Genomic DNA, 230,686 nt, shown 5'->3' with positions numbered 1-230,686 from the left:
GTTCGACTGTCGTGCGTGCTCGGGCAAACCAGGCGCGTGCGATGTCAGCGTCGGCCCTTGTGCGTTTGGCCCAGGCATCCGCATAAGCGTCGGTGTTGGCGGGATTTTGCCGCGCCCAGTCGCGTGCTTTCTTCAGGCGTTGCAGAAAATCACTGATGTGCGCACGCTTGGCATCGACCGCCTTGGCGTTGGCGGCAATGAAACTCTGCGCCGCAATCAACCCTTCAGCCGTGGCGAGCACCCGCGCGCCCTGCCGTTCCTGTTGCGTAACGTACGGCTCCCACGTTGCGATCACATCCACCGATCCGCCTTCCAGCGCATGGGACGCATCCAGCGCGCTCAAATAACGCAGCTCCAACGAGTCGCGGGGCACGCCGGCTTTATCCAGCGCCGTCAGCAGCAACTGCTGGCTCCAGGAGCCCTTCCAGATGGCCGCACGCTTGCCCGCAAGGTCTGCAAGACTGTGGATCGATGAATCCTTTTTGACCAGGATGGCCACGCCATCGAGATTTTGCCGGCTGACGGCAATCACTTTGATTGGCGCGCCCAATGCGCCCAGGAACAGTACCGGCGCATCCCCCAGCAAGCCAATGTCCAGGCTCCCGACGTTGAGTGCTTCGGCAACCGGTGAGCCGGCGGTGAACTGCTTCCATTCAAGCGTATAGGGCACATCGTCCAGTACCCCCGCCGCTTCCATGACGGCCTGGGTGTTAAAACTTTGATCACCTACCACCAGCGTTTGCGCATTCGCGGTCAGGCACAGCAATGCGGCAGCCAAACCGGCCGCCAGTTTTGTCAGGTAACGCACACTCGTCTCCAGATGCCTTGTCAGGCATTCAAGTCGATCCGCGCGTGCGGTCTCGGTAATGTTCACAGGAATAATCTGCCGCCTACGATGAGGCCAGAAGCGGTTGGCGTAAAATACTTAAAACACATAACGTAATTCGATAATAATTCCATTAATGCATTTTAAGGCAGGTATCCAACATCTGTTTCCCGCATACCCCATGCTCAAACGTCATAATCCCCGGCCTGCCTGCGTGGTAATCTCGCGCCACCACGAATAGACATAGATCGTCACATGACGATGACCAGAGCCAGGAAAGAACATGCCCAAAAAATCTCACTCGACGCTGCGCCGCAACTTCCGCGAATTGCTTGCCAAGCCAAGCTGCGTTGAAACCGCTTCCGTATTCGACCCCATGTCCGCCCGTATCGCGGCAGACCTTGGGTTTGAGGTGGGTATCCTGGGAGGGTCAGTCGCGTCGTTGCAGGTATTGGCGGCGCCCGATTTTGCGTTGATTACGCTGAGTGAGTTCGTTGAGCAAGCCACGCGTATTGGTCGCGTTGCGCAACTGCCTTTTATCGCTGACGCCGACCACGGCTATGGCAATGCCCTCAACGTGATGCGCACCGTCGAAGAGCTTGAGCGTGCCGGTGTGGCCGCGTTGACGATTGAAGACACATTGCTGCCGGCGCAATTCGGGCGTAAGTCCACCGATTTGATTTCCATCGAAGAAGGCATCGGCAAAGTCCGCGCCGCCCTGGAAGCCCGTGTCGACCCCGAACTGTCGATCATCGCTCGGACCAACGCTGGCGTACTGCCCACCGAAGCGGTTATCGAGCGCACCCTGGCTTATCAACAGGCCGGTGCGGATGGGATCTGCATGGTAGGTGTCAGCGACTTTGAGCACCTGGAAAAAATTGCCGAACAGCTCACCGTCCCATTGATGCTGGTGACCTACGGCAACCCCAAGCTCAACGACGCCGAGCGTCTGGCCAGCCTGGGCGTGCGCGTTGTGGTGGCCGGGCACGGCGCGTATTTCGCGGCGATCAAGGCCACCTACGACAGCCTGCGGGCCCAGCGCCAGCTCACCCACAGCACGTCCAACCTCAGCGCCACTGAACTCACGCACACCTACACGTTGCCGGAAAGCTACGTGGCGTGGGCTGAAGAGTTCATGGATGTAAAAGAGTAAGCCTTGCCCGTTTACCCTGTTGTAAACGGCACCGGTGGTGAGTGAGTTCGCTCACTCACCACCGGTACAGCATCAGCCAACCCAGCCGACGGCCGTCTTGGGAATAACGTCCGACTCATCCAGCTTCGAGGCAAACATACTCACGGCCTGCACCGCATCGCTGGTGCTGGTGCGAATCTGCAAAATGACCGAGCCGGCCTGGTCCGCCAGGTTGACCCCGCGTTGCGCGCCTTCCTGGGTGGCATTCATGCTGGTCACCGCATCGCGGGTTTCCGAGAGGATCATGCCGATCATCTCGGCGATTTCCGCGGTAGAGCGGCTGGTCCGCCCCGCGAGCTGCCGTACCTCGTCAGCCACCACCGCAAAGCCACGCCCTTGATCGCCCGCCCTCGCCGCCTCGATAGCAGCATTGAGCGCCAGCAGGTTGGTCTGGTCAGCGATACCGCGAATGGTATTGACGATGGCGGTGATTTGCTCGGAGCGATCACCCAACTGACCGACCAGGCGCGCCGATGAGCCGATATTCTCGGCAATCCGGCGCATTTCGGTGGCAGTTTCCTGGATCACCTGGGTGCCATGCTCAGCAAAGCGTTCGGTCTCGGAGGAAATATGGTAGGCCCGCGAAGCCCCACGCGAGTCTTCCTCGAACTTCTCTACACGTTCGGTGATATCGCTGGCGAACTTGACGATTTTGACCAGCTTGCCCTCGCCGTCGTAGACCGGGTTGTAACTGGCTTCCAGCCACACCACGCGAGCGTGTTTACCGAGGCGTTTGAATTGCCCGGTGAAAAACTCGCCGTTGTTCAGCCGACGCCAAAAGTCCGCGTATTCACTGCTGTTGATCAGGGCCGGTTCGCAAAACAGGCGGTGGTGCTTGCCTTTGAGCTCGGCCAGCGAATACCCCATTACGTGCTGAAAGTTGGGGTTGGCATCCAGCACTTGGCCGTTCAAATCGAATTCGATGACGGCCATCGCCCGGTCCAGGGCTGCCAGTTTGCTGTGGATAGCGGCTTCCTGCTCGACTTTTTCGGTGATGTCCAGGGCGTACTTGACCACTTTCACCACCCGGCCACGTTCATCCAGCACGGGGTTGTAGCTCGCCTCAAGCCAGACGGTCCGGCCATGCGCATCCACGCGCTTGAAGGTGCCAGATACGAACTTGCCAGACTTCAGTTCAGCCCAGAACTCGGCATAGGCCGGGCTGCTGGTCAGTGACGGCAAGCAAAACTCGCGATGGGATTTGCCTTCCAGCTGTTCGCGGCTGTAGCCCAGGGTTTTCAGGAAGTTGTCGTTGGCGCTCAACACCCTGGCGTTCAGGTCAAATTCAACCACGGCCATGGAGCGTTCGAGTGCTGCAATCAGCCCTTTGTACTCGGTGGCTTCGGCCGTCCTGGCCGCCAGTTCTGTTTTAAGTGTTGTGTTGAACATGACGTACCCTCAGCCGTGCGGAGAACCTATCTGTAACTGGCTATCGGCTGTTTAATACAGGACTTTATGCGCCTTGGATGTTTATTTTTTGACGCCAAAAAGCTACCTCGCAGTTTGCCCCAGCCGGTGTTTTCAGGGACCATGAGCACCTTTGCGACCCCACCCACGAGAGGCGCCCATGGCCAATCACGATCTGTCCTACACTCCCGACCCCGATGCCGACTCCATTTCCTCCGACGTGGTCAGCTTCAACGGCATTCTGGTCTCCACCCAGATCCCCACCCGCGCCGACGGCAGCCTGGAACTGGGCGACATCACCCTGCAAAGCGAATGCACGCTGCAAGCGCTGAAAGTCGCCCTGGAAAAGGCCGGCAGCTCCATGGATCGCGTCATGCACCTGACCATTTATCTGACCGATATGGCCGATCGCGCCGCCTTCAACGAGGTCTACAAACGCTTCTTTGCCAAGCCCTGGCCCGTGCGTGCGGCGGTTGGCGTGGCTGCATTGGCGGTAGACGGTATGCGCGTGGAAGTGACCGCGATGGCCGCCAAGGCCTGAGTGGGTGCCGGTCAGGCATTTCACGGCTACAATGCGCACCTCAACCGTGACAAGCCTGACTAAAAAAACTATGTCCTTGCCCAAGAATCACCTGGAATTGCTCAGCCCTGCCCGCGATGTCGCCATCGCGCGCGAGGCCATCCTGCATGGCGCCGACGCCATCTACATCGGCGGCCCGAGTTTCGGCGCCCGCCACAACGCCTGTAACGATGTGAGCGATATCGCTCAATTGGTGGAGTTCGCCCGCCGTTACCACGCACGCGTGTTCACCACCATCAACACCATCTTGCATGACAACGAACTGGAACCCGCGCGCAAGCTGATCCATCAGCTCTACGACGCCGGCGTGGACGCGTTGATCGTGCAAGACCTCGGCGTGATGGAGCTGGATATCCCGCCCATCGAGCTGCACGCCAGCACCCAGACCGATATCCGCACCCTGGCCCGTGCCAAGTTTCTCGACCAGGCCGGTTTCTCGCAGTTGGTCTTGGCCCGCGAGCTGAACCTGCAAGAAATCCGCGCTATCGCCGACGAGACCGATGCGGCCGTCGAGTTCTTTATCCACGGCGCCCTGTGCGTGGCGTTCTCCGGGCAGTGCAATATCTCCCACGCGCAAAATGGCCGCAGCGCCAACCGTGGCGATTGCTCCCAGGCCTGCCGCCTGCCGTACACCTTGAAGGACGACCAGGGCCGCGTCGTGGCCTTTGAAAAGCACCTGCTGTCGATGAAAGACAACAACCAGAGCGCCAACATCCGCGCTCTGGTCGAAGCCGGCGTGCGTTCGTTCAAGATCGAAGGCCGCTACAAGGACATGGGCTATGTGAAGAACATCACCGCCTATTACCGCCAGCGCCTCGACGATGTCCTCGAAGACCGCCCGGACCTGGCCCGCGCTTCCAGCGGCCGTACCGTGCACTTCTTCATGCCCGATCCGGAAAAAACCTTCCACCGTGGCAGCACCGACTATTTCGTCAGCGACCGCAAGATCGACATCGGCGCCTTCGACACGCCAACCTTCACCGGCCTGCCGGTGGGTACCGTGGAGAAAGCCGGCAAGCGTGACCTGCAAGTGGTCACCCATGAGCCGTTGTCCAATGGCGATGGCCTGAACGTGCTGATCAAGCGCGAAGTGGTGGGTTTTCGCGCCAACATCGCCGAACCCAAGGGCGAGTTCGAGGAAGACGGCCAGAAACGCTACCGCTACCGCGTCGAGCCGAATGAAATGCCGGCCGGCCTGCACCAACTGCGTCCGCACCATCCGCTGAACCGCAACCTCGATCACAACTGGCAACAGGCGCTGCTCAAGACCTCGTCCGAGCGCCGTATCGGCCTGTCATGGGTCGCGCACCTACGTGAAAACCAGCTCGACATCACCGCCACCAGCGAGGAAGGCATCAGCACGGGCGTCACCCTGCACGGCCCGTTCGGCGTGGCCAACAAGCCTGAGCAAGCGCTGGAGACCCTGCGCGACCTGCTCGGCCAACTCGGCACTACCGAATATCACGCGACGAACATCACGCTGGATGCGCCGCAGGCGTTCTTCATTCCCAACTCGCAGCTCAAGGCGTTGCGCCGCGAAGTGATCGAAGCGCTGACCGCTGCCCGCGTCGCCGCTCACCCCCGTGGTGCACGCAAGGCCGAAACCACGCCGCCGCCGGTATACCCGGACGCCCACCTGTCGTTCCTGGCCAACGTCTACAACCAGAAGGCCCGCGACTTCTACCACCGTCACGGCGTCCAGATGATCGACGCGGCCTTTGAAGCCCATGAAGAAACGGGCGAAGTGCCGGTGATGATCACCAAGCACTGCCTGCGCTTCTCGTTCAACCTGTGCCCTAAACAGGCCAAGGGTGTAACCGGCGTGAAAACCAAGGTCGCGCCGATGCAGTTGATCCATGGCGACGAAGTGCTGACGCTCAAGTTCGACTGCAAACCGTGCGAGATGCACGTGGTGGGCAAGATCAAGGGGCATATCCTTGGCTTGCCGCAGCCGGGCAGTGTCGTGGAGCATTTCAACCCGGATAAGATCATCTTTCAGGGCACGCACTAACCTGCGGGGAGCGGGGCCACCACCAGCCCCGCTGCAACCCGGCAGCCGCCAGCAGAATCGCCGCCACACCGAGCCATTGCAGCCAGCCGAGACGATGTCCGAAGGCAACCCAGTCGACGAAGATCGCCGCTATCGGGTAGATAAACGACAGCGCGCCGGTCATGGCCGTCGGCAGCTTCTGGATCGCGCCGTACAGCAACACATACATCAACCCGGTATGCACAACGCCGAGCATCACCAAAGCCGGCCAGGCACTACTTGCCATCGGCAGGCTGTTCCAGGGCACCAGCGGCGCCAGCAGCAACGCACCGGTGATCACCTGAATCAACGCCATCAAATGCGCCGGCACGTCCTTTAAACGCTTGATGATCAACGCCGCGACTGCATACAAAAACGCGGCACCCAACGCCAACGCGATACCCGCCAGATAATCCCCGCCACTGCTTTGTTGATCGCCATGGGCCGTGACGATTGCCAGCATCCCCAGGAACGCCACACCCAGCCACGCCAGCTTCTGCACGGTGATTTTTTCACCCAGGAACAACGCCGCCAGCATCACCAATATGAACGGCTGCACGTTGTACACCGCCGTGCTGATGGCAATGGAGGCGCGCGAATAAGATTCGAACAGCAGCAGCCAGTTGCCGACGATGGCCACGCCACTGAGCATCGCCAGCCCCAGCTTGGCCCAACTGAGCAGGTCCAGGCGCAGATACCCCAGCACCGCACACACCAGCAACAGCGTCAGCCCACCGATCACACAGCGCCAGAACACCACTTCGAGCACCGACACGCCCGACACCAGCACAAACCAGCCAATGGTGCCCGAGATGAGCATGGCGGCGATCATTTCCCACGAACCGCGACGAATGGATGAGTCCATGATTGAAGCTCCTCAAGTGAGGCTCAATTATGGCAATCTGCTAGAGAGCGCCTCCAGTGACTAAATAAGGCCAAATACCCAGATCACCTTTACTTATTAGGCGAATGACATGATCGACACAATCGACCAGCAACTGATTGCGGCCCTGATGGATGACTCGCGCTTGTCCCTCAAGGCGCTGTCGGGCATTACCGGGTTGTCCTCGCCCAGCGTCGGCGAACGCCTGCGCCGCCTTGAGGAGCGTGGTGTGCTGACCCATTACACCGTCGACATCGACCCCAAACACTTTGGCTACCTGTTGCAAGCCATCGTGCGCATCCGCCCCCTGCCCGGCCAACTACAGGAGGTGGAGCGTCAGATCCAGTCGATCCCCGAGTTCACCGAGTGCGACAAGGTGACGGGCGACGACTGCTTTATCGCCCGCCTGCATGTGCGCACTATGGACCACCTCGACAGCTTGCTTGACCGCGTCAACGTCTACGCCGAAACCAACACGGCCATCGTCAAGAAAACCCCGGTGAAACGGCGTTTGCCGCCATTGGCGGGCTGACCCGCTCGCCGCCGTCAGCCACGCACTGTTTTCGCCGCGCTGAGCAAGCCGCGGAACTGAGCATACCGCGCCTCCAGCACCGATCGTTGCGCCATGTTGGGTAGGTAGCGGGCCTTGACCGGCATGCCCTGCGCCAGCAACTGCGCCCCCTGCCCCATCGCCAAGAAGCCCAGCTTCGCCGCGCCAATACACGCGCTCAACTCGCTGCCGTGCAGGGTATAAATTTCCCGTTGGAGGATATTGGCCAACAACTGCGCCCAATACTCGCTGCGTGCACCACCGCCCACCAGGGCGCAGGCGTCGACGCGGGCACCGGCCGATTGCACGGCGCGCAAGGCATCCAGCAAGCCAAAACCCACGCCCTCCATCACCGCATAACCGAGCATGGCCGGCGTGCAGTCATGCCCCAGGTTCATAAACCCGCCGCGCAACAAGGGGTCGTTATGGGGCGTGCGTTCTCCCGCCAGGTACGGCAAAAACAGCGGCGTGTTCAGCGCCACCGCCTGCGTGATCGGTAACTGCGCCTGTACCTGATCGAGCAACGCTTGCTCATCCGCCGTGCCTGTCAGCCGTGTGACCCAGCGCAGGCAACTGGCGCCGGCGAGCATGGCGCCCATGGTGTACCAGCGCTCGGGCAGCGCGTGGCAGAAGCTGTGTACGGCGCTGCTGGGTTGGCCGGCGGCGTGATCGGTAATCGCGACAATCGCCGCGCTGGTGCCGAGGGTGATAAAGGCATCCCCCGCGTTGATCGCCCCCATGCCAACGGCAGCAACCGGGTTATCCCCCCCGCCACCGGCAATCACTGCACCCAACGGCAAACCCAGCCCGCTCAGGGTGACGCAGGCACTCGCGGCGACGCCCTCCACCAACCGGGGCATTTGTGCGGGCCTCAGGCCTGTTGCGCGCAGCATCGGGGTGAACCACTCGCGTTGCGCCACATCCAGCCACAGTGTGCCCGCAGCGTCCGACATATCGCTGACGCGTTCACCACTGAGGCGCAAACGCAGGTAGTCCTTGGGCGACAGCACACAATCAATGGCCTTGAACACGTCAGGTTCGTGCCGTTGCAGCCACAACAACTTCGGTGCAGTCAGCCCGGCCATCGGCAAACTGCCAGTGACGTCGGCAAAGGCCGGCCCCAGTTGTTCGGCTTCGGCCACGGCGCGGGAGTCGTCCCACAGGATTGCCGGGTACAACACGCGGTTGTCATCCCCCAGTAACACCGCGCCGTGCATCTGCCCGGACAACCCGATACAGGCCACACGGGCAAACGCCTGGTGCTGGCTCAATTGCGCCAAGGCCTGCAGACAGGCCTGCCACCAGTCTTGCGGCGCCTGCTCGGACCAGCCGCTGTGGCGTCGCGACACACTCAAGCGCACGCCGGCATGGGCCAGCACCGCACCGCTGGTGTCCATGAGGATGGCTTTGAGCTCAGACGTGCCGAGGTCGATGCCGAGGGAAACAGGACTGTTCATACGTGCGTTATTCCCATCAATGACAGCCACAGGAGTTACGTAATTTGACGGTCGGTGCAAGCCGCACGCTCTGGGGCGCAGCGCCGGGGGACGCCATGCGTTGCAGCAACAAGTCGACTGCGCGTGCGCCGAGGGCCTTGACCGGCTGTGCGATCAGGCTCAGGCGCGGCACGAAGAAATCCGCCCAGTCGAAATCATCGAATCCGACCAGGGCCATCTGCGCCGGTACCTCGATCTGCGCGTCGCGCAGCGCCTGCATGGCACCGAGGGTCATCAGGTTATTGCCGGCCATGATCGCTGTGGGCGGCGCAGCCAAGGCCAGCAACTGCACCGTGGCCTCGCGTGCCGGCTCCGTGTTGGAGCCGCCGTTGACCAGCAACTGCGGATCGAACACCAACCCTGCTTTGTGCAGGGCGGCCTTGTATCCCGCCACGCGTTCATCCGTGGTGCTGAACCCACTGCGCCCAGCGATAAAACCGATCCGCCGATGCCCATGACCAATCAGGTGTTCAATCAGGGCTTCGGTAGGCTGGGCATTCTCCACCCCGACCTGATCGAATTGCGCGTTCATCATCCGATCCACCAACACCGCTGGAATCTCGTTCGCCTGCAGATACTCCAGGGCCATCGAGCCGTTGGACGGCGCCAACACAATCCCGTCGACCCGCCGATGATGCAGCGCGGTGACCACCCGCAGCTCCTGCTCCGGGTCATCATGGGTATCGACAAACAGCATCATGTAGCCGTGCTTGGCGCACTCGGTTTCAATCGCGTGCACGGTTTCGCTGAAGTAATGGTTGGACAGCGCCGAGATCGCCACACCAATGGTATTGGTGCTGGAACGGGCCAGGGAGCGCGCCAGGGTGTTGGGGATATACCCCAACGCCTGGATCGCCCGCTGCACCGCCTGCACCGTGGCCGGGCTGACCTTGCGGGTGCCGTTCAATACGTGGGACACGGTTGAGGTCGACACCCCGGCCCTGCTTGCCACGTCATCCATGGTGACCATGGCGTTGTTCCTTTCAATCGATCAGTGTTTGCTCGACCATCCGCTGTACGTACCAACGTTGTCGCGGGTGATGAGTTTGGGGGTGAGCAGGGTAACTGCTTCAGCCGGGGCTTTGTCATTGAGAATATCGTTACCCACGTTCACAGCAGCCTGGGCCATCGCCCACGGGTCCTGGCTGGCGGAGGCCTGGATCTGGGTGTCGGTCTTCAGGGCGTTCTCGATGTCCGGTGCGCCGTCCACCGAGGTGATGATGATGCCGCTGCGCTTGAGCTGCTTGGCTGCCAGGTCGCTGCCGATGGCTTGCGGGTCGTTGATCGCGAACAGGCCGTCGATCTTCGCAAAGCGCGTGAGGTAGCCCTGCATCACGTTAAGACCACCCTCGCGTGAGCCTTTGCCGTCCTGGTCGTCGGATAGCACCTTGATTTGCGGCGCAGTGGCCAGTGCAGCCTTGCAACCTTTGACGCGGTCGGTCACAGCGGTGACTTGCGGCCCGTTCTGGATGATCACATTGCCTTTGCCCGAGAGTTTGTCCACCAGGTACTGGCAAGCCAGCTTGCCGGCTTCGACGTTGTCGGTCTGCACGGTGGCGTTGACGCCCTTGGCGTCAACGTCCACTGCGACCACGACGATCCCGGCGTCACGGGCTTTCTTGATCGCCGAGGCCATCGCGGACGGGTCGACGGCGTTGATCAGGATCAGGTCGACCTTGGACGAGATGAAGTTATCGATCTGCGAGAACTGTTTGCTCAGGTCATAGTCGGCGGACACTGAAGTGACCTTGACGTTGGGGTTCAGCGCCTTGGCACGGGCGGTGGCGCCGTCGGCAAGGGTCACGAAGTACGGGTTGCCCAGCGAGCCCATGCTGATGCCGAGGGCTTTGAGTTCTCGGGCCTCGACGGCTTGTGACATGAGGGCGGCCAGGGCAACGACGGGAAACAGGTGCTTAAGCTTCATGGGAGTCTCTCTTGTGATTGTTGTATGAGTGAAATCAGGTTCGCGCACCGGACTGGCGATAACGATCCAGCGCCACGGCGCCAATGATCACGATGCCCTTTATGATGTACTGCCAGATGTCCGACACCCCCAGCAGCACCAGGCCGTTGGTCAGCACCGCGATAATCAGTGCACCGATCAGCGTGCCACCAATGGTGCCCACGCCGCCGGTAAAGCTGGTGCCGCCGAGGATCACCGCCGCAATCGCATCCAGCTCATAGGATTGCCCGAGTTGCAGGCCGTTGGCGGCAAACAGGCGCGAGGCGCTCATCACGGCACCCAGCCCGGCCAACGCTCCGGACATGGCGTAGACAAACAGCAGCACCTTCCACACTTTGATCCCGGACAGCCGCGCCGCCTCTGGATTGCCGCCTACCGAATAAATCTGCACGCCCATCACGGTGCGGCGCAGGATGAACCACGACAGCACAACCACTGCCACGGCGATCACCACCAGCCACGGCACGCCGAGGATCGAGTCGTTGCCGATAAACGCAAACGGCAGGTCAGGGTTGAACACGGTTTTGTCATCCGCCAGCAACCGCGCCAGACCGCGCATGGCGGTGAGCGCCCCGAGGGTGACGATAAACGGCGGCAGGCGCATAAAGGCGATCAACCCACCGTTGACCAGCCCCAGCAACAGGCCAAAGCCAACCCCGGCGGCGATGCCGAACATGCCGAACTGCGGCGACATCGATGCCTGCAACGCCACCACGGCGGACGCTGCCAGGATCGCGCCCACCGACAGGTCGATGCCCGCCGTGAGGATCACAAAGGTCATGCCCGCCGCCAGCACCACATTCACCGAGGCCTGCTGGGTGATGATCGACAGGTTCTGCACCGTCAGGAAGTTCTCGCTGGCCAGGGCAAAGCCCACCAGCAGCAGGATCAGCACCGGCAGCATGCCGACCGTGCGCATCAGTTCGCGCACGCGTTCTGCCTTGCCTGTTGTTGCAATCATCGAATCAGCCATGGGCAACCACCTGATCGCCACCGGTGGCGAGGTCAATAATACGTTCCTGGGAAATAGCGTGGCCCGAAGCCCCGCCGACTTCGGCCACCAACTGGCCTTCACGCATGATCAGCACCCGGTCGCAGGTGCCGATGATTTCTGGCAGCTCGCTGGAGATCACTACAACGCCCACGCCGGCCTGGGCCAGTTGATTGATGATGCGGTAGATCTCGGACTTGGAGCCGATGTCCACGCCACGGGTAGGCTCATCGAGGATCAGCACATGGGGCTTGACCTCCAGCAGCCGCGCCAGCAACACCTTCTGTTGGTTGCCGCCGGACAACGCGCCGACATTGACCTTGCCCGACGCCACGCGAATCGACAGTGATTTGATCGCGTCATTGGAGCGCTGCGCCGCGTGCCCACGGTCCAGCACACCACCGGCATGGGCATCCGGCACGCAGGCGCAGACGTTGATGTTGTCGGCCACGCTCATGTCCAGGAACAGGCCCTGGGCCTTGCGGTCTTCGGTGAGGTACACCACGCCGGCGCGAATCGCATCCGCCGGCGTGCGCAGTTGGGTGACAGCCTTGCCCACCACTTCCAGCGTGCCGCGGGTGCGTGGGTCGGCGGCGAAGATCAGCCGCGCCAGCTCAGTGCGCCCTGCCCCCACCAGCCCCGCGATGCCCAGCACTTCACCGGCGTGCAGGTCAAAGCTGCAATTGCGCACGCGCTTGCCATCGGCCATGTCGCGCACCCGCATCACCACGTTGCCGGGGTTGTAGGCGGCGTGTTCCTTTTTATAGAAACCGGACAGGTCACGGCCCACCATCATCTTCACCAACACCTCGGCCGACAACGCATCGCGGGTCAGCTCGCCGATGTACTGGCCGTCGCGCAGCACCGACACCCGGTCCGACAGCTCGTAGATCTCAGCCATGCGATGGCTGATGTAGATGATCGCCAAGCCTTGGCTGCGCAGTTGCTTGATCAACGTGAACAGGCGGTCGGTCTCGCGGGACGACAGCGGCGTGGTGGGTTCGTCCATCACCAGGATCTTGGCGTGGCCGTGCAAGGCGCGGGCGATTTCCACCAGTTGGCGCTCGGCAATCGACAGGTTGCTCACCGTAGTGGCCGGTGTGAACTGCGCCCCCAGGCGTTGCAGCACCTCGACGCAGCCAGCCTGCATGCCCTTGCGGTCGATGGTCCAGCCCCGGCGCAGTTCGCGGCCCAGGTAGATGTTCTCGGCCACGCTCAAGTTCGGGCAAAGGCTGAGCTCTTGATAGATCACGGCGATGCCGAGGGCTTTGGCGGTGGCGGGGTTAAAAGTGGCGATAGCTTGGCCGCCAATGCGGATTTCACCGCCGGGATCGGCCTGATAGGCGCCAGAGAGGATCTTCATCAACGTCGATTTGCCGGCGCCGTTCTCCCCCATCAAGGCGTGGATTTCGCCGGGGTAGACCTTCAGGCCGACACTGTTGAGCACGCGCAAACCGCTGAAGGTTTTGCTGATGCCCTGCATCTCAAGCAAGGGTTCAAGGCTCATGGCTGAGCTCCTGGTTTTATTATTTTTGTGGTTGAGCGAGGCCGACTCTAATTCAGATACATTTCTATACGCAAGCGCTTGCTTAGGCATTTTTGTGCTTGAAGAAACGTTTCACCTTGCCGTTTTTTCGAAAAGTGCGCGTCGCCCGACGGATCTAGTTACAACCCAATGCCCCGAGGTTGAGCAATAACGGCAACCAACCTGTCTAGAATGCGCGCCCCTCACCCCTGCAGAAAAATGTAGAAGCTCATGTCCTTTTCCAGCGCTGTCGTTTTTATCTGGCTTCCCGTAAACACTATGCACGTGCTAAATATCGGCCACGCCGCCATGTACATCGGCGATCCAAGGATTGATGGGACCGAAGAATGCCGTTACAAGGACTACGAAAGTTCTATGCATCGCATCGCTGATATTGAAAATATCGAGAAGCGCAATACCAACTACGTGAGTTGGTGGCCAGCAATCCCCGTGAGGGGTTTCAACACGGAATCGCAAAAGCGCAAACTTTTCCTGGAATCAGACTTAATCGCCGAAGGGCAAGTGCCCCACTTGGTCTATAGAGTTTATGGGCTGGACGTGGCGAACATGCGAAACGAATGGTTCAAAATACGGAATAAACCCGATGCCCATTTTCAAATGTTACGCAAAAACTGCTCCACCATTGTCTTTCGGGTTCTCAAGGCCGGCGGAGCCCTAGACAAATTACCAACTGCTAAGCACATATGGTTTGCCAACAATCTTTACCTCGCGCCGCTAAATATCATGCAAATTTGCAACGAGTTGTGCGATATCAACATGGCCCATAGGAGAGCAAGCCGCAATTGCCCTAGCATAATACCAAGCAGCACACTGCCTGGAGGTTCGCTGTCAGCAGCTATTAGATTGTATAGACACTCCAAAAGGCCCCAGTGAGCCGCCCTCAACCGCTACGCGCCGGTGATCGATACCAATTCCGAGGGTGCTTCATCAGCACCCCGAATCAATCCAAATGAACACCCAGCTCTCCAAATGGACACAGCCAGCCATCAAAGCGCCATAATCTCTGCTATTGTCCAACCACCTCATCTCCTCCTCATCGCTTCAGCGCGATCTTCTGTGAGCATGCTCTGCGCCCTTGCCTACTGGTGATGGCGGGCCTGAACTTCACGGAACACGACCGCGATGGATAAAAGCTCAACCGAACACCCCGGCGAACCGCAATCGCGCGCTGAAAAAATCGTCGAACTCAAGCGCCAGAAAACCCTGCTAAAGACCGGCGCGCTGCAAGACGCGATCTTCAACAGCGCTTACTTCTCCAGCATTGCCACCGACGAGAAAGGCGTGATCCAGATCTTCAACGTCGGTGCCGAACGCATGCTCGGTTATGCCGCTGCCGATGTGGTCAACCGCATTACCCCCGCAGACATCTCCGACCCCGCCGAGTTGATCACCCGCGCTGCGGCCCTCAGCCAGGAACTTGATACGCCCATCACCCCAGGTTTCGAGGCGTTGGTGTTCAAGGCCTCGCGCGGGATTGAGGACATCTACGAGTTGACGTATATCCGCAAGGACGGCAGTCGTCTGTCGGCGATGGTCTCGGTGACGGCCTTGCGCAATCGCAATGACACGATCATCGGCTACTTGCTGATCGGTACTGACAATACCGCACGCAAACAGGAAGAAGCCGAGCGCAAAGGCTTTGAGCGTGCCCTGGAGGAAAAGAACCTGGAACTGGAACACGCCAACCACATGAAGTCCGAGTTTCTCGCGACCATGTCCCACGAACTGCGCACGCCGCTGAATGCCGTGATCGGCTTTTCCGAGGCGCTGAAGGACGGACTGGTGGGCGACATGACTGAAATCCAGCGCGAATACATCGGCGATATTTTCACCAGCGGCCAGCACTTGCTGTCGCTGATCAACGACATCCTCGATTTGTCCAAGGTCGAGGCCGGGATGATGGACCTGGAGTTGGAGCCGGTGGAGCTGGCCGGTTTGTTGGCCAACAGCCTGCTGATCGTGCGCGAAAAGGCCGCCCTGCAGCGTATCCAACTGAAGCTGGACAGCCAGGATGACTTGGGCACGCTGGTCCTGGACCTGCGCAAGACCAAGCAGATCGTCTACAACCTGCTGGCCAATGCAGTGAAGTTCAGCGCCCACGGCAGCGACGTGACCCTGGCGGTGCGTGAGGTCGGCCGTGAGCAGGTGGGGTTGGTGCCCGGGGATTGGCCGGTGCATGGCTTTGCGCTGCAAGCCAGCGTGCACCAGCGATTCCTTGAGTTGAGCGTGAGCGACAGCGGTATCGGGATCGCCCCGGATGACATGGGCAAGCTGTTCAAGGCCTTCAGCCAGATCGACAGCAGCCTGGCGCGCAAATTCGAAGGCACCGGCCTGGGCCTGGCGATGGTCAAGCAACTCACCGACCTGCAGGGCGGCAGCGTTGCCGTGGCCAGCCGCGAAGGCCACGGCGCACGTTTTGTGGTGTGGCTGCCGCTGCATCGAGCTGGCGACAAACCGGAGGCCACATGGCCACTATCCTGATTGTCGAAGACAACGAAGCCAACATGCGCCTGGCACGCTTGCTGCTGGTCAACGCCGGCCACAGCGTGTTGTGGGCCGCCGATGCAGAGAGTGGCCTGACCATGGCCCGTGACCATCAGCCGGCGCTGATCCTGATGGATATTCAATTGCCGGGCATGGACGGCCTGGCGGCGACCCAACTGCTCAAGCAAGCCCCTCACACCGCCCATATCCCGGTGATCGCCCTCACCGCCATGGCCATGAAGGAAGATCGGGAAAAAGCCCGGCTGGCCGGATGCGACGCGTATGTGAGCAAGCCCCTGCGCTACAAGGAGCTGTACCAGGAGATCGACAGCCTGCTGCACCCGCCCCTTACACCTCCCGCATGAGTCCTCTCCATGGCCAGCTCACCTGCAACATTGTTGATCGTTGACGACGAACCCCAGGTTCGCAAGTTGTTGGAAACCCTGCTGCATCACGAGGGTTACCTGACCCTGAGCGCCTGCTGCGGCGAAGAAGCGTTGCGCTTGGTGACCCAGCAGCCACCGGACTTGATCCTGCTGGACATCATGATGCCGGGCATGGACGGCTATGAAGTGGCCAGCGAGCTCAAGGGCAACCCGGCCACGGCGAACATCCCGATCATCATGCTTTCGGCCTTGAACGACGCCACGGCGCGGGTCAGCGGGTTGGAAACTGGCGCTGAGGAGTTCATCAGCAAACCCATAGAGCGCGTCGAGTTGTGGCTGCGAGTGCGCAATTTGCTGCGGCTCAAGGCCCATGGTGACGAGTTAAAAAAACACAGCGTGATGCTGGAGCAGCAATTGCACGCCGATGCTTCCCCCCTGTTTACCGTGCACGACCTCGCCCGCCAAGACATGGAAAAAGCCCTGCGTGGCGCCGTTGAGCGCAATGAGTTCACCCTGCATTATCAGCCCAAGGTCGAGGTGACCAGCGGGAAAGTCTGTGCCTTGGAAGCGCTGCTGCGCTGGGACCGCCCCGGTTATGGTGCGGTCTCGCCCGCGGTGTTTGTGCCGATCCTGGAACACCTGGGCCTGATCGTCCGCGTCGGGCGCTGGGTCATTGAGCGGGTTTGTGAGCAGATCGCCGTGTGGCAGCGCCGCGATATCCTGGCGGTGGAGGTCTCGGTGAACGTTTCTGGCCTGCAATTGATTGAAGGCGACCTGATTGCCGATATCGCGAGAATCCTTGCAAAAACCGGGGTTCAAGCGCATTGGCTGGAAGTGGAGTTGACCGAAGGCTCGCTGATGGAAAACACCCAGCGCACCATTGCCAGCCTGCAACGCCTGCGTGCGATGGGCGTGAAGATCTCGATCGACGACTTTGGCACTGGCTATTCGAGCCTGGCTTACCTACGGCGCTTCCCCCTCGACACCTTGAAGATCGACATCGCGTTTATCCGTGAAGTCACCAGCAACCCGCAGGATGCGGCGATCACCCGCACGATTATTGAACTGGCCCACGGCCTGGGCTTGCGGGTAGTCGCCGAAGGCGTGGAAACCCCTGAACAACTGGCGTTCTTGAAGGATGCCGGGTGTGATCAGATTCAAGGTTATCTCTACAGCCGGCCGTTGCCGGTGCAAGCGCTGGAGCAGCTGCTGTTGGCGTGAGCGCCGCTCCACATACCGCAAGAAAAAAATTGAATCTCGCACAGCACCGCAGCTTCTAACCGCTAGGATCAGTAGCGCGAGAAATGCCATGAAAAAGATAGGCCAGCGGTTGCATGAAGAACGCCAGCGCCTGGGGTACTCCCAGCAATACCTGGCTCAGGCAGGCGGCGTGACGGCACGGGAGCAGCGTCAATACGAGCAGGGTGAAGAGATGCCCCGTGCCGACTACCTCGCGGCATTGGCCGCAGAAGGCGTGGATGTGGTGTACGTGATCACGGGTAAGCCCAGCACCGTTATCTCTATCAGCCGCGCGCAGGCGCAAACCCTGATCGATAACCGCGTGCTGGGTCAAGAATTGCCGCCAGCCGGGCAGGATGAGGGTGACATCTACTTCACCCTCGACCGCTCGTCACGGGACGCATCGGATCAATCCTGATCCTCGGTTTCGCCGACGTCGGCCGTTTCATCCAAATCAATCAGCGGTACTTCGGCATCGTCCATCAGCGAACCTGGGTCTTCGTTGCCCGGGTCGTTGAGCGCTTCATCCATTTCATCTGACATGACCGTCTCCTTTAACCGCCCTGCGTGTCGATATCGGCATCGGTTTCAGGCTTGTGCACGGGCTCAGGCTCGAAATCGGGGCTGTAGGTGTTCTCCTCGGCTTTTGGGTCACGCTCGGCGTTGGGGTCTTTCGGCGCATCTGCACCGGTCGCAGGTGCCGGTTCGCCGCCGTCAATCGCCGGGTCGTTACGGTTGCTGGTTTGCGGATCGTTGTTCGTGCTCATGATGCTCACCTGTGCTTGGCCTACCTGACATTAAGGCGCCGCGAGGTCGCTCGAAGTTCCGCCCGATTGCTTATCGGATGGGGTTGTCGACCTGGATGTAGAACGCCTACATGCCTAGCAGCAGCCAGAACACCATAACCGAAAACAATAACGACTTGCGCAGGCAGGTGCGTAGTACATTGTTAAATATTTGCATTTGAGTGATTCAGGCAAAAAACTTAATCATTGGCACTTTTAAGGAGAGCACGGCAAATGATAAATACAAAGACAGTCATTGATAATCAGACATATCCTATAGATCCAACTCTTTCATCCCAGAATATAAGCAGCCTCTCGCAACGAAACCTCAGCGGTCGTGACCTTATCGTGATCAATCCTATTTACGATCTAGCGGACGGGAGCGGGGGCGATGCCCAGCTAGCGAACAAAATTGCCAATATCGCCCTGGAGCAAAATTGTCGGGTCAGCATTCTTCCAATTGACACAGACCGTCCAGGTAACGCGCTGGCTGCACGTCATCACGCCACTTCCGAGAGCGTTCATCAACTCAGCGATTTGCGAGACCCTTTATTCATCGTTGCGCCAGTAGGTGTTTTGAAGTTGGAAGACCTGAAGACAACCATGAATAACCTATGCACACAGTATAATTTTCCACGTAAGGACATCATGCTGATTGAAGAAATGGACCTGCTAGCGAGCCCCCGCCAGCAACTGCCTGACAGGGTCAATGCGCTCAAAGAATTGGGGTTTGAGGGCGTGAGCGCACATAACCTTGGCTTTGGTGAGGGCGCAATTGGCTACCTGCCCATCGAAAAGAAAGATTTAGATCTGATTGAAAAACGGTTCGATAACGACATCAGAAAACTTCTGGACAGTTATAATTTGTCACTGGACAAGAATAGCAACTTTCACATGGCCTATATAAGCTCCGATACCCCAGTCACAGCATCACATCTATTTATCCGCAACACGTTGAACGAGACCGCCAGCGACAAAAAAAATACCACTTATCTAATTGTTGCTCGGAACTTACCAAACCTAAGCAGAAAGCGTCGATTCATTGACGATGTTGGAAATATCTTTCACCCAAATTACTCTATAGCGGTCAGTGACAAAGCTTATTCCAAAGCCTCGCTCTATACTTTTTCTGATAGCGGTCGCGGCATGGTTCATCAAAAAACATTCCTGGGCGCTGGTGATTCTGAGGTGAAGGTCATTGTTGTAAAGCATGTGCCGCAGCCGATTTTTCACGACCTCATGAAATTATCATCTTGCGGCATGGCGAGTGGTGATCAATCACTAGGGGAATATTTGTCAATTAAGAAAAGCGTTCCGTATTACGATATGCAGCAATTTAAATATCCTTTGGCCCGAGCGCTCGTATTAGAAGCGGAGAGATTGGGGGGAACCCCTCTAGGAAAGCAAATGGAGCGCAAAGTGGTGGGGGGCGTGCCGCATAGCATGGATACACACGTCCTCTTCTCACCCAATGAGCCGGATAACCTGCCCCGACCAGAACTCATAAAAGCCTCAATGAGGCTGGATGAAAAGATAAGTTCACACACAGCGGATGGCCACATCCGTGAGTTCCTAAGCGGCCCACCACCAGCAAGCACTCATTAAACGCGCTTGGGGCTGGTATCTGCTGGCTCATCTGGATCGATAAGCGGCACTTCGGCATCATCCATCAACGAGCCCGGGTCTTCGTTACCTGGGTCGTTGAGTTCCTCTTCCAATGCCTCTTCCGGTTGTTCTGGCATGACCTGCTCCTCGCACCCTCTCATTAGCCCCTTAGGGGATTGTCGATTTGGATGTAGAACGCATACATGCCTAGCAGCAGCCAGAACACCATGAACAACCAAGGCGCACGCATCGAAAACAATAGCGACTTGCGATAGCCCTTGTGGGACGACTCCATTTCCGAAAACAGCGGCGACTCATCATAAGCCAAACCCATCACCGGCTCGCTGCGCAGCAGTTCGCTTTGCTTGTAGTGCCAATGATCGATGATGTCGTAGGCCGCGCGAATGCCCGGCCAGGCGTTGAGCGAGCTGAGAATACCCAGCGCCGCCAGGAAGACCGGCACCACCAGGGTAAACAGCTTGCCCCACTCCGGATTCAGGTTGCCCATCCCCGATACAAACGCGATGACCAGGAATGACTGTGCAGTGAGGTAGGCATCCGTGCGGTTGGCGAGGATGGTGGTTTCGTACTGGATTTCGCGGCGATAGAAGTCGAGGCGGTCCTTGGGCGAGCCGAAGATCTTTGCGTTGTGTTCGCTGTGATCACTGTGATTGGTCACGCTCGATTCTGGCGTGTCGGGTGAAATGATTCTGGGCACAACCGTGCTCCACGGGCGAATAAGACCTTTTAGAAGAGCGTGACGAGCGTGAAGTTCAAGTTCGTTCCGACTTCACCCTGGAAAGGCTTGTCCACCATTTGAACAGCGTTTTGCAACGCGCGACTCTTGTGCGCCAGGCGCACCTTCCTGGCGCACTCTGCATCGGCATGTCGCACTGATCTTGGGCGCCCAGGCCCCTTGGCATGCCGGCTACGGGTTTTATCCTGCTATTCACGGTTTAGGCACAGGCATTGCTTTATCTCATCAACCTTCTACCGTTGCGCATCACGCCAGGAGTATTCGTTACCCCCCGACCCAGAGCCGACACCATAAGAAAGTAAGGAGCAGGCCTGTTGGCACTCTGCGCCACAGGCTCATGAAAACAGGCGTTTTTTTAAGCGGCAGTGCCACCCACGCAACCCTGGGCACTGACAAGGTACTGCAATGGCTCGATCTTTCTTTGATGAAATGAATGACGCAAACGGCGTATGCCGTGCGCACTATCAGGATTTCTCCCGCTGGCTGGCCAATACGCCGCCGGAACTGCTGGCCCAGCGTCGTCGTGAAGCCGACTTGCTGTTCCATCGCGCCGGGATCACCTTCACCCTCTATGGTGACGAGCAAGACACCGAGCGCCTGATCCCCTTCGACATCATCCCGCGCAGCATCCCCGCCAGCGAGTGGAGCGTGATCGAACGTGGCTGTATCCAACGGGTCAACGCGCTGAACATGTTCCTCGCCGATATCTACCACGATCAGCGCATCATCAAGGCCGGGATCATTCCGGCGGATCAGGTGCTGGGCAACGAGGGTTATCAGAAGGCTATGGTCGGCCTGGACCTGCACCGCGACATCTACTCGCATATTTCCGGCGTAGACCTGGTGCGCGATGGCGACGGCACGTACTACGTGCTGGAAGACAACCTGCGCACCCCCAGCGGTGTGAGCTACATGCTCGAAGACCGCAAGATGATGATGCGCCTGTTCCCGGAAGTGTTCGCCAAGCAGCGCATCGCGCCTGTGGACCACTACCCCAACCTGCTGCTCAAGACCCTGAAAAGCGCCAGCCGGCTGGACAACCCCAACGTCGTGGTGCTGACCCCTGGCCGCTTCAACAGCGCATTCTTCGAACATGCGTTCCTGGCCCGGGAAATGGGCGTGGAACTGGTCGAAGGCGCCGACCTGTTCGTGCACGACCTCAAGGTGTTCATGCGCACCACCGACGGGCCCAAGGCCGTTGACGTGATCTACCGGCGTATCGACGACGCGTTCCTCGACCCGCAGGCGTTCAACCCTGAATCCATGCTCGGCGTGCCTGGCCTGGTCGCGGCGTATTGCGCCGGCAACGTGGTGCTGGCCAACGCTATCGGCACCGGTGTGGCCGACGACAAGTCAATCTACCCCTACGTGCCGGAAATGATCCGCTTCTACCTGGACGAAGAACCGGTGCTGCAGAACGTACCGACCTTCCAGTGCCGCAAACCCGATGAACTGTCCCACGTACTGGCCCACTTGCCGGAACTGGTGGTCAAGGAAACCCAAGGCTCCGGCGGCTACGGCATGCTGGTCGGTCCGGCGTCCACCGCCGCCGAAATCGAAGACTTCCGTCAACGCATCAAGGCCCGCCCCCACGCGTATATCGCCCAACCGACCCTGAGCCTGTCCACCTGCCCCACCTTTGTCGAAAACGGCATCGCCCCCCGGCATATCGACCTGCGGCCCTTCGTGCTCTCGGGCAAGGAAACCCGCCTCGTGCCGGGTGGCCTCACACGGGTGGCACTGCGTGAAGGCTCATTGATCGTGAACTCGTCGCAAGGCGGCGGAACCAAGGACACCTGGGTGGTGGAGGGCTGAATCATGTTGAGTAGAACCGCCGCAGATCTGTACTGGATGTCCCGCTACCTGGAGCGCGCCGAGAACCTGGCGCGCATGCTGGAAGTCAGTTATTCGCTGTCGTTGATGCCCCAGGCCGGGCGCAGCGATGGCCTGGACGAACTGGCCATGTCGCTGCTCAGCAGCGGCACCCTGGACAGCTACCTGGAACGCCATGAAACCCTGGATGCCGAGCGCATGCTGCACTTCTTCGCCCTCGACGAAGAAAACCCCGCCAGCATCTACAACTGCCTGCGCGCCGCCCGTGGCAACGCCCATGCGGTACGCGGGCGCATCACCGCCGACATGTGGGAAAACCTCAACGCCACCTGGCTGGAAATGCGCAGCATCGCCGCCGGCGGCCTGGCGCGACACGGTATCAGCCACTTCTGTGACTGGGTCAAGCAGCGTTCGCACCTGTTCCGTGGCGCGACCTCGGGCACCATCATGCGTAACGACGCCTATCGGTTTATCCGCCTGGGCACCTTCGTCGAGCGCGCCGACAACACCTTGCGCTTGCTGGATGCGCGCTACGAGATGTTTGGCGAAGAGTCGGAAGAAGTCAGCGACTTGTCGGCACGCGGCTATTACCAGTGGAGCGCCCTGCTCCGCGCGCTGTCGTCGTTCGAGGCGTATACGGAGCTGTACCCGAATGCGCTGAATGCACGGTCGGTGTCGGAGCTGCTGCTATTGCGCAGTGACGTGCCGCGTTCGTTGCATGCGTGTATCGAGGAGTTGAGCCATATCCTTGCGGACCTGCCCGGCAGTTACGGGCGCACGGCGCAGCGGTTGGCAGCTGAGTTTGAGGCGCGGCTAAGGTATACGGGGATTGATGAGATTCTGGAGGATGGGTTGCATAGCCGTCTCACGGAATTCATCGAAACGGTGCGGGAGTTGGCGCGGGCGGTTCATAGTTCGTATCTGGAAGTGGTGTGATTGATACTGAATTTTTGGGGGGGGCTGCCCCTTGGCACCGATGTAGTAATGCAGCGCCCCCTATTGATCGCTGAGGACGCACCGGATAGGGCAGATTAACTTTTAAAATATCTGCCTCGTATTCTGTTCTCATTTATTCCTCGTTGAGTTTCGCGAGTATTCGGCTAAAACTCCCAGCGTCAAATCAATTAAGCTTTCGTCACCCGCAGCCATAGTATGGTGATTTGCTGATACCCCGCTGATGTCGCTATAGTATTTACCGAGATTTGAGTGCTGCCAGTAGTACTGGCCGTAAAACGAAAGGCAAGGATCTTGTTTTCATTAGTGAACCACTGCGTTGGACTGCGTTGATTGCCAGCCACCAAATATGCGCCTGATGGGCTATGGTAATAATTACCGTTAAGACTTGCCTCAAATAAGTAAGTTGTACCTCCAACAAGGGCGACGCTTTTATAAAGCGAAATCCCATCCCCTGGAATTTGGCCGTTGCCACTCCACAAGTGATATCCATTGCTGTTGGCCGTCATCGTAAGGTAAAGACCTTTCGGTCCCCTTGTCCAACCATTCATATTTTTATTGTCGAAATTTGTATAATCAATTGGCAGAGGCTTACTTTTGACGGTGTACTCGACTACCGGGAAGGTAATGGCATTAGCCTCAGTTATGCCGGTGCCCAAAGCGGCTTTGAAATGCAATGTCAGTTTCGTATTGTCGCCCAACTCTTTCAAGTACGACGCATAACTGATCCCACTCTCCCACCACCCTTGGTTGAACCAGGTCGAATTCACTTTGGACGCACCACCATTCCAATGTTTTAGGTTGTGTGCCCCCCTCCAGTTTTAAAACCTTTGAACTCAATCCAGACCGGAGAATCGGTAGCAATGAACGGCCAGGTGCCGACCCGCAGTTTCCTGTTAGCAGTACCGGTCGACAGATCCAATACCCTGGTAGTTTGGTTCGCCTCATTGATTTGGATAACGGTCTTTAGCAACTCCGCCTGGGGTATTGGTGTCACCGTTACTGTCAACTTTGTCGATCCCCGTTTAACGCCCTCGCGCGTCACCTCGTATTCGAGGGTGAAGGTCTTGTTGGCATTGCCAATATTTGCCGCAATCGCCGCTTTGGGAATATCAAACATGACCACGCCACTCGCCAAACCTGGTTTGGCGTCAATGTTCGGCGATCCAGCACCGGCGCTTCCCACCATCGTGACCTTGATGCTGTCGGTGGTGTACATCGGTTTGTATTCCACCGATACAGTGGCGCCAGTTTGCGCATTCATCGATGCAAGACTCACCGAAGCACCCGAGCCCGTGGCCTGGATCAATTTAGGAACAGGCAGCTCAACCGGCATATGAACCTGATACACCCGGCGCAGCGACTCCTGAGGCAGTTCGTTGTCCCGGGTCACGCTGTAGAACACGTCAATGAGACGCCCGTCAAAACGCCTGAGCTCGTTACCTGCCACATCGAACGTCATCTGCCCGTCGGGGGTAACCTGGCCAACTAACCGACCTGCCGTATAGTCGACCGTGCCGTCGGTATCGCTGGCCAGGATAGTCACTTGCACCCGGTCCGTGCTGGCCCAACTGGCTTGCGCCGGGAAGCGGATGGTAATCAGTGGCAAGCCTGGGTCCAGATCATCTCCCAGGGCCTGGTCTACAGTCGGTGCAGGCCATCTGACGATCTCGCCGATAACCGTGAGGTAACGGTTATGCGAGCGCTTGTCAGGCACGCCAGCGCCTTTTAACTCGTAATACACCACCACACTGCCTTGAGCGATCGCGCTCACCAAGGCATTGTTGATATTAAAAAAATAGCCCTTGGCGCCTGCCAACTGCCGATCCTCAAAGTAAGAAACCGAACTGCCCTCGGCATTTACGCCGTTCCAGTAGAGAAAAATATGGCTGTACACACGAGCATCGGCGCCCCCGACAGTCATGCCGATTTGTACGTCGCGAGTGCCCAGTATTTCGAGATCGATTTCTCGGTCGGTTTCAGGTGTTTGCACCCAGGGCGCGTCCACGCGGTCAGTCTCCAGGTAAACCGAAACCAGCGCTGTAGTCGACCAGGGCGCCCAGGGATCGGGGTAATTGCCGGTCGGTCCCCGGACCTGGAACGCGACCGGCAGCAAGTCGCTGTCCCCGGCTTCCTTGATCGCCTCCTCGTCCAATATGCATTTGATATCCAGGCCTACCTCGGAGGGCTGGATCAACCGCTCGATTCGCACCGAGCCCCAGACCAGAATGAGCAGGTCATAGGCGGCCATGTTCAGCCAATGCCTGACGATCACCTCCACACCCTGCCTGGCCCGATCCGCACTGACCCCACCAAGCCTTACATCATCCGGCAACTCAAATACCAGGCCTTGATTTCCGGGGGCGGGATTGGGGTCTTGTCCGCCCGGATGTTGCAGGTTCACCCTCAAACGCAAGGGTCTGGTTCGGGATGGGTTTGCGTTGCTGCGAATAACTTGAACATACACGGGATCTGCCCAGGCCTCGCGAATGCTGTCGGAAGGCACGGTGAAGGGGATACGGGCCAGGTTCTCGTCGCCCTCCCGGATCAGGTTGAACGCAACCGGAGTGCCGCCACCCCAGATCAACTCGAAGTGAGTCCCCTCAGGCGTGCTATCTGGTCTGTCGATATGTACTACCAAGGGGCGCATGGTATGCGACACCCCAATACCGCCGTCGGCCTTCTCCAGATCGCCTTCAATCGGCGGTTGCATCAGCGGAATGTCCACCGCTGGCAGCTCGGAGAGCGGACTGGGGGGGGAAGCGTGTTGCTTGGCCATGCTGGTTCCCTCGGCTTCGCCATGCAAATTGGGCATGAACTTGACGGAAATCAAACACCCAGCGACAGAGGGTTGGCAACTGTCAGAATTCACAGGTAACGACCATTGGTAGCTCAATGGGCTCAACCTCGACAAGGTTGTTGCACACACCCGTGACCGTCTGTCGCCACCTGTGAATTCTGACAGTTGCCCCCGCGAAAACGTTGGTATCTGATACCGCCTAAGGCACTTCATCCGGCACCAACGGTAGACGCCTACGTTGTTCAAGCATGTGTCAAGGAGAAACAGGGCATGAGCACTGAAAGCGCTAAAACCTCCCCAGGGCAGCCCAATCAGCTTCCTCGTTTGTCTATTCCAGGTATGACCGACAATGTTGACGGTTACGACGGAGGAATTCCAGCGTGGTTAATGGTCTCTGGCCTGACGGTCCGAGTAGACAACAACTGGCTTGCCAACCTCGGCGATATCATTAGCATCGTCTTGATGCCCAGCATGACGTTATTGGCCTTAAAGCGGGTGCAGCCCAGAGAAGAAGAAAACGAGAGTTATTTTTTTTCCATCCCACGAAAAAAACTACCGGACGGAGAGTTACGCTTAGGTTACGTGGTGAACTTCAAAGGCAACAAAGACGACTACGAGGCATCCTATCCCCTGAGTGTGCTAGTAAAAACCGACCTGCCTGCGGGTGAAGATATTGATCAGCTCGAACCGGGTCATTCGGAACTGAAGTTCTCGCTTTCGACTCTGGAAGTTTATCCGCCCGATGCGGCTAAAGGCGTCAGCGTAATTATCCAGCCCTACCCGAACATGCATCCCATGGACCGCATTTACTTCCAATGGGGCGGCCTGACGATCGTTCAACAAGTCGCAGGCGTCGGCCAGGCAACCCTTATTCTCATTAATCACGCCCAGATTACGAAAGCAGGTGATAGCGATGGCTTGCTGGTGGGGTTCTACGTTGTCGACCACGTCGGCAACGCCTCCACGCCAAGGTCGAGGAACTTGCGCGTGTTGGTAGCACTCGACAGCGCGCAACGGGACGGCCCATTCATTCAGTCTGACGATCGGCCGGGTTATATCGACCTCGAAAGGCTAAATGGCGCCGACTTGACGGTTGGAATGTACACCCCTGCGCCCATCGGCAGGACGGGTGATTGGTATGTGATCACCTTCAAGGCCTACCCGCCGCTCGGGGGGGAGGTGGTGCATCGACGAATCGAAACGATCACTAGAGCCGGCACCGCGACATATCACGATGTGCCCTACAGCAAAGTCCGTGCTGCAGCAGGAGGATGGGCGGAGACCAGCTATGAGCTAATCCGAGCTGACGATCTGGTTAACCAGATATCAAAGAAGACATTCGCCGAGGTAGTGGGACCGGTCATTCGATTGGAAGCGCCCTACTTCGAAAAATATCCTGAAGATATTGCGATCATAGAAAAATCCATGGTCGTGAATATTCCCTGGTACGACTGGCGAAAACCTACGGACAACCTCACGTTGATCCTGCGTTACGTGAAGTCACTCAACGAAGTAATCCTTTATAGCGTTACGAAGACAGTTGGAACGTTCTGCGATGGGCAGCCGGTTCAGTGGGCGCTCAACGGTAAGGATATTGAGCAGTTCTTGGGGTATGCCCCTGACCTGTATTTCGTGTACGAATCCAAGTCCGCTTCTATGAAGGCTCGCTCTATGGATTTAAACGAATCGCTGCGCCGCCGAGTGCAAATCCTGCAAGGTTCCTGACCGCCGTGCTTGCGCGCAGACCGCCTGTCGCAACCTGTTAGTTATGACAGTAGGCAAGCCCGTATTTAACGGTGTCTGATACGCCCCAAGCGCAGGAACATTTCCTGTGACGCGTGACAACTTTCTACCTGGAGAAAGCCATGCCTACCAAAAACAGCAAGCCGGCCCCCACCAAAAGCAAAAAAGCGTCGCCGATCAAGCCCAAGTTCCTTGACACGCTACGGGTACCTGGCATGTCGCCGGCGTTTGAGGGCTATGACGGTGGTATTGCTCTCTGGTTGCTGACCAGAGGCCTGACCGTGACGGTAGATAAGAATTGGCCGGCCAAGCCCGGGGACAAAATCCAGGTGCTTGCCATCGTGGGGATGAAGGTCCTTGCAGAGAAAACCCTGGAGCCCGGGGAAGAAGACCGCAATAGCTTCTCTTTTGCTATTTCAGACAGTGACCTCCCCGACGGCGATCTGATACTGGGCTACAAGGTTTTTTATGGCGGTGGCCCGTCCAATGACCTTTCTTATCCGTTGACCCTGATGGTCAAACGAACCCTCCCAGCCGGCGAGGACAAAGAACATACTATCCCAGGTCATTCCGCACTCAAATTCAGCATATCCGATACAGAAATCAGGGAAATTCAAGCAGGGCGAGGGGTAACCCTCATCTTTGAGCCTTACCCGGATATGCATCGACTTGATCGCATTGAATGCCAGTTTGGTAACTTGTTAATTCCCTCCAAGCAGGTGGCTGGTGTAGGCCTGTCGACCGAGATAAAAATCAACCGCGATCAGATTATCTCGATCGGTAATGGCACCAATCGCTTGGTGAGCTTCCAGGTTGTGGACGCGGTCCGCAACGTATCCACCCCCCGCTCACGCAACATCCCGGTGCTGGTAGACGTGGGCAGCGCCAATTTTGCCGCACCTATCTTCGCGACCCAGAACTTTCCAGGCTTGATCGACCTTGAGTCACTTAACGGCGGGCCGTTGCATATGCAGTGTTTCACTTATCCGTGGGAGGGCCCTCTCGGCTACACGTATTTTGTGACGTACCGAGGCTACCCGAAGCAGGGGGGCGTGGTACTGCACGAGGAATACATCCCGATCAAAGCGGCCGGCAGGCCCCATGACTTCTTCGTGCCCCATGACAAAGTGCGTGCGGTGGCCGGTGGCAAAGTGGAGATCAGTTTTATCTTGTTTCAAGGGCTCACTATAGTGGGTTACTCAAAAATCGCCTCCGCTGCGGTTCAGGACGCAATCATCCGATTGCTGCCACCTTTTTTTGTGCGATACACCTCCCATGTCGTCAACCCTATACCCACAGGTGGCGCCGCCGTCGAAATTCCTTGGTACGCATGGCGCAGGCCAACTGACAAGATCATGTTGCTCATGCGTTACGTGGTACCGGGTAGCCATGACCTTATCCTCTACGACGACCTTTTCGAAGTGGGACAGGTACCTGAAAATGTGCCGATCAGACGCTTGATTGAACATGAAGACCTCTTGAGGTTCAACGGCACCAAGCCTGAACTCTATTACGTGTATGAGCCAGAAAACATTCTGGCGCGCAGCACCTCACTAAACGAATCGTTACGCCAGGAAGTACAGATTGGTGCACCAGGCGGCAGGTAATGAACGTGACGCGGTTTGTATGAGCAACATTGCCCCTCTTGGAGGTCCGACCATGTCCAGTAAAACCAAAACAAAAACCGGCAGCCCCCCCAATGACTACGACCTGGGTCCGGTCTTGATCAGCGGTATAGAACCTCCCCTTGAAGGGGATACCGAGTCTGACGGTGCCCTTGGCGCACGGCATGTCGAACATAACCTGGAGGTGCTGCTCCTCGCGTTCCCAGAGATTGTTTTGGACACCGAGATCTACCTGATTTGGAACAACCCTGAAGCCCCGGTGGACTATCTCGTCATCCAACCGGAAAACCTGGGTAACCGGTTTTTCAGCCTGACGGTGAATAAAGAGCAGATCCTGCCGGAGTGGGCTGAAGTCTATTGCCTTATCCGACGCCCCAGCGGCAACTCATCTAAAACCAAGCCGTTAAAGCTCAGGGTGAAACGCAGCCGCCCTGGTTATCCAGACCCGAACCCCGATGCCGACGGGAATCAAGGCCTGGTGTTCTTTCTGCCGCCTGACCTGGAAGCCGGCAGCCACGTAGATATGGCAAGGGCAGATCGAGGTGTCGTGCTGGAAATCCACCCGTGGGAAAATATGGAAGTGTGGGATACCTGCCTCATCGCCTGGGGCGCCATAATCATCGCACACGTGGTGACGGCTGCTGAGGTGCGCCGCTCATTTGAAATGTTCATATCTCCCGAGCGCATCAAAGAGAACCCTCACTACGTGAACATGCCGGTGGCCATGCAAATCAAGGATGTGGGCGGCAACTACCCTGCTGATCCCAATTCCAAGTCGAACTGGTCGGAAATACAGCGGGTAGAAGTCAACCTGGGGCTCTTGCGGCCACGCCCGCCGTTTCTTAAGCAGGCTGGGGAAATCGTTGAACTTGACGAGTTAGGTGATGCCGCGCAAACCGTGCAGATATTTATCGATAACGACTTTTTCGAGGCGGGCGACAAAATTGATTTTGAATGGGAGGGGCGAGATATTCAAAACGTGCCTTTTTTTTCACAGCGAGCACAGGGATGTCAATATTACAAACTTCATTGAAGACTTTGATGTACCCAACGAATTGGTCGGTGCAATAGCCAGTGGCATCGCCATCATGTACTACAATCTCTACAAGTTCAGAGACAATGAATGGTTGCCATCAAGAAAAGTACGTATCAGGGTTAACGGCGACGTCATCGACTGGTCGGCACCCAGTATCGTAGAAGCGCCAGATGGAGAGTTGAATCCGAATTCAAATGCCACAATGAAGTTTCGTGCGCAAGACGGTTGGACGTCCGCTACAAAAATTAGAATTGTATGGGCTGCGCACTCGGTCAACTTCACTGAAGAATTTTTCCTCGGCCCCATTCCTGACAATAAAGAACTTTCATTTACCATTCCGAATGCGCAAGTAAGACGTTTTGATACCCTGCCGGTTGATGTGTATTACGAACGTATCGACCTTCAGCCCCATCGCGCATCACAGCGCCTGTTTTTAATAGTGGGCAGGTATGCGAGCAGCCTACCTCCGGTAGAGGTTGAAGCAAGATGGGGGAACTATCTGAAGATTGGCACCCACGTAACCGTGACTATTCCGCCTATCGATAGCCTTTTAAATGACGTTATCACCCTGGATTGGGAAGGCAACGCCGTAAGCACGCGCGTGCAGATCACTATAAGTGCTGCCCAGGCAGGAAAAACGCTACTTATTCCTGTCGAACGCCGCTTCGTCAGCGAAAACCTGAACGGATCGGTCAGGATTAGATACAGCCTGGCCAGGGCCAACGCGCCCAGACGTTTCTCGCCGCTCTTCGTGTTATTTATTCGGCCTGGGCGTGATCATCTTACCGATTTTAGCAACAATAACTTGAACGGCTGGATACCAGGGCCAGCCCTTAATAACATGCTTGACATTCAGTTCAGGGTATATAGCGGAAATACAGTATTTCACAACTATACTTATCCCGCAGGAGATAAAAGTGGTGTTGTTTTTGCTCAGGTCTTTAGAAATCTACAACCGGGAGAGCGTTACACATTCAGCATAAGGGCTAGAAGATTTGACGGACGTTACGTTAGGCCTTCACTGTCTTTAAGAACCTCACAAGGAACGTTGACTGCTGCAACCGAACTTTCAGACCTGGTCAACTGGCGGACCTTATCAGGAACGCTGACAGCCAACAGCACGACCCTGACGCTTTATATTCAAAGTCATATAGCTACTAGCGATGGTAACGACTACGAAATTGACGATATACGTTTCAGGCGCCTCTAACCCAAGTTTTGCCTTTTATTGTATTCCCCGTTGATTCACAGAAAGGAGTCACCACCATGTCCAACGTCGCTACCTCTCCCCCTGGCCTCACTGCTGAACTAGGTGACCTTTACATCCCAAGGCTCCACCCGGCCGCAGCTGGTGATGTCGGTGTCGACGGCAACCTGGGCCTCAGAAATATCGAAACGCCGCAGGTTGTCTACGTGAAGACCGGCGCGCGCACTTCCCCCGGTCAATTGCTCGAACTGTTCAGCAACGACCCTATTCGCCCTGTCGCTCATACCTTTGTCATGGCCGCAGACACCCAGCGTGAATGGCTGCCAATCCTCCTCCCTGCAGCCAGTATCAGGCCTGAATGGATAGACCCGCTCGTGTGCCGGATTAACAGCTCAGGCGCGTCTACCCTCCCCCTGCGCCTACGGGTCGACTTTAACCGTCCGGGTGGCCATGACCCCGACCCCTCCAGGCCCGGACACCAAGGGCTGGTCATCTATCTACCTGACGATGTGCTGGTCAACGGCGTCAGTGAAACCAGGGCTCGCCAGAATATCGAAATCACGCTGATGCCCTACTCCTACGCGGCTCCGGGGGACCAAGTCCTACTGTGCTGGGGGGATCAACAAGTCACCCATTTGGTCACCGAGGCAGACCTGAACCGTGAGATCAACCTCACTGTGTCTTACGCGAAAGTCATGGCCGCTCGCGACGGCCTCGAACTGAATGTGAGGCTCCAGGTACGTGGGCACACCGGTAATTTTACTGACCCGGCTGAACGCTGGTCTGCAGCCAGCAAGGTGCTGGTGTACGCACAACGCGACGTCCTGAGAGAACCTTACAGCGCAGAGGTTGACCCGCAAACCGGAGTCATCGATCTGGAAAAGCTGGCAGGTAAGTCCGTCACGGTTTCGGTGTTTGCGTCAGCGGATTACTTCGAGACGAGAGATACCCTCGAGTTTGTTTTCAAGGCTACCGATGCTCAAGGAAACATCGTCATACACAGCGAAGAGCGCCCAGTGGACAGGGTTAACGCGATCTATGACTTCCAGATCCCGCCTGCGTTTATGGAAGGGCTGGCCCAAGGTCATGCCAAGCTGTATTACACGCTGCACAAATATATCGGCTCAACGACGATGTATTCCCAATCGGTCTACGTGAGTGTCCAAGGGGCATCGGTTCAGTGGCCAGAGCCTTATGTGATCGACACAATGCCTTTCGCTGAAATACGAGCAGTCCCAGTAGATGGGCAAGCCTACGTGCCTTACCAGACCAGTTGGAAACCGTGGGACCTGATCACGCTGGTCTGGCTCTTGCCTGACCGAGACGGCACCGTGGAATACCGTTTCAGCCGCAGCGTAGGTGAGCGCCCGGAACACAACGTCATTGAACTGGAACTGCCAGCCGCCCAAATCAAGCGATTTGAGGGTCGCCCTTCGCAAATGCATTACGAAGTCAATGGGACTGATGGGCGACTGCTAGGTGAGTCTGCGCGCAAAAGCCTGCTGATAGGAGAACCTTGGGAGGCAATGATTGCTCCAGTAGTCGAGAAGGTTGCCGGTCATCACCTTGATCCGGACCTGGTACCGGATGGCGTTTGGGTCACCATCCCTAACCCTCCCGTTGGCCAGCATATTCGTTTGCATTGGTTCGGCCCACTTAACCGTATTGTGATGCTGATGCATATTTCAACCCCGGGCGACGCTCGAATCAAAGTACCGGGCAAATATGTATCGGATAACCTCAATCGCATCGTGAAAGTTTATTGGGAAGTCAACCATAACGGTGTTCCACAGCGCTACTCAGGTGTGGTGACGCTGCAGATTGCCCGCCGAGGAATTTTCGGGTTCGAGGACATACGATAAAGATGATCTCTACACCAACCGCCGGTCTGCCTGATTGATTTTCCAACCCCTTCACTGTGGAGGTTTCACGATGCCTCGTGCTCCTAAACAAACGGTCGGAGGTACTGCCGACGATAGACAGTCTGAGCTGTATCTTCAGAATCTGGGTACGCCTATCAAGGAGGACACCGAACCTGATTGGTGTATTGGTCTGCGGCATGTCGAGCACGATCTCCAGCCGTTACTTTTCCCTCAGCACAAGTTCGCGCTACAGACAGAGATATTTTTGTACTGGAGCGGCCCGACGCCAGAGGATTACCTGATTATCGATGAGGACAATGTAAATGACCCTGTGTATACCCTGAACATGCCCAAAGAAAACATTCTTCCGGAGTGGGCCACTGCGTACTGCACCATTGAAGAACCTGGCAATGGCCCCACCGAGACTAACAAACCCAGGCTTCGAATCAAGCTTGACCGCCCCGGCAATGAAGACCCGGACGGGGCAAAGCCGGGTCATCAAGGGCTAGTATTTTTTCTCCCTGAAGACCTAGAAGCGGGTGCAGTGATTGACCTTAAGAGGGCCAGGCAAGGGGTTATTCTTGATGTCCAGCCCTACGAAAATATGGCCGAATATGACACCTGCAGATTCGCCTGGGGATCGCAGCTTGTCAGCCATGTGGTGACACCCAGGGAGGTTGGCAGAGGGTTTGAAGTGACGGTTATCGAGAGCGTCATCCATGCTGCCGGCAGCAATCCGTTCCTGCCCATCGCAATGCAGGTCATTGACGCGGTAGGCAACTATCCGGTTTTCGACCCCGAATCGGATGCGAATTGGTCACCGTTAAACTGGGTAAATGTAAACCTTGGCACCCGGCTGCTTGAGGCACCTTTCCTTGAGCAACCGGGAGACGTTATCGACTTGAAACAGCTCGGGGTTGGTCCACAGAAGATCAAACTGTTTCTTGATCCAATGGTGTTCGATAAAGGCGATCGAGTACGCCTGGACTGGGACGGTCGAGACGCCGAGAACGTCCTTATGCCCTACAGTGAAGAGAAAACCGTCGAGCGCACCAATAGCTTTATGGAGTTCGATATTCCGAATGAAAGAGTCAGGGCACTCGGGGGCGGGGTCTCAATGCTGTCTTGCAGCCTTCATCGGGTAAAAACCGACGATGTGGTTGTTTCGATGCAGACTCGGGTGAGTGTGCGCGGGGCTGCCAGCCCATGGCTGGCGCCCCAGGTCAAGGAATCCGCAGCAGGCCATCTGGACCCCGCTGTTCCTAAAGCCACGGTAGTCATAGTCGCTCCCGAGGGATGGGACGCCTCGGCCCAGGTTCGTCTGGTGTGGGTGGGGGGCTCGGTGATCCACATCCAGGAGCACACGCTGGTAACGATCCCGGCGGATCGCATCCTCGAATTCACGGTCGACGGCGAGCAAGTCAAGCGCTTCAACACTCTCCTCACCGAGCTGTATTACGTACGCACGGACCTGCCCTCAAGCCGTGAGTCGCTGCGCTTGCAATTGCAGGTAGGCAAGCCGGCCAGCGCACTGCCCCAGGCACGGGTTGAAGGCACTCATACCGAGCAACAGGTGATGGTCATTCTGCCATTCACCGAAACTGAGCCCGGAGACACTGTGACATTACGCTGGATCGGTGACCAATCAAGAACGACAGTGCCGACCACCCTGGATTCGGAAACGGCTGGCCAGGAACTGCTCATTCCGATCGCGGTGGGTGACCTCAAGGAGGGTGAGATCGTACGGGTGTATTACAGCCATATACGACACGGCCACCCCCCCCGTTACTCGAAGCTGCTTGTATGGGTAATGGGACAATGACGGCAGTGCCGCAGACTGGCCATCACGACCTGTTTGTGGCCGAAGTAGTCCATAGCCTGCTGAATATCGCCGCAAAGGGTCAGCAAGGCGTAGTCGGCAGGAATAACTCAATCAACTGCCCACCACCTCGGCAACAACTGCCGCACCCGGCCCTCCCCAAACCGGTCATCAATCAACACCACCACCCCCCGATCGTGCTCGCTGCGGATCACCCTCCCCGCCGCCTGCACGACCTTTTGAATACCGGGGTACAGGTAGGTGTAGTCGTACCCCGCGCCGAAAATCGCGCCCATGCGCTGTTTCATCTGCTCATTGACCGGGTTGAGTTGCGGCAAGCCCAACGTGGCAATGAACGCACCGATCAAGCGGGCGCCGGGCAGGTCGATGCCTTCACCAAACGCGCCGCCCAACACGGCAAAGCCGATGCCTTGGCTGTGTTCGGTGAATTGGTCGAGAAAGGCCTGGCGTTCGGCCTCGGCCATGCCCCGCGATTGCTGCCACAGTGCGATGTGCGGGTGGCGCTCGGCGAGCATTTGGGCCACCTGTTGCAGGTAATCAAAGCTTGAGAAAAACGCCAGGTAGTTGCCCGGCTGTTGCGCGAACTGGCGGGCGATCAGCTCGACAATGGGTGCCAGCGAAGCTTGGCGGTGCACAAAGCGTGTGGAGATGGCATCGACGATGCGTACGTGCAGTTGTTCGGCCTTGAACGGCGATTCCACATCGACCCAGGCCGTGTCTGTCGGCAGGCCGAGCAAGTCGGCGTAATAGTGGCGCGGGCTCAGTGTGGCAGAAAACAATACGCTGCTGCGAGCCGCCGTCAATCGGGGTCGAATGAACTCGGCGGACACCACATTACGCAGGCACAGGGTTGAGCTGCTGCGTTTAGCGCCGAGCTGGCGTTTGTGGATGTCGAAGATGAAGTGTTCGTTGAATAGCTCTGCGACCTTGGCAAATTGCAGGGCTTCAAAGTAGAACGCCTGCAAGTCGCCGCTGAGGGCTTCGGGGTGGTCGTTGAAGTAGTCGCCCAGGGCGCTGGTGCACAGGTTCAAGGCCTGCAGCAGTTTGTCCGGCCTGCAGGCATAGGCTTGGTACGGCGCGACCTGGTCTTTGTGCAGGGCGTTCCATTCACGGTTCAGGCGCTGCAAGGGTTTTTTCAGCGGTTCGGCAGCGGTGTCGCGCAGGGTCTTGAGGCGGTACTGGTCGAGGCTGGCGCTGTACATCGAGCGCGCACGTTCCACCAGGTTATGGGCTTCGTCGACCAGCACCGCGGCGCGCCATTGGTTGAGCTGGGCCAGGCCAAAGAGCATTGCGCCAAAGTCGAAATAATAGTTGTAGTCGGCGACCACCAGGTCTGCCCAGCGGGCCATTTCCTGGCTCAGGTAATAGGGGCATACGTCGTGAGCCAAGGCGACGTCGCGCAGGTTGCGCTGGTCAAGCAGGCTAACCTTCGACGCAGCCATGCGCGCGGCAGGCAGACGGTCGTAAAAACCCTTGGCCAACGGGCATGAGTCGCCGTGGCAGGCCTTGTCCAGGTGTTCGCAGGCTTTGTCCCGCGCCACCAGTTCGAGCACACGCAGTTGCAGGTCGGGGCTGCTGGTGAACAGCACCTGCGACGCGTCGAGGGCCAGTTTGCGGCCCGGGGTTTTGGCGGTGAGGAAAAACACCTTGTCCAGTTGCTGCGGCGCCAGGGCCTTGAGCAGTGGGAAAATCGTGCCGATGGTCTTGCCGATGCCAGTCGGCGCCTGGGCCATCAGGCAGCGGCCGGTACTGACAGCCTTGTACACCGACTCGGCCAAAGACCGTTGGCCGGGGCGAAAGTCGGTATGGGGAAAGCTCAAGGCTTGCGCCGCGGTATTGCGAGCTTCGCGGTGCTGCATCTCCTGTCGGGCCCAGCCGAGGAACAGCGCACATTGCTGGTTGAAGAACCCTTCCAGCTCGGCCGCCTGGAAGCGCTGATTGAGCAGGGTCTCGCCCTCGCCGACGATGTCGAAATACACCAGCGCCAGGTCGATTTGCGTCAGCCCGAGTTTCTGGCACATCAGCCAGCCGTACATCTTGACCTGGGCCCAATGCAATTGCCGGTGGTTGGCGGGTTGGGCATCGAGGTCGCCACGGTAGGTTTTGACTTCCTCCAGGCGGTTGGCGTCCGGGTCGTAGCCATCGGCCCTGCCCCGCACCGTCAGTTGCTGGTAATCGCCTTCCAGGGCCACTTCATTCTGGTAGTGCGCACTGCGGCGTGAGGCCACGGTGCGGTGGCCGGCAATGCCTTCCTGGGCGCTGGGTGACGGCGTAAAGCGCAGGTCCAGGTCGCCGACCTTGGCCGTGAACTCACACAATGCCCGCACCGCCACGCTGTAGCTCAAACCGTTTGCTCCGCCCAGCGCACGTAGCAAACGGTGACCGGCATCTGGTGCTCGCCGCAGAATTCCAGCCAGCGCAGTTGGTTGTCTTGCAAGCGGTCGCCCGGGCCTTTGACTTCGATCATGCGGTAGGTCTTTTGCGCGGGCCAGAACTGGATCAGGTCTGGCATACCGGTGCGGTTGGCGCGGATGTCCAGCAACAGGCGCTCGAACCAGTAGCGCAGGTGTTCGGCTGGCAGGCATTCCAGGGCCTGTTCCAACAGGTCTTCACTGAGCAGGTTCCAGAATACGAAGGGCGATTGGATGCCCCACTTATCGGCGTAGCGCTGGCGAATGTGGGCCTTGTATTGCTCATTCTGCAGTTGCTCGAAACAGGCGGCGAACAGTGGCGCGCGGCGTTGTTGGAAGTCCTCGCTGTGCAAATCGGCCGGGCCGCGCTGGAACGGGTGGAAAAACGCGCCCGGCAGCGGCGCGAAGATCGCGTCCCAGCACAGCAAACCAAACAGCGAGTTGATCAGGCCGTTCTCTACGTAGTGCACGGGGGCATCGGGCTCACTCAAATGCGCCTGGACGCAGTATTCCACCGACATCAAGGGTTCCGGCAGCGCCAGCTCGAGGTCCAGGCGCGTGACGTCCCGTGGTTTGAGCTTAGGCAGCCTGGGTTCTCCGAGTTTGCGGCGCAGGCGAGGCATAACACGCAACAGGTGTTGCTGCTCGGCGGCACTTTCCGGTGCCTGTTGCGCGGCACTCGCCAGGGTCATGGCCTGGACGTAGTCCTCCTGACGCTCCAAGACTCGGATCAGTCGCGCACGGGCGCCGGGGTAGGCGCAGGTGCGGTAGATCTGCTCGGCCAGGGCCAGTTCGGCGCTGCGCTCGCAATACTGGCCCACTTGGAACAACAGCTTGGCCCGGCGTTTTTCCAGCCAAGGGTTGTCGGTGGTCAGCGTGGCCACCTGCGCCAGCACGTCCTGCAACGCTGCGCCGGTTTCAAAAACCTGCTGGCATTGGTGCAGGAACAGCACGCCGTGCACGTCATCACGGCTGCGCAAGCCACGGGACTCAGCGCAGAAGGCAACCTTTTCGTAGGTGTAAATGCCCAGGTCCGCCAGCACGAATTCCGACCAGTCCTGGTGCAGATTGCCAAAAAACATCAGGCGCAGCCTATCGCACAGGTGCATCACGGTGAGGCTGTACAGCGGTTCGGTAAGCTGTGGGCACCATTGGGCAAAGCAGCGGGATTCGCTGAACTGCATCGCCAGGCCCTCGAGCCAGTCGGTCTTCTTGCCTTTGGGCTGGTCGATCCACGGCTTGAAGCTGCTGAGGATTTCGCCTTTTTGCAGCAAGGCGAATACCTCTTCAAAGGCCAGCAGGCATTGATCGTCAACCCACCCCAATTCCCGCAAGGGTGTTGCGGCGCTGTGAGTGCAGCCGATCTCCTGATAACTGAGTTTTCCCGCACGGAAATGCACACCCTTGCGCATCACCATGCGCACCAACAATGCCTGGGAAGGCTGCGGCAAGCTGTCGAATTGCTGAATGAAATGCTGTTCGTCAGGGTCGAGCAGATCGGCATAGCGCTGCCCCAGCCAATGCAGGACCTGGCGGAAGTTATGCAGGTAGTAGAGCGGGTCGTCGAGGGGGTTGGCCATAGCGCAAGCGAGTCAAATACTGGTTATGCATACAGAGTGCCGCCCCCGATGTCGTGTTGCAATCGGTAATAGATAAATGGCGCACGCAACTTTTTGTATAAAAGTGATCAGATGGGGGAGTCGATGGCGTAACATTTATGGCCCGCGGCCTCTGGCGCGGGACTTTTCAGGGTTAAAGGTAAGGGTTATGAACATGAAGAATTTGGGTCTGCCGCTGGTTGCACTCACTTTTCTGCTATTGACCGGTTGCGCGACGCAAACCGTAGTGACGCTGCAAAATGGCACGCAGTATTTGACCAAGGACATTCCGAACGCCAAGACCGCCGACGGTTTTTATGAATTCACTGACATCGCCGGCAAGCGTATTCGCGTCAAAGCCGACGACGTGGCGACGGTGCACAAGGAAGACTGATTTCCAGCCGCCAACACTGCTCAAATGTGGGAGGGGCGGTGCGACGTTTCGACTTGCCCCCGATGGCGGTATTCCAGTCGACATCCCATTGACTGAACCACCGCTATCGGGAGCAAGTCGAAACGTCGCACCGCCCCTCCCACAGTTTTAACTGATGACAACCCCCTCTCCCGATAAGCCGACCACTCCCACCAGCGTCACTGAATCCCCGCCAAAACTGATCACCGTGTCCCCGCCCACGACCTTGGCGTGATCGCGGTAATCGCCGCTGCTCTGCACGTGCGTGAACACCAACTTGTCCGTCGGCTGATAGCCAATCACACGGTCCTGGCCAAACTGCCCGCTGAACAAAAAGGTGTTATGCCCGCTGCTGTCGCGCAGGGTGTCATTGCCCTTGCCGCCCTCGATAAAGTCCGCGCCCTTACCGCCCTGGATCAGGTCATTGCCGTCGCTGCCGATGATGAAGGTATTGCCCTTGTGTGGTTCGGCGTTGCGGTTGAGGTCCTGCACCCAGGTGGTGGCGCGGGCCGGATCTGAGAGGTTAGCGACGATAATCGTCGAGTCGCGAGTCATCTGTTCATAGAACCCGCAATCGAGGATACGCGTCATGCCGTCGCCATAGCCGGTGGGCAAATGGGCGATCCAGGTCGGCAGGTTGGTGATGGAAAACGGCAGCACATTCCACAGCGTCGAGGCGTAATGGTCGTTGAAGGTGACGATATTGTCGGTGGTCGATTCATGGGGTTTGTCGTGCACACCCAACGACGACCAGTTGAAGGAAGAGCCGTCCAGCGCACGGAACACCGGATCGTTTTCGTAGCCGATATTGAGCACCTTGTCGCCAGTGCTCTGGGTCGGCGAGGCATAGGCCACGTAGTTGGCGTCCTTATAGAACCCGGCCCATTTCCCGCTGCTCAAGTCGGCCATGCTGTTCACCGCCAGCCCGCCCAGGCTGTGGCCGCTGACCACCACGTCATGGCCGCTGAGGCCGTGGGCACTGGCGTAGTCGGCGACGTGTTTGAGCAGGCCACCGAAGGCTTCGCCGGTGTAGTTTTTCGCATAGTCCTTGGGCCCCAGGGCGGCGAGCACATCGCTGACCAGATCACCAATCGAATCGCTGACCAGGCTTTCACGGGGGCCTGAAGTACCGCGAAAACCGATGCCGATTTCCAAGAGTTTGCCGGCGTCGTCGTACTTGCCGAGCACTTCGACCTGGGCCGTGGTGTAGCCGGGTTTTTCGCCAAAAAATGTACCCCTGGCGTCGACCTTGCCGCTATAGCCCAGGGCGCTGGCGCTGATGGGCGTCCAACCGGCCTGTTGCACGGCGTCCAGGGCGGCCTTTTCCGAGTCGGGGTTCCAGGGGATACCTGGGATTACGCCTTGGGAATCACTGCTGCCCAGCAACGCACCGACCAGGGTGGCCGGCAAGCCAAGGCCCAGGCCGTTGTGCTGGTAACCGACGGCAAAGCCGTTATCCAGGTTGTGGTAGGTGTACAGCGTGATCGCCAGGGCATCGGCGAACAGCGCTTTGGAACCCTCGGAACCGAGGTTTTTGTAGTCAAAGACACCCATGGTATTGCCTCTCTTGTTGTTGGAATTGGCGAGAAAGCCCATCAATGCAGTGCCGGCCCAAAGGCCTCATCCACCTTGGCCAGGTCGCTGTCGCGCAGGTTGCCGGCGTAGTAATGCAACTTGGTCCAGGCCATCAGGTAGTCGTAGCGCGCCTGGGCCAAATCGCGACGGGTGCTGTAGAGCTGCTGTTCGGCATTCAACGCATCCAGATTGACGCGCTCACCGCCCAGAATGCTCTGCCGGGTCGAGACCACCAGCGCTTCGGCAGAGGCCAGCGCTTTCTGATAAGCGCGCAACTTGCTCACGCCGGACAGGCAGGCGCTGAACTGACGGCGCAGCTCGATCAACGTTTCGCGCGTCTTGCCTTCCAATTCGTACTCGGCCTGTTCCATAGCGCGGCTGGCCTGGCGGGTGGACGCCGAGACACCGCCACCGGCATACAACGGCACGCTGACTTCCACACCAATGGTGTTGGTGTCATAGCGCTGGTTGTAAGTGTTGCCGCTGTCGGACTCCTGCTGGCGCGAACTGGCATAGGCCGTGACCTTCGGTAGATGCCCGGCGCGGTTGCGCTCCACCTCGTAACGCGCCACTTCCAGGGCCTGGCGCTGGGAGGCCAGCGTGGGGTTATTACTGATCGCAAGCGTATGCCAGGTGTCGTAGTTGGCCGGGGTCAAGGTAAACGCCGCGAAGTCCGGGTTCAGTGGCGCCAGGTCCTGGATATTGACGCTCTGCACGCCGATCAAGGCGCCCAGTTCTCTTAGCGACGCATCCTGCTCGTCCAGCGCCTCGATCTCTTCGGCAGTGGCCAGTTCGTAGCGCGACTCGGCTTCCAGAATGTCGGTGCGGGTGCCCTCGCCTTGCTGGAACAGATGCCGGTTCTGCTGGAACTGCTGCTCGAAAGCCTTCTTCTTGGCACGGGCGATGTCGATCTGGTCCTGGGCGAACAGCGCCTGGGTGTAATAGGTCAGCACCCGCACCAACAACGCCTGGCTCTTGTCGCGAAAACTTTCATCGGCAAACAACGCTTGGGCCACACCTTTGCGGTAGTTGGCGTAGGCCTCGTAGTCGAACAGCGGCTGTTGCAGGCTGAAGGTGGACCCGTAGCTGCTGTAGTTGCGATCGTCGTGATAATTACCGCCGCGCCCGTCAGGCAGCGTGGCCTGGGAGTTATTGCGACCCTTGTTGTAGTTGTAGGACAGCTTGGGCAGCAGGCCGGCGCGGCCAATGGTGCGGTTTTCCAGGCCGGCGTCGCGCTCCTTGATGGCGCCGAGGAACACCAGATCGTTGCGCAAGGCTTGCTCGTACACATCGAACGGGCCCATGGCGGCGTGGACGCTGGAGCAGCTCAACAGCAAGGCGAAGAACACGGGCTTCATGTTCATTGCTCGGTCAACGCGGAGCCGGCGCGATCCAGCAGCGGCTTGAACAGGTAGTTGAGCAACGAGCGTTCGCCGGTACGTACAAACATCTCCGCTGGCATGCCGGGCTTGATTACCAGGCCCTGCAGTTTCTCCAGCGCGGCCTCACTGACGGTCGTACGCAACACGTAATACGGCGCGCCGGTTTTCTCATCGAGCATCTGGTCGGCGGAAATCAGGCTGACCTCACCCGGCACACGCGGCGTGCGGCTCTGGTTGAACGCGGTGAAGAGGATATCCACCGGCAGGTGCGTGCCGACCTTGTCCACCAGATGCACCGGTAGATGCCCTTCCACTTCCAGGCGCGTGCCTTGGGGCACGATTTCCAGCAGGGTTTCACCGGCACGCACCACGGCGCCTTCGGTGTGCACGCCGAGGTTGACCGCGATGCCGTCGGCCGGCGCGTTGATTTCGCTGTGTTGCAGGTCGAACCCGGCAGAAGTCAGTTGTTGCTCCAGGGTCAGGCTGCGCAGTTGCGCATCGGCCAATTGGCTGCGCACTTCCTTTTGATACTCCTCGCTGTGCTGCTGCAACTTGAGGCGCGATTCGACAATGCCCTGCTCCACCCGGCCGCTTTCGCCGGTGTTCTGCGCCAGGTCCTGTTGCACCTGGGATAATTGGCGCTGGTATTCCATCAGCCGGTTGCGTGGGATGTAGCCGTTGTCCGCCAGGGGTTGCAGGTTACTCAATTGATCGCGCAGGGATTGGGCCTGGGCGGTCAGGTCGCTGCGGGCACGGCGCATGCCGCCGAGTTGCGCGGTGGCGCCGTCGATGTTTGCGCGGATGCCGGCTTGCTCGCGGGCAAAGGCTTCGCGACGGCTGCTGAACAGTTGCCGCTGGCCTTCGAGCACCAACGCCAAGGCGGGATCGGGATGGCTGCTCAGTTCGGCGGGGAACGTAATGCTGGCGTGGTTATCACGCTCACTCTGCCAGCGCGCCACACTGGCCCAGGCCATGCGGTATTGGGCCTGCAACGAATGCACATCGGCCTGGTTCTGGGTCTGGTCAAGCTGGAACAGCGGCTGGCCTTGTTTCACCCTCTCGCCTTCACGCACCAGGATCCGGCTGACCACGCCGGGGCTGAGGGTTTGCACCGCCTTGCGCTTGCCCGACACCACCACCGTGCCTTGCACCGCAATGCCTTGATCCAACGGCGCCAGGCTGGCCCACAGGAAGAAACCACCGGCCCCGACCACCGTCAGCAGCCAGCCCATTCGGGCAAAAAACCGGGCGTCGCGCTCTTTGATACGTGGTTCGAAAGTGATGCTACTCATGCGCCTGGCTTCCTTGCGGCTTGATACTGACGACTGAAACTGACGCCGGGTTTGTCCTTGGGCGCTTCCTGCTGGCCAGACAAAGCGCGCAGCACGTCCTGGCTCAGGCCGAACGCCTGCAAACGGCCGTCGTTGAGCACCAGCAACTTGTCGGCCTGGGCCAAGGCCGAAGACCGGTGGGTGACCAGCACCACACTGCTGCCCTGGGCTTTCATCTGCACGATGGTATTGGCCAATGCGGCTTCGCCGACGGTGTCGAGGTTGGAGTTGGGCTCGTCCAGCACAATCAAGCGTGGCCCGCCATACAGCGCACGGGCCAGGGCCACGCGCTGTTTCTGCCCGCCGGACAAGCCGCCGCCGTTGTCGCCGAGTACCGTGTCGTAGCCTTGGGGCAGCCGCAGGATCAGCTCATGCACGCCGGCTTGTTGTGCCGCGTTCACGACAAGCTCAGGGTCAGCCTCGCGAAAGCGTGCGATGTTGTCGGCAATGCTGCCGCTGAACAGCTCGATGTCCTGGGGCAAGTAACCGATATGCGGGCCAAGGTCATCGCGGTCCCAACGATGGATGTCTGCGCCATCCAGGCGCACGGTGCCGGCCAAGGTCGGCCATACACCCACCAGCACGCGGGCCAGGGTGGATTTGCCGGAACCCGAGGCACCCAATACGCCGAGCACTTCGCCCGCGCCCAGGTTGAAGCTGACTTGATGCAACGTCGCCATGCGCTTACCCGGTGGGCCCGCGCTGACCTGTTCGAAACTGACCTGCCCCTTGGGCGCCGGCAACGCCATCTGCTCGACTTGCGGCGGGAATTCGCGCAGCAGTTCGTCGAGGCGCTGGTAAGCCAGCTTGGCCGAACTCCATTGCTTCCACACCGCAATCAACTGGTCGATGGGGCTGAGCACGCGGCCCATCAGGATCGAGCCGGCAATCATCATCCCGGCCGTCATGTCCCCCCGGATCACCAGCAGCGCGCCCAGGCCCAGTACCAGCGACTGCAAACACAGGCGCAGGGATTTGCTCAACGCGGTGATCACCGAACCGGTATCACTGGCCGTGTTCTGCAACCCCAGGAACTGCGAGTGCACGGCAAACCAACGCTTGCGCAGCGCGCCGAGCATGCCCATTGCCTGGATGGTTTCGGCGTTATGCAAATGGCTGGTAGCCAGTTGCGTCGACTGCTGGGAAAAACCGCTGGCCTGGCCCAAGGGTTGCTTGGTCAGGTATTCATTCAGGCACGCCAGGCCGATCAGCAGCACCGCACCGGCGGTGGCCAATACACCCAGCCATACGTTGAACAGGAAGATCACGAACAGGTAGATGGGAAACCACGGCGCATCAAAAAACGCGAACAGCGCCGGCCCGGTGATGAATTGGCGGATATGGGTCAGGTCGCCCAAGGACTGCCCGGCATGCCCCTGGCCGCGTTGCAGGTTGCGTTCGAACGCGGCCTTGTACACGCGCAAGTTGAAACGCCGCTCCAGCTGGCTGCCGATACGGATCACGATAAAACTGCGGATCACTTCCAGGGTGCCAATAAACATGAAGAAACCCACGACCATCAGCGTCAACATCACCAGGGTGGTTTCATTCTGGGAGGACAGCACGCGGTCGTACACTTGCAGCATGTAAATCGACGGCACCAGCATCAACAGGTTAATCAATGCCGTGAAGCAGCCAATACTGATCAAGATGCTCTTGTATTCACCCAGCGCCTTGAATAAGGGCGCAACCGCAGAGGGCTTGGCCATATGTTTTGATCTTCCCTGAACCAAATGACACGCATAAGTTGCCCGAACCCGTGATAAAGGCCGGCCAACTAATAAATTCGAGTTATAGACGTATAGCGCTAACTACGGCATGCGTTTTAGTTCAATGACGCTGCCGGTTTTAGTACGAGCCTGATAGGCACCGTCTTTCTGGCGGTTCAAGTGTGTGATCGCGCTGCCTTCGGCATTGAATAGCCAGATACCGTCTGGTGTGGGCGACCAGGTCAGGGGCTTGTCCCCCAACCATTGTTCGGCACAGGCCACATCGCCACTCAAGGCATTGGCCTGTTCCAGCAGGTCGAGGGCGCACACCTGATCCTGCTGGTGCAATTGCCAATGCCCGGCCAATTGGGCGCTGGAGGGTAAAACAAGACTGCTCGCCATTGCGTGGGCTCCTGCCGACACGAACATCACCTGCAACACGCAGGCGATCAAGTTGAAAAAACGCTGCATCTTCACGCTCCATCCTGGAGGCGCGGCGCCGAAACGCCGCGCCTTTGTATCACGCCACGATGTCGCTTACGGCTGCCTGGCCTACGGTGGTGACGAGGAAATCCGCCACGCCGTGCCCAGAGAAGTCCACGGCCAGCGTACCCAGGTTGGTGCCGGCTGCGTAGGTCAATACCGCATCGCCGGCATGTCCGGTGAACGCATTGACGAAGGTCAAGCCTGCGCCCTTGGTGATGCCGCTGAGGTCGATCTTGTCCGAACCCAAGGTGAAGTCAAAGATCTTGTCCGCCGCCCCCGGCTTGGAGTCGGAACTGGCCCCGAACACAAAGGTGTCGCTGCCCGCGCCGCCCCACAGCTGGTCTGCACCGCCGCCGCCGTAGATCAGGTCGTTGCCGGCCCCCCCTTTGATGACGTTGGCTACGTTGTTGCCGATGATCAGGTCATTGCCTGCCCCGCCAAACGCGTTTTCGATGGTCACGCCCTTGGCGATGGACACGTTGCCCACCAGGCCGCCCACGTCGGAGAACGACGCCTCATTGAGGTTGATCTTCTGGTTTTGGGTAAAGCCAGAGAAATCCAGGGTGTCGTTGCCACCACCGTCCCACACCGAGAACACCAGCTTGTCGGCGTTGGAGGTCGCGCTGAGGAAATCACGCCCGGTGTTGGAGTTGAAACCATAGGTGGTGTCGCCGGCACGGGTGTTGTAGTTGGCGCCGTAAAGCTGCTGGATCGCTGCGATGTCGTCGATCAGCGGGCCGGAAGCGTAGGCCTCGACGCCGCCCTTGCTGAAGTTCTGGTTGGTGTTGCTCTCGCTCCAGTAACTCATGAGGCTGTAGCCGCGCGTGTCCTGTCCATAGGTCGCGTCGTTGTAGGTCGGCGCGCCTTCGCCGGCGTTGTAGTCGCCAGGATGGGCCAGGCCGAGGGTGTGGCCGATTTCGTGGGTCAGGGTCTGCCGGCCGTAGTTGTTCAGGTCCGGGGTCTTGTTCGGCGTGTAGCTGTTGTTGGTCAGGTACCACGAGGTGCCGTCGTAGCCTGCGCCGGTGCCGGGCAGGTAGGCGAAGGCCGCCGCGCCGTCCTGGCCGCTGCTGTAGTTGCCGAAGGTCATGTGGCCATCACCGCCGGTGGCTTTCTCTGTGAAGGTGACGTTGGCCACGTCCGCCCAGGACTGCATGGCCAGTACGGCCTGTGCTTTCTGCTGCGCGTTGAACTGGCTGAAGCCTGAGATGCCATGTTTGTTCATGGTGCTCGACGACGCCGAGGTCAGGAACGTGTAGGTCAGGTCGATCTTGCCTTTGCCGTCAAAGTCCCGGTACGCGGCGCCGTCGCGCAGCAGCTGGGTGGCGGCCTGGTCGACGGTGTAGGAGGGTTTGCCATTGATCGTGAGGTTGCCGCCACGGTCATACAGATGGCTGAAGCTATCGATTTGCGAGTAAGCGGTGCTGGCTTGCGCCGCCGACACGACAGCCTTGTCTTTTACTTTGGACATAAACGTACTTCCTTGTTTGCAAGTGCATCAGTCTTTGATCGATAGGAACCCCGCGGGCGAGATCGTCCTATCACTCGCCTCTTTTGAAGGCGTAAGAAAACTGACACAACTTGAAATCTTTCGTCCACCTCTATTTGCAGCGCAAAAAGTAACAACACGATAACCAATAGATGTTCGGCACCGCATTTATTGGGCAAGTTTGATTTTGTCCGACAAAAAAACAACCACTTCGTATTTAAATATTAAATAGCACTAACGCCGCTCAACTTGAGCGGCGCCGTTAATAATTGGATCCACTATATTGCCACCGTGTCATTGGCAACATTAAACAGCCACTACTTAAACTAATAATCAGCGCTGCCCCCCATTACCGGGACATATTCCAGCCCGAGTGATGTAAGACCTGTAACAAAGTTTCGCCGGTCAGACCCGGCACTTGTACACCGTCGTCAGTGGTCATGTCTTCGCCGGCCAGGATGGCATTGATGATCGCCTCTTCCACCGCCTCCGCCGCCGCACTGAACAGCGGCGAGATATGGTCGTTATTGACCATCTGCAGCGCGCTGCTCAAGGGCAGCCCCTTGCGCCCATAGTCTGCGGGCGGCAGGCTCTGGTTGCCGGTGGCAAAGGCCAGGAACAGGTCGCCGCTGGAGTCCTCGGTTCCCCCGCCCGTGCGGGCGATGCCGATGGACGCACGCTGTGCCAGGCGCTTGCATTGGTGCGGCAACAAGGGCGCATCGGTGGCGAGGATCACCACGATCGAGCCCATGCCCGGCGTACCGCGATCGGCAAAGGGCGACGCAATGTCCATCAACCGGCGGCCCACCGGGTAGCCATCGACCCGCAGTTCCTGGCGCTTGCCGTGGTTGGCTTGCACCAGCACGCCGACGGTCCAACCGCCCTGCTCCGCCGGCAAACGCCGCGATGCGGTGCCGATGCCGCCCTTGAACTCATGGCAGATCATCCCGGTACCACCGCCCACTGCGCCTTCCTGTACCGGCCCTGTCTCAGCGTTGCTGACGGCTTCACGTACATGCTCAGGCTTCACATGCTGGCCCCAGATATCGTTGAGCAGGCCGTCGTAAGTCTCCATCACCACCGGCATGCACCAGTACACCGCCGGGTCCGCCAGGCGCTCGCGCTCCAGGGCGATCAGGGTGTCGCGCACGATGCCGATGCTGTGGGTATTGGTGATGGCCAGCGGCGTGGTCAGCAGCCCTGCTTCACTGATCCACTCCAGGCCCGTCGCGTCGCCATTGCCGTTGAGCACGTGGTAACCGGCAAAGCACGGTTGCTGGCGCGCTTCCCCGGCGCGCGGCTGGATCACCGTCACACCGGTGCGCACCTGTTTGCCGTCAACCCGGGTGTTGAGGGTGCTGTGGCCCACCCGCACACCCGGTACATCGGTGATGGCATTCAATTCACCGGGCGTGCCCAGCCCCAAGGTGATGCCCAATTGACGTGCACGCATAACCACTCCTTACAGTTTCTGGAAGACCGGACTCGACCGGCCGCTGATGCAATAGAAAATCACCGACAGGGCCAGCAAGCCGAGGATGATCATGATGTCGCGCACAGAGGCTGCGTAGATCAAGGTCACCAGCAAGTAACCCGCACCGAGCACGGCCAACAGCGCCGGCAACGGCCACAGCGGCATGCGATAGGGGTGCTCGCGGTCGCGCAGTAACACCCGGCTCATCAATGCGCTCAACGCCACCACCAGGTACACCAGTATGATCAGCAGCACGCTGAACGAGGTCAGGTCCGCCAGGTTGGAGCTGAAGCTGAGCAGCGCCGATGGGATCGCCAGGAACAGCGTGGCCAGCCACGGCGAATCCCAGCGTGGGTGAATGCGGGTGAACAGTTTGTTGATGCTCGGCGTCCACAGTGCATCGCGCCCGCTGCTGAATACCACGCGGCCGATCTGAATCACGATGGCGACAATTGCATTGAATACCGACAGGAAAATCCCCGCGCTGACCAGGCGTGACAAGGTTTCATTGCCGTGGCTGGTCAGCAGGTAGCCGATGGGGTCGGGGCTGCTGATCATTGCACTCAGGGACGGCGCGCCAATCAACAGCGCGGTAATCGGTACCAGTTCGATAATCACCACTAAGCCGAGGGACCACAGCACCGCCTTGTGCACACCCTTGCCGCCACACTTCATGTCTTCGGCCAGCAACACCGCAGGGCCGTAACCATTGTAGGAAAACAGACCGATCCCCACCGCGCCGATCACCAAGGCCCAAGGCGCCAGGTGCAGCACGCCGTTTTCGACAATCTGCGGTTGGAACAGCACGCTGGCAGGCTGCACCGGGTTGCCGAAGCCGATACACACGATCACCAGCAAGGCCGCGATTTCCAGCAGCAAGCAGGTGCCGGTGATCCAGGCATTGAGCTTGATGTTGAGGATGCCCAGCGCATAGCTGCACACCACGATCACCAGGGCGACGGTTTGCGCGTCAAACGTCGTGCCCAAGGCGTTGTTGAGATAGGTCGCGGCGCCGGTGGCCAGTACCGGCGGGATAAACAGCAACATCACCAGCACAGTGAGAAAGGTGGCATAGCCAGCCATGCCACCGAACACGCGCTTGGCGTACACATACTCGCCCCCGGCGCTGTTATGGGCGCGGCCCAGTTCGGCATAGCAAAACGCGAACATCAGCGCCAGCAGCCCGGCCATCACGAACGCCAGGAACACACCGCTGCCTGCCTGCTGGATGGCAAAAGGCGCAATCACAAACACGGAACTGGCTGGGGTCACTGCGGAAACGGTGATGGCCACCACATCGAAGACACTCAGGGTGGGTTTCAACACGCCGTCGGGCGTGGGGGAAGTGCTCATATCGTTATCCTCTGTCGTTGTTCTTGGTGTGAGGCAGAAACGAAAAATGACGTTTTGACGGGATATGTTTCCCGTTGAATGATCAAGACGTTATCGGCTGGAGCCTTATCAGCCAATTCCCCTATTGGCGTACTCCCCTTGACGGCTTGCGGCAAAAGCCGAACCCTTGGCCGATCTTTTTCTGGCGGGAGCCTGTGACATGAGCCTGTTCCGTGAAGCCGGCATGCACGCTGGCCTGGGCCGTACCGTCGCGCACGTAGGCACGGAGCGTTTCTGGAAACAGCTGGTGCTGTTGTTGCACCAGTGCCTGCCGTTCGATAACGCGCTGGCGATCTTCTACCCGCAGGATGGCGCGCCCCAGGCCCTGGAGGAATACGACGCGCAGCCCAGCAGCAAACCGGCATCCATGCTGACCTACCTCAATGGCTTGTATTTGCTCGACCCGTTTTTCCAGGCGTGTCGCGAAGGCTATGCCAGCGGCCTGTACCGCCTGGAGGAAGTGGCGCCGGACCATTTCCGCCAGAGTGAATACTTCCTCAGCTACTTCCACGACAACGTGCTCGAGGACGAGGTGCAACTGATCCTGCAACTGCCGGGTGCGGGAACATTGTCGCTGTCGTTGGGCATGCAGCGGCGGTTCAGTCCCGATGAAATTGGAATGATGAGCCTGATGGCGGCCTGGGTATTGCCCCTGATGCAGCAGCATTGGCAACAAAGCACCCAGCGCGCACCGGCGATGGACAGCCAGATAAGGGATGCCTTGAGCCAGTTCGGCTGTGGCGTGCTATCGGACCGCGAACTGGAAATCGCCCGCCTGGTCTTGCGCGGGTTCTCCTCCAAGGCCATGGCCGAACGCCTGAGTATCTCGCCGGACACGGTCAAGGTGCACCGCCGGCATTTGTACGCAAAGCTGGATATCTCGTCGCAGCCGGAGCTGTTTTCGTTGTTTATCCAGTCGCTGGGGCATGATTTGGAAAACCCGTAGATGCTCAACGAGATCGGCGGGGCTGCCAACGCCGCCTCGTCTCGCACGCCACGCTCATGATAGCCCTTCTGCCATAGACGCCCTTTACGGCCTAACGCCCCGTTGACCGCTAGGCTGCTGCGCGATTTAAGTCGACACATCAATTCTGCCAACGTCTTTTCCCGCAGTTGGACCAACCAATGCAGATGATCTGGCATCACGACAAATGCCAGAGAGTTAACCCACCCCTCTTCATGCGCTTCGCGAAACTGCCTGACGACCAACCGCCCAAAGCGTTTAGACAGAGCATTTAATGGACGACGAAATATTACCGATCAGCGGCCCATACGAATCGTATTCCACACCCGTGTACGAATTCGGTCGATATTCAGCGGCATCGCTTCCAGCGCGAATAACTTGCCCATCATGGCTTCGCTTGGATAGATTTTGGTATCCGCCTTGATCTCTGGATCCACTAGGCTGTCCGCCGCGCTATTGCCGTTGGCGTAATGCACGGAGTTGGTGATGTCCGCCATCACTTGGGGCTCCAGCAGGTAGTTCATGAACGCGTAGCCGGCTTTTTCATCCGGGGCATCGGCGGGCATGGCCACCATGTCGAACCAGATCGCGGCGCCTTCCCTGGGGATCTGATAACCGATCTTCACGCCATTCTTGGCTTCCTTGGCACGGCTTTCGGCCTGCAGCACATCGCCGGAAAAGCCCACGGCCACGCAGATATCGCCATTGGCCAGGTCGCCGGTGTATTTCGAGGAATGGAAATACGCCACGTAAGGCCGCACTTTCATCAGCAGGGCTTCAGCCTTTTTGTAGTCCTCGGCTTTTTTGCTGTGAGGCGGCAAACCCAGGTAATTGAGGGCGATGGGCAGCAGTTCCGGGCCGTTATCCAGGATAGCCACGCCGCACTTGCTGAGTTTTTCCATGTACTCGGGTTTGAAGATCAAGTCCCAGGAGTCCACGGGGGCGTTGTCGCCCAGCACCGCTTTGACCTTGTCGATGTTGTAGCCGATACCCGTGCTGCCCCACAGGTACGGGAAGCCGTGGGCGTTGCCCGGATCGTTGTTTTCCAGGGCCTTGAGCAGCACCGGGTTGAGGTTTTTCCAGTTGGGCAACTGGCTCTTGTCGAGCTTTTTCAAGGCGCCGCCCTGGATCTGTCGGGCCATGAAGTGGTTGGACGGAAACACCACGTCATAACCGGAGTTGCCGGTCATCAGCTTGCCGTCGAGGGTTTCGTTGCTGTCATACACGTCGTAGCTGAAACCGATCCCGGTCTGCTTCTGGAAGTTCTTCGTGGTGTCCGGCGCGATGTAGCTGGACCAGTTGTAGATCTTCACCGTCTCGGCGGCCTGGCTGATAGAGGCCACCAACATCAAGGGCAACAGGGCAATGGCTTTCATGGTTCGATTTCCTGGCGGTTTTAGGGCTGTTTTTATGGCAGGCGATCAAAAAGGCAGCTGCAAATTTTCAGCTGCAAACGGCAAACTTTTACTCTTGAGGCTTGCAGCTTGGCGCTTGCAGCATCAATACATAGGTTTTGCGCACGGTTTCCTGGATATCCCAGATGCCCGTGCTGTTGGCCGGCAACATCAGTGCATCACCGGCTTGTATGTGGACCACCTCCCCGTTGTCGGGGGTGAAGGTGCAACGGCCCTGGATAAAGTGGCAAAACTCCTGGGCGGTGATCTGCCGACGCCAGCGACCCGGTGTGCAGGACCAAATGCCGGTTTCGACGCCGTCGCTGCGCTCCACGCTCAGGGTGGAGGCGACCGCAATCGGCTCACCCAGAGGCACGGCAACGGGTGACGAGTCCGGCAGGTGGGCGTTCAGCGTGTCTTTGAATTGCGTAATGCTCATGGGGTTTTCCCGTGTAAGTGAAACGACTCAGTGCATGAACCCTTCCATGAACCCGGCCACGCCGGTCGCCAGTTTGCGGCGCCAAGGGGCGGTGTTGGGGTTGGCCAGCACCTGGTCTTCATGGACAAAACTGCGAATGATCGCGTTGTAGCCCAGCCACCGGCAGGGTTCGGGCTCCCAGGCCTTGAGGGCGTCCAGGCCACGCTCGCGGATCACCCAGGGTTGCTCAGTCAGTGGCGTGGTGCGGCCCAGGATCAGGTCTGCCAGGGTGCGGCCACCCAGATTGGTGGCGCCGACGCCCTCCCCGCCATAACCGCCGGACAGCGCGATGCCAGTGTTGTGATCGCAGAGCATGTGCGGTCGGAAATTGCGCGACATGCCTAGGTTTCCGCCCCAGGAGTGGGTAATCCGCACGTTCTTCAGTTGTGGGAACAGTTCGCTGAACAGGTAACGACGCAACTCGACCTCGCTGTCGGTCAAATCAAAGTTGTGGCGCAACTTGCCAGCGAACTGATAGCCGCCGCGGGCACCGAACACCAGCCGGTTATCCGCCGTGCGCTGGCCATAGGTGACCTGCCGGCTGCTCTCGCCAAACGCCTGGCCGTGGCTCAGGCCGATTTCATCCCACGTGCTGGCGGCTAACGGCTCAGTGGCGACAATCAGGCTTTGCACCGGCAACTGATACCGGCCCAGAGGCGGCAAAGTATTGGCGTAGCCCTCGACCGCTGGCACCACCCAGGCGGCCCGCACACTGGCGTTTGCGGTGCGCAGGCTGCCGGATTGCCACTGGGTCACGGGGCTGTTCTCGTAGATCTTCACACCCATGCGCTCAACTACACGCGCAAGGCCCCGCACCAGCTTGGCTGGGTGGATCGTGGCGACATGGGGTGCATAGATAGCGCCATAGGGCTTGGCGATACGGACCTGTTCGGCCAACTGTTGCGGGCTCAACCAACGGTAATCGGCTTCGGTAAGGCCTTGGGCGTAGAGCTTGTCGAGGTAGGCACGCAGGCTGCCCTCCTGCTCGGGGTAACGTGCCGCGCAGTACAACGCGCCGCCCTTGCGGTAGTCACAGTCGATGCCTTCGCGGGTCAGGACCTGGGCCACTTCGTCAGGAATGCCGTGCAGCAGGTCAAACGAGGCGCGCCGTTGTTCAGGTGCGAGGCCGGCCAGCAGGCGGTCTTCGCCCAGCAGGTTGCCCATCAGCCAGCCGCCGTTGCGACCCGATGCACCGAAACCTGCGGTTTGCGCTTCGATAATCGCGATATTCAACTCGGGGGCCTGGCATTTCAGATAGTAAGCGGTCCACAGCCCGGTGTAGCCGGCACCGATAATGGCCACATTGACGTCCAGGTCGTGTTCCAGGGACGGCCGCGCCACCAGCGGGTCGTCCAGTTGGTCCATCCATAAACTGATGTTGCGCCATGCCGGCATGCCAAACTCCCCAACCACGTTTCGATGGGGGTGATCCTAGAGCCGGGGGTTATTCGCTGTCTTGCGCGCGTGCACGCAGGGAAATTTGTTTGACGTAGGCCTTGGGCGACTGGCCGGTGTGCTGGCGAAAGGCGCTGTAGAACGCCGACAGTGAGTTGAAACCGGCGGCAAATGCCAAGTCGTCGACCTTGATCGGCGGCAGCGCTTTATCCAATGCACCGAGCAAATGCTGCAGCCGCGCTTGGTTGACGTAGCGGTAGAAGCTTTGCCCCAGCACCTGGTTGAGCAGGTAGGAGATCTGATTGCGACTGTAGCCACATTCCTTGGCGACCCGTTGCAGGTCCAGATCAGGGTCCAGATAAGGCTGCTTGAGCTCGAAATACTGCTGCAAGTCATTGGCCATATGCCCCAATTGCTGGGGCGACAGGCCAAGGCGGCTGACGCTGGGGCGCTGGGCCTGGGAAGGTTGCTCGTGCACCAATGACGCGTATTCATTGACGCGCCAGATCAGCCCATCACGCACGGTGATGGCCTCGCTGGTGCGAAATGACACCAGACCCTGTCCGCCGCGCAGGGTGATGCGGTACTGGATAAACGCCGTATCGCCGTCGGCGCGAATGCGGTCAGTGTGCTCAATCGCCTCATCGGCTTCGCGGGGCATGCTGGCGCGCAGGTAGTCGCGCAGCTCGGCGTAACCGACAACACGGTTCTGAAAGAAGTCGTGGTATTGGATATCCGGATGGTAGTAGGACATCACCCCGTCCAGATCGCGATGGTGCCAGCACAGGTGATGGCGCAGTACCAGTTCGCCCGTAGCTTGGGTGTGCAGGCAATCATCGTCGGAGGCGCTGTCAGGCATGGTGGGCTCCGTGGCGGCTAAACCGTGGAGATTGCCGAAATTCGCCGAGGCGTTCAATGGCCGGGGGCAACTTCGGACTAGTGGCAATTCGCCCTGTTTTTAGTAGGACATGACCCACATCAACCTTTGGGGAAACAACCGCTGAACGGGGCGAAAAAAGTCACCTTCGGTTGAGAACGAATGCTATTTTTAAACTCTCCAACGCCACGACCATTGAAGGTCATGGCCCCCTGCCGCGAGCTAAAGGAAGCGCTCAATGAACAAGGTGGGCAACATGAACAAAGTGACGTTCCCCAACGCATGCCAACTGATGCGCTGGCATTTTCATCCGATGGGCTTCGAGGGCAGCATGGACGCGCCCGGCAGCATGATCGCCCGCCTGTTCGACCGCGCCAGTGGCGAAACCCTGATTGCGATAGCCGGCATCCCCTGTGCCACCGTGATGAATGCCGCCGATGTAGAGCGCATTATCGAGGCGGTGGAGGATGAGCTGGAATCCTTTGTGCCGCCGTTATCACTGCGGGCCTGAGCGATCAGCCCTTAACTGCGCTGATCGTCAAAAAACGCCTTCTTCCCATCTACGCGCTCCGAGGCCTTCGGCACATTGACGGCCTGGCCTTCGGGCTTTTCCACATACCAATAGCAGTGGCTGACAGTCCGGGTGATGCCGACATAGGCCAGGCGCAGCACCTCGTCCTTCTGCGCCGTGTCATAGGGCTCGCTGTCGCCATTCTTGCCCAGGCCGGCCATGCGATACACCTGGTTTTTATAGGGTGAGTTGCTCAGATGCTGGCAATCCCCAAGCAGAAACACGACGTCCGCCTGCAAGCCTTTGGCGCTGTGATAGGTCAGCTGTTTGAGCCTGCGTGCGTGAGGCGCCAAGCTAGAATCTACATTAACCACAGACTGAATATGCTCCTGAATCAGTAACTTATCGCTACTTTTTCGATAAAGCATCAACACCGACTCGCCCTTCTGATAGTGCACCAGCAACTGACGCCCCAGCGCCGCATCGTCCCGTTGCAGCACTTTGACCGGCTCCAGCGCTTTAGGTGTACCGCTGGCCTTGGCCTTCTTGCCGGGGATCGCCGGCGCGGCGCGCACGATGTGCTCGGCGGCATCGATGATGTGTTGGTGGCTGCGGTAGTTCTCGCCCAGCATAACGCGCGTGGTGCTCGGCGAAGGGAACTCCTGGTTGAACTCCATGAAATACTTGGGCGAACTGCCCCGCCAGCCGTAGATCGACTGCCAGTCATCACCCACGCACAGCAGCGAAGAATGCTGGGCGCCGCGCCCAACGTGCATGGCCGGGCCACGGCTGCGGATTTCCCGCAGGCTGGCACGGATCCACGAGACGATCTGCGGTGAAACATCCTGGAACTCGTCAATCATCAAGTGCGACAGCGGCCGCAACAGTGGGTCGCTGAGCAGCTTGAGGTTTTCCGGAGTGTTTTCGCCGAACAGCGAGAACATGCGGTTGTAGGTCATGATTGGCGGCGACTGGTCGAGCAGATGGTCTTCCAACGCCTTCCAGAAAATGCTCAGGGCTTCGAAGAAGAACCGGTCCGGATCGTCCTTGGCGAAGCTCATCTGGCCCACGGCGGTCGGTACGTCCAGCCCAAGGTTCTCGATAAAGCCTGCCGCCATGACAAAACTGTCCAGCAAGGGCGCTGAAGCCAGTTCACCTTTGACCTTGTAATCAAACCCAGGCCCCGCGCTGGCATCCCCGGCCAGACTGCCTAAAAGTCGCTTGGATGAGTCGTAGCTATCAAGCCAAATCAACGGCTTACGGCAGAAAGCTTGAAACAACGTGCGCTTTACCGCCCATTCCGCACGGACCGACAGCTTGGCATTGGGGCGGCTGAGCTGAGGGTTTTCCCGCGGATCAAAGCCCAGCACCACCCACGAGTCCAGTTCACGGATATAGCCGTGACACTGGAACTGCGCGCCATTGATCTCGATCGTCTGGCGATTGGGCTCAATGCCCTTGATGGGCCACGCGCCGGCACGGAACCACAGGTCCTCGATCACGTCACACAGTTCTTCATCGCGCTTGGCTGCCAGCTCAGTGACGGCCACGCGCTTTTGTACATCCGGATGGTCGCGCTCCAGTTCCTTGAGCTGCAGGCCGTGACGGGCCAAGGGCGCGATCAGCTCGCGAAAGCGCGAGTGCTGGCCGTGCAGTCGGTGGTAGCAGGCATTCATCTGCTGGCGCTGGGCGTCGTTGATGCGCAGGTCGAAGGGGTTGCTGTCGGCATCGTCGAACCCCGAACTCAGGTTCTCGAACGCCTGCAAGCGCTCAAACCCCGGCAGGCTACGCACCATCGGCAGGATACGCGAGTGGAAGGTGCGCACTACCGCCTGGGCTTCTTTCACGCCAAGGGGTTGGCCCCACAGGCTGAGAATTTCCATGAGCTTGTTGATGAAGTCTTTACGCGACTCGCGCGTAAAGGTCACCACCGTCATCGAGCTCAGCTCAAAGCCCAGGTAATGAGTGAGCAGCAAAATGCGCAGCACCAGCGAGGTGGACTTACCTGCACCCGCCCCCGCGATGACCGAGGTCGATGGCGTATCGCTGAAGATCATTTTCCATTGCGCCGCACTGGGCTGGGCATGGCTGGGCAGTAATCGAGCCACATCGGCCTTGATGCGCTTCTTCACGTCTGCCGTCAGGGGCAGCCGCCAATCATCGAACAAATTGTCGTCGACGCCAGGTGCGCGGTGCTCATCGGGGCGCAAATCGCGGATCAACAGGACTTGGCGGCCCTCCTCGATGCCATCGGCCTTGCCCTCGCGGTAGCCGTACTCGACGCCGGCTTCGTGACCGCTGCGAAAACCGTCGGCCTGCCCGTGCAACCAGGAAAACCGATGCTGCGCGCGCAAACGGGTCAGGCCGTGGCCAAACAAGCGCGCAGCGAGGCGCTTCAACAGGGGCATATCCGCCAATGGGCGCAATTCAGGGGGCAGATCAGGCTTGTGTTGCGGCACGCGGACTCCTGCGGTGAGTTGGGTTTTGACAAGTGCGTCATGGTCGCCGGAATCGGCGCTCAGTTCCAGCCAATTGCTTTGCGGTCATGCGGTTAGGCGATGAAGTGAAAGTCAAAGCATTGCAAAAATATCTATTTTACCGATATGAATTAGGCATTTTTTACGCTTTTTATCGATAATGGGCTACTGGATGATAGGCGTCATCAACAGGAGGCAATCATGCTTGAACTTCGACGCTTCAATTCCCTGGGCGGCGCCCACCACGGCTGGCTTGACGCCCATCACCACTTCTCGTTCGCCGAGTACCACGACCCCAAACGCATGCACTGGGGCAACCTGCGGGTGTGGAACGACGACATCATCGCGCCAGGCACCGGGTTCCCCCAGCATCCACACCGTGACATGGAAATCATCACCTATGTGCGCGAAGGCGCCATCAGCCATGCCGACAACCTGGGCAACAAGGGCCGTACTGAAGCAGGTGACGTACAGGTCATGAGCGCAGGCACCGGGATCGCTCACAGCGAATACAACCTGGAGGCCACGCCGACCAAGATCTTCCAGATCTGGATTATCCCAAATGAAGCCGGGCTACCGCCGTCGTGGGGCGCCAAGCCATTTCCGCAAGGCGAGCGCGAGGGTTTTGTGACCCTGGCCAGTGGCAAGGCGGGAGACAGCGAAAGCCTGCGCATCCGTGCGGATGCCCGCTTGGTAGCGGCCAACCTGAAAGCCGGGGAAAGTGCTGAATACCACTTGGACAACGGGCGTCGGGCTTATCTGGTACCGGCGACGGGAGTGATTGAAGTCAATGGCTTGCGTGCGCAAGCTCGAGACGGTGTGGCGATTGAGGATGAGCAGGTGCTGCGGGTAACGGCCGTCGAGGACAGCGAAATCGTCTTGGTTGATCTGGGCTGATTCAACGCCGTGCCCAAAACAACGGCGAGAGTCGGGCAAGCCCGGCTCTCACCGCTCAACCTCGGGCGGTTATTTTGAAATAGCGCCATCTACCAACACTTGGGCTTCTTCTACCAGTTTTTTGAGGTGATCTTCACCAATAAAGCTCTCGGCGTAGATCTTGTAGATATCCTCGGTACCTGACGGCCGTGCGGCGAACCAACCGTTTTCGGTCATCACCTTAAGGCCGCCAATCGCCTGGTTATTACCCGGCGCGTGACTGAGGATCTGCTGGATGCTTTCGCCGGCCAGTTCGGTGGAGGTCACTTGCTCCGGCGACAGTTTGCCCAAAAGGGCTTTCTGCGCCGGAGTGGCCTTGGCGTCGACACGAATCGCGAACGGCTCACCCAGCGCGTCAGTCAGGCCACGGTAGATCTGGCTTGGGTCCTGACCTTTGCGCGAGGTCATTTCTGCCGCCAACAGCGCGGGGATGAGGCCGTCCTTGTCGGTGCTCCATACGGTGCCATCTTTGCGCAGGAACGAGGCGCCCGCGCTTTCTTCGCCGCCGAAGCCCAGCGAACCGTCGAACAAACCGTCGGCAAACCACTTGAAGCCCACCGGCACCTCGTACAAGCGGCGGCCGATGCGGGCTGCCACGCGATCAATCAAACCGCTGCTGACCACGGTCTTGCCCACGGCCGCGTCGGCGCGCCAGTGAGGACGGTTCTGGAACAGGTAGTCGATGGACACCGCCAGGTAGTTGTTCGGTGCCAGCAGGCCGCCGGACGGGGTGACGATGCCGTGGCGGTCGTGGTCCGGGTCGCAGGCGAAGGCCACGTCGAAGCGGTCCTTGAGGCCGATCAGGCCCTGCATGGCGTAGCTGGAGGACGGGTCCATGCGGATCTGGCCATCCCAGTCGACGCTCATAAAGCGGAAGGTGGAATCGACTTCGGTGTTCACCACGTCCAGGTTCAAGCGATAGTGCTCGGCAATCGCCGACCAGTAGCGCACCCCTGCTCCGCCCAACGGATCGACGCCCAGGCGCAGGTCGGCGCTGCGGATGGCGTCCATGTCGATCACATTGATCAGGTCAGCGACGTAGCTGTTGAGGTAGTCGTGACGATGAGTGGTGTCGGCCTTGAGCGCCTGGGCGTGGGTGATGCGCTTGACCCCGGCGAGCTTATTGGCGAGCAGCTCGTTGGCCTTGGCTTCGATCCACTTGGTGACGTGGGTGTCGGCCGGGCCGCCGTTGGGAGGGTTGTACTTGTAGCCGCCGCTTTGCGGTGGATTGTGGGACGGCGTAATGACAATGCCGTCAGCCAGGCCGCTGGTGCGGCCACGGTTGTAGCAGATGATGGCGTGGGAAATCGCCGGTGTCGGAGTGTATTCGTCGCCTTCGGCGAGCATCACGTGCACACCGTTGGCCGCCAGCACTTCCAGCGCGCTGGCACCGGCAGGCGTCGACAAGGCGTGGGTATCAAGGCCGACAAACAGCGGGCCGTTGATACCTTGGGCTTCACGGTACAGGCAGATGGCCTGGCTGATGGCAAGCACGTGCCACTCGTTGAAACTCAGTTCGAATGAGCTGCCACGGTGCCCGGAAGTACCAAAGGCTACGCGCTGGGTGGAGATCGCTGCATCAGGCTGGCCAGTGTAATAGGCCGTGACCAGTCGCGGGATATCCACCAGCAACTGGGCTGGCGCCGGCTTGCCCGCAAAAGGACTGATTGTCATGCATAAACCTCGAAAAGAAGGATTCGGGAAAAACGACAGTTTACTGAGAGTTGGACTACGACGCGACGATATCGATCCTACATCGGCAACCGATATTTCACGCAGTCTGCGCCTGCCGCAGTGCGGCGCTCAATGCCACCAATGCAGAATCCACGTCCGGGTGCCCATGAAACGTATGGCTCAGGCGCAGGTTCTGGTGATGCAACCCACTGACACTGAACAGTTCACCGGGTGCAATCACCACATGCTGCGCTAGCAGGGACTGGAATACCTTGCGCATGTCCACCGCCCGAGTAGAACTCAGCCAGAAAGCCGCACCGGCGACCGGCCGTCGATAGGCCACTTGGTCACCTAGGTGTTGCGCCAGGCGCTGACTCATTTGCGTGGCTTGCTCGCTCAATTGTTGGCGCAATATCCGCAGGTGCTGGTCAATTCGCCCGCTCTGGTACAGCCGCGCTATTGCCCGCTGGCGGATCGACGACAAGCGAAATGATCGCAGTAGGAACTGGCGCTGCAACTCATTGCTCAAGCGCCGGGAAAGCAGATAACCATAAGGGGCTTCCGACCCCAGCTGTTTCTCGAACGAAGAAAACACAATCAGCCGGTCGGGGCTCACCAGATCTCGCAGCGCCGTGTGTGGCGAGTCGTAGCCCAGTTCACCGCAGGTATCGTTCTCCAGCAACCAGCACCCGTACTGGCCGAGCAGTTGCGCCAAGCTCAAGCGGTCGCCGGGTGACATCATCACCCCCGACGGCAGGCTGACCGTTGATGAGAGCAACACCATGCGCACCGTCTCATCGCGCAGTAATCGTTCCAGAGTCGCACGGTCCAGGTCGCCTTCCGGCGTCCATGGCAACTCGATAAGGTGCACACCTGCGTCCTGCAACAGGCGCAGGATCAGCCAATCGCAGGGCGACTCGACAATCACTGTTGTGCCCCGCAGCCCAAGGACCTCAATCAGAATGTCCAGCACGCCTCGTAAGTCAGCGCCGATATACACATCGTCCGCATGCCAGCAACGCGTAGGCGACGAGGTATAACGGGCCGCCAACGCCGCCCGCAGCTCCCACACCCCACAAGGCTGTGACCAGGGCTGCAAGTGCTGGGGATAGTGGCGCACCAGTTCCCGCTCTAACCGCAACAGCGCTGCATCCATGGACGCAAGCAATGCAGGCTCTTCACCACTGAGCACCACCATGCCGGGCCGCCGCGCTGCCGCGTAGAGGCGATCGAGCAAATCGCCGCTGACCCATGCAGAAGGGCTTGATGAGATCGGCCAGGCGTAATAGCCAGATTTGGACACCGAATAAACCCTGCCCTCCTTCTCCAGCAGTGCATAGGCGTACTGGATCGTCGAAATCGACACATTCAGGCGCCCGGCCAACTGCCGCAGTGACGGCAGCTTCACCCGTGTATCAGTGCTGACTTCATTGATCAGGCTGATCATGTAGCGATAGACCGCCTGATACGCAAAATCTGCCTGGCGTTCACCGCGCAAAGTCATTGGCTGGACATTTGGACGGCGCCGGCAGCGCCCTGGCCGGCTTGGACACGCGGCAGCCCGTTAGGGCCAATCAACGGGCGCTTGCGGTACAAATGCTGCAGCAACGGCATCGGCAATCCGCTAGTGTCCGCCACCCACTGTTGCAACATCTCGGCGGACGGTTTGCCTTGAAGCACCTTGTGCAACTCAGGCAATGCCACCAGCATGCCGGGATGACATTGGCGCAAATAGCCTTCCAGCCGCTCGCCGTGGTGAATGAACGGCGAAAACAACAGGCAGACCAACTGGGTTTCATCCAGGCCAAAGAACTGCTGGGCAAACGTGCTCGCCAGCAGTCGCCCTTCGCAAGTCCCCGCCTGGGCGAGCAACGCTTCGGGCATGTGCAGACGACGCATGTATCGGCTGGCCTGCTGTATAAAGCCTTCGACGCCTGCTTCGTAGTCCAGCTCACGCAGGCACTCGGCCTGCAGCCCGCGCAAATGCGCCATCAATAAAGGATTGGAATAGGCCGGATGGCTGAAGTGGAAACCCAGGGGGTCGGGGGTGTAGGCCATGAAATCCGTCAGCAACGATGCCGACGCCAGGTCAACCTCGTCCAGCAGGTCGGCGATGCCGATATAAGCCAGGTGGCGGTGACTCGCCTTGCTGGGCATGCTGTTGGCCACGTAATGCTCACCGAACACATCTCGGTAGTAACCAGCGCTCCACTCGTCCATGCGCGCGAACAATTCATTGAGCGACAACGGACGGCCTTTGGGGACAGCAATGCCCGCCCCCAGGGCGGTCTTCTTGAGCCAGGCGAGAAACTGACTTTGCTTGCGCGGCGAATCACCGCTCACCAGCGCGTGCACGCCCCCGTTGTAGGTGGTGGCGCGCAGGTAGAAATCGCCCAGGGCCAGGTAGGTGTCATTGCACAGCGTCGCGCGACAATCACCGGAGCTCAGGTGCCCCACCATCAACATCGTACGCTGGTTGTTTTCTCGCCCGGCGGTTGACGCAGGTCGCTGATGGTTGAAGGGCTGGACCTCTTGGTTTTCCACCATCAATAGCTCCACACGTGGATCATCGTGGAGGAACAAACGACCGTAGCCCCGATTAAGGGTATCGAGTTGCCCCTCAGTCATCCCCGCATGCCGCAACGTTGCAACCCGCAAATGGAAAGTACGCGGCGCCCGACCGGCAATGGTCAACTGCGCGGCGCGCAGCAACGCCAGTGTGTAGCTGCTGGATCCCCCGCCCCCATGGGCCACCAGCACCTTGAAATCTCCTACTTGCTCCATGCCCCCGGCCGCCACGACGATTCGCTGCACCAACAACTGGAGTGCCGTACGTCCCGCGCGGGTAAAATGCCCAATCAAGCGCTGCAGAACTTGCTGGTATACATGGTTCATTGCCTGTTCGTGAATAGTGCTCATAGTTCTACTACCTGAGTTGAAATATCAGTTTCAAGCAACTGCTGAGAGTGTTTGCTCGATCTATTGTGCGTGTAGGAAAATCGCGCAGCGCAATGTGCGTCGATGTATAAACCCTAGCACCGTGCAACAAAGCTACGGGGAGGCCTGACGAGCGATATACGTCCAGAAAAATCGAGCAAGCCTCTGATTTTATTGGTTGGGGCCCGACGACTCCTGCATGCCTAGGAAGGTTCCGACACATTCCTACACGTTTTTATCTAACTATTTAAAGAAGGGTCCGACAAATAAACCCAGCAACTTTCCTTTTGTTGAGTGTGGACTTTCCACACAAGCACTTTCTCTGCGACCACTCGCAGGGACCGCATTCATAGTTCGAATAACTATCGACAACCGCGTCTTGAAATCAATCATTGCTCAATCCTTGAGATGAAAGTGAAGGCGCAATTATCAGTGCTGGAATAATGATTAATAGATACAGAACCAAGACGAAAAGCAGTGCAGATGGCTCGTTGCCGACGCGCAAATGGCACACACACGTAGACGCCGCGCTGAGATTCAGGGCGGCGTCCGGGTCAAAGGTCAGGATTCAGGGGTCAAAGCGCCAGGCTGGCGCCTTGAGGATCAGGAAGGTTAAGCCCTGACAAATGGCGCATTTGCCCCATTCGTCCAGAGAGTAGAGTACTCATTTACGAATACTCCTACATCTCAAACAGCTTCAACCTGCAACGCAACACGCTCCCGACACGGGCATTCGTCCATATAGCGGTGCGCTTCGACGAACTGGCTGAACGGAAACACCGTGGTTTTGAGTGGGACGAGCACACGGTCAGCGGTCAGCTGGTTGATATCACGCAGCGCACGCTGCAATGCAACCTGGTCCTGGATGATGCCCAGCTCCGGCTTGCCGGTGAAGTTGCCGATGCAATGCACAAAGAACTGAATATTCTTCTGGAACGCCGCACACGCCGGAAAGGGTGTCTGGTTTCCGCCCTGCAGGCCATACAAGACCAGGCTGCCACGGGGCGCCAGCACATCGCCGAGCAATGACATCTGCGGGCCACCCAAGCCATCGAATACCACGTCTACGCCGCGGTTATCGGTGAACTTGTTGATCTGCATGAGCAGGTCCTGCTCTTCGGTGACGATCACCTTCTCAGCCCCAAGGGACAGCAGGTATTCGCGCTCTGCGCTGTCTTTAGTCGCGGCAATCACCCGTACACCCAAGGCCTTGCCAAGTTGTACAAATGAAGGGCCCGCGCAGTGACTGGCGTCTGTGACCAGGGCAAATTGGCCGGGCTTGACCCGTGCCAGGTCCATGTATGCAAAGTAAGCGATCAACAACGGCGTGTAATGCACGCTCGCTTCAATCGGGCTCAAGACATCCGGGTAACGGGTCAGGGCCGAACGGGGCAGCACGATCTGTTCGCCGTACACCGGGTAATCATTGGGACTCTCGGCCGGAAAACTGGCCACTTTATCGCCCACCGCCAAATCATCCACGCCGTCGCCCAAGGCCACGACGACCCCGGCCATTTCATGGCCCAGGCCAGAAGGAAGGCGTGCGTGGGAAGACGCCAGGTTCTGGCGCCACAGAATGTCATACCAACTGATGCCAATCGCCTCGACACGCACCTGCACTTCGCCCGGTGCGGGCTGCGCGGCTGCATGCTCTTCGCATTTGAGCACCTCGGCCGGACCAAACTTGTGAAAACGGATCGTGCGGGACATCGCAAACCTCGTCAAAGTAACCTCTAATGCCATGAACTTTATCTGGGCTTTGCGGGTAAGACCACCGGTCGCCATTAATAGTCGACATGCCTGTCATTGATTCCGCATCTGAGGAATAGACCTCACGCTGCGTAGGAAAACTCAATTAGCCGGTGCAGAGTACCAGCCTTTCCCCGTAAGATTCACGCTGGCCATGCATTGTGAATGCAACCTAAGGCGTTCTTATACGACCGCTCTCGTCAAGTCAGCTGACTCTTCCAGGACACAAGATGAACCGTAACGACCTGCGTCGTGTCGACCTTAACCTCTTGATCGTATTCGAAACCTTGATGCACGAGCGCAGCGTGACCCGCGCCGCCGAGAAACTGTTCCTCGGCCAGCCGGCCATCAGCGCGGCGTTGTCACGCCTGCGCGGGCTGTTCGATGACCCGCTGTTTGTGCGCACCGGCCGCAGCATGGAACCGTCTGCCCGAGCAGTGGAGATCTTCGCCCTGCTCTCCCCGGCCCTGGACTCGATCTCCACCGCCGTGAGCCGCGCCGCCGAGTTCGACCCAGCCACCAGCACTGCGGTGTTCCGTATCGGCCTGTCCGACGATGTTGAATTCGCCCTGCTGCCCCAACTGCTCAAGCGCCTGCGCGCCGAAGCTCCCGGCATCGTGCTGGTGGTACGCCGCGTCAACTACATCCTGATGCCCGGCCTGCTGGCCTCCGGCGAAATTTCCATCGGCGTCAGCTACACCGCCGACCTGCCAGCCAACGCCAAGCGCAAGGTCCTGCGCCGCAGCCTGCCAAAGCTGTTGCGTGCCGACAGCGTACCAGGCTCCCTGAGCCTGGACGACTTCTGCGCCCGCCCCCATGCCCTGGTGTCGTTTGCCGGTGACTTGAGCGGGTTTATCGATGAGGAACTAGAGAAGCTCGACCGCAAACGCCATGTGGTCCTGGCCGTACCGCAATTCAACGGGTTGGGCACCCTGCTGGCGGGCACTGACATCCTGGCGACCGTGCCGGACTACGCGGCCGAAGCGCTGACATCGGCGGGCGGACTGCGCGCAGAAGACCCGCCGCTGCCGGTGCGCAGCTTTGAACTGCATATGGCGTGGCGCGGATCGCAGGATAATGACCCGGGAGAGCGGTGGCTTAGGTCGCGGATTCAGATGTTCTTTGGGGACCCCGATAGCCTGTAATGGAATTCCACTAAATTCCATAAAACCGTTCAATAACAAGAGCTTATTGGTTATTTTAGTCCACTGCCGTCTGTCTAAATCCAATGGATTCCACGACTCGTGGGGGCATAATTGGGGGCAAATTTCGGTTCCTTAAAAAGGATGCCCCCACCGATGCTCCCAGATCGTGCGGTTGTTTTCAGACGAAAACTCAGCGATGCGTTCATCCGTTCGCTGACCGAACCCGGCAAGCACGCCGACGGCGATGTCCCTGGCCTCTACTTGGAGGTCAGGGTGTCGAGCAGGGCAGGAAAGCCTCCCTCCAAGTTCTGGCGCTTGAAGTATCGGCTGCATGGCAAGGAGAACCGCTTCTCGATCGGTGCCTACCCCGACATCGGTCTGAAGGAGGCACGCGACATTGCCCGCGACGCACGCCGTGACGTGGCCAACCACATTGCTCCGCTCAAAGCGAAGACCGCGAAGATCGAGGCACAGTTGCTCAACGAAGAGCGCACCTTCGAGTATGTGGCCAAGCAGTGGCTAACATTTAAGTCCGCCGAATTGGTCACCAAGTCCATCGCGGGGTTTAGTGGCGCGCTGAGTAACCACATCTTGCCTGCCATCGGCAATAAACCAGTCAGCGAGATCAAGCTGGAACACATCACCACAATCATCACGGAACTGCGACGCCAGCGCATCATGGCCATGGCCCGGCGCGTACGCACTATCATCCGTTCCATCCTGGGCTTTGCCGAAGGTCGCGGCTGGGTGGAGCGTAACGTGGCGCTCAGTAACATCGAGGAGCTGAAGATTCGCCACGTCGTGACCAGTAACCCGGCGATCGAAAGACCAGCAGACCTGGGCAGGTTTCTTCTACGCCTGGATGACTGCAACGACGGTAGCGTTACCAACGCGATGCGTCTGCTGGTGATGTTGCCGGTCCGCCCTGGCGAACTGGTGCAGATGCGCTGGGAAGACGTCGACCTGGTCGGTGCCGATTGGCGTTACGTCGTGAGCAAGACCAAGCACCTGGACAAGAGCAAGCACATCGTGCCGTTGCCCGAGCAAGCCTTGGACCTGTTACGCGCGCTAAGTAAAACCCGCGTGGTGGACGAAGAAGGCAAAGGATGGGTGTTCGTCTCACCGGTCTATCCGGGTCGCCCGATCAATCCGACCTCAATGCTCAAGTCCTTTCAGCGTATCTGGCCAGAGTACGACATCACTGCCCACGGCTTTCGTGCTACCTACCGGACCATTGCTCACGAGCACCTGGGCATTGATCCCATTGTACTGGAACTTTCTTTATCCCACAGAATGCCTGGAGCACTTGGCGCCGTATATGCACGTGCACAGCTTCTTGATCAGCGTCGTGAGGCGGCTCAAAAATGGACAGACTATTTGGACCTATTGAGGAAAAAAGCAGCACTTGTTGCAGATTACTCAGGAGGAGCAAGCTAGATACGGATCAAAAGTGCGAACCATTAAAACCTCTTGGTCGCGGCATACCCCACCTGCTTCTTCGGCCAAAGACTGCACATAATTTCCTGATCGATTCCGACCATGTAAAGCTCACGTTTTCCTAGTAGCAACAAGTGATGGTATCGACAACACGAACACATCCTCTAATCCATCAACTCTCATGGTTGCACTTTCTTAGTCTCTACCTTCACCTTCGGCGAGCATGCCTGTCTGGACTGGATGGTCAGACGCTACAGTTAGTTCTAACGAGTGAATGCATCACACCACTGCGAAGCATTCACTACCAACCCGTTTGGCCCTCGCGTCTTCGCGCGACACATCAACTCATTGCTTACAAAGAGCGCATTGATCGCACCTCCTCGTTGCTCCTCGCGGCAGCTGGATTATTCCAGTTTTCTTTCGCGGCTCTCACGCAGCAGTTCACGTTGCAAATTCAGCTTGGATACCCTGATGACCGCCGCCGGATCCTTGGGCAAGTCATGTTCAACAATGTACAGAGGTCTCGCCTCCTCTTGCGCTTGCGCAACTATTTCACCCCAGGCCAGCAAGCCCTCGCCCAGGGGTGCAAAATTGCGCTCATCGTCGCGTACGCCGATACCGGCGTTGTCTTTGGCGTGCAGGGCAAACAGCCGGTCCGGGTACCGCTTGATCAACCGGACCGGGTCTTGCCCACCGCGTGACACCCAGGCCGCGTCTATCTCCAGCGCCAGATTTTTGGGCCGGGTGGCATCCACCAGCCATTCGAGCCCCGTCTTGCCCTGGTATTTTTTCATCTCGAAATCATGGTTGTGATACGCCAGCCGCATACCCTCCTTGCGCAGCCGGGCCCCCAAGGCATTCAGCTCGTCACCCAGTTTTTGCCAACCTCGCGCATCGCTCGGCCGTTCCGCGGGCTGCAGGTAAGGCACTATCAGAACCTTGTTGCCCACGGCACGGTTGAAGGCGATGGTTTCAGGTAACTGGCGACGCAGGGCGTCCAGTTGCACATGGGCAGAGGTGACGGTCAGGTTGTATTTTTGCAGCAGCCGACTGAGTTCATCACGGCTGGCACCCTGGTCACCGACCAACTCAACCGCGGAAAACCCTGCGCTTTGTGCTAGGGAAAATTGCTGCTCCAGAGTCCCGACATTGCGCAGAGTGTACATCTGCAAGGCGATCTGCCGATCTGCGGTGGGGGTCGCCAGCAGGTGTGTGGCATTTAGTGTGCAGCCGGCAACGAGTGTGGCCAGTGCCATTTTTTTGAGGACGCGCATCGCAATTTCCTTATTTGCTGTGGTGAATTCGTAGCAGCTCAAATCTTGGCGGGATTCGGTTCCACCGCACGCGCATCGCGGAAGGCAAACAGAAACACCAGCACCACGCCCAGAGAGAAGCAGGCCGGGAATAACCAAATGCTCTGCCATTGATGGCTCGCAGGGGTGGCGTAGTAATCGGAGACATGGCCCGCGACCCAGAAACCGATCAGCATGCCAAAGCCGTAGGTCGCCAGAGTGATCAGACCTTGGGCCGAGCTTCTGAAGCGCTCCGGGGTTTTCGCATCGGTGTAGATCTGCCCGGACACAAAGAAAAAGTCGTAGCAGATGCCGTGCAGGGCAATACCGGTGAACAGCATGAAGGCCAGGTCCGCGTTATTGCCGTAGGCGAACAACACGTAGCGCAAAGCCCAGGCCAGCATGCCCATCAGTAACGCGATCTTGATGCCGAAGCGGTGAATGAAAAGCGGCAGCAAAAGCATGAACAGCACTTCGGAGACCTGCCCGATGGCCATCTTCGCCGTGGGGTTGGTCACGCCGATTTCCGCGAGGAACGGATTGGCATTCTGGTAATAGAACGCCAGCGGGATGCAGATCAGGATCGACGCAATGAAGAACACCAGGTAGCTGCGATCTTTCAGCAGCCCCAGGGCATCCAGCCCAAGCATCTGCTTGAGGCCGCTGCGGCGCGTCTCGGACTTCAGCGGTGCGGTATTCGGCAGGGTGAAGCTGTACAGACCCAGCACCACAGACGCCAATGCGGCCATCAGGAAGGTGTTGCGCAGGCCACCCGAAGCAATCGCCTCTTTCGAATCCCAGGCGAAGACAAAACTGATGACCACCCCGGCGACGATCCAGCCCACGGTACCCCACACGCGAATGCGCGAGAACTCCAGCGCCGGGTCGCGCATCTGCCGAAAGGCCACGGAGTTGACCAGTGCCAGGGTCGGCATATAGATCATCATGTAGGCCAGCACGTAGGGATAGAACGCGCCAAAGTCCGGCGCGCGGTAGAGCTGATAGAGCAACACCGCGCCCACCAGGTGCAACACTGCCAGGATGCGCTCGGCATTGAAGAAGCGGTCAGCGATCAGCCCGATCACGAACGGGGCAATGATCGCGCCCCAGGACTGGGTCGAGAACGCCATGCCAATCTGGCCGCCGCTGGCGCCCAACTGGCTGGACAGGAAAGTGCCCAAGGTGACGAACCAGCCACCCCAGATAAAGAACTGCAGAAACATCATGGCGCTCAAGCGCGCAGTCATCCACGTCATAACAGTCACCGTCTTATTGTTATTCAAAGAAACTGGTGAAACTCAGGCGTCAGGCAAGCCCAGCAAACGCCGGTTGGAAGCCGTATCACTGGCCACGCTGACAAAATCGTCAAAGGCCTTTTCGCTTCGGGTAATCATGTGGTCGCGGATGAACCCCGCGCCTTCGGCGGCACCTTGGGCGGAGTCTTTCAGGCAGCACTCCCACTCCAGAACGGCCCAGCCTGTGAAACCGTATTGGGTAAGCTTGCTGAAGATTGACTTGAAGTCGACCTGGCCATCGCCCAATGAACGGAACCGTCCAGGACGATCGACCCAGCCCTGATACCCGCCATAGACACCGGAGCGCGCGTCAGGCCGGAACTCAGCGTCCTTGACGTGGAACATGCGGATACGTGGGTAGTAACGGTCGATAAAGCCCAGGTAGTCCATCTGCTGCAACAGCAGGTGACTGGGGTCATAGAGGATGGACGCACGGGGGTGATGATCGACCGCCTCGAGAAAACGCTCGAACGAAGCGCCGTCGTGCAGGTCCTCACCGGGGTGAATTTCGTAGCACAGGTCGACACCGGCCTCGTCAAAGCAGTCGAGGATCGGCAGCCAGCGCTTGGCCAGTTCGGCAAAAGCTTGCTCTACCAAACCGGCGGGGCGTTGTGGCCAGGGGTACATATAAGGCCACAGCAAGGCCCCGGAAAAAGTTGCGTGGGCTGTCAGGCCCAGACGCTGGCTGGCCCGAGCCGCCAGCTTCAATTGCTCAATGGCCCACTGGGTGCGCGCCTGAGGTTGGCCGCGCAGATGGTCCGGGGCAAAGTCATCGAACAGCGCATTGAACGCCGGGTGCACCGCCACCAACTGCCCTTGCAGATGGGTGGACAGCTCGCTGATTTCGACTCCGGCGCTGGCGCAAACGGCTTTCAATTCATCGCAATAACTCTGACTTTCAGCAGCGCGCTCAAGGTCGATATAGCGCGTACCGGAGGTCGGCAGCTGGATGGCTTTGTAGCCCTGAGACGCTGCCCATTGAGCGATATTGGCCAGGGTGTCGAACGGCGCTTCATCAGAGATGAACTGTGCCAGGAATATCCCGGGGCCACGCAGGCCTTCAGTTGTCTGTTGGGTCATAGGCTGCACTCCAAAGGTGTCCACTTGTCGTTACTGTTGTGACTGGCAATGGCGGCCTCGATAAACGCCATGCCACGCAAGCCCACCTCGATCCCCGGCACACCCTGCGCGGTATGGCCTTCAACCTTGCCGCGAATGGCCAGGGCAAAATCGCCATACAGATTGGCCATTGCTTCCAGGTAGCCTTCGGGATGGCCGGCGGGCAAGCGCATGCGCTGGGTCGCCGCCTCGCACAGCCACGGCTGCCCGATGCCGGAGCGCAGTACACGCATCGGTTGATCCAACGAACGGTGAATCAGGCTGGCGGGTTGTTCCTGGCGCCATTCAAGGCCGCCTTTGTCGCCATAGACACGAATACTCAACGGGTTTTCTTCGCCGGCGCAGACCTGACTGGCGATCAGCACGCCACTGGCGCCCTGCTCCATCTGCAACAGCATCGCGGCGTCGTCATCCAGCTGACGACCTTCGATGTGCACGCCCAAGGTGGCGCACAGGTGGGTGACGGCTTGATCGGCCACAAACTCCGCCAGGGAAAAGGCATGGGTGCCGATATCGCCGATACAACCGCCCAACCCGGACAATTCCGGCTGCCCCCGCCACTCGGCCTGCTTGTTGCCCTGCCCGGCCACATCCTGGCTGAGCCAGCCTTGGGGATACTCCACCAGCACCTTGCGCACTGCGCCGATCACGCCGCTGCTCACCATCTCCCGCGCTTGCCAGACCATGGGGTAACCGAGGTAGGTGTGGGCCAAGCCATAGAGCCCGACGCTGCTGTGCAAGCGAGTTTTCAACGCCTGCAGCTCAGCCAGGTTCAATGCCGCGGGCTTCTCGCTGAACACATGAAAACCGGCGGCCAGCGCCTCACTCGCCACCGGTGCGTGAAGATGATTGGGGGTGACGATCACCAACAGCTCCATGCGCTGCTCAGCGGGCAGTGCTTGCTCGGCCTCCAGCATCAACTGCCATGTGCTGTAGCAACGCGATTGCGCAAGGCCGAGCTGGCTGCCAGTGAGCTGATTGTTCTGCGCGTCGCGACTGAACGCTCCGCACACCAACTCAAAACGCCCATCGAGCCCCGCCGCCTGACGGTGAGCCTGGGCGATAAAAGAACCTTCTCCCCCACCGACAAAGCCCATTCTTATTTTGGGTATCACTGTGTTCATCACTGGCCTTCTCTGTCTTGTCCGGTTGAGCAACGGCGTGAAGCCGAAATGTAACCGGTTACATTTAAGCCAAAAGCTATGCTCTCTTGCGCAGGCTGTCAAATACTCGAGGGATCTTTTAAGGATTTCGGCGCAGACGCACCTGCTGTAAGCTCGCCCGATGCAACGTTTGAAGATGAGGTGTTTTTGTCCAGTATTCGTGAGGTCGCCCGGCTCGCCGGCGTCTCGGTGGCGACCGTATCGCGCACCTTGAAATCCCCCGATTGCGTGCGCGAGGCTACTCGGGACAAGGTCAACGCGGCCGTTGAACAAACCGGTTATCGCCCCAATCTCATGGCCGTGCAATTCCGCTCACGGCGCACCGGAAACCTGGTGATTCTGGTGCCGAAAATTGCCAACACCTTTTTTGCTCGGGTGATCAGCGGTGCCCAGCTGGCTGCCCAGGCTGCCGGTTACCGGCTGTTGCTGTGCGACACCCAAGGGCGCGAGGACATCGAGCGTGAGTTTGCCGAACTGGTCTATGCCCACCAGGCCGATGGCGTGATCCAGTTGCGCGCCTTCGACCCCTTCCCCGCCGACAGCCTTGAGACCCCGCCCATGGTCAACGCCTGCGAAGTGATCAAGGGTGGGCGCCACCCCACCATCAGCCTCGACAACCATGCCGCCGCCCAGGCAATGACTGAACACCTGATCAGCCTAGGCCATCGGCGGATCGGCCTGATCAAGGGCCCTCAAAGCAGCTCCCTGACCCAGGATCGGGTTGCGGGTTACCAGACCGCCCTGGATCAAGCCGGCATCCCCAGCGACCCCACGATTATTTGCCACGGTGACTTCAGTTTGCGCGCCGGCTACGACGGCGCCGCCACCCTGCTGAGGATGCCGGACCGCCCGACCGCGCTGTTTTGTGAGAACGATGAGATGGCCATTGGTGCGCTCAAGCGCATCAAGGAAGCGGGCCTGCGCGTGCCCGAGGATATTTCGTTGGTGGGCTTCGATGACATTCCGCTGGCGCAGTACTGCGACCCGCCGTTGACCACCATCGCCCAGCCCGCCGAGGGCTTTGGACGCAGGGCCGTGGAGATGCTGATCGACTTGATCGAAAAGAAAACCACGCCCCCGCAGCCGGTGATACTACCGTTTGAGCTGACGATACGTAATAGTTCGGCGACCCCGTCAACTCAATAGACAGATGGGGTTTCTTGAAGTCCTGGGAAAGCGACATCAAGAGCGTACCGATCTGAGAGATACTCGAAAACACGAATCGAAAAATTTCGACTCAATAACGCCGCCGTCTTCACTTAAGTTTTCAGCAAAATATTTGCAACTGACAAAGCCATCGCGCCAATCATTTCATTTAGGTCGACAAGATCAGCATCTGTTCAGGTGCAAGTCAGCGATCTAAAGTCGAATCATGCATCGAGAGCTGAAGGGGCGTCGATAACCTATCAAGTATGCGCTTCAACGAGCAGGGCGGACGACCAATCAATTGTTCTGCATCGTTGCTGACGATCGCAAATCGTCTCTCCATCAGCGCTTGCTCTAAAGCGACCATATCCTCGCTGGGCTATATGGGACAGCCGTTCGTGGACAGTTCCGTCAAACCACCGCTCCTGCACAACACGCAGGCAACACTTTCTATTCACATGCAGAACCTACGATCCAAAGCTACGGGTCCGCGCATAGATGACCGCTGCCCACGTTTCGGAACTGATGCCTTGGCAGTTCCCGATAACTGGAGTCCCATAGAGTGAAATGCCTTGGGCAACACCGTGTAGCGATGCCCCTCTTGAAGTACCCAACCTTAAGAACTTTAGGATCACGCGCCGACTCAAATCAGAATGCCAGCACGGTCACCTACTAACCGTTTGACGAAATCCCCGCAAAAAATATGCACCGGTCATCCACCACGCCGTTCAGGCGTCAGAATAGGCAGCAAGTCCACCGGATTGGACAACCAGCGCTTGCGAAGTCCGCACATAATTTTTTTGGTGTAAATCAATACTGCTGAGCTGTACCCAGGATGAGCAACAACTCCTCGCTGTTGTGGACAGTATTCTGATGACGGTCCTGTCCCTACGACCAAACGCGCCCTGCGCGTCGCTGCAATCAATCGATTAGTACCACCGTTAAGGATCGGAGCGCTCCATGAAGGCCTATCGCCTGGACAACTTCACAAGCATCGACGACCTGCACCTGTACAACGAACCTGCTCCCAAACCACAGCGAGGTGAGGTGCTGGTTCGCGTTCATGCCGTGTCCCTCAACTTCCGAGACATCGCGATGCTTCGCAATCAGTATCCAGTGCCGCATCTCAAGGGGCTGATCCCCACCAGCGATGGCGCCGGCGAGGTACTGGCAGTCGGCGCGGGCGTCGACGACTTCAAAGTGGGCGATCGGGTCATGAGTACGTTCCATCCGCGTTGGTACGCCGGGCGCAGGCCAGCCAATCTCTTCCAGTACGGCTATGGCGCCGCCATCGATGGCTGGCTGGTTGAACAGAAAGTCGTCAGCCAGGAAGCGCTCGTGCGGATGCCGGACTCACTGTCATACGAAGAGGCCGCTACGCTGCCGTGCGCAGCCGTTACCGCCTGGACGGCCCTGAACGAAGGGGCTGCAGTCCGTGCTGGCGGCACCGTGCTCGTCCAGGGCAGCGGCGGGGTTTCCATCTTCGCGTTACAACTGGCCAAGGCCGTCGGCGCCACCGTGCTCGCCACTACCTCCAGCGCAAAGAAGGCCGAGCGACTGCTGGCGCTTGGTGCCGACAAGGTGGTGAACTATCTGGAGGAGCCGCAGTGGGGAGATCGCGTGCGCGCTTTGGCCCAGGGCCAAGGTGTGGAACGTATCGTGGAGGTCGGCGGGCCTGGAACGCTAGCACAGAGCCTGCGCGCCGTGCGACCGGGTGGCGAGGTCGCACTCATCGGTTTCGTGAGCCCGGAGGGCCGCCACATCAACTACCTCGATCTATTCATGAGTGGCGCGACCTTCCGGCACATCACGGTTGGCAGCCGCGAGTCGCTCATGGACGTTGCCCAGGCGATCGACGTCGCCGGCATCAAGCCCGTGATCGACCGCGTCTTCGACTTCGCCGACGCGAGAGCAGCATTCCATCTCGACAGCGGCGCGCACTTCGGGAAGGTGGTCATCCGCTGTGCATGAGACCGAGAGCGAAGATGGCCGCCGCAGCATGGTCGCGACGAAGCATAGGCTGAGCCCGTTGCTTGCAGGGTGGGCATGGTGAACGGGAAAAAGCGCGCGCTTCTTTGCGCCGCTGCGGCCGTCGCCGTCGGGATCGCGACCTTCACGCTCATGGTGGTGAAAGACCGGACTTATGTGGCCAGCGCCGTCTATACGCCGACAGCCGAGCCCAACCGGGCGGTCGCCGTCGTCTACTACTCCCGCTCGGGCCATTCCGAGGCCGTCGCTCGCGAGGCGGCGCGCTTGTTCAATGCTCCCATCGCCAAGATCGAGGCGGACTATCCGCGCAACATGACCGGACAGCGACGGGCGGTCTCCGACACGAGGGCGGAGAAGCTGCCCAACATCACGTGTCGAGCCGCTTGATCTCGGCCCGGTTCACCGTCTCTACCTGGTCTCCCCGACCTGGATGTTCCGACCCGCTACGCCGCTGTGGGCCTATGTAGCGCAAACCGATCTGACCGGCAAAGAGATCGTGCTGGTCACCACGGGCAACAGTCGATTCGAGCAATCGAAAACCGACGCGTTCGCCAGCGCGGTCGAAGCCCGTGGCGGCCACCTCGTCCACCACGTATTTCTGCGTCGCGGCCGAATCTATTGGCAAACGAGCCGCGAGGAGCTCCTGCAGGAAGTCAGGATGCGACTGAGCGAGCCCGCTTCAGTCTGCACACCGTAAAGGTGCTGATGGCCATTGCTGCTGTCCTGGCCGGCCGGACCACTGGCAGCCTCCATCTGATCCCTGCTCAGCGATCTGCTGATACAGAAAGAAAGATGATCCGTCATTTCAGGCAAAAAATGCGGCAAACCGTGCAGCCTGTTTTTCGGTCCGGCGCTCACAATTTGCAGACATTGAAGAGGATCATCATCATGTCTGACAAACAAGTTTGGCTCATCACTGGAGCAGGACGCGGACTTGGCGTGGACATCGCCAAAGCAGCATTGGCCGCCGGTCACGCCGTCGTTGCCACGGGCCGCGACGCGGCAACGGTGGCGGCTGTGCTCGGCGCAAATGACGATCTGCTGGCGGTCAAACTCGACGTGACCCGCCCCGATGAAGCGCAGGCGGCTGTTGAGGCTGCCATCGCCCGGTTTGGTCGAATCGACGTGCTGATCAACAACGCCGGCAACTTCTATGCCGGCTTCTTCGAGGAGCTGAGCGTCGAGCAGGTCCGCAGCCAGATCGAGACGTTGCTGTTTGGCCCGATGAACGTCGCCCGTGCCGTGCTACCCGAGATGCGTAAGCAGCGCTCGGGCCTGCTGCTCACCATCTCCTCGACCGCGGGCATCGCGGGGGGCATGTTCTGCACCGCATATGCCGCTGCCAAGTTCGGCCTCGAAGGCTGGATCGAGTCGCTGGCACCGGAGATCGAGCCTTTCGGCATCCGCACTATGCTGGTCGAGCCCGGCTTCTTCCGCACCGAGTTGCTCTCAGCCGAGTCAACCACCTACGCGCAACCGACCATCGAAGACTACGCCGAGCGCTCGCGTCAGACCGTCGAAGCTTGGAGCGGTATGAACGGCAAACAAGGCGGCGACCCCGCCAAGCTGGCCGACGCCATCGTGCGGCTCGCCGGCCTCGATGCGCCACCGGCACGTTTCGCCGCCGGTACCGATGCCGTGCAGGCTTTCGAGACGAAGGCCAACACGTTGCTCGCACAGGCCGATGCCCATCGCGCACTGTCGTCCTCGCTGGCCCACGACGACGCCTGACCCTACCGACCCATAGCAAAGGACGCCACCATGTCTCTATCTCTCAGCGGCACCGTCGCACTCGTCACCGGCTCCAGCAGCGGCATCGGTCACGCCAGCGCGCGGGCACTCGCGGCAAGGGGCGCTTCCGTCGCCCTAATCGCCCGTCGCCAGGACCGCCTGGACGCGCTCGTGGCACAGATCCAGGAATCAGGCGGCACCGCCTTTGCAGTACCCGCTGACATCACCGAACGCGCCCAAGCCGAAGCCGCCGTGCGCGCAACGGTTGAGCGCTTCGGACGACTGGACATTCTGGTCAACAACGCTGGCCTGATGCTGCTCGGTCCTATCGTTGGTGGTGACCCCGACGAGTGGAACCGGATGATCGCCATCAACCAGCAAGGTCTGCTCTACATGACACATGCGGCCCTGCCCCATCTGCTCGCCGCTGCACAGGACGACCCGCGCCGGGTTGCCGACATCGTCAACATCTCGTCGATCGCCGGCCGCGTGGCCTGGGCCAATTACGGCGCCTACAACATGACGAAGTTTGGCGTTAACGGATTCACCGAATCGCTGCGCCAGGAGATCACCAAGAAGCATGTGCGCGTCGGTGTGCTGGAGCCCGGAGGTGTTGAAACCGAACTGGGCTCGCACAACACCGGCGTGATGCGCGAGGGCATCGACACCTTTTACGAGACGACCGAAGTGCTGCAGGCCGAAGACATCGCAGATGGCGTGGCCTACATGGTGACCCGTCCGCGCCACGCCTCAATTAGCGAGCTGTGGATCATGCCCACCGACCAGGCCTAGTCATCTCGACGGAGCCGACAATGCGCACGCGCCCCATTCAAGCCCCTAAGGCCGATGTCTCCGCGGCAGGACGCGAGCGCCGCCGTGCTGTCGGGTCGGACCGAAGAGGTATTCGACGATCGCAGCCAGAAGAGTCATGAGGGCCGGCCGCTTGGTGACCTGTTCTGGGTAACGTCTTCGGCCAACAAGCTCTGTGGCATCGAGATGCTGCAGACCTTCGGCGCCTTCGACATCAAGCGCTCCGCAGATTCAACGCGACACCAACCACCTCAAGCAACTTCAGGAAAGTCTTTGAGCGTGGCATTCATGGTCTGTCGTTACAGACCTCTCTTTTACGCATGCACAAGGAACCGAAAAAATGAAAAAGCAAATGATGGGTGTACTCGCCGCGATTGCGTTGACGCTCTCTTCTGGCGTGTACGCCCAGGACGCGAAGGCGCCTGGCTACATGATCGCCAACTACACCATCACAGACCAGGCCGGCTTTCAGCGCTACATGGATGCCGCCGGAACTCTTGCCGCCCAGTACGGCGGCAAGATAATCGTCTTCAACTTGAATGCGACCGCCGTAGAGGGCAAGCCGGAGTCCGTCATGGCCATCGCCGAGTTCCCCAGTCTGGCCGATGCGCAGCGCTTCTATAGCTCCCCGGAATACACGGCAGCCAGGAAATTCCGTATGGCGTCCACCAAGGGATCGGTGGTGATCACCGAGGGTTTTGTGTCGCCAAAGCAATGATAAGCCGGCCGATGGCGGCGACTCGCTCTGCTGCTAATGGGGACGCAATATGACCAACATTCTGCATATCGATGCAAGTGCACGGCCGGGCCTGGGCGGGATCGACCCGCACGCTTCATACAGCCGACGATTGACTGACACCTTCATCCGTTGGTGGCTGTCCCAGCAGCCCGACGTCCAGGTCCGCCCTCCTCCGCGCACACGCTTCAACTGACTCAAGGAGTTTCGTATGAGCAATGACATTGACGGCCTCTCCCCGCGCGACGTCGCAAGTTCACACAGCCGCCGCCAGGTTCTCAAAGCAAGCGCATCGCTGGCTGCACTCCCCCTGATGGCGATGGTCGCATCCAGCGCAAAGGCCGCAGACAACGGGCAGACCGCCGCAGCCCTCACGCCAGTGGCAGCCGATGCGAAGGCCGAGGCCTTCATCAACGGCATGGCTGACCTCATGTCCCATTCGACGCGCACGCCCATCCTGCGCTGGCCACACGAGTACGGCCTTGAGTTCGAGGAGATCTTCTTTCCGGCCATCGATGGCGTGCCGATCGAGGGCTGGTTCATTCCTGCCAAATCCGACAAGCTGCTGATCTTTAACCACCCGATGCCCTGCAACCGCTACGGTTATCCGGGACATCTGGCTCCATGGCAGGACTTCGGCGGATTTGAAGTAAACTTCCTGCCGGAGTACAAGATCCTTCACGACGCCGGCTACAACATCCTCATTTACGACATGCGCAACCACGGGCGCAGTGGCACGGGCAGCGGCGGGATCAACGGCCATGGGGTGCTGGAGTACCGGGACGTGATCGGCTCCATGCGCTATGCCAAGTCGCGAGCCGACACCCGCAAGATGCGCACCGCGCTATACAGCCGATGCCTGGGAGCCAACGCCAGCATCGTAGGCATGCACAAACACCCGGATGAATTCGCGCATATCAAGGCGATGATCGCGCTGCAGCCGGTGTCGCCGGCCGTGTTCGTGGCAACGGCTGTCGAGAACCAGAAGATTGCCAATGGCGTTGCACTCTTCGACGTGGCGCTTCACCGGCGCACGGGCTACCACCTGGCTGACGTGTGGCCCATGGAGTACGCAAAGTCCGTGAAACTGCCAACCCTGGTTGCCCAGGTGCGGGCAGACTTCCTGACCAAGCCCTCTAACGTGCAGGAGATCTACGACACGATCTCCTCCAAGGACAAGACGCTGTTCTGGATCGAAGGGACGGACCAGCGCTTCGAGGGCTACAACTACTTCGGCAAGAATCCGAAGCTCGTGCTGGATTGGCTCGCGGCGCGAGTCTGATACCGTCGGCCCCGTCGTCGCGGATGGCAGGGCCTGTTTATCACGTGGACACTGGATCAGAAACTCTCTTAGCGTAATTCACGCAGTGGTACGACCTAACCCCCCTTTGCTGTCGCGCTGCATGAGGCTTCATCTCACCATCACGGCCTCGAAAGAGGTCGCGCATGTTGCCCCTGCGGTCATTTCGCACCGTCGAGCAGCCACTGCGCGATCACCGTCAGGTCCGCATCCGACACCTGCGCCTGAGGCGGCATCGGCATCACCCCCCACCTTCCAGAGCTGCCGCCCTTGATGCTTGCGGCAAGTTGCTCGGCGGTAACCTTGCCATCACTGTACTTTTCAGTGATCTCTTTCCATGAGGGGCCAACCACCCGTGTGGCGGACTGGTGACAGGCAATACAGGCGTTTTTCTGCACTAGGGCTTGGTTCGCTACGGCGTAGCCCGGCCACAGGGTGCCAGTTGCAAGGATCACAGCGAATGACGCGAACGCTGCACTCCGCGTGAAGGGCACCGTCTGCTGGGTGTTGTGTGGGTTCGCGGGGGTGTTCATTTTTTCTCTCTAAGACAGGGGGAGATGGGCATCGGGGGCGTAGGTGCAGTGGTCTCACTGACGGCGCCACTTCGTGGGCGTGAATTGCTCTGCGCTTTGTCCTTCGCCATTTGCACGGTTTCACCGCGCTCGACGCCATTTTTGGCAGCCACAATCTCGGCCATGATGGGCAGCGCGATTTCGGCCGGGGTTTTGCTGCCTATATAAAGGCCCGCCCGACCTCGCAGCTTGTTGAGCTTGGCGTCCGAGAATCCAAAGTGTTCCTTGAGCCGAGCTCGACGGCTCTACGTATTGCGGCGCGAATCAATCGTGCCGATGTAGAACGCACCCGAATCGAGTGCTTCGAGCAGGGCGAGATCATCCATCTTCGGGTCATGGGTCAAGGTGATCACCGCCGTGCACGTATCCAGCTGCGGGCGTCGAACCAAGTCACCCGGCATATCCCGGCTCGTGTTTCTGCTGCCTTCAGCGATTGACCAGGCGCTGGCGATCCTCAGAGTAGCGAGCCCCCTGGATCGTGAGCGTGGCCAAGGCCTGTTCGATCTGGTCCAGCTCCTCCGGTGCCAGCACGACATCCACGGCGCCGACGTTTTCTTGTAGACGATGCAGCTTGGTCGTGCCCGGGATCGGTACTATCCAGGGCTTCTGCGCCAGCAGCCAAGCCAGGGCGATCTGTGCCGGCGTGGCCTGCTTCTGTGCAGCAATGCGTCCGATCAGCTCCACCAGCACCTGGTTCGCCTTGCGCGCGTCGGGATTGAAACGCGGAACGGTGTTGCGGTAATCGTCGCTGGTGAAGACGGTCTGTTCGGTGATTGCGCCGGTGAGAAACCCCTTGCCGAGCGGGCTGAACGGCACGAAGCCGATTCCCAGCTCTTCGAGCGTAGGCAAGATCTCGGCCTCCGGCTCGCGCCACCACAACGAGTACTCGCTCTGCAAGGCGGCGACGGGCTGGACGGCATGTGCGCGCCGAATGGCATCTGCTCCGGCCTCGGACAGCCCGAAGTGCTTGACCTTGCCCTGCTGGATCAACTCCTTAACCGTACCGGCGACGTCCTCGATCGGGACGGCGGGATCGACGCGGTGCTGATAGAACAGGTCGATGCAATCGGTCTTCAAGCGCTTCAACGCAGCATCGGCGACGGCCTTGATGCTGTTGGGGTGGCTGTCCAGGCCCTTGGAGGAATCACCCGAACGGAAACCGAACTTGGTGGCGATCACCACCTGATCCCGGATCGGTGCCAGAGCTTCACCGACGACCTCCTCGTTGATGAAGGGGCCATAGGCTTCAGCGGTGTCGAAGAAGGTGACGCCAAGATCGACCGCGGAACGGATCAAGGCGATAGCGTCCTTGGTATCCAAGGCCGGCCCGTAGGCGAAGCTGAGCCCCATGCAACCCAGACCGATGGCCGACACATTCAAGCCGCTTGTTCCAAGTGCGCGTGTTTTCATGGGAATCCTCGTTTAAATCACAGTTGCAGAAGTGTTCAAATTTAAGCCGCATCCTTCTCGATGAATAGACAGCTAAATCGGGATAAACTCATAATCTGAGCTAATCAATACTGGTGGGCAATCCATGGCGAGATTCGATGAACTGGCGGCCTTCGCGACCGTTGTGCGCGAGCGCAGCTTCACACGCGCTGCGGCGCAGATGGGCGTGTCGCAGTCCGCGCTCAGCCAGACGATTCGGGCACTGGAAACCCGTCTGGAGCTGAAACTGCTGAACCGGACGACGCGCAGCCTCTCGCCAACGGAAGCCGGTGAGCGCCTGTATCAGACGGTCGCTCCGCGCTTCGCGGACATCGAGGCCGAACTGGCCGTGCTCGGCGACTTGCGCGGCAAGGCGGTCGGCACGGTGCGCATCAGCGCCACCGAAAGCGTCGTTCAGACGTTGGTCTGGCCCCGTCTGCAGCCCTGGCTGCCAAGCCATCCCGACATCAAGGTCGAGATCAGCAGCGACAACCGCTTCATCGACATCGTCGCAGAGCGCTTCGACATCGGGGTACGTCTCGGAAACGACGTCGCCAAGGACATGATCGCGGTGCGCATGGCGCCTGACCTGCGCATGGCGGTCGCCGCCAGTCCAGAGTACCTGGCGCGCCGGGGCGAGCCCCGCACGCCGCAGGATCTCACCGAACATGACTGCATCGCGCTGCGTCTTCCAACTCATGGCGGCCTGCTCGCCTGGGAGTTCAAACGCCGCGGAAAGACCATCAACGTGCACCCCGCCGGCCAGCTCATCGTCAACACCACCGACCTGGCCGTCAGGGCCGCGCTGGCAGGCCAGGGACTGGTCTGGGCTTCGGTCAATTTCATCAACAAGCACCTCGCCAGCGGCGAACTGGTCACGGTCCTGGACGGCTGGGCCATCGTCTATCCCGGCCACCACCTCTACTATGCCAGCCGTAGCGCCTCTCCAGCGTTGATGCTTGTCGTCAAAGCACTGAAGACACAGTGAGTGTTGACCATAAGTCCGTCCTAACACGTGCTCGTGCATCGAAGGCTCATGCGTCAGGAGGCAGGCCCAATAGCTTGCGCAACGCTGCCGCATCGGTGTTGGCTCGAAATCCGGGGCCGCCTCGCTGGAAGGTGCGCGCGGAAGCCAAGTCGCCGGTGATCACCGGTTCGCTGCCGACGTCGCGCACCAGTTGCGCAGCGACTTGAAGGGCCTGGGCGTCGTTGCTGGCAAGGGGCACACCCAGCTTTTCCACGTCGCCACGCGAGGATGCATTGATCGATGACGCATCGGTTGCGCTGAAGGCACGTACCAGCCGTGTCCCGGGCAGGTACTTGGCGGACGTCTCGCCAACACCGTTGGCGTAGGCTTCGCGGGACAGCGGATTGCCCTCGTCCGGTGGCGGATTGGTCGCATCCAGGACGATTTTCCCGCGCAAGGTCGGCGCCAGATCGCGACCAAGCTGGGGCAGTGCGTTGTAGGGCGTGGCGAAGAATATGACCGTGCCGAACTCAGCTGCTTGCTGCGAGGTGCCCACTGAAGCCCTTGGCCCCAGCTCTTTTACCATCGCTTCCAGCTCTGACGGGTTACGCGTGGAGAACATAACCTCATGCCCCGCCTGGACCCAGAGGCGGCCGATCGTCCCGCCGTGGGAGCCAGCCCCGACGATGCCTATGCGCATTTTTTCCGCTGCGTTTCCAATTCCTGGCATCAGAGCCAGGGCCGATAGTGCCCCAAGGGCGAGCAGGACGGAACGACGAGTTGTCGACATGACGGCAATCCTTTCGTAGTGGTCAATCGCATCAGATTTAACACCTCCTACGCTTGGAAAATAACAGCCGAATCCCGCATGGCTTCATTAGTCAATCTAATGAATTATGGACCGCCAGTGCCTGTACATTCTTAATGATACACAAGGGATTTCGACGATCTGAAAGTTGAATTCTGGTACTTCGCAATTCCTTGAAACCCATCTGCGCTGCAGGCGCCCATTGGACTGGCTCATTCGGTTCGACAAGCGCTTTTCGCAGCGCCGCGCGAATCCACGGCTTCGGTGAATGCCTTCCGGCATGACTCCCAGCGAGTGAGAGTTGCTGGAGGCACTGAACGTGCGGCGCATACCCGAGGCCTCAGACCAGCATGACTCAGTTCGATCCCCGACCGTTTTCTTTGCGCGTTCTGCAGCGTGTGGGTGATGTCCGCGCGCCGGAAGTGCGCGCCCTCGCATGGGCGTGTCTGTACGTCTTCGTTCTGTTCCTTGCCTACTATGTGCTGAGACCCATCCGCGATGAGCTGGGGGTGGCCGGTGGTGTGCGCAACCTGCCTTGGTTGTTCACCGGAACACTCGTGGCGATGCTTGCCATCAATCCGCTCTTTGCGTTCGTCGTGCGCAGTTGGCCGCGCGAGCGATTCATCGCCATCACGTACCGATTCTTCATGGCGAACCTGCTGGTTTTCCTGCTACTTCTGAAGCTTGCGGAACCAGCACATCAGGTCTGGGTCGGTCGAGCGTTCTTCATCTGGGTGTCCGTATTCAACCTCTTCGTCGTCTCCGTGTTCTGGTCGTTGATGGTGGATGTCTTCAATGCCGAACAGGGAAAGCGTCTGTTCGGGTTTCTGGCCGCCGGTGCGACCGTGGGCGGGATCGCCGGTTCCAGCCTGACCTCTGGCCTCGTGGCAACGTTGGGTCAGACGTGGCTGATGATCGCCTGCGTTGTGCTGTTGGAAGTGGCGGTTTTCGCAGCGCGTCGTCTGGTGCGCATGAGTCAGGACTTTGAGCGTAGCGAAGACGATAAGGCGATCCAGTGCGCAATGGGCGGCGGCGTGTTTGCCGGAATGAGCCATACGCTGCGCTCCCCGTACTTGCTGGGCATTGCGGCGTTCATCCTGCTGTATTCGGTCACGTCCACGGTGCTGTACTTCCAGCAAGCGGCCATCGCCGAGGCAAGCTTCTCCGATCGCGCTGCCCGAACCGCCTTCTTTGCGGACATCGACTTTTGGGTGAACGTACTGACTCTCGTCTTCCAGTTGTTCCTAACCGGTCGGTTGCTGAAGAAATTGGGGGTCACGGTCATCCTCTGCGCCCTTCCGCTGTGCAGCGTGATCGGTTTCACGTCGTTGTCCCTGTCATCGACCGTGGCAGTATTCGTCGCCGTGCAGGTCGCTAGGCGCGTCAGCAACTTTGCACTGGCCCGGCCTACACGCGAAGTACTCTTCACGTCGGTGACGAGGGAAGATCGGTACAAGGCCAAGAACTTCATCGACACCGTGGTTTACCGCGCAGGCGACCAGGTGGGCAGTTGGTCGTATGCCGCCATGCTGGGACTGGGACTGAGCATGAGCGGCATCGCGATCGTGGCCGTGCCCTTGTCGGTAGGCTGGCTGCTGCTGAGTGTATGGCTGGGGCTGCGACACAATAAGCAGATGGCCACGAGCACCGGAGACACGCCTCTTGTGACTCAAGGGGCTAGTTACGACCAGGCTGCAAGATAGCTTGTCACAGCAAGGCGCAGTTGCTGGCACACCTCCTCTTTGTCGAGATTCCCTTTATCTGACAATGCGGTGTGCGTCAGAGCTCCATAGATCAACATAGAAAGCATCAGCGCCGGCCGCTGGGCCTCTTGACCGGTTGGCCAATCCGAGGAAGCCTCCAGTAGCGACTTCCACTGAAAAGTGAACCGGGTATATTCAGCTCGGTACTGCGCCAACGGGCTGTGGAGGCGCTCAAGCAGGAAGTGTTGCCCCCAACGCGCATGGTCATCCAAAACCATGTCCATCAGAGCCTGCACCGCCCTCTCAGCACCCTGTGCCATCGGTGAGCCAGCAGCGTCTGCTCGACTTTTCTCCAGTGTCTTCAGTATTCGCTTTGACCGGAAGTGAACACAGGTTCGTGCCAGTTCCTCCTTGCTGGAGAAGTACTCATAAAAGCTCCCAAGCGCGACTCCGGCCACCATCACGATGTCACGAATCGTGATCTGATCGTATTCCCCTTCTACCAAAAGCTGAACAAAGGCATCTTGAATCGCTAGCGACGTCTGCCACGAGCGCGACTGCACAGGCTTTCGACGAGGCTTAGCAACTGTTGTCTTTCGCTCAGTCATGCTTTCTGGAATCCGGACATCACAGGTGACGCATCTCTCTAGAATTTTCTTTAGCGAGAACGCGAAGTTCGGCTCTCGCCATTAAGACCCATAGTAGCCATCACCAGGAGCAAAAGCATGTCCGCCATTGAAAACGCTCTACTCTTTCAGAACAGTACCGCAGAGCCCGATGCCTACGGCGCGGTGACTCACGTTATCGAGAATCAGCCGACGGATCTGGCGAACTACAACCTCTTCAATGCCGACATCGCGTTGAAAGAGATTGTTGCGCTTGCGGGTGCCCACTGGGCCATCGCAGACCTTGAGCGTTTTGGCGCACTGATCGGCACCGCCGAATACCTTGAACAAGGCCATCTTGCCAATAAGTTCCAGCCCGAGTTCGATACGCATGATAGACAGGGACGTCGCGTTGACCAAGTGCGCTTTCACCCTTCCTACCACGCATTGTTGAAGGTGGCGTTCGAGGAGGGCCTGCACTCTTCTCCCTGGACGCATCCAAAAACCGGAGCTCATGTAGCGCGGGCCGCGAAGTTCTACCTTCAATGTCAGGTCGAAGCCGGGCATGGCTGCCCTATCGCCATGACGTTTGCGGCTACGCGCGCAATTCAGATGCAACCTGATCTTGCTGCACAGTGGCTGCCCAAGATCACGGCCACGCATTACGACCCCCGTAACATTCCCTCGGAACAGAAGCAGGCTCTCACCATTGGTATGGCCATGACCGAAAAGCAGGGTGGATCGGATGTGCGCGCAAACGCCACCCGCGCCATTCCTGTCGGTATCGAGGGGCCTGGTCAGGCCTATGAACTGGTTGGCCACAAGTTTTTCGTTTCCGCCCCAATGTCTGACGCATTTCTGGTGCTTGCACAAGCGCCTGGTGGTCTGTCCTGCTTCCTCATGCCTCGCTGGAGACCGGACGGAAGCAAGAACCCGATGCAGGTGCAGCGACTCAAGAAGAAGATGGGAAACACCTCAAACGCAGCAGGAGAAACGGAGTTACGCGGAGCACTTGCCTGGATGGTTGGGCCGGAAGGTAAAGGCGTCTCGACCATCATCGAGATGGTCGCGATGACCCGTTTCGACTGCATGATCCTCTCATCGGGCGGCATGCGGATGGCCCTTGCCCAGGCTCTCTACCATTGCCGAAATCGCTCTGCTTTCGGCAAGCGCCTCAGCGATCAACCGCTGATGCAGAACGTCCTGGCTGACCTTGCATTGGAAAGCGAGGCTGCGCTGTCAATGACACTGCGAATCGCACGCGCGTTGGATCAACGCGGAAATGCACATGAAGAGCACATGGCGCGCTTGGGCACCGCGTTGGGGAAGTACTGGATCTGCAAGCGCACGGCGCAACATGCTGTTGAGGCCATGGAGTGCACCGGAGGAAGCGGCTTCATGGAAGACGGCCCGATGCCGCGCCTCTATCGCGAGGCACCCCTGAATGCCATCTGGGAAGGGTGTGGCAACGTGCAGTGCCTCGATGTGATCCGTATATTCAAAAAGGAGCCAGAGGCAGTGGCCGCATTTTTCGACGAAGTCAGGGTCCAGCACGTGCTGCTCGATCGGTATGTTGATGAGCTTCAAAATGACCTGGTCGACTTGAGCGATATTGAGTACAGGGCCCGAGACATCGTAGATCGCATGGCGATCGCATTTCAGGCGGCCCAACTGCTCAAGACATCGCCAAGTTTCGTAGCTGAGGCATTCTGCAGATCTCGCCTAGAAAGCCGCGGCCATCACCAATACGGGGCACTGCCTCGCGGGGTCGATGTAGTTGCAATCATGGAACGAGCGCTTCCATCCCAACTCAACTGATCCGATACCATGTCATGGATTTTCCTTGCTTCGACAAGAGGCAATTAAAACGACAGCAGCACGCGAACGATATCGGTCGAACGTTCACTGAGTTGGCTCTGCTGTGCGATGTTCCGCGCAGCAGCATGCCCCTACCGATTTGTCAGTAACTGGCGCAAAACGCATGAGTGTATAGCCAAGCTTCGTGTCGCTGGAGAGGAGCCGGCGCATACCGAAGGACTGCAACGCCTGCTCAACATCAGCCCGCAGTTGATCCGTAGGCGCTGCAAGGATTGGCGGAGCCCCGTCCAAGCTGACATCACTGGATATTCAACCACCGCCTGAGCACCCTCATCGGCTACCAAATAAGCGGAGCTTTGTGGGTATTGCGCCGTCACCGGCGCATTCTGGCCCTTGTGTTCAGTACGGCTGCACTGAGCGGAAGGGCCATCAGGAGCCTGCTCATTGCCCTGCCTCAGCCCGAGCAGCGATGTCGTCCTGCTTCGTGCGGTTGCCTTTAAACAGCGACGACACCGCAACAAAGAACAGCGGCACCCAGAAAATCGCCAGTACCGTGGCGGTGATCATGCCGCCGATCACGCCGGTACCGATGGCGTGTTGACTGCCGGAGCCGGCACCGCTGGAGATGGTCAGTGGCAGCACACCCAGGATGAAGGCCATTGAGGTCATGATGATCGGGCGTAAACGCATGCGACTCGCCTCGACGGTGGCTTCAAGCAACGGCCTGCCTTTTTCATGCAACTCTTTGGCAAATTCAACGATTAAAATTGCGTTTTTTGCCGCCAACCCTACGGTCACCAACAGCCCGACTTGAAAGAACACGTCGTTGGACAGACCGCGCATGGCGGTGGCCATCAGGGCGCCGATCACGCCCAGGGGCACCACCAAAATTACCGCGATCGGAATCGTCCAGCTTTCATAGAGGGCGGCGAGACACAGAAACACCACGAGTATCGACAACGCGTACAAGGCCGGCGCCTGGGAACCGGAAAGACGTTCTTCATAAGACAAGCCAGTGAACGAGATGCTCACGCCCGGCGGCAGCTGCCCGGCGATTCGCTCGACTTCGGCCATGGCCTCCCCCGAGCTGTAACCCAGCGCGGGCGTGCCGAGGATTTGCTCGGCGGACACACCGTTGTAGCGCGACAGTTTCGGTGAACCGAACACCCACTCGGCGCTGGCAAACGCCGAGAACGGGACCATCCGGCCTTGGCTATTACGCACGTACCATTTCGACAGATCCTCGGCCGAGTTACGCGAGTCCGGGTCACCCTGTACGTAAACACGCTTCACACGGCCACGGTCGATGAAGTCGTTGACATAGCTGCTCCCGTAGGCGACCGACAGCGTAGTGTTGATGTCTGTGAGGGAAATCCCCATCGCACGGGCGCGCTCATCGTCGATGGTCAGATGGTACTGCGGCTCATCCGTCAGACCGTTGGGACGAACAGCCGCGAGGATCGGACTTTGAGCGGCCATCTCAAGGAACTTGCCACGGGCTTCCATGAGTTTTTCATGGCCGACGTTGTTCTGGTCTTGCAGGTAGAAGTCAAAACCCGTGGCGTTGCCCAGCTCCCGCACAGAAGGCGGCACAATCGCGAACACCATGGCGTCGCGATATTTCAAGAATTCCTGCTGCGCACGCCGTGCAACTTTGAACACGGAGTTGTCACTGTCGCGCTCATCCCAGGGTTTGAGCAGCACGAAGGCAATTCCGGAGTTCTGCCCCCGGCCAGCAAAGTTGAAGCCGTTTACGGTGAAGACCGAGCTGACGGCTTTGCCCTCACCTTGCTCCGTGTCCAGCAAAAACTGGGTCATTCGGTCGAGCGCTTTTTGGGTGGTTTCGGCAGAGCTATTAGCCGGTGTCTGCACCTGCGTGAAAATCACCCCCTGATCTTCGGCGGGCAAGAACGAGGCGGGAATGCGCGCGAACAACCAGACCATGCCGGCAATAATCACCAGGTAAACCACAAAGCCTGGCACCTTGTTGCGGATGATCCGACCCACCCCACGCTCGTAGCCATTCACAAAGACATCGAAGCCTCGGTTGAACCATCCGAAAAAACCGCGTTTGGGTTGCCCGTGCTTCAGCGGGTCAGTGGGTTTGAGCATCGTCGCGCACAATGCGGGCGTAAATATTAGGGCCACGAACACCGAGAGGACCATGGCCGAGACAATCGTGATCGAGAATTGACGATAAATCACACCCGTGGAACCACCGAAGAACGCCATGGGCAGCAGCACCGCCGACAGCACCAGAGCAATACCGATCAGCGCACCCTGGATTTGCTCCATCGACTTGCGCGTCGCGGCCTTGGGTGACAGATGCTCCTCGGCGATGACCCGCTCGACGTTTTCGACCACCACGATGGCGTCATCAACCAGCAAACCAATCGCCAGGATCATACCGAACATGGTCAGCGTGTTGATCGAAAATCCCGCTGCGGCCAGTACACCGAAGGTTCCCAGCAGTACCACCGGCACGGTCATGGTGGTGATAATCGTGGCGCGCAGGTTCTGTAGAAACAGCAGCATCACCAGGAAAACCAGCACGACTGCCTCAACCAGCGTGTACACCACGCCCTTGATCGACTCGGTGACGACCGGGGTGGTGTCATAGGGGTAAATAGCCTCGACTCCAGCGGGAAAAAACGGCTTCAGCCGATCCACCGTCGCACGGATGGCTTTGGCGGTTTCCAATGCGTTGGCGCCGGTGGCCAGACGAATCGCGATTCCCGAGGCGGGCCTGCCGTTACTTTGTGCATCAATGCTGTAGTTCTCGCTACCCAAACCGATGTTGGCCACATCACTCAGTCGCACCTGGGAACCATCGCTGTTAACCTTCAACAAGATGTCGCCGAATTGCTCGGAGGTTTGAAGGCGCGTCTTGCCGATGATGGTCGCGGTGAACACCGTGCCCTTGCGTGCCGGCAGGCCACCGATGGAGCCTGAGGCTACCTGCACGTTCTGCGCTTCAATCGCTTCGGTCACATCGACCGGCGTCAGTTGAAACTGGTTGAGCTTGGCAGGATCGAGCCAGACCCGCATCGCGTATTGGGTACCCCATACCTGGAAATCGCCGACACCGGACGTTCTGGATATCGGGTCTTGGATGTTCGAGACGATGTAGTTGGATAAGTCTTCCTTGCCGAGTTTCCCATCAGTGGAAACCAGCCCGATGAACATCATGAAGTTTTGCTGAAATTTGGTGACCCGCAGGCCCTGCTGCTGCACCTCGCGCGGAAGCAGCGGCGAAGCCAGGTTGAGTTTGTTCTGCACCTGGACTTGCGCGACGTCCGAGTCGGTACCTTGGTTGAAGGTCACGATAATCCGCATGCTGCCGTCGGAGTTGCTCTCCGACGCGATGTAGCGAAGGTTATCGATGCCGTTCATTTGCTGTTCGATCACCTGCACAACGGTGTCCTGCACAGTTTGGGCGGAGGCACCGGGGTAGTTGACCTGAATCGCAACAGCGGGGGCCGCGATGGTGGGGTATTGGTTAATGGGCAGGTTAAGAATCGATAACGTCCCCACCAGCATGACGACCAGAGCCAGCACCCACGCAAAGATCGGTCGATCAATGAAAAACTTCGACATGTTTTACTCCGGTTTATCACTGGCAGTATTGGCTTCATGGGGCTCGACCACAGCGCCAGTTTTTACGAACTGCAGCCCTTCAATCACTAGCCTGTCGCCCGCCTTTAACCCGCTTTCCACCAGAACATCGGTGCCCGTCGTGCGGCCCAACGTCAGTTCGCGCTGCTCGACCTTGTTGTCGACAGTGACCACCATGGCTGTAGGTATGCCCCTCAAGTCGCGCACCACGCCGACCTGAGGTGCGAGGATGGCGTACTCTGCTGTACCTGCTGGGAGTCGTGCATGCACGAATACACCAGGCAGAAGCAGATGATCAGGATTAGGGAATACCGCGCGTAGCGTCACGGAGCCGGTGGCTTGATCAACTGAAACTTCCGAGAACGCAAGTGAACCTGGCAATGGGTACTCGCTGCCATCCTCAAGGGTGAGATTCACCGCTAGCGTGTCGTCGCTCACCTTCTTTAACTGGCCACTTTGAAGAGCTCGGCGCAACTTGAGCATGTCGCCATACGACTGGGTGACATCCACATAGATAGGGTCAAGTTGTTGAAGGATGGCTAACGCGCTTATCTGACCATTCGCAACCAATGCGCCTTCAGTCACCATGGAGCGCCCGATCCTACCGCTGATAGGGGCCAGCACCTTGGTGTAGCGCAAGTCGATCTGGGCGGTTTTTACCTGGGCTTGCGCCCTGACTAATTGTGCGCGTGCCGTGTCCTATTCCTGCCTGCTGACGGCCTGCTCGTCGACCAGTTGGTGATAACGATTGGCCAAAGACCGATACTGCTCGGTGTTAGCCTGGGCATTGTCTAAGGCGGCTTCGTACACGGCGGGGTCAATTTGGTAGAGCTGCTGGCCGGCCTTGATTTCAGCGCCTTCGGTGAATAGACGTTTAATAATGATTCCATCGACCTGCGGCCTGACTTCTGCAACTCGGTAGGCGGTTGTGCGGCCCGGCAAGACACTGGACAGATTTACGGACTCGGTGCGTAGCGTGACAACGGTGACTGGCTGGGGTGGAACTGACGGCGTTGCTGCTGATTTGTTATCACACCCGCTGAGCGATATTATTAAGGTAATCAGAGAGGCAAGGGCAGTACGGGCAGGTTTGACTCGCATTAGAGATGCCTCAGTTAAAAGTCGTAAGTTTTAGAGTTGGTTCAACGACAATATTGCATCGCGCATTTGACCAACTTCAAAAACAGTTTATTTAGACGCCACTGCAGGCGTCACCACCCCTTAAGGCGCGCCTATTTTCAATGCTGCCCCCCATAATTATTTGCCAAGTTCGAGATAAATATTGCCCAATACGACGAATTTCCAGATCGCTAGAGCTAAATATTCACAGCCGTCACATAAACATCAGTATGGGTAAAACCTTCCAATACGAAACATGAAGCTGAGAAAAAGTCACAGAAACTAAAACACGTTTATGCACACGCAGCTGTGTTATCCATCGAGAACTGCCAACTAAAAATCGAGTACACTGGAGAGTTTTCAAACGACCGCCCACATTAGAAAAAAGATGCTCGAAGGCATATTTTACCGTTTAGATGGGGCTGCCATATTGGCGAGTTTAATGACCTAACTATCTATCGCTGAGAACCACCTATTTATTATTGAAAAAAGCCTCCTCTTATTTATGAGGTTTATTTTCTCGCTCGCGACGCTTTTTATTTACAGCTTATCTTTATCTTGCACTAAGTACGGGATTCCAGGCGCCTTAGTGGTTGCCGTTATAAACATAGATTTATTCTGCGCCCCCTTAACCGAGCAAAGCATCGACCACTGAGCTCGGGCGGCGAGCACTTATCACCCACGATAACGGAGCGCCTCGACCACCAGTGCAAAGGCCGGAGACTTGCTCTTTCGCCCAGGATAATAGAGGTGGTATCCGGCGAATGGGGCTGACCAGTCCTCGAGTACCTTTACCAGACGACCATCGGCGATCAGAGGGTCAACATAGTCGTTGGTAACGTAAGCGATCCCGAAGCCGTCCAACGCAGCGGCGACTAGCATACTTCCGGAATTGAACGTAAAAGCTCCCTCGACCCGTACGCGAAGGGGATGCCCATCTTTTTCAAACTCCCAGGAATACAATCCACCCGATGAGGGAAGCCTGAGATTGATGCAGGTGTGACCCGCAAGATCGTGAGGCTTGAGGGGTTTAGGTCTGCGAGCGAAATAGGCAGGTGATGCTACGGCCACCATGCGCAACGGAGGGCCGATGCAGACGGCAATCATGTCTTTTTCTATGAGCTCCCCGATTCGAACCCCGCCATCGTAACGACCAGAAACGATATCTACAAAGCCTGACTCAGCCACTAATTCAATCTGAATGTCTGGGTAGTCGGGCAGCAGGCGCGCCAATACTGGCCATAAAACCGTCCTTGCAACATGCTCCGTGGCATTAATGCGCACGATACCTGCCGGCTTATCTCGCATCTGTGTGAGGTCTGCCAATGTGTCATCAATGCCTGAAAAAGCAGGCCTCAACGTTTCCAGCAATCGCTCTCCCGCCTCTGTTGCCAGTACGCTTCGAGTGGAGCGCGTCAGCAGTTGCAAACCTAGACGTGCTTCCAGCCGCTGGACCGTCTGACTCAGCGTAGATTGGGACGTGCCCAAAATCCCCGCCGCGCGAGTAAAGCTCCGCTCCTCGGCCACCACCATGAAGGCGTTCAATTCGCTGAAGTCTTGCCGACGCATTTATCTATTCCTGATATAAGCCCATTCGGATTATAGCGCCTACTCAATCACTCACCGACTACTTAAGATTAGAAGCGGATGTAGCGCGATTCGCTACCGCACTTGAACGGTGACAATTATGAAGACCAGAACACTGGGCAATAAGGGCTTGGTCGTTTCAGCACTGGGTTACGGCTGCATGGGTCTGAATACAACCTACGGCCAGCCGCTGGACCATGCGGATGGAGTGCGAATGATCCACGCAGCAGTAGAACAGGGAGTGACTTTGTTCGATACGGCTGAAGTTTACGGGCCCTACATCAATGAATCATTAGTGGGTGATGCCCTCTTCCCCTATCGGGATAACGTGCACATCGCAACCAAGTTCGGATTCGGTCTGAATCCGGACGGGTCGCGCTACGGTTTGGACAGCCGCCCTACGACGTTGCGTAAAGCAGTCGATGGCATGCTCGGTCGGTTGAAGGTCGATAAAATTGATCTGCTTTACCAGCACCGTGTCGATCCCAATGTCCCCATTGAAGAAGTTGCAGGCGCAGTCGGCGAGCTCATCGCACAAGGCAAAGTCATGCACTGGGGGTTGTCCGAGGCCAGCGCTTCAACCATTCGCCGCGCGCATGCTACTCAGCCGGTTGCAGCCGTTCAGAGTGAATACTCCCTGTGGACTCGGGATGTAGAACACAATGGCGTGCTAGCTGCGTGCGAGGAGCTGAATATTGGTTTCGTACCTTGGAGCCCTCTGGGCGCCGGCTTCCTGACCGGCACCATCACCGCCGACACCCAAATCGAAGCGACTGATTTCCGCAGTGCGGTACCTAGATTTTCACCCGAAGCACGTTTGGCTAACATGGCGCTCGTGGATGTGTTGAAGCAGATTGCCTTGGACAAAAATGCCACTCCCGCCCAGCTCGCATTGGCGTGGTTACTCGCTCAGAAGCCTTGGATTGTGCCTATTCCAGGCACCACCAAGCTGCACCGACTCGAAGAAAATCTTGGTGCAACGAATATCACGATCAATGAGCAGGATTTGCAAACGATCAACGAGGCACTTGCGCGCATTCCCGTGCAAGGGCAACGACTGCACCAGGCGGCGCTTGGCTTGGTCGATTCCTGAGGCAGAGGGCGCTATTGCTTCGCTGGGTACCCATCATTGGTGCCCCTATCACCCTGATCACCAGGGTGATGAAGGTGCCACTCTGGAGCTTATTGTTAGTTCTGACAACCGCGAGAGCGCTGCGTTACCTGATTCTGGCCTCGCTAGTTCTGGCATGGATGGCCTAACCGATTCCGACCATCACCGGGGAATGAGCTTAACAGCGCTCCAGGTATTAGCCGCAGAGTGCGGAGTTCTCGCCCGATTGAAACAAGTTAGAGCGCTCTGCAATGGTTCAAGCCGCTCCAACAATATCGCCGTTTCAGGCAATCATCTCCACAGATCGAGCAATCGGCTGGGAGGGCCCCATCCTATAATTTTTTTGTATCCACACCCGATGCTCGACCCTGGAGTCAGCCATGAAAAAAATCGATGTAGACGAGAATCGCCGCATTTTCATAGGCGCATCAGCGGTTGCGTTGTGCAGTGTTGCTATCGCAAGCACAGGCTTGATCACGCCAAACCTGGCCCTTGCTCAACCAGCAGTGTCGAGCGGTCCCGCGGTGATTGGCCAACCTGACACCCACGACATTGTGATTGAGCGGGTCACTTTCCCTAACAGGAACACCGGTAGCCATATCGCTGCCAACCTGTTCAAACCGCCCAAATTCGACGCCAACAAAAAGTACCCGGCCATCGTCATCACGCACCCGATCGGCGGAGTCAAAGAGCAAACCGCAGGCTTGTATGCGCTTAGACTGGCCCAGCAGGGCTTTATTACCTTGGCTTACGATGCGTCCTATCAGGGTGATAGTGGCGGTGAACCGCGCTTGATGGAACTACCAGCTGCACGCGTCGATGACATCAGCAGCTCGATAGATTTTCTGAGCACCCTTTCGCCAGTGGATGCCAATCGTATTGGCTCCCTGGGCATCTGCGGCGGTGGCGGTTACGTGCTCAATGCCGCCCAAACCGAGCAGCGGATCAAGGCCGTCGCCACGGTCAGCGCCGCCGATATTGGCGATCTGCGCCGCAATGGCTTGGCCAACTCCCGCAGCTACGAGGAACGTATGAAACTGCTGCAAGACGCCTCGGCGCAGCGCAGCCGCGAAGCGCGTGGGGAGGCCGTTCGCCTGACGGCCACAGTGCCGGAGTCCAGCAAGGATTTCACCGCCAGCACCCCGGTCATGTACCGGGAAGGTTACGAGTATTACCGCACGGCGCGCGGCCAACACCCGAACGCGCCCGGCCGCTCCGTGTTTTCTGCCCTTCCCGCGCAGATGGCGTTCTTCGCCTTTGATCAGGTCGAAACAATTTCGCCACGGCCGATACTGATGATCGCAGGTGGTAATGCGGACAGCCTGTACTTCAGCGAAGTGGCCTACAAGAACGCCAAGGAGCCTAAAACGCTCCATCTGGTCCCTGGCGCAACCCATATCGACATGTATGACAAGCCGCAATACGTAGGCCCCGCAGTGGAAAAGCTGACGGGGTTCTTCGGTCAGTATCTGGTTTGAAAGGATTGATCCCATGCCAACGTTTCTACGCTTCATCGTGTTTGGACTCGCTGCATTCTGGACCTTCGCGTTGTGCCCCCTGACCGCTAATGCGGCTGAGAAGCAGCGTATCTCGGTGATTGGTGCAGGGTCACACGGAGGCACAATCGGCCAACTCTGGGTGAAAGCCGGCCATGAAGTGATGCTCTCCTCGCGCAACCCCGGAGAGTTGGACGCGTTAGTGAAGCAACTAGGCCCGCTGGCGTCTGCAGGCACGCCACAACAGGCCGCCGCTTTCGGTTCGGTAATTTTGTTCGCCGTGCCCTACAACGCCCTGCCCCAACTCGGGCGCGACCTGGCACCGGCCCTGCGCGGAAAGATCGTCCTGGATGCGACCAATCCGCCACCGGACGAGGGCAATCCGCTGTCCCGCGAAGCCTATGCCAATGGCGTCGGCGAAACCTCGGCCAAGTACCTTCCCGGGACGCGTTTGGTGCGCGCCTTCAGTGCAACCGATGCGACATCGATCAATGCGTCCTCGCGTCGCGACGGTGAAAAGCTGGGTGTACCCCTTGCCAGTAACGACGCCCAGGCCCTTCAAGTCGCTGCGCAACTGGTGCGCGACGTCGGCAGCGAACCTGTGATCACCGGCGACTTGGCTTCCGCGCGCACCTTCCAGCGAGGCGGCCCCGGATTTCGAGCCAACACCGATGCGTCAGCGTTGCGCAAGCTGTTGGGCCTGCCGCCTGACGCATGAGCCAACGAGACGGCTATCGTCCGTTCGAACAGGTCATTTTGAACCATTGATCCGACTTACCTCTCAGAGAGCAACCTCCTATGAGCGTCCTTAACATCAACGGCCGTGACTATACAGTTGACGTCGATCCTGGAACGCCGATTCTGTGGACCCTGCGCGACACGCTGGGAATGACCGGCACGAAGTTCGGCTGCGGTGCAGCACTATGCGGCGCCTGCACCGTACACCTGGATGGCCAGGCCATTCGCTCCTGCGTCACTCCTGTCGTTGCTGCGCAGGGTCGCAAAATCACCACCATCGAAGCAGCGACCAATGGCAGTGATCCTGTCGGTACGGCTGTACACGAGGCGTGGGTCAAACATGACGTGGCGCAATGCGGCTATTGCCAGAGCGGGCAGATCATGAGCGCGACCGCGTTCCTCAAAGCCCAACCCAAGGGTAAGCAGCCCACCGCAGCCGAAATCGACTCTGCCATGGCGGGCAATATTTGCCGCTGTGGCACTTATGTGCGTATCCGAGCTGCGGTGGCTGATGCTGCCAAAGCCCTCGCCTGACCGGAGCTTCCCATGTTAACCGACCTCTTTCCGGACGAGTTGCCCCGCGCACTGCAACACATGCTTGAGCGCGATCAAGCCGACGGTCACGCCACACTTCCTAGGCGCAGCTTTCTCAAAATCCTCGGCATCGGCGGCCTGGCGCTTGGCGCCTTCCCTCATCTGGCTCTCGCGCAACAGGCCAATGGCGTTGCAGTAGAGCCACTCAAGCCGAATCAGCAACCCAACGCATTTGTGCAGATCGCGCCCAGCGGCGAGGTCACGGTGACGATCAACCGACTGGAATTTGGCCAGGGCGTACAGACCGGTCTGCCGATGATCCTTGCCGAGGAGCTGGATGCTGACTGGAGCCTGGTGCGCAGCCGCAACGGCACCAGCGACATCGCCTACCAGGACCCCCGTTTCGGTATGCACCTCACCGGTGGCTCCAATTCAATCAAGAACAGCTACACCCAGTACCGCGAACTCGGTGCCCGCGCACGGGCCATGCTGCTGGCTGCGGCCGCGACCCGCTGGAATGTGGATGTGGCCAGCCTAAGTACACAGGCAGGCACCGTGTTTGGCCCTGCGGGTCGTAAAGCAAGCTACGGTGAACTGGCCGAAGCCGCGATGGCATTGCCAGTCCCGGAGCAGGTCACGCTCAAGGATCCCAAAGACTTCCGCATCATCGGCCAGGCCACCACCCGCATCGATGCCAAAGCCAAAAGCAGCGGGCAGCAGAATTTCGGCATTGACATGCGCTTGCCAGGACAAGTCACAGCGGTAGTGGCCCGTCCGCCGGTGTTCGGTGCCAAAATTGCTTCGCTGGATGACAGCGCGGCCCGCGCCGTCAAAGGCGTCAAGACGGTGCTGCGCGTACCGCTCGATGGAGGGGCCGAAGGCGTTGCCGTTATCGCCGAAGGCTACTGGCCAGCCAAGCAGGGGCGTGATGCGCTCAAGGTTCAATGGGATACGTCGACCGTGGAGAAGGTTGATAGCGAGAAACAGTTGGCCGACTACCGGGAGCTCGCGGGACGCCCTGGCCCAAGACTCTTCGAGGCGGATATGGCGCCATTGGCAACCGCACCGCATCAATTGGACGCCGAGTTCCTGTTCCCATATTTGGCCCATGCGCCCATGGAGCCGCTGAATTGCACGGTGCGGTTGTCCGCAGGCCGCGCCGATTTGTGGGTGGGCACTCAGTTTGCCGGCGCCGACAACGCAGCAGCTGCACGCGTGTTAGAGCTCAAGCCTGATCAGGTTCAGATTAACGTGCAGACGGCCGGCGGCGGCTTTGGCCGGCGCGGCATAGCAACCTGCGACATTGTGGTACTGGCGTGCGAGGTGGCCAAAGCCGCCCGAACGGCAGGGCTGAACGTGCCGGTGCGCACCCTGTGGAGCCGCGAGGACGACATCAAAGGCGGCTACTACCGCCCCATGCACCTGCACCGTGCGCGCATCGGCTTCGACGATAGCGGCAAGGTACTGGCCTGGGACCACGTCCTGGTCGGACAATCCATCGTCACTGGCACCATGTTCGGCGGTCGAGTGAAGAACGGCATCGATCCCACGGCCACCGAGGGTCTGCGCGATCCTTATCCGCTGCCGATGCGCCTTACCGTACATCACCCGAAACTCAATGTGCCGGTGCTGTGGTGGCGCAGTGTGGGCTCCACGCACACGGCGTTCGTGATGGAGACCTTGCTCGATGACATCGCCCGGGCAACCAAACAGGATCCGGTGGCTTACAGGATGAAGCTGTTTGCCGATAAGAGTCCGCGCCATATCGCGGCGCTGCAGTTGGCAGTGGACAAGAGTGGGTACGGTAAGCGTCAACTGCCTGCGGGTCGCGCCTGGGGCGTGGCGGTGCACGAGTCCTTCAGCTCAGTAGTGGCCTACGTCGTGGAGGCCTCGGTGCGGGACGGACAGCCCGTGCTGCACCGTGTCACGGCCGGCGTGCACTGCAATCTCGTCGTCAATCCACGCAGCGTGGAGGCTCAAGTGCAAGGTGCTGCCCTGATGGGATTATCGATGTGCCTACCGGGCGGCGCCATTACTCTGAAAGATGGCGTTGTGCAGCAGAGCAATTTCGCTGACTTCAGCGTTCCACGCATTACTGACATGCCTGAGTTCGCTGTCCACATTGTGCCCAGCGCCGAACCACCTACCGGGATGGGTGAGCCGGGTCTTCCGCCATTGGCACCGGCGTTCGCAAATGCTATCGCGAGCCTTACGGGCAAGCCGGTACGTCAGCTGCCCTTCAAGCTAGCATGACAGCATCAGGGGGCTGATCACCCAGAAGCCTGAGTCAACCGGACGCCAATCCATTTGGAGCGGCCTAGGGCAATATTAACGGGATCGACGCTCCGACCAATTTGGGCATACGGACAAATAGTGCGCTCGGTTAACCACCCTCACCTGCCAATTTGCCGGAGCACCGAACATGGGTATTTTCGACTGGAAGCACTGGGTAGTCATTCTTATCGTCGTAACCCTGGTTTTCGGCACTAAAAAGCTGAAAAACCTGGGTTCGGACCTGGGCGAGACGATTAAAGGCTTCCGCAAAGCGATGAACGAGGATGAGAGCAAACCCAGCGAGCAGCCCCTGGAGTCCCAGCAAGCTCCGCCGAACTCACAACGCATCCACGTCCAGGCGAGTAAAGCTGAAGAACTCGCAGGAAAAAACTGAGAGTCGACGCATATTCAGCTTCAGCTCCCCGAACTCATCCTGAGTTTATTGGGTGCGTAAAAGTGGCTAAGTTCTTCCAGCTAGACGTTACGGCTCAACTTTAAGGGCATCGCCCCACAGCTCGGCATCACCACACATTAATATCGGTGACGACCGGATTACGGATGATGATCTGCCCTCGACCATAATCGGTCGGTCTCAATCAACCTTAACCCGTGTCCACCCCGCGTCAGCGAAGCTGCCAAGTTCCGCCCCGCTCAAACCTAGCCAATGCAAGCGCGGCCGGGGGATTGAGACCAAAATCTACTAGTTCCATGACTATCCACGTTGGCCCTAGAACTACATTTAACCATCCATGGCTCCGAACGGCCCCACCGGGTTTTGTTCGTTCTAAAAAATCCGAGAATGATCGCACGCAAGTTTTTCGCCCGGTGCCAGGCAGATCCACCCCGGATATGACGCCGCAGTAGTGCTCCGGGTGAAGTACACCATACCGCTGAGTGAGGATTACCAGTACTGGATATTGGGGCATGATTCTTTCGCGGCCGCTGGCAGTTGTAACGCGGCACAGAGAAGATCCGCTACGCTACGCGCATAATGGTCGTCTTGGATGCGGCCAAGTCGAATTATGCGTATCGGTTTACCAACCGTCATGCCAAACGCATATTTGGATCTAAGCGGTGATGTTCACCATTGAACCTGTCGAACCAGCAACGGCTTGCTTGGCAATTTCAGCCGATATTTGCTGTAAAGCACCCAACGTTACTGCGATCTGCCCCTGGAGCCCGATCACTGAAGCTGCCTTCGCATCTGGGCTCGAATAAGAAGCTGACAAGGCTACTTGTAGCTGTTGCTGTTGTTCCTGCAGTTGTTTTTGTAGTTCCTGTAGACGCTTGTAGTGGTCTAATGAAACCGGACACCCATTTAGGCGAGAATGCTCGCCAGATAGAGGTGTCTGATGACCAAACAACGTCGTTCCTTTTCCGCTGAATTCAAACGCGAGGCCGCAGGCCTCGTGCTCGATCAAGGCTATAGCCATACCGAAGCCAGCCGTTCGCTTGGAGTGGTCGAGTCCGCGTTGCGTCGCTGGGTTAACCAACTCCAGCAGGAGCGCAGCGGCGTTACTCCGCAGAGCAAAGCGCTGACGCCTGAGCAGCAGAAAATCCAAGAACTGGAAGCGCGTATTGCTCGTCTTGAGCGGGAGAAATCCATTTTAAAAAAGGCTACCGCGCTCTTGATGTCGGAAGAGCACGAGCGCACACGCTGATTGATCAGTTAAGTACCCAAGAGCCGGTCGATTGGCTTTGCGCAGTCTTTGATGTCACTCGTTCGTGTTACTACGCCCACCGCCTCAGGCGCCGAAATCCCGACGTTGAGCGGCTTCGGTTGCGCAGTCGGGTCAACGAACTTTTCACGCAAAGTCGAAGCGCTGCCGGTAGCCGCAGTATCGTGTCGATGATGCAGGAAGACGGCGAGCAGATCGGGCGGTTTAAGGTGCGCGTGTTGCCGCTGACCGAAAACTGACCCAGTAAAGGCTGTTCTGCCGACTGAAAACTGACCCAGGTGTTCAACTGCTTCTGCTCACTTTTCGAGCAGGAGAACACAGGGTGATCAGCATGGAAATGTTGGGAAAAATCCGGCGGATGTACTTCCGCGACAAGCTCTCGCTGCATCAGATAGCCAAGCGTACCGGACTGTCGAGAAACACCATTCGAAAATGGGTCAGAGCACCCGAAGCCACCCAGCCGGCGTACCAACGGTGCGCAACCTTCAACAAACTCAGTCCATTTCACGAGACGCTGGAGCAGGCGCTCAAGGCCGATTCGTTTCGGGCAAAGCACAACCGCAGGAGTGCCAAAGCACTCTTCGAGCAGATCAAGGCCGAGGGCTACGACGGCGGCTACAGCCAGCTCACCGCCTTCATACGCGCGTGGCGCGGCGAGCAAGGCAAGTCTTTTCGGGCCTTTGTGCCGCTGACCTTTGCACTCGGGGAGGCCTTTCAATTCGACTGGAGCGAAGAAGGTCTGCTGATCGGCGGCCTGTTCCGACGCATCCAGGTCTCCCATATGAAGCTGTGCGCCAGTCGCGCATTTTGGTTGGTTGCGTATCCCAGCCAAGGCCACGAGATGTTGTTCGATGCCCATACCCGCTCGTTTGGCGCGTTAGGTGGGGTGCCGCGTCGCGGCATCTACGACAATATGAAAACGGCTGTCGACAAGGTCAACAAAGGCAAAGGCCGCACAGTCAATGCCCGGTTTGCCGTCATGTGTGCCCACTACCTATTCGATCCGGACTTCTGCAACGTGGCCTCCGGCTGGGAAAAAGGCATCGTTGAAAAGAACGTTCAAGACAGCCGACGGCGCATCTGGCTCGATGCTCAAAACTGCATGTTCCATACCTTCGAGGAATTGAATGCCTGGCTCGGCCAACGCTGCCGTGCGCTCTGGGACGAACTGGTGCACCCGCAGTACAACGGGCTGACAGTGGCGGACGTCCTGGAGCTAGAACGCGCCGAATTGATGCCGATGCCGACTGCCTTTGATGGCTACGTCGAGCGCACCGTACGGGTCTCCAGCACCTGCCTGATCAGCGTGGCGCGAAATCGCTACTCGGTGCCGTGTGAGCGGGTCGGCCAGTGGGTCAGCAGCCGTTTGTATCCCACACGGGTGGTGGTCATCGCCGATGAAACGATGATTGCCAGTCACGAGCGCCTGTTTGATCGAGATCAGGTCAGTTTTGACTGGCAGCATTACATCCCGCTCATCGAACGCAAGCCCGGTGCGCTGCGCAATGGCGCTCCGTTTGCCGATCTGCCGAAGCCGTTGCAACTGCTAAAACGCGGTCTGAGGCGGCACACCAATGGTGATCGAGTCATGACTCAAGTACTGGCGGCTGTTCCCATCGCCGGGCTCGACGCCGTATTGGTGGCTGTGGAGTTGGTACTTGAATCCGGCAGCTTGAGTGCTGACCACATCCTGAATGTCCTGGCTCGACTGACATCGACAGCAGCCCCTCCGTCTGCCGAAACCAGCCTTCAACTCAAGATAGCGCCTGTCGCCAATACGGCACGCTACGACCGGCTCCGTACCACCGATGAGGAGACTCGCAATGCGTGATCTTATGGCGGAACTCAAAGAACTGCGTCTGCATGGCATGGCCAGCGCCTGGGAAGAACTAGCCTCGCAAGGAGAAGCTTCGACGGCATCCTCGAAATGGCTGCTCGAACATCTGCTTCAACAAGAACATGCAGATCGAGCGGTGCGCTCAGTGAATCATCAGATGAACATGGCCAAACTGCCCATGCATCGTGATTTGGCCGGCTTCGACTTCAGCGCTTCCAGCGCAGATGCCCGCCTGATCAGGGATCTGTCCAACCTGGAGTTCACCGATACCGCGCAGAATGTCGTGTTCATCGGCGGGCCTGGAACAGGCAAAACACACCTCGCCACCGCCTTGGCCGTTTCCGGGATCACGACGCATCACAAACGCGTGCGCTTCTACTCCACGGTGGATCTGGTCAATCTGCTGGAGCGCGAAAAGTACGACGGCAAGACGGGCCGCATCGCTCAAGGGCTGCTACGAACAGACCTGGTGATACTCGATGAACTGGGGTATTTGCCCTTCAGCCAGAGCGGTGGTGCCCTGTTATTTCATTTGCTGTCCAAGCTGTACGAGCACACCAGCGTGGTGATCACCACCAACCTCAGCTTCTCGGAATGGTCGAGCGTGTTTGGTGACGCCAAGATGACAACGGCGTTGCTGGATCGGCTGACACACCACTGCCACATCGTCGAAACGGGCAACGAGTCCTACCGCCTGCAATACAGCAGCTTGGTCGCCCAGACCAAGATCAAATCACGTGAACGAAAGCGCAAAGACAATGATGGTGCCGAGGACGATGAGCTGTTTTGATCCGCACCGAAAATACCCTGCCGCATGCCCAAATGCGGTGGGGCTTTAATGCCTCTTCCACCGGGACACGACTGCTAAGCTTATCCACAATTGCTGATGCCAAAATCAGCAATCCGCCCTGGGTCAATTTTCAATCGGCAGGGTGGGTCAGTTTTCATTCAGCGCCGACACATGGAGCAAAGAACGATCCCGTACGACAAATTTCGTCAGATCCAAACCTCGAACCATGTGTTCGCAAGCAAAATGGCATAATATGCCAATGAGCGGAAGTAACTTCTTACCGAAAGCTGGAGCTCATTATGGCAACGAGAAACGTTGTGCTCACCCCTCACCAGGAACAGGTTATCCAGGACCTGGTTCAGTCCGGCCGTTATCAGAATGCCAGCGAAGTGATGCGGGAAGGTTTGCGGCTATTGGAACAGCGTGTCGCCGAAGACACCGCCAAAATTGAGGCCCTGCGTCTGGCGACCTCTATCGGCATCATGGACTTTGAGCAAGGGCGCTTTACTCAGTTGAACGAACGGGATCTGGAGCACTACCTCGAGGGCTTGAGCCTGGAGGCCACCCTCCCCGCGCGCGAGAAACACTGACATGCCGCAGTATCGGATTTCGAACGCGGCGCGCGCCGACATTGTCGACATCCTCAGGCTCTCCCAGACGCAGTTCGGCGATCAAGCACGCCAGCGGTATCAGGCGCTAATCCTCGCCGCGCTGCAAGCGATTGCCGACACGCCTTATCGCATTGGCAGCTACGAACGCGATGAGCTGGCACCGGGCCTTCGCAGCTATCACCTCATCTATTCACGACAGCAGGCCAAACAGCCCCATGGGGCGGTCAAGAGCCCTCGCCATATCGTGTTTTATCGTGTAGCAACCGCCGACGTGATCGAGGTCGTCCGACTTCTTCATGACGCCATGGAAGGGCAACTGCACCTGCCCAACGAATGATCGCCGACCGAGCTCAAAGGCTTAGCTGGCAATGAACAGCGAAGGTAAGGCGCCCGCATCTATATGCAACCTGAGCGCCCTCGCTGCCATCCGGCTCCGTGCCCCGTTGAAGCGAGAGGTGCTGGGGCCGACCGGACTATTGAGACCCATGATCAGAGGCACGATGCTCAGCGTTGCGTACCACGTTGAATCTGAACAACCTCTTCCTAGGCGTTTTCTGTGGCCATTCGCCTAGCATTCCCGTCCAGCTGCCGGTGGACACGCGGATCGATCTCTCTGACGACCAGCGCCATTGCAACATCTTGCAGAGCATGAGCATCTCACGATGCCAATTTCAGGACGGGTGCTGAAAGACAGCCCGGACAACTCCAATTAAGGATATCGATTCATCTAACGACCAAGAATTTGCCAGATTCGGGTTGGTAATCCAGTATACGGAGGCGCACTGAATACCAGCCACGGCCACCCAGATCCGCGTCAGAAATCGCTATTCTCGATCGCTCGTACACCCTGTGCAATTGGGGGCATAACTGGGGGCATAATTCTATTTTTTCAATCTGAAACTACTGTTCTAGAGCCATGTCAAAATGTTTTTTGGCGACCCTGAGAGTCTCTCCTGAGAGAAATGCATCCCCACTCTCAACACGTCCCCCTTTTAACTGAGTCGCCATCGCCCGCAAAAATCACATTAACGCAGCGCATGGCCACGCTAAAAGGAATAACGCACAGCATTAATCCACCGGCTTTGTTCGTCAAAATAACCGAAGCTACGCTGACTGCCCTCGAATATGTCCACACCCGTACGTAGCTGCCAGTGGGCATCAACGTCGTACCGCATTTCCAAAGAAGCATATTGCGCATCCAGCCGCAGGTCCTGCGCAACGTAAGCGGTGAGGTAAAGCCGGCCCTGCCATAGCTCGCGGCGTACCGCCAAGCTGATCATTTGCGTGCGATCCTGATCGACGGCGCGCGCCACGGCCTCCTTCCAGACGTTGTAGTACTGCATGCCGAAGAACCAGTCCCCACTCAAGTAATCCATACCCAGCAGCAATTGCTTCTGACGGTTCTTCTCCAGCCCAACGATGCCGGTTTGTGCCTGGGAGTAACGATAGGCGTCAGGGACGAAGGCCGCTTCACCCTTCAATACCAACGGCCCTATCGGCATCGCGAATGAGCCGCCAAGCAGTGTGCGACGCTTCAGTGCTTCTCGATAACTCAGACCAGCGGGTGTCAGCCGGGCGGAGTAGGTCTCTTCAGTCTGCCAGCCGTGCCAGCCATTCAAGGAATAGTCCACCCCATGGGCGTTGCCGCTCCAGCGCAAGGCGGGTGTCCAGTCGGAAGGTTTACGCCAGTCCGGACCATCCGCTTCGGTCTGAGGGATATTGCCCAAATAATCGCTGACCCTGGTTTCAGCAAAACGGGCACCGCTATCGGGAAGCAGGTCCTTACGCGTCTGGGGGATCAACAGCAGCTGTAAGGACTGATCCTGGAATACCGAGCATTCACTGTTGAGCATGGCCAATGGGCGTCGTTGCTGGACATAGTCGCCGAAATAGCCTTCGCGACGGTCAAACGCATGGATCACGTCCAGGACCCTGAGCCGGTCAGCGCTGCCCCAGACGACTTGTTGTATCCCCAGCGTGGAGGTACATCGTTCGCCTTGGTATTCAGCGAAGAGTTCACGGGGCTCGACTTCGTGATAGTCGCCGTCCAGTTTATTTTCCTGCAAAGCCCTGACTTGCAACTTGTAGCGCCAGCCCGATGCATCCTGCCAACTCCCCCCCAACAATGCGGAGTACTCGTTGAGCCCCCACTCGCCTTCGCGGGTCAACGCTTGTCGGGTTTCCAGACGGCCGTTGAAATCAAGTGCGTCGAGAGCGTCGCCGTAACAGACATTACTCAGTATCGCTAATGCAAGGCCGACCTTCACTGCCGGTACCTTCATAGGCTCACCTGTGAGGCTAGCAAAGGGTCGATCTCGCGCTCTTCACCGGGCTGGATGCAATCCTGAAGACCTGCATCAATCGTTGCCCAATCGCTCAAGTAATTCATTTTTCTGATAGGTAAACGTGTTCTTTCCCACGCGTGCAGCGCCCTCTCCAGTCGATAGTCCACCCAACGGCGACAGAATTCATCCAGCGGTTGCGACGAGAGCATCAACCAGGCAGCACATTCCCCCAACCTGAGCGAACCCGCAGATAAACGCGAGGCGGACACCTCTTCGGCGGTCCACTCCAGGATTCGTGCTCGGGTAATTTCGCCATGGGCAGTCTGGTCAAGGTAGGCGATGACCGTGCTGGGTTGTTCCAGCACGCGCTGGCCGATGAATGCCGCCAGCGTTTCCGAAGGCCCTTCGAATAAGCGCGTAATGCGAGCGTCGCGCCAGAGTTGTCCAATGGGATTGTTATCGCAATAGCCGCGAGCCCCTAGCATCTGCAGCGCGCTATCACTGACCTCCCCGAGCACCTCGCTGGCCAACCACTTCGTCGCGGCCAGGACCTCGGGGGGAGCGTCAGGCGAGCCCTGATCCAGTCGTAGCGCCAGCTCATCGACCCAATTACCGATTGCTGTCGCTGCACAGAGCGCGTCATCAACCACGCGTTGAGTATGCTCATGATCCCAAAGAGGGTGACCGCCCAGGCTACGTCGGGTGCTATAGCGGATCATCAACTGAACACACCGCCATAACCCACCGACACAGGTAGCGGCAATACCCAGCCGGCCGAACGCCATCGTGTCGCTGGCCACAGCCAGGCCTGCATAGGCACTTCCCAGGACTCGGTCCTGGTTGACCAGCGCAGCTTCAAAATGCAGTTGGTTCTGCACCATGCCTTTGAGGCCAAGCGTCATCGCTTCGCTACCCTGGCGCATACCTTGTTGCTCTGCATCTACACAGAGCCCCAAATAGCCGAGCTCACGCCCTTGGTCATCAATATGCCGGGCGAATACCGAAATGACGCCCGCCCATGCAGCCGAACCTGACCAGGACTTAGTCCCATCAAGCCTGAACACACTGCCTTCACGTCGCGCGCAGGCCGCCATGCCCAACGGGTTGGAGCCCGCCGCCCGCTCAGTCAACGCAAACGCGGCGAGCATTCGACCATTCGCCAGTTGCGGCAGGTACCGCTCTTTGATCGCTGGCGCCGCGAAGCGTTGAATAGGACGGATACCCAACCCGTTGTTGAGACCGATAAAAAAAGCCAAGGTCAGGTCGATGGCGCCCAATTGACGCTGTACTCGCAGCAATTCGAAGTTGGACAAGCACAACCGGCCGCCATAGTCGGCGGGCACCTGCATTCCCAGTAAACCCCGGTTCCCGACTGCCAGCACCAAGTGCGGCGGCAGGCAACGGCGCTCATCCATCAGGCGAAAGTCCAGGCGTTTCGCCCAGTCCTGCAACCATGCATTCAACTCAGTCACAGCAGGCGTGTCCTGCCGAGCTTGAGGATCAAACATCATCCATGCATTCAACGATCAATCTCCTATCGACTCGTCAACCAGCTTGCGGCCTCATGGACCATATGCTCCAGTGATTGTGCCGGCACGAAGCCTAATTGCCGACGAGCCTTGTCACTTCGGTAATGAACCTGCCTGCCCAGCAACGCAACGACATCGGCCGAGAGCCTAAGGGGTATTCTCGTGAGCAATACGTCCAACGGCCGCAAAAGGGCGACGATCCATCCCAATGTGCGAGGCTGCCAACGCGGTGCTTCGACGGCCATCGCAGCGGCCATGCAGGTGAACAATTGGAGATAGCTGACGTTATGAGCATTCAGGATATATCGCTCCCCGCTCTTGCCTTTGGCCATGACGGCCAGCAGCCCCCTCACCAGATCTTGCGCGCCGATGACCGCAATGCCGCCGGGTGGGATAAACGGCAGGCGTCGAAGCTGCAGATCAAGCATGACCTTGCCCCATCCATGCAGCACATCGCAGTTGGAGGCGATGACCGCAGAGGGACACGCAATGACAATATCCATGCCCGACGCACAGAAACCACGAACCTGATCTTCTGCATCACGCTTGCTGTGCATATAGGCCAGCCGAAATGCATCGCCGTTATAGATCATTGACTCGTCCGCTTCCTCGGCCGGATAGCCAACGGCAGCGATGGACGATACGTGCAAGATGCGCTCGACCCCCGCGTCGCGAGCGGCCCGCAGCAAATTCACCGTTCCCTGCACGTTGACCGCAAACATACGCTTGCGCTCGCACTCGTAAGGCAGCGCCAAACCGGCGGCATGGTAGATCTGTGTGACGCCTTCAAGCGCGGACCCGAGGCTGGCGGGATCCAGAAGATCGCCTTCGCGCCAGACCAAACCTTCGCGCAGGCTCTGCAACGCCACGGCTGGATCGTTCGGCAAGACCAGCACTGCCACGTGCTCACCCTGTTCCAGCAACTCCCGCACGATATGACTGCCCAGGCATCCACTGGCGCCGGTGACCAGAATCATTGAGTGCCCTGCGCAGCCAGAGCCAAGGAAACATTAAGGCCACCAAACGCGAAGGAGTTTTTCAGCCACGCTTTCACATTGGCCTCGCGCGCGCCCCCAGTCACATAGTCCAAGTCGCAGTCGGCATCCTGCCCCAGGTAATTGAGGGTTCCGGGAATCTGATTGTGTATCGAGCCCATAAGCCCCCCAATCAACTCGACCACCCCCGCAGCGCCCATCAGATGACCTATCGAGGACTTGACGGATGACACGCCCAGCGAAGGCGCATGAGCGCCGAATACGTGTTTGATAGCCGCCGTTTCGCACCGGTCATTGAGTAAAGTGCCAGTGCCGTGGGCGTTGATGTAACTGAATGCCTCGACGGGCAAGCAGCTGTCGGCAATGGCCTGGCGCATGGCCTGAGCGGGGCCGTCCACGGATGGCTTGAGTAAGTCGCCAGCGTCACTGTTGACCCCATACCCCAATACGTGAGCCAGTATCGGTGCGCCGCGCGCTCGGGCATGCGCCAGGGTCTCCAGAACCAATACCCCGCCCCCCTCGCCCAGCACCATGCCACGCCGGCCGACGGAAAATGGCCGGCAGGTATCGGGGGCCATTGCTCGCAACGCCTCCCATGCTTTCCAGACCAGTGCGTTAAGACATGCGTCAGTACCACCTGCCATCACCAGGTCTGCATCACCGCATCGCAACAACCGATAAGCCTCGCCAATCGCCTGTGTGGAAGAGGCACACGCGGTGCTGACGGTGAGCGCTGGGCCCTTGAAACCGTATTTTAAGCTTATGTGACTGGCGGCGGCATTCGCCATGACCCGGGGCACCGTCCACGGCGCGAGTGTAGCGCTGCCGGCCTGATAGAGATCCAGATAGGCGCTGTGCAACGACTCGCTGCCACCCAAGGCGGTGCCCATGTAGACCGCGCACCTGTAGGGGTCAACCGTGGCAGGGTTGAGACCGGCCATGGCCAGCGCCTCCGCCGCCGACAGCAGTGCAAACTGACTCGCGCGGTCTAACAGTAACAACTCATTGGCCGTGAACAGGCCATCAAGTGCATCATCCGGCAATGCCCCCGCGTTACATGTTCCGCCGACAACGTCGATCAAACGAGGCACTGGTGCGATGGCACATTGTCCTGTGGCCAACCCCTCCCAAAGACGCGCTCGACCCACACCAAACGGTGACACACACCCCACTCCGGTAATGACAACTGTGTTCATGAAACCGCTCGCTTGGAGGCCAGCCGTTCAGCAAGTATTTCCACCAGGCGAGACACGGAGCTGATATCGGTATGGCTGTACGCTGATAAATTGACAGCGAATCGCTTTTCAATTGCGTAGGTGAGCTTCAGTACGTCCAGCGAGTCGAGCCCCAGCTCTTCGATGCTCAGTTGCGTATCCAGCTCAGTGATATCCAGTTCCAACGTGCTGGCGAGCAACTCCAGCACCAGGGTTTGCAGCGATTCAGTCGACATACGGGACTCTCGGGATCAGTGTTCAGTGCGCAAGGCACGTTGAGTGAATTCAGCATCCGAGATGCCAGGGTTGATGCTCACTTTCTCGACAATCATCCGCGTGCTCTTATTGGCTGCCAGATTGTGCATGGTCTGGGCCGTAGGCCTGCTGAATCCGTCAACAACTTGCAAGCCGTCGCTTTTAAGCTGTTTGACCAGCACCCCCTGGCGGTCAAAGTAATCCACCTGCACCGGGTAACGGCTCTGCTCTTCGAGGTAATAGACCTTGCGTGAATAGCCGGAAATATCTGCCTCTTCGCTACGCGCCTTCGCTTCAATCTGCCGGCATGCCGGCCAACTGAGGCAGGGCTGAGAGGTCGCGAGGCTGGTGAACGTGTAGTTCAGCAGCTTGTAGTCCTCAAAGTCTTCATAGGTGAAGTCCGTCCCCATGAACCAGTTCTGCTTTTGAGAACCGGCCAGTCGTCTCAAGCTTTTGGTCGATGGGGTATAAGACCAGATGTCGTTCGCGGCTTTTCCACTGTCCTCAATTAACAGAGCAACATTCTTGACGGCCGCGGGCGCGGTGAACCGTACCAAGGTGCCCATGCGGTCGCTCATACGCTTGTCCAAGCGACTCAGTTGGCGTGTAAAGGTCAGCCGCTCGCCCTCAAACAGCTCCATGCGATAGTCGACTTTTTCGTCCTGTGCCTTCATACGGCGATCAGAATCCTGCATGACCGCCAGTGCATCGTCGGCGAAGGCGGGCCATGTGCAAAGCATTAAAAGAGGCAACGCAGTTAGCAGTTTGCTGTTCATCCAAAATTCCTGAGTTTGAGCGTGTCTACCGCGCGAATACGCAATACATGACGAATGGCCGGCATTGCTGCGAATGGAATAATCACCAAGGCGGGCAGGATGACTCTCCAGAAATCACTGAAGGCGGGGTCGGTGTTGATCTTGAACCAGACGTCCGTCAGGCGATGATTGAGGACGCCTGCGAGACCATAGCCCAGCGGGATGGACACCACGCCAGCAAGCAGCGCAACGCTGAAGGTTTCGCAAAGCATGATGAGCGACACACTTCGGTCGCTGAAACCGAGAATTCTCAACACGCCATATTCGCCGCGACGCCCCACGATGCTGAAGTTCATGCTGGTCACCGCAAACAGCAGTGCAATCGCAATACTCATCAACGCGCAGATGTGAATGATCACCCAGATATGCGAACTGATCTCCAAGATGGAGGCGACTATGTTCTGCTTGGACGTAACCCGTACCACGCCTGCCAACTCATAGATTCTCGCATCGTCCAGGCCACTGCTCCCCGCATCCACCAGGTAAGCGCCGGTAAACTGCTCATCCAGTGACAGCATTTGCTGAGCGAAGCGGCGCGTCGTAATCACTTCACCCGGCAGCGCCCCGGAAAACACCCCGACGACCTTGGCCGGATAGACGTTTCCTCGCACTTTTAGATTCAAACGGTCACCTGGGTGGACGTCATGGGCAATGGCGATGCGGCGTTCAATCACCAGCGTGTCAAGATCGCCGTCCAACAACATCCGGCCTTCCATCAGGTTTACGTGACGCACGCTGTCGGCCGGCTCGATACCCAGGAGACTGGCGTTATCCAGCTGCCCTTCGCCCAAAACCTGCGCCCCGCCTTTGACGAACGTCGACCAGCGACTGCCTGACGCCAGGCCTTCGAGACGTCCGATATCTTCATCCCACCAGGGCACATCCAGATCGACCACGCGACTCCAGTTGTCGCGCTCCACGTTGCTGATCGCGGTTCGCTCCATGGACGTCAGGGAAATATAGAAGGCAATGGTGATTGCGATACTCGCCGACATTGCCAGCACCGTGACCAGGCTGATGCGCCAGCTGCGCAGCAAGTTGCGCAACGAATAACGAAACCAGAACGGTCCTCCGATATGACGCAGGCAGGCGACCATACGCAGCGCAAACGCTTGCTCCTGACCTGCGCCAACGTCACGCAGGGCGTCCATCGGCGTGATGCGAATGATCGAGCGCATCGGCAAGTACATGCCCAGGGCGACGGTGCAGCACAGCAATAATCCGGCTCGCCATAGATAAGCTGGCTTGAACATCAACTGTGGCTCGGGCATGCCGATGGCGCGTGCGTAGTTCCAGCCGAATGCATACATATCAAACAGCGCCAGGCCGCAACCCAGCACCAAAGCGAGCACAATCAGCATCAGCGCAGGCAGGCTGTAAGCGCAAACGACCTGTCGACGCGTATAGCCCAGCGTGAGAAACATTGCGATCAATGGGCGTTCTTCCTTGGCCCATTGGAACATGAGGAAAAACACCACCAAGGTCGATGACAGCGCAAAAATCAGCACAACCGTCGGCAGGAAAACCTTGAAGGTATTGAGGTCCAACTCGAGGAACTTTTGGCTGAACTGCTCCTGGCGAGGCAGCACGTAATCGACGGCCAGACGCGACTGCGCTCGCGCGGCAATGCGCTGCTTGACCTCATTCATCGATGCATGCGGCGACACGCTGAACAATAAGCTGTTGCTGGCTGAAAAGCCCAACTGCTGGCGCATGAGCCCCTGGTCAGCAAACAACACACACAGGGAGCCGTTGCTGGGCACGTACACACTGGGGTTCAGCGGCGCGACCAGATACTCTGGGCTTTCAACGATGCCGATAACCTCCACCGGATACCTGGCAGCGCCGGCAATAAAATCAAAACGGTCACCCACGCCCTTCCCATGGAATTTCGCACAGTTACGCTCAAGGGCAATTCCTGCAACGTCCGCTGCATTAGGCAGGCGACCTTGCAAGGCCTTCAGTCGGTTGACCGCCGAGAAATCCGCGGCGTCGGCACTCACCATCAACCCTGCGACCGGCTGACTACCGCGCAAAGGCGCCAACCCTGGCATCAGTAAGCGGTGATGGGTCGCGGTTACGCCGGCAATGTCATCGAATGCCGGGAGGTTGATCAGATCGTCCGGCGCAAAGATGACTTCCAGATCGGCCATCGATGCGTGGGACTGAATGTCCTCGACCGTATCGAACAGACTGTCGATCGCCGAATAGGCACCCACCAGCACACCAAAGGTCGAGGCACAGATCAGTGCGATGGTCAGCAAGCGATAGCGAATGACCAGAACCGAGCGAAGCACATGCCGCATCAGCATGTTCATGGTTCGGCCCTGTGCAGGTTGCCGGAGCGCATCTCGTAGACGTCATCGGCGTGCTGCCCAAGTGCGGGGTTATGCGTGACGATGACCACCGTGACCTGCTTCTCTTCCTGCATCTGACGCAGCAGTTCAAAAACACGCATGCCTGTCTCTTCGTCAAGACTGCCGGTGGGCTCGTCCGCGAGAATCAACTGAGGTTCCTTGATAAGCGCTCGCGCAATAGCGACCCGCTGTTGCTGACCTCCGGAGAGTTTTGAAGGGAATTTTTCGGCGTGTTCGTGCAGACCAACTTTGCGCAAATATTCCTGCGCGCGCGCATGATCCTGCAAAGTGACTGAGCGGAGCGGTTCAAGCCCAGTCAGCACGTTTTCCTTCACCGTCAACGTCGGGATCAAGTTGTGAAACTGGAAGATGAACCCTACCCGCTCCGCCCTGAAACGCGTCAATGCCTTGAAGTCCATGGCGTTCAGGCGTGCGTCTGCGACCTGGACCAACCCCTCATCCACACGATCCAAACCGCCCAGCACATTGAGCAGCGTGGTTTTGCCCGAGCCTGATACACCTCTGATCACCGTCATGCTGGCGCGAGGTATCGTCAGGTTGATGTCATTGAGCACTAAACTGCGCCCGTCACCGCTGGGGTAGAATTTTTTCAGCCCCACAAGAGAAATCAAGGGATTATCCATTTCGATTACAGCTCCAGTTTAACCCGGGGTTTGGTCTAAATTGAGTCCGAAAACACCGTAGCGCTTGGTCCGACGCATTCCGACATTACGTGCAAGTACGTAGCTGGAAGGATTGCGGTCGTCGATCCACATGGTGTCAACACGTTGAAAGCGCGGTTCGGCGTAACGCACGATCTCATCGCCGATTAACCGGCCTAGGCCACTTCCCTGGACGGATGGGTCGGCACCGATAAGTGCGATGACACCACCGGTGACGCCGCGCTTGTAACGATTTAGCTTGAGCAGGTCGAACAGACCGAAATGCCCCTTGAGTCGACTCAAGATCTGGTTGAGGTCCGGCAAAATCAGGAAAAATGCTACGGCCCGGCCGTCCAGTTCAATAAGCTTGATGCCTTCAAGATCGATAAACGTCTTCACACTATCGATCTGGAATTTGAAACTGGCCTTGGAGATCGGCGCGACCTCATAGTTCTCGGCAAATGCACTGTTGAACAAACAGCGGATCTCCTCCAGATTCGAACGCAAGTCAGTCCGCGTAGCACTGCGCACACTGAACTGGCTACCTGGCAATACTTTTTCACTGCGGCTGGCCTTGCGTCGCGCACGGTACTGCTCCACGTCAACCCCATACGTGCTGAAGGTGAAAGCCAGCTCGAAACCCGCCTGCTTGAGAGCGTCGGCGTACCAAAGCGGGTTATAGGTTTGCAGCAGCGTGGGAGGCCGGCCGTCGATGTTCTCGAGTAACAACGCAGCATCCTGTGTCGAGGTATAACTGTAAGGCCCCAGTAACCTTGATTTGCCACGCGCTCTCGCCCATTGACCTACCGCATCGAATAATGCCCGCGTGACGGCGGGGTCTGGCGCGACTTCAAAAAAACCGAAAAAAACGTGCTCATGACCAAAGCGCAGGTTGTATGCCGCGTGAATACATACGCTGACTCGACCCTGGGCCTGACCTTGATCATCCAGCGCCAGAAAATGCTCAATCTGTGCTTCGCGAAAGAAGGGGTTGTGTCGTGGTGACAGTATCCGTTTCATGTCGCTGCGTAAGGGCGCAACCCAGTGCGGGTCGTCGGCGTACAGACGAAAAGGCAGGTCGATAAACTGCCTTAACCGCTTTGCCGTATCCACTGCTTTGACAGCAATCATGAGAGGTCCAAAAGCTGTTGCATGTTGCGGTGACGTGCTTCAAATATCCGGTCCATATAGGCGTCGACAAACAACCACTCAAACAGCGCACCGCCTATGGCGTGATAAGTCACTCGGTCGGTATAAAGCGTCCCCCCGGCAGCGGATTCAACGCGATGCTCATGCCGGAACGCACTCAGGGGCCCCTTGATCATTTCATCAATGAAATACTCGTTGTCTTTGACTTCGCGGATGCCAACGGTCCAATTGGCAGGGATAAACCCGAACATCCAATGCCGGAAACGGAATTGACGCCCTTGCTCGATCCGCAGGTCAGCAATATCTATGTTTCCAAGTGGGGTAACGCGCTCCGGGAAGATCTTCGGGAAGTTCACACCTTCCATGCAGAAGTCGAATACCTCGGCACAGCTACGCCCCTTGATGAGGGTGGTTTTTTCCAATACGGGCATACTCGGATCCTCTCTTAGATGGTTTCGACAGCGGTAGCGGTGCTGAATCGTTCGGCGTATCTGCGCCACTGATCGGGATCGAGGGCTTTATCAAAACTGCGAAATCCAGCCAGCATGAAACCGTGGCGCACGGACAACGATTGAACCAATTCAAGGTCATCATTGCTGAGGTCCAGACCAAGGCTCGTGTGGCAGGAAATACCTTCGAGGGCGAGCATCATGGTTTCGGCCATGCAGGCGTAGGCGAGGTCTTGCGGGATACCGTAACGTGAGCCCAAGCGTGCTTCTCCGGGCATTTCGACAATGCCACCGTCAAGCACCAGCACGTCCGGCCGGCGACTGGAGATATCCTGGCTGACATTGGCGGGTCGGGAGATGTCACACAGGATGGCCCCTTCGGCGATGTCATCGGCGCTGATAAAGCGCTCGGCGCTGTTAGTCGCAATCAGTACCAAGTCAGCGTCGGCCAACGAAAGGTTGATGTCGTTACTCCAGCGCAGCGCGGTACGCTCACCGTTTTCAGTCAACAACAAGGCTGCGAGATCGGCGCTATCGTGTTCGTTCAAACGCTCAGCGATTGCGGCAAGTACGCTGCCGGGCGCCGGCACGCCCTGCGTGCAGAAGTTCACCAACTGAGTAATGACAGAGCCAAAGCGCGGCGTGTTGAACCGTGCACTCATCGGGTTACCCACCAGGGTGACCTGTCCGGCCTGCATCGCAATCAACCGCGCGATGGCCGAGCCTATGCTTCCGGTGGCACCAATAACCGCAACGCGCATGTCCTGCATTCGGCGCCCTGTCATTTCAACCGCACGGCACGATGCCTCGACCGCTGTAAGCAGCGTGTAACTGTTACCCGTCGTCAGGGCCACGCCTTTATCCAACAAACGCAAGCCACCACCGGTCACGATTGAGGTATGCCCGCCTAGCCCGACCAACGTTGCACCGCGTTGCTTGGCCATGTCGATGGCCTGGCCGATCAGTTCACAGGACTCCTCAACGGGCATCGCCGCAAACTGCGCCGCGGAGCGTGGCACCATGATCAGATCACCGGTCACTCTGCGACCGGTGGCAGGCGATGTAAGCTCGACGGTAGAGACGAAAAATGGGTCCATCAACGGATTCAAGCGCTCTTCAAGCATGCGCAACGACTGTTGAGAATAATGACTCAGGCTTTCATCGAATTCGGCATAGTTCGAGAGTTCCAGGGGATGCAAAACAAATGCAAAATGGTTATCAGGCACTGCCTCGGTAAAGCTGATCTGATGCAGCGGCGCTGGCGGTGGTCCCGACGAGCAGGGCTGAGCATCAAGCAGATGCGCAAGTAATGTGCCCGTACGCCCCTCCTCCACCCATTGCAGCGTGCGAGCCAGCGCCTGGATAAACACTTCACACTCGGCTCGCCCGGCGATGAGGGGAGGCTCGACACGCATCACGTTCGCACCGTTGAGGGTCGGTGCAACGCGTACACCTTCAACATTGAGCAAGTAGCTTGCGAGAATGGGAACAAGGCTTTCCTGCTCCCCCATGATGCCGGTGAAGCCGCCGTAGAATTGCGGATAGTGACTGCGATCAAGATCAAACTCGATGCCGATCAGGTAGCCCGCACCGCGTACTTCCTTGATGAACGAGGCGTGTCGTGCCGCCAGCTCGTTGAGTTGTTCCAGCAAGTAGCGTCCGTTTTCTCGCACGCCGTCCAGCAGGTCTTGACGTTCGTCCAGTAGATCCAGCACTTTCAGCCCGATGCGGCAGGCCAGTGTGTTGCCGCCGAACGTAGATGAATGCTTGTTCTGGAAGTCTTCGCTGTACGCGTTCTTGCTGAGCAAACAGGCACCGATCGGCATGACCCCGCCGCCCAGGGCTTTCGCCAGCAGCAGGCAGTCCGCTTGCACCCCCGCACTGGCGAACATCTGCCCGGTGCGTCCCAGTCCGGTTTGAACCTCATCGATAATCAACAGGGTGCCGCTGCGATCACAGGCGGCCCTGATTTGCTGCAGGTACTCGGGCGGCGGCAGATTGATTCCACCCTCGCCCTGTACCGGTTCAATGATTACTGCAGCGTAGGCGTCAGGGTGGCGCTGTAATTGGTCTTCAAGGGCCTGAATATCGCCATAGTCAACAAAATCAAAACCAGGCAACGGCGCTTGGAAACCTTCCTGATATTTATCCGAGCCTGTCGCTGAGAGCGCTCCGAGCGTCTTGCCATGGAAGCTCTGGTGGGTCGACAAAATGCGCTTGCGACCTGTCTTGATAAGGCAGGCTTTAAGTGCCGCCTCTACCGTTTCGGCGCCACTGTTTTGAAAGGTCACGCTTCGGTAATCGCCTGGCGCGATTGCTAATAGACGTTGTGCCAGCAACCCACTTGCCGCCAGGGAAGATGGCTGCACAAAGATCGGTTCCCGACTCAGTTGAAAGCTGGCCAGTTCGGCCAGCAATGCGTCCGGACTATGGCCGAATGGCAGCGCACCGTACGCACCGAGAAAATCCAGGTAAGCCCGTCCTTGTGCGTCATAGAGGTAGCAGCCCTCGCCGCGGACAAACGTTTTGTCGAGCCCTACCCGACGAATCAATTCGCCGACCGCAGGATTCACATGCTGCTCAAATGGACTGATTTGCTGCCAAGGGCTCATGAAAGATTCTCTGTGCTGTAGGGTGACGAAACGGGTGATAGCCGACCCGCTGTCTGTCGATAAAGATCCGCCGCCACACCCTCGGCCACCATGATTCGTTCATGGGCTGGTCTCAAAGAGTGATAGGGCAATGCCGGAAAAAGATGATGCATGGCGTGATAGCGTTGGCTCAGGGGCTCAAGCAGTTCCAGCCAACTTCCCTGTCGATCATGGGTCGACGAATCGGCCAATTGCCATTGAAGTGATACCGGTTCACCGCTGGAGGCATACCGATGCGCCAGGCATGTGCGGAACATGTTGATGAACAACACACCATAAATGACGGCAAGGAACAGGCCGACACGCGACCACGGCAACATCTCTGAGCCTGCTGCAGCGATCAGCCCCCACGCATAAAGGCTGGTCGCTATCTCCAGCAGGTAGTTGTAGCCGCGCGCGCTACGAAAACGCGTCGCCGTGTTTCGGTAGGCGGCATGTAAGGTGACCGCACTGTATCGCTCGATGACCCGCCGACGCAGCGGCGCAATGCACCAAGAGGCCGGGCCAAGTACTGCAAAACGTACCAACAGCAATAGCGGCGTAAAAAGCGTACCGACCAATAAGGTGATCACACTGCGGCCAAACTGCTGCTCAAAGGGCAGGTACTCCGGATCCTGGCGAGTGCCGTAGCGCCCGAGCGTATGGTGGTCGATATGGCTCAAATACAAAAACGATGGCAACAGCAGTGGGATACCACACGCCAGGTTCCACATCAGGTTGAACCCGGGTACAGCGCGGCGCGGCATATGGCTCAGCTCATGAATGAACATGGCCGACCGGTAAAGCGTGAACACCGCCGTGCCATACCATAACGGCCAAGTCACAGAACCGGCGCCTTCGAGCATGGACAGTGCGACCCAGAACAAGCCGATGCTCAATCCGAAGTCCAAGCGATAGCGCCATGCATGATGGCGTCGCAAGTCCTCGATCAATGGGCGCAACTCGTCCACGAAGGTACGCCCGTCCAGGTTTGCGACAGGCTTCACCGACGTTTCCAAATGACACCATCCAGGTAGAAGTGATGCAGAACGATGATCAGCGGTACCAGCCCTACAGAAGGCATCTCCAGGCTGAGCACCAACAGACTGGCCAGCCCCAGCGTACTGAACCAGATCCACGGTTTAGCCCCCATCCGCTTGACCCAACCGTGTGCAACACCCAAGGCGCCTGTGACGGCTGGCTGGGTTTCAGTTCGGCGCAGTCCAGCCATCACGGTAGACGTGCACACCAAGTGGTATTGCAGCGCGTGGATGCTGGTACCGATCAAAATAAGCGCGTACAGATCGCTCACCAGCAGGTAAGCGGCGTTATACAAACCCAGCGAAACCGCCAGCATGACCAATACGAACCGCGGCAAGCCTTCTTGATGACGCTGCTGTCGCCGCTCGGCAACCAGGAATTGAAGCGTCGTGGCGGCGAATACAGCGTATGCCAACCAAGCCCAGAACGGCGCGAGTGCCGGCGTTGGAATTGAGATGTTCGCAAACGGCAGCGTCTGCTCAAACAGTTCGTAGTTTCCAAAATGAAAACCACCGTGAGTGATGCGATAAATCAGCGGCGCAGCAAACCCGGCCAATACCATGTTGCGAATCGGCAAAGTGGAATGTTTATACCCGGCCTTCTTCGCATAAAGTGCCGCCACACCAAAATGCTGTTTACACACATGATAGGGCTGCCAATAAACCCAGATCGCCACAAGCCAAGGTAAAGCATTCAGGCTGTAGAGGCCGACGCACAAGACACTGATAACAACTAATCCCGCCCAGAATTGCACTTTGTGGCGCTGATATTCCAGCGGCTCAGCGAACAATCGAACGTGCGTATGCAGTACATGGGGAATATCCAGAAACAGCGCAAACAACAACGCGCCCACCAGAAACGCCGGTCCCTGCATAATAGCCAGTAACAGCGCGACCGAAATCAATGGGCCTCCAACCAGAATAGCCAGCGTGTCGACCTTGGCACTGACGAACCACGGCATTTTTACAGACATATTAGTGGACATTGACGATCCCTTTATACCGCCGCAGAAAACGCGAGTGTGTTCGCACGCTCAAGTATCAACGCCAACTCATGAAGCGTTGTCGTCGCATCAACTTGGTCGGCAGGCAAGCTCAGCGATAAACGACCTTTCAACTCGGAGAGCAGCGTTAGTTGCCCCATTGAGTCCAACCCCAAGTCCAACAGCGTATCGTTAGGCTTTATCGCGGAACTGTTCAAATGAGCCGGTAGAATGCCCTGCATTGAAAGGCTTTTTATTGTCTGGCAAATAACATCAAACACAAGTGCTCCTTGCACGTATGCAATCCGTGCTGTTGTAAAGGATGATTAAGCGGAAACGCGGTCAGTCGTGACGGCAGCAGAACTCAAACGGTTACTCAAATACAGTCGACTTAATGCCTGACGTTGGATTTTCCCACTTGTGGTTTTAGGGAATTCCGAGCGGCGGATCAGCAGCACTTCATCCACCTGCACGCCGGCTTGCCGTACAACGATCTGCGCCACTTCGCGACGCAACTCCGCTGGATCCCGAGTGCCAAGAGCATTACTCGCCATGACCACTACAACGCATTCCTTTGAACGCTGAATGTCGATGCAGGAGAAGGCAGCGACAGAACCGGCAGCTAAATTGAAGGCACTTTCCAGCGCCCATTCAATAATGTGCGGATTGACGTTGACGCCTGCACGCGTAATCAAGTCCTTGCTGCGCCCGGTAATGAACACTTCATCGTTCAGCAGAAAGCCCAGGTCACCCGTGTCATACCAATCTTTTGCTTCGGGTCGCACCGGATCCATTTTCAAGTAACGGCGAATGATACTGTCGCCCCTGATCTGCAGCCGGCCAAGCTGGCCCTGCGTCAAACAAATTTCGTGTTCATCTACGACTCGAAATTCGGTTTCACCGACTGCCGTGCCATTTCCTAGATAAGGTGCAGAGCCGGGAGTGCCAGGCGCTTGCTCTTTGAGCAGCATTGAGCTGTGCAGGCTTTGAGTGTCCAACCAGCGAACGCGCATACCTTGTCCAGGCGCGTTGAGTGAAACCGCAACCACTGCTTCCGCCATACCGTACGCCGGTTGCAGTACACCCACTTGCAGGCCATGAACTGCGAAGGCAATTTCAAACTGACGGAGGTGGTCATAAAACACTGGCTCGGCACCCACCCAGGCATAGCGCCAATGGGACAAGTCCAGTTCACCTTCGCGCACGCGTCCGGCGAGGCGGCTGAGCAAGGCAAATGCAGAAGTTGGCGCTGGTGACAAGGTACCCTTGAAGCGAGAAAGTGCCTGCAGCCAAGCCATGGGCTGTCGAGAAAACTCGTGAGTTGGCATCAGCACCAGATCGATAGAACACCACCAGGCCAGCGTCAATGCGGAAAGCCCCATGTCGTGGTGAAGCGGTAACCAACTGACCATCCGGTCGGTCGTGTCGACGTTTACACGCTCGGCAATTGCCTGACAATTGGAACTGAGCATCGACTGACTGATGCACACCGCTTTGGGCATTCCGGTACTGCCAGATGTGAACTGTAAAATCGCCAAGTCTTCAGGGCGGCTCAAGGCTGGCTCATCGACGTAATCGGCTATCGCGCTCATCTGCTTGAGCAACGCGTCATCCGTCAGGGCGACATCTGACCATGAGCCCGGCAACTTCGTCGCTATCGCCCCGCTGGTCATTATCAACGCAGGTTCAATCAACTCCAGCATTGCGGCCAACCCGCTGCCATCACGCATTGTCGTATGAGTTAAATCGTGCGGCAGAAGCGCGATTGCCAATCTTTCGGCCCACGCGGCGAGCACCACGGTCAGCACCTCCATGCTCGAAGGCATGCAGATCGCTACGACCTGCCCCGGTTCAAGGGCACGTTGGCGGAGTACCTGACGCGCCTGATAAACCTTCGATTTGAGGTCCAACTGCGTCAGGCAAACGGCAGAATCATGATCAAGAACCGTTATGAGACGGTCCGGTGGGCACAACAGGAATTTTTCTATGAGGCACAGGCGGGCAGGTGCAACTAATCCATTAGTCATCGCGTTCAGTCCTTGAAACATCTTGCAAAGACTAATTATCGTCCAACAATCTGTCAATATGGCTCTTTGATATTAATCAGCCAATAAAACGACGCAAACGTCAAACTCGTAGTAATTCAAAGTCATCATATTGATTCATATATATTTTATATTTTTTAGGTCGGCACCTTTCCGTCACATCCCCCGGTGTCAGGATAGTTGTCGCCTCTCCGATTTTTCCTGAAAAAGAACATCGGGGGCGCAAAGAGACTACGCGTGTCGTGCTATTCACCAGAACGTAGAGCCGCATTGTTAAAGATGTTGCTTCCCCCGCAGAGCCTGACGATGGCCGAAGTTTCTCGGCGCGAAGGGGTCAGCGAAAATGTCACTTGAAAAACGCCGGTATGGCGAAGCCCGCCGTACCAAAATCCTCTACATCCGCCCGCAATACCCATTAAAAAAAGCAGCCCTTTGGCACCGATAACATCGTTTCTCGGGCGCACCGCTTATCCCTATATTGACCTGCACTATCTGTGTGAATGAATCAACGTTCACCCCTCAGTGCGAGTAGTCTCAATGAACAACAAACCTGACAGCGCAGGGCTTGATAATGCGGGCGCCGGGACCCGGGCGGTCTGGGGTGGGGAGCAAGTCAGGCATCCCTACAACGCCACGCAGACACCTATTGTGGTCAGCGCCGCCTACGGTTACGACGACATCGACGTCTGGTACGACGTGGCCATGGGCAAAGCACCGGGCTTCATCTATAGCCGTATGAGCAACCCGACGGTCGAAACCCTTGAAGCCAAGATTGGCGAACTGGAAATGGCCGAATCCGCAGTAGCGTTCAGCAGCGGCATGGCGGCCATCAGCAGTGTGCTGTACACCTTCCTGGCCCATGGCGACCGTGTGGTATCGACCAAGGACAGTTACGGCGGCACCAACAAGATTTTCGAGGAATTCCTGCCGCGCACGGGTGTGGCGGTAACCTTGTGCCAGACGTTCGATCACGAAGAGATTGAACGTGAAATCGCCAAAGGCTGTCAGGTGGTGTACCTGGAAACGCCGACCAACCCGACCCTGAAAATAATCGATATCCAGCGTCTGGTCACTGCGGCCAGGCGCGTCGGCGCACTGGTGGTGGCCGATAACACATTTGCCACGCCACTGAATCAGAACCCGCTGGCACTGGGGGTGGATGTGGTCATCCACAGCGCGACCAAATTCCTCAGCGGTCATGGTGACGTATTGGGTGGCCTTGTATGTGGCAATGAAGCCTTGATGGCCAAGGTTCGGCATTACCGGGAAATCAACGGTGCGACGCTTGATCCGTTCTCGGCATACATGATCATCCGCGGCATGAAGACCCTGGTGCTGCGCATGCGTCAGCAGCAACGCAGTGCCCGCGCCCTGGCAGAGTTTCTCTGCACTGAGCCGTTGGTGGAATCGGTCAATTATCCCGGCTTGCCCGGTCACCCGAACCACGCGGTGGCGTGTGCGCAAATGGGCGGCTTTGGCGCCATCGTCAGCTTCGTGCTCATCGGCGGCATGGACACGGTCAAGGTGCTGCTGCCACGCCTGCGGTTTGCCCACTGCGCGGGCAATCTTGGGGCGGTAGAAACCATTTACGGCCCGGCCCGAACCACCAGCCATGTTGAAAACACCCTGGAAGAGCGGCGGGCGCTGGGCATTTCAGAGGGGCTGGTGCGGGTCTCGGTCGGTATCGAGGACACCGACGACCTGCTTGACGATCTGAAGCAGGCGTTCGCCTTTGTCAGGGGATTACACGATGAAAAACACCAACAGCCTGTCTTCAGTGAGGGCGTGAACTGACGTTTCAAACCTCACGACAGGGCCGTCGGTGAGGCGTTTCATGAAGAGCAATAATAATAAAACCGAGTGGCAATGTTCCTTCCTGCCCCAACTACTTTCATGAGAACAACCATGTCCATAACAAAAGAACACACCCACACGCGTGCCGGTTTCAAACAGGAGATGCAGACACGCCATATTGTCATGCTGGCCTTGGGGGGCGTGATCGGCACCGGGCTGTTTCTAACCTCGGGCTATACGGTTAACCAAGCAGGCCCCTTGGGCGCCGTGATCGCCTACATCATCGGCGCACTCATGGTGTACATGGTGATGATGTGTCTCGGCGAGTTGGCGGTGCAGATGCCGGAAACCGGCTCGTTCAGCACCTACGCGACACGTTTTCTCGGCCCCGGCACGGGCTACACCGTGGCCTGGCTGTATTGGCTGACGTGGACGGTAGCCATTGGCTCGGAATTTACCGCCGCAGGGATACTGATGACCCGCTGGTTTCCAGACACGCCCGTGTGGATCTGGAGCGCGCTGTTCGCCGGGGCGGTATTCCTTACCAACGTGGTCTCGGTACGCTTGTTCGCCGAGACCGAGTTCTGGTTGTCCCTGATCAAAGTCGTGACGGTCGTGGTGTTCCTGATCATCGGCGGCGGCGCCATCCTTGGCTTGCTCAATATCGATCAGGCCCACAGCATCGGCCTGGGTAATTTCACCCGCGAAGGCCTGTTCCCCACCGGTTTCATGTCGATTGCCATGACCTTGTTGGCAGTGTCGTTTGCTTTCTCCGGCACCGAGTTGATCGGCATCGCCGCCGGTGAAACCAAAGACCCGCAACGCAACGTGCCGCGTGCCATCCGCACCACCGTCCTGCGCCTGGCGATCTTTTTCGTCGGGACCATTTTTGTCTTGGCGACGCTGCTCCCGCGTGAACAGGCCGGTTTGGTGGAGAGCCCCTTTGTCACCGTGTTCACCTACATCGGCATCCCCTACTCCGCCGACATCATGAACTTCGTGATCATCACCGCTCTGTTGTCGGCCGCCAACTCCGGGCTGTACGCCGCCTCGCGGATGCTGTGGACCTTGAGCGACCAGGGCCACCTGCCCAAGCAGTTCTCGCACCTGACCCGCATGGGCACACCGTTGAATGCGATCGTGTTGAGCATGGTCGGCGGCGGCGCGTCACTGCTCAGCAGTGTGTTCGCCGCCGACACTGTCTACCTGGCGCTGGTGTCGATTTCCGGGTTGGCGGTGGTGGTGGTGTGGATGAGCATCGCCGCCAGCCAGATTGCGTTCCGCCGTCACTATGTGGCCAACGGCGGGAATGTGCGCGACCTCAAGTTTCGGGTCCGGGGCTACCCGTGGGTGCCGCTGGGCGCACTGGTGTGCTGCAGCCTTGCCTGCGTGGGGATCGCATTCGACCCTGAACAGCGGGTAGCGCTGTACTTCGGAGTGCCCTTCATCGCCTGGTGCTACTTCGTGTATTACATTACCCGCAACAGCCGCGAGCGACGCTTGTCGCTCGCCGCCACGGTTCAGCCGTCACCCTAGACGGCATGGGTAAGCGTGCTGAGTACGCGTCAATAAGGTCCAGACCATGAAGCAAAAGCCGCTCCCCCCATTGAACTGGCTACGCGCCTTCGAGGTGTCCGCGCGTAACCTGAACTTTACCCACGCCGCAGATGAGCTGTGCCTGACCCAGGGCGCAGTCAGCCAGCAGATCCGCCAACTGGAAAGCCATCTTGGGGTGGCGCTGTTCAAGCGCCTGCCCCGTGGCCTCGGGCTGACAGAAGAAGGCCAGGCCTATCTGCCGGTGGTGCAGGATGCAATCACGCGGCTGGCGGTGGGGACCAACGAGATTTTTGGCCAGCACACACGCCGGCCGATCAAGGTGCGCGGCAGCCTGGCGTTTTTTGTGCACTGGCTGGCGCCCAAGCTGGTGGACTTCAGCCGGGCGCATCCCCACGTCGATATCCGCTACATCAGCAACATATGGGTCAAGGAACTGGATGGCGAAGACGATATGGAGATTCGCTGGGGGCATGGCCAATGGCCTGGCCTGGTGTCGCAGCGACTGACCTGGGACACCTTGTTTCCGGTCTGTTCACCCGCCTTGATGGCAGGGTCACCGCTGACGACCGCGAGCGACGTCGCGCGGCATCCGTTGCTGCATGTGCTGGGTTACGAAGAGGGTTGGGGGTACTGGCTCAAGAGGGTCGGCGCAGACGCCGTCGATTCCTCCCGAGGCATGCAATTCGACACGCTGATCTCGACGTTGCGCATGGCCGAACTGGGGCAAGGGATTGCGCTGGCCCGCTCCTCGATGGTCGGCGAGATGCTCCAGGATGGACGCCTGGTCGAGCCCTTCGATCAGCGCATCGAGGCCAGCGAGTCGTTCTACCTGGTACGCAGTTCCGAGGCTGACCAGCACCCCGATGCTGTCATGTTTTCCACCTGGCTGGTCGAGCAGGCCCATCGCTATAAATAAATGGCCGGAGCCCCACGATGCACTATGTAAGTACCCGAAGTTCGGCCGCGCAGGCGGACTTCGAAAAGGTCGTACTGTCCGGGCTTGCCGACGACGGCGGGCTGTTCGTCCCCTTCGAGCTGCCGCTGTTCGAACCCCGCGAGATCGCCAACTGGTCAACCTTGCCCTATGACGAACTGGCCTATCGGGTCATGCGTCCGTTTATCGGGGCGTCTATCCCTGAAGCGGATCTCAAGCGCCTGCTCAACGCGGCCTGCGGTCAGTTCAAGCACCGTGCGGTGGCGCCGCTGCATCAGGTTGATCGCAACGAATGGGTACTGGAACTGTTCCACGGCCCTACTCGCTCTTCCAAGGATTTCGCCGCGCAGCTCCAGGCGCAGCTTGTGCAGTACTTTCTGCATAAGCGCCAGCGGCGCGCAGTGTTGCTTGGCGCCACCAACGGTGACACCGGCCTGGCAGCCATCGAAGCGTTCAAACACTGTGATGACGTCCACATCGTGCTGCTCTACCCGGAGTCTGGGGTCCTCCCGCATCAACTGCAGGAACTGCTCAGCGCAGCGCACCCCGCCCTGCACACGTTCGCCGTCACCGGCAGCTTTGACGAGTGCCAGCACCTCGCGAACCGCCTGTTCCGGCAGTGGCCCAACCCGCGCTATGAGGCGATCAGCTTCAATTCCAGCAACTGGGTCAACGTGCTTGCACAACTGGTGTTTTATTTCTACGCCGTGCTGCAACTGGGTGGCGGTCAGCGCCCGATCGGCTTCAGCGTGCCAGCCGCCAGTTTCGCCGAAGTCTATGCAGGCTATATCGCACAAAAAATGGGCCTGCCGATTACCCAGATCATCGTCGCGACCAACAAAAACGACGCGTTGCATCAGCTGTTCCTGAAAAACCACTACTGTCGGCAACGGGCGGACAAAACCCTGTCGCCAGCCATGGACTTGTCGATTTTCTCCAACCTGGAGCGTTTTCTCTGGGAGTTGTATGGGCACGACGCTACAGCGGTAAGCGCGCTGATGGCCGAGTTCGACGCCAGCGCAGAGATGACCCTCGCCAATGAATGCTGGTTGCGGGCACGGATGATCATCGATTCGTACGCGGTCAGCGATGCTCAAACCCTGAATGAAATCACCTCGCTGTACCATGACACGGGCTACCTGATCGACCCGCACACGGCCACTGCGGTACTTGCCGCGAGACTGTACCGGCGCAGCCTGGTCGCGCCGATGGTCACCCTCGGGGAAACTTCGCCAGCCAAATCGGCTGCGCTGTTCGACGAACTGGGCATCAACGCGCCGCAGCAGAACGCCCTGGCCACCACGCACGACGCCTCACCCCGTCGCCGGATCGCGCCTGACGACCTCGGCCCCCTCTTTCAACTGCTCGACACCCTGTGAACGACGGGGCAACAGGAGGCCATATGAAGCGCATTCTGGACCCTCTCGATGAGCGCATCATCGCCGAGCTGCGGCTTAACGCGCGGGCGGCGCACGCGGAGCTGGCGGCGAAGGTCAATCTGTCGCGCAATGCCGTGCGCCAACGGATCGAACGGTTGGAGCGCGACGGCGCAATCCTCGGCTATACGGTACTGACCGGCGACGGGCACCAGGCTTCATCGCAGATCAACGCGGTGATTTTCGTCTATCGCTATGATCGTATGCGCGGTGAGGATGTGTTGCAGGCGCTACGGACAATTGCTGAAGTGATCCAGTGCGATGTCATGAGCGGTGAGTTCGACCTGATGGTACGCGTCGGCGCCACCAGCCCGCAGCGGGTGCATCAGGTCTGGAACCAGATCTCGGCGCTGGCCGGCGTGGAGAACACCGTGACGTCATTCGTTTTATCGTCCGTCGTCTGAGCCGTTTTCGCCGCTGAAAAAGCCAACGCCTGTTGGCTTTTTTTATGCCTGTTGCAGCGCCGAGCTTTGGTCAAAATGCCCATAAAACAAAGCAAATCGGCATATTTCACTGCCCTGATCGCGCGCCTAATCTAGTGGTTAATCACTCATCACACAGATCAAGGGCAATAAAAAATGACTGAATACAAGATTGCGCTGGTGGGCTTTGGTGGCGTCAACCGAGCGTTGGCCCAGTTGATTGCCGAACGCAACCAAGACTGGAGCAACACACTGGGGTTCAGCCTGAAAATCGTCGGTGTCACCGACCTTTTTCTGGGGTCGGTGATCAATCGCCAAGGGTTGGATGCGGCCTCGCTGGCGGCCCTGCCGGTGGTCGAGGCTGCGCTGGCCCACCTGCCGGGTGGCGACGCAGTCGCACGCACTGAAGCGGTGATCAAAGAAGCCGGTGCCGACATCATTGCCGAAGCCACCTTCACCAACCCGGTGGATGGCGAACCGGCGACCTCGTTCTGCCGCTGGGCGCTGGAAAACGGCAAACACGTGGTGACCACCAACAAAGGACCGATTGCCCTGCACGGTGCCGAGTTGAAAGCCCTCGCGCAGCGCAACCATGTTGCATTTGAATACGAAGGGTCGGTGATGAGTGGCACGCCAGTGATCCGCCTGGCCAGGCAGTTGCTGGCAGGCAGCACCATCATCGGCTTCGAGGGCATTCTCAACGGCACCTCCAACTTCGTTTTGACCCGCATGGAAAGCGGCCTGGGCTTCGCCGAGGCAGTCAAGCAGGCGCAGGCCCTGGGGTACGCCGAAGCGGACCCGACGGCGGATGTCGAGGGCCATGATGTACGCCTCAAAGTGGTGATCCTGGCCAACGAACTGCTGGAGGCAAAGCTCACGGTCAACGATGTGCGCTGCAGCGGTATCAGTGCCCTCACCCTTGACGACATCGTCAAGGCTCGCCAGGACAACGCACGCTGGAAGCTGATTGGCGCTGCCACCCGGCATGCCGATGGTTCGGTCAGTGCCAGCGTTGAACCGCGCTTGTTGCGCAACGATCATCCGCTGGCCAGCATCGGCGGTGCCACCAACGCAGTGTCCTTCAGCACCGACCTGATCGGCACGGTGACCGTTTCGGGCCCCGGGGCCGGGCGTAAGGAAACGGCGTTTGCGCTGCTGTCCGACATCATCAGCCTTCATCAATCCGCTGCACAGAACCGGGAGTAAGCCTGTGAACGTATCGAATGTGGCCCGGACTGTCGTGGCACCACAGATCCACGTGTTCAACCCCTTTGACGGGACGCTGATCGGCACCGTAGCGGATCTGTGCGCTTCGCAGGCACCACACCTGCTGGAACAGGGCCGCCAGGGCGTGCGCGCCTGTGCCGGTTTGCCGCGCTATCGCAGGGCGCAGATTCTCGAACAGGCGGCCCGGCGCATCGAACGCGATGCACAGGCATTTGCCCGACTGATCGTCGACGAAGCCGGCAAAACCCTCAAGCAGGCACAAAAAGAGGTCAAGCGTTGCGTCAACACCCTCAAGCTCTCGGCCGAAGAAGCCAAGCGCAATGCCGGCGAGGTGATTCCGTTCGACGCGTATGAGGGCTCAGAGTCGCGTCAGGGCTGGTTCACCCGCGAACCCCTTGGCTTGATCGTCGCGATCACGCCATACAACGACCCCTTGAACCTGGTGGCGCACAAGCTTGGCCCCGCCATTGCCGGTGGTAACGCGGTGATTCTCAAGCCGTCTGAATTGGCGCCGTTGTCAGCGATAAAACTGGTGTCGTACCTGGTCGACGCCGGGCTGCCCGAGTCGGTGGTCACGGTTGCCACCGGCGGCGCCGAACTGGGCAAGGCCCTGGTCGCGGCACGTGACGTGCGCATGATTTCCTTTACCGGAGGCTTCGTCACCGGTGAGCAGATCGCCCGCACAGCGGGCCTGAAGAAACTGGCGATGGACCTGGGCGGTAACGCGCCGGTGATCGTCATGGGTGACTGCGACCTTGCGGCGGCGGTGGAGAGTTGCCTGTCCGGCGCATTCTGGGCGGCGGGGCAAAACTGCATCGGCACTCAACGACTGCTGATTCATGAGTCTGTTTATGCAGCGTTCCGCGAGCGCTTTGTCAGTCAGGCGAGCGCCTTGGTGGCCGGCGACCCTCTGCTGGCCAGCACCGACATCGGCCCGATGATCACCGAGCAAGCGGCGAAAAATGCGCAGCGCGTAGTGGCCGACGCATTGACGCAAGGTGCAACCTTGCTATGCGGGCACACGCGCCTGGGTTCATGCTACGCCGCCACAGTCCTGGAAAACGTCGATCACACCAGCCAGTTATGGCGTAACGAAGTCTTCGCACCCGTGGTGGTGTTGCAACGATTTGACGCCTTCGATGAGGCCATCGCGCTGGCCAATGAGCCTGACTACAGCTTGCACGCCGGCATTTTCACCCGCGACCTGGCGACGGCCATGAGCGCTGCGCGCAGGATCGAGGCCGCAGGCGTGATGATCAACGACTCCTCCGACTACCGTTTTGATGCAATGCCGTTTGGTGGCTCCAAGTACGGCAGCCTGGGGCGTGAGGGGGTACGTTTCGCCTACGAGGAAATGACGCAACCCAAAGTGGTGTGCTTGAACACACTGGCCCTCACGCAATCGTGAGGGCGCGCCCCTGGGTCACCTTGGTCTCAGTAAAAGTACGCCAGGCGAAACTGCAGTGAATGATCAATCTTCACGCCTTCACGCACTGAAGTGTCACGCATGAGCTGGCCCAGGGCCTGCACTTGCTTGCCCAGCATGGTCGCGACGGTAAAGCCGACCGTACCGTTGCTGCGGCTGGTGGCCAGGGTTTCATGATCGAGGGTCTGGCGTGCGCCCCAGTTATGTCGATAGGAGATCGCGGCGTAGGTGTCCGGGGTGAAGTTGTAGCGCAGATGATTGTGCAACTGGAGCAACGGTTCTTTTTCGGCATCGGTGGCGCGCTGCTTGGCGTAGAACTCCGTTTCGGCGATCACGTCCCAAGTGATGTTATCGGTAAGGCCCTTGATATAGCCGACCTGGAAGTCCAAGGCCCAGCGGTTGTCGCTCAGCGCAAAACCCTGGTTTTTGTCGCTGCCGGTGGGTGCGGTCACAAACACCGACCAGCCCAGGTGTTCGTTGTTGGCGAGGTCAGCGATGGTCCACACCGTGCCGCCGAACGTGATATCACCCAGCCCCGAGTTTTTGCTGTCGGTGGCGCCGATCTTCTGATAGCCGAAGGGGATCACAATCTGTGGGTCCCAGGTGAGCCCTGTATTGAAGAACTCAGTGAAGTGGATCAGTCGCAACACGCCGACCGTGAGGTCCAGATCGAGGTTGTCGGCGACTTTCTTGCCGCCGGAATACACCTTATCCCCTCTCGGGTTCTGCTGGTACAGCACCACCACATCGGTGCCCTGCGGCAGCGCGGTGTAGTCGCCGGGGTCAGGTTTGACATCGGCCTGGGCCAGGGGCGCCAGGCTGGCGAGCAGTGCGCTGAAGGTCAGAGTGCTAAGTGTTTTCATGGCGAGTCTCTTTATTTTTATGGGGGGCAGCGCTTCGCCATGGCGGTTCCACAGGGAGCCGCCAGGCGCAGGTGTAACGGCATGAAATCAGTGCGAGGCGGTGTGCCCGGCCGCCTTGAGATCGGCGTGCAGATCCTGGGTTCGCTTGACAAGGTATTGGCGGATCAATTCCATGTCTTCGCGTTGAAGCATGTCGGAGAAGTTCGGCATGCCCCCATTGATCAGCGCCCCGCTGAGAAACGCTGGAAACGCCGCGTGCTTGTTGTCATCCAGGTAGCGCAGGTCCGGGACCACGCCGCCGCTGATGGCGTTAAGGCCATGGCAACCGGCACACAGGCCATTGAACAAGCCCCGCGCCTGCGCCAGCTGCTCGGGGGTGGCGGTGAGAACCTGATGGGTCGTCGGTACGACCGGCGCTACCTTGGGCGGCGGTAGTTCGCCGTGGGCGCCTAGCTTGAAGGCGATCACCCGCGACTCTGCGCGCACCTTGCCCTTGTTGGTCAATGGACCGGTCAGCAACGGGATGATGCCGCCCCAGCCCACCGAGAACGCCACGTATTGCTCGCCATCGACGCTATAGGTGACAGGCCCGGCCATCACCCCGGAGTTGGCTCGATGTTCCCAAAGCGGCTTGCCGGTGTCGGCGCGGTAGGCGACAACGCGACCATCGGCCGTGCCCTGGAACACCAGGTTGCCTGCGGTGGCCAACGTGCCGCCATTGCCGGCGCTGATGTAAGGCTGCTTCCAGGCCGCCCGCTGTTTAACCGGGTCCCAGGCGATCAGTTCTCCGCTCCAGGCATCACGGATTTTATTGAGGGTTTTCGGATCTTCAGGCAAGTCCGGCACATCCAGCCCGAAATTCACCACGGACTTGTTCGACAAGAACATCGGCGCCTTGGCCGCCTTCAACTCAGCCAGGGTGTACTGAGCCGGGATGTAGACGTAACCGGTCTTGGGGCTGAATGACATGGGGTGCCAGTTGTGCCCGCCGAGAAAGCTCGGCTGTACCACCTTCGGCTCTTTGGAATAGTCGGCCGCACCGGTGAGGATCGGGCGCCCGGTTTTCAGGTCGATACCGCTGGCCCAGTTGACCGGGACGAAATTGTTAGCCGAGAGCAACTGGCCGTTGGTGCGATCCAGGACGTAGAAAAACCCGTTTTTCGGCGCCTGCATGATCACCTTGCGTACGGTGCCGTCGATCTTGATATCGGCCAGGATCATGTGTTGGGTCGCGGTGAAATCCCACTGGTCCTGCGGCGTGATCTGGTAGTGCCACACGTATTCGCCGGTGTCTGGCCGCAGCGCCAGGATCGACGACACATACAGGTTGTCACCCTTGCCATTGCTGCGGAACTGGTAGTTCCAAGGTGAACCGTTACCCGTGCCCACATAGAGAAGATCCAGCTGCGGGTCATAGGCCATCGAGTCCCAGACCGTTCCGCCGCCGCCCCATTTGACCCAGCCGTCGCCGTCCCAGGTTTTCATGGCGTTGGCCATAGCGGGGTTTTCCGGGGGCAGCTTGGGGTCGCCGGGTACGGTATAGAAGCGCCACACCTGTTTTCCGGTGTCGGCATCATAGGCTGTGACGTAGCCGCGCACGCCAAACTCGGCGCCGCCATTGCCGATCAGCACCTTGCCCTTGACGATGCGAGGCGCTCCGGTGATCGAGTAGCTTTTTGTCCGGTCAATGATGGTATCGACGCTCCACACCGGCTGACCATTGGCCGCATCCAGGGCGATCAAGCGACCATCGAAGCTGCCCACGTAGACCTTGCCCTGCCATACCGCAACGCCGCGATTGACCGGTCCGCAGCAACCCTGGCTCAGGTTCTCGGGCGGCACCTTCGGATCGTATTTCCACAGCAACTCACCGGTGGCGGCATTGATGGCATAGACAATGCTGAAGGCCCCGGTGGTGTACATCACCCCATCGACCACCAATGGCGTAGCCTCAGTGCCACTGTCGATATCAAGCTTGGTGGTCCAGGCCATGCCCAGTTGAGCGACGTTGCCGGCATTGACGCTGTCCAGCGGGCTGTAGCGCTGCTCATCGTAGGTGCGACCATGGCTCATCCAGTTGCCCGGTTCCTGGTCGGCCGCGATGATTCGCGGGCCATCGACCTGCGCCGGTGCCGCCCACACCACTGTGCAGAGCGAAGCCATCAGTAAAGGGAGGCCTGGTAACAGGCTGCGTGATCTCATTGTTATTGTTCTCCAGCGATAATCGGCTCGGTATCACCCCCAGCCCAGGCAACCTTATTAAAAGGCCTGCCACGCAGCGTGACTTGACTGAGTCTGCCAAACCGCTTGGCATTCTCTGCCAGGCGCACACTTACACGGACTGTTGGCGAAAATCCCGTGGGCCGTGCTGGAAATGGCGCTTGAACGCGCGACTGAAATGCGCGGCGTCGACAAACCCCCACTTGAAGGCGATCTGAGTGATTGATTCATGGCGCAGTTCGTGGCACCGCAGATCCTGGGCCACCCGTTCCAGACGGCGTTGCTGGATATAACGCGAGATGCTTTCGTGGCGCTGCTCGAACAGCCGATAGAGCTGGCGAACCGACACATTCAACTGACGAGCCAGATAATCAGGGCCTAGCTCGGCGTCTTGCAGGGAGGCCTCAACCAAGCGGGTGGCCAAGCCATACAGGTCATCGTGGCCCACGCATGCAAAGGCGGGCTGCCCGCCGGAACGCTCGTCGAGGCCGGCGACAGCCAACCCGATCAGGGCATGCTCCAGCGCCGCCCCATCGTTGCTGGCGCCGGATTCCCTGCGCAACGCGACGTCGCCCAATGAACGCACGAGTGCGCGAATCATATGCGTGGCGACACTATTGCGAGCGAGCTTGCCGAACAACGGTTGCTGGCCGAGTTGATGGCTGACTTCCTGGCGTGACAGGTGAATCGAGATATTTTGCACCAGCCCTCGCGGCTCGATCTCGAACGCCTGCGCCGAGTCGACCAGGGCGATATCTTCAGGCCCCAACTCAATCACCTGATGTTGCCCACGGATGCGCTGATGGCCGCTGCATTGAAGAATGAGAAAGCAGTGACGGTCGTCGTCGCCGTCACCCGAGGTGCGATGGCGGCGGATCAATCCGGCATTGGTGCGGATATGGGCCAACTCAAGGCCGCAGACATCCTGGCCATACACACTGCCGATAAACAGCGTGTGTTGATCTGACAGCGCCGTGCTGAAATTGCCGCACACCGCCTGCAGGTCGCGGTTCCAGTTGGCGAACGTCTCACGCGCGTGCAATAAGGCTGGCATATCCCCGCTCCCACAGATTATTTATAGTTATACCGTTAACATATTATCTATTTTTCCTGTGCGCAAGCAGAGTGGGCTCGATGCGCGTCAGCAACCACTGCATCAACAGGCACGCCCTCATCGGGGCATGGGTATCTACACATTTTTGGTGAAAACCTACCCTTATCTTGTGGTGAGCGGGCTGGTCGATTTATCTCAACGACCCGGACGATAATCAAATCGAGTTGAAGGGCCCGGCGCTGCAGACTTGATGCACGCTTACGCCCCGGCCGGCCCCGCCCCACAACATCATAAAAATAGATGATTTTAAAAAATCAAATAATAACAATATCTAATAATTAGCTTATTCCAAAAAAGACTTTCCCTCGGGTTTTTTATAGGAATATCTTCACTTCACAGACCGACCCCATACCTGGCGGAGGACGTAACCCCGACCACCAGGTGCCTGTAACAGGCTTAATGGACCGATCTCGACATGCCAGACCTCGCCTCCCCGCTGCCCCTCAAGAAGTTTCACCTGTCACTGCTGACCAGTTCCCTGCTGCTCGCTGCCGCGCCCTCCTTCGCCGAAACTTCGACCGAAGATGCCAAGCTCGGCACCGTCACCGTGATCTCCACCGGCCTGCGTGGCCAGCAGCGTACGGTGGCCGACAGCCCGGCGCCGATTGATGTGATCAACAGCGAGCAACTGCTCAAGACCGGTCGTTCCGAGCTGTCCGAGGCGATTGCCAAGTTGCTGCCGTCGTTCAACTTCGGCACCAATATCGCCGGCTACAACTCGGTGACGCGCCCACTCAGCAACCGCAGCCTGGGCCCGGCCTACACGCTGGTGCTGGTCAACGGTAAGCGTCGCCACAACGGCGCCACCGGCCAGCGTGGCTCGATCGATAACAGCGGTGCGAATGCGGTCGACATCGACCTGATCCCGGTCAGCGCCGTGGACCATATCGAGGTGCTCAAAGACAGCGCCGCCGCCCAGTACGGCTCGGACGCCGTGGCCGGGGTGATCAATATCATCCTCAAGTCCACCCACGAAGGTGGGCATTTGGAAACCAGTTACGGCCAGTTGTATTCCGGGCAGGGCGAAACCATCAAGATCGCCGCAGACCAGGGTTTCAAACTGGGCGACGGCGGTTTTTTTCACCTTTCCTCCGACGCGCGCAAACGTGGCGAAGCCTCGTGGAACGACAAGGCCGACAACAGCGTCAGGGCCTTCAACGACCCAGCCAAGCAAGCCGCCTGGGACCGGGTGGCGATCAAGAACGGCGACCCTGACCTCAAGGCCTTCAACCTGGCGTATAACGCCGAACTGCCCCTGGAGGACCTGACGCTCTATTCGTTCTCCACTTACGGTGAGCGCGACGCCGAAGCCGCCAACTACTTCCGGTTGCCGACTGGCCGGGCCGCGGTGCCCGAGGTATTCCCTGACGGCTACTACCCGCTGAACAACATCAAGGACCGCGACTATCAACTGCTGTTCGGCGGCAAGGGCCAGGTGGCCGACTGGAACTGGGACCTGAGCACCACCTACGGACGCAACAATGTCCATCACTCCAGCGACCTCAACATCAACCCATCCCTGGGCACCGCTTCGCCGACAAAATTCGACAACCTGGCCACCTTCCGCTTCGAGCAGTGGGTGAACAACCTGGACTTCACCCGCCGTTACGACAGCCTGTTCAACCTGACCTCGCCGGTGCAGGTGTCGGCCGGCCTGGAGCATCGTTGGGAGCACTTCAGCACCTTCGCCGGCGACCCCGAGGCCTATGTCACCGGGACCTACCCGGCCGCATCAGGCGCACAGGCAGCGGTGACGATTCGCCCGGAAGACGAAGTCAGCCTGATCCGCAACAACTACGCGGGCTATCTGGACCTGGGCTTCGACCTGACCGAGCGCTGGTTTCTCGATGTGGCCGGGCGGGTCGAACATTACGACGATGACTCGGGCAACACCTTCGGCCTGAAAGTGAATTCTCGCTACGAACTGACGGACACCGTGGCCGTGCGCGGCACCGTCGGCACCGGTTTTAGGGCGCCGTCCCTGACCCAGATCGGCTACACCGTGGCCGACAACCGGGTGGCCGTGGACGTGAACGGCAATGTAGTACCCGCCGTAACCCGCTTGACACCGTCGGGCAGCAACCTGGCCACAGCCTTGGGTGGCGATGACCTCAAGCCGGAAAAATCACGCAACCTTGGTCTGGGCTTGACCTGGCAACCGGCGCCGCGCACCAGCATCACCGCCGACGCGTACTTGATCGACATCGACGACCGCATTGCCCTGACCAGCAACATCTATGACCAGGGCAACGGCGTGATCAACGGCATCCTCACCGCCCAAGGCGTGCCCTCGGGCACCTGGGTCAACTACTACACCAACGCTTTCGACACCCGCACCCGTGGCCTGGATGTGGTCGCCGACCACACCACGCCGCTGGACGCCTGGGGCGATGTGCGCTGGAGCCTGGGGTTTAACTGGAACAAAACCACCATCGAAGGCTCCCGCGACACCCCGAGTGCACTGGCCAGCTCCGGCGTAACCCTGGTGGGCCGCGACCGCGAAGGCGACCTGACCGAAGCGTCGCCCAAGACCAAATGGATCCTGGGCGCCAATTGGAAAGTCGAGGATCTTGCGGTGAACCTGCAAACCGCCCGCTACGGCGCGGTCAAGACCCTGGCCGTCAACCCCACTGGCGACCGCAGCTTCGGCGCCAAATGGATCACCGACCTGGACATCAGTTACACCTTTGTCGATCACCTGACCGTCAGCGTCGGCGGCACCAACATCTTCGACGTGCGCCCGGACAAACACGCCGTGTACAGCAACCTCGGCTTGGCGGCGTACGGCAACCCGCCGTTCTACCCCGGCGGCGGCTACTGGTACACCAAGCTGGCCTACGACTTTTAAGCCAAATCGAAAACGAGGGCACCCCATTGAATAGATCACATCTGCCAAGCCGCCTGCTGGCCGCCGGCGCACTGGCCCTGAGCCTCGCGGCGTGCTCACCGGGCAACGACACACAGGCGGGCAAGACCCTGAACATCGCCTTCTTCGGCGATAACACCACCCTGGTCAGCGTCGACCCATTCCAGGTCTATTGGTTGGAACACCGAGTGCTGCTGCGCAATGTCGCCGAATCCCTCACCGACCAGGACCCGCAGACCGGCAAGATCATCCCGTGGCTGGCCAAACGCTGGGAAATCAGCGACGACGCGCTGACCTACACCTTTCACCTGCGTAACGACGTGACCTTCAGCAATGGCCAGCGCTTCGATGCCCTCGCGGTGAAAACCGCCTTTGACAGTGACAAGGCCCTGGCCACCGAGCTGCCGGCAACGTTCGGCGCCACCTACCTGGCGGGCTACGACCACGCTGAGGTGGTTGACGACTTCACCGTCAAGCTGGTGCTGGCCAAGCCTAACGCCGGGTTCCTGCAAGCCACCTCCACCACCAACCTGTCAATTCTGGCGCCCGCCTCCTACGCGCTCAGCGCCAAGGAGCGCTCCCTGGGTAAAATCATCGGCACCGGGCCGTTCGTACTGGCCAGCTACACGCCGGAAGTCGGCGCACACCTGACCAAGCGCAAGGGTTATGCCTGGGCCTCGGCCAACATGAGTAATCAGGGTGAAGCACACCTGGACGCCGTGGACGTCAGCTACATCCCCGAAGAAAGCGTGCGCAACGGCCTGTTCCTGCAAGGCAAGGCCGATATCCTGTGGCCACGCAACCCGTTCTCCGAAGTGGACCTGAAGCTATTCCAGTCCAAAGGCGCGACGATCCAGAGCCGTTCGCTGCCGGGACCGGCCTACAACCTGTATCCCAACACCCGTGGCGAACGCGCACTGGCCGACAAGCAAGTCCGCCTGGCCCTGCAAAAGGCCATCGACCGTAAAAGCTACGCCAGCACCGTGTACAACGCCGGCTTCCCGGTGGTGGACGGCATCTATGACGTGACCACGCCCTACTTCAAGAGCCAGGGCACCAAGCTGGTGTATGACCCCGCCGGCGCCGAGCGCCTGTTGGACCAAGCCGGCTGGGCCAAGGGTGCCGACGGTTACCGCAGCAAAAATGGCAAGCGCCTGAGCCTGAGCTACAACATCACCCCGGCGGAAACTGCCGGCGACGTGCTGATCCAGGACCAACTGCGCAAGGTCGGCATCGAGTTGAAACTCAGCGTGGTCACTCGCGCCGAGTGGGTCGCCAACAACTCCGCAGGCAACTACGACCTGACCATCAACTACATGACCCGTGCCGATCCGATCATCCTGCAGACCATCCTCGACCCGCGTACCGCCAACAGTTCGACACTGGCCACCAACCTTTACGAGCCGGCAGTGCTGGACACCGCCAAGGCCCTGTTCGACGCAGGTATCACCGCCACCCAGGCCCAGCAACGCGCCACGGCCTATGGCGACTTGCAGGATCTGCTGGTCGACGAGGGCTCGGCGTTCCCGGTGTATGAACGCGTTTGGCAGGCCGCGACGTCTGCCAAGGTGAAAAACTTCCGCTGGACTGCCGAGGGCTTCGCGCTGCTGGGTGATATCGAGGTCGGCACGCCATGAGTCGCTACCTGATCGGCCGAGTCGGCCAGGCGCTGCTGGTGCTATGGGGTGCCTACAGCATCACCTACTTCATCCTCTATCTGCTGCCCGGTGACACGCTGTCGATCATGCTCAGCGCCTCGGGCATAGAAGCCGACGCGCTGTCGGTGCAAGACCTGGCCAAGGCGCGGGCGTATTACGGGCTGGACAAAGGCCTGTTCGAGCAATATGTCGACTTGCTGCTGGGCGCGCTGCGCGGGGATTTTGGCCAGTCGCTATCGCTTAACCGCCCGGTGGCCGAGCTGCTGGTCGAACGTCTGCCGCAGACGCTGTCGCTGGCCGGCCTGGCCATTGTGCTGTCGCTGCTTGGCGGTATCGGCCTGGCCTACCTCACCGCGTACATCCGTTGGCAACCGCTGAAGAAGGCGCTGGCACGCTTGCCGTCCCTGGGCTTTTCGGTGCCGGTGTTCTGGATGGGGCTGCTGCTGATCCAGGTGTTTGCGTTCGGGCTGGGCTGGTTTCCCGCCACCGGCAGCCGGGGTTTTGAAAGCCTGGTATTACCGGCGATCACCCTGGCGATCCCCAGTGCGGCGGTATACGCCCAAGTGCTGCAACGCAGCTTCCAGGGTGTGTGGAAAGAGTCCTACATTATCACCGCCTACGCCAAGGGCCTTAGCCGTGGCCAAGTGCAGGCACGCCACGGGTTCAAGAATGCGGCGCTGCCGATCCTCACGCTGATCGGCTTGCAGGTGGGCAATACAGTGTCTGGCGCGGTGCTGGTGGAGACCATCTTCGCCCGTTCCGGCATCGGCCGGCTGGCCCAGGAAGCGGTGCTGCGCCAGGACATTCCCGTGGTACTGGCGATTGTTGCAGTATCAGCGGCTGCCTTCGTACTGGTGAACCTGCTGGTGGACCTGCTTTACCCGTGGCTTGACCCGCGTATTTCCCACACGCCAAAGGTGTCCTAGACCATGACTACGCTCAATCGAAACCCAGGGTTTTCGACCCCGCTATGGCGCCGTCGCAGTCACCTGCAACGTGCGACCGCGGCGTTGCGACCGCTGCTGCGCCGGCCGGGGTTCAGCCTGGCGGTGCTGTTGGTGCTGTTCTCATTGGCCGCCGCCGTGGCGCCGCAGCTGCTCACTCACTACGACCCCTATGCCACTTCACCGCTGGATAAGCTCAGCGCGCCCAACCTGACCCATTGGTTCGGCACCGACGAACTTGGCCGCGACCTGTTTACCCGCGTGGTCTACGGCGCCCGCCTGTCGGTGCTGGCCGCCTCGCTGGCGGTCGGCATCGCGCTGATAGGCGGTCTGGGGCTGGGCATTCTGTCCGGCTTTGCCGGGGGACGTATCGACGCGGTGATCATGCGCTTCGTCGATGTCCTGCTCGCCCTGCCCGGCTTGCTGTTGGCGTTGGCGATTGTCACGGCGATCGGCTTCGGCACCGTGCCGGTGGCCATCGCCGTCGGCATCGGCATCATTCCGGGTTTTGCCCGCACCACCCGCGCCGAGGTGTTGCGGGTCAAGACCCTGCCCTACGTGGAAGCCGCACGTTTAGGCGGTGCCAGTTGGGGCCGCACCTTGCTGCGCCATATCCTGCCCAATGCCTGGGGACCGGTGGCGGTGCTGGCCACTCTAGACTTCGGCGCCGCGATCCTCGCCACTGCCGGCTTGAGCTTTCTCGGTTTCGGCGCCGCGCCACCGGCCGCGGAATGGGGCACCTTGATCGCCAACGGCCGACATTTTCTGATCACGGCGCCGTGGGTGTCGTTGCTGCCCGGCCTGTTCCTGGTGGCGGTGGTCTTCAGCCTCAACCATATCGCCCGCACGTTCGAGGAGATCCAGCGATGAACCCTTTGGTCGATGTACGCCAACTCAATGTCGAATACCGCTCCAGCGGCCAGGTCAATCAGGCCGTGCGCACGCTGTCGTTGTCCATCGCCCAAGGGGAGACCGTGGCAATTGTCGGCGAGTCCGGCTCGGGTAAATCCACCCTGGCCAACGCCATTCTTGGGCTGCTGCCAGACAATGCGCAGATCAGCGCCGGTCAATTGTGGGTCGACGGCAACGACCTGACCCACGCCAGCGAGCGCCAGAAACGCACCCTGCGTGGCCGCACCATCGGCCTGGTGCCACAGGACCCGATGGTCAGCCTCAACCCCACCTTGCGCGTCGGCCAGCAGATTGGCGAAGCGTTGATATTGGCCAAGGGCAAACGCTACCCCGGGGTCGACGCGGATATTGTCGAGCTGCTGCAACAGGTGGGCATCGATAAACCGGTACTGCGCGCACGCCAATACCCCCACGAGCTTTCTGGCGGCATGCGTCAGCGCGTGCTCATAGCCATCGCCCTGGCCGGTAACCCACGCCTGATCATTGCGGACGAGCCCACCAGCGCACTGGACGTTACCGTGCAGCGCAAGATCCTCGATCACCTGCAACACCTGGTCAGTGAACGCGGGATTTCGCTGTTGATCATCACCCATGACCTGGGTGTGGCCGCCGACCGCGCCGACCGCATCCTGGTGATGCAGCACGGCGCAGTGGTCGAACAAGGCCCTCCACGGCAGATTCTCGCCAACCCCAACCACGACTACACCCGCGCACTGATCGCCGCCGCGCCCGCCTTCGCCAGGCGGCGTGAACCGTTGATCAACCTCGACCTGGGCCGCCAGCCGATCCTAAGCCTGCATCACGTCGGCAAGACGTTCGCGCTGCCCAAGGTCAAGGGCGAGGCCTCGACGTTCCTGGCCCTGGAGGATCTCAACCTGGAGGTGTATCCCGGCCAGACCCTGGCCATTGTCGGCGAATCCGGCTCCGGCAAGAGCACCGCGCTGCGCATCGCCCTGGGCCTGGAAAAACCCAGCCAAGGCCGCGTGAAGTTCGAACAGCAGGATGTCACCGACCTCAGTTGGCGTGACTTCCGCCCGCTGCGCCAACGCCTGCAACTGGTGCAACAAAACCCCTTCGCCGCGCTCGACCCACGCTTGAGCGTGTTCGACAGCATCGTCGAGCCGCTGGTGTCGTTCGGCCTGCTCAAGGGCGCGGCACTGGAACAGGCGGCTCGCGAGTTGATCAGCCGCGTGCACCTGCCGGTGAGTTTCCTCGACCGCCTGCCGCGAGAGCTGTCCGGTGGCCAGTGCCAACGCGTCGCCATCGCCCGCGCGCTGGCGTTGAAACCCGACCTGCTGCTGCTCGACGAACCGGTCAGCGCGCTGGATGTGTCGGTGCAGGCGCACATTCTGGCGTTGCTCGAAGAGCTGCAACGGGACCTGGGCATGGCCTATGTGCTGGTGTCCCACGACCTGTCGGTGGTCGCCAACTTCGCCCACGAGGTGCTAGTGCTGCGCAATGGCCGGGTGGTGGAACAGGGCTCGGTGGAGCAGATCTTCAACCGGCCGGCCACCGAGTACACCCGCGAGCTGATTGCGGCCATCCCTGGCCAGGCACTCAGCGCAACGGCGGCGTGATCAGCGCTTCACGGTGCCGAACAGTCACGCGCCACGATGCCTTTTTCCTGGGCATACGCGGCGGACTTGGCCTCGATCAATGGGCGCAAGGTGGCGCGGTCCGCTTGCAGCCAGTCGGTTACCAACACCCATTTTTGTCCGTCCCACTGCTGCACGCGGGCTGAGCCGCCGCCTTCATGGTCGGCGCAGGACAACGTCAGGGGCGCCAGCAACCCTTCGAAACCCATCGCCTTGAGGCGCGCAGCGTCGATGTTCAGGTGCTCGAACGCCCAGCGCGTCTCTTCACCGTTCAATGCCCGGTTACCGAACTTTGCCTGGCCGGTGCGTAGCGCTTCGACGGCAATGGCCGCATTGATCAAGCCGATGTTGTAGTACACCTTGCCAAAGTAGCTGGCGTCCTTGAGGTTGCTTTTGCCCGCGTCCAGGATGAACTGCTTGAGCTTTTTATGGATGTCAAAGCCGTCGCCACCGGGGAACGGCGCCAGCGCCTGATAGCCTTTGGCGGCGGTGCCGGCGGGGATCACGTCGGCTTCGGAGCCGGCCCACACGTCACCAATCAGGCGGTCCACAGGGACGCCGAAGCGCACGGCGGTCTTGATCGCGACCGGTGTCGAAACGCCCCACGTGCGCAAAAACACCCAATCCGGATTGATCTGGCGCACCTGCCGCCATTGGGTTGACTGCTCGCTGCCAGGGTCTGCCACGGGAATCTGGATATTTTCAAAGCCGTACTTCTGCGCCAGCAACTGCATGGCGGACTGGGTTTCGCGACCGTACGCGGAGTCATGGTAAACCGTGACGATCTTCTTGCCTTTGAGCTTGTCCAGCCCACCTTCGCGCTGGGCAATGTAGTTGATCCCCACCGACGCCTGGCCGTAGTAGTTGAGCAGCAGCGGGAACGCATAAGGGAACACCCGGCCATCGGTGGACTCGGTGCGCCCGCCGGCGCCGTCGATCAACGGGATGTGGTCGACGGCGGCACGCTCGATCAACGCATAGGAGGCGGGTGTGCTGTGGGTGAAGAAGAACGCCGTGGGCGCGCCATCCAGGCCGGTTTTATAGCGCTCGTAGCATTCGATGACGCGGTCGGTCTTCCATTCGGTCTCGCATTCCTGCCAGACCAGCTTCACGCCGTTCACACCGCCTTCGACTTCGTTGATGTAGCGAAAGTAATCGATTTCCCCCGCCCACCAGGGGATGCCGCTGGAGGCATAGGCGCCGACCCGGTAGGTGGCCAGCGGGATAAACTGTTGATCAGAAGCAGCCTGGGCCACTGCCGACAAAGGCCCGCCGAGCGTGCCGAGGGCCAGCAAACCGGCGATAAATGTGCGTTGCAAGACGTTGTGCATAGGTGTGGTTTCTTATGAAAGGTGGGGTTTCCCTCCCGTTGTCGGGTCAGCGCCACAGGCCTGACAACACAATTCATGCCAACGTTGCGAGCCTTTCAATTCAACCCCCAGCGGCCTGTACGCGCACGGACATCCGAACACTTTATTGAACTGCTGTTGCACCACCAACATCTCGCTCAATCGCCCGCCCAGTGCGCCGGGTTTTCCATCACCTCGACGTGGGTGGCTAACAGCGCAGGCAAGTGGGTCTGCAGGAAAGCCACCCACGTGCGCACCTTGGCATCCAGAAAACGCCGTGACGGGTAAACCGCGAAAATGTTGCGCTCGCGCAGGCGGTAAGCCGGCAGTACCCGTACCAGCGAACCGTCTTGCAGCGCCGGGCAGGCGCTGAAAAACGGCAGCAGGCTCACGCCCATGCCTTCCTGCGTGGCCTTGACCATGGCGTCGGCAACGTTGGTCCTAAAGCGCCGGCCCGGCGTAATCACAACCGGCCCCTTGAACAGCCACGCATCCTCCTGGAAGTCCTGCAGGTGCAAGCACCAGTGCTGCAAAAGGTCCTGCGGTTGTTGCGGCACGCCGTGCCTTGTCAGGTAACCCGGCGCCGCACAGGGCACGCTGAACAACTGGCCAAGGGTTTGGCTGACCAGCGCCGAATCCGGCAAGGCATGGGCGATAGAGATCACCACATCGTGGCCCTCTTGGAGCGGGTCCGGATTGTGCTGGGACAGGGTCAGTTCCATGCACACGTCCGGGTAGTGCTCGCTGTAGCGGGCGATCAAGGGCGTGATCAGTACACCCAGCCCGCTCATGCAATGCACGCGCAAACGTCCGCGCGGGTTGAGGTGGGCGCCGCTGGCCTCGGCGGTGGCTTCCCTGACGTCTTCCAGGATGTCGCGGCAGCGCAGCAAGAAGCGTTCGCCGGATTCGGTGAGGCTCAGGCGCCGCGTGGTGCGCTGCAACAGGCGCGTTTGCAGGTGTCTCTCCAGCTCGGAGATCAACCGCGACACTTGGGCACCGGACACACCCAAGACCTCGGCAGCGGCGGCAAAGCTGCCACAGTCGACCACGCGGGCAAATACCTGCATGCCATTGATCAAATCCATTCGCGTTGTACCTTGATTGCTACGCAAGACGTACGAGTCACTTACCGGTTCCTGTCTTTAATCCAACGCCAGAGCGCCTAACATAGGTTCCACACACAGAGGAGTCCCATCATGAACATCAAACTGCTCAGTCTTGTGCTGCTCTTCACCGCCACCGGCGCACTCGCCGCCGGCGGTACTGAAGATGTCCAGCACATCGTGTCCATCACCCCGGTACCGGGTAGTTGCCAGGTGGAACCGGCAACCCTGGTGTACCTCGACAGCCAGGGCGTCAGCCACACCCTCACCTATAGCGTGATGGGCACCTGCCAAGGCGGGGTTTAAAGCAGTTTCCAGGTGTAGCTGAGGATCAAGCGGTTCTCATCGATGTCGCTGCGGTAGTTGGAGCGCGCCATCACGTTGCGTACGCGGATACCCAGGCCACTCAACGGCCCGCTTTGCACCGCATAACCGATGTCCAGGTCGCGCTCGCGGTCCTTGCCCTCATAACCGGCGCCCGTGCTCACGTTATCCCCGGTGATGTAGCGCACCGTGGTAGTCAACCCAGGAATGCCCAGAGCAACGAAGTCATAGTCGTAACGCACCTGCCAGGAACGCTCGTCGGTGTAGGCAAACTCATAGGTGGGCACCTCGTTGCCCAACGGCGTGATGTTGGCAAACACCCGTGGGAACGCACTGTTGCCATACATGGCCTGGTAACCGACATAAAAGGTATGGCCGCCGCGCTTGGCCGACAGCAACGAGAAAAACGCCTGGTTGTCGATTTTGCCGAGCAACTGGTCACCGTCCTCCTGTGCGTCGTAATAGCCCAGGTTCGCGCCCAACACCCAAGTCCCCATAGGCTGGCTGTGCTTGAGGCCGATAAAGTTCTGCGCGTAGATGTCCTGCAACTGGCCACGCCATACACTCACGCTGGTGCGGTTGCCGTTGAAGGCGTAGTCACCCCCTACATAGTTGAACGCGTCGCTCTCGGCCCCGCGCTGCGGCACATGGCCGAGCATGGCGATCATCTTTTCATCGCCCGCTTCATTGCGCAGGCTGGTGGTGGTCAGGTGCCCGGCTTGCAGGGTCAGGCCGGTGATTTCAGCAGAGCTGATGTTCACCCCCTGATAGCTGGGCGGTAACAAGCGAATGTCGCTGAACGCCAGTACCGGCAGGTTGGGCTGCAGTTCGCCGACCTTCAGTTCGGTCTTGGAGAGGCGCGCCTTGAAGGTCAGCCCCAAGCGGCTGTAGTTGTCAGCCGCGCGGCCGTCGTCCTGCACCGGCAATAACCCGCTGTTGACCCGATCCGGGCTGCTGTCGAGCTTGACGCCCAACGTACCCAGCGCGTCCAGGCCAAAGCCGACGGGGCCAGCGGTATAGCCGGATTTGTAGGTGAGGATAAAACCCTGGCCCCACTCTTCGGCCTTGGATTGCCGATTGGCCCCGACAATGTCGGAGAAGTCCCGACTGAAGTAGTAGTTGCGTGCCTGCAAAGTGGCCGTGGAACCTTCGAAAAAGCCGCTATCAGCGGCCGTGGCCGCCAGGGGCACGCCCAGGAGGGAGAGCCAGATACCGTGGGAGGTCTGCTGATTCATGTCGTTGCTCTTTTTTATTGTTGTCGACGTTATGGAGGCTCAAAGCGCGCGGGCGGCCGCCAGGTGCGTGCGGGTACGACGCTCATTCAGCGCATAGGCCGTCATGGCGAGCGCGGCCACGGCACCGGGGATGGCAAAGGCGATGAAGTTCAGTTGCAGCGGCAGTTGAATGCCCATCAAAGCGCCGCCCAACAGCGGGCCGACAATCGCACCGTTGCGGCCGATACCCGAGGCCCAACCCAAGCCGGTGGAGCGGATCGACAAGCCGTACAGCTGCGCAGCGCCGGCATACAGCAGGATCTGCGTGCCGATGGTGGTTGCGCCGGCAAGGAAGATCAGCAAGTACAGCACCGGCATCGGGCTGTTGATGCCCAGCAGGCTGATCGAAACAGCGGAGGTGAGAAAGAAGCCGATCATCACTTTGACCAGGTTCAAGCGGTCGCCCAGCCAACCACCGACAATCGCCCCGGCCATGCCGCCAAAATTCAGCGCGAGCAAGAACGACAGGCTCGACCCCAGGCTATAACCGGCGCCTGCCATCAGCTTGGGCAGCCACGAACTCAGTGCATAGACCATCAGCAAGCAGCTGAAGAACGCAACCCAGATCGCCACGGTGCGCACCGCCAACCCCTGGCGAAACAGCTCCAGCACAGAGGTGCCCTTGGCCTTGCCGTCACTGAGGTGCAGGCTGTCTTCGGCGTTTATGACGGTGTCCGGCGACAAGCGCTTGAGCAATGCGCGCGCCTGTTCCAGGCGCCCCTGGCGAATCAGGAAACCAATCGACTCCGGTAGCCAGTACACAATCACCGGCAGCAGCAACAGCGGTACGGTGGCGGCGAAGAACATCGACTCCCAGCCATAACGCGGCAACATGAAAATGCCGACACCGGCCGAGAGCATTCCCCCCAGCGAGTACCCGCTGAACATCAGGGCCACCAGGGTGCTGCGGATTTTTTTCGGCGCGTATTCGTTCATCAGCGCGACCGCATTGGGCATCAGCCCGCCGCAGCCAAGCCCGGCGATAAAGCGGCACACACCGAATTCGGTAGGGTTGCTGGCAAAGCCGTTGACCACCGTGGCCACGCTGAACAGTGCAAAGCAGATGGCGATCCCTTTCTTGCGGCCGATCTTGTCGGCCAGGCTGCCGAACGCCAACGCGCCGAACATCATGCCGAACAGCGCGTAGCTGCCTAACGCGCCAGCTTGCAGGGGCGACAAGCCCCACTCTTTCATGATCACCGGCAGTACCACGCCGTAGATAAACAAGTCATAGCCGTCAAAGATCAACAGCAAGGCACACAGGCCCATCACCAGCCAATGGAAGCGGCTGAAACGGGCGTTGTCGATCAGCGAATGAACATCATGGGTACGCATGGCAGTGCTCTCATTATTGTTGTTGTGAGTCAGTGTCCGCAGGTAGTACGTGGTTCAACCCAGGTCGCCACCTCCCACCGGCAGCGTCACGCCGGTAATGTAAGAGGCCTCATCCGAGGCCAGGAACAGAATCGCACCGGCTTGTTCGTCGATACTGCCGTAGCGGTGCATCGGGCTGCTGCTCAAGGTCTGGTCGACGATCTGCTGGTACCAGACCCGTTCCTGCTCGCTTTGCAGCTGGCTGTTGCGCGGGATGCGCCGCGGCGGTGCTTCGGTGCCGCCCGGTGCCGTGGCGTTCACGCGAATGCCGCTGCCAGCGGTCTCCAAGGCCAGGCAGGCGGTCAACGCATTCACACCGCCCTTGGCCGCACCGTAAGGCACGCGGTTGACGCCGCGCGTGGCAATCGACGAGACATTGACGATGGCGCCGCTGCCCTGCTCCAGCATGTAGGGCAACACGCAGTGGCAGCACCACAGCGTGGGGAACAGCGAGCGACGCACCTCGGCCTCGATCTCAGTCGTGGCGTAATGCTCGAACGGCTTGGCCCAGATAGTGCCGCCGACGTTATTGACCAGAATGTCGATGCGCCCAAAGCGTTGGTGGGCGGCGGCCATCACCCGTGCGCACTCGGCGTGTTGCTCCAGGTCGGCGGTGAGCACCAGCGCTCGCTCATGCTGCAATTCATGCACGAGATCGGAACGGTCGACGGCCACCAGCCAGGCGCCCTCCTCCAGCAAACGCTCGGCGACACGACGGCCGATGCCCTGGGCTGCGCCGGTGACCAGCGCAACCTTGGTGTTGAAACGTGGAGTCATGGTGTTGTCCTCAGGCGGCGTCGCCGGTGGCAATGGCGTTGGGCGTGAACTTCTCGTAGTGAAAGCTCGCCGGGCTCACGCCTTGGGCCTTGAAATACTGGCGAACCGCATCAACCATCGGCGGCGGCCCGCACAGGTACACATCGACGTCGCCGTCGTGCAGCACGTCGCTGGCCATGTGTTGGGTCACATAACCCTGCTGTGGGTGCGCGGTCTGCGGGTCGGCTACGCAGGTGACAAACCCGAAACCGGGCAAGCGTTGTGCAAACGCCTCAAGCGCCTCGACCATCACCAGATCCTGGTCGCGGGTGACGCCGTAGATCAACTGGATCGGCCGGCTTTCACCGCGCTCGGCCAGCACTTCAAGCATCGACAGAAACGGCGCCAGGCCAGTCCCGCCGGCCAGCAATAGCAACGGCCGCACCACTTCGCGCAGGTAAAAGCTGCCCAATGGCCCAGTCATGGTCACCGCCTCGCCGGGTTGGGCCCGCTCCAGCCAGCCACTCATCAACCCACCTGGCACGTGCTTGATCAAAAAGCTTGCGCGTGACGCCCCAGGCCGGCTGCTAAAGGAATACGAGCGCGTCTGCGCGCTGCCCGGCACGCCGATATTGACGTACTGGCCCGGCAGGAATACCGGCACTTGGTCCAGCTCAAAGCTCACTTGCACGGCGGCGTCGGCATGCCGCGTGATGCCGGCAACCGTCGCGCTGAACTGCGCGGTACCGGTCTTGCACGCGCTGGACGGCACCGGCACGGCGATCACGCAATCGGACTGCGGCACCATCTGGCAGGTCAGCACCTGGCGCTCGCCTGCTTCGTCTTCGCTCAGGGCGTCTTCGATGTAGTCGTCGCCCAGGTCGTAGGCGCCGGTTTCACAGTGGCACTTGCAGGTGCCGCACACGCCGTCCGAGCAATCCATAGGCAGATTGATACGTTGACGGAAGGCGGCATCGAGGACTTTTTCACCCACCTTACAGTCGATGAAACGGGTCACACCGTCCTCGAAGTTCAGGGCAATGGCGTACGTCATGGCAATGTCCTCAGATGTGGTAGATGTCGATGACCTGGTGGATGTAGTCGTTCTTCAGCACGACTTTCTTGCGCGTGATCAGCGGCTGTTCGCCGTGCAGGTCCAGGCGATAGAACGAGGTGCCGAAATACATGTCCGTGGTCTTGTAGCGATGGCTGAGGGTTTGCCAGTTGAAGCGCAGGTCTACCTGCTCGCCGTCGTCGGCCAGCACTTCGAGGTTGGTAATCAGGTGCGCCGTGCGTGGCTCAGGGGTGCTGGCGCTGGAGCGCTCGGTCTTGATGCGAAACACGCGATCTTCCAGGCCGTCGCGGCTGGGGTAGTAGATCAACGAGATTTCGCTGTGCGGGTCTTCGGTCAAGGTGTCCTGGTCGTCCCACGCAGGCATCCAGAACTCGACCTTGGGCGAATAGCAGGCCAGCCATTCGTCCCATTGGCGATCATCGAGCAGGCGCGCTTCGCGGTACAGAAAGTCGAGCAAACGGTCACGGGACAGGCTCATGGCTGCACCGCCTTATCGGTCGCGATCAGACCGTGTTGCTCGCGCTTGATCGCGCGTTGCAGGCTCTGGGACCAATGCGCATGCTGGCGCACGAACAGGCCCTCGTCTTCGGTCTTGATGCCGCTCAGTTGCGGCTGCATGCCCATCGCCCGGGCGTTTTCATCCGCGCCTTCGACCCACTGTTTAGCGCCGCGGCTGAGGTCGTTCCACAAGGTCGTCGCGCCCTGGTAGCCGGTCTGGCAGGCGCGAAACTCTTCGAGGTCATCGGGAGTGCCCATGCCACTGACGTTGAAGAAGTCTTCGTATTGGCGGATACGCGTGGCACGTTCCTGGGCGCTTTCGCCGATGGGCGCCATGCAATAGATGGTGACTTCGGTCTTGTCCACCGCAAGAGGCCGCACCACGCGGATCTGGGTGGAGAACTGATCCATCAGGTACACATTGGGGTACAGGCACAGGTTGCGGGTTTGATCGACGATAAAGTCCGCACGGGCCTGGCCCAGGCGTTCGGCCAACGCCTCGCGGTGCGCGTGCACCGGGCGTACTTCGGGGTTGAGCAGGCGCGTCCACAGCAGGATATGCCCATGCTCGAAGGCGTACACGCCGCCCAGGCTTTTCGACCAGCCGTTGGCGTCGACGGTGCGCGTGCCTTCGGCTTCGTAGTTGCGTCGACCCATAGTCGCCGAATAATTCCAGTGCACGGAGCTCACGTGATAACCGTCCGCGCCGTTCTCGATCTGCAGCTTCCAGTTACCGTCGTAGACATAGCTGGAGCTGCCGCGCAGCACTTCCAGGCCCAGGGGCGCCTGATCGACCATCTGGTCGATGATCACCCGCGTTTCGCCCAGGTAATCACTGAGTTCCGGTACGTCGGCACTGAGGCTGCCGAACAGGAACCCTCGGTAGTTTTCGAAGCGCGCCAGGCGCTTGAGGTCGTGGGAGCCGTCGCAGTCGAAACTGTCGGGGTAGGCGCCGGTCTTGGCATCCTTCACTTTGAGCAGCTTGCCGGCGTTGCTGAAGGTCCAACCGTGGAACGGGCAGGTAAACGAGCCTTTGTTGCCTTGTTTGCGGCGGCACAGCATGGCACCACGGTGCGCACAGGCGTTGACCAGGCCGTGCAGGCTACCCTGTTTGTCGCGGGTAATGACCACCGGCTGGCGGCCGATCCAGGTGGTGAAGTAGTCGTTGATCTCGGGCACCTGGCTTTCGTGCGCCAGGTAAAGCCAACCGCCTTCGAAGATGTGCTTCATCTCCAGGGCAAACAGGTCGGGGTCGGTGAAGATATCGCGGCGGCAGCGGAACACCCCGGTCGCGGGATCTTCCTGAACGGACTCGCCCAGTTGGCGAGCGAGTCGGTCGAGTGTGCTGATCATGGGGTAGGCCCTCCGTTGTTCTTGTATCAGGCCCCCCCACCTTATGCCCTCGCCCTGCGCCTCAATATCCGCTGCCTGCACATCGCTATCCGCGTAGCGCAGCCTTTAGCGCTGGCGCCTCCAGGTCTGCGAAGGCAACTCGCCAAAGCGTTTGCGATAGGCCTCGGAAAAGCGCCCCAAGTGCACAAACCCGTGGTCCAGCGCGACTTCGGTGACACTGCGTGCCGTGGCCTGTTGCAGCCGGGCGTGCACACGTTCGAGCTTGCGCTGGCGTACGTAGTCCCGGGGCGACAAGCCGACCTGGGATTCGAACAGGCTGTACAACTTGCGCTCGCTGACCTTGGCAATGGCCATCAGTTGCTCAAGGCTGATTTCGTCAGTGAGGTGCGCTTCAATAAACTCGCGCACGGCCTCGAAGCCGCCACCGTGAGCGGTCTGTGGAAGCACCCGCAACACATTGCTGGCCAACAGCGCCAGGAGCTTATTCGCCACAATCCGCTCATACAGGCTTTGCACTTCAGGCTCCGCGGCGTTTTCCGCCTCGTGGCAGATCAACCCGAGCAATTGCAGGAAGCCGTTCATTTCACTGAGCGCGTGGCGCGCCGCCGCGAAGCGGATCCCCTGCTGCGGCAGTGTCCAGTGCTGCTCCAGGCAGGCGTTTTCCAGCAGGCGCACCGGCAACTTGATGATGAATTTTTCGCAGTCGGCGGAATAGGTCAGGTCCACCGGGTCATCCGGGTTAATCAGCAGGATTTCTCCCGGCCCGAACACCTGTTCCTCACCTCTGGCGTTGGAGCGGCAATGGCCTGTCAACAGGATCTGCAGGTGGTAGATGGTCTCCAGCGCCGCCGAGGTGACTTGCACCGGCGCACCGTAGCTGATGCGGCATAAGTCCAGGCTGGAAAAGGTCCGGTGGCTGATACTCGCCTGTGGGCGGCCCTTGGGTGGCAGGCGAATACAGTGGCTGCCCACATGCCGGTTGACGTATTCGGACACCGCATAGGCGTCGGCACCTTGGAAAATCTGGCTGCGCTCACTCAATAGCACGGTCATGGTTGCGCCTCTTTATAGTTATTGGCCCTAGGCTGACGCGTAGGCTACGGGCGGTCCAATATGGATAAAGTCTGGTTGGATACCCAGGAGGTATCGTGGCGCAACCACGCAAAAATGCCCATCCCCTGAAGAGGATGGGCATTTTTGATCCAGCTTTTACTGCTTGGCGTGCTTGGCCTGCACTTCGGGCATGGCCGAGGAGTGATGATTAAGAATTTTCCACTGGCCGTCCACCTGCTCATAGACGAAGGTGTAGCGTGCCTGCACATCGCTGGCCTTGCCGTCGGCGTCAGTGAGGGTGAAGGTATAGACCCCACTGTCCATAGCCACATTGGTGCCCAACTGGCGAATTTCACGGTAGTTGATCTGCCCTACCGGTTTGAGCGCCATGAAGTGATCGAAGTAGTCCTTGATCTGGTCCGGCGTGGTGCGCACTTGGTTGGACACGGTGGGCTGCAGGACCGCGCCCGGTGCATACAGGTCGACCACCGAGCTGACGTTGCCGGTCTGCAAGGCACTGTTCCAGCGGTCGAACAAACCGGCAATTTCCCGGTCTTTGACATCGGTCGGGGCCTGGGCCACGTCGCGGTAAACATACGGCGAGGTGTCGGCGGCCTGAACAAACGGTACGCTCAACGCAAACATCAGGGCGAGTGCTGCGGGCTTGAATTGCATTGGGATACTCCAGTGGTGTTCGTTGAGCCCACTTTGCCAATCCGCCCGCCACCCGCCATCGGCCAACCGGAGCCATTTACCTATGCCATATGGCAGATAGCGCCCAAGGTGTTCAAGCATGTTTAATAGACGCCCCCTGCGCCCGCAAAAATCCTGGAGCATCCTCCATGCAAAACACGCCCCATGACCCCGGCAGCGCCTTGGCCATGCGCGCGCATTTCCGCCAGTCGCAAAGCCGCACGGCGCGCCTGCGACTGTTGGTCGACACCGGGCAGGAACTGGCCCAACTCAGCCCCGATGCCATGCGCGCGCGTGTGTTGCTACGGGCCTGCGCCTTCCTCGCGATGGACCACGGGCTGCTGCGGGAATGGGACGCACAGGGTATCGCCCACACCACCGCTGCCCACGGCAACCCGGCGCGATTGAACAGCCTGGCCGCCCTCGCCGACCGCAACCTGCTTAAGCCGTACTGGCAGGAGCCGCTTGAAAGCGCCCTGCCCAGCGTGCTGCAAGTGCCGTTGCGCGGTGGAGACGGCAACACTTTCGGCGTATTGGTGCTGGGCAACAGTGTCAGCCTGCGTGCGCCGGAACACGAAGACAGCGAGTCCCTGCAACTGCTTGCCACGTTGCTGGCGACACACCTGGAGAATCATCGACTCCTGATGACCCTCACCCTGCGGGACCGGACGTTGTCCGACCTGGTCAACCGCCTGCTTCACGCCCAGGAAGACGAGCGCAAGCGCGTCGCCTACGACCTGCACGATGGCCTGGCACAAACCCTCGCGGGCTTGCACCAGCGCCTGCAGGGGTTTGCCGGTCGCTGCCCAGCGTTGCCAGACACGCTGGCCGCAGACTTGCAGGCGATCCTCAACCTGGCCCAACACTCGGTCGGCGAGGGCCGGCAACTGATCGCGGGCCTGCGCCCCACGGTGTTGGATGACTTTGGCCTGTTCAAAGCCCTCGATAAGGAGGCTGATCGCTTGCGCGACGCTGGAATCAATGTGGTATGGCGGGCGCACTGCGAAGCGCGGCTGCCCAGCCAGGTGGAAATCGCCCTGTTCAGGATCGGCCAGGAAGCCATCAACAATGTCCTCAAGCATGCACAGGCAAGCTGGGTGCAATTGACCCTGGAACTGCGCGACGGCCAGGCCTGCATGCAGGTGGACGACGACGGCCAAGGCTTCGCCTGCGCGAAGCCACAGGATGACGCGCAACACCTGGGCCTTGCCACCATGCAAGAGCGTGCCAGCCTGCTGGGTGGCGACTTCAGCTGTGCCAGCGGGCTCAACGGCGGCACCCAACTGCGTGCCCGCGTGCCCGCCCACCTGAATGGAACACCTCAATGAACCCCGTTCCAATGACCCACGTCCTGCGTCTGGTACTGGCGGACGATCATGAAGTCACGCGCACCGGTTTCGTCTCCTTGCTGGCCGGCCATCCGCAGTTCGAAGTGGTTGGCCAGGCCAGCGACGGGCTGCAAGCGGTGGAACTGTGCGAGCACTTGCTGCCGGACATCGTCATCCTCGACATTCGGATGCCGGGGCTCAACGGCTTGGGCGCCGCACGCTTGCTGCAAGAACGCCTACCGGCAGTCAAAGTGGTGATGTTCACTATGGACGACAGCCCCGAGTACCTGGAGGCGGCGATGAACGCGGGCGCGGTCGGCTACCTGCTCAAGGACGCCAGCCGGGCCGAGGTGATCCAGGCGCTGCAACAGGTGGCCGCCGGTGGCGAGGCGCTCAACACCGCCGTCAGCGCACGGCTGTTGCGACGCATGACGGAGCGCCAGGCCAGCGGCGGCCCCGCCACCGAAAGCCTCACACCCCGGGAGCGCCAGGTGCTCGCGCTGGTGGCCAACGGCATGAGCAACCGGGCAATCGGTGAACACCTTGGGATCACCACCGGCACCGCCAAAGCCCATGTAGAGCGGGTGATCGGCAAGCTCGGCGCAGCTGACCGCACCCAGGCCGCCGTGCGCGGCATCGCCTGGGGCCTGGTGGCGCAACCATGAAAAGCCGTTGGGCCGACTTACCGCTGCGGGGCAAGGCGCTGGTCGTCATTTCGTTGCCGCTGGTCGTGCTGTTGCTGTCCTTGGTGCTGATCTACACCACCGAACGCCAGACCGCCCGCGCCGAGGAGGACGTGCGCCGGGTGCTGCGCGTGCAGGGCGATATCCAGGCGGTGCACACCTTGTTGGCGGAGGCGGCAGCCAGCGTGCGCGGCTACCTGCTCACGCACCGCGAGGACTTCCTGCCGAGCTACCTGAACGCCAGGCCCCAGATCGACGCGGCCCTGCGCCGCCTTGACGGTGACGTACGCGACCCACGGGTGCGCGCACAACTCAGCGCGATCAAACCGTTGATTGACGGCAAGGTCGACGGGCTCGAAGAGATGCTCAAGGACAGCCAAGCCACACCGGCATCGATCAGCGCCATTCTGATCAGCAACAAACACATCCTCGACGCCTTGCGCCAACACATCAGCACCATGCTCAGGCTCGAAGATTCATTGCTGGCCGAGCGCAGCGCCGCCGCGGCCGAGACCCGTCAACGCCTGTTGCTGTCCACCTGGCTGGCGGCGATCTGCGGGTTGTTCGGCGCGATTGTCGCGGTGCTGTTTCTGTCCAAGGGCATCGTGGCCCGCGTACAGAACGTACAGCGCAATGCACAACGCCTGGCCCTTGGTTCTCCGCTACTGCCGCAACCGCCGGAAAACGACGAGATCGGCCAGCTGGGCACCAGCCTGGTGGAAGCCGGGATGTTGCTGGCCGAGCGCGAGCGTGCGTTGCGCGACAACGAGGAGCGCTTGCGGCTGATCATCGACGGGGTCAAGGACTACGGGATCTTCGCCCTCGACACGGCCGGCCATGTCACCAGTTGGAACAACGGCGCCGAGCGGATCAAGGGCTACACCGAACAGGAAATCATCGGCCAGCATTTCTCGCTGTTCTACCTGCCCCAAGAGTGCCCGCAACACCCGGACATGGCGCTGCGTGAAGCGACCCGCGAGGGTGATTACGCCGAAGAAGGCTGGCGCTGCCGCAAGGACGGCACGCGGTTCTGGGCCAGCGTGGTGATCACAGCACAGTACGACAGCACCGGTGCCCTGCGCGGGTTTTCGAAGATCACCCGCGACATTACCGACCGCCGCGCCGCCGAGATCGCCCTGCGCACGGCCCGTGAGGAAGCCGAACGGGCCAGTCGGGCCAAGAGCGAATTCCTGTCGCGCATGAGCCACGAACTGCGTACGCCGCTCAACTCGATCCTGGGCTTTGCGCAGCTGTTGGACATGGACGCGCCCAAGGCGCAAAAGCCCGATGTGGGGCATATCCTGCGCGCCGGCCAGCACTTGCTGACGCTGATCAACGAAGTGCTGGACATCGCCAAGATCGAGGCCGGAAGCCTGGCGTTGAATATCGGACCGATTCCACTGGTGGGTGCGTTGCAGGAGGCGCTGACGCTGGTCTCCCCAATGGCCACGGATGCGGGTATCCGTTTGCAACCCCTGCCCACGCTGGCGGCGGATGTGGGCATCGTTGCCGACCGCCAGCGCCTGACCCAGGTGCTGCTGAACCTGCTGTCCAACGCGATCAAATACAACCGGCGTGGCGGCCAGGTGAGCATTGAGGTCAACATTGATGGGCCACGTATCGGCGTGTCGGTGTGCGATAGCGGAAACGGCATCGCGACCGATCATATCGGGCAACTGTTCAAACCATTCGAACGCCTGGGCGCCGACCCGAATGTGGAAGGCAGCGGCCTGGGCCTCGCGCTGAGTAAAAGCCTGCTGGAAAAGATGGGCGGCCAACTGAACGTGCAGAGCCAGGCCGGCGTCGGCTCACGTTTCACCCTGGAACTGCCGTTCGTGCGCGTGACGCAACCCCAAAGCATCGCCACACCCGTTGTCGACACCGCACTCAAGCGCCCGGCCCCCACGGTTTGCAGGTTCCAGGGACAGGTCCTGTGTATCGAGGACAACCTCTCTAGCCTGGCGCTGATCGAAACCCTGCTGCAACGCCGGCCGGGGATAAAACTGCTGTCGAGCATGCAAGGCCAATTGGGCCTGGACTTGGCCGCGCAGCATGGGCCACAGCTGATTCTGCTGGATGTCTCGCTGCCGGACATCGACGGCCTGAAAGTGCTGCAACGCCTGCGTCAGTCACCCCTGACCCGCAACACCCCGGTGCTGATGATCACCGCCGACGCCAGCGACCTCACCCGTTGCGCCTTGCACGACGCAGGTGCAACGGCGGTGCTGAACAAACCGATCAACGTGCCGGCGTTCCTTGCCCACCTCGACCTGTATTTTCCGGAGACCGCGTGAACCTCGACCTGCGCATTCTGATCATCGACGACCAACGCCCGAACCTCGACCTGGTGGAGCAACTGCTGGCGCGTGAAGGGTTGACCAACGTGCTGAGCAGCACCCAGCCGCTGCGCACGCTGGAGCTGTTCAACAGCTTCGAACCGGACCTGGTGATTCTTGACCTGCACATGCCCGAGTTCGACGGTTTCGCGGTGCTGGAACAACTCAACCGACGCATTCCCCAGGGTGAATACCTGCCGATCCTGGTGCTCACCGCCGACGCCACCCGCGACACACGCCTGCGTGCCCTCGCCCTCGGCGCGCGGGACTTCATCAGCAAACCGCTGGACGCCCTGGAAACCATGCTGCGGGTGTGGAACCTGCTGGAAACGCGGGTGCTGTACAAAACCTTGCGCACGCTGGTGCCCGCCGAGCACATCGAGTTGTTGCAACGGCGCCAAGCAACGGGCACTCTGCCCGCCGCCGGGCAAGACCCGGTTTAATTGCCCACCGATTCATGCACCTCAAGGACGATCCGCACATGGCGGCTTCAAACAAATGGCTGATGTCGTCAGTCGCTTACTACCTGGACTTTTTTACCGTCCCGCTGTTCATCGGCCTGGCGCTCTGCCTGGCACCGCTTGACTCGCTGCAATTGCTCGCGGGCCTGCTGGCCTGGACGCTGGTGGAGTATTCGGCGCATCGCTTTTTGTTCCATTCGCTGTATCGCCACGAGCATTGGACCCACCATGTGGATGTGCTGGCCTATATCGGTGTGTCCAGCTGGAAAACCAGCGCCACCTTTGCCGTGTTACTGCTGCTCGCCTGGTACGTCGGCCTGACCTCAGCGTTTATCGGTGCAGTGACGGGCTACTTCTATTACATCTCGGTGCATTACGTGATGCATCGCCCTGAGCATTGGGCCTACGCGTTCATTCCGGGGCTGGTGGCCAATCACGACCTGCATCACCGCAAGGGCATCGAGAAGAACTTCGGCGTGTCCTCGCCGTTGTGGGACCATATGTTTGGCACTTATATTCGCGCTGACCGTGCCTGAACCCACTCCTAGCTATTGTTTTTATTACGAATAAATCTAGCGGTCGCGACACCCTTCCCAGCAGGCTTATCTACGCTCAAGCCCGTGCCAGGAGGCGCATTGAAGAGTCCATGACGGACCCACTGTCTCCTGGCGCCTGATGCCTAGGAGATAACGATGAGAATGGAAACCCATCGCCCCCGGCCCGGGTTCGGCTGTGCGCTATTCGGCGCGTTGCTGAGCCCCCTGGTCGTCGCGGCCCCCACGCTGTCTACGCAAATCCCCTTCGATGTCACGGCGACCCCGCCGTTTTCCCTGACCAGCCTGCAAACCAACTTCGATGAAATGTCGTGGCAAACGTTTATTGCGCTGAACTGGCCGGTCCTGGCCGATGGCAACCCCAATACCGGCATGCAGATCGGCCAGCAGGACGCGGCCACAGTGTGGGAAAGCTATAAGGAGAGCTATCAGATCTTTCTGCCCCAAGGGCAGAAGCCGGCGGGCTGGCAGGCGCCGGCCCATGTGCCCGCGGCCTGTGAGGGCAAGGGTTCGGGGCGTTTGTTGCAACAAATGGGCAAGGTCCCGGATGTGCTGGACGAGTTTATCCAGCCGTTTCAAAGCGGCCCGCTGGTGGACCAGAGCGGCGTGTACACGCGCAATGAAATCGTGGTCAACCAGTCGATGTTTGATGGCATCGTCAACAACGGTCTCTACAGCATCCAGGGCCAGCAGGCGTTTTTTGCCGCCAGCCCGGCCAATGCCGTGGCGTTCAGTTGCGGCAACCCGGCCACCAGAGACGTGGGTTCACTGATGGTCAAGGCCTCGTGGAAAGTGCTGGACGGCAACGACAAGCCCGGCAGTTTCCATACCGTCGATGCCCTGGTGTATACGCCGGGCAACAGCGACCCAAGCAAGGGGCCAGTGGTGGCCGAGTCTTGCGTGGCCGAGCCGGTGGGGCTGGTGGGGCTGCATATCGTGCACAAGACCACCAGTGCGCCACAGTGGGTGTGGTCGACCTTCGAGCACGTCGACAATGTGCCGGAAAAAACCACGCCGCCCGCCGAACGCAAAGGCCCGTATCTGTTCTACAACGCCAGCAGCCATGCCGAGGTCAACCAACCGCCACCCCGGCCCTGGAACCCTGCGGTGAAGGCCACGCCGTCGCAGATCGTGCGTGAAATCCCCCTGACCGATGAAACCAAGGCCCTCAACAACACCTACCAAACGCTGCTGCGCACGGTTAACCCCAACAGCGTGTGGGCCAATTACCAGTTGATCAGCACCCAGTGGCCCACCCTCAGCGGCCAGCCACCGTGCCAGATCTCCGCGACCAAGCCGCTGGGCAACCCGGCGCCGTCGTTCCTCGCCAATGCCACGCTGGAGACGTATATCCAGGGCACCGTGCCCCAGGCCTCGTCGAGTTGCATTGCCTGTCACGGCAATGCCGCCACCCACGTGACGCAATCGCCGCGCACCAGTTTCGCGGACTTCACCTACCTGCTCGAACGCGCCCAATCCACCGGTGTGACAAGGAGTCAGCCATGAGTACCGACCTGGACAATTTCACCGGCTTGAGCGTGGTGCTCACGGGGATCGACCAAGCACTGCTCGCGCCGTCCGTGGACCCGATCGGCCTGCCCACCACGTTTCTCGCTTTCATCGGCCCGCGCCTGGGGCAAAGCGTGCTCAGCGCCTTGCTCGCCCAATACGCCGCGCTGCTGGCCGAACAACAGACGCCACAACAAATCGGCACCGCGATCCTGATGCAGAACGGCCAACCCGCCCCCACGCAAACCGCCCAGGCGGCGCGCGCAATCATGAAGTTATGGCTACTCGGCGTGTGGTACCAGCCGTACACCCAAGGCGCGTTCCCGGTGGACGAACAAACCGTGGTCAGTGCCGAGGCCTATACCCAGAGCTGGGCATGGAGCATCGCCCAGGCCCATCCCATGGGTTACAGCGAGTTCTTCTTTGGTTACTGGAACAGCCCGCCGCCGAGCCTGGAAGACTTCACCGGGGTCACCGCCAGCCCGCAATCAGGAGCATCGTCATGAGTACCGAACAAGCAGACGTGGTAATCGTCGGTGCTGGCCTGGCGGGCAGCATCATTGCCTATCAACTGGGCTTGGCGGGGGTGAAGGTGCTGGTGCTGGAATCTGGCCCGCAAGTCCCGGCCAACCGAAACCAGTACCTGGAGCGTTTCTACACCGCCACCCTGAAGACCCCCGAATCGCCCTACCCGCCAGTCAGCACCCTGAGCCCGGCGCGCAACCCGGCGGAACAGAATGCGCCACGGGCGACCATTGCCGACCTGATCCTGGGCTGGAACAACCCCGACGTCAGTTACCTGGTGCAGAAAGGCCCGCTGCCGTTCACCAGCACCTATGAACGCGTGGGTGGCGGCACTACCTGGCATTGGGTCGCCACCTGCCTGCGCATGCTGCCCAATGATTTCCGCATGAAATCCCTGTATGGCGTGGGCGTGGATTGGCCGATCGGCTACAACGACCTGCAAAGCGCTTACTGCCGCGCCGAAGCGGAAATCGGTGTGGCCGCCAACGTCGCCGACCAGGCCTACCTGGGCATCACCTTCCCGACAAACTATGAATACCCGATGACCAGCATTGCGCTATCGCTGGTGGACGGCAGTTTCGTCAGTGCGGTGCAGGGTCAATCGTTCCAAGGTCTGCCCCTGGTGGTCAGCCCGACACCGGCCGGGCGCAACTCCCAGCCGTATGCCGGGCGGCGGGTGTGCGCGGGCAATACCAACTGCACGCCGATCTGTCCGATCCAGGCCAAGTACGACGCCACGGTGACCCTGAACAATGCGCTCAACACCGGCAATGTGCGGGTGCTGTACAAGACCGTGGCGAGCAAGGTCACGGTGGCAGCAGACAAGAGCGTGAGTGGCATTGAGTTCATTCAGTACCAACTTGGCGATGGGCCGGCGACCGGTACCGGGGTTGCCGTGGGCCAGCGCTATGTGATCGCTGCCCACGCCATCGAGACGCCCAAACTGCTGCTCAACTCCACCAGCAGCACCTGGCCCAACGGTGTGGCCAACAGCAGTGGCCAAGTCGGCCGCAGCCTGGCGGACCACCCGATCTACCTGGCCTGGGGCCTGATGCCCGAAGGCAAGAGGGTGTTCCCGTACCGCGGCCCGGTGTCCACCTCCGGCATCGAAAGCCTGCGCGACGGCGCCTTTCGCAGCCAGCGCGCCGCGTGGCGCATCGAGATCGGCAACGAGGGCTTCAACTGGCCCATCGGCGACCCCTACACCACCGTCGCCGACCTGATCGATGGCACCAACGTCAGCCGCACCAACCCGCTGCCCAATGGCACCGGCGCGTCCCAGGTGCTGTTCGGTACGGCGCTGGTACAACAACTGAACAACCTGCTGACCCGGCAATTTCGTGTGGGTTTCCTGGTGGAGCAAGTGGAGGAAGACCCGAACAACGCCAACTGCTACATCGTACCGTCCAGCCAGTACAAAGACCGCCTGGGCATCCCCCGCCCGGAAATCCACTACGACCTGTCCGACTACACCAAGGAGGGCTTTAAGCAGGCGCGGATTCTGGCCAGCCACGTCATCACCGAACTGCTGGGCGCCACCGAGCTGACCGCCGATATCCCGCCTGGGGTGTTCACGTACCAAGGCGAGTCCTATTCGTTCCAGGGCGCCGGGCACTTGATGGGCACCTACCGCATGGGCGCCGATCCGACCACCTCGGTGGTCGACAAGTACCAGCGCAGTTGGGACCACAGCAACCTGTTCCTGGTGGGCGATGGTGTGTTCCCCACCACGGGTACGTCCAACCCGAGCCTGACCATCGCCGCGCTGTCGATCCAGGCCGGCGACACCCTGTGCAATGACCTCAAAGCCGTGACCGTGCAAGTGCAGGCCAACCAACCGTGGCAAGGCACCGGTGTGCAGGTCAGCGGTCCGAGCCCGCGCCTGGTGCGCTATGTCAGTGGTAAATGGCTGGCCAGCCCGGTGGGCGGCATGGTCGATGGCAACGGCAGCCCGGGGTTGATCGCCAAGGCGGGCTACACCTTGCCCGGTGCGAACGAAGGCGCGCTGATCGGCCGCGTGGGCAGCAGCGGGATGCCGTTCCTGGTGGGGGATCTGGCCGAGATTCCAGCGGGGCAGACGGGGGAATTGCAGTTGTGCATCAACGATGATCTGGAGGGGCGGTATGGAATTGGGCTGGGGGATAACCAAGGGGCGCTGACGGTGCTGGTCGGGTTCGGTACCGCGTAAAAAACCAGGGCTGCGAGCGCGGTTAGCTCGCAGCCCCGGTGCTCTCAGGCACACGGCAGGCAGGTCCTTGACGCTTCACATACCGTGGCTATGGCCACGCTCATTCCCGTCCAACTGTTTCCTTTCTTTCTTGGTCAGCGGCTCTTGCAGGTCTACGTAGCGCTCACGCACACGCTGCGCCATCTCACGAACGTACGGTTCATCCTCGATAGCGACCACGAACAGCCGAAGGGGCAGCGCGCCGGTCTCGCCACTGCCCAGAATCCGCAGCGCGTCATCAATGGTGTCGAACGGCTCACCGATCTCCGAATTGGCGTCACACAGGCCAAAACTCATAAAGCTCGCCCAATCCCAACCCGTCTCACGCACGTCGATGGGCAGGTAGGTGCCATCCGGGTTTTTGCCCGCCGTGAGCAACAGCTGCTCCAACGCTTGAGCAGAGCTGACCGTTGGAACCGCAGTGGCCAATTGCAGGTTCGCAGACTCGTGATAAAACAGGTAGTAACCGCCCCGCGGCAACTTGGACAGCTTGGGTAGCTGGCCTTTTTTACTGCCAACATCGGCGACCCAGTCCTTTGCCCGTTTGGCCTGCAAAAGCACGGCTTTGCGACAGACCAGACCACCAATGTTCAAAGAAATAATGACGCCAAGGTCGGCCCCTAAACGGCTTTCTTCCGGCTTACCCGCCAGTTGCAGCGTGCCAAGGAAAGAGTGGGACATAGGGTAGCCGAATTGTGGAATCTGTTTGGACGCCCAGCCCCCGAGCCAGTGCTCGACGTAGGCGCTGAACCGGCCGTTCAACAGATCTTCGATAGCCGCCGCGCTGTTCAGGAACCTGGCCATTTCCTGTTGGCACTGAAACATCGCCCAGTAGATCGCCCAGAGCACATCAATGGACAGGTGGGTGGGTGAAGTCGCCAATTGGCTCAGCAGTTGCCACTGGTCGGCAGTTTGACGACATTGCAACAGCTGACTGGCTGAGTCGCGTTGCATGTTTGCCGCCGCCAGCCTGGCGCTGGCCGCGACAATATTGGGGAAGCCGCCCGTCACCGCAATGCCGAAGTGATCCCGATTGGCGCATTCGCGAATGCCTTCGGCCCGCTTGCGCAGCTTGGCATAGGCTGCCACATCCGGTGTTTTCTGAAAGACCAGTTGCCCCAGGCAGTCGTGGGCTTGTGGCATTTTCACCTCGCGCACAAGGTCAATCACCCGGGCCAAGGTTACGGCGAAATCAGGCGCCAGCCATCCGTTGCCTTTCGCAGCGGCCAAAGCGTCTGTCGCGGCCAACTCGAAGTCCTTCAACTGGCGCTGGGATTTGAGAAGCTTCTCCAATAGCGCCTTGAGTTTGAACTGTTCCTCGTGCTGGCCAGCGACGTAGCGGTTGTGCTCGTCGATGTCGCTGTCGCGTTGTGCCGTGATGGCCGGCTCATCGAAAGCCAGGATTGCTTGCTCATGCTGGAGCCGCGCTGCTTTGAGTTCAACGGACGCCTGATGCGTATCCAACGGGCTGAGCAGCCAACCGAACCCGTACCCTTCACTTTTCTGCTGATCGAACTGCTGTTGGCACTTCTGCACGCGCGTCAGGGTCGGAGCCAGGGCATTGATGCGCTCCCTTTCGGCGCTGCGTAAACTCAGGCGGTTGATCGCGCTAATGCTGGCTTGAGCCTGGCTGATTCGCTCGGACAAGACCGTCAGGGTCTGGCTGAGCGCAAGGGAAAAGGTGTTGCTCTGAACCCTGACATTTTTACGGAGCGACGTTTGGAGCATGGTCATGAATGACTTCCGGGTCGAAATATCTGCATGCGCAATAGTAACCATACAGGTGCCTAAATCGACATTGCTTGCACGCCGCGCAACAGTGCTTTGTTATCACGGCCATTGATAGCACCCTAACGAAACCCCCATGCTAGAGGGCTAATCTCGCGCTTATATCATTCCGAATGATAGTTACCTTTGCTTCATTCGATTCGTGACATAGCACATCGCCGCGCATGATCCGCCCATCTCAAATACATTGGCGGATGCACCTCATGGAACAGTCACTCAAACATTTGCGCTTCCCCCTGGCGATTCTGGCCGTGGTGGTGATGAGCGCATGCGGCAAGGCCCCGGACCAAGCGGCCGCCATGCCTGCAGCCAAAGTCAGTGTGGCCAAGGTGCTGGAACAACCGGTCAACGAGTGGGACGAATTCACCGGCCGCCTGGAAGCACCGGAAACCGTACAGATCCGTCCACGCGTGTCGGGCCAGATTGACCAAGTCGCTTTCACCGAAGGCGCTTTGGTCAAGAAAGGCGACCTGCTGTTCCAGATCGACCCGCGTCCGTTCCAGGCTGAAGTGCGCCGCCTTGAAGCCCAGCTTGCACAAACCAAAGCCGCCGCCACCCGCAGCGACAACGAAGCCCAACGCGGCGAACGCCTGCGCCAGAGCAATGCGATCTCCGCCGAACTGGCCGACTCGCGCACCACCGCCGCCCAGGAAGCCCGCGCTGCTGTCGCCGGGATCCAGGCGCAGTTGGACCTGGCCAAGTTGAACCTGAGCTTTACCCGCGTGAGCTCGCCGATCAGCGGCCGCGTCAGCCGGGCTGAAATCACCGCCGGCAACCTGGTGACGGCCGATACCACCGCGCTGACCAGCGTGGTGTCCACCGACAAGGTCTACGCCTACTTCGACGCCGATGAGCGCGTGTACCTCAAGTACACCGAACTGGCCCGCCAAGGCCGCCGTGGCGCCACCACCCCGGTGTACCTGGGCCTGTCGAATGAAACCGGCAACCCGCACCTGGGCCAGATGAACTTCGTCGACAACCAGGTCAACCCGGCCACCGGCACCATCCGTGGGCGCGCCGTGTTCGATAACAGCAAGGGCGAATACACCCCTGGCCTCTACGCACGCCTGAAGCTGGTGGGCAGCGGCACCTACTCCGCCGTGCTGATCAACGATGAAGCCGTGGGCACCGACCTGGGCAAGAAGTTCGTGCTGGTGATGGACGGCGACAAGCCAGCCTACCGCGCCGTGGAACTGGGGCCGAAGATCGAAGGTTTGCGCATTGTGCGCAGCGGCCTGAACAAGGACGACACGATTATCGTCAAGGGCCTGCAGCGCGTGCGTCCCGGCTCGCCGGTCGCGCCGGAAACCATTCCGATGGCCAGCCAGGAAACCCTCGCCGCCTTGGCCCAACAACGACAAGCGCTTGAAGCCAGCAACCTGGAGCAAGTGGCGCCGGAAAAAACCGCGCCCAAGCTCGCAGCCGTTGCGTCTCCACGCGGTTAAGGGATACGACTCAAGATGAATTTTTCCAAGTTCTTCATTTCGCGGCCGATCTTCGCAGCGGTGCTTTCGCTGTTGATCCTGATCGCCGGCGCGATCTCGCTGTTCCAATTGCCGATCAGCGAATACCCGGAAGTGGTACCGCCGACGGTCGTCGTGCGTGCCAACTTCCCTGGTGCCAACCCCAAGGTCATCGGCGAAACTGTGGCCGCTCCGCTGGAACAGGCGATCACCGGCGTCGAGAACATGCTGTACATGTCCTCGCAATCCACCGCCGACGGCAAGCTGACCCTGACCATCACCTTCGCCCTGGGCACCGACCTGGACAACGCGCAGGTGCAGGTACAAAACCGTGTGACGCGGACTCAGCCCAAACTGCCTGAGGAAGTGACCCGCATCGGTATCACCGTGGACAAGGCCTCCCCCGACCTGACCATGGTGGTGCACTTGACCTCACCGGATCAGCGTTACGACATGCTGTACCTGTCCAACTACGCCATCCTCAATATCAAGGATGAGCTGGCCCGCTTGGGTGGCGTGGGTGACGTGCAGTTGTTCGGCATGGGTGACTACTCCCTGCGCGTCTGGCTGGACCCGAACAAGACCGCCTCGCGCAACCTGACCGCCACCGACGTGGTGACCGCAATCCGCGAGCAAAACCGCCAGGTCGCGGCCGGTGCCCTGGGCGCACAACCTGCGCCGAGTGACACCAGCTTCCAGTTGTCGGTCAATACCCAGGGCCGCCTGGTCACCGAGGAAGAGTTCGAGAACATTGTGATTCGCGCCGGCGCCAACGGTGAAATCACGCGCCTCAAGGACATCGCCCGCGTCGAGTTGGGGTCCAGCCAGTACGCACTGCGCTCGCTGATCGATAACCAGCCCGCCGTGGCCATTCCGATCTTCCAGCGTCCCGGCTCCAATGCCATCGACATCTCCAACGATGTGCGCGCCAAGATGGCCGAGCTGAAAAAGAGCTTCCCGGCGGGCATGGATTACCGCATCGCCTATGACCCGACGATCTTTGTCCGCGGTTCCATCGAAGCGGTTGTGCATACCCTGTTCGAAGCACTGATCCTGGTAGTGCTGGTGGTCATCCTGTTCCTGCAGACCTGGCGCGCCTCGATCATTCCGTTGGTGGCGGTGCCGGTATCGTTGATCGGTACGTTTGCGGTGATGCACCTGTTCGGGTTCTCGCTCAATGCCCTGTCATTATTCGGCTTGGTACTGGCCATCGGTATCGTGGTGGACGACGCCATCGTGGTGGTAGAGAACGTCGAGCGTAATATCGAGCTGGGCCTGGCGCCGTTCCCTGCCACTGAAAAGGCCATGAGTGAAGTGACCGGTCCGATCATCGCCACGGCGCTGGTGCTGTGTGCCGTGTTCATTCCCGCCGCCTTCATCAGTGGCTTGACCGGGCAGTTCTACAAACAGTTCGCCTTGACCATTGCAATCTCGACGGTGATCTCGGCGTTCAACTCGCTGACCCTGTCCCCTGCCCTCGCCGCTGTGTTGCTGCGCGGTCATGACGCGCCGAAAGATCGTTTCTCGAAGTTCCTCGACAAACTCTTCGGCGGCTGGCTGTTCCGTCCCTTCAACCGCTTTTTCGACAAGGCCAGTCATGGCTACGTGGGCACCGTACGCCGGGTGATTCGCGGCAGTGGTATCGCCCTGTTCGTGTACGCCGGCCTGATGGTGCTGACCTTCTTCGGGTTTGCCCACACGCCGACCGGTTTCGTACCGGCCCAGGACAAGCAATACCTGGTGGCCTTCGCCCAACTGCCTGACGCTGCGAGCCTGGACCGCACCGAAAACGTGATGAAGCGCATGTCGGAGATCGCCCTGAAACAGCCCGGCGTGGAAGCTGCGATTGCTTTCCCTGGCCTGTCGATCAACGGCTTCACCAACAGCCCGAACAGCGGCATCGTGTTCGTGACCTTGAAGCCCTTTGATGAGCGCAAAGACCCAAGCATGTCCGCCGGAGCGATTGCCGGCGCACTGAATGGCCAGTACGCCAACATCGAAGAAGCCTACATGGCGATTTTCCCACCGCCGCCGGTACAGGGCCTGGGCACCATTGGCGGCTTCCGCCTGCAGATCGAAGACCGTGGCAACCTGGGTTACGACGAGCTGTACAAAGAAGTGCAGAACGTCATCACCAAGAGCCACGGCGTGCCGGAACTGTTTGGCCTGTTCACCAGCTATACCGTCAACGTGCCGCAAGTCGATGCCGCCATCGACCGCGAAAAGGCCAAGACCCACGGCGTGGCGATCAGTGACATCTTCGACACCCTGCAGGTCTACCTGGGTTCGCTGTATGCCAACGACTTCAACCGTTTTGGCCGTACTTACCAGGTCAACGTGCAAGCCGAGCAGCAGTTCCGCCAGGACTCCGACCAGATCGGCCAGCTGAAAGTGCGCAACAACAAGGGCGAGATGATCCCCCTGGCGACCTTTATCAAGGTCAGCGACACCTCAGGGCCTGACCGTGTGATGCACTACAACGGCTTCATCACCGCAGAAATCAACGGCAACGCCGCACCGGGCTACAGCTCTGGCCAGGCCCAGGTGGCGATTGAAAAACTGTTGAAGGATGAACTGCCCAACGGCATGACCTACGAGTGGACCGACCTGACGTATCAGCAAATCCTCTCGGGCAACACCGCGCTGTTTGTGTTCCCGCTCTGCGTGCTGCTGGCGTTCCTGGTACTGGCCGCCCAATACGAAAGCTGGAGCCTGCCGCTGGCGGTGATCCTGATCGTACCGATGACGCTGCTGTCGGCGATTACCGGGGTGATTATCTCGGGTGGCGACAACAACATCTTCACCCAGATCGGCCTGATCGTACTGGTGGGCCTGGCGTGTAAGAACGCGATTCTGATCGTCGAGTTTGCCAAGGATAAACAAGAGGAAGGCCTCGACCCCCTCGCTGCCGTACTGGAAGCCTGCCGCCTGCGTCTGCGGCCGATCCTGATGACCTCGTTCGCGTTCATCATGGGTGTGGTGCCACTGGTGTTGTCCAGCGGTGCGGGTGCCGAAATGCGTCACGCCATGGGTGTGGCGGTGTTCTCGGGGATGATCGGTGTGACCTTCTTCGGTCTGTTGCTGACGCCGGTGTTCTACGTACTGATCCGTCGTTATGTGGAACGCAGCGAAGCGCGCAAAGCGGCCAAGGCCTTGAAGCTGGAGACACAGCAATGAGTGTGAAAGTATTCCTGCCGAGCTTGCTGGTACTGGCGCTGAGCGCCTGTGCCGTAGGCCCGGACTACAAGACCCAGACCCCGGAGGCGGCGAACATCACCGCCGCCGCGGACGCCAAACAGTATGACCACGCCAAGTTCGAAGGCATCTGGTGGCAGCAGTTCGAAGACCCGACCCTTAACCAGTTGGTAACCCAGTCACTGCAAGGCAACCGTGATCTGCGCGTCGCCTTTGCACGCCTGCGGGCGGCACGGGCGATCCGCGATGACGCCAGCAATGACGCCATGCCGACCATCACCAGCCGCGTCAGCAGCGACCAGGGCAAAGGCCAGATCCCCGGCCAGACCACAAGCCGCGTGAAGACCGAGCGTTACGACCTGGGCCTGGACATGGCCTGGGAACTGGACCTGTTCGGCCGCATCCAGCGTAACCTGGAAGCCAGCGACGCCGACCAGCAGGCCGCCGAAGCCGACCTGTACCAATTGCAAGTGAGCATGATTGCCGAACTGGTGGACGCCTACGGTCAACTGCGCGGCGCCCAACTGCGCGAAAAGATCGCCCTGGACAACCTGAAGAACCAGCAGGAATCACGCACCATCACCGTCAGCCTGCGCGACGCCGGTGTGGGCGACCAACTCGACGTCGAGCGTGCCGATGCACGCCTGGCAGCGGTGGAAGCCAGCGTGCCGCAACTGCAGGCCGAACAAGTGCGCGAGCGTAACCGCATCGCCACCCTCCTCGGCCAGCGTCCGGATAAACTCACCGTGGACCTGAGCCCGAAAGACTTGCCGGCGATTGCAAAGGCCTTGCCCATCGGTGACCCAGGCCAACTGCTGCAACGGCGCCCGGACATCCTCAGCGCCGAACGCAAGCTGGCCGCCGCCACCGCGCGTATTGGCGTGGCCAAGGCCGACCTGTTCCCACGGGTCAGCCTCAGCGGCTTCCTCGGCTTTACCGCCGGGCGCGGTTCGCAGATCGGTTCGTCTGCCGCAAATGCCTGGGCCCTTGGCCCGAGCATCACCTGGGCCGCGTTCGACCTGGGCAGCGTGCGCGCCCGCCTGCGTGGCGCCGACGCCGAAGCCGATGGCGCCCTGGCGACCTACGAGCAGCAAGTGTTGCTGGCGTTGGAAGAATCCGAGAACGCCTTCAGTGACTACGGCAAGCGCCAGCAACGCCTGATCTCGCTGATCCGCCAAAGCGAATCCAGCCGCGCCGCCGCCGACCTTGCCGCCATCCGCTACCGCGAAGGCACCGTGGACTTCCTCGTCCTCCTCGACGCCCAACGCGAACGCCTGGCCGCCGAAGACTCCCAGGCCCAGGCCGAAGTCGACCTGTATCGCGGGATTGTGGCGATCTACAAGGCGCTGGGGGGTGGCTGGAAGCCGGACACCGTTGTAGCAACGGCGAAGTGATGTAAAGAGCTCCTTTGGTTGGTCGCATCCAGCCAATTTTTAGCCCCGTGGCCTGTTTGGTCATGGGGCTTTTTTTGTTTGGTGGTTGAAGAACGACATTTGCTGAGCAGTACTTTATTCACGCAACCAAAGAACAAAAAAGGGGACTGTCATAAATTTTGTGTTCGGGCATAACATGTTGATAGAGGTGCATGTATGCCGACCAAAAAGAAACCGGCCCGTGAGGCCCTGCGAGACCTTCCATCTATTCCAAAAGAGCTGATCGACCAGTTCGTCAGCGGCCCGATGAGTGCCGAAGCCATTCAGGATGCCTCGATGGCGTTTAAAAAGGCACTTATCGAGCGAGCCCTTGGTGCCGAGTTGGGCCACCACCTTGGCTACCCTCAGGGCGCGGAGCGCCCTGAGGAATCGAGCAACCAACGCAACGGCAAAAGTGGCAAAACGGTGCTGACCGATGACGGCCCGTTGCGTCTCGACATTCCCAGAGATCGCGATGGAAGCTTTGCCCCGATCTTGATCCCTAAGCATGAGCGCCGTTTTACAGGCTTTGATGACAAGATCATCGCGATGTATGCCCGAGGTATGACGGTTCGCGAAATCCGGGCGTTTCTCTCGGAACAGTACGGAACAGACGTCTCCCACGACTTCATCAGTTCTGTCACTGACGCAGTTTTGGAGGAGGTTACCGCCTGGCAACAGCGACCGCTTGAACCGATGTACCCGGTAATTTTCTTCGATGCATTGCGAGTCAAAATTCGCGACGAAGGCCTGGTTCGCAACAAAGCGATTTACTTGGCACTGGGAGTATTGCCGGACGGAACGCGAGATATCCTGGGAATTTGGATTGAAACAACCGAAGGCGCCAAGTTTTGGATGAAGGTCTTTAACGACCTGAAAACCCGAGGTGTCGAAGACGTCTTGATCGCGGTGACTGATGGTCTCAAAGGCATGCCCGAAGCGCTGAGTGCTGTATTTCCTGAGACGACATTGCAGACCTGTATCGTCCACTTGATCCGTAACAGCCTCGATTACGCCCCGTGGGATAAGCGCCGTGAGCTGGCCAAGGCACTGAAGCCGATCTATCAAGCACTCAATGTTGACGCTGCAGAACAAGCGCTACTGGCTTTCGAAGCCGGGCCTTGGGGTAAGCAATATCCGACGGTCGTATCGGCTTGGAAACGTGCTTGGGATCGAGTTATACCGTTCTTTGTGTTTCCCCCGGCGATACGCAAAGTGATCTACACAACCAACGCCATCGAGAGTATCAATGCCCAGTTGCGCAAGATCATCAAGACGCGAGGCCACTTCCCAACGGATGAGGCCGCGACAAAACTAATCTGGCTGGCATTGCGAAATATCACCGCGAACTGGGGCAGCGCAGCTCATGATTGGAAGAGCGCGATGAATCAATTTTCGATTCTGTACGGAGATCGATTTATCAGGCCGACCTGGTAAAGCTAGGGCCTGCCTGACGGCAGGCCGTAACCGGCCCGCACACAAAAAATCTGACACTCTCCCGATGAACTTTATTACCTCAACCAACAGCAAGACCTCGAACGCGCTGATCGCTATAAAACAATCTGGAGTCTGCTAGCGGACTACTCCTACGCCGACCCAAAAGTCCCCGAAATCAACGAAATCCTCCCCCTCCCCCCCGCCAAACTCCCCGCCTGGGACGGCAAGCTGCAATGGCTGGAAGCACGCCTGGCCAATATCCCTGCGCCAAAACCCAGCGAAGCACTGATCCAGCAGCTAGCCAAGGCCAAACTCCTGGAGCCGGCAACCGGCAGAGTCCCCCCCACTTCTCTCGATTCACCTTCAATCAAGATTTCGCCGCTGCCGTTATCGTGATCTTCAGCGCCACTTAAAAACATCCTGCACGATGTCGCAAACCGGGCGTGGTGCCTGGCGCCCGCGTACGGGGGGACGGGAGCGCCGCTCAAGCACCTGGACGATTTCGCCTGTCTGATCGTGGCGCAGCAGCACAAACCGCGGCAAAGGACTGCCGGGGGTGGCGCGCTTACGAATGATCCTGACCGGTAAATGCTCGGTAATCACACCGCCATTGGCCTTGGCAGTGGCCAGCGCCTGTTGAATGGCTGCGACGTTTTCCTCGTATAGCGTGCGATTGTTTTTTGCCTGGTCCAGCAGCGCAATGCCGAACAGGGTGGAGTCGGCGTTGTGCGCCTGGGGTGTCTTGGCGAACAGGCTCAGGGTCGCTTCCTGTACTTCATCACCCAAGTGGCGAAAGTGTGTGGGGTCGGTGGTTTTGCCCAGGTTGAGCAAATCTGCAATGTCCTCGCGTCCGCCCTTGATCGCCCCGGAATACACATAGTCTTCATCCCCTGGGAAACCATGGGCCTGTTCGTGGATCAGGGTGTTGGCCATGGCCTCGTCGCTATTTCCCATGAAATGGTAATAGTCCGTAGCGCCCTCGACATTCACTTCAATGTATTTTTCCTGCAGGTTGCCGGCCTTGTAACGGCTGTAGGAGGTTGGCAGGAGCTGGGCCTGCCACTGTGCGCCTTCGTTCTCAAGAAAGTTGATGTTCGAAAGATTCAACGTGTCCAAGTCTACTTTCATGGTGCGTTGCTTGCGTGTGAAGGCCGCGACGGCCGCCTCGGAGTCCGAGCCGAAGAAGGTGTTGCAGACGAATTTCAGGTCCTTCTCGAACACGGGGTCAGACACGGCGCTCAACGCGCCATCGAGCCGCCTGCGGGCGATGGGTAGCGCGCGCTCGATGGCTTGACGGCTTTGTTCGAGCGGGGTTGTTGCGACGGCTGCTTCGGCGGGTTTTATCGCCGGCAAATGAGCAGGTTCGCGTGGGGCCACGTGCTCATTGTCAATGGATGGCCTGCGCATTTTCCGTGGGCGTTGGACCTCAATCGGCTGGGCACCCAATTGGTCTTCCAGCCTGGCCTGCCAGGTCGCACGAGCCTCGCCCACGGGCTGGCCCAGACGGAAAAAGCCACGTTTGCTCAACCATTCCTGGCCGTTCAGTAAAGGCTGCTCCAGGCCCGCAAGAGGATTCAACACATTCTGGGTCAATTTGCCAAAGGTCCTCGCCGCGGCCGAGACCCTGGACAGTCCCGTGTCTGCCCGGCTGATAACCTGCGCCCCTTTCAAGGCCTCGCCCCCCGCCACAGAGCCGATCATCACGACATCGAGCGCGCACCCGGTCAATGCGCCCAAGTCGGTCTTGACCCGCCCGCAGGTGATGTCGTCATAACATCCCTTGAACGGGATTAGCAGGTCTTCAATGGCCTTTGTCGCCTCCTGTGTCAGCGCGTCAAAACGCTCCCGCGGGGTCTGCCCCATCGCAGCGTCCAAGAGTTCCTGTTGACTGAGCACCAAGTCATGGCGCTGGGTATAAGCCGCAAAGTCCCGGGTTTTCTGCGAAAAGTAGCCACCCGGCGCCAACAGCTCACGCCCGTTGCCGGCCGGCAGGGTTTCGCGCAGGGCACGCACTTGTACCTCGGACTTCCCCGCACCTGGGCTGTCAACGTGCGACAGCAGTTTGATCACCCATACCCGTGGCACCATTGCTTCGCCTTGGTCCAGCGCCTGCTGGAACTCGGGACGTTCAAAGTATTCGCCCCTCAAGGGCCAAAACTCAAAAAACGTTGCCCGCTCGCCCTGCCCCGCCTGGACGATAAAACCATAGCGTGCTCGTACACGCTGCGCTTGCTCATCCGCGCCGTTGATGGCCTTCCCGTCGCCGGTGATTGACTCGGCTTCAACCGTGTAGAACGTCAACTCTTCACGCTCCAACAGGTGCCGGTCCGAATAAGGCATTTTGCTGAAGATATCCTTTATCCGTGTGGTGATTGCCGCACTGAACTTGTCGACACCCCGTTTTACCGACGAGTCGAGGGTGTCTTGGGTAAGCCGGAGCTGATTGAAGCCGGGTCGCAGTTCGGCAAGCGCCTTACCCACTGGCGTGATAAGCGACCCGAAGGGGCCCCTAGCGGCGCGAGCCCGGTCCTCACCTTTCTTCAACTCACCCATCATGTGCAGGTCAGTCAAGCTCAGCTCGTACTCCGGGTCATCCAAAAAAAAAGGCAGCGGGTATGTTTCTCTTTGCACCGGCGCCTCCAGGTCACGGCCAGGGAAAGTCGCCTTGAGATCCGCCTGGGCCAGTGCTCTGCGCGTCACGGGAGGGCTATCCAGGACCACGGAAGCCTTTTGCGTGGTCTCGATGTACTCGTGGTATTTCTGAGTGCTCTTGCGCAGGTCTTCCACGCTGTAATCGTCGTCCGAGCGGGCCGCGATCACACCGTTCAACACACTCCAATCGAGCAATGGGTCTGCCTCGGCAGCCTGAAACAGTGGCACCAGCGCTTGCGTTGGCGGTTGCAGAACCGCACGTTCCAGCACCTGGGCGTAGGTCAGCGTCCGACTTGAGCCGGGTGCGTGCGTTTCAAGCAAAGCAACGGTCTTCCTTAATGCCAGCCACGCAGGGGAGCCAATGTGCAGGGTCTCTGGGATATCACGCACCAGAAATTCCGGAGCGACCGTCGCCAGAAACAGATGCGCCACCGCTTGCACCGCAGCCGGATGAACCCCCTTGTTTCGCATCAGGTGCATCTGCAAGTCATTGCGCACATCGGCCATCTTGAGCCCTGTGCGTTGCACCGCGTACACGTCAAAACCTGCCACGTGATTTCTGCGTTGCCCCACGTGCGGATCAATGCGCAACAGATGCCCGGTGATCAGCAACTGCTTGAGTGACTCTTGGCGAACAGCCGGTTGAGGAGCACTCAAGCCCTCCGGCAAGCGTTGCAGGCGCTCCCCGCTAAGCGCGGCCTGCCTGTTTAACAGCCCAAGGATGCGCGCATTGAGGTTGCCAGTGAGCGACTGCTGCTTGTCCAACCAATGCGGGCCGACAATGCGCTCACAGGTCTCAACCAGTCTTTCGCGGTCTTGCACGCTGAGTTTCACGGGTGAGTCCGGCGCCAGCCATTGGCCGGTATAGTTACCCATTGGCGGGCTGGGAGGTAACGGGTGACGCTGCCAGTCGATCAGGATGCGCAGGTCCTTGGCCGGGCGAGGTGCACTGTGCCCGTCCACGTTGGGTAACATCACGCGCAATACTTGCAAGGCGTCGACTTCCCCCGTGGAATGCAAAATGTTCCCGGTGGCGCGCGCCATCCGCACCAGCCTGTCAACACGCTTCTTCAAGCCGGGTTGGGCTGATACCTCGTCGGTCAGGTCGATCCAGCGTCCGGCGCTACCCAATACATTCAGACGCCCATCGCAGACTCGCAGATGGGGCGCGTGCCCATTGGCAACATACTTGCGCCACACGGCCTGCATGCCTGGGCGCTTAGCCAGCGCGACCAGGGCATTGCGCCCACGTTGTACCTGGGCCGCCAGAGTTGACCCGGCAATACTCGAAAAGCGGAGGTTGCCGATATCAATCGTGTCCTGGTCAGCCTTGCCTTGCACGCTCTGCTCCAGGGCGACAACCCAACGTTCCTTATTTCTGGCATGGAGTACAGCCGTGTCGAGCATCGCTTGCGAAAAGTCACTGATGCTCTGCAACTTCCCTGCGACGTGGTGTTCTATGGTCGGCGCACGCAGAAACGGCTCCGGGCGTACAGGCGCCGTGGGGCGGTCGGAGGGTGTGTGGGCATCTGCGGGTGGGACATTCCTGACAATACGTTCAGGCGTAGAAACGACCTTGGTCAGCATGGAATCGGGCTCCAACGGTTGACGGGCGCCTACCTTCCCCCTGTGAGCGCAGAGATGGGATCGGAAAAGTCTTGGCCGTCAGCAGTCCGCTACGCTGATTAGCGGAGGTCTCCGAGAATCAAGCTCCGATAATGCCCCGGATTCGATCCCGCCCACTTGCGAAACGCCTTGTAGAACGAACTGGTGTCCGCAAATCCCAGCCTCGCCGCAATCTCGGCAAAGCTGATCTGCGGCTCCGCCAACCACACAATTGCCAGTTCTTTACGCACGCTGTCCTTGAGGCCTTGGTAGGTCTGCCCCTCTTCCGCCAGACGACGGCGCAGCGTGGAAGCGGAGATACAGAAGGTGGCCGCCAGGCCCTCGGTTTCCGGCCAAGTGTCCGGCGGCATTTGGCGCAGATCGTGTTTGACACGAGCGGCCAGGCTGTCGGGGTCGCGGTATTTGACCAGGATATTGGCCGGCGCGTGGGCCAGGAAACGCTGGAGTTCCTGCGGGCTGCGTTTGATCGGCAGGTCGAGGCAATCGGCAGAGAAGATCATGCGCGTTCGCGGTCGATCGAAGCGCAGGTTGTCGGAGAACATTACCTGGTAGTCGTCACAAAAATCCGGCGGCGAGCAGCGCAATTCGATGGCCAGGATCGGAATGCGCCGCCCTGCCAGCCAGCAGGCGACGCCGTGCACGATCATCCAGTAGGTGAAATAGGTAAAGGCGCGCTTGGGCTCATCTTCAGGCTCCAGCAACACGATTTGCGCCAGGCTCTGTTGGCGCACCAGGTGGGCAGGCATGCACTCCAGCATCAGCGAAAGGAAGCCCAAGCCCGTTTCCAGGCCGGTCGCCAGGGTGGGTTGCGCGATGGCGGCACGACACAGGAACGCCAGGCTGCCGGACTTGAGCTTGCGCGGGTCCATGCCAAAGAACTCGTCGTCCATTCGCCGCGCCAGCAAACGCCACAACCGTGCGTAAGCACTGGCCGGCACCCGAGCGCTGGGCAGTTCCAGCAGCGCCGGGTCAATCCCGACTTTGCGCAAGACCTCCACCGTGGCCACACCGGCTGCGCAGCTCTGCAACAAGGCCTCGCGCAGGAGGTGGATGGAGATGGTGTCTTTTTCCGACATGGGTACAGTCCGTGTCCTGTGTGGCGTGAAGTGCCGCCATCTTAGGCAGTCACGCCGCAAAAGAGTAGGCATGTCGGTGGGGCTCTCGGGTATTCTGCGCCGGGATTTTTACCAACAGGGCGCTCATCCGATGAGTTGCTGGGAAGTGCTTGGGGTGCCGTCCGACGCCGATACACGCAGTATCAAGCGCCAATAGCTATGGCAACGGGTAAAACAACCCGGTTACGACTACCTTGGCGCGCTGCAAACACTCGCCCGACACTCAAGCGAAACCACCGACCCAGAGCAGTTGGACGCTGATTACTTTGAAACTCAACGGCGCTTTGAATTGCTGGTGGATACCTACAACCAAGCCATCGGACAGGACTACTGAGCGGCCTTCTCTGGGCCGTTCAGCCACTGTTCAGCAAACGTCAAGATTGCTTGTTTAGTAATGAGTATCATTATGTTACAACTTAGGCTCCTATCTAGTTACGCTTTGGTGCCGAATGCTTGTCCCCTTTCTCATCATGCTGCGCGAAGGCATTGAAGCAGCGTTGATCGTTGGCATCATCGCCAGTTACCTGCAACAGACCGGCCGTGGCCAGTGGATGCCGGCGGTGTGGATCGGGGTGTTCCTCGCTGCTGCGTTGGCCTTGCTGGTCGGCGGCGGCCTGGAACTGGTCAGCGCCGAGTTCCCGCAGAAACAACAGGAACTGTTCGAAGGCATCGTCGGCCTGGTGGCCGTGGGCATTCTCAGTTCCATGGTGTTCTGGATGCGCAAGGTGGCGCGCTCCATCAAGCATTCCCTGCACGCTTCCCTTGATCAGGCGTTGACCGGTTCCAAACACCAGGTCACGGCACTGATCCTCATGGTGTTTTTCGCCGTGGCCCGTGAAGGCCTGGAAACCGTGTTTTTCCTGCTCGCGGTGTTCCAGCAGAGTGAAGGCCCCGGCGCGCCGATTGGCGCCCTACTTGGCCTGATCCTGGCCATCATCGTGGGTTTTCTGATCTACACCGGCAGCATGCGCTTGAACCTGGGGGCGTTTTTCCGTTGGACCGGCCTGTTTATCCTGGTGGTTGCCGCCGGCATCCTCGCCAACTCGGTGCAAGCGCTGCATGAAGCCGGCGTGTGGAACCGCCTGCAAACCGTACTGTTCGACTTCAGCGCCGGGTTGCCAATGGACAGCCCCCTGGGTTCGGTACTGGCCGGCATGTTCGGTTACCAGGAAGCGCCGACCGTCAGTACCTTGGGCGCCTACCTGATCTACCTGGTCGTGGCGCTGGTGATGTTTTTCTTGCCTGCGGCACCGGCCAAGCCTGCCAACACGCCCTCTTCCGTTTCCAGTCAGTAAGGACCGTCTCTTGTCCAACCCAACGCCTCAACCTGCCTCGCCTCCCCGCGCCCTGCGCTGGGCGGTGGCCGGCTCGGTGGTCGTGATGATCGCCGCCGGTGGCCTGTTCTACTACGCCTCGCAATTGGCCGCCGCCAAGCGCCAGACCAACAGCAATGAAATCGCCGTGACCATCCATGGCCACGCCTGCGAGCCAAACGCGTTGACGGTCCCGGCCGGGCGGGCGAGCTTTCGCATCATCAACCGTTCCGACCGCGCCGTGGAATGGGAAATCCTCGACGGCGTGCTGGTGGTCGAGGAACGGGAAAACATCGCCCCCGGCCTGAGCCAAGTGATCAACGCCAACCTGCTGCCCGGCGACTATGCGATCACCTGTGGGTTGCTGAGCAACCCCCGTGGCACGTTGCATGTAACGCCAACTGCGGAGTCTGACGCCCAGGCAAAAGCCAAGCCGTCGATGGTGGCGTTTATCGGCCCGTTATCGGAGTTCCGGGTCTACCTGAGCAGCCAGGGCAGCGCATTGGTCAAGGCCGTGACCGCCCTGCAGCAAGCGATCAACACTGGTGACCTGGCACAAGCCCAGGCGCTGTATGTTCCGGCCCGTGAGGCTTACCAGCGACTGGCGCCCGCGTCCCAACGCCTGGCGGAGCTGGACAACGCAATCAACGCCCGCGCCGATTACTTCGAAAAACGCGAGCAGGACCCAGCTTTCAGCGGCTTCCATCGCCTCGAATACAGCCTGTTCCAGCAACGCAGCCTTGATGGCCTGGCCCCGCTGGCGCAGCGCCTGGTCACCGATGTCACTAGCCTTAAACAGCAACTGCTGGCCCAGTCGCTGCCACCGGAGCAACTGGTGAGCATCGTGGTGCGCAACCTCAACAGCCTGGCCGATGTACGTGCCGTCAGCGGTGAGGAGGAACGCTACAGCCACGTCGACCTGAACGGTTTCGCCGCCAACCTGCAAGCAGCGCACAAAGTGGTCGAGTTGATGCGTGCACTGTTGAGCAAATCCGCCGCCGACCTGTTGCCGAAGATTGACAGCGCCCTCGCCGCCTTCGACGCCGAACTCGCTGGGTTCAAGGTCGATGACCGTTATGTCACGTACGACAGCGTAAACGCCGATCAGCGCAAGCAGATCGCCGACAAGGCCAAGGCTCTGGCCGTTGCACTCGATGGAATCGACCCCGCCCTTGGCCTCTCCGGCCTGCAGTGAAGACGACCGCACACATGAGTGATTCAGCACAGTTTGATCTACAACGCCGCCGTGTCCTGCTGGGCATGGCCGCCACCGGCGCAGCGATTGCCGGCAGCAGCCTGAGCTGCCCGGCCATGGCCGCCGCAGCGCAAGAACAAGTCACCACCGCACCGCGCAGTGACAAGACCCAGGACCATCACGACTTTTTCGGCCAGCACCAAAGCGGCATCGTCACCCCGCGCCCGGCCTGCGGCATGATCGTGGCATTCGACGTATTGGCCAGTGACCGCGAAGACCTGGAGCGGCTGTTCCGCACCTTGAACGAGCGCATCGGTTTCCTGATGACCGGCGGCACCGTGGAGCAAGTCGATCCGAAGTTGCCGCCCACCGATTCCGGGATCCTTGGCCCGGTGGTCACCCCGGACAACCTGACCATCACCGTGTCCGTCGGCGAATCGCTGTTCGATGAGCGTTTCGGCCTGGGCGCCGCCAAACCCAAGCGCCTGAGCCGCATGGTCGGTTTCCCCAACGATGCGCTGGAGCCAGCGCAATGCCACGGCGACCTCAGCCTGCAATTGAGTTCCAACACCCCGGACACCAATATCCACGCCCTGCGCGACATCGTGAAAAACCTGCCCGACCTGTTGCTGGTGCGCTGGAAACAGGAAGGCAGCGTGCCGCCACAGGCGCCGGCCAAACCCGGCGAGCCGGCGCAGAGCGCGCGCAACTTCCTGGGTTTCCGTGACGGCTCGGCCAACCCGAACTCCAACGACGATAAAGCGATGAACCAAATCGTCTGGGTCCAACCGGGCAACGACGAACCGGCCTGGGCGGCCCATGGCAGCTACCAGGCAGTGCGCATTATCCGCAACTTCGTCGAGCGTTGGGACCGCACGCCCCTGCAAGAGCAAGAAAGCATCATCGGCCGCGTCAAGACCACGGGCGCGCCGATGGGTGGCCAGCAAGAAAGCCAGGTTCCCGACTACAGCAAGGACCCGCAAGGCAAGTTGACCAAGCTTGATGCGCACATCCGCCTGGCCAACCCACGCACCCCGCAGACTCAGGCCAACTTGATCCTGCGCCGGCCGTTCAACTACTCCAACGGCGTCAACAAAAACGGCCAGCTGGACATGGGGCTGTTGTTCATCTGCTACCAGGCTGACCTGGAGAAAGGCTTTATCAGCGTGCAGACCCGGCTCAACGGCGAGCCCCTGGAGGAGTACCTCAAGCCGGTCGGCGGTGGGTACTTCTTCACCTTGCCGGGGGTCACCGGCCCCAAGGATTTCATCGGGCGCACGCTGCTCGCGGCCACGCACCCTCAAACCACTGCCAACACCTGAAACCAACCCCCACAGCGGAAACCGTCCCATGAAGAAATCGACTCTCGCGTTGTCGTTGTTAATGACCCTCTCGCCCCTGGCCGCCTTCGCCGCCACCACGGCGCCGCTGGACCTGGTAGGGCCGGTGTCGGACTACAAGATCTACGTCACAGAGGAAATCGGTGAACTGGTGACCCAGACCCAAGCATTCACCGACGCCATCAACAAGGGCGACCTGGCCACGGCCAAGAAGCTCTACGCGCCGACCCGCGTGCACTATGAGTCCATCGAGCCGATTGCCGAGCTGTTCAGTGACCTGGATGCGTCCATCGACTCCCGCGTCGACGACCACGAAAAAGGCGTGACCGCCGAAGACTTCACCGGTTTCCACCGCATCGAATACGCGTTGTTCTCGCAGAATTCGACCAAGGGTTTGCAAGCGCTGACCGCCAAGCTCAACGCCGACGTCAATGACCTCAAGACCCGCGTCGACGGCCTGACCTTCCCGCCGGAGAAAGTCGTCGGCGGCGCCGCAGCCCTGCTCGAAGAAGTCGCCGCGACCAAGATCTCCGGTGAAGAAGACCGCTACAGCCATACCGACCTGTATGACTTCCAGGGCAACATCGACGGCGCGAAAAAAATCGTTGATCTGTTCCGTGGCCAGATCGAGAAGCAAGACAAGGCCTTCCTGGCCAAAGTCAACAAAAACTTCGCCACCGTGGACAAGGTCCTGGCCAAATACAAGACCAAGGACGGTGGCTTCCAGACCTACGACAACGTGAAGGAAAACGACCGTAAGGCGTTGGTCGGTCCGGTGAACACCTTGGCCGAAGACCTGTCGACCCTGCGCGGCAAGCTGGGCCTGAACTGAGCAAAATGCCTAGGCACGGTGCGCAGGCCTGAGCGTTCTACGTTGCGCTCGACAGCGTGAACCCATCCAACGGCGTACCCATCGGTGCGCCGTTTTGCGGATTGGTCGCGTACCACTGACCATTGACCTGCAGCGCGTGTACCGGCACGGCATGGTTGTGACCGTTATGCGCAGGCTTCTGCTCAGTGGTTTCTAGCTGTTGGAGCTGACGCAAGCCTAAATGCACACCCAGGAATGCCCGGAGTTTTTCCTCTATCGCAAACATATTGGTAAGCACCGTTATTTTCGGTGCGCTTTTGAGCAGATTGGGCAGCACAAACACACCTTTTGCAGTGTTGCCTAGCAAGTCCGCCCCGCCATCCAGCGGGTTCAAAAATGCGCTGACGGCCGTTACGCCCTTCTCCAACACGCGAAACGCCTTGGCACCAAAGGGCGCGACGACTTTTGTCGACTGCACCAAGGGCCGAATCGTCGATCCCGCCCCGCTCAACAATGCACCGACTGTGTCGATGACCAGCGCACGCGTGCCCTCGACAATATTGCCCTTGGCCAATTCCATGATTGCGCCGACAAAAGGGATCATGCTCAACAGCATCCTGTCGTTGGCTCTCGACAACTGCCGCTGCTGTTCAAGCGGTAGCTCACCCTGGGCGATCTTCAACACGCTGTCGCGGTGATGTATGAAATTACCTTCCATAATGCCCTGGACGATCGCCTCGGTGCGGGCCGATGAAAAGCTGTTGGGCACTGGCAGGCTGTCATGCCCGGCCGGGGGCGCAGTGGCAGGTAGCGTGTCACCCAGCTTTTCGATGATGATGCGCGGGGACGATACGCCCGGCCGAGGCATGGCGTCGCTGGTGTAGGCGTTGAAATCAAACGGCTCCACTGCACCGTTTTGCTTCTGTACGTCGGTGGGTGCCCAGGCACCGTAGGTTTTCACGAAGTCTTCAAGGGTGCCGCCCAACGCCAACTGGTCCGGCAAGTCCTCACGCTTGACGATCAACATCTTCGGCGCAAACACCTCAAAATAGCTGACCTTGCCGTTGTGGGCACAGCGTATCAACGTGCCTTTGCGCCCGCGCCCTTCCTCAACCTGCTCAGGTGTTTCCTCCATGATGAGCACTGCGTCGGTTTGCTCACGCAAAGTGAACAGTTCGATGCTGCCATATTCCAGGGCCTGTCGATCTGCCAGTGGCAATTCTGCAATCAGCTTTCGAGTAGCAGTATTCAGCCCTTGCTTGAGGTCCGCCAGGTAGGCGTCCACTTTGCCCGGCACTTGAGCCTGCACATCCGGCAGGTTGGCGATTTTCAGATTAAGGGCTTGGACGTTACGGTCGACAACGGCTCGATCAGCCGGACTGAGACCGCGGTTGAACTGAGAGGGCGTTTTGGCCGGGGCGGGTTGAGGCGCCTGCTCCCCTGGGGCGAGCAGCATCCAGCGGTCCTTGACCAGTTCGCCCGTCATGTAGGTTTCTATCAGTGAGCGGGCCCTGGGTTCGGACAATGCCATGTTGCGAAGCTCATCCCGGTCTGCGATGTGTACTTTCAACGCTTTCAATTGTTCGAGGCTGAGTTCGGGAAATACAGCTTTGAGGTGCAGGGTCGCCAACTCACGCCGCGTGGGCAGTGGCACCCTGAACACCTCTAAGGCTTGCAGCAGTTGATCACGCTGGGCCTGGAACGCTTCGGCGGCCTGTTGATGCAGTTGCGGGGTGTAACGCTCCTCTTGCGGCCTGGGGTAGACGCCTTGCATCACGCCCCAATCGAGCAACGTATCGACACCGTAGTTATCCAGCAGCGCAGCCTCTTCGGGAGTGGACGCATCCAGCCGGCTGAGCGCCAGGATCTCATCGTAGTTCATCGCTCGCGAACAGCCGGCTCCACCCTGGCGCTCGGCAAACGCGACACCCAGGCGAAGGTCAGCCCAGGCCGTAGAACCCACGCGGAGTGTGGGCGCAATATCCCGGACCAAAAACTCCGGGGCGTTACTGGCGAGGAACAGGTGCGCGATCAAAGGAACGGTCTGCGCATCGAGCAAAGGATGGGCGCTCAGGTGGGCCTCGACTTGTGCGCGCACCTCAGCCATCGTCATCCCGCTGTTGGCAGCGCGATAAACGTCGTAGCCGGCAATGAGGCCGCGGCGTTTGCCTGCATCCGGGTCGATCTGCAACAGGACCGCCGCAAGCGCCATTTGCTTGGCTTCGCGCGCCGACAGCGCAAACGCCCCGGATGCCCCCTGAAAACTCAAGCTGCGCGCCGCTGCCTCGCCCCAGTGGAGTGCCGTACGATGGCCAAGGATTTGCTCCAGGAAGTGATCCGCCTGGGCACGCAGGGCCTCAGGGGTGTTGTCATCCAGAACCCCGACAAAATCAAGTGCGCGCAACAGACTGGCCGTACTGCCCTGGCTGATCCCATCGTCCTCGATCAACTGCGGTACCAGGCGCTTATCGGTCTGCGACAACAGGCCAGGCGCCCACGGCTGCGAAATCAGCTGTGCGTAGTCACCCAACGCCGGGGCGGGTGGCATCTGGGTGAGGAGCCAACGAATGACATTGCGTACCTCTTTGCCGGTCTTGGGTTCCGATAACCCCTGGGAAATCAGTACTTCGGCGATGGGAGCCGTGACAGCAGCGTTGACGGCCGGTGCTGCAGTCGGGCTGATCGGTGTGCGGACATTGGCCAGCGAGATGGCTTCATCGTCAGACTTATCGCGAACGAAATCACGCAGGCCGCTCGCCAGATGCGCGCGCTCATCCATCAAATTGATGGCTTTTATTGACGCTAGGCTGGCGCTGCGCAAACGGTTCTTCAACTCGCTCGACAGGCCTGACCAATCTGACTCCATCAAGGCCTCACGCACCTGATCCAACTCGTCCAGCTGGGTCGGTGGGGTGATGCCATACCATCGCAACAACGCATTGCGGGAAAACAGCTCGCTTTGCGCGCTCATATAGACCACGCCCTTACCGGCGACATCCAGCGCGCTGACGGCTGCACGCAATCGGGCGCTGACTTGCCACCAGCCGGAGTCATCGCCCAGGGTAAATGTCTTGCGTGTCGCCCCACCTCTTCCCATGACCAATCCGGTAACGGTGTCGGGGCCAACCACCACGGTATCCAGCGCCAAGCCCTTGCTCATCAGCCACGCCTTCATGTCGGCGGTATTGAAAGCACTGCGCACGGCACAAAACCCTGCGTAAACCAAGCTGTCGGGTGGGATCTGGACTAGCGAATCCGAGGGGTTGCGCATGGCGGATGTGCCGAGTGCGTTTTGCAGTTGGTGATCGCCGTCACTCGACGGCTCAGGTACAGGCTGCAACGTCCATTGCGGGCCTGTCTCGGCGGCGGGGTTGGGAGTGATTTCGCGTTTGTGACGCAACGTGCTGTCAACTGAGGGGGCCACTGCGGGTGCTTGGCGGGCCGGTTGCGCCACGGGCGTCAGGAGGGAGGCGCGAACGCTTGAGTCGATGCTCGACATTTCTGTTTCCTCTGTACCAATGAAGGGCAGAGTTCTCATCCCTAAGAACTGTCGAGAGGAAATTTAAAGGCCGGCACGGCCGATGTGGGCAAGCGAACTCCCAAATACGTGACGGTAATCAGAGTGTTTGTGGTACGACATCAGCGTGGCTCACAGGATGCGGTAGAGCAACCTCTCAATACGTACCCGGCTGACTCGGCGTAGGAATTTGCCAACAGCTTGCGGGTAATCCGGCAGCGTCTGTAAGTGCTGATAACGCTCGATGCGCGTGGTGTGTTGGAAAATCTGCTCCAGCTCCACCCGCCGCGGCTCGAGCCACTGGCCTTGTGGGTCATCGATGAGCAAGGCGTTTTCCAAATCGAGGCGAAAGGCCCGAGGGTTGAGGTTGTTGCCGGTGAGCAAGGTATAGCGCTCGTCGATCCACATGCCCTTGAGGTGATAGGTGTTGTCGCCGTCGTGCCATAGGTGCAGGTTCAAGCGGCCGCTGTCGATCATCGGTTGATGGCGCTTGGCAAAACGGCGCAGGCTGATTTCGTATAGGTAAGGCAGTGCCGCGATCACCTTGAACGGCTCACTGGGCGGGATGTAGAAGTCGTTGGCGGTCTTGTCACCAACAATGATATCGATCTTCACGCCACGTGCCAGGGCACGGTTGATCTCGCGAGTGACCGGCAACGGCAGGTTGAAGTACGGCGTGCAGATGGTCAGTTGGTGCTGGGCGCTGGCGATCAGTTCCAGGATCACCCGGCTCAGCGGGTTGTTCTTGCCCACACCCAGCAGCGGGCTGACCGACAGGTGACCATTGGGCAGTTGCCCAGCCGTGGTGTCGTAGGCCGCGTGCTTGAGACGGCTGCGCAGGTCGCCGATATCGTTGCGCAGGCTGCGGGTGGTGGGCGGGTTCGGTAGGTCCAGGCGGTGCACCGCCTTGGACGCTACCAGGCCATGTTCCACCAGGTGCTGCATCGAATCGGCCAGCGGTTGGCTGTGAATCAGGTGGTAGCGGTCAAAGCGGTATTTGTCGAACTTGTGCAGGTACACGTTATTCAAGCTCGCGCCGCTGTACAGCACGCTGTCATCGATCACAAAGCCCTTGAGGTGCAGCACGCCAAACAGCTCGCGGGTTTGTACCGGCACGCCGTACACCGGCACTTCGCTGGCATGGCGCTGAGTCATGGCCTGGTACCAGGCGCTGTTGCCAGGCTGCTTGCCGGCACCGATCAGTCCGCGCTGGGCGCGCAGCCAATCGACCACCACCACGATGTCCAGCGCCGGCCGTGCCGTCTTGGCGGCGTGCAGGGCGTCGTAGATTTCCTGCCCGGCTTCATCGTGCTGCAAGTACAGCGCAACGATGTAGATACGCCGCGTGGCCCGGGGGATTTGCTCCAGCAGGCAACGACGATACGCATCGGCACCGGACAGCACGCCAATGGCGTCAGGAGTAAGAGGGAAACCACGTAGCTTGGGCAACAGGGAGCGTTTGAAGAACGACGGCATAAGGCTCGCAATGGGTCGAATCCGAAGAGGTCCCGAGCTTACACCATGGGGGTGCTCAGGTCTCGCTGCGCGCTATGGAAAAAGTTTATTGACCAAGGAGAACGATCGTTCTACTGTTTGTGGCATGAACGACATGACTGGCAACGAAACCCGCGACATCATCCTCGACGTCACTGAAAAGTTGATCTATCGCCATGGCATCGCCGCCACCGGCATGGACTTGCTGGTGAAAACCGCCGGCGTCTCGCGAAAAAGCATATACCGCTACTTCGCCAATAAAGACGAACTGGTGATTGCCGCCCTGCAACGCCGCGACGAGCGCTGGCTGCGTTGGCTGCGCAGCGAAGTGGAGCGTGTCGAAGGCAGTGGCGAGCGCTTGCTCGCACTGTTCAGCGCATTGAACACCTGGTTCGGCTCGGCGGATTTTCGCGGCTGCGCCTTTATCAATACCAGCGGCGAAACCGGCGACCCGCACGACCCGGTCCGCCTGTTGGCCAAGGCGCATAAACAAAAGCTGTTCGAGTACGCCCTCGAACTGTGTCAAGCACATGGCACCCCCGAGCCCGAACGGCAGGCCGCGCACCTGCTGATCCTGATCGATGGCGCCATTACCGTTGCCCTGGTGATGGGTGATTCAAGCGCCGCCAATAATGCGCAATGCATGGCGCGAACGTTATTGGGTCTTTGAATGCACAGCCACGCAACTTCGTCTTAACAGGAGCCATCACATGTCATCAACCCCGCAGACACGCCCGCCTCTTCCCCCCTTCACTCGCGAGTCGGCCATCGAAAAAGTGCGCCTGGCCGAAGACGGCTGGAACTCTCGCGACCCGCAACGCGTGTCCCTGGCCTACACCGTGGACACTCAGTGGCGTAACCGCGCCGAATTCGCTCACAACCGCGAGGAGGCGAAGGGTTTTCTGACTCGCAAGTGGGCCAAGGAGTTGGATTATCGGCTGATCAAAGAATTATGGGCGTTCACCGATAACCGCATTGCCGTGCGTTATGCCTATGAATGGCACGACGACTCGGGCAACTGGTTTCGCTCTTATGGTAACGAAAACTGGGAATTCGACGAGTACGGCCTGATGGCCAATCGTTTTGCCTGCATCAACGACCTGCCCATCCAGGAAAGCGAACGCAAGTTCCACTGGCCCCTGGGCCGGCGCCCGGATGAGCATCCGGGGTTGTCCGAACTGGGGCTCTAGCCTGAAGCCGCAAGCGTGAAGCCTCACGCTTGCGGCGTAGCGCTTAATCCTGATTCAGACCGACGCGATACAGCACGCCATCATTTTCATCCGTCAGCACGTACAGGTAGCCATCCGGGCCCTGCCGCACATCGCGAATCCGCGCTTTCAGGCCGCCCAGCAAACGCTCCTCATGCACGATCTTGTCGCCATCGAACTGCAAGCGAATCAGTTCCTGGCTGGCCAACGCGCCGATAAACAGGTTGTGCTGCCAAGCCTTGAAACGATCGGCGTCATAAAACGCCATACCACTGATGGCCGGTGACTTTTCCCACACGTGGTGGGGGGCCACGGTGCCTTCAGCGGTCTTGCCTTTGGCTTCGGGAATGGGTGTCAGGGAATAGTTGATGCCGTGGGTAGCCAAGGGCCAGCCATAGTTTTTGCCCCGCTCGATGATATTGATTTCATCGCCGCCCCGTGGTCCGTGTTCGTTCTCCCAGACTGTGCCGCTCCAGGGGTTCAGCGCCAGGCCTTGGGGGTTGCGCTGACCATAGGACCAGATCTCCGGACGCACACCCTGCTGGCCGACAAAGGGGTTGTCCTCGGGCACGCGACCATCCGCGAAGATGCGCACCACTTTGCCTTGGAGCTTGTCCAGGTCCTGGGCGGTGGGCCGGTCATTGTTTTCACCCAGGGTCACGAACAGGTAGCCGTCCCGGTCAAACGCCAGGCGCGAGCCGAAGTGATTGCCGGTAGACAGCTTCGGCTCCTGGCGCAGGATGACCTTGAAATCGCTCAAGCCACTCAAGTCCGCCGCCAGGCGCCCACGGCCCACGGCGGTGCCGGCCGTACCGCCTTTGCCGCCGCCTTCGGCATACGACAGGTAGACCAGGCGGTCTTGTTTGAAGTCGGGCGATAGCACCACGTCCAACAAACCACCCTGCCCTTTGGCCCAGACTTCGGGCACACCGGTCAATGGCGCCGAGAGCTTGCCGTCCGGAGTGACGAAACGCAGGTGGCCCGCACGCTCAGTCACCAGGAAGCCTTGCTTGTCCGGCAGAAACGCCACGGCCCAGGGATGGTCCAGGCCTTTGACGATAGGCGTGGCGGTGATGCTGCCTTGCTCAGTGGGGAACTGTTGAGCATCGCCCGCATGTACGGCACCGATACTGGTCACGCACGCAACGGCTATCAGGGTTTTGCGTAGAAACATAAGACAAATCCTTACCGGCGATTGCCGTTGGCATCATAAGTGGGGGCTTTGGTTTCGGGAGCCGGACGACGGGGAGCGGCATCGCGCTGCGGATAGCGGTTGCCGATTCCACCATTTTCCAAGGTCGGCGTACGCGTGGTCGGCCCGGTCTGAATCCCGCGAATGGCCGGCGCGTTGGGCTGGGTGCCCTGCATGCTATTGGGGTTGGCCCGATGGATAGGGCTGTTGTTCGAGGGGTTGTTGCCGGGAAGATTTTGCGCTTGGGCGAGTGGAATCAAGGCCAGACCCAACATCAACGCGGCAACGCGGCATACACGGGTGTTCATGACAAAGCCTCACTGGGCCGAGGAGTACACGTATTCGATAACACGCTACGCCTGGGGTTCGGCTTTGGTAACTAAATACTTCCTGATTAGGTGTAACACGATCTGTCCGTATGCTTGCAGGACCTCATCCACCGCCGTGAATGGCGCCCCGGCCACGCCTCAGATGAGCACGAAGATCAGCGCAAGAGCCCCAAAGATCGCCCACTTTTCCAGGTAATAGCGCGTGCGGTTGCGCTTCTTCAAGGCCTTGCCACGCACGCGAATCTTGTACAGGCGGGTAAAGGCGCGATTCAGCGCACCGGTCTTGTCGCCCTCCTCGTTGGGCGAGCCTGCTGCGGCCATCACGTTACGGCTGAACCAGCGATTGAACGCCGCTGCCCAGCGATATTTCATCGGCCGCTCGATATCACAGAACAGGATGATCCGATTGTGCTGGGTGGTGTTTTCGGCGTAGTGGATGTAGGTCTCGTCGAACATCACTGGCTCACCGTCGCGCCAGAAGTAATGCTCACCGTCCACATTGATGTAGCAGCCCGGATCGTTCGGCGTATCCAAGCCCAGGTGATAACGGTAGGAGCCGGCATAGGGATCGCGGTGGCGTACCAACCGGGAGCCCGGCGGCAATTCGGCGAACATCGCCGCCTTGATCGAGCCGATACCCTGCACTAGCTCGGTGGTGCGCGGGCACAGCTTCATCGCTGACGGGTGACTGTCGCCATACCATTTGAGATAAAAACGCTTCCAACCCGATTTGAAAAACGAGTTGAACCCCACGTCATTGTGCTCTTGCGAACGCTTGATCTGCCCTGCTCGCATCAAGTTCTGGCCTTCCTGGCGAATCTCCTCCCAGTGTTCTTGCAACGGACTCAGGTCCGGAAAATTGCTGGGCGACAGGTAAGGCCGACTGGGCAGCTTGGAGAACAGGTAGAGAAAGCAGTTGATCGGCGCCAGGAAGGTCGAATGATCGCTGAGCTGACGGCCCAACTTGTGCCGCACCCGACCACGCAGGTGTACATACGCAATGGAGGCAACGTAGAGAGCAACGATGATGAGTTTCAAGGGATTTCGCCACACGTCAGAAGAGAACAGGCTGCTCCCGCGTACCCACGACGGTCGAGGATGGAATGCAGCGCCTGAAATCACAATTCACACGGTCGGCACGCCCCGCTGGATGACAGCCGGCGCGTGACCATTGGCAGTTATTTAGCCACAGTTTGTAACCAAAAGTTAACTAAGAATTGTGAAAAGCTGTCTACTGAGTGTGCTGGGCAGACACGCCCGCAGGCTGGCGTTTGAGCCTGGTGCGAGGTGTTTGAGCATGCCCTATTGCTGTATCAGGCGGCGCTCATCGGTCAACGAAAATGGCCCGATACTACGGCGTACCTGCGAGAAATACCGTATCAAGGCCACCAGTATCCCCAGCATCAGCCCGGCCAGCAGGCTCAACACGACGATCATTGCTTTTTTCGGTTTGATCGGGCCCAAAGGCTCTTGGGCCCGCCGGTCAACGGTCACCAGCCTTAGCGTACTCATATCGATGTTGAGCCTGCGCAACCGCGCCTGTTCTGCCCACAGCGACTCAACGCCCTGCAGGAACAGGTCTTCATTCTTGCGTGCGTTGAGCCCCTCGACTTCACGATTGGAATCGAGCATGCGCAACTCTTTGCCAATTTCGACGATTCGGCTGTTGGTGAAGTCGTCGTTAGTGCGTCGCTGCAACGCGGCCCGCTCTGCCTCCAACACCTGCGTGCCCATGAAAAACAGCGGGACTTTCTGGTTGGTCACCTCGGTGCGCATCACCTGACTTGAACCGTTAAAAGCGTAGGCTCCCATGGCAGAGGGCGTGGTGGGGCTTTTGATACCGATGGATCGGGCAATCGAAATGGCTTCTGTCAGCTCCACCAGGCGATTACTGCGCTCCACCGTCATTTGCGAGCGCAAGGCCGCGATTTCATCTTTCAACGTGGCGCGCTTGACGTCATCGGCCTCCAGTAACCTGGCAATTTTTGACTCTTTAGCCGTTTCGTAATTGGCACGAGCGGCGTCGATCTTGCCTTGGAGTTCATTCAGGCGGTTATTGACGATCACTTTAAGGTCGGCGCCCACTTGCTCGCGCTGTAGCGCAATCGCATAGTCGACCAGCCCGTTGAGGATCGCCACGCCATCAATCCCGCGGGGATACTGCATTTCCAGGCGCATATAACTGTTGGCAGCGTCGGACCGCCTGGGGTCTTGTAGCACCAGGTTGATAGCATTGCGATTGAACGCTTCAAAGCCTTGCTCCAGGCTTTGCCCTGGGCGCTGGAAGGCCTGGAACAGCGCCGGGTTAGCCCTGAAGAAGCCCAGCCTGGCCTCGTAGGAGTCCAGTTGCGCGCCGACCTTGGCCAGCGCCTCGGCAGGCGGCAACTTATAGACCTCGGAACGATTGAGTGCGTCCAGCTCATTGATCGCGGCGGGCCGCAGCACACTGCTGACCTGATACACGGCAGGTGCGAGAAACGCGTAGCTTGCGCCCAGTAACCCGACCAGCAGCGTGCAACCGATAACCCATTTTCTTTGCTTGTAGATTGCGTGAAACAGTTCAAATAGATCGACTTCATCCGTAGGCAGATGATGATGAAGCTGGGGAGTGTTGTTCAAAGTTCTTACGCCCTGATGAGTTGACATTCAGCGCCCAACCACACAGACCTGAATAACAACCGAATAAACAGGGGGCAACATCCGGATTTGCTCTATACAGCAACCCGGTGCCATTGACGGCGCCTTGTTGTTGGCGCCGTGACTGACAGGCACCCACAGCATAGACGCTTCGTTACAAGACGTTACCCGACCGTTTAGAAAAATATCGGAATTCGCCTATAGACAAAGGAAAAATCAGTATAAAAAACACAAATAAGGAGCTTTCCTACGCGTGATTACGCGAAAGATGATTCAAACTGCGGCACCGTGACGCTCCCCGCGTCGATTGACGATTGAGCAAAAAGGAAATTGCATGTCACTTCTATCAGACCCGGACTTTCTAGCCCTGCAAGGCGCCTGGGAACAGACATCGCTGGAGGACAGCGGCGTACTCAACCCGGCCGATGCCCACAGTGCTCCAGGCGCAATGACTACGATTACGGGTGACCGTTTCGAAGTAAAAACCGTCAGCGGCGAGGTGTTATTGGCTGGCCGGTTTTTTCTGGACAGCACCACGGTGCCCAAGAGCATTACCTGGGTGGACGCCATAGGCGATGATGCAGGCAAATACTTGCCCGCGAGCTACCGCCTTGAAGACGATGACTTCGTGTTTATTGCGGCGGATGAAAATATGCCCAGGCCACGCACATTCAGCACTGGCCCAGGCGAGACCATGCGCACGTTCGTGCGGCGCCGCTGATTGATTGCACGCTACGAACGTGTGACATGCTTTTCACACAACCTTCACTTTCAGGCCTATAGGGTGAAGGCTACCTACTCCAGTGAATCCCTTGGCCCGCCTATCCTCGCGGGCTTTTTTTTGCGCGGGTGAAAACCGCTTCAAGCAGGCCGTTTAACGGCGGTGAGGGTGAAGCACAGTGGCAACTGCGCAGGCTGGCCCTCGTACTGATCGTAGAGCTCCTCCCGATTAGAGTGCGCGTACTCCTGCAAGTGACTGATCTGCAGGTCGGCGCAAATCGCGGCGCTGACCACCTCCCCCAAGGTGTGCACGAACCAATAGGAAGTAGGCCCCGCTACTTCGGCCTGGCCTTCATAGACAATTGATTCACGTAGCACAAAAGGTTCGCGCTGGAAGTAGGAGCTGGCGGGTAACAGCGGGTTCTGCGCCCTGGGGTCAAATACCTCTAGAAACGGGTGGGTTTCATACATCACCAGCGCACCGCCAGGCTTAAGGGTGCTGGCGACATGCTGCATAAACAGGGCCACATCCGGCATCCAACCAAGCACCCCAATGGTCACCAAGGCAATATCGAAGCGCCCCTGCAAGTGCGCCGGTAAATGGTGGATATCACTTTCGATAAATTCAGGGCTGTGGGGCGAAACGCAGGCTAATTCACGCGCCTGCTGCAGGAACGCGGGGGATTGATCGACACCCACCGCCGAGCTCGCGCCCAGCCCCAACAGCGATAGGGTTTCGCGCCCATTGTTGCAGCACAGTTGCACCACCTGCTTGCCGCCAACACCGATGTCTTGCAACACCCTTGTCAGGGTCGGATCCAGGCAAGAAAAACCGGGGTTGCCGACCGATTTGAGCAAGGCACTCCAGGTGTCGGTGGTTTTATGCAGGTCGGCTGATTGATCCCAGGCTTGCTTGTTGCAGGCAATCGCCTGTTGAGCTGAGGGCATGTCCATTGCGTCTCCAGAAGTCATAACCGCGGGGCGTAGAAAGTAAGCCAAGTGCATGCCGATTAAAACCCCAAACCTTGTACGAAACTTATCCCGATACACGCGAGTCACTAAACCAATCCGCGCTCAGTCGTTGAACGCGTTCCAGAAGACCTCGCCGTGGCTACTCATTCCGATCTGCGCAATGCCCTGTCCCTGGACAGCCTGAATTTTTTCCTGGCCGATGTACGCGACGGTCTTGGCCCCTACCTCGCGATTTACCTGCTGGCGGTGCACCAATGGAACCCAGCCAGCATCGGCGTGGTGATGACCCTGGCGGGTATCGCCGCCTTGATCACCCAGGGCCCGGCCGGCGCGCTGATTGATCGTACCCGCAGCAAGCGCGCGGTGATCGGCATCGCTGCGCTGCTGGTGACGGCCAGTTGCCTGCTGCTGCCATTTGTCAGTTCGTTCGGTTGGGTGGCGTTGACCCAAGCCGCCAGTGCTATTGCCGCCTCGGTGTTTGCCCCGGCGATTTCCGCCATTTCCCTGGGGATCACCGGGCCGCGTGCATTTACCCGCCGAACCGGACGCAACGAAACCTTCAACCACGCTGGCAATGCTGTCGCCGCGCTGCTGGCCGGCGGCCTGGCCTACCTGTTCGGGCCAGTGGTGGTGTTTTACCTGATGGCCTTTATGGCGGTGGCCAGCGTGGTAGCGGTCAGTTGCGTCTCGGCTGCGGCGATCGACCATGACGTCGCCCGCGGCTTCGACCCGGCCCATCATTGCGAGCATGCGCAGCCGTCCGGCATGAAGGTACTGCTCGCCAACCGCCCACTGCTGCTGTTCGCTATCTGCTGCGCGCTGTTTCACTTGGCCAATGCGGCGATGCTGCCGCTGGTCAGTCAGAAGCTATCGCAGATCAACCTGCACATGGCCACGCCGCTGACGTCGGCATGCATCGTCGCCGCACAATTGGTCATGGTGCCGGTGGCCTGGCTGGTGGGCGCCAAGGCTGACATATGGGGACGCAAGCCGCTGTTGCTGGCTGGGTTCATGATCCTGCCGGTGCGCGGCGTGCTGTATACCTTGTCCAACGATCCGTACTGGCTGGTGGCCGTGCAGATGCTCGACGGCATTGGCGCAGGGATCTTCGGCGCGCTGTTCCCGGTGATCGTCAAGGACCTGACCCAAGGCACCGGGCGCTTCAACGTCAGTCTGGGCGCGCTGTCCACGGTATTTGGCCTGGGCGCCGCCTTGAGCAGCAGCCTGGCGGGTTTCGTGGTACAGCAGGCCGGCTACAACGCGGCGTTCCTGACCCTGGCCGGGGTCGCAAGCGTGGCGTTGGCGCTGCTAGCACTGGCGATGCCGGAGACGTTGGCCAAACCCTCTTTTGCGTGCCGTACTACGACCGCCTGATGTGGGCATTCGCACAACTACATGTGTGGGTGCAGGTAAGCGATCTCAATCCGAACGTTAGTGCGGTCTTTTGTCATTTCGTTAATCAACTCGCAGCGAGCGTTGTTCAAGTGCCAACGCAGATGAGACCTGGACTGCCCCACTTTTATTTTATTGACATTGTGCAACCCACACTCAAAAGCCTTTTCAAAATAAGGGTGTGACACGTGGTTTTTACTCAACGTGTCTTTAAGCTCATCCAAATACTTGCGCGCGCGAAGGTGCAGCCCTTCGTTGGTAGTTAGAAACCCCGGATCATATTTCAAAACATCAGAATCCCGAGAGTATGAGATTAAGTCCCACAGGCTCTTATCAAACGCTCGCAGGCCGTCTCGAAGAATTTTGCGCGCACCGCTGGGTAAATGCTCCATGCCGACACCCCTCTATTCCTACCGATATTCAGACGCCAAACTATCATACAAGCGCGCCTAAAGATCTTGCACACTCAGCCGATCCTCCGATGACTCCTACGCATTCGCCCGTCGACAGCGCCGTGAATATTAGCGCTGGCCGCATGGAGAATCGCCAGCCGAACTGCCTCAAGGATGCCTCATGATTCGACTGTTTCTAGCGTCATGCTTTTTTTGCCTGTGCGCCAATGTTCAAGCCGCCCAAGTCGCAGCCCCTCTGGACATGGCTGCATCGCAGAAGATCGTCAACGCCTTCAAGGACGACTACGAAGATGATTTCAAAAGCGACATGGCGCGGGTTCCGACATTTGCCTTCCCTACTGCGGAACAATCTTACGTCTATGCCAAATATATGAACAAAGCGTTCGAAAAGGCTGGCTACAGTATGGATCAAACGCTGTACAGCTACTTCAAGGCCGAGCGGACAGCCAGCGTGGTTTTGTTTATGTCAAAAATAAACCTTGAAACTTATGCCATTTTTCTAAAAAACGACGCCATTGGCGCAGCGTTCAAACGGGCCGGAGGCGCAAGCGATCGGACCCTGCAATATGCCAAGGATATTGCTCGCGAAATGCCGATCACGTCAGCAGATTACATTGTCGAGGGTGACCCGAACTATAAGATCGAGGGCGTGCCAGATAACCTTCCTATCCGTCACGAAAGGTTGCTTGGCTACGTTAAGCAAGGTAGCGGCCCGTGGCTTGGTTGGCTGTATCTCGAATCCCTCACCAACCGTGGCGAGCAAAACGGAATCGGGATCGTAGACATGCGAGATAATCTGCCCGAAGGGGAAGCGTCCATCTGGAAGCAACTCATTAACAAAAAAGTCAAAGTCGAAGGCGCGTATTTCACGGTGCGGGGTGTGTCGATGGGCGTCCCAGAAAGCAAGGTGATCGCGACAGATCCTAGCTTTTTCGACCGAAAGGTCGCTTTGACATTCAAGACGCTGTAAGTCCCCCCGCTCAACGTGATCAACAAGCAGCCCGGCCCAGCGCCGGGCTGCTTGCATCTGGCAACGCCTGGCTCAACCTTTGCCCTTGTTCTTGTTCTTCGCACTGCCCTGACGCGCTTTGAATTTCGGATTGGATTTGCAGATCACGTAGATCCGCCCTCGGCGCATCACGATCTGGCAGTCGCGGTGACGGTTTTTCGCTTCTTTGAGTGAGGACAACACTTTCATCGGTAAGGCGCCTTGAGTTGATATGTTATTACGTATCTTAAATGCGAATACGAACGCTTATCAACTTTTATCGCCGCGCCCCCCTCGCTAAAAACGCCCAGGCGGTTTTCGGTACCGCAGGGCCTGATCAGGTTCGCGCCAGCCAAGCCCGGTAAAACGGCGATTGAGTGGGTCGCAACGCTCAAAGCTCTGAATATCCATCGTCGGCCGCCATACAACTGTCGTCACACCTATGCGACAATACGCATTATGTCTGGCATGAACCCCGCCTTCATCTCCCAGCAGCTTCGCCTTTGTGTGCAGATGCTGCTCTTGACTTATGCGCGTTGGATCAACTCAAGCTCGGACTGGAGCGAAATGCAAAAGCTCCAGATTGGTCCCACATTGGTCCCAGTTCAAATAAGCGCACCCTAAGCTATTGATAGGTAAAGTAATTGATCTCCACAGCTAACATCACCATGCAGTTCGGCGCCAAGCCGCTCTTCGAGAACGTCTCGGTCAAGTTCGGCGCCGGCAACCGGTATGGTTTGATCGGTGCCAACGGTTGCGGCAAGTCGACCTTCATGAAAATCCTCGGCGGCGACCTTGATCCGTCCGGCGGCCAGGTCATGCTGGAGCCGAATGTGCGCCTGGGTAAACTGCGCCAGGACCAGTTCGCCTACGAAGAATTCACCGTGCTCGACACCGTGATCATGGGCCACGAGGAGCTGTGGAAGGTCAAGGCCGAGCGCGACCGTATCTACTCGCTGCCGGAAATGAGCGAAGACGACGGCATGGCTGTGGCCGAGCTGGAAACCGAGTTCGCCGAGATGGACGGCTACACCGCCGAATCCCGTGCCGGCGAGCTGCTGCTGGGCCTGGGCATTCCCCTGGAACAACACTTTGGCCCGATGAGCGAAGTGTCTCCAGGCTGGAAACTGCGTGTGTTGCTGGCCCAGGCGCTGTTCTCCGATCCTGAAGTGCTGTTGCTCGACGAACCGACCAACCACTTGGACATCAACACCATTCGCTGGCTGGAAAACATCCTGACCCAGCGTAACAGCCTGATGATCATCATCTCTCACGACCGTCACTTCCTGAACAGCGTGTGCACCCACATGGCTGACCTGGACTACGGCGAGCTGCGTCTGTTCCCGGGCAACTACGACGAGTACATGACCGTGGCGACCCAGTCCCGCGAGCAACTGCTGTCGGACAACGCCAAGAAGAAGGCACAGATCTCCGAACTGCAATCCTTCGTCAGCCGCTTCTCGGCCAACGCCTCGAAAGCCAAGCAAGCGACGTCCCGTGCCAAGGCGATCGACAAGATCCAGTTGGCCGAGGTCAAGCCTTCGAGCCGTGTGAGCCCGTTCATCCGTTTCGATCAGAACAAAAAACTGCACCGCCAGGCTGTCATGGTCGAAAAAATGGCCAAGGGTTTCGACGGCAAACCACTGTTCAAGGACTTCAGCTTCCAGGTTGAAGCCGGCGAGCGCGTGGCGATCATCGGCCCGAACGGTATCGGCAAGACCACCCTGCTGCGTACCCTGGTCAACGAATTGACCCCGGACGCAGGCTCCATCAAGTGGACTGATGCAGCGGAATTGGGCTACTACGCCCAGGACCACGCGCACGACTTCGAAGACGACGTCACCCTGTTCGACTGGATGGGCCAGTGGACTCAGGGCGAGCAGATGATTCGCGGTACTTTGGGCCGCATGCTGTTCTCCAACGACGAGATCCTCAAGTCGGTCAAGGTGATCTCCGGGGGTGAGCAAGGTCGCATGCTCTTCGGCAAGCTGATCCTGCAAAAGCCGAACGTGTTGATCATGGACGAACCGACCAACCACTTGGACATGGAATCCATCGAGGCGCTGAACCTGGCGCTGGAGAACTACCCGGGCACGCTGATCTTCGTCAGCCACGACCGTGAGTTCGTATCGTCCCTGGCAACCCGCATCATCGAGTTGAGCGCCGACGGCGTGATCGACTTCAGCGGCACCTATGATGACTACCTGCGTAGCCAAGGCGTCGTGTTCTAAGAACAACGCTCAACTGCAGGGCCAAGTAAGTCAAAATGTGGGAGGGGGCTTGCCCCCGATAGCAGTGTCTCAGTCAATATATCCGTTGACTGACACTCCGCTATCGGGGGCAAGCCCTCTCCCACATTGATATTGCGGTGGCGTCAAAGTCGGGTTATGCCATCATGGCCCTCACCGCCCGCCCGCGAACGAGTGCCCATGTCTACCGCTGCCCCCTCCTCCTTGTCGGTCACCCTGCAGATCGTCTCTATCGTGTTCTATACCTTTATAGCCTTTATCTGCATCGGCCTGCCGATTGCGGTAATCCCAGGCTATGTGCACGAACAATTGGGTTTCAGCGCCGTGGTGGCGGGGATCACCATCGGCTCGCAGTACCTGGCGACCCTGCTCAGCCGGCCGATGGCCGGGCGCATGTCGGACAACGTCGGCACCAAGCGCGCGATTGTGCTGGGGTTGGCGGGCATTCTGGTCAGTGGTGTGCTGACGTTTTTCGCAACCCTGGTCGAAAGCACGCCCAGCCTGAGCCTGGGCATTCTGATCGTCGCGCGGCTGTTGCTCGGCGTGGCACAAGGCTTGATCGGCGTGGGCACCATCAGTTGGTGCATGGGCCAGGTCGGCGCCGAGCACACGGCACGGTCGATTTCCTGGAACGGCATTGCGTCCTACGGCGCCATCGCCATCGGCGCGCCGCTCGGGGTGGTGATGGTGGCGGAATATGGCTACAACAGCCTGGGCCTGGCGCTGACAGTGCTGGCGGCGTTGGGTTTGGTGCTGATTCGCAATAAACCGTCAGTCCCCGTGGTACGCGGCGAGCGGCTGCCGTTCTGGGCCGTGTTCGGCCGTATCGCACCGTTTGGGGCGAGTTTGTGCCTGTCATCCATTGGCTATGGCACCCTCACCACCTTTATCACGCTCTACTACCTCAATCGCGGCTGGCAAGGCGCCGCATACTGCCTCACGGTGTTTGGCGTGTGCTTTATCCTGTCGCGCCTAGTGTTTATTTCGGCCATCAGCCGCTTTGGCGGTTTCAGCGCCGCCATCGCCTGCATGCTGATTGAAACCCTGGGCCTCACCCTGTTGTGGCTCGCGCCATCCACCGGCGTCGCCTTGATCGGCGCCGGCCTGACTGGCTTTGGTCTGTCGCTGGTGTACCCGGCGCTGGGTGTGGAAGCCATCAAACAAGTCCCCAACAGCAGCCGTGGCGCAGGGTTGAGTGCGTATGCGGTGTTTTTTGACCTGGCGCTGGCGATTGCCGGGCCGCTGATGGGGTTTGTGGCGCTCAACCTGGGGTATGGCTGGATCTTCTTTTGCGCAGCCTTGCTGTCGGTCACGGCACTGGGCGTGACCTTGCTGCTCAAGCGCCGCGCTTACTGATCCGCCGTCTGAAGGCCAGCGCGAGATGGCTCACTTAAGGTGTGAGCGAAAAAGCGCCCGGCCTCGGACACCAGATCACGATGGATGCCTTCGCGGTCGACACCATCGGCATCGGTGCAGATCGCCGGCATGGCGGCCATCTGGTCGCTGTCACACGGCGCCATGAACACGAAGTGCCCTGCCCCGGCCAACAGCTTGAAGTTCGGCGGCTGCGGCAGCTTGCGCGCCAGGGCCGCAGCATTTTTGTCCACGGCCACCAACTTGTCGCCGTCGCCGCTGTAGAGCAGCACCGGCACATGCACGTCGGCCAGGGTGTGACGCCCGAACATCAGGCTCAGTGGCGCCATCAACATCAAGGCGTGGATACGCGGGTCGGATTGTGGCTGCAAATCATCACGGTCCACCACCAATTCGCCTTTGGTGGTGCAGGCGTCGCGGTCTTCCGGGCGCTCCTGGCAATAACGGCGCAGACGATCAAAATCCGGCTTGGCCCCCGCCAGGATCAACGCGGTTTCGCCGCCGGCGGAATAGCCGATGACCCCGACCTGGTCGATGTCTACGAACGGCGACAGCATAGGGTCGGCCAGGGTGGCGGTGATCGCTTCGGAAATCTGGATCGGCCGCCCGTACAAGTTACTCAACGTACCCAGGCGGCTGTGGTCCTTGTAGTTGTCGCCAGGGTGCAACACGGCGACCACCACAAAGCCTTTGCGTGCCAGGGACGTGGCCAGGTCATGCAAGGCCAGCGGCGTGCCGGTGTTGCCATGGGACAGCATCAGCATCGGGAAACGGCCGATGGCGATCTTCGAATCTTCGGTGGCGGCGACGTGATAGGCGCCCAACTGCGTGGTGTGCTCAAGGCCGGTGGACGGATAGAACGCCACGGCTTTCATCGGCTGCAGGTCAAGCGGGTCGAGAAACGTCATGCGATGAAAGCCGACACTCCAATGGGGGTGCGGCGCAGGCGCGGCATGCACTGAAATCAGGCCACCGAGCAAGGAAAGAACCATAACAGCACAAAGACGCATCATGGGGATGTCCACCTTTGCTGCGTGAGAACCGACATGTCGAATGAAAAGTCCGGGGTATTGAACCCATGCTTGCACAACCTGGGCCATATCAAAGAAGACAGCGGGTAAACGAAAAAACTCCGTACTCCGGTCGCGTTCAGGCGAGCAGAATACAGAGTTTAGGCGCTCGGCTTCAGATTGAAACCGACAGCAGAGGATATTTACACAAGCCTTACGCGGCAGCGAACAATTGTTCGTTGATCACTACGTTGGCGTCGCTCAGGGACTTGCTGCGCACTTCATCACCGTAGGCCAGGCCTTCGGCCCGCACGATTTCGATATCGGTGATACCGAGGAAGCCAAACAGCAGTTTCAGGTAGCCTTCATGGGCCGCACCCGACGCCTGACCCGCATGCAAGCCACCGGCGGTGGAGACGATGATGACTTTCTTATTGCCGCACAGGCCTTCCGGGCCGGCTTCGGTGTAGCGGAAGGTCTGGCCGGCGACGGCGATACGGTCGATCCAGGCTTTGAGTTGGGTCGGGATGGTGAAGTTGTACATCGGCGCACCAACCACGATGGCGTCGGCAGCGAGGAATTCAGCCAGGGACGAAGCGCTTAGCTCAGCTTCGTGCTTTTGCGCGGCGTCGCGCAGTTCGGCAGCAGTGCCCAACGCACCCAGGGTGGCGCCGGAGAAGTGGTTGATGCCTTCGCTGGCCAGGTCACGGTAAGTCACTTCTACACCTGGTTCGGCAGCCTGCCAGGCCTTCACCACACCGGCACTGAGCTGACGGGAAGCCGAGTTGTCGCCGAGGATGCTGGAATCGATATGCAACAGTTTCATGATGGATCTCCGAGGTGGGATCGACTAGGGCGATCAGATGGTGGTGATGCTACGCATGAAACCAATACTCGATAAGTCGGCTGTTGTGCGATAGTTTGTCCCACTGACAGGACAATAGGCTCGCCATGCAAGACCTCAACGACCTCTACTATTTCGCCAAAGTCGTCGAAGCCGGCGGTTTCGCGGCCGCCGGTCGGCTGCTGGGCATTCCTAAATCACGGCTGTCGCGGCGCATTGCCGAGCTGGAAGAGCGCCTGGGCGCACGCCTGCTGCAACGCACCACGCGCCAGTTAACCCTCACCGCCGTCGGCGAGCGCTACCTGCGCCACTGCCAGGCGATGCTGCTGGAAGCCGAGATGGCTGATGAGGCTGTGGCGAGTATGTCCAGCGAGCCCCGTGGGCGGCTACGTGTGACCTGCCCGGTGGGCTTGGCACACAACATGATGCCGGACGTGGTCGCCGGGTTTCTGGCAGCGCACCCTCAGGTGCAGTTGGAAATGAGCCTGGTCAACCGCCGAGTCGACCTGGTGGCCGAGGGCATCGATGTGGCGTTGCGGGTGCGCGAGCATGGCGATGAAGACCCACTGCTGGTCACCAAGCGCCTGCGCCCGGCCCAGACCGCACTGGTTGCCAGCCCCAACTTCTTGCACGGCCGTCATATCAGCAGCCTTGATGACCTCAAGCAGTTGCCGATACTCGGCGCACTGGAGGCGGACCGTATGGTGCACCAACGCATCATCGACCCACAGGGCAACCCCCACGACCTGATCATGGAAGCGCGCCTGGGCGTGGATGACTTCAATGTGCGCAAGGCCAGCGCCATCATGGGCCTGGGCTTTACCGTGCTGCCAATGATGTATTGCGAGGAGGAATTGGCCAACGGCCACCTGGTGCAATTGCTGCCGCAATGGTCACTGCCGGGCGGCTGGTTGCAGGCCGTTTACCCGCACCGGCGCGGCGTGCTGCCGGCCATTCGGGCCTGGATCGATTACCTGGAAGAAGGCTTTAAAAGCTGCGGAGACCGCCTGCTATGAAGATGAGCGAAGAGCAAGTCGCTACGTTCTGCCTGAGCCTGCCCGGCGCGCGGGAAGACTACAAATGGGGCGGCGTGCGGGTGTTTTCGATTGCCGGCAACAAGATGTTCGCCCTGCAAAACCTGCGCGGCGACTCACTGGCGCTCAAGGTCGACAAGGAACTGTTCCTCGGCCACGTCGACCGCCCCGGCATCCACCCCGCGCCGTACCTGGCGCGTGCACAGTGGATCATCATGAACACGCCCTACCCGCTGGGCGCCGATGAAGTGCGTGGCTTGTTGCAGCGTTCCCACCAACTGGTGGTGAACAAACTGCCCAAGCGCACGCAGATCGGGTTGCGGCTAGAGGACTGATAGCAACGTGCCGCCGAGGAACAGCTGGTCCAGCCAGAACACCTGGTGCAGCAGCACGATGACCCAGAACAACACTTGGTAAGACACCTTGCGCGTCTTGTGGCGCAACACCTGCTGGGCGATCAACGCCCCCGGCCAACCGCCCGCCAGTTCCACGGCGTGGAGGATGTTTTCCGGGGTGCGCCAACTGTCCGTTTGCGCCTTGCGCTTGTCGCGCCAGTACAGCAAAAACGCAATCACGCTGACCACGCCATAGGCCGCCAGCGGCATCACGGTTTCGCCACGCAGCCACACCAATACCGACCCCACCAGCGGCGCCGCGCACAGCAGCATAAAAATCGCCGCCTTCAAGCGCGGGTGCTGGATGCTCATGCCTTGGCCGCCGCCCAGTCGATCCAACCGAACTGCCAGGTCGCCAGGATCAGCAGGCCAAACCCGATCCGATACCAGGCAAACGCCGCATAACTATGGCTGGCGATGAACTTGAGCAGGCCCTTGACCGCGATCATCGCGAAGATGAACGAGGTGATGAAACCCACGGCAAACACCGGCAGGTCCGCTGGCTGGAACAGGTCGCGGTACTTGTAGCCGGAGTACACCGCGGCGCCGACCATGGTCGGCATGGCCAGGAAGAACGAGAACTCGGTAGCGGTCTTGCGCGACAGGCCGAACAGCAGGCCGCCGATGATGGTCGAGCCGGAACGCGAAGTGCCCGGGATCATCGCCAGGCACTGGGCAAAGCCGACCTTGAGCGCGTCTTTCCAGGTGATGTCGTCGACGGTCTCGGCGTGCACTTCATGCTCGCGGCGCTCGGCCCACAACATGATGACGCCGCCCACCACCAGCGCCGTGGCCACGGTGATCGGGTTGAACAGGTAGTGATGAATCAGGTCGGCGAAGATCACCCCCAGCACCACGGCCGGCAGGAACGCGATCAACAGATTGATCGTGAAACGCTGCGCCGTGCGCTGGGTCGGCAAGCCGGTAACGACATCGAGAATCTTGCGCCGGAACTCCCACACCACCGCCAGGATAGCGCCGAGCTGGATGATGATATTGAAGGCCATCGCACGCTCGCCGCCGAAGTCGAGCAAGTCGGCCACGATGATCTGGTGCCCGGTGCTGGAAATCGGCAGGAACTCCGTCAGCCCCTCCACTACGCCAAGAATCAATGCCTGAATGGCGGTCCAAAAATCCATGCTTCCCCCAAAGGTCATGCGCGGCGGCATGCCTTGTTAGTCTTTTTTAATGGTTCACTGACGACGAGCGCGCTGAAGGCCTGGTGTTGATGGTGGTCAACGCCAGCCTGCAAAAATGCTGTAAAAATCAGGCAGTACTCAGGTTTTGCGATTACAGGCCGAAAGCCTATCAGACAAGGCGTAAAAGTCGATGCGACGCCCACAATTATAAAAAGCCCGGAGTGACAGGACGATGAACAGTTTGCGCAATATGTCGATCAGCCGCCGCCTTTGGCTGATCCTGATAGTCGCCGTGCTGATGCTGCTGGCCCTGGGTTTGCTGATGCTCAAGCAGATCCATGACGACCTCTACCAAGCCAAGCGCCAACAGACCCAACACGTGGTCCAGACCGCCAGCGGGATCCTGACGTTTTATCACGGCCTGGAAACCACCGGCGTGATGACCCGTGACGCCGCCCAGAAACAAGCCTTGAGCGCTGTACGCGGCTTGCGTTATGACCATGACGACTACTTCTGGATCAACGACCTCACGCCCGTGATGATCATGCACCCGGCCAACCCCAAGCTCGACGGCCAGAACCTGTCGGCCATCCGCGACCCGGACGGTTTTGCGGTGTTCAACGAATTTGTCAGCCTGGCCAAGGCCAAGGGCGCCGGCATCGTCAACTACCGCTGGCCCAAGCCGGGTGCCGAAGCGCCGGTGGCCAAGACCTCGTACATCCAACTGTTCGAGCCCTGGGGCTGGATTATCGGCTCGGGTGTGTATGTGGACGACGTGCAGGCCGAGTTCACCGGCCAGGTGTGGAAAGCCTCGTTGATCGGCCTGGGCATTGCGCTGGTGATGGGCCTGCTGGTGTCGCTGATCGCCCGCAGCATTGTGCGCCCGTTGCAGGACGCGGTGAATGCCATGGGCAATATCGCCAGCGGCGAAAGCGACCTGACCCGCAGCCTCGACACTCATGGGCGTGACGAAATCACCCAACTGTCCCAGCACTTCAACAGCTTCACCGCCAAGCTGCGCCAAGTGGTGAGCCAGTTGCAGGTGTGCGCCAACGCCTTGGGCCAGTCCTCCACCGACCTGGGCAACAACGCCAGCCAGGCCCATGACCGCAGCCAACAGCAATCGCAACAGATGGAACTGGTGGCCACCGCCATCAATGAAGTCACCTATGGCGTGCAGGACGTGGCCAAGAACGCCGAACACGCCGCCAGCGAAATGCGCGATGCCCAGGCCCAGGCGCAACAGGGCCAGGTCAATATCGACGGCAGCCTGAAGCAAATCGACCAACTCTCCAGCACCATCAGCCAGGCGGTGGAAGTGATTCGCACCCTGTCCAGCGAAAGCACCCAGATCGGCGGTGTGCTGGAAGTGATCCGCTCCATCGCCGACCAGACCAACTTGCTGGCCTTGAACGCCGCCATCGAAGCGGCACGTGCCGGCGAGCAGGGTCGCGGGTTCGCCGTGGTCGCCGACGAAGTCCGGCTGCTCGCCCAGCGCACGCAAAAATCCACCGCCGAGATCCAGGCGATGATCGAGCGCCTGCAAGGCCACTCGGAAGCGGCGGTCAAGGTAATCAGCGACAGCCACAGCGCCTCGCAACTGACCATCGAACAAGCGGGCCAGGCCGGTGCCAGCCTCACCGCCATCGGCCAGGCGCTACACAACCTCAACGGCCTGAACGCCTCGATTGCCAGTGCCACGTTGCAACAGGCGCATGTGGTGGAGGACATCAACCAGAACGTCACCCAGGCGGCTGGGCTGTCCCACAGCACGGCATTGGCAGCGGAGCAGTCCAGCGTGGCCAGCGTGCATTTACGCGGCTTGAGCGAACAACTCGACGGCCTCCTGCGCCAGTTCAAAGTCTAAACCTGTCGAGGGCAATACCGTAATCAGCAGGCCTGTTGTGGCCAGCAGGCTTGCTGTGGTGAGCGGGCTTGCCCCGCTCACCACAGCAAGCGCCGCCAACAACAGCCAACGCCTACAAGCGGCCCTCTTTGGTTACAATCACCGCCCTCTCCCACTCCCCCAAGGAACCACCATGTCCGGGCTTGAACTGTTCGCCGCTGCCCTAGGGGTGATTGCTGTCTGGCTGACGGTCAAGCAAAACCCCTGGTGCTGGCCCATCGGGCTGGTGATGGTGTTGCTGTACACCTGGGTGTTCTACGACGTGAAACTCTATTCCGACATGCTGCTGCAGGTGGTCTATGCCGGCCTGCAACTGTATGGCTGGTGGCAGTGGACCCGTGCCGGCGAGGTCAGGCAGGGGCGCCAAGTCACGAGCCTGGGCGTGCCGGCGATCATCACCAGCCTGGCCATCGGCGCGGTGGGCAGCCTGCTGCTCGGCGCCGCCATGGCCCACTGGACCGATGCCGCACAACCCTGGCTCGATGCCGCGCTCACCGGCTTCAGCCTGGTAGCGCAGATGTGGATGGCACAGAAGCGCGTGCAATGCTGGCCGTTGTGGATCGCCGTGGACGTGATCTTCGTCGGGCTGTTCCTCTACAAAGGCCTGTACCTCACCGCCGCACTCTATGCCTTGTTTACCGTGATCGCCGTGCAAGGCTGGCGTGAATGGCGCGCCGACCCGGCGCTGCAACCATGAAGGTGGTGGTACTGGCGGGGCCTGAATCCAGCGGCAAAAGCTGGCTGGCCGCCCAGTTGCACGGGCACTTGGGCGGTGTGATGGTCGGTGAATACGTGCGCTATTTCATCGATCACCATCGGCGCGATACGTGCCTGGCAGATATCCCGGCCATCGCCCACGGCCAACTGGCCTGGGAAGACGCCGCACGCGCCGAGCAACCTCGCCTGCTGATTCTCGACACCCACCTGCTGACCAATAAGCTGTGGAGCCAGACGCTGTTTGGCGACTACCCGGCGTGGCTCGACGATGAACTGTTGGCACGCCATTACGACCTGCACCTGCTGCTTTCGCCGGAAGATGTGGAGTGGACAGCCGATGGCCAACGCTGCCAGCCCGAGTTGGCGGATCGCCGTGCGTTTTTCCAGGGCAGCCTGGACTGGATGCAGCAGCATCAACAGCCGGTGGTGGTGATTGGGGGGGATTGGGAGGCGCGCCGGATCGCGGCGTTTACAGCGGTAGAGCAACTGCTTGCACAACCACTGTAGTAGGGAGCAAGAACTAGGCGTCCCCCTCGCTACTACAGGGAATTGCAGCGCTTAGTAGCCTAGGGACAGGCCCGTGTTACGACGTGGGTCGTTAGCACCATAGAAGCGGTTGTTACCCACCGGCTTGCCACCCAACGCAGGCGCACCTACCAGGATCGCCGCCAAGTGGTTGGCATCCTGCGGCCCGGCAAACGTGTGGCCCCAGCTTTCGAGGAGCTTCTGGGTGTCCGGGCTCACCGCGAAGGTCTCAAGGTTGGTGGTTTGCGGCATCCACTGCTGGTGGAAACGCGGCGCGTCAACGGCCTCCTGGATGTTCATCTTGTAGTCGATCACGTTCAAGATGGTCAGCAGGGTCGCGGTAATGATGCGGCTACCACCCGGCGTCCCCACCACCATCACCGCCTTGCCATCCTTGGTCACGATGGTCGGGCTCATCGACGACAGCGGCGCCTTGCCTGGGGCAATGGCGTTGGCTTCACCCTGCACCAGGCCGTACATGTTAGGTACGCCAACCTTGACGGTGAAGTCGTCCATTTCATCGTTGAGGATCACCCCGGTCTTGCTCGCCATCACGCCGGCGCCGAACCAGTCGTTGAGGGTGTAAGTGACGGAGACCGCATTGCCCCACTTGTCGACGATGGAGTAGTGGGTGGTGTTGTTGCCTTCGTGCGGTGACACACCCGGCTTGATTGCCTGGGAGTCACCGGCCTTTTGCGGCTCAATGGCGTCGCGCAATTTCGCCGCGTAGTTTTTGTCGAGCAGGTGCTCGATCGGGTTCTTCACGAAGTCCGGGTCGCCGAGGTAGCTGTTGCGGTCCACGTAGGCGTGGCGCATGGCTTCGATCTGGTAGTGCAGGCCCTGGGCCGAGTGATAGCCCAGTTCGGCCATCGGGTAGCCTTCGAGGATGTTCATGATCTGGCAGATCACCACACCGCCCGAGCTCGGCGGCGGCGCGGAAACCACGTGGTAACCCCGGTAATCGCACTCGATGGGCGCCAGCTCACGGGTCTTGTATTTGTCGAGGTCTGCCTGGGTGATGATGCCCTTGCCAGCCTGGCTGGAATCCACCAGGGCCTTGGCCACCCAACCTTTATAGAAGCCGTCTGTACCCTTGGCGGAGATTTCCTTGAGGGTCTTGGCCAGGTCTTTCTGCACCAGTTTCTGCCCGACCTGCATCGGCTGGCCGTTGTGCAGGAAGATGCCGCGCATGTCCTTGTCTTTTTCGAACTCACCGGTGGCGGTGTGCAGCAGGTCGATATCCCCTTGCTCCAGGGCGAAGCCGTTTTCAGCCAGCTTGATCGCTGGGGCAATCACCTGGGCGCGCTTGAGGGTGCCGTACTTGCTCAGGGCCAGTTCCATGCCGGACACGGTGCCAGGCACGCCGACAGCCAGGTGGCCCTTGGCACTCAGGCCTTCGATGACGTTGCCATCCTTGTCCAGGTACATATTGGCGGTGGCAGCCAGTGGGGCTTTTTCGCGGAAGTCGAGGAAGGTCTTGCGCCCGTCCGCCAGTTGCACGGTCATGAAGCCGCCGCCGCCCAGGTTACCCGCCGCCGGGTACACCACCGCCAGCGCGTAGCCCACGGCCACGGCCGCGTCCACCGCGTTGCCGCCCGCCTTGAGGACATCCACGCCGACATGAGTTGCCAAATGCTGGGCCGTCACCACCATGCCATTTTCACCGGCCACCGGGGCCTGGGAAGCGGCCTGTACACCACTGACCGTCAACACCAGTGCAGTGGCAATCAAGGTACGGCTAAAGGGTTGGTATTTCATCCATGGCTACTCTAGTTATTGAGACGCACCAAAATAGCCCGTGGGAGATGTAATCCCCAGCGCAATGGCGTTTTTATTACAGAACTTGTCGGTCATGGAACGGACCGAAAAAAGGCCATGCTATATTTCGCGCCCTGACTGTCGTGCAAGGCGCTTTGACATGGTGATCAAGAAGACCGGTATCCGTGCCCAACAGGCCGACCAGACCCGTGCGCGCATCCTGCAGGCGGCGGTCAAAGTATTCACCCGCGACGGCTACTCCGGCGGGCGCGTCGATACCATCTCCAAGGAAGCCGACTCCAACGACCGCATGCTCTATTACTACTTCGCCAGCAAGGAACACCTGTTCGTCTGCGTGCTGGAACACATCTACGAGCAATTCAACCAAGCCGAAAGCAAGCTCAAGCTGGACCTGGATGCGCCGGTGCAGGCCTTACGCGACTTGGTGGCGTTTATCTGGAACTACTACGTCAAGCACCCCGAGTTCGTGGCGATCCTGAGCATCGAAAACCTGCACCAGGGCAAGCACGCCAAGCAGTCGGGGGAGATTCGCAGGCTGTCAGGTGAAGCGGTGGGCGTGCTACGCCCGATCATCGAAGCAGGCCAGGCCCAGGGCCTGTTCCGCCAGGAGGTGGACCTCAAGCACGTGTACTTGATGATCGCTTCGCTGTGCTACTTCTATAACTCCAACCGCCATACCCTCAGCTCGTTCCTGGGTGAAGACCTGACGAACAAAGGGCAGCAGCAGGATTGGCTGGTGTTTATCAGCGATTTGGTGCTGCGGGGCGTCACTCCCTCACTGTAGAAACCTCCCACATTTTTTACCCTTGTTGTGTCAGTGGGTTCCGGGGTTAGCGCGCAGGTGCGCCACCGTCTGCTCCAGGCCCTTCCAAACCGGCGCATTCGGCGCAAATTTGCCGCGCAGATACGCGACCAAATCCGCTACCTGGCGATTGGACAAACTGTCCTTGAACCCCGGCATATACCCCAGATCCCGGGTCGCCGGGTTGCTGATACCTTGCAGGATCACCTTGATCAAATTGTCCGGCTGATCGCTAAACACATTGGTATTGGTCGCCAGTGACGGACTTACCCCAAACAACTTCGGCCCCAGGCCATCAGCATGACAGGCCTTGCACGACCCTTCGAACACGCGACGGCCATTGGGGTTTGGCACCGTAGCCACCACCTGCACCTGGGCAGCCGCCTCGCCATTCAACGACGCCAGGTACACCGCCATCGCGCGGATATCCGCCTTGGGCAATTTCGCCAGTTCACTCACCACCGGTCCCATCGGCCCCGCCGCCACACCGTGGGCGTCGGAATACCCGGTGCTCAGATACGTGAACAGTTGATCCTCGGTCCACGGCGTCGGCGCCTTGGACAACCCCGTCAACGCCGGCGCCTCCCAGCCGTCCACCACCCCACCGGCCAGAAACGCCTTGCCGCCCTTCTGCGCGCCCATCAAGTTGCGCGGCGAATGGCAGGCAGCGCAATGGCCCAGGCCATTGACCAGGTAATTGCCGCGATTCCACTGCTCGCTGCGCTCGGGCTGCACGGTGATTTCGCCGCGCCGCAGATTCAACGCATTCCACCCCGCCATCAACGGCCGCAGACTGAACGGAAAGCGCAGCGCATTCGCCGTCGCTGCCTGGCTCACCGGCGCCTGGGACATCAGGTACGCATACAGCGCCTGCATGTCGGCATCGTTGATATTGCGAAACGCCGTGTAGGGAAACGCCGGGTACAAATTGCGCCCGTCGCGGCCAATGCCGTCGCGCATCGCTCGCTCGAAGGCCGGGTACGACCAGGCGCCGATGCCCGTCTGCACGTGCGGCGTGATATTGCTGCTGTACAGAGTGCCGAAGGGTGTTTCCATGGCTAACCCACCGGCATTGGTCGCACCACCGGGCGCCGTGTGGCACACCGCGCAGTCCCCCAGTGCCGCCAATAAACGCCCGCGTTCCAGGGTCGCCTTGGACCAAGTGCCTGCACTGGGCGGTGCGATGGGCGCGATTGCACTGTGAAACGGCCACGCCGTGGCCAGCACGGCGCCCAAGGTCGCGAACAGTGCGCCGAACCACCATTTACGGCGTTTGTGCGGCGACTTGGCCGGCTCGCCCAAGGTGCCGGCATTCAATGCCGCCAACACCCGCTCCGGGGTGATCGGCAACTCGCGAAAACGAATCCCGGTGGCGTCATAGATCGCATTGGCAATCGCCGCCGCGCTGGGTACCGACGCCGACTCACCGGCGCCCATGGGCGGCTGGTCCTGGCGCGGCATCATCAGCACGTCGATCTGCGGCACTTCGGGGAACGTCAGGATCGGGTAACCGCCCCACTCTTTGCTGGCCACCGTCGACTCTTCAAAGGTCACACGCTCCTTGAGCACGCGGCTGGTGGACTGGATCACGTTGCCGTGGATTTGATGCTGCACCCCTGCCGGGTTGATCATCATCCCTGCGTCATGGCCGATCACCACCCGCGTCACCGACACATCGCCGGTGTGCTTGTCGATGGCCACGTCCGCGACCCACGCCGCCCAGGCCGCGCCGAAACCGGGGAACTTGCTGTGGATGTAGCGCGCGTAGGCAAAGCCACGACCACGCAGCAGGTGATCCTCATTGGCGGTTTGCATCGGCGCGGTGCGCGGTGCCCAGTTGGCGCGTTCGGCGGTGGACTTGACCAAGTCAATAGCGCGTTCGTCCTTGAGGTAACGCAGGCGGTATTCCACCGGGTCGACGCCGGCGGCGAAGGCCAGTTCGTCGATATAGGACTCGTGGGCGAAGGTGTTGGGCAGCGCCGACACGCCGCGCATCCACGAAGCACGCACAATGGGCGCCATGTCGTTGATGGTCACGCGCAGGTTGTCGATGTCGTAGGGCGGGATCGAGGTGCGATCGCCCATCTCGAACATCGCCGCCACCGGCTCGACGCGGCCGGTGAGCAGCAGCGCCAGGGTCGGCGCGCCGTTGGACGGGTAGCTGGTTTCAAAGTCATAGGCGGCGATGCTGCCGTCGGCATTCAGGCCGCCATCCACGTCCATCAGTTGCGCAGTGCCCTTGGGTTCCCACAGATGTTCCTGTTCGCGGGTCAGTTGCACACGCACCGGCTTGCCCACGGCACGCGACAGCAGCAAGGCGTCGGCGCACACGTCATCGGCACAGTTGCGTCCGTAGCAACCGGCGGCCTCCATGCGGATCACGTCGATCAGCGCTTCATCGCACTCCAGCAACCAGGCCAGGTCGGCACGCAGCAGGTGTGGGTTCTGGCTGCCGGACCACACGCGGCTGCCCGTGGGCTGATAATCGGCGACACCGCAGGACGGGCCGATGGAGCCGTGCATCTGGTACGGCCACAGGTACGTGCGCGGCATGCGCTGGGCAGCATTGGCCAGGGCTTCGTCGACCTTGCCCTGGTCAAGTACAGTGCGGCGCACGCGGGGGTTGTCGCGGATGGCCCGCTCCACATCACTCATGTCCGGCAATGCGTGGTTCCAGGGCTTCCACTGCACCTGCAGCGCTTGGGCGGCCTTGATAGCCTGCTCTTCACGCAGCGCCACCACGCCGACAAAATCACGGATCACCACCACCGCGACAATCCCGGGGATATGCGCAATCGACGCCTCGTCCACACTCAGCAGGCTGTTGCCAACGAACTCCCCGCAGTCCAGGCCGGCATACGGCGGGCGAATCACCCGGCCGTGCAGCATGTGCGGCACGCGCATATCGTGCACATAGGTCAACTCGCCGGTGGCCTTGCCCGGGATATCCACCCGCGCCGCGCCCTTGCCCACCAGGCGGTAATCGTCGATGGCCTTCAAGGGTGCGTCGCCGCTGATGTGCAGTTGATCGTGCTGGCCGCTGACCAACGCCGCGTACGTGGTGCTACGCCCGTCCGCCGCCTGGATCACGCCGGCGTCTACCTTAAGGCTGGCCGTGCTGACGCCCCAGCGCCCCGCCGCACGGGCCAGCAAAAAGCGCCGCGCCTCGGCCGCCGCGTTACGCAGTGGCACCGCCGAGATCTGCAAGGTCGCGCTGGCAATGGTCGCACCCTGGTTGGGCACGCGCTCGGTGTCGCCGAGCACCATCTTCACCTGCTCAAGCGTCAGGTCCAGTTCTTCGGCGACGATCTGCGCCAGCGACGTACGAATGCCGGTGCCCAGGTCTACGTGACCGTTGAACGCATACACCAGGCCGTCATCGTTCACTGCGATAAACAGCCCCAGCTCCCTGGGTTTCACCGTGGGCGTGCCGCCCTTGGCCACCGGTCCCGACGGCGGCAGCACGTCGTCGACGATCAATAAAACACCGGTCTTGGCCAGCCATTGGTCTCGGGAAAGGCTCATGACCGTCCCTCCGCACCCAGGAGGCGCGCGGCTCGCAGCACCGCCCGCAGGATTTCGATATGGGTACCGCAGCGGCAGAGGTTGCCCGACAGTTCATTGCGGACCTGGACTTCGCTGGGGTTGGGATTACGGTCGAGCAAAGCCTTGGCGGTCATGATCATGCCGTTGAGGCAGTAGCCGCATTGTGCGGCCTGCTCATCGATAAACGCCTGCTGCACCGGATGCGGCGCCTGGCGTGTGCCCAGGCCTTCGAGGGTGACAATCTCGCGCCCCACGGCGCCCGACAACGGGAACACACAGGCACGGGCCGCCACACCATCGATGATCACGGTACAGGCACCGCACTCCCCCAGGCCGCAGCCGTACTTGGGGCCGTTGAGTGCCAGGTCATTGCGCAGCACCAGCAACAGCGGGGTATCCGCCATGGCCGTGACCTCGTTGGGCTGGCCGTTAACCTTAAGCGTTACCGTGGTGTGCTGGCTGATCATGCGCTTCGCCTGTGACAGTTGATGAAGTGCCCACTACACCAAATAGTCAAAAAAAAGCGTCGCGCACCTGGGGCCTCGCGACACACTCGACTGATGAAGTGGCTACTACACGAACCTAGAGCAAAAACGGTGCCAGGGATGATTACTCCTGGGGATCGTCGATCATCTTGCGCAGCAGAAACAACACCGCCACCCGTTCGGCGGGGTTGAGGTTGCTCATGGTCAATTCGCTGATCTGCGCAGCGCGGGGCGCGGTTTGTGCGACCAGTTCGGCACCGCTGGCAGACAGGTCGACCACCACTTTGCGCTTGTCCTGCGGGTCGGGCTCCAGGCTGATCAGCGCCTTGGCCTTGAGCCGTTCGACGATGCCACGAATAGTCGCCTGGTCCACCGCGGTGGCCTTGACCAGCTCGGTGAGGGAACTTGCACCGTGATCGCGCAGTGCGCACAAGGTGACGAACTGCACGGCGGTAAGCTGGGAGTCGCCGACATTCTGCTGAAAGATCGCCAGGTGGCGCTGATAGGCCTTGCGCAACAGGTGGCCAACTTGCTCAGAGAAAACGTAGGAATCAGGCACGGCGGGCTCGGCGGGTGATTAACAATGGGAAGGCATATTACCGCTGTAGGAGCGAGCTTGCTCGCGAAGGTCGTGAACGATAACGCGGGGAATCTGACTCCCCGCAATCCTCTCGGTTTTTTCGCGAGCAAGCTCGCTCCTGCAAACGGGCCTCAGCGGGCCAGGGACGCTGGTGGGGCTACTACATCCCCGCCCATCACCACCGCCTCGTCATCCAGGTAAACATCACAATTGCGCAGCGGGATATCCAGGTGGCACGGCGTCTTGCGCGTACCGCCCACCTCGGTGTTCGGCCCGGTGGAGAACAGGAAATTACCGTAGAACGCCCGTGCGTCCATGCACATCCCGTCGTTCTTATCGTGCAGGCCCATCGCCGTCCACTGCGCCCGCGGCTGCAACCCCCAGCCGATATGGGAGATGCCGTACACCTCGGGATCCTTGAAGTACTTCATGTAGTCGCGCAGGTACTCGGCCTCGAAACCGCCGTGAATCCTGGTGATGAAGCCCTTCTCGATCTCCAGGGTGATCTTCTCGCGGGTATAGGTCTTGAACGGCAGCAGGATATCGCCGATGTCCAGCACCAGTACGCCTTCAGCGGTTTCTTCGTTGGGCCAGGAGAACAGAAAACCGCTGGGCCAGTGGTCCCAACGCCCCGGCTCGTCGGCAAAACCGTACTCGGTCACCGACGGGTATTGCCCCAACGCTGCACGAAAATCGCTGCCGGCGCGGGATTTGACGTGGATCGAGCGCGCCTTTTTCAGCAGTTGTTCGGCAGCCAGCACGCGCACCTTGTCGGCTTCGGTGGGCAGCATGCGCGCCAGCACTTCCGGTGGCTCCACCGCCAGCAGGATGCGCGTGCCGGTCTTGAGGATCTGCTCCTGCTCAGGTGAATGCAGCAGCATCATGGTGTCGACAATCAGGTCGGCGGCCTCCAGGGCGCGCTGGGCGGCAAGGTTGCCGGTGAGCGCGGTATCGCCACAGTAGGCGGTCATGTCATTGCCCATCGCCGTCGGGTGGTTGAACGAAGGCAGCTCGACGGCATACACCTTGGCCCCCAGACGCTGCGCGGCATCCATCGCGGCGCGCACGGTGCGTGGGTCGGAGTAATGGCTCTTGAGCACGGCAACGCTTTGGCTCGGGTCAACCTTGGACAGCGTGAGCACGTGCTCAAACATCTGGGTCAGTTCGCAATCGCTTACGGGCATTTTTTCGGTCTCCTGTGGGGCTGCACCAAGTTCAGGCACTGCGCTTCACTCTAGTGCATTTATATAGCGTATACACCAGTTAATAACGATAAGACCTGAATTGCAGACGGACTGCAAGCACCAGGCCAAAGCGTTACCATTCCACACAAATCCAGTATTTACTGGATAAAAGTGGTTACACAGAACGAATAAGGCTCAAAAAAGATTTTTTATCCAGACCCTTCCCATTTGAAAAAATGAGCGTATACACTTTAAAAACCTTGCGGACTGACGCCGCCGAAAATCAAAAAAGAAAGAGGATCACGCCCCATGGGAAGCACACAAAAAATCGCCATCGTCGGTGCCGGCCTGGGCGGCGCCGCTGCAGCCACGCTGTTGCAGCAAGCCGGTTTTGACGTGGACATCTACGAACAGGCGCCGGAGTTCTCCCGCCTGGGTGCCGGGATCCACATGGGCCCCAATATCATGAAAATCTTTCGCCGCATGGGCATCGAAAAACAGCTGGACCTGATGGGCTCCCACCCTGAGCACTGGTTCAGCCGTTGCGGCGAAAGCGGCGACTACCTCTCGCGAATTCCCCTCACCGGCTACGGCGCGTCCTATATCACCGTGCACCGGGGCGACCTGCATGCCCTGCAGATGTCCACCCTCAAGCCCGGCACCCTGCACTTCAACAAGCGCCTGGAAACCCTCGAAGAAACCGACACCCAGGTGCGCCTGACCTTCGCCGACGGCGAGGTGACCTACGCCGACATCGTGATCGGCGCCGACGGCATCAACTCCAAGATCCGCGAAGAACTGCTGGGCGTGGAAAAACCGCTGTACAGCGGCTGGGTCGCGCACCGGGCGCTGATCCGTGGCGACCAATTGGCCAAGTACGACCTGAAGTTCGAAGACTGCATCAAGTGGTGGACCGAAGACCGTCACATGATGGTCTACTACACCACCGGCCGGCGCGACGAGTACTACTACGTGACCGGCGTACCCCACGCCGAATGGGACTTGCAGGGCGCGTTCGTCGACAGCAGCCGTGAAGAGATGTTCGACGCCTTCAAGGGCTACCACCCCACCGTGCAGGCGCTGATCGAGTCCACCGAAAGCGTGACCAAATGGCCGCTGCGCAACCGCAACCCGTTGCCGCTGTGGAGCCGTGGTCGCCTGGTATTGCTAGGCGATGCCTGCCACCCGATGAAACCGCACATGGCCCAAGGCGCCGGCATGGCCATCGAAGACGCCGCCATGCTCACCCGATGCCTGCAGGAAACCGGGATCAGCGACTACCGCACTGCGTTCCAACTCTACGAAGCCAACCGCAAGGAGCGCGCGTCCCGCGTGCAGGCCGTGTCCAACGCCAACACCTGGCTGCGCACCCAGGAAGACCCGGCCTGGGTCTACGGCTATGACCTCTACGCCCAAGAGCTGAAATCGGGGGTGGCCGCGTGAGCAGCTTTCTCTACGGCGGCAACGTCCAGGCCAACGGCATTCGCCAGCACTACCTGCGCTACGGCGGCAAAGGCCCGGCGTTGATCCTGATCCCGGGCATCACCAGCCCGGCGATCACCTGGGGCTTTGTGGCCGAGCGCCTGGGCGAACAGTTCGACACGTATGTGCTGGATGTGCGCGGTCGCGGTTTGTCATCCACCGGCCCGGCGCTGGATTACAGCGCCGACACCTGCGCCGAAGACATCGGCGCACTGGCCGACGCGCTTGGCTTAAACAGTTATCACCTGATGGGGCATTCGATGGGCGCGCGCTTTGCCGTGCGCAGTGCGGTCAAGCACCCCCACGGCGTCAACCGTGTGGTGTTGATCGACCCGCCCGTGTCCGGCCCCGGCCGCCGTGAATACCCGAGCAAGCTGCCGTGGTACGTCGACTCCATCCGCCAAGCCTTGGCCGGCATGGACGCCGAAGCGATGCGCGCCTTCTGCGCCACCTGGACCGAGGAACAGCTGCAATTGCGCGCCGAATGGCTGCACACCTGTTATGAGCCGGCCATCGTGCGCGCCTTCAAGGACTTCCACGCGGTGGATTTCCACCAGGACCTGCCCCACCTCAAGGCCCCTGCCCTGCTGATGGTGGCCGGGCGTGGCGGCGTGATTCTCGACCAGGACATTGCCGAGATCCAGGATTTGCAGCCGTCCATCAAGGTCGCGTCCGTGCCGAATGCCGGGCACATGATCCCGTGGGATGACCTGGAAGGGTTCTTCCACGCCCTCGGCGATTTCCTCACAGCACAATAACGGAGACCACCATGCACAAGCCTTACCGCATCGGCCAGATCGTGCCGAGTTCCAACACCACCATGGAGACCGAGATCCCGGCGATGCTCACCGCACGCCAGGCAATCCGCCCCGAGCGCTTTACCTTTCACTCCAGCCGCATGCGCATGAAGCAAGTGCGCAAGGAAGAACTGGCCGCTATGGATGGTGAGTCCGACCGCTGCGCCGTCGAGCTGTCCGACGCCAAGGTCGATGTGCTGGGTTACGCGTGCCTGGTGGCGATCATGGCCATGGGGCTGGGCTACCACCGCAACTCCGAGCAACGCCTGCGCAAGGCCACCGCCGACAATGACGCCAACGCCCCGGTGATCACCAGCGCCGGCGCGCTGATCGAAGGCCTGAAAGTCATGGGCGCCAAACGCATCGCCATTGTTGCGCCGTACATGAAGCCCCTGACCGAACTGGTGGTGAACTACATCCGCGAAGAAGGTTTTGAGGTGGTGGACTGGCGCGCCCTGGAGATCCCCGATAACCTCGAAGTGGCCCGCCACGACCCGGCCAACCTGCCGGCGATTGTCGCCGGGATGAACCTGGAAGGCGTGGATGTGATCGTGCTCTCGGCGTGCGTGCAGATGCAGTCGCTGCCGGTGGTGGCGAAGGTCGAGGCGCAAACCGGCAAACCGGTGCTCACGGCGGCCATCGCCACCACCTACGCCATGCTCAAGGCGCTGGACCTGGAACCCATCGTTCCCGGCGCCGGAGCGCTGCTCTCCGGCGCTTATTAAATGGTTTTGTGGTGAGCCCACTTTTATGGTGAGCGGGCTTTTGTGGTGAGCGGGCTTGCCCCGCGCTGGAGTGCGCAGCGCTCCCGCTTTTTTGGGGCCGCTTCGCAGCCCAGCGCGGGGCAAGCCCGCTCACCACAGCAAGCCCGCTCACCACAGCAAGCCCAGTCACCACAGGATAAGTGCACGGTCCAACAATGAGGGTTGAACAGATGAACGACCAATCCGCCGACGCCAACTACCAAGGCGTCTGGGGCAACCGCATCGGCTTCGGCAAAAAGGCCGCACTGCTGATGATCGATTTCATGCAGGGCTACACCACCGAAGGCGCGCCGCTGTTTGCACCGGGCGTGGTCAGCGCCGTGGCCGAAAGCGTCGAATTGCTGGCCTGCGCACGGCAGCACGGGATTGCGGTGGTGCACACCAATATCCGCTACCATCCCGGCCATTTCGTCGATGGCGGGATCTGGGTCAAGAAGGCCCCGGTGATGAAAGACATGGTCGAAGGCAACCCGCTGGCGGCGTTCTGCGCCGAGGTACTGCCGTTGACCGATGAAGTGGTGATCACCAAGCAGTACGCCAGCGCGTTTTTCGGCAGCAGCCTGGCCTCGATGCTTCATGCACAGGGCATCGACACCGTGGTGCTGGCTGGCTGCTCCACCAGCGGTTGCATCCGTGCGACGGCGGTGGATGCCGTACAACACGGGTTCCGGACCATCGTCGTGCGTGAATGCGTCGGCGATCGACACCCGGCGCCCCATGAAGCCAACTTGTTCGACATCGACAGCAAGTACGGCGACGTGGTGGGCAAGCAGGAGGCAATGAGCCAATTCAGGGAGCAATAAGGTTTTACAAGAACCGCGCCATAGAGCGCGGCACGCACCTACAACAACTGCCGGCTGTATAAAAAAACCATAAGTCACCGCCAGGAGACACCCGATGCCCATTGCGAATGCAGCGCCCGCGACCACGGTCGCCGACCCGGTCAACACGCTTTACCACAAGATCACCTGGAAGCTGATTCCCTTCCTGTGCTTCTGCTATCTGGCTGCGTACCTGGACCGGATCAACATCGGCTTCGCCAAGCTGCAGATGCTCGATCAACTGCAATTTAGCGAAACCGCGTTCGGCCTCGGCGCCGGCCTGTTCTTTGTCGGCTACATCATCTTTGAAGTGCCAAGCAACCTGGTACTGGAGCGGGTCGGCGCGAAGATCTGGATCGCGCGCATCATGATCACCTGGGGCCTGCTGTCGGCCTGCACCATGCTGGTCACCTCCACCACTCAGTTCTACATTCTGCGTTTCCTGCTCGGCGCCGCCGAGGCTGGCTTCCTGCCGGGTGTGCTGTATTACCTGACCACCTGGTTTCCCACCCACCGCCGCGGGCGCATCATCGCGCTGTTCATGATCGGTCTGCCGCTGTCCAGTGTGATCGGCGGCCCGCTGTCCGGCTGGATCATGGGTCATTTCGACCACATCGGCGGCCTGCGCGGCTGGCAGTGGTTGTTCCTGATCGAAGCGGTACCCAGCGTGTTGCTCGGTGTGCTGACCTTCTGGGCACTGCCCAACAGTTACCAGCAAGCCAAATGGCTGTCGGATGAAGAAAAAGCCTTGCTGGAAAGCGAATTGCGCAAGGACGACGCCGAGAGCACTGGCAGCAAGCACAGCTTGCGCGACGGTTTCTTCAACCTCAAAGTGTGGATGCTCGGCGGTATCGACTTCTCGATCCTGCTCAGCGCCTACGCGATGGGTTTCTGGATGCCGACCTTTATCCGCAACGCCGGCGTCACCGACACCTTTCATATCGGCGTACTCACCGCGCTGCCAAGTGTGGCCGCGTTGCTGGGCATGCTGCTGATCAGCGCCAGCTCCGACAAACACCGCGAACGCCGCTGGCACATCATCGTGCCGTTTTTCATCGGCGCGGCAGCGATGGCCACCAGCACCTTCTTTACCCATAACGTCGCCGCCACCGTGGCCCTGTTTGCCATTGCATCGGCGGCGATCATTGGCGCCGTACCGGTGTTTTTCAGCCTGCCGGCGACCTTCCTCAAAGGCACCGCAGCGGCCACCGGTTTTGCCCTGGCGTGCTCGGTGGCGAATATCGCCGGGCTGGTGAGCAACTCGTTGATGGGGGTGGCGATTGACATCACTGGCAGCAGCGCTGGCGCCCTGTGGTTCTTTGCCGGCTGCTTGATTCTCAGCAGTTTGCTGGTCATCGCCTTGCCGGCGAAACTGGTCAACCGTTAATCAGCACTGGCCTACAAAAAGAATGGCGCTAGAATCAGCGCCATTCTTCGTTAGCCTTCCTGATACGAGCCCCTTCATGAGCTTTGATTTCGACACGATCCACCCCCGCCTCGGCACCGGCAGCACCAAGTGGAACCGCTACCCGGCCGATGTGTTGCCGATGTGGATCGCCGACATGGACATCGCTGCGCCGCCCGCCGTGTTGCAGGCCCTGCATGAGCGCCTGGACCAGCAGATCCTCGGCTACAGCGTGGCTGGCCCGGATGTGCGCGAGGCCATCATCGCCGACCTGTGGGCCAAGTACGCCTGGCGCGTGCAGCCTGAAGATCTGCTGTTTCTGCCCGGCGTCGAGCCTGGCTTCAACATGGCGTTGCACGCCTTTGTACAGCCAGGCCAGCCGGTGGTATTGCAAACCCCCAACTATCGGCCGATTCGCCTGGCACCGGGGCACTGGAACCTGCCGCGCATCGAAGTGCCGTTCGAGTTGATCGACGCTGAATACATCACGCCCATGCCCCTCATGCGCCAAGCCTTGACCGGCGCCGGCGCACTGCTGCTGAGCAACCCGCACAATCCCATGGGCAAGGTCTTCCCCCGTGAAGAACTGCTGGCCGTGGCCACTGCCTGCCTGGACAACGGCGCGCTGATCATCAGTGACGAGATCCACGCCGAGTTGTGCTTCGATGGCCGCCGCCACATCCCCACCGCCAGCCTCAGCCCGGAAATCGCGCAACGCACCATCACCCTGATGTCGGCGAGCAAGGCCTATAACGTCGCCGGTTTGAAGACCTGCTTTGCAGTGATCCAGAACACCGAGATCCGCGAGCGGTTCAACCACGCCCGTTGCGGCATGGTCGACAGTGTCAGCCCCTTGGGCCTGGAAGCCACCCGCGCAGCCTACAGCCAGTGCGGCGACTGGCTCGACGCATTGAAGGTGTACCTGCAAGCCAACCGCGATTACCTGCTCGATGCCGTGCAGACACGCCTGCCCGGCGTGGTGATGCATGCACCGCAAGGCACCTTCCTGGCGTGGCTCGATTGCAGCGCCCTGGGCCTGGATGACCCACAGCAATTTTTCCTCGAACAGGCCAAGGTAGGGTTGAGTGCGGGGATCGAATTTGGCGATGACAGCCAGCAGTTCGTGCGCCTGAATTTCGGCTGCCCGAGGGCGATGCTGCAAGAGGGTTTACAGCGCATGGAACGCAGTTTGCGCAACCGCTGAGGCGCGCAAAAAATGGCCCCCGCTGCAATGGCGGGGGCTGGGGTTTACAGCTTGGCGATGGACACTTCGGTGGACTTCACAAAGGCAATCACTTCACTGCCGATTTTCAATTCCAGGTCACGCACCGAGCGGGTGGTGATCACCGACGTCACGATGCCCGACGCGGTTTGCACGTCGATTTCCGACACCACTTCCCCCAGCAGAATTTCCTTGATCACGCCTTTGAACTGGTTGCGCACGTTGATCGCTTTAATGGTCATGTCGGCTTTCCTTTTGGCTGTTGGGTCAATCCGCACGAATGCGCAGGCCCTCAAAGTGCGCTATCCGGGATGACATTAAAAGGAATATATATCTATTTATTTATTCCATATAGATATATACAACTGTTGCCCAACCAACAGCCGATCAACAATTTGCTCGCCCGCGTAGCAGCTGTCGAGCCTTGGCGAGGCTGCGTGGCGTACGTATTGACACCCTGCGATCTGTGGGGCGCCAACGCAGCTCGCTTGCGCTCGACAGCTGCTACGACCCGAAACTTGCGGTTGCCCGGTGAGAGTCAAGACGGTATCTACGCGCGGGGGGGGGGTGGTGTGCGATGGCTTTGGCATAGAGACTGCATATTCCTTAAAAGCATGATGGAGCATGCCGATTCAGTTTTCTGAATATAAGAAAAAGCCCTCTCTCAACGCCTTGTCCGGAGCTGTTCCATGAAACCCTTCACCCTTCGCCTGCTGGGCGCCTGCGCCCTGGTCCTGAGCCTGCAACCGCTGGTCCAGGCCGCTGAAACCGCACCTGCCGAAGTCAACCTCGACTACGCCTACTATTCGCCGGTCAGCCTGGTGCTCAAGCATTTCGGTTGGCTGGAACAATCCCTGCCGAATACCAAGGTCGGCTGGGTCTTGAGCCAAGGCAGCAACCGCTCGCTGGAGTACCTCAACAGCGGCGGCGTGGACTTCGCCTCGTCCGCCAGCTTGTCTGCCGTGTTGAGCCGGGCCAACGGCAGTCCGATCAAATCGGTGTATGTCTACAGCCGCGCCGAATGGACCGCCCTGGTGGTGCGCAAGGATTCGCCGCTCAACAGCGTCGCCGATCTGAAAGGCAAGAAGATCGCCGCCACCAAAGGCACCGACCCGTACCTGTTCACCCTGCGTAGCCTGCAACAGGCAGGACTGAAAAAGGACGACGTGGAGCTGGTGCACCTGCAACACCCGGACGGCCGCACCGCCCTGGAAAAAGGCGACGTAGACGCCTGGGCCGGCCTCGACCCGCACATGGCCGCCAGTGAAATCCAGGCCGGTTCGCGCCTGTTGTACCGCAATAAGGACTTCAACAGCTACGGCGTGGTCAGCGTCACCGAGCAGTTTGCCAAGGCGCATCCGCAAACCATCACCACAGTGCTCGGCGCCTATGAAAAAGCCCGCGACTGGGCAGTGAAGCACCCGGATGAGTTCGCCAAACTGCTGGCGGATGAATCCGGCCTGCCATTGGCGGTGGCCAAGCTGCAACTGTCGCGCACCGACCTGAGCACACCGTTCCTGAGCAGCAAGGATGTGGTTGCATCCAAAGCGGCGGCGCCGATTCTGGTGTCTGAAGAACTGGTGCGCCGTGGGGTGAATGTGGACCAAGTGATCGACCAGTTGATCGATACCTCGTTCGGCCACTAAGGAGCGCGTGATGACCAGCAAAAGCCAAGCATTGCCCCTTCCCGTGCCGGTCGCGGTCAACCGCAGCGCCTGGCCCAGGCGGCTCAAGGGCCTGGTGCTGCCGGCCGCGATCTTGCTGATCCTCGAAGTCGTGGTGCGCGTGGGTTGGCTGCCGTCCTACCAGATGCCGGCGCCGAGCGAGATCGCCGTTACCCTCGGCGAGCTGGCCGAAGGCGCGCTGTGGAAACACATCAGCGCCAGCCTGGGACGAGTGCTGCTGGGCTTTGCCATTGGCGCCAGCCTCGCACTGGTGTTCGCCGCCTGGGTCGGTTTGAGCCGAGAAGCCGAGGCGTACCTGGAGCCGACCTTCGCCGGCCTTCGTTCGATCCCAAGCCTGGCCTGGGTACCGCTGTTGCTGCTGTGGCTGGGCATCGATGAAACCTCAAAGATCGTGCTGATCGCCATTGGCGCGTTTTTCCCGGTGTACCTCAATGGTGTCGCGGCGATTCGCGATATCGACCGCAAGTTGGTGGAAGTCGGGCAGATGTACGGTTTCAGTCGGCGCCGCCTGGTGCGGCGCATCCTGCTGCCCGCCGCCCTGCCCGGCCTGTTTACCGGTTTGCGCAGTGGCTTGAGCCTGGCATGGATGTTCCTGGTGGCTGCCGAATTGATTGCGGCCACCAAGGGCTTGGGTTATCTGCTCAGCGATGGGCGAGAAACGTCGCGGCCCGATATCGTGCTGGCGGCGATCATCGTGTTGGCGTTACTGGGCAAGCTCACCGATGGCCTGCTGGCGGCGCTGGAGAAACGCTGCCTGGTCTGGCGCGACACGTTTACCGGCCAGGAGCAATGAACATGCAGCCGTTATTGGACATTCACGTCGCGCGTAAAAGCTTCGCCGACACCACCGTACTCAACGACGTGCGCCTGGCTCTGCAACCGCGTGAAGCCGTCAGCCTGCTGGGCCCCAGCGGTTGCGGAAAAAGCACCTTGCTGCGCATCGTCGCCGGGTTGGAAACCGACTTCCAGGGCCAGTTGCGCAGCCCCGACGGCGAGGTGGCGTTTGTGTTCCAGGAGCCTCGGCTGATGCCCTGGCTCACCGTGGAGCAGAACATCGGCTTCAGCGATGACCGCCATTACGACAAGGGCTGGGTCACGCAGTTGATCGAGGAAGTCGGCCTCACGGGCTTCGCCCAGGCGCTGCCCAAGGCGTTGTCCGGCGGCATGGCGCAACGGGTGGCTATCGCACGCGGCCTGTATTCACGCCCGCAGGTGCTGTTGCTCGATGAACCGTTCAGCGCGGTGGATGCGTTTACCCGCATGAAACTGCAGGACTTGCTGCTGCAACTGGCCGAACACCATGCCATTGCGTTATTGCTGGTGACCCATGATGTAGATGAGGCGCTGTACCTGAGTGACCGCGTGCTGGTGATGGGCAACCGGCCGAGCAGCATTCGCCAGGAACTGGCGGTAGATCTGCCGCACCCTCGGGACCGGCGCGATCCGCTGCTGGCGCAGCTCAAGGCCTTGGCCCTGACCGAGTTGCAGCGGGCGCATGTGATATAAACCTGTAGCGAGGGCCCGTCACGCCAGTTTCTGACGCAAGGTCACCCAGTAGCGCGTCCGCGCCTGCACCTCCAACCCCAGGGTCGAGGCCAGCAGGTTGAGGACGCGATCTGTATCGTCCAGGCGAAAACTGCCGGTCACCCGCATCGCCTCAAGACGAGGCTCCCAGCGCAACACACCCGGACGATAGCGCTCCAACTCCCGCAGAAAATCCCCCAACGGCTGATTCTGCGCGGTCAACACACCGTCGCGCCAACCCAGTTGCAGCACATCAAAGGGTACCCAGGCGCCCAGCCCGCTGACCTTGAGCGGCGCTTGTTGCCCGGCCTGCAAGGTCGCGATTTGGCCATTCAGATCCCGCACCTGCACTGCGCCCTTGAGCACCGACACCAGGCAACCGGACGCCAGCTGCCGCACGCACAGTTCAGCCTGGCTCAGCCGCAGTTCACCGTAGCGGGTGTGCACGGTCATCGCCGCCGTGCCCGGCACGGTCAACGCCAGTTCACCATCGAGCAAGGTAATGCGGCGCTGTGCCAGGTCCACATCTACCGCCGTGGCGGTGTTGAGTTGCAGGCTGGCGCCGTCAGCCAGCGGCACGCGCTTGCGCTCGCCGGTGGCGGTGTGCAGGTCGGCACGCCAGGCCTCGATAGGCA

192 protein-coding genes and 6 pseudogenes (2 of these 198 cut by a window edge) are annotated in these 230,686 nt (G+C 59.6%); 100 read left to right on the top strand and 98 right to left on the bottom strand.

The window, feature by feature from the left end:
* On the bottom strand, positions 1-808 hold the 5' portion of the coding sequence (locus tag PspS35_RS14375) for an ABC transporter substrate-binding protein (RefSeq protein ID WP_159935437.1). 149 nt of this gene lie to the left of the window's left edge; 808 of the gene's 957 nt are visible here — the first part of the coding sequence; it begins with the start codon at positions 806-808; its stop codon lies beyond the left edge, outside the window.
* A 301-nt stretch (positions 809-1,109) separates the two neighbouring features.
* On the opposite strand from PspS35_RS14375, the gene PspS35_RS14370 reads away from it, so the two are divergent.
* Complete coding sequence (locus tag PspS35_RS14370; protein WP_159935436.1) at positions 1,110-1,979, top strand: oxaloacetate decarboxylase; 870 nt, start codon at positions 1,110-1,112, stop codon at positions 1,977-1,979.
* Between the two features lie 72 nt (positions 1,980-2,051).
* On the opposite strand, the gene PspS35_RS30540 is transcribed toward PspS35_RS14370, so the two are convergent.
* Entirely contained in the window at positions 2,052-3,407 is a 1,356-nt protein-coding gene (locus tag PspS35_RS30540) for a PAS domain-containing methyl-accepting chemotaxis protein (RefSeq protein WP_159935435.1), read from the bottom strand.
* Between the two features lie 178 nt (positions 3,408-3,585).
* On the opposite strand from PspS35_RS30540, the gene PspS35_RS14360 reads away from it, so the two are divergent.
* Positions 3,586-3,966: a RidA family protein gene (locus PspS35_RS14360; protein WP_159935434.1), complete on the top strand. Its 381-nt coding sequence runs from the start codon at positions 3,586-3,588 to the stop codon at positions 3,964-3,966.
* Positions 3,967-4,036: 70 nt separating this feature from the next.
* A complete protein-coding gene (locus tag PspS35_RS14355) occupies positions 4,037-6,016 on the top strand; it encodes a U32 family peptidase (protein WP_159935433.1) in 1,980 nt (659 codons plus the stop codon).
* On the opposite strand, the gene PspS35_RS14350 is transcribed toward PspS35_RS14355, so the two are convergent.
* Entirely contained in the window at positions 5,994-6,899 is a 906-nt protein-coding gene (locus PspS35_RS14350; protein ID WP_159935432.1) for a DMT family transporter, read from the bottom strand. The genes PspS35_RS14355 and PspS35_RS14350 overlap by 23 nt on opposite strands.
* Positions 6,900-7,008: 109 nt before the next feature.
* On the opposite strand from PspS35_RS14350, the gene PspS35_RS14345 reads away from it, so the two are divergent.
* Positions 7,009-7,449, top strand: coding sequence for an Lrp/AsnC family transcriptional regulator (locus tag PspS35_RS14345; protein ID WP_159935431.1), 441 nt, complete (start codon positions 7,009-7,011; stop codon positions 7,447-7,449).
* 14 nt (positions 7,450-7,463) lie between these two features.
* Here PspS35_RS14345 and xylB read toward each other — a convergent pair whose 3' ends face one another.
* The 5 genes from xylB to PspS35_RS14320 are packed head-to-tail and all read right to left on the bottom strand — an operon-like array spanning position 7,464 to position 13,424.
* The gene (xylB, locus tag PspS35_RS14340) at positions 7,464-8,924 is read right to left on the bottom strand and encodes a xylulokinase (protein WP_159935430.1); all 1,461 of its coding nucleotides are present in this window, start codon (positions 8,922-8,924) and stop codon (positions 7,464-7,466) included.
* Positions 8,925-8,940: 16 nt separating this feature from the next.
* The gene (locus PspS35_RS14335; RefSeq protein ID WP_159935429.1) at positions 8,941-9,933 is read right to left on the bottom strand and encodes a LacI family DNA-binding transcriptional regulator; all 993 of its coding nucleotides are present in this window, start codon (positions 9,931-9,933) and stop codon (positions 8,941-8,943) included.
* Between the two features lie 21 nt (positions 9,934-9,954).
* Positions 9,955-10,887 carry an ABC transporter substrate-binding protein gene (locus tag PspS35_RS14330; protein WP_159935428.1) on the bottom strand — a complete coding sequence of 311 codons (933 nt, stop codon included), beginning with the start codon at positions 10,885-10,887 and terminating at the stop codon, positions 9,955-9,957.
* A 34-nt stretch (positions 10,888-10,921) separates the two neighbouring features.
* A complete protein-coding gene (locus PspS35_RS14325) occupies positions 10,922-11,899 on the bottom strand; it encodes a ribose ABC transporter permease (RefSeq protein WP_159935427.1) in 978 nt (325 codons plus the stop codon).
* Positions 11,892-13,424 carry a sugar ABC transporter ATP-binding protein gene (locus PspS35_RS14320; RefSeq protein WP_159935426.1) on the bottom strand — a complete coding sequence of 511 codons (1,533 nt, stop codon included), beginning with the start codon at positions 13,422-13,424 and terminating at the stop codon, positions 11,892-11,894. Before PspS35_RS14320 ends, PspS35_RS14325 begins: the two co-directional genes overlap by 8 nt.
* A gap of 249 nt (positions 13,425-13,673) precedes the next feature.
* On the opposite strand from PspS35_RS14320, the gene PspS35_RS14315 reads away from it, so the two are divergent.
* The 5 genes from PspS35_RS14315 (at position 13,674) to PspS35_RS14295 (ending at position 17,990) form a co-directional block, all read left to right on the top strand.
* Positions 13,674-14,336 carry a hypothetical protein gene (locus PspS35_RS14315; protein ID WP_178123090.1) on the top strand — a complete coding sequence of 221 codons (663 nt, stop codon included), beginning with the start codon at positions 13,674-13,676 and terminating at the stop codon, positions 14,334-14,336.
* A 249-nt stretch (positions 14,337-14,585) separates the two neighbouring features.
* Complete coding sequence (locus tag PspS35_RS14310; RefSeq protein WP_159935425.1) at positions 14,586-15,944, top strand: ATP-binding protein; 1,359 nt, start codon at positions 14,586-14,588, stop codon at positions 15,942-15,944.
* Positions 15,929-16,312, top strand: coding sequence for a response regulator (locus tag PspS35_RS14305; protein WP_159935424.1), 384 nt, complete (start codon positions 15,929-15,931; stop codon positions 16,310-16,312). The genes PspS35_RS14310 and PspS35_RS14305 overlap by 16 nt, the downstream gene beginning before the upstream one ends.
* A gap of 9 nt (positions 16,313-16,321) precedes the next feature.
* Positions 16,322-17,554 carry an EAL domain-containing response regulator gene (locus tag PspS35_RS14300; RefSeq protein WP_159935423.1) on the top strand — a complete coding sequence of 411 codons (1,233 nt, stop codon included), beginning with the start codon at positions 16,322-16,324 and terminating at the stop codon, positions 17,552-17,554.
* 88 nt (positions 17,555-17,642) lie between these two features.
* On the top strand, positions 17,643-17,990 hold the full coding sequence (locus PspS35_RS14295; protein ID WP_159935422.1) for a helix-turn-helix transcriptional regulator: 348 nt from the start codon (positions 17,643-17,645) through the stop codon (positions 17,988-17,990).
* On the opposite strand, the gene PspS35_RS30535 is transcribed toward PspS35_RS14295, so the two are convergent.
* Both PspS35_RS30535 and PspS35_RS14290 read right to left on the bottom strand, forming a co-directional pair.
* On the bottom strand, positions 17,981-18,115 hold the full coding sequence (locus tag PspS35_RS30535; RefSeq protein ID WP_275113846.1) for a hypothetical protein: 135 nt from the start codon (positions 18,113-18,115) through the stop codon (positions 17,981-17,983). The two genes, PspS35_RS14295 and PspS35_RS30535, sit on opposite strands and share 10 nt — an antisense overlap.
* Positions 18,116-18,126: 11 nt before the next feature.
* On the bottom strand, positions 18,127-18,339 hold the full coding sequence (locus tag PspS35_RS14290; protein WP_159935421.1) for a hypothetical protein: 213 nt from the start codon (positions 18,337-18,339) through the stop codon (positions 18,127-18,129).
* Positions 18,340-18,591: 252 nt separating this feature from the next.
* Between PspS35_RS14290 and PspS35_RS14285 the strand changes: the two genes are divergently transcribed.
* Positions 18,592-19,962 (top strand): hypothetical protein, encoded by a 1,371-nt coding sequence (locus PspS35_RS14285; RefSeq protein WP_159935420.1) that lies wholly within the window; start codon positions 18,592-18,594, stop codon positions 19,960-19,962.
* On the opposite strand, the gene PspS35_RS30050 is transcribed toward PspS35_RS14285, so the two are convergent.
* Both PspS35_RS30050 and PspS35_RS14280 read right to left on the bottom strand, forming a co-directional pair.
* Positions 19,959-20,099, bottom strand: a complete 141-nt coding sequence (locus PspS35_RS30050; RefSeq protein ID WP_174244811.1) for a hypothetical protein — start codon at positions 20,097-20,099, stop codon at positions 19,959-19,961. The two genes, PspS35_RS14285 and PspS35_RS30050, sit on opposite strands and share 4 nt — an antisense overlap.
* Positions 20,100-20,122: 23 nt before the next feature.
* Positions 20,123-20,680, bottom strand: coding sequence for a hypothetical protein (locus tag PspS35_RS14280; protein ID WP_159935419.1), 558 nt, complete (start codon positions 20,678-20,680; stop codon positions 20,123-20,125).
* 444 nt (positions 20,681-21,124) lie between these two features.
* Between PspS35_RS14280 and PspS35_RS14275 the strand changes: the two genes are divergently transcribed.
* Together PspS35_RS14275 and PspS35_RS14270 are read left to right on the top strand one after the other, a co-directional pair.
* Positions 21,125-22,534 (top strand): circularly permuted type 2 ATP-grasp protein, encoded by a 1,410-nt coding sequence (locus tag PspS35_RS14275; protein ID WP_159935418.1) that lies wholly within the window; start codon positions 21,125-21,127, stop codon positions 22,532-22,534.
* A 3-nt stretch (positions 22,535-22,537) separates the two neighbouring features.
* The gene (locus PspS35_RS14270) at positions 22,538-23,488 is read left to right on the top strand and encodes an alpha-E domain-containing protein (protein ID WP_159935417.1); all 951 of its coding nucleotides are present in this window, start codon (positions 22,538-22,540) and stop codon (positions 23,486-23,488) included.
* Between the two features lie 188 nt (positions 23,489-23,676).
* Here PspS35_RS14270 and PspS35_RS14265 read toward each other — a convergent pair whose 3' ends face one another.
* Together PspS35_RS14265 and PspS35_RS14260 are read right to left on the bottom strand one after the other, a co-directional pair.
* On the bottom strand, positions 23,677-24,276 hold the full coding sequence (locus tag PspS35_RS14265; RefSeq protein WP_159935416.1) for a hypothetical protein: 600 nt from the start codon (positions 24,274-24,276) through the stop codon (positions 23,677-23,679).
* A gap of 26 nt (positions 24,277-24,302) precedes the next feature.
* A complete protein-coding gene (locus tag PspS35_RS14260; protein WP_159935415.1) occupies positions 24,303-26,285 on the bottom strand; it encodes a hypothetical protein in 1,983 nt (660 codons plus the stop codon).
* A 291-nt stretch (positions 26,286-26,576) separates the two neighbouring features.
* Here PspS35_RS14260 and PspS35_RS14255 point away from each other — a divergent pair, with 291 nt between their 5' ends.
* The 6 genes from PspS35_RS14255 to PspS35_RS14230 all read left to right on the top strand — a co-directional run bounded on the left by PspS35_RS14255 (position 26,577) and on the right by PspS35_RS14230 (position 35,601).
* Entirely contained in the window at positions 26,577-28,031 is a 1,455-nt protein-coding gene (locus tag PspS35_RS14255) for a hypothetical protein (protein WP_159935414.1), read from the top strand.
* Between the two features lie 140 nt (positions 28,032-28,171).
* Entirely contained in the window at positions 28,172-29,656 is a 1,485-nt protein-coding gene (locus tag PspS35_RS14250; RefSeq protein WP_159935413.1) for a hypothetical protein, read from the top strand.
* A 52-nt stretch (positions 29,657-29,708) separates the two neighbouring features.
* Positions 29,709-30,707, top strand: a complete 999-nt coding sequence (locus PspS35_RS14245) for a hypothetical protein (RefSeq protein ID WP_159935412.1) — start codon at positions 29,709-29,711, stop codon at positions 30,705-30,707.
* A 55-nt stretch (positions 30,708-30,762) separates the two neighbouring features.
* Positions 30,763-31,920 carry a carbohydrate binding domain-containing protein gene (locus PspS35_RS14240; protein ID WP_159935411.1) on the top strand — a complete coding sequence of 386 codons (1,158 nt, stop codon included), beginning with the start codon at positions 30,763-30,765 and terminating at the stop codon, positions 31,918-31,920.
* Positions 31,921-31,976: 56 nt separating this feature from the next.
* On the top strand, positions 31,977-33,779 hold the full coding sequence (locus PspS35_RS14235; RefSeq protein ID WP_159935410.1) for a hypothetical protein: 1,803 nt from the start codon (positions 31,977-31,979) through the stop codon (positions 33,777-33,779).
* Positions 33,780-33,849: 70 nt separating this feature from the next.
* On the top strand, positions 33,850-35,601 hold the full coding sequence (locus PspS35_RS14230; protein ID WP_159935409.1) for a hypothetical protein: 1,752 nt from the start codon (positions 33,850-33,852) through the stop codon (positions 35,599-35,601).
* 107 nt (positions 35,602-35,708) lie between these two features.
* On the opposite strand, the gene PspS35_RS14225 is transcribed toward PspS35_RS14230, so the two are convergent.
* Positions 35,709-37,964 (bottom strand): ATP-dependent DNA helicase, encoded by a 2,256-nt coding sequence (locus tag PspS35_RS14225; RefSeq protein ID WP_159935408.1) that lies wholly within the window; start codon positions 37,962-37,964, stop codon positions 35,709-35,711.
* A complete protein-coding gene (locus PspS35_RS14220; protein WP_159935407.1) occupies positions 37,961-39,610 on the bottom strand; it encodes a VRR-NUC domain-containing protein in 1,650 nt (549 codons plus the stop codon). The genes PspS35_RS14225 and PspS35_RS14220 overlap by 4 nt, the downstream gene beginning before the upstream one ends.
* 187 nt (positions 39,611-39,797) lie before the next feature.
* On the opposite strand from PspS35_RS14220, the gene PspS35_RS14215 reads away from it, so the two are divergent.
* Positions 39,798-40,022, top strand: coding sequence for a YgdI/YgdR family lipoprotein (locus PspS35_RS14215; RefSeq protein WP_159935406.1), 225 nt, complete (start codon positions 39,798-39,800; stop codon positions 40,020-40,022).
* A gap of 147 nt (positions 40,023-40,169) precedes the next feature.
* Here the strand turns inward: PspS35_RS14215 and PspS35_RS14210 are convergent, their stop codons facing one another.
* The 8 genes from PspS35_RS14210 to PspS35_RS14175 all read right to left on the bottom strand — a co-directional run bounded on the left by PspS35_RS14210 (position 40,170) and on the right by PspS35_RS14175 (position 50,836).
* A complete protein-coding gene (locus PspS35_RS14210) occupies positions 40,170-41,594 on the bottom strand; it encodes a lipase (protein ID WP_159935405.1) in 1,425 nt (474 codons plus the stop codon).
* A gap of 41 nt (positions 41,595-41,635) precedes the next feature.
* A complete protein-coding gene (locus PspS35_RS14205; RefSeq protein WP_159938048.1) occupies positions 41,636-42,973 on the bottom strand; it encodes a TolC family outer membrane protein in 1,338 nt (445 codons plus the stop codon).
* Positions 42,974-42,975: 2 nt separating this feature from the next.
* Entirely contained in the window at positions 42,976-44,289 is a 1,314-nt protein-coding gene (locus tag PspS35_RS14200; RefSeq protein WP_159935404.1) for an HlyD family type I secretion periplasmic adaptor subunit, read from the bottom strand.
* Entirely contained in the window at positions 44,286-46,037 is a 1,752-nt protein-coding gene (locus PspS35_RS14195; protein WP_159935403.1) for a type I secretion system permease/ATPase, read from the bottom strand. Before PspS35_RS14195 ends, PspS35_RS14200 begins: the two co-directional genes overlap by 4 nt.
* A 102-nt stretch (positions 46,038-46,139) precedes the next feature.
* Positions 46,140-46,508, bottom strand: coding sequence for an AprI/Inh family metalloprotease inhibitor (locus PspS35_RS14190; RefSeq protein WP_159935402.1), 369 nt, complete (start codon positions 46,506-46,508; stop codon positions 46,140-46,142).
* Positions 46,509-46,557: 49 nt separating this feature from the next.
* Positions 46,558-47,991 carry a serralysin family metalloprotease gene (locus PspS35_RS14185; RefSeq protein WP_159935401.1) on the bottom strand — a complete coding sequence of 478 codons (1,434 nt, stop codon included), beginning with the start codon at positions 47,989-47,991 and terminating at the stop codon, positions 46,558-46,560.
* A gap of 367 nt (positions 47,992-48,358) precedes the next feature.
* The gene (locus PspS35_RS14180; protein WP_159935400.1) at positions 48,359-49,462 is read right to left on the bottom strand and encodes a P1 family peptidase; all 1,104 of its coding nucleotides are present in this window, start codon (positions 49,460-49,462) and stop codon (positions 48,359-48,361) included.
* 9 nt (positions 49,463-49,471) lie between these two features.
* A complete protein-coding gene (locus PspS35_RS14175; protein ID WP_159935399.1) occupies positions 49,472-50,836 on the bottom strand; it encodes an APC family permease in 1,365 nt (454 codons plus the stop codon).
* 199 nt (positions 50,837-51,035) lie between these two features.
* On the opposite strand from PspS35_RS14175, the gene PspS35_RS14170 reads away from it, so the two are divergent.
* On the top strand, positions 51,036-51,821 hold the full coding sequence (locus PspS35_RS14170; RefSeq protein ID WP_159935398.1) for a helix-turn-helix transcriptional regulator: 786 nt from the start codon (positions 51,036-51,038) through the stop codon (positions 51,819-51,821).
* 35 nt (positions 51,822-51,856) lie between these two features.
* On the opposite strand, the pseudogene PspS35_RS14165 reads toward PspS35_RS14170, so the two are convergent.
* From PspS35_RS14165 to PspS35_RS14145, 5 genes and pseudogenes are all read right to left on the bottom strand, one after another.
* Positions 51,857-52,096: pseudogene (locus PspS35_RS14165) on the bottom strand (transposase); the annotation flags it as partial.
* A gap of 39 nt (positions 52,097-52,135) precedes the next feature.
* On the bottom strand, positions 52,136-53,215 hold the full coding sequence (locus tag PspS35_RS14160; RefSeq protein ID WP_159935397.1) for a polyamine ABC transporter substrate-binding protein: 1,080 nt from the start codon (positions 53,213-53,215) through the stop codon (positions 52,136-52,138).
* 88 nt (positions 53,216-53,303) lie between these two features.
* On the bottom strand, positions 53,304-53,672 hold the full coding sequence (locus PspS35_RS14155; RefSeq protein WP_159935396.1) for a cupin domain-containing protein: 369 nt from the start codon (positions 53,670-53,672) through the stop codon (positions 53,304-53,306).
* Positions 53,673-53,699: 27 nt separating this feature from the next.
* Complete coding sequence (locus PspS35_RS14150; RefSeq protein ID WP_159935395.1) at positions 53,700-55,106, bottom strand: FAD-dependent oxidoreductase; 1,407 nt, start codon at positions 55,104-55,106, stop codon at positions 53,700-53,702.
* Between the two features lie 49 nt (positions 55,107-55,155).
* Entirely contained in the window at positions 55,156-55,965 is an 810-nt protein-coding gene (locus tag PspS35_RS14145; protein ID WP_159935394.1) for a helix-turn-helix domain-containing protein, read from the bottom strand.
* Between the two features lie 256 nt (positions 55,966-56,221).
* Here PspS35_RS14145 and PspS35_RS14140 point away from each other — a divergent pair, with 256 nt between their 5' ends.
* Positions 56,222-56,494 (top strand): DUF1652 domain-containing protein, encoded by a 273-nt coding sequence (locus PspS35_RS14140; RefSeq protein WP_003191138.1) that lies wholly within the window; start codon positions 56,222-56,224, stop codon positions 56,492-56,494.
* 11 nt (positions 56,495-56,505) lie between these two features.
* Here the strand turns inward: PspS35_RS14140 and PspS35_RS14135 are convergent, their stop codons facing one another.
* Positions 56,506-58,953 (bottom strand): UvrD-helicase domain-containing protein, encoded by a 2,448-nt coding sequence (locus PspS35_RS14135; RefSeq protein WP_159935393.1) that lies wholly within the window; start codon positions 58,951-58,953, stop codon positions 56,506-56,508.
* A gap of 219 nt (positions 58,954-59,172) precedes the next feature.
* Here PspS35_RS14135 and PspS35_RS14130 point away from each other — a divergent pair, with 219 nt between their 5' ends.
* Positions 59,173-59,868, top strand: a complete 696-nt coding sequence (locus PspS35_RS14130; protein ID WP_159935392.1) for a pirin family protein — start codon at positions 59,173-59,175, stop codon at positions 59,866-59,868.
* A gap of 69 nt (positions 59,869-59,937) precedes the next feature.
* Here PspS35_RS14130 and pgm read toward each other — a convergent pair whose 3' ends face one another.
* The 4 genes from pgm to PspS35_RS14110 all read right to left on the bottom strand — a co-directional run bounded on the left by pgm (position 59,938) and on the right by PspS35_RS14110 (position 66,228).
* A complete protein-coding gene (pgm, locus tag PspS35_RS14125; protein WP_159935391.1) occupies positions 59,938-61,581 on the bottom strand; it encodes a phosphoglucomutase (alpha-D-glucose-1,6-bisphosphate-dependent) in 1,644 nt (547 codons plus the stop codon).
* A gap of 97 nt (positions 61,582-61,678) precedes the next feature.
* Entirely contained in the window at positions 61,679-63,085 is a 1,407-nt protein-coding gene (locus PspS35_RS14120; protein ID WP_159935390.1) for a PLP-dependent aminotransferase family protein, read from the bottom strand.
* Complete coding sequence (locus tag PspS35_RS14115) at positions 63,082-64,500, bottom strand: hypothetical protein (protein ID WP_238786046.1); 1,419 nt, start codon at positions 64,498-64,500, stop codon at positions 63,082-63,084. Before PspS35_RS14115 ends, PspS35_RS14120 begins: the two co-directional genes overlap by 4 nt.
* Before the next feature lie 705 nt (positions 64,501-65,205).
* Positions 65,206-66,228 (bottom strand): zinc-dependent alcohol dehydrogenase family protein, encoded by a 1,023-nt coding sequence (locus PspS35_RS14110; RefSeq protein WP_159935389.1) that lies wholly within the window; start codon positions 66,226-66,228, stop codon positions 65,206-65,208.
* A gap of 269 nt (positions 66,229-66,497) precedes the next feature.
* Here PspS35_RS14110 and PspS35_RS14105 point away from each other — a divergent pair, with 269 nt between their 5' ends.
* Together PspS35_RS14105 and PspS35_RS14100 are read left to right on the top strand one after the other, a co-directional pair.
* Positions 66,498-67,412: a LysR substrate-binding domain-containing protein gene (locus tag PspS35_RS14105; RefSeq protein WP_028616088.1), complete on the top strand. Its 915-nt coding sequence runs from the start codon at positions 66,498-66,500 to the stop codon at positions 67,410-67,412.
* Between the two features lie 153 nt (positions 67,413-67,565).
* The gene (locus PspS35_RS14100) at positions 67,566-68,849 is read left to right on the top strand and encodes a site-specific integrase (RefSeq protein WP_159935388.1); all 1,284 of its coding nucleotides are present in this window, start codon (positions 67,566-67,568) and stop codon (positions 68,847-68,849) included.
* A gap of 404 nt (positions 68,850-69,253) precedes the next feature.
* Here the strand turns inward: PspS35_RS14100 and PspS35_RS14095 are convergent, their stop codons facing one another.
* Genes PspS35_RS14095 through PspS35_RS14080 form a run of 4 tightly spaced genes read right to left on the bottom strand, consistent with a single transcriptional unit; the run spans position 69,254 to position 73,679 of the window.
* The gene (locus PspS35_RS14095) at positions 69,254-70,123 is read right to left on the bottom strand and encodes a sugar phosphate isomerase/epimerase (RefSeq protein WP_159935387.1); all 870 of its coding nucleotides are present in this window, start codon (positions 70,121-70,123) and stop codon (positions 69,254-69,256) included.
* 38 nt (positions 70,124-70,161) lie between these two features.
* Positions 70,162-71,397, bottom strand: coding sequence for a nucleoside permease (locus tag PspS35_RS14090; protein ID WP_159935386.1), 1,236 nt, complete (start codon positions 71,395-71,397; stop codon positions 70,162-70,164).
* Positions 71,398-71,439: 42 nt separating this feature from the next.
* Positions 71,440-72,516 carry a sugar phosphate isomerase/epimerase gene (locus PspS35_RS14085; RefSeq protein WP_159935385.1) on the bottom strand — a complete coding sequence of 359 codons (1,077 nt, stop codon included), beginning with the start codon at positions 72,514-72,516 and terminating at the stop codon, positions 71,440-71,442.
* On the bottom strand, positions 72,513-73,679 hold the full coding sequence (locus PspS35_RS14080; RefSeq protein WP_159935384.1) for a Gfo/Idh/MocA family oxidoreductase: 1,167 nt from the start codon (positions 73,677-73,679) through the stop codon (positions 72,513-72,515). The genes PspS35_RS14085 and PspS35_RS14080 overlap by 4 nt, the downstream gene beginning before the upstream one ends.
* 186 nt (positions 73,680-73,865) lie before the next feature.
* Between PspS35_RS14080 and PspS35_RS14075 the strand changes: the two genes are divergently transcribed.
* The 9 genes from PspS35_RS14075 (at position 73,866) to PspS35_RS14040 (ending at position 81,412) form a co-directional block, all read left to right on the top strand.
* The gene (locus PspS35_RS14075) at positions 73,866-74,864 is read left to right on the top strand and encodes a LacI family DNA-binding transcriptional regulator (RefSeq protein WP_159935383.1); all 999 of its coding nucleotides are present in this window, start codon (positions 73,866-73,868) and stop codon (positions 74,862-74,864) included.
* A gap of 960 nt (positions 74,865-75,824) precedes the next feature.
* On the top strand, positions 75,825-76,835 hold the full coding sequence (locus tag PspS35_RS14070) for an NAD(P)-dependent alcohol dehydrogenase (protein ID WP_159935382.1): 1,011 nt from the start codon (positions 75,825-75,827) through the stop codon (positions 76,833-76,835).
* Between the two features lie 78 nt (positions 76,836-76,913).
* A complete protein-coding gene (locus PspS35_RS30155) occupies positions 76,914-77,240 on the top strand; it encodes a hypothetical protein (protein ID WP_202982134.1) in 327 nt (108 codons plus the stop codon).
* A gap of 43 nt (positions 77,241-77,283) precedes the next feature.
* Positions 77,284-77,550, top strand: coding sequence for a hypothetical protein (locus tag PspS35_RS30150; protein ID WP_202982133.1), 267 nt, complete (start codon positions 77,284-77,286; stop codon positions 77,548-77,550).
* A 191-nt stretch (positions 77,551-77,741) separates the two neighbouring features.
* Positions 77,742-78,584, top strand: coding sequence for an SDR family oxidoreductase (locus tag PspS35_RS14060; protein ID WP_159938047.1), 843 nt, complete (start codon positions 77,742-77,744; stop codon positions 78,582-78,584).
* Between the two features lie 30 nt (positions 78,585-78,614).
* Entirely contained in the window at positions 78,615-79,376 is a 762-nt protein-coding gene (locus PspS35_RS14055) for an SDR family NAD(P)-dependent oxidoreductase (RefSeq protein WP_159935381.1), read from the top strand.
* 358 nt (positions 79,377-79,734) lie between these two features.
* Positions 79,735-80,112 (top strand): DUF1330 domain-containing protein, encoded by a 378-nt coding sequence (locus PspS35_RS14050; RefSeq protein WP_159935380.1) that lies wholly within the window; start codon positions 79,735-79,737, stop codon positions 80,110-80,112.
* Between the two features lie 49 nt (positions 80,113-80,161).
* Complete coding sequence (locus tag PspS35_RS14045) at positions 80,162-80,326, top strand: hypothetical protein (RefSeq protein ID WP_202982132.1); 165 nt, start codon at positions 80,162-80,164, stop codon at positions 80,324-80,326.
* Between the two features lie 15 nt (positions 80,327-80,341).
* Positions 80,342-81,412, top strand: coding sequence for an alpha/beta hydrolase (locus PspS35_RS14040; protein WP_159935379.1), 1,071 nt, complete (start codon positions 80,342-80,344; stop codon positions 81,410-81,412).
* A gap of 179 nt (positions 81,413-81,591) precedes the next feature.
* On the opposite strand, the gene PspS35_RS14035 is transcribed toward PspS35_RS14040, so the two are convergent.
* From PspS35_RS14035 to PspS35_RS14025, 3 genes and pseudogenes are all read right to left on the bottom strand, one after another.
* The gene (locus tag PspS35_RS14035) at positions 81,592-81,963 is read right to left on the bottom strand and encodes a c-type cytochrome (protein WP_159935378.1); all 372 of its coding nucleotides are present in this window, start codon (positions 81,961-81,963) and stop codon (positions 81,592-81,594) included.
* Positions 81,960-82,403, bottom strand: a pseudogene (locus PspS35_RS14030) (XdhC family protein); the annotation flags it as partial. The pseudogene PspS35_RS14030 and the gene PspS35_RS14035, both read right to left, overlap by 4 nt.
* A gap of 25 nt (positions 82,404-82,428) precedes the next feature.
* On the bottom strand, positions 82,429-83,412 hold the full coding sequence (locus PspS35_RS14025; protein ID WP_159935377.1) for an aldo/keto reductase: 984 nt from the start codon (positions 83,410-83,412) through the stop codon (positions 82,429-82,431).
* A gap of 124 nt (positions 83,413-83,536) precedes the next feature.
* Here PspS35_RS14025 and PspS35_RS14020 point away from each other — a divergent pair, with 124 nt between their 5' ends.
* The gene (locus PspS35_RS14020; protein ID WP_159935376.1) at positions 83,537-84,418 is read left to right on the top strand and encodes a LysR family transcriptional regulator; all 882 of its coding nucleotides are present in this window, start codon (positions 83,537-83,539) and stop codon (positions 84,416-84,418) included.
* Between the two features lie 46 nt (positions 84,419-84,464).
* Here the strand turns inward: PspS35_RS14020 and PspS35_RS14015 are convergent, their stop codons facing one another.
* Positions 84,465-85,097, bottom strand: a complete 633-nt coding sequence (locus PspS35_RS14015; protein ID WP_159935375.1) for an NADPH-dependent F420 reductase — start codon at positions 85,095-85,097, stop codon at positions 84,465-84,467.
* Between the two features lie 458 nt (positions 85,098-85,555).
* On the opposite strand from PspS35_RS14015, the gene PspS35_RS14010 reads away from it, so the two are divergent.
* Complete coding sequence (locus PspS35_RS14010; protein WP_202982131.1) at positions 85,556-86,908, top strand: MFS transporter; 1,353 nt, start codon at positions 85,556-85,558, stop codon at positions 86,906-86,908.
* On the opposite strand, the gene PspS35_RS14005 is transcribed toward PspS35_RS14010, so the two are convergent.
* The gene (locus PspS35_RS14005; RefSeq protein WP_202982130.1) at positions 86,887-87,516 is read right to left on the bottom strand and encodes a TetR/AcrR family transcriptional regulator; all 630 of its coding nucleotides are present in this window, start codon (positions 87,514-87,516) and stop codon (positions 86,887-86,889) included. The genes PspS35_RS14010 and PspS35_RS14005 overlap by 22 nt on opposite strands.
* 117 nt (positions 87,517-87,633) lie before the next feature.
* Between PspS35_RS14005 and PspS35_RS14000 the strand changes: the two genes are divergently transcribed.
* On the top strand, positions 87,634-89,331 hold the full coding sequence (locus tag PspS35_RS14000) for an isovaleryl-CoA dehydrogenase (RefSeq protein WP_159935374.1): 1,698 nt from the start codon (positions 87,634-87,636) through the stop codon (positions 89,329-89,331).
* 441 nt (positions 89,332-89,772) lie between these two features.
* Here PspS35_RS14000 and PspS35_RS13995 read toward each other — a convergent pair whose 3' ends face one another.
* The 3 genes and pseudogenes from PspS35_RS13995 to PspS35_RS13985 form a co-directional block, all read right to left on the bottom strand.
* Positions 89,773-92,928: an efflux RND transporter permease subunit gene (locus PspS35_RS13995; RefSeq protein WP_159935373.1), complete on the bottom strand. Its 3,156-nt coding sequence runs from the start codon at positions 92,926-92,928 to the stop codon at positions 89,773-89,775.
* Between the two features lie 3 nt (positions 92,929-92,931).
* A pseudogene (locus PspS35_RS13990) lies at positions 92,932-94,047 on the bottom strand (efflux RND transporter periplasmic adaptor subunit).
* A 693-nt stretch (positions 94,048-94,740) separates the two neighbouring features.
* A complete protein-coding gene (locus PspS35_RS13985) occupies positions 94,741-95,634 on the bottom strand; it encodes a LysR family transcriptional regulator (RefSeq protein ID WP_159935372.1) in 894 nt (297 codons plus the stop codon).
* A gap of 118 nt (positions 95,635-95,752) precedes the next feature.
* Here PspS35_RS13985 and PspS35_RS13980 point away from each other — a divergent pair, with 118 nt between their 5' ends.
* The 6 genes from PspS35_RS13980 to PspS35_RS13955 all read left to right on the top strand — a co-directional run bounded on the left by PspS35_RS13980 (position 95,753) and on the right by PspS35_RS13955 (position 102,199).
* Positions 95,753-96,745, top strand: coding sequence for an aldo/keto reductase (locus PspS35_RS13980; RefSeq protein ID WP_159935371.1), 993 nt, complete (start codon positions 95,753-95,755; stop codon positions 96,743-96,745).
* A 398-nt stretch (positions 96,746-97,143) separates the two neighbouring features.
* Positions 97,144-98,241 (top strand): alpha/beta hydrolase, encoded by a 1,098-nt coding sequence (locus PspS35_RS13975; protein WP_159935370.1) that lies wholly within the window; start codon positions 97,144-97,146, stop codon positions 98,239-98,241.
* Positions 98,242-98,254: 13 nt separating this feature from the next.
* Entirely contained in the window at positions 98,255-98,977 is a 723-nt protein-coding gene (locus PspS35_RS13970; protein ID WP_159935369.1) for an NADPH-dependent F420 reductase, read from the top strand.
* 80 nt (positions 98,978-99,057) lie between these two features.
* Complete coding sequence (locus PspS35_RS13965) at positions 99,058-99,531, top strand: (2Fe-2S)-binding protein (RefSeq protein ID WP_159935368.1); 474 nt, start codon at positions 99,058-99,060, stop codon at positions 99,529-99,531.
* 12 nt (positions 99,532-99,543) lie between these two features.
* Entirely contained in the window at positions 99,544-101,784 is a 2,241-nt protein-coding gene (locus PspS35_RS13960; RefSeq protein WP_159935367.1) for a xanthine dehydrogenase family protein molybdopterin-binding subunit, read from the top strand.
* Between the two features lie 169 nt (positions 101,785-101,953).
* Entirely contained in the window at positions 101,954-102,199 is a 246-nt protein-coding gene (locus PspS35_RS13955) for a twin-arginine translocase TatA/TatE family subunit (RefSeq protein ID WP_159935366.1), read from the top strand.
* Between the two features lie 673 nt (positions 102,200-102,872).
* Here the strand turns inward: PspS35_RS13955 and PspS35_RS13950 are convergent.
* Positions 102,873-103,169, bottom strand: coding sequence for a hypothetical protein (locus PspS35_RS13950; RefSeq protein ID WP_159935365.1), 297 nt, complete (start codon positions 103,167-103,169; stop codon positions 102,873-102,875).
* On the opposite strand from PspS35_RS13950, the pseudogene PspS35_RS13945 reads away from it, so the two are divergent.
* From PspS35_RS13945 to PspS35_RS13925, 5 genes and pseudogenes are all read left to right on the top strand, one after another.
* A pseudogene (locus PspS35_RS13945) lies at positions 103,158-103,699 on the top strand (transposase); the annotation flags it as partial. The gene PspS35_RS13950 and the pseudogene PspS35_RS13945 sit on opposite strands and share 12 nt — an antisense overlap.
* A 116-nt stretch (positions 103,700-103,815) precedes the next feature.
* Complete coding sequence (gene istA, locus PspS35_RS13940) at positions 103,816-105,315, top strand: IS21-like element ISPpu27 family transposase (protein WP_159935364.1); 1,500 nt, start codon at positions 103,816-103,818, stop codon at positions 105,313-105,315.
* Positions 105,308-106,111, top strand: coding sequence for an IS21-like element helper ATPase IstB (gene istB / locus PspS35_RS13935; RefSeq protein ID WP_159935363.1), 804 nt, complete (start codon positions 105,308-105,310; stop codon positions 106,109-106,111). Before istA ends, istB begins: the two co-directional genes overlap by 8 nt.
* A gap of 299 nt (positions 106,112-106,410) precedes the next feature.
* Complete coding sequence (locus PspS35_RS13930; RefSeq protein WP_111756428.1) at positions 106,411-106,701, top strand: type II toxin-antitoxin system ParD family antitoxin; 291 nt, start codon at positions 106,411-106,413, stop codon at positions 106,699-106,701.
* Between the two features lies 1 nt (position 106,702).
* Positions 106,703-107,059 (top strand): type II toxin-antitoxin system RelE/ParE family toxin, encoded by a 357-nt coding sequence (locus PspS35_RS13925; RefSeq protein WP_159935362.1) that lies wholly within the window; start codon positions 106,703-106,705, stop codon positions 107,057-107,059.
* Between the two features lie 709 nt (positions 107,060-107,768).
* Here PspS35_RS13925 and PspS35_RS13920 read toward each other — a convergent pair.
* From PspS35_RS13920 to PspS35_RS13850, 15 genes are read right to left on the bottom strand one after another with little or no spacing between them, the layout of a single operon-like run.
* Positions 107,769-109,004, bottom strand: coding sequence for a hypothetical protein (locus PspS35_RS13920; RefSeq protein ID WP_159935361.1), 1,236 nt, complete (start codon positions 109,002-109,004; stop codon positions 107,769-107,771).
* A complete protein-coding gene (locus PspS35_RS13915) occupies positions 109,001-110,530 on the bottom strand; it encodes an acyl-CoA dehydrogenase family protein (RefSeq protein WP_159935360.1) in 1,530 nt (509 codons plus the stop codon). The genes PspS35_RS13920 and PspS35_RS13915 overlap by 4 nt, the downstream gene beginning before the upstream one ends.
* 11 nt (positions 110,531-110,541) lie before the next feature.
* A complete protein-coding gene (locus tag PspS35_RS13910) occupies positions 110,542-111,513 on the bottom strand; it encodes an SDR family NAD(P)-dependent oxidoreductase (RefSeq protein WP_159935359.1) in 972 nt (323 codons plus the stop codon).
* Positions 111,510-112,727, bottom strand: a complete 1,218-nt coding sequence (locus PspS35_RS13905) for a beta-ketoacyl-[acyl-carrier-protein] synthase family protein (RefSeq protein ID WP_159935358.1) — start codon at positions 112,725-112,727, stop codon at positions 111,510-111,512. Before PspS35_RS13905 ends, PspS35_RS13910 begins: the two co-directional genes overlap by 4 nt.
* Complete coding sequence (locus PspS35_RS13900; protein WP_159935357.1) at positions 112,724-112,981, bottom strand: acyl carrier protein; 258 nt, start codon at positions 112,979-112,981, stop codon at positions 112,724-112,726. Before PspS35_RS13900 ends, PspS35_RS13905 begins: the two co-directional genes overlap by 4 nt.
* A gap of 15 nt (positions 112,982-112,996) precedes the next feature.
* A complete protein-coding gene (locus PspS35_RS13895; protein ID WP_159935356.1) occupies positions 112,997-113,776 on the bottom strand; it encodes an outer membrane lipoprotein-sorting protein in 780 nt (259 codons plus the stop codon).
* Positions 113,773-116,133, bottom strand: a complete 2,361-nt coding sequence (locus PspS35_RS13890) for an ABC transporter permease (protein WP_159935355.1) — start codon at positions 116,131-116,133, stop codon at positions 113,773-113,775. The genes PspS35_RS13895 and PspS35_RS13890 overlap by 4 nt, the downstream gene beginning before the upstream one ends.
* A complete protein-coding gene (locus PspS35_RS13885; RefSeq protein ID WP_159935354.1) occupies positions 116,130-116,816 on the bottom strand; it encodes an ABC transporter ATP-binding protein in 687 nt (228 codons plus the stop codon). Before PspS35_RS13885 ends, PspS35_RS13890 begins: the two co-directional genes overlap by 4 nt.
* 18 nt (positions 116,817-116,834) lie before the next feature.
* Positions 116,835-117,965, bottom strand: coding sequence for a hypothetical protein (locus PspS35_RS13880; protein ID WP_159935353.1), 1,131 nt, complete (start codon positions 117,963-117,965; stop codon positions 116,835-116,837).
* Positions 117,962-118,414: an SRPBCC family protein gene (locus tag PspS35_RS13875; RefSeq protein WP_060742444.1), complete on the bottom strand. Its 453-nt coding sequence runs from the start codon at positions 118,412-118,414 to the stop codon at positions 117,962-117,964. Before PspS35_RS13875 ends, PspS35_RS13880 begins: the two co-directional genes overlap by 4 nt.
* A 14-nt stretch (positions 118,415-118,428) precedes the next feature.
* Positions 118,429-121,044, bottom strand: coding sequence for an aminotransferase class III-fold pyridoxal phosphate-dependent enzyme (locus PspS35_RS13870; protein ID WP_159935352.1), 2,616 nt, complete (start codon positions 121,042-121,044; stop codon positions 118,429-118,431).
* Positions 121,041-122,069, bottom strand: coding sequence for a fatty acid desaturase (locus PspS35_RS13865; RefSeq protein WP_159935351.1), 1,029 nt, complete (start codon positions 122,067-122,069; stop codon positions 121,041-121,043). Before PspS35_RS13865 ends, PspS35_RS13870 begins: the two co-directional genes overlap by 4 nt.
* Positions 122,066-123,088 (bottom strand): hypothetical protein, encoded by a 1,023-nt coding sequence (locus tag PspS35_RS13860; protein ID WP_159935350.1) that lies wholly within the window; start codon positions 123,086-123,088, stop codon positions 122,066-122,068. Before PspS35_RS13860 ends, PspS35_RS13865 begins: the two co-directional genes overlap by 4 nt.
* A gap of 11 nt (positions 123,089-123,099) precedes the next feature.
* Entirely contained in the window at positions 123,100-123,366 is a 267-nt protein-coding gene (locus tag PspS35_RS13855; protein ID WP_159935349.1) for an acyl carrier protein, read from the bottom strand.
* A gap of 45 nt (positions 123,367-123,411) precedes the next feature.
* Positions 123,412-125,112: an AMP-binding protein gene (locus PspS35_RS13850; protein WP_159935348.1), complete on the bottom strand. Its 1,701-nt coding sequence runs from the start codon at positions 125,110-125,112 to the stop codon at positions 123,412-123,414.
* 555 nt (positions 125,113-125,667) lie between these two features.
* Here PspS35_RS13850 and PspS35_RS13840 point away from each other — a divergent pair.
* The 7 genes from PspS35_RS13840 (at position 125,668) to PspS35_RS13810 (ending at position 133,908) form a co-directional block, all read left to right on the top strand.
* Positions 125,668-126,924, top strand: coding sequence for a cystathionine gamma-synthase family protein (locus tag PspS35_RS13840; protein ID WP_159935346.1), 1,257 nt, complete (start codon positions 125,668-125,670; stop codon positions 126,922-126,924).
* Positions 126,925-127,035: 111 nt separating this feature from the next.
* On the top strand, positions 127,036-128,460 hold the full coding sequence (locus tag PspS35_RS13835) for an amino acid permease (protein WP_159935345.1): 1,425 nt from the start codon (positions 127,036-127,038) through the stop codon (positions 128,458-128,460).
* 46 nt (positions 128,461-128,506) lie between these two features.
* Positions 128,507-129,397, top strand: coding sequence for a LysR substrate-binding domain-containing protein (locus PspS35_RS13830; protein WP_159935344.1), 891 nt, complete (start codon positions 128,507-128,509; stop codon positions 129,395-129,397).
* A 17-nt stretch (positions 129,398-129,414) separates the two neighbouring features.
* On the top strand, positions 129,415-130,794 hold the full coding sequence (thrC, locus tag PspS35_RS13825) for a threonine synthase (protein ID WP_159935343.1): 1,380 nt from the start codon (positions 129,415-129,417) through the stop codon (positions 130,792-130,794).
* 23 nt (positions 130,795-130,817) lie between these two features.
* Positions 130,818-131,255, top strand: a complete 438-nt coding sequence (locus PspS35_RS13820; protein WP_159935342.1) for an Lrp/AsnC family transcriptional regulator — start codon at positions 130,818-130,820, stop codon at positions 131,253-131,255.
* Between the two features lie 174 nt (positions 131,256-131,429).
* Positions 131,430-132,479 (top strand): homoserine dehydrogenase, encoded by a 1,050-nt coding sequence (locus PspS35_RS13815; protein ID WP_159935341.1) that lies wholly within the window; start codon positions 131,430-131,432, stop codon positions 132,477-132,479.
* Positions 132,480-132,483: 4 nt separating this feature from the next.
* Positions 132,484-133,908, top strand: coding sequence for an aldehyde dehydrogenase family protein (locus tag PspS35_RS13810; RefSeq protein ID WP_159935340.1), 1,425 nt, complete (start codon positions 132,484-132,486; stop codon positions 133,906-133,908).
* Between the two features lie 26 nt (positions 133,909-133,934).
* Here PspS35_RS13810 and PspS35_RS13805 read toward each other — a convergent pair whose 3' ends face one another.
* From PspS35_RS13805 to feaR, 3 genes are all read right to left on the bottom strand, one after another.
* Positions 133,935-134,789 (bottom strand): transporter, encoded by an 855-nt coding sequence (locus PspS35_RS13805; RefSeq protein WP_159935339.1) that lies wholly within the window; start codon positions 134,787-134,789, stop codon positions 133,935-133,937.
* An 87-nt stretch (positions 134,790-134,876) separates the two neighbouring features.
* Positions 134,877-136,952, bottom strand: coding sequence for a PQQ-dependent dehydrogenase, methanol/ethanol family (locus PspS35_RS13800; RefSeq protein ID WP_238786043.1), 2,076 nt, complete (start codon positions 136,950-136,952; stop codon positions 134,877-134,879).
* Positions 136,953-137,121: 169 nt separating this feature from the next.
* Positions 137,122-138,063 carry a transcriptional regulator FeaR gene (gene feaR / locus PspS35_RS13795; protein ID WP_159935336.1) on the bottom strand — a complete coding sequence of 314 codons (942 nt, stop codon included), beginning with the start codon at positions 138,061-138,063 and terminating at the stop codon, positions 137,122-137,124.
* 475 nt (positions 138,064-138,538) lie between these two features.
* On the opposite strand from feaR, the gene PspS35_RS13790 reads away from it, so the two are divergent.
* The 5 genes from PspS35_RS13790 to PspS35_RS13770 are packed head-to-tail and all read left to right on the top strand — an operon-like array spanning position 138,539 to position 146,080.
* Positions 138,539-140,971, top strand: coding sequence for a TonB-dependent receptor (locus tag PspS35_RS13790; protein ID WP_159935334.1), 2,433 nt, complete (start codon positions 138,539-138,541; stop codon positions 140,969-140,971).
* A 26-nt stretch (positions 140,972-140,997) separates the two neighbouring features.
* On the top strand, positions 140,998-142,626 hold the full coding sequence (locus tag PspS35_RS13785) for an ABC transporter substrate-binding protein (protein WP_238786042.1): 1,629 nt from the start codon (positions 140,998-141,000) through the stop codon (positions 142,624-142,626).
* Complete coding sequence (locus PspS35_RS13780) at positions 142,623-143,573, top strand: ABC transporter permease (protein WP_159935332.1); 951 nt, start codon at positions 142,623-142,625, stop codon at positions 143,571-143,573. The genes PspS35_RS13785 and PspS35_RS13780 overlap by 4 nt, the downstream gene beginning before the upstream one ends.
* Before the next feature lie 3 nt (positions 143,574-143,576).
* Positions 143,577-144,461: an ABC transporter permease gene (locus tag PspS35_RS13775; protein ID WP_159935330.1), complete on the top strand. Its 885-nt coding sequence runs from the start codon at positions 143,577-143,579 to the stop codon at positions 144,459-144,461.
* A complete protein-coding gene (locus PspS35_RS13770; RefSeq protein WP_159935328.1) occupies positions 144,458-146,080 on the top strand; it encodes an ABC transporter ATP-binding protein in 1,623 nt (540 codons plus the stop codon). Before PspS35_RS13775 ends, PspS35_RS13770 begins: the two co-directional genes overlap by 4 nt.
* An 8-nt stretch (positions 146,081-146,088) precedes the next feature.
* Here the strand turns inward: PspS35_RS13770 and PspS35_RS13765 are convergent, their stop codons facing one another.
* Entirely contained in the window at positions 146,089-147,429 is a 1,341-nt protein-coding gene (locus tag PspS35_RS13765) for an ABC transporter substrate-binding protein (RefSeq protein WP_159935326.1), read from the bottom strand.
* 176 nt (positions 147,430-147,605) lie between these two features.
* Positions 147,606-148,532, bottom strand: a complete 927-nt coding sequence (locus PspS35_RS13760; protein ID WP_159935324.1) for a LysR family transcriptional regulator — start codon at positions 148,530-148,532, stop codon at positions 147,606-147,608.
* A gap of 111 nt (positions 148,533-148,643) precedes the next feature.
* On the opposite strand from PspS35_RS13760, the gene PspS35_RS13755 reads away from it, so the two are divergent.
* On the top strand, positions 148,644-148,856 hold the full coding sequence (locus tag PspS35_RS13755; RefSeq protein WP_159935322.1) for a DUF2790 domain-containing protein: 213 nt from the start codon (positions 148,644-148,646) through the stop codon (positions 148,854-148,856).
* On the opposite strand, the gene PspS35_RS13750 is transcribed toward PspS35_RS13755, so the two are convergent.
* From PspS35_RS13750 to PspS35_RS13715, 8 genes are all read right to left on the bottom strand, one after another.
* Complete coding sequence (locus PspS35_RS13750; protein WP_159935320.1) at positions 148,853-150,109, bottom strand: OprD family porin; 1,257 nt, start codon at positions 150,107-150,109, stop codon at positions 148,853-148,855. The genes PspS35_RS13755 and PspS35_RS13750 overlap by 4 nt on opposite strands.
* Before the next feature lie 39 nt (positions 150,110-150,148).
* The gene (locus PspS35_RS13745) at positions 150,149-151,483 is read right to left on the bottom strand and encodes an MFS transporter (protein WP_159935318.1); all 1,335 of its coding nucleotides are present in this window, start codon (positions 151,481-151,483) and stop codon (positions 150,149-150,151) included.
* 54 nt (positions 151,484-151,537) lie between these two features.
* The gene (locus PspS35_RS13740; protein WP_159935316.1) at positions 151,538-152,299 is read right to left on the bottom strand and encodes a 1,6-dihydroxycyclohexa-2,4-diene-1-carboxylate dehydrogenase; all 762 of its coding nucleotides are present in this window, start codon (positions 152,297-152,299) and stop codon (positions 151,538-151,540) included.
* A 10-nt stretch (positions 152,300-152,309) separates the two neighbouring features.
* Entirely contained in the window at positions 152,310-153,332 is a 1,023-nt protein-coding gene (gene benC / locus PspS35_RS13735) for a benzoate 1,2-dioxygenase electron transfer component BenC (protein WP_159935314.1), read from the bottom strand.
* 10 nt (positions 153,333-153,342) lie between these two features.
* Positions 153,343-153,831, bottom strand: coding sequence for a benzoate 1,2-dioxygenase small subunit (benB, locus tag PspS35_RS13730; protein WP_159935312.1), 489 nt, complete (start codon positions 153,829-153,831; stop codon positions 153,343-153,345).
* Positions 153,828-155,204: a Rieske 2Fe-2S domain-containing protein gene (locus tag PspS35_RS13725; RefSeq protein ID WP_159935310.1), complete on the bottom strand. Its 1,377-nt coding sequence runs from the start codon at positions 155,202-155,204 to the stop codon at positions 153,828-153,830. The genes benB and PspS35_RS13725 overlap by 4 nt, the downstream gene beginning before the upstream one ends.
* 105 nt (positions 155,205-155,309) lie before the next feature.
* Positions 155,310-156,257: an AraC family transcriptional regulator gene (locus tag PspS35_RS13720; protein WP_159935308.1), complete on the bottom strand. Its 948-nt coding sequence runs from the start codon at positions 156,255-156,257 to the stop codon at positions 155,310-155,312.
* A gap of 156 nt (positions 156,258-156,413) precedes the next feature.
* A complete protein-coding gene (locus PspS35_RS13715; RefSeq protein WP_159935306.1) occupies positions 156,414-156,932 on the bottom strand; it encodes an SgcJ/EcaC family oxidoreductase in 519 nt (172 codons plus the stop codon).
* A gap of 167 nt (positions 156,933-157,099) precedes the next feature.
* Between PspS35_RS13715 and PspS35_RS13710 the strand changes: the two genes are divergently transcribed.
* The 8 genes from PspS35_RS13710 to PspS35_RS13675 all read left to right on the top strand — a co-directional run bounded on the left by PspS35_RS13710 (position 157,100) and on the right by PspS35_RS13675 (position 166,534).
* The gene (locus PspS35_RS13710; protein WP_159935304.1) at positions 157,100-158,278 is read left to right on the top strand and encodes a sensor histidine kinase; all 1,179 of its coding nucleotides are present in this window, start codon (positions 157,100-157,102) and stop codon (positions 158,276-158,278) included.
* 11 nt (positions 158,279-158,289) lie between these two features.
* On the top strand, positions 158,290-158,943 hold the full coding sequence (locus tag PspS35_RS13705) for a response regulator transcription factor (RefSeq protein WP_159938044.1): 654 nt from the start codon (positions 158,290-158,292) through the stop codon (positions 158,941-158,943).
* Positions 158,940-161,255, top strand: a complete 2,316-nt coding sequence (locus PspS35_RS13700; RefSeq protein ID WP_159935302.1) for an ATP-binding protein — start codon at positions 158,940-158,942, stop codon at positions 161,253-161,255. Before PspS35_RS13705 ends, PspS35_RS13700 begins: the two co-directional genes overlap by 4 nt.
* Complete coding sequence (locus tag PspS35_RS13695; protein WP_159935300.1) at positions 161,252-161,740, top strand: response regulator; 489 nt, start codon at positions 161,252-161,254, stop codon at positions 161,738-161,740. The genes PspS35_RS13700 and PspS35_RS13695 overlap by 4 nt, the downstream gene beginning before the upstream one ends.
* Positions 161,741-161,778: 38 nt before the next feature.
* Positions 161,779-162,294 (top strand): sterol desaturase family protein, encoded by a 516-nt coding sequence (locus PspS35_RS13690; RefSeq protein WP_159935298.1) that lies wholly within the window; start codon positions 161,779-161,781, stop codon positions 162,292-162,294.
* A gap of 156 nt (positions 162,295-162,450) precedes the next feature.
* A complete protein-coding gene (locus PspS35_RS13685) occupies positions 162,451-163,818 on the top strand; it encodes a cytochrome C (RefSeq protein WP_159935296.1) in 1,368 nt (455 codons plus the stop codon).
* Complete coding sequence (locus tag PspS35_RS13680; protein ID WP_159935294.1) at positions 163,815-164,327, top strand: sorbitol dehydrogenase; 513 nt, start codon at positions 163,815-163,817, stop codon at positions 164,325-164,327. Before PspS35_RS13685 ends, PspS35_RS13680 begins: the two co-directional genes overlap by 4 nt.
* Complete coding sequence (locus tag PspS35_RS13675; protein ID WP_159935292.1) at positions 164,324-166,534, top strand: GMC family oxidoreductase; 2,211 nt, start codon at positions 164,324-164,326, stop codon at positions 166,532-166,534. Before PspS35_RS13680 ends, PspS35_RS13675 begins: the two co-directional genes overlap by 4 nt.
* A 75-nt stretch (positions 166,535-166,609) precedes the next feature.
* On the opposite strand, the gene PspS35_RS13670 is transcribed toward PspS35_RS13675, so the two are convergent.
* Complete coding sequence (locus PspS35_RS13670) at positions 166,610-168,307, bottom strand: hypothetical protein (RefSeq protein WP_159935290.1); 1,698 nt, start codon at positions 168,305-168,307, stop codon at positions 166,610-166,612.
* 257 nt (positions 168,308-168,564) lie between these two features.
* Between PspS35_RS13670 and mexE the strand changes: the two genes are divergently transcribed.
* The 5 genes and pseudogenes from mexE to PspS35_RS30320 form a co-directional block, all read left to right on the top strand.
* Positions 168,565-169,806, top strand: a complete 1,242-nt coding sequence (mexE, locus tag PspS35_RS13665; protein ID WP_159935288.1) for a multidrug efflux RND transporter periplasmic adaptor subunit MexE — start codon at positions 168,565-168,567, stop codon at positions 169,804-169,806.
* 15 nt (positions 169,807-169,821) lie between these two features.
* Positions 169,822-173,001 carry an efflux RND transporter permease subunit gene (locus PspS35_RS13660; protein WP_159935286.1) on the top strand — a complete coding sequence of 1,060 codons (3,180 nt, stop codon included), beginning with the start codon at positions 169,822-169,824 and terminating at the stop codon, positions 172,999-173,001.
* Positions 172,998-174,413, top strand: a complete 1,416-nt coding sequence (locus tag PspS35_RS13655; protein WP_159935284.1) for a TolC family protein — start codon at positions 172,998-173,000, stop codon at positions 174,411-174,413. Before PspS35_RS13660 ends, PspS35_RS13655 begins: the two co-directional genes overlap by 4 nt.
* Before the next feature lie 195 nt (positions 174,414-174,608).
* On the top strand, positions 174,609-175,868 hold the full coding sequence (locus tag PspS35_RS13650; protein ID WP_159932780.1) for an IS256 family transposase: 1,260 nt from the start codon (positions 174,609-174,611) through the stop codon (positions 175,866-175,868).
* A gap of 69 nt (positions 175,869-175,937) precedes the next feature.
* Positions 175,938-176,264 (top strand): annotated as a pseudogene (locus PspS35_RS30320) (DUF6396 domain-containing protein); the annotation flags it as partial.
* Positions 176,265-176,267: 3 nt separating this feature from the next.
* Here PspS35_RS30320 and PspS35_RS13645 read toward each other — a convergent pair.
* Together PspS35_RS13645 and PspS35_RS13640 are read right to left on the bottom strand one after the other, a co-directional pair.
* Positions 176,268-180,107 carry a hypothetical protein gene (locus PspS35_RS13645; protein ID WP_159935282.1) on the bottom strand — a complete coding sequence of 1,280 codons (3,840 nt, stop codon included), beginning with the start codon at positions 180,105-180,107 and terminating at the stop codon, positions 176,268-176,270.
* A gap of 98 nt (positions 180,108-180,205) precedes the next feature.
* A complete protein-coding gene (locus PspS35_RS13640) occupies positions 180,206-181,222 on the bottom strand; it encodes an AraC family transcriptional regulator (RefSeq protein ID WP_159935280.1) in 1,017 nt (338 codons plus the stop codon).
* A 488-nt stretch (positions 181,223-181,710) separates the two neighbouring features.
* On the opposite strand from PspS35_RS13640, the gene efeU reads away from it, so the two are divergent.
* The 4 genes from efeU to efeO (PspS35_RS13620) are packed head-to-tail and all read left to right on the top strand — an operon-like array spanning position 181,711 to position 185,941.
* Entirely contained in the window at positions 181,711-182,556 is an 846-nt protein-coding gene (efeU, locus tag PspS35_RS13635; protein WP_159935278.1) for an iron uptake transporter permease EfeU, read from the top strand.
* A 10-nt stretch (positions 182,557-182,566) separates the two neighbouring features.
* Positions 182,567-183,769: an iron uptake system protein EfeO gene (gene efeO / locus PspS35_RS13630; protein ID WP_159935276.1), complete on the top strand. Its 1,203-nt coding sequence runs from the start codon at positions 182,567-182,569 to the stop codon at positions 183,767-183,769.
* 14 nt (positions 183,770-183,783) lie between these two features.
* Positions 183,784-185,091 (top strand): iron uptake transporter deferrochelatase/peroxidase subunit, encoded by a 1,308-nt coding sequence (gene efeB / locus PspS35_RS13625; RefSeq protein WP_159935274.1) that lies wholly within the window; start codon positions 183,784-183,786, stop codon positions 185,089-185,091.
* A 28-nt stretch (positions 185,092-185,119) separates the two neighbouring features.
* A complete protein-coding gene (gene efeO / locus PspS35_RS13620) occupies positions 185,120-185,941 on the top strand; it encodes an iron uptake system protein EfeO (protein ID WP_159935272.1) in 822 nt (273 codons plus the stop codon).
* 37 nt (positions 185,942-185,978) lie between these two features.
* On the opposite strand, the gene PspS35_RS13615 is transcribed toward efeO (PspS35_RS13620), so the two are convergent.
* Positions 185,979-189,419, bottom strand: a complete 3,441-nt coding sequence (locus PspS35_RS13615) for a hypothetical protein (protein WP_159935270.1) — start codon at positions 189,417-189,419, stop codon at positions 185,979-185,981.
* Positions 189,420-189,569: 150 nt separating this feature from the next.
* Positions 189,570-190,913: a CDP-diacylglycerol--serine O-phosphatidyltransferase gene (gene pssA / locus PspS35_RS13610; RefSeq protein WP_159935268.1), complete on the bottom strand. Its 1,344-nt coding sequence runs from the start codon at positions 190,911-190,913 to the stop codon at positions 189,570-189,572.
* A 124-nt stretch (positions 190,914-191,037) separates the two neighbouring features.
* On the opposite strand from pssA, the gene PspS35_RS13605 reads away from it, so the two are divergent.
* Both PspS35_RS13605 and PspS35_RS13600 read left to right on the top strand, forming a co-directional pair.
* Positions 191,038-191,601 (top strand): TetR/AcrR family transcriptional regulator, encoded by a 564-nt coding sequence (locus tag PspS35_RS13605; RefSeq protein WP_159935266.1) that lies wholly within the window; start codon positions 191,038-191,040, stop codon positions 191,599-191,601.
* A 40-nt stretch (positions 191,602-191,641) separates the two neighbouring features.
* A complete protein-coding gene (locus PspS35_RS13600) occupies positions 191,642-192,121 on the top strand; it encodes a nuclear transport factor 2 family protein (RefSeq protein WP_159935264.1) in 480 nt (159 codons plus the stop codon).
* A 43-nt stretch (positions 192,122-192,164) separates the two neighbouring features.
* On the opposite strand, the gene PspS35_RS13595 is transcribed toward PspS35_RS13600, so the two are convergent.
* The 4 genes from PspS35_RS13595 to PspS35_RS13580 all read right to left on the bottom strand — a co-directional run bounded on the left by PspS35_RS13595 (position 192,165) and on the right by PspS35_RS13580 (position 196,279).
* Positions 192,165-193,313 carry a PQQ-dependent sugar dehydrogenase gene (locus tag PspS35_RS13595; protein ID WP_159935262.1) on the bottom strand — a complete coding sequence of 383 codons (1,149 nt, stop codon included), beginning with the start codon at positions 193,311-193,313 and terminating at the stop codon, positions 192,165-192,167.
* An 11-nt stretch (positions 193,314-193,324) separates the two neighbouring features.
* Positions 193,325-193,639: a hypothetical protein gene (locus tag PspS35_RS13590; RefSeq protein WP_159935260.1), complete on the bottom strand. Its 315-nt coding sequence runs from the start codon at positions 193,637-193,639 to the stop codon at positions 193,325-193,327.
* 159 nt (positions 193,640-193,798) lie between these two features.
* Entirely contained in the window at positions 193,799-194,698 is a 900-nt protein-coding gene (gene lpxO / locus PspS35_RS13585; RefSeq protein WP_159935258.1) for a lipid A hydroxylase LpxO, read from the bottom strand.
* Between the two features lie 264 nt (positions 194,699-194,962).
* A complete protein-coding gene (locus PspS35_RS13580; RefSeq protein WP_238786041.1) occupies positions 194,963-196,279 on the bottom strand; it encodes a Wzz/FepE/Etk N-terminal domain-containing protein in 1,317 nt (438 codons plus the stop codon).
* Positions 196,280-196,631: 352 nt separating this feature from the next.
* Between PspS35_RS13580 and PspS35_RS13575 the strand changes: the two genes are divergently transcribed.
* On the top strand, positions 196,632-197,018 hold the full coding sequence (locus PspS35_RS13575) for a TIGR03067 domain-containing protein (protein WP_159935254.1): 387 nt from the start codon (positions 196,632-196,634) through the stop codon (positions 197,016-197,018).
* Between the two features lie 140 nt (positions 197,019-197,158).
* On the opposite strand, the gene PspS35_RS13570 is transcribed toward PspS35_RS13575, so the two are convergent.
* Positions 197,159-197,971 (bottom strand): class I SAM-dependent methyltransferase, encoded by an 813-nt coding sequence (locus PspS35_RS13570; protein ID WP_159935252.1) that lies wholly within the window; start codon positions 197,969-197,971, stop codon positions 197,159-197,161.
* 153 nt (positions 197,972-198,124) lie between these two features.
* Between PspS35_RS13570 and PspS35_RS13565 the strand changes: the two genes are divergently transcribed.
* On the top strand, positions 198,125-199,363 hold the full coding sequence (locus PspS35_RS13565) for an MFS transporter (RefSeq protein WP_159935250.1): 1,239 nt from the start codon (positions 198,125-198,127) through the stop codon (positions 199,361-199,363).
* A gap of 17 nt (positions 199,364-199,380) precedes the next feature.
* On the opposite strand, the gene PspS35_RS13560 is transcribed toward PspS35_RS13565, so the two are convergent.
* Positions 199,381-199,773, bottom strand: coding sequence for a hypothetical protein (locus tag PspS35_RS13560; RefSeq protein WP_159935248.1), 393 nt, complete (start codon positions 199,771-199,773; stop codon positions 199,381-199,383).
* Positions 199,774-199,954: 181 nt separating this feature from the next.
* Here PspS35_RS13560 and PspS35_RS13555 point away from each other — a divergent pair, with 181 nt between their 5' ends.
* A complete protein-coding gene (locus tag PspS35_RS13555) occupies positions 199,955-200,764 on the top strand; it encodes a hypothetical protein (protein ID WP_159935246.1) in 810 nt (269 codons plus the stop codon).
* Between the two features lie 72 nt (positions 200,765-200,836).
* Here PspS35_RS13555 and ykgO read toward each other — a convergent pair whose 3' ends face one another.
* Entirely contained in the window at positions 200,837-200,992 is a 156-nt protein-coding gene (gene ykgO, locus PspS35_RS13550) for a type B 50S ribosomal protein L36 (RefSeq protein WP_019816741.1), read from the bottom strand.
* Between the two features lie 165 nt (positions 200,993-201,157).
* Here ykgO and PspS35_RS30315 point away from each other — a divergent pair.
* The 3 genes and pseudogenes from PspS35_RS30315 to PspS35_RS13540 form a co-directional block, all read left to right on the top strand.
* Positions 201,158-201,406, top strand: a pseudogene (locus PspS35_RS30315) (site-specific integrase); the annotation flags it as partial.
* A 20-nt stretch (positions 201,407-201,426) separates the two neighbouring features.
* On the top strand, positions 201,427-203,013 hold the full coding sequence (locus tag PspS35_RS13545; RefSeq protein WP_081797888.1) for an ABC-F family ATPase: 1,587 nt from the start codon (positions 201,427-201,429) through the stop codon (positions 203,011-203,013).
* A gap of 198 nt (positions 203,014-203,211) precedes the next feature.
* Complete coding sequence (locus PspS35_RS13540; protein ID WP_159935244.1) at positions 203,212-204,387, top strand: MFS transporter; 1,176 nt, start codon at positions 203,212-203,214, stop codon at positions 204,385-204,387.
* Here the strand turns inward: PspS35_RS13540 and PspS35_RS13535 are convergent.
* Both PspS35_RS13535 and PspS35_RS13530 read right to left on the bottom strand, forming a co-directional pair.
* On the bottom strand, positions 204,381-205,418 hold the full coding sequence (locus tag PspS35_RS13535) for a dienelactone hydrolase (protein WP_159935242.1): 1,038 nt from the start codon (positions 205,416-205,418) through the stop codon (positions 204,381-204,383). The two genes, PspS35_RS13540 and PspS35_RS13535, sit on opposite strands and share 7 nt — an antisense overlap.
* Positions 205,419-205,629: 211 nt before the next feature.
* Entirely contained in the window at positions 205,630-206,241 is a 612-nt protein-coding gene (locus PspS35_RS13530; RefSeq protein ID WP_159935240.1) for an FMN-dependent NADH-azoreductase, read from the bottom strand.
* 125 nt (positions 206,242-206,366) lie between these two features.
* Between PspS35_RS13530 and PspS35_RS13525 the strand changes: the two genes are divergently transcribed.
* On the top strand, positions 206,367-207,275 hold the full coding sequence (locus PspS35_RS13525; protein WP_159935238.1) for a LysR substrate-binding domain-containing protein: 909 nt from the start codon (positions 206,367-206,369) through the stop codon (positions 207,273-207,275).
* On the top strand, positions 207,272-207,628 hold the full coding sequence (locus tag PspS35_RS13520) for an MmcQ/YjbR family DNA-binding protein (RefSeq protein WP_159935236.1): 357 nt from the start codon (positions 207,272-207,274) through the stop codon (positions 207,626-207,628). The genes PspS35_RS13525 and PspS35_RS13520 overlap by 4 nt, the downstream gene beginning before the upstream one ends.
* Here the strand turns inward: PspS35_RS13520 and PspS35_RS13515 are convergent.
* Together PspS35_RS13515 and PspS35_RS13510 are read right to left on the bottom strand one after the other, a co-directional pair.
* The gene (locus tag PspS35_RS13515; RefSeq protein WP_159935234.1) at positions 207,617-208,000 is read right to left on the bottom strand and encodes a DUF1294 domain-containing protein; all 384 of its coding nucleotides are present in this window, start codon (positions 207,998-208,000) and stop codon (positions 207,617-207,619) included. The genes PspS35_RS13520 and PspS35_RS13515 overlap by 12 nt on opposite strands.
* A complete protein-coding gene (locus tag PspS35_RS13510; RefSeq protein WP_159935232.1) occupies positions 207,997-208,827 on the bottom strand; it encodes an undecaprenyl-diphosphate phosphatase in 831 nt (276 codons plus the stop codon). The genes PspS35_RS13515 and PspS35_RS13510 overlap by 4 nt, the downstream gene beginning before the upstream one ends.
* Before the next feature lie 232 nt (positions 208,828-209,059).
* Here PspS35_RS13510 and PspS35_RS13505 point away from each other — a divergent pair, with 232 nt between their 5' ends.
* From PspS35_RS13505 to PspS35_RS13495, 3 genes are all read left to right on the top strand, one after another.
* Positions 209,060-210,694, top strand: a complete 1,635-nt coding sequence (locus tag PspS35_RS13505) for a methyl-accepting chemotaxis protein (RefSeq protein ID WP_159935230.1) — start codon at positions 209,060-209,062, stop codon at positions 210,692-210,694.
* 172 nt (positions 210,695-210,866) lie between these two features.
* Positions 210,867-211,430, top strand: coding sequence for a nicotinamide riboside transporter PnuC (gene pnuC / locus PspS35_RS13500; RefSeq protein ID WP_159935228.1), 564 nt, complete (start codon positions 210,867-210,869; stop codon positions 211,428-211,430).
* The gene (locus PspS35_RS13495; RefSeq protein ID WP_159938043.1) at positions 211,427-211,957 is read left to right on the top strand and encodes an AAA family ATPase; all 531 of its coding nucleotides are present in this window, start codon (positions 211,427-211,429) and stop codon (positions 211,955-211,957) included. Before pnuC ends, PspS35_RS13495 begins: the two co-directional genes overlap by 4 nt.
* Positions 211,958-212,008: 51 nt before the next feature.
* Here the strand turns inward: PspS35_RS13495 and ggt are convergent, their stop codons facing one another.
* Positions 212,009-213,733 carry a gamma-glutamyltransferase gene (gene ggt, locus PspS35_RS13490; RefSeq protein ID WP_159935226.1) on the bottom strand — a complete coding sequence of 575 codons (1,725 nt, stop codon included), beginning with the start codon at positions 213,731-213,733 and terminating at the stop codon, positions 212,009-212,011.
* Positions 213,734-213,893: 160 nt separating this feature from the next.
* On the opposite strand from ggt, the gene PspS35_RS13485 reads away from it, so the two are divergent.
* Complete coding sequence (locus tag PspS35_RS13485; protein ID WP_159935224.1) at positions 213,894-214,538, top strand: TetR/AcrR family transcriptional regulator; 645 nt, start codon at positions 213,894-213,896, stop codon at positions 214,536-214,538.
* A 30-nt stretch (positions 214,539-214,568) separates the two neighbouring features.
* Here PspS35_RS13485 and PspS35_RS13480 read toward each other — a convergent pair whose 3' ends face one another.
* From PspS35_RS13480 to PspS35_RS13465, 4 genes are all read right to left on the bottom strand, one after another.
* Entirely contained in the window at positions 214,569-218,081 is a 3,513-nt protein-coding gene (locus PspS35_RS13480; RefSeq protein WP_159935222.1) for a molybdopterin cofactor-binding domain-containing protein, read from the bottom strand.
* Entirely contained in the window at positions 218,078-218,569 is a 492-nt protein-coding gene (locus PspS35_RS13475) for a (2Fe-2S)-binding protein (protein ID WP_159935220.1), read from the bottom strand. Before PspS35_RS13475 ends, PspS35_RS13480 begins: the two co-directional genes overlap by 4 nt.
* Before the next feature lie 142 nt (positions 218,570-218,711).
* Positions 218,712-219,146 (bottom strand): MarR family winged helix-turn-helix transcriptional regulator, encoded by a 435-nt coding sequence (locus PspS35_RS13470; RefSeq protein ID WP_159935218.1) that lies wholly within the window; start codon positions 219,144-219,146, stop codon positions 218,712-218,714.
* A 152-nt stretch (positions 219,147-219,298) separates the two neighbouring features.
* Positions 219,299-220,351: a 2,5-dihydroxypyridine 5,6-dioxygenase gene (locus tag PspS35_RS13465; protein ID WP_159935216.1), complete on the bottom strand. Its 1,053-nt coding sequence runs from the start codon at positions 220,349-220,351 to the stop codon at positions 219,299-219,301.
* 309 nt (positions 220,352-220,660) lie between these two features.
* Here PspS35_RS13465 and PspS35_RS13460 point away from each other — a divergent pair, with 309 nt between their 5' ends.
* The 6 genes from PspS35_RS13460 (at position 220,661) to PspS35_RS13435 (ending at position 226,824) form a co-directional block, all read left to right on the top strand.
* Positions 220,661-221,794: an FAD-dependent monooxygenase gene (locus PspS35_RS13460; protein WP_159935214.1), complete on the top strand. Its 1,134-nt coding sequence runs from the start codon at positions 220,661-220,663 to the stop codon at positions 221,792-221,794.
* Positions 221,791-222,591: an alpha/beta hydrolase gene (locus PspS35_RS13455; RefSeq protein ID WP_159935212.1), complete on the top strand. Its 801-nt coding sequence runs from the start codon at positions 221,791-221,793 to the stop codon at positions 222,589-222,591. The genes PspS35_RS13460 and PspS35_RS13455 overlap by 4 nt, the downstream gene beginning before the upstream one ends.
* An 11-nt stretch (positions 222,592-222,602) precedes the next feature.
* Positions 222,603-223,355: an Asp/Glu racemase gene (locus tag PspS35_RS13450; RefSeq protein ID WP_016969405.1), complete on the top strand. Its 753-nt coding sequence runs from the start codon at positions 222,603-222,605 to the stop codon at positions 223,353-223,355.
* Positions 223,356-223,564: 209 nt separating this feature from the next.
* The gene (locus PspS35_RS13445) at positions 223,565-224,197 is read left to right on the top strand and encodes an N-carbamoylsarcosine amidohydrolase (RefSeq protein WP_159935210.1); all 633 of its coding nucleotides are present in this window, start codon (positions 223,565-223,567) and stop codon (positions 224,195-224,197) included.
* A 94-nt stretch (positions 224,198-224,291) separates the two neighbouring features.
* Entirely contained in the window at positions 224,292-225,602 is a 1,311-nt protein-coding gene (locus tag PspS35_RS13440) for an MFS transporter (protein WP_159935208.1), read from the top strand.
* Positions 225,603-225,678: 76 nt separating this feature from the next.
* Positions 225,679-226,824, top strand: coding sequence for a PatB family C-S lyase (locus PspS35_RS13435; RefSeq protein WP_159935206.1), 1,146 nt, complete (start codon positions 225,679-225,681; stop codon positions 226,822-226,824).
* Between the two features lie 44 nt (positions 226,825-226,868).
* Here the strand turns inward: PspS35_RS13435 and PspS35_RS13430 are convergent, their stop codons facing one another.
* The gene (locus PspS35_RS13430; protein WP_076952332.1) at positions 226,869-227,084 is read right to left on the bottom strand and encodes a TOBE domain-containing protein; all 216 of its coding nucleotides are present in this window, start codon (positions 227,082-227,084) and stop codon (positions 226,869-226,871) included.
* A 447-nt stretch (positions 227,085-227,531) separates the two neighbouring features.
* On the opposite strand from PspS35_RS13430, the gene PspS35_RS13425 reads away from it, so the two are divergent.
* The 3 genes from PspS35_RS13425 to PspS35_RS13415 are packed head-to-tail and all read left to right on the top strand — an operon-like array spanning position 227,532 to position 230,033.
* On the top strand, positions 227,532-228,488 hold the full coding sequence (locus PspS35_RS13425; RefSeq protein WP_159935204.1) for an aliphatic sulfonate ABC transporter substrate-binding protein: 957 nt from the start codon (positions 227,532-227,534) through the stop codon (positions 228,486-228,488).
* Between the two features lie 10 nt (positions 228,489-228,498).
* Positions 228,499-229,320, top strand: a complete 822-nt coding sequence (locus PspS35_RS13420; RefSeq protein WP_159935202.1) for an ABC transporter permease — start codon at positions 228,499-228,501, stop codon at positions 229,318-229,320.
* Complete coding sequence (locus PspS35_RS13415) at positions 229,317-230,033, top strand: ABC transporter ATP-binding protein (protein ID WP_159935200.1); 717 nt, start codon at positions 229,317-229,319, stop codon at positions 230,031-230,033. The genes PspS35_RS13420 and PspS35_RS13415 overlap by 4 nt, the downstream gene beginning before the upstream one ends.
* A gap of 18 nt (positions 230,034-230,051) precedes the next feature.
* Here the strand turns inward: PspS35_RS13415 and PspS35_RS13410 are convergent, their stop codons facing one another.
* Positions 230,052-230,686, bottom strand: the 3' portion of a protein-coding gene (locus tag PspS35_RS13410) for a FecR domain-containing protein (RefSeq protein ID WP_159935198.1). 286 nt of this gene lie beyond the right edge of the window; only the last 635 of its 921 coding nucleotides appear in the window; the start codon falls outside the window, past its right edge — the gene reads right to left on this strand; its stop codon occupies positions 230,052-230,054.

Origin of the sequence: Pseudomonas sp. S35 (assembly GCF_009866765.1) — a bacterium.
GTDB lineage: Bacteria > Pseudomonadota > Gammaproteobacteria > Pseudomonadales > Pseudomonadaceae > Aquipseudomonas.
This window is presented reverse-complemented; position numbering and strand designations above follow the sequence as displayed.

Coding starts and splice junctions, on each gene's coding strand:
- PspS35_RS13515 (WP_159935234.1), bottom strand. CDS start 208,000: ATGAGCATCCAGCACCCGCGCTTGAAGGCGGCGATTTTTATGCTGCTG.
- PspS35_RS14345 (WP_159935431.1), top strand. CDS start 7,009: ATGATCGACACAATCGACCAGCAACTGATTGCGGCCCTGATGGATGAC.
- PspS35_RS13715 (WP_159935306.1), bottom strand. CDS start 156,932: ATGCAATTCAAGCCCGCAGCACTCGCCCTGATGTTTGCGTTGAGCGTA.
- PspS35_RS13650 (WP_159932780.1), top strand. CDS start 174,609: ATGCCGACCAAAAAGAAACCGGCCCGTGAGGCCCTGCGAGACCTTCCA.
- PspS35_RS14240 (WP_159935411.1), top strand. CDS start 30,763: ATGTACTACAATCTCTACAAGTTCAGAGACAATGAATGGTTGCCATCA.
- PspS35_RS14040 (WP_159935379.1), top strand. CDS start 80,342: ATGAGCAATGACATTGACGGCCTCTCCCCGCGCGACGTCGCAAGTTCA.
- PspS35_RS13670 (WP_159935290.1), bottom strand. CDS start 168,307: ATGACCATGCTCCAAACGTCGCTCCGTAAAAATGTCAGGGTTCAGAGC.
- feaR (WP_159935336.1), bottom strand. CDS start 138,063: ATGCCAGCCTTATTGCACGCGCGTGAGACGTTCGCCAACTGGAACCGC.
- PspS35_RS14205 (WP_159938048.1), bottom strand. CDS start 42,973: ATGAAGCCCGTGTTCTTCGCCTTGCTGTTGAGCTGCTCCAGCGTCCAC.
- PspS35_RS13755 (WP_159935322.1), top strand. CDS start 148,644: ATGAACATCAAACTGCTCAGTCTTGTGCTGCTCTTCACCGCCACCGGC.
- PspS35_RS13830 (WP_159935344.1), top strand. CDS start 128,507: ATGAAGCAAAAGCCGCTCCCCCCATTGAACTGGCTACGCGCCTTCGAG.
- PspS35_RS14270 (WP_159935417.1), top strand. CDS start 22,538: ATGTTGAGTAGAACCGCCGCAGATCTGTACTGGATGTCCCGCTACCTG.
- PspS35_RS13660 (WP_159935286.1), top strand. CDS start 169,822: ATGAATTTTTCCAAGTTCTTCATTTCGCGGCCGATCTTCGCAGCGGTG.
- PspS35_RS13505 (WP_159935230.1), top strand. CDS start 209,060: ATGAACAGTTTGCGCAATATGTCGATCAGCCGCCGCCTTTGGCTGATC.
- PspS35_RS13615 (WP_159935270.1), bottom strand. CDS start 189,419: ATGTCGAGCATCGACTCAAGCGTTCGCGCCTCCCTCCTGACGCCCGTG.
- PspS35_RS30540 (WP_159935435.1), bottom strand. CDS start 3,407: ATGTTCAACACAACACTTAAAACAGAACTGGCGGCCAGGACGGCCGAA.
- PspS35_RS13705 (WP_159938044.1), top strand. CDS start 158,290: ATGACCCACGTCCTGCGTCTGGTACTGGCGGACGATCATGAAGTCACG.
- ggt (WP_159935226.1), bottom strand. CDS start 213,733: ATGAAATACCAACCCTTTAGCCGTACCTTGATTGCCACTGCACTGGTG.
- PspS35_RS30535 (WP_275113846.1), bottom strand. CDS start 18,115: ATGTCAGATGAAATGGATGAAGCGCTCAACGACCCGGGCAACGAAGAC.
- PspS35_RS13765 (WP_159935326.1), bottom strand. CDS start 147,429: ATGCACAACGTCTTGCAACGCACATTTATCGCCGGTTTGCTGGCCCTC.
- PspS35_RS13445 (WP_159935210.1), top strand. CDS start 223,565: ATGAACGACCAATCCGCCGACGCCAACTACCAAGGCGTCTGGGGCAAC.
- PspS35_RS14145 (WP_159935394.1), bottom strand. CDS start 55,965: ATGCCTGACAGCGCCTCCGACGATGATTGCCTGCACACCCAAGCTACG.
- PspS35_RS13995 (WP_159935373.1), bottom strand. CDS start 92,928: ATGTCGAAGTTTTTCATTGATCGACCGATCTTTGCGTGGGTGCTGGCT.
- PspS35_RS13485 (WP_159935224.1), top strand. CDS start 213,894: ATGGTGATCAAGAAGACCGGTATCCGTGCCCAACAGGCCGACCAGACC.
- PspS35_RS14330 (WP_159935428.1), bottom strand. CDS start 10,887: ATGAAGCTTAAGCACCTGTTTCCCGTCGTTGCCCTGGCCGCCCTCATG.
- PspS35_RS13520 (WP_159935236.1), top strand. CDS start 207,272: ATGAAGATGAGCGAAGAGCAAGTCGCTACGTTCTGCCTGAGCCTGCCC.
- PspS35_RS14245 (WP_159935412.1), top strand. CDS start 29,709: ATGTCCAGTAAAACCAAAACAAAAACCGGCAGCCCCCCCAATGACTAC.
- PspS35_RS14010 (WP_202982131.1), top strand. CDS start 85,556: ATGACTCAGTTCGATCCCCGACCGTTTTCTTTGCGCGTTCTGCAGCGT.
- PspS35_RS13910 (WP_159935359.1), bottom strand. CDS start 111,513: ATGATTCTGGTCACCGGCGCCAGTGGATGCCTGGGCAGTCATATCGTG.
- PspS35_RS13475 (WP_159935220.1), bottom strand. CDS start 218,569: ATGATCAGCCAGCACACCACGGTAACGCTTAAGGTTAACGGCCAGCCC.
- PspS35_RS14370 (WP_159935436.1), top strand. CDS start 1,110: ATGCCCAAAAAATCTCACTCGACGCTGCGCCGCAACTTCCGCGAATTG.
- PspS35_RS14150 (WP_159935395.1), bottom strand. CDS start 55,106: ATGCCGGCATGGCGCAACATCAGTTTATGGATGGACCAACTGGACGAC.
- PspS35_RS13790 (WP_159935334.1), top strand. CDS start 138,539: ATGCCAGACCTCGCCTCCCCGCTGCCCCTCAAGAAGTTTCACCTGTCA.
- PspS35_RS14070 (WP_159935382.1), top strand. CDS start 75,825: ATGAAGGCCTATCGCCTGGACAACTTCACAAGCATCGACGACCTGCAC.
- PspS35_RS13600 (WP_159935264.1), top strand. CDS start 191,642: ATGTCATCAACCCCGCAGACACGCCCGCCTCTTCCCCCCTTCACTCGC.
- PspS35_RS14045 (WP_202982132.1), top strand. CDS start 80,162: ATGACCAACATTCTGCATATCGATGCAAGTGCACGGCCGGGCCTGGGC.
- PspS35_RS14140 (WP_003191138.1), top strand. CDS start 56,222: ATGAACAAGGTGGGCAACATGAACAAAGTGACGTTCCCCAACGCATGC.
- PspS35_RS14275 (WP_159935418.1), top strand. CDS start 21,125: ATGGCTCGATCTTTCTTTGATGAAATGAATGACGCAAACGGCGTATGC.
- PspS35_RS13870 (WP_159935352.1), bottom strand. CDS start 121,044: ATGAGCCCTTGGCAGCAAATCAGTCCATTTGAGCAGCATGTGAATCCT.
- PspS35_RS13835 (WP_159935345.1), top strand. CDS start 127,036: ATGTCCATAACAAAAGAACACACCCACACGCGTGCCGGTTTCAAACAG.
- PspS35_RS13570 (WP_159935252.1), bottom strand. CDS start 197,971: ATGGACATGCCCTCAGCTCAACAGGCGATTGCCTGCAACAAGCAAGCC.
- pssA (WP_159935268.1), bottom strand. CDS start 190,913: ATGCCGTCGTTCTTCAAACGCTCCCTGTTGCCCAAGCTACGTGGTTTC.
- PspS35_RS14335 (WP_159935429.1), bottom strand. CDS start 9,933: ATGGTCACCATGGATGACGTGGCAAGCAGGGCCGGGGTGTCGACCTCA.
- PspS35_RS14305 (WP_159935424.1), top strand. CDS start 15,929: ATGGCCACTATCCTGATTGTCGAAGACAACGAAGCCAACATGCGCCTG.
- PspS35_RS14085 (WP_159935385.1), bottom strand. CDS start 72,516: ATGACCCAACAGACAACTGAAGGCCTGCGTGGCCCCGGGATATTCCTG.
- PspS35_RS14000 (WP_159935374.1), top strand. CDS start 87,634: ATGTCCGCCATTGAAAACGCTCTACTCTTTCAGAACAGTACCGCAGAG.
- PspS35_RS14060 (WP_159938047.1), top strand. CDS start 77,742: ATGTCTGACAAACAAGTTTGGCTCATCACTGGAGCAGGACGCGGACTT.
- PspS35_RS14200 (WP_159935404.1), bottom strand. CDS start 44,289: ATGAGTAGCATCACTTTCGAACCACGTATCAAAGAGCGCGACGCCCGG.
- PspS35_RS13525 (WP_159935238.1), top strand. CDS start 206,367: ATGCAAGACCTCAACGACCTCTACTATTTCGCCAAAGTCGTCGAAGCC.
- PspS35_RS13510 (WP_159935232.1), bottom strand. CDS start 208,827: ATGGATTTTTGGACCGCCATTCAGGCATTGATTCTTGGCGTAGTGGAG.
- PspS35_RS14120 (WP_159935390.1), bottom strand. CDS start 63,085: ATGACTTTGCGCGGTGAACGCCAGGCAGATTTTGCGTATCAGGCGGTC.
- PspS35_RS13840 (WP_159935346.1), top strand. CDS start 125,668: ATGAACAACAAACCTGACAGCGCAGGGCTTGATAATGCGGGCGCCGGG.
- PspS35_RS14175 (WP_159935399.1), bottom strand. CDS start 50,836: ATGAGCACTTCCCCCACGCCCGACGGCGTGTTGAAACCCACCCTGAGT.
- PspS35_RS13920 (WP_159935361.1), bottom strand. CDS start 109,004: ATGAAGGTACCGGCAGTGAAGGTCGGCCTTGCATTAGCGATACTGAGT.
- PspS35_RS14190 (WP_159935402.1), bottom strand. CDS start 46,508: ATGCAGCGTTTTTTCAACTTGATCGCCTGCGTGTTGCAGGTGATGTTC.
- thrC (WP_159935343.1), top strand. CDS start 129,415: ATGCACTATGTAAGTACCCGAAGTTCGGCCGCGCAGGCGGACTTCGAA.
- PspS35_RS13780 (WP_159935332.1), top strand. CDS start 142,623: ATGAGTCGCTACCTGATCGGCCGAGTCGGCCAGGCGCTGCTGGTGCTA.
- PspS35_RS13960 (WP_159935367.1), top strand. CDS start 99,544: ATGTTAACCGACCTCTTTCCGGACGAGTTGCCCCGCGCACTGCAACAC.
- PspS35_RS13685 (WP_159935296.1), top strand. CDS start 162,451: ATGAGAATGGAAACCCATCGCCCCCGGCCCGGGTTCGGCTGTGCGCTA.
- efeO (WP_159935272.1), top strand. CDS start 185,120: ATGAAGAAATCGACTCTCGCGTTGTCGTTGTTAATGACCCTCTCGCCC.
- PspS35_RS13425 (WP_159935204.1), top strand. CDS start 227,532: ATGAAACCCTTCACCCTTCGCCTGCTGGGCGCCTGCGCCCTGGTCCTG.
- PspS35_RS13435 (WP_159935206.1), top strand. CDS start 225,679: ATGAGCTTTGATTTCGACACGATCCACCCCCGCCTCGGCACCGGCAGC.
- PspS35_RS14160 (WP_159935397.1), bottom strand. CDS start 53,215: ATGAAAGCCATTGCCCTGTTGCCCTTGATGTTGGTGGCCTCTATCAGC.
- PspS35_RS13930 (WP_111756428.1), top strand. CDS start 106,411: ATGGCAACGAGAAACGTTGTGCTCACCCCTCACCAGGAACAGGTTATC.
- PspS35_RS13645 (WP_159935282.1), bottom strand. CDS start 180,107: ATGCTGACCAAGGTCGTTTCTACGCCTGAACGTATTGTCAGGAATGTC.
- PspS35_RS13750 (WP_159935320.1), bottom strand. CDS start 150,109: ATGAATCAGCAGACCTCCCACGGTATCTGGCTCTCCCTCCTGGGCGTG.
- PspS35_RS14050 (WP_159935380.1), top strand. CDS start 79,735: ATGAAAAAGCAAATGATGGGTGTACTCGCCGCGATTGCGTTGACGCTC.
- istB (WP_159935363.1), top strand. CDS start 105,308: ATGCGTGATCTTATGGCGGAACTCAAAGAACTGCGTCTGCATGGCATG.
- PspS35_RS13805 (WP_159935339.1), bottom strand. CDS start 134,789: ATGAAAACACTTAGCACTCTGACCTTCAGCGCACTGCTCGCCAGCCTG.
- PspS35_RS13415 (WP_159935200.1), top strand. CDS start 229,317: ATGAACATGCAGCCGTTATTGGACATTCACGTCGCGCGTAAAAGCTTC.
- PspS35_RS14185 (WP_159935401.1), bottom strand. CDS start 47,991: ATGTCCAAAGTAAAAGACAAGGCTGTCGTGTCGGCGGCGCAAGCCAGC.
- PspS35_RS13430 (WP_076952332.1), bottom strand. CDS start 227,084: ATGACCATTAAAGCGATCAACGTGCGCAACCAGTTCAAAGGCGTGATC.
- PspS35_RS14210 (WP_159935405.1), bottom strand. CDS start 41,594: ATGGGTGTCTTTGACTACAAAAACCTCGGTTCCGAGGGTTCCAAAGCG.
- PspS35_RS14360 (WP_159935434.1), top strand. CDS start 3,586: ATGGCCAATCACGATCTGTCCTACACTCCCGACCCCGATGCCGACTCC.
- PspS35_RS13760 (WP_159935324.1), bottom strand. CDS start 148,532: ATGGATTTGATCAATGGCATGCAGGTATTTGCCCGCGTGGTCGACTGT.
- PspS35_RS13970 (WP_159935369.1), top strand. CDS start 98,255: ATGCCAACGTTTCTACGCTTCATCGTGTTTGGACTCGCTGCATTCTGG.
- PspS35_RS14015 (WP_159935375.1), bottom strand. CDS start 85,097: ATGCGCATAGGCATCGTCGGGGCTGGCTCCCACGGCGGGACGATCGGC.
- PspS35_RS13815 (WP_159935341.1), top strand. CDS start 131,430: ATGACTGAATACAAGATTGCGCTGGTGGGCTTTGGTGGCGTCAACCGA.
- PspS35_RS14295 (WP_159935422.1), top strand. CDS start 17,643: ATGAAAAAGATAGGCCAGCGGTTGCATGAAGAACGCCAGCGCCTGGGG.
- PspS35_RS14285 (WP_159935420.1), top strand. CDS start 18,592: ATGATAAATACAAAGACAGTCATTGATAATCAGACATATCCTATAGAT.
- PspS35_RS13690 (WP_159935298.1), top strand. CDS start 161,779: ATGGCGGCTTCAAACAAATGGCTGATGTCGTCAGTCGCTTACTACCTG.
- PspS35_RS14220 (WP_159935407.1), bottom strand. CDS start 39,610: ATGGCCAACCCCCTCGACGACCCGCTCTACTACCTGCATAACTTCCGC.
- PspS35_RS13655 (WP_159935284.1), top strand. CDS start 172,998: ATGAGTGTGAAAGTATTCCTGCCGAGCTTGCTGGTACTGGCGCTGAGC.
- PspS35_RS13770 (WP_159935328.1), top strand. CDS start 144,458: ATGAACCCTTTGGTCGATGTACGCCAACTCAATGTCGAATACCGCTCC.
- PspS35_RS14005 (WP_202982130.1), bottom strand. CDS start 87,516: ATGACTGAGCGAAAGACAACAGTTGCTAAGCCTCGTCGAAAGCCTGTG.
- PspS35_RS14250 (WP_159935413.1), top strand. CDS start 28,172: ATGCCTACCAAAAACAGCAAGCCGGCCCCCACCAAAAGCAAAAAAGCG.
- PspS35_RS14315 (WP_178123090.1), top strand. CDS start 13,674: ATGTCCTTTTCCAGCGCTGTCGTTTTTATCTGGCTTCCCGTAAACACT.
- PspS35_RS13820 (WP_159935342.1), top strand. CDS start 130,818: ATGAAGCGCATTCTGGACCCTCTCGATGAGCGCATCATCGCCGAGCTG.
- pnuC (WP_159935228.1), top strand. CDS start 210,867: ATGTCCGGGCTTGAACTGTTCGCCGCTGCCCTAGGGGTGATTGCTGTC.
- PspS35_RS13800 (WP_238786043.1), bottom strand. CDS start 136,952: ATGGCTTCGCTCTGCACAGTGGTGTGGGCGGCACCGGCGCAGGTCGAT.
- PspS35_RS13595 (WP_159935262.1), bottom strand. CDS start 193,313: ATGTTTCTACGCAAAACCCTGATAGCCGTTGCGTGCGTGACCAGTATC.
- PspS35_RS14195 (WP_159935403.1), bottom strand. CDS start 46,037: ATGGCCAAGCCCTCTGCGGTTGCGCCCTTATTCAAGGCGCTGGGTGAA.
- PspS35_RS13460 (WP_159935214.1), top strand. CDS start 220,661: ATGGGAAGCACACAAAAAATCGCCATCGTCGGTGCCGGCCTGGGCGGC.
- PspS35_RS14260 (WP_159935415.1), bottom strand. CDS start 26,285: ATGGCCAAGCAACACGCTTCCCCCCCCAGTCCGCTCTCCGAGCTGCCA.
- PspS35_RS14130 (WP_159935392.1), top strand. CDS start 59,173: ATGCTTGAACTTCGACGCTTCAATTCCCTGGGCGGCGCCCACCACGGC.
- xylB (WP_159935430.1), bottom strand. CDS start 8,924: ATGAACAGTCCTGTTTCCCTCGGCATCGACCTCGGCACGTCTGAGCTC.
- PspS35_RS13420 (WP_159935202.1), top strand. CDS start 228,499: ATGACCAGCAAAAGCCAAGCATTGCCCCTTCCCGTGCCGGTCGCGGTC.
- PspS35_RS13875 (WP_060742444.1), bottom strand. CDS start 118,414: ATGCCCGTATTGGAAAAAACCACCCTCATCAAGGGGCGTAGCTGTGCC.
- PspS35_RS13555 (WP_159935246.1), top strand. CDS start 199,955: ATGATTCGACTGTTTCTAGCGTCATGCTTTTTTTGCCTGTGCGCCAAT.
- PspS35_RS14025 (WP_159935377.1), bottom strand. CDS start 83,412: ATGAAAACACGCGCACTTGGAACAAGCGGCTTGAATGTGTCGGCCATC.
- PspS35_RS14170 (WP_159935398.1), top strand. CDS start 51,036: ATGAGCCTGTTCCGTGAAGCCGGCATGCACGCTGGCCTGGGCCGTACC.
- PspS35_RS13495 (WP_159938043.1), top strand. CDS start 211,427: ATGAAGGTGGTGGTACTGGCGGGGCCTGAATCCAGCGGCAAAAGCTGG.
- PspS35_RS13885 (WP_159935354.1), bottom strand. CDS start 116,816: ATGGATAATCCCTTGATTTCTCTTGTGGGGCTGAAAAAATTCTACCCC.
- PspS35_RS13675 (WP_159935292.1), top strand. CDS start 164,324: ATGAGTACCGAACAAGCAGACGTGGTAATCGTCGGTGCTGGCCTGGCG.
- PspS35_RS13925 (WP_159935362.1), top strand. CDS start 106,703: ATGCCGCAGTATCGGATTTCGAACGCGGCGCGCGCCGACATTGTCGAC.
- PspS35_RS13890 (WP_159935355.1), bottom strand. CDS start 116,133: ATGAACATGCTGATGCGGCATGTGCTTCGCTCGGTTCTGGTCATTCGC.
- benC (WP_159935314.1), bottom strand. CDS start 153,332: ATGACGTACGCCATTGCCCTGAACTTCGAGGACGGTGTGACCCGTTTC.
- PspS35_RS13560 (WP_159935248.1), bottom strand. CDS start 199,773: ATGGAGCATTTACCCAGCGGTGCGCGCAAAATTCTTCGAGACGGCCTG.
- PspS35_RS13955 (WP_159935366.1), top strand. CDS start 101,954: ATGGGTATTTTCGACTGGAAGCACTGGGTAGTCATTCTTATCGTCGTA.
- PspS35_RS14115 (WP_238786046.1), bottom strand. CDS start 64,500: ATGAGCACTATTCACGAACAGGCAATGAACCATGTATACCAGCAAGTT.
- PspS35_RS13590 (WP_159935260.1), bottom strand. CDS start 193,639: ATGAACACCCGTGTATGCCGCGTTGCCGCGTTGATGTTGGGTCTGGCC.
- PspS35_RS14320 (WP_159935426.1), bottom strand. CDS start 13,424: ATGAGCCTTGAACCCTTGCTTGAGATGCAGGGCATCAGCAAAACCTTC.
- PspS35_RS13725 (WP_159935310.1), bottom strand. CDS start 155,204: ATGATCAGCACACTCGACCGACTCGCTCGCCAACTGGGCGAGTCCGTT.
- PspS35_RS14090 (WP_159935386.1), bottom strand. CDS start 71,397: ATGACGTGGATGACTGCGCGCTTGAGCGCCATGATGTTTCTGCAGTTC.
- PspS35_RS14325 (WP_159935427.1), bottom strand. CDS start 11,899: ATGGCTGATTCGATGATTGCAACAACAGGCAAGGCAGAACGCGTGCGC.
- PspS35_RS13465 (WP_159935216.1), bottom strand. CDS start 220,351: ATGCCCGTAAGCGATTGCGAACTGACCCAGATGTTTGAGCACGTGCTC.
- PspS35_RS13860 (WP_159935350.1), bottom strand. CDS start 123,088: ATGTCCACTAATATGTCTGTAAAAATGCCGTGGTTCGTCAGTGCCAAG.
- efeB (WP_159935274.1), top strand. CDS start 183,784: ATGAGTGATTCAGCACAGTTTGATCTACAACGCCGCCGTGTCCTGCTG.
- PspS35_RS13745 (WP_159935318.1), bottom strand. CDS start 151,483: ATGCGTACCCATGATGTTCATTCGCTGATCGACAACGCCCGTTTCAGC.
- PspS35_RS14255 (WP_159935414.1), top strand. CDS start 26,577: ATGAGCACTGAAAGCGCTAAAACCTCCCCAGGGCAGCCCAATCAGCTT.
- ykgO (WP_019816741.1), bottom strand. CDS start 200,992: ATGAAAGTGTTGTCCTCACTCAAAGAAGCGAAAAACCGTCACCGCGAC.
- PspS35_RS13975 (WP_159935370.1), top strand. CDS start 97,144: ATGAAAAAAATCGATGTAGACGAGAATCGCCGCATTTTCATAGGCGCA.
- PspS35_RS13640 (WP_159935280.1), bottom strand. CDS start 181,222: ATGTCGGAAAAAGACACCATCTCCATCCACCTCCTGCGCGAGGCCTTG.
- PspS35_RS14230 (WP_159935409.1), top strand. CDS start 33,850: ATGCCTCGTGCTCCTAAACAAACGGTCGGAGGTACTGCCGACGATAGA.
- PspS35_RS13985 (WP_159935372.1), bottom strand. CDS start 95,634: ATGCGTCGGCAAGACTTCAGCGAATTGAACGCCTTCATGGTGGTGGCC.
- PspS35_RS14300 (WP_159935423.1), top strand. CDS start 16,322: ATGGCCAGCTCACCTGCAACATTGTTGATCGTTGACGACGAACCCCAG.
- PspS35_RS14180 (WP_159935400.1), bottom strand. CDS start 49,462: ATGCGTGCACGTCAATTGGGCATCACCTTGGGGCTGGGCACGCCCGGT.
- PspS35_RS13905 (WP_159935358.1), bottom strand. CDS start 112,727: ATGAACACAGTTGTCATTACCGGAGTGGGGTGTGTGTCACCGTTTGGT.
- PspS35_RS13700 (WP_159935302.1), top strand. CDS start 158,940: ATGAAAAGCCGTTGGGCCGACTTACCGCTGCGGGGCAAGGCGCTGGTC.
- PspS35_RS13450 (WP_016969405.1), top strand. CDS start 222,603: ATGCACAAGCCTTACCGCATCGGCCAGATCGTGCCGAGTTCCAACACC.
- PspS35_RS14155 (WP_159935396.1), bottom strand. CDS start 53,672: ATGAGCATTACGCAATTCAAAGACACGCTGAACGCCCACCTGCCGGAC.
- PspS35_RS14100 (WP_159935388.1), top strand. CDS start 67,566: ATGCTCCCAGATCGTGCGGTTGTTTTCAGACGAAAACTCAGCGATGCG.
- PspS35_RS13980 (WP_159935371.1), top strand. CDS start 95,753: ATGAAGACCAGAACACTGGGCAATAAGGGCTTGGTCGTTTCAGCACTG.
- PspS35_RS14020 (WP_159935376.1), top strand. CDS start 83,537: ATGGCGAGATTCGATGAACTGGCGGCCTTCGCGACCGTTGTGCGCGAG.
- PspS35_RS13530 (WP_159935240.1), bottom strand. CDS start 206,241: ATGAAACTGTTGCATATCGATTCCAGCATCCTCGGCGACAACTCGGCT.
- efeU (WP_159935278.1), top strand. CDS start 181,711: ATGCTTGTCCCCTTTCTCATCATGCTGCGCGAAGGCATTGAAGCAGCG.
- PspS35_RS13680 (WP_159935294.1), top strand. CDS start 163,815: ATGAGTACCGACCTGGACAATTTCACCGGCTTGAGCGTGGTGCTCACG.
- mexE (WP_159935288.1), top strand. CDS start 168,565: ATGGAACAGTCACTCAAACATTTGCGCTTCCCCCTGGCGATTCTGGCC.
- PspS35_RS30150 (WP_202982133.1), top strand. CDS start 77,284: ATGTTCCGACCCGCTACGCCGCTGTGGGCCTATGTAGCGCAAACCGAT.
- PspS35_RS14105 (WP_028616088.1), top strand. CDS start 66,498: ATGAACCGTAACGACCTGCGTCGTGTCGACCTTAACCTCTTGATCGTA.
- PspS35_RS14350 (WP_159935432.1), bottom strand. CDS start 6,899: ATGGACTCATCCATTCGTCGCGGTTCGTGGGAAATGATCGCCGCCATG.
- PspS35_RS14055 (WP_159935381.1), top strand. CDS start 78,615: ATGTCTCTATCTCTCAGCGGCACCGTCGCACTCGTCACCGGCTCCAGC.
- PspS35_RS13480 (WP_159935222.1), bottom strand. CDS start 218,081: ATGAGCCTTTCCCGAGACCAATGGCTGGCCAAGACCGGTGTTTTATTG.
- PspS35_RS30050 (WP_174244811.1), bottom strand. CDS start 20,099: ATGCCAGAACAACCGGAAGAGGCATTGGAAGAGGAACTCAACGACCCA.
- PspS35_RS14235 (WP_159935410.1), top strand. CDS start 31,977: ATGTCCAACGTCGCTACCTCTCCCCCTGGCCTCACTGCTGAACTAGGT.
- PspS35_RS14215 (WP_159935406.1), top strand. CDS start 39,798: ATGAACATGAAGAATTTGGGTCTGCCGCTGGTTGCACTCACTTTTCTG.
- PspS35_RS13880 (WP_159935353.1), bottom strand. CDS start 117,965: ATGATTGCTGTCAAAGCAGTGGATACGGCAAAGCGGTTAAGGCAGTTT.
- benB (WP_159935312.1), bottom strand. CDS start 153,831: ATGAGCCTGTCCCGTGACCGTTTGCTCGACTTTCTGTACCGCGAAGCG.
- PspS35_RS13740 (WP_159935316.1), bottom strand. CDS start 152,299: ATGACTCCACGTTTCAACACCAAGGTTGCGCTGGTCACCGGCGCAGCC.
- PspS35_RS13775 (WP_159935330.1), top strand. CDS start 143,577: ATGACTACGCTCAATCGAAACCCAGGGTTTTCGACCCCGCTATGGCGC.
- PspS35_RS14310 (WP_159935425.1), top strand. CDS start 14,586: ATGGATAAAAGCTCAACCGAACACCCCGGCGAACCGCAATCGCGCGCT.
- PspS35_RS13965 (WP_159935368.1), top strand. CDS start 99,058: ATGAGCGTCCTTAACATCAACGGCCGTGACTATACAGTTGACGTCGAT.
- pgm (WP_159935391.1), bottom strand. CDS start 61,581: ATGACAATCAGTCCTTTTGCGGGCAAGCCGGCGCCAGCCCAGTTGCTG.
- PspS35_RS13540 (WP_159935244.1), top strand. CDS start 203,212: ATGTCTACCGCTGCCCCCTCCTCCTTGTCGGTCACCCTGCAGATCGTC.
- PspS35_RS14095 (WP_159935387.1), bottom strand. CDS start 70,123: ATGCGCGTCCTCAAAAAAATGGCACTGGCCACACTCGTTGCCGGCTGC.
- PspS35_RS13440 (WP_159935208.1), top strand. CDS start 224,292: ATGCCCATTGCGAATGCAGCGCCCGCGACCACGGTCGCCGACCCGGTC.
- PspS35_RS13710 (WP_159935304.1), top strand. CDS start 157,100: ATGCAAAACACGCCCCATGACCCCGGCAGCGCCTTGGCCATGCGCGCG.
- PspS35_RS14080 (WP_159935384.1), bottom strand. CDS start 73,679: ATGAACACAGTGATACCCAAAATAAGAATGGGCTTTGTCGGTGGGGGA.
- PspS35_RS14355 (WP_159935433.1), top strand. CDS start 4,037: ATGTCCTTGCCCAAGAATCACCTGGAATTGCTCAGCCCTGCCCGCGAT.
- PspS35_RS13895 (WP_159935356.1), bottom strand. CDS start 113,776: ATGAACAGCAAACTGCTAACTGCGTTGCCTCTTTTAATGCTTTGCACA.
- istA (WP_159935364.1), top strand. CDS start 103,816: ATGGAAATGTTGGGAAAAATCCGGCGGATGTACTTCCGCGACAAGCTC.
- PspS35_RS13850 (WP_159935348.1), bottom strand. CDS start 125,112: ATGACTAATGGATTAGTTGCACCTGCCCGCCTGTGCCTCATAGAAAAA.
- PspS35_RS13720 (WP_159935308.1), bottom strand. CDS start 156,257: ATGACCGTGCTATTGAGTGAGCGCAGCCAGATTTTCCAAGGTGCCGAC.
- PspS35_RS14290 (WP_159935421.1), bottom strand. CDS start 18,339: ATGAGCACGAACAACGATCCGCAAACCAGCAACCGTAACGACCCGGCG.
- PspS35_RS13900 (WP_159935357.1), bottom strand. CDS start 112,981: ATGTCGACTGAATCGCTGCAAACCCTGGTGCTGGAGTTGCTCGCCAGC.
- PspS35_RS14035 (WP_159935378.1), bottom strand. CDS start 81,963: ATGAACACCCCCGCGAACCCACACAACACCCAGCAGACGGTGCCCTTC.
- PspS35_RS13575 (WP_159935254.1), top strand. CDS start 196,632: ATGTCACTTCTATCAGACCCGGACTTTCTAGCCCTGCAAGGCGCCTGG.
- PspS35_RS13605 (WP_159935266.1), top strand. CDS start 191,038: ATGAACGACATGACTGGCAACGAAACCCGCGACATCATCCTCGACGTC.
- PspS35_RS14110 (WP_159935389.1), bottom strand. CDS start 66,228: ATGTCCCGCACGATCCGTTTTCACAAGTTTGGTCCGGCCGAGGTGCTC.
- PspS35_RS13535 (WP_159935242.1), bottom strand. CDS start 205,418: ATGATGCGTCTTTGTGCTGTTATGGTTCTTTCCTTGCTCGGTGGCCTG.